Genomic DNA, 161,839 nt, shown 5'->3' with positions numbered 1-161,839 from the left:
CGGCTATGCCATTAAAGACAAGCCTTATCCCGATGGCACCACTGTACGCTGTGCGGTGAACGCTGCGGAGGCGGTGAAATAAACGTTTACTGTTATTTATTAATTGAGAAGAGAGAATTATGCCTCAAAATATGTCTGCGCCATCATCGGGACCTTGCTCCTTAATTTCCTTAAAAAAACGATTGTTGGATTTAAATGAATATCATGATGCTCCATTTACTATACAGGAGGATGGCAATGACCTTGTTGTTATTTGTGATTATGTCGATGCGAAATGGGAAAATATCTATGGTGTTGGCGGTTTAAAAGGAAGGTTTCAGATCAAGCTTTTATTTGATGATGTTGGTAAGCAGGTTGGCTATCAGGAGAAATCAACCAGTAGTGAATGGGAGGCTGGACCGGAAAAAATTGGTTTTAAAAAAGAATTTCAGTTAGGTCGGAGGAAAGAATTCAAACTAGGTGGAGCCTGGGGACTAAAGAAGAATGGAGAGTTAGGAAAGGTTTACAGTTACGATTTTGAATCATCCAGTGTCACCGCTCCTATTTTTAATGTCATAAAAGAATCTGGTTGGCGAATAAAATCAACTTTTTATGTTGGGAAGAAGCGGTCAGCAAAATTGAAAGTTTTTGCCTGTCTGGCATTTATCGCTATTCTAACAATATCTATTCTTTCCTTTGTGTTTTTTATGACGACAGGCGTTAAGGAGGCTGCAAGAGCTGAAATAGATTTGTTACGTGAAAATTCCTATATATTAGCCTATGCACAAACTGCTAGTGAGATGCGCGAGAAGATCACAAGTGAAGATTTTAAGTTGGCAATGAAATCTTATAATTTTGAAAATATAGAGGATTATAGTTTTAATAATATATCCGTCGAAGGTGGCAGAGGTGTACTTTCAGGAAGTGTTAAATTTAATGATGGTAATGTATTCGATATTACTATTATTATGATCCAGGAAGAGAGCATGTGGAAGATGTTATCAGTTGATATCGGATAGTTTTGTTCGAAATAAAGAGGGTGAAATATGCTTGGCGTTATTCGTCTTTCAGATAAAACGACTCATGGCGGTATTGTCCTTGAAGGGAGTTCTGGCGTTATTTTTATGGGATTGCCGGTTTCTTGTATGCTGGATAAAGTTTTCTGCCCAATACATGGCGAAACAATTATAATTGAAGGAGATTTCGGTTCCAGAATTAATGGTAAGCCTATCGCTCTCCATGGTCACCGTTGTGGATGTGGTTGTACATTAATTTCCTCATTACCTATTGCTGGAAGGCTGTAACATATGCCAATCGATCTTAAAAAGATCCCAGAGAAAACCGAATTACCAGTCCCCCCAGATAAATTTCGTTGGTTAATTACCATACTTCTCTGTATTGTTTTTGGGGCAGTATTAGTATTCTCATTTTGGCGTGAAAATGAATCTACACATACAATCTGGTTTTGGTTTTGCTCTCTTTTTGTTCCTTTTTTAATTAGTTCTATAGGTTATGTTTTTCAATTGCGACGTTATGAAAATGAACGTGATCGTGTCATCTGGTGGAATCACTTACACCAGCAGCAATACGATGAGCAGGTTGCTTTAGGAAAATTAGCTATGGGGGTGTTGGCAACAGCATATATTACTCCAGTCGCCAGAAATAAACTGGCAGCGGCGCTTTTACAAGGGGGGAGTGAACTTCAACCATTTTTTCACCCTCAATATCAGAGGATGTTAAGTACTGCACTAATTTCCCCACAACTTAGAGATGTGAGTGAGGGCGGTTATCTGCGACGCATGGAACAATTACTGACGGATATTATTCGACAGTTACAACCAGAATTCGAGGAATTTTCTGGAAGTCTCCATATCCGTATTCAACATGATGGTACGCTGAAGAATGAAACGATTAATACCGTTTGGCGTCGGGTTTGTTTATTCTCTTTCGATGACAAAAATCTGACTATCTGCGCAGAAAGTGACGGAGTAATGTGGATTGATAAGTGTCTGGATTATCAGGAGTCGACATTAATTCTTTCTATTGAGATTAATTTGTTTCTTGAACCACGAGACCAGCAGGTCGAATCGGTATCTGCTATATTGCTGGCCTCACCAGACTGGCTAACTCAACATCATGTAACACCGCAGTCATGGATACATCGTCCGGTAGTTATGGACGAGCCTGGGGAATCAGTAACAACCGTGACGTTATGGGGAAACATAACGACAGATCTGCCGTGGTTTTTTTGGCGTAGCCAGACACAAAGCGAAACATTGGCTCTGGTACTCCAGTCAATGGAACAATCTGGATATATGTTATCGAAAAAAGGAGATTTCGTGTTGGATGATACATTTGGTAAGCTGAACTCGGTAGTTGGGAATATTATTTTAATATGTGCTAACGAACATGCTGTTAAATCAAATATGGCACAATGGCTATTAATTAATGATAAAACCACTCATATGCTTATTGTTCATCCGGTATAACCTTGATGAAGGGTGATGATGTGAAAAATAATAAGCGTGTAAGTACGTGGTTTATTGTTATGCTGATAGTAGCTACGGGGGGATTTTTCATTTGGGTAGAAAATCCATTGATTCATATTTCAACCATGGAGAAAAAACTAAATGCGTCACTGATAGTTGCTGGTATATGTATCACAATATTACTTTTTGATGATGCAATTGTTCGTTTATGGCAAATGATTATTTCAAGAAGTTATTTTCAGCGTTTTAACCTATTGTCTGGTTTAAGTAATTCTGGGCGTAAATCAAAGAAAGCTATTAAAAATAGTCGTGCTGAAATTTTAAATCATGTACTTACATATCTTCGTCAGAGTTACGGTCGCCGCTGGCGCGCCAAAACGCGTATCCTGCTGGTGATGGGGGATGCCTCTCAGGTTGAGCAACTGGTGCCAAAACTCACCACTCAGCGCTGGGTTGAAGGGGATGGCGTGGTGTTAATCTGGGGAGGTACGCTCACTGAAACGCCAGATGCCTCGTTGTTTGATGCGATACGCAAGCTGCATCGGCGTCCGCTGGATGGGATTGTATGGGTAACCCCCACTTTTCAGCACCAGGATACACTGGTTCAATCGGCACCTGTTGTCTCTTTAACCGCAGAACAAATAGATAATGCCGCCCGCCATCTTCAGGCTGTTTTTACCACGCTCCGCTGGCGAGTACCGGTATACCTTTGGTCGCTGAATGGCGCTCAATTCGTCCGGGATGACGTAACCTTGCACTCTGCGACGTGTTTGTTCCCTGCAGGATGCACCACGGCTTTATGTCGTTCGCAGTTGACCTCGTTGGCAATGCAGATGGCGGAGCAGGGTACGCAGCAGGTTACGCGAAATATCCGCGATAATTTCTTACTGAAAATGGCTAATTTGCTGATGCCTGGCGCAGAAGCCATCAGCGAATCGTTGTCCACTTTTTTCAGCCCGCATCGGCCTCTGCCGCTGGCGGCGGTAATCATGAGCCAGTATGCGGAAGATACTTCATCGCTCATCGCGCATGCCTGGATGCGTGATGAGCGCTGGCGTGCGCTGCTTGATTCACTCCCTGCGTTACCTGCTGAACTAAAGGCACAGCGTACAGGCCGTTCAGGGATGCGCGTGTTGGCCGTCTGTACAGTCGGTTTGATGCTGCTATGGGGGGCGGGAATGGTGGTATCTTTTCTGGCTAATCGCAATCTGATTGGCGAAAGTCTGGACCAGGCGAGCCTGGCAGGCGGTGCGGATAAACCGCTCGCCGAGCGTCTTACGGCGCTGTCTGCTCTGCAGCAAACGCCAGGCATGCTTCGCTGGCGTCAGCAGAATGGGACGCCGTGGTACTACCGTTTCGGCTTAAGCCAAAATGATGCTCTGCTGGATGCACTATGGCCGCGCTATACGCGTATCGCTATTCCGCTCCTGCGTGATGAAGCCGCCCAACATCTTACCCAGGAATTAACGGCTTTAACCCGACTGGCTCCAGACAGCCCGCAGTTTGCCGCCCAGGCAAAGATCGCCTACAACCAGTTGAAAATGTATCTGATGCTTTCGCGGCCTGAGCAGATGGAGGCGTCATTTTTTAGTCAGGCGCTGATGCAAGACTGGCCGGAGCGAGCGGGTATTTCGCGCGCATCATGGCAGGGCGTTGGCCCTGGGCTCTGGCAATTCTGGGGAGAGAACCTTCAGGCGCATCCTGAATGGAAGATAGCAGCCGATAAAAATCTTATTAGCCAGGTGCGAACGCTGTTAATTCGTCAGATGGGGATCCGCAATGGCGAAGCCGCCCTGTATCAGAAAATCATTGAACAGGTAACGCCGCATTACACCGATCTTCGTCTGGAAGACATGACCGGCGATACCCGGGCAGAGCACGTATTTTATACCCGCAGTTCAGTTGCTGGCGTGTATACCCGCAAAGCCTGGGAAGAGGAGGTTTTGCCCGCCATTGAGAAAATCGTCAACAACCGTCGGGAAGAAATGGATCAGGTGCTGGGAGATGATACGCATTCTGCAAGTGACCCTCTCTCTCCACAGGCCTTAAAGGTGCGTCTTAGCGAGCGTTACTTCACGGATTTTGCCGACAACTGGCTGGATTTTCTCAACAGTATTCGCTGGAAGCGCACCCAGACGCTAAGTGATGCTATCGATCAACTCACGTTGATTGCAGATATCCGTCAGTCTCCTCTGGTTGCGTTAATGAATACGCTCGCCGTTCAGGGACGCACAGGGTTAACCGGAGAAGCGCTGTCGGATTCGCTGGTGAAGTCGGCAAAGGATCTATTTAACACCAAAGAAAATCAAATCATTGACCAACATGCGCGGGAAGAAGGCCCTATGGCGAGTACCTTCTCGCCAATCCTGGCATTGATGGATGAACAATCGGCTGGGCAGGATATCAGTCATCTGAGTCTGCAAACCTACCTGACCCGGGTAACGCAGGTCAGGCTGAAACTCCAGCAGATTACTAACGCTGCCGATCCGCAAGGCATGAGTCAGGCCCTGGCGCAAACGGTGTTTCAGGGTAAAACCATCGATCTCACCACCACGCGTGACTATGGCAATCTGGTGGCTGCCAGTCTGGGGCAAGCATGGAGTGGATTTGGTCAAACTATGTTTGTTCAGCCACTGGAGCAGTCATGGCAGCAGGTGTTGCAACCCACCGCGGCGGGCCTGAATGCGCAATGGAAGGCGCTGATTGTGAATGACTGGAACAGCGCATTCGGCGGACGTTATCCGTTTCGCGATGTTGGCAGTGAGGCTTCTCTGCCGCTGCTGGCGCAATATCTGCGAAGCGATAACGGGCGAATCCCGCATTTTCTCGAAAGTCATTTAAGCGGTGTGCTGCATAAACAGGGAAGTCACTGGGTTGCCGACACGGTGAATGCTCAGGGCCTGGAGTTTAATCCGGCGTTTCTCGAGGCGATGGACCAACTCAGTCAAATTGCGGATGTCGCATTTATTCGTGGAGAAGCCGGGATGCGTTTTGAACTGCGTCCCGGAACGGCGCGGGACGTGATGCAGACTGACCTCGTGCTGGATGGGCAGAAACTCACTTACGTTAATCAGATGCCAGCGTGGAAAAACGTTGTCTGGCCTGCTGATACGCAAGCGTCAGGGGCAACCCTAAGCTGGGTGAGCACCAATTCGGGAACCCGAATCTACTCAGATAACCCCGGTACCTGGGGGTGGATCCGACTGCTTGAGAAAGCGGAGATAACCGATAACGCTGGCGTGAGTAGCGGTTTTAACCTGCGCTGGACTGCGCAGGATGGATTGCCGCTGAACTACACCCTGCGAACTGAAGCCGGTGAAGGTCCGCTCGCATTACTCAAACTCCGCGACTTTGAACTACCAGAAGCAATTTTTGTTGTTAGCGGCAAGATTTCCTCAGAGGAAGAAGAATGAGCGCTCTGAAACGTCTATTGGCTGCCAGCACGGCTTCGCCAGATGAACAACAGCAACTAATGGAACAGGCGCAAACGCAGACTGCGCTATGGCAAAACTGGCTATTGCCCATTTCAGCAGCCAACCCCGGTGGTGAAGATCCAGGTTATGACGATGATTTTCAGCATATGCGAGAGGAGGTGAATAAACTTTCTGGTGCACAAACGGATCTCATCATTGAGCTTGCGGAAAAAATCCTGATCCACACCTGTAAGGATGTCCGTGTTGTCACGTACTACACATGGGCGCGTTTGCATCAGGATGGTGAGTCCGGCCTGGCGGATGGTCTGATTTTGCTGGCTGGCCTGATGCAGCAATATGGCGATTCTCTCCATCCTTTAAGAGCCAACAGCTATAAGGCCGCCCTTGAATGGCTGGCAGGCGGGAGGATGCTGGATAGTCTGGCGCGTTTTCCCGAAGTTTCACGACCTGACGCGCAACGGATCGCCGGTGCGCTGATGCTGCTTGAGCAGCAGTTTAGCCAGCGAGAGGAGAGTATTCGTCCTGGGCTTGGGGCGCTCTATAGCGCGCTGGAGAACCGTCTGGCCCAATCTGGCGGGGCTCAGGCATTGGTACCGCAAAATATCAGTGCTCAACCCAGTCGGCACAGCGCAGAAACCCCCGTCCTCAAAGGTATTGCCTCTGGTCGTGAGCTGCTGGAACAGGCACGGGTGTTGGCAAAATACTTAAGCGATCAGCCGGATGGCTGGCTGGCGGCGCATCATTTGATGAAAAGCGTGCGGCTCGATACGGTCAGCCAGCTTCCTCCGCCAGATGGCGCCGGACGTACGCGCCTGGTGCCGCCCAAGAGTGATTATCGCGCGCAGCTTAAACGTCTGTATTTGCAGCAAAGTTGGACTGAACTGATTGAGTTAACGGACAGCTTATTTGTTGAGGGAGTGAATCATTTCTGGCTGGACGTGCAGTGGTACCTTCATCAGGCATTAATGAGGGCGGGATCGCCTTGGGATAAAAATGCCGCGATTATCATCAGCGATCTGAAAATGCTGCTACATCGGATGCCGGGTCTGGAAACGCTGGCTTTTAACGATGGAACCCCCTTTGCTGACGATGTCACCCGTGAGTGGATAGCCCGTGATGTGCAACAGCAAAGTGACTGGCAGACTGAAAAAGTCGCCGCGGCTAGTGCAGGAGCGGACGACGATATTCTGCTACTTGAAAGTGAGGCCCTGGTGCTGGCGGATAGCGAAGGCGTTGAAGCCGCGCTCGCCTGGGTTCAGGCACGTCCTGGCATTGTTTCAGGTCGACAGCGTTGGTTACGCCAACTGTTGATGGCCCGTCTGACGGAACAATGTGGGTGCAACGATCTCGCGCTGCATTTGCTTGGGGAATTGAATACCACAGCACACTCCCTCACTCTCAAACAATGGGAGCCTGAGCTACTGTTTGAAGTTAAAGCGCGACGGCTGAAACTTCTGCGTTTAAAAGCCAACCGCAGTGAAAGCGACAAAGCGCGTCTGGCGCCAGAGATGGACTCACTTTTGTCCGGCTTGGTCGCCATTGATCCTGCCAGAGCCGCCGTTTTGTGCGGCTAAAACAAAATAAGCGAACTATAAAATGGAAGATTTAACTCTGCGTTATTATGACGCGGAAATGCGTTATTTAAGGGAAGCGGCAAAAGAGTTTGCGCAGGCGCATCCGGATCGTGCAGCGATGCTGGATCTGGATAAAGCCGGCATACCCGATCCTTATGTGGAACGGTTATTTGAAGGTTTTGCATTTTCGATGGGGCGATTGCGCGCTAAAATTGACGATCATCTCCCTGAATTTACCGAAGGCTTGATGAGTCTGCTGTGGCCGCATTATTTACGTACCATTCCCTCCTTAAGTGTTGTCGAGCTTTTACCAGATATTGATGTGCTAAAAATGAGCGAGCAGATTAACGCGAGATTTGGCGTATTGTCACAGCCCGTTGGCCCTAAAAAAACGGTATGTCAGTATCGTACTACTCAGCCCGTCACACTTAATCCGCTGTCTGTCACGGCGGTGAATATCGATGCCGAACCTGACGGACGCTCGGTCATCCGTATGCGAATAAAGTGCAATCCACAGATGGACTGGTCGCAAACCGATCTGACGCACCTCAGCCTTTACCTCAGCGGTGACGCGCCGGTGACCCACGCACTGCACCTTGCTTTGACAAAGCGTCTGGCTTTTCTTTATTTGAGACTCCCCAACAGCGTAGAACGTATTCGACTGGAGGGTTACTTTTCCCCGGGCGGATTTGCCGATGAAGACAGTTTGTGGCCAAAAGGGGATACGGCGTTTGGCGGCTGGCAATTGTTGCTTGAGTATTTTACGTTCCGCGAAAAATTTATGTTTGTCCATCTTAACGGTCTGGAAAAGATATCGTTTCCTGCGGGTATAGACTGCTTTGAAATAGAAGCGGTACTGACTCAACAGTGGAGTTCTGAGCTTCCTGTGGGGAGTGAAAACATCCGTCTTCATTGCGTTCCGGTTATTAATCTTTTCACGATTGAGGCCGATCCGCTGGTAGTTAATGGTCTGGAAAGCGAATATTTGCTGCGTCCGCGAAGGTTGCAGGATGGCCACACGGAAATATATGCAGTCGATGCAGTTTCAGGTTCACAGCGAACGCGTAATGCTGTTTATGCTCCTTTTACCAGCTTTCGCCATAAGGGAGGCATGATGCGCCGGAACGCGCCCGAGCGTTATTACCATACTCGCGTCAGACGCGGCGTATCCGGATTATATGATACATGGCTGATCCTCGGAGGAGATGCCTGGGAACGGGATCGTCTTGCTGAGTATGAAACCTTGTCTTTGAAAGTGACCGGCACAAACGGTCAACTACCGCGGCGAGCTTTGCAAAGTACATTGCTCAATCGTTGTGAGCAGATCCTCCAGACGCCCCTTGCCGTGCGCAATCTGTGTAAACCGACGCTACCTGCTTACCCTCCCGCTGAGGATCGTTTTCACTGGCGAGTGTTGAGCCACCTGGGCTCCAGCTTTCTGAATATGATGGCCAGCGCTGAAGTGCTCAAAGGAACGTTGTCTCTCTATAACTGGCAGGATGATGAGCTTAATTATCGTCGCCTGGATGCGATCATGAATGTTCAACAACATGAAATACAGCGCTTTGAAAAAGGATTTCTACTTCGTGGGGTGGACATCGAAATAACGCTTGATGAGAACGGATTTACAGGTGAAGGCGATATTCATCTGTTTGGTGAAATGCTTAATCGCTTTTTTGCATTGTATGCGGATATTCATTTGTTTAATCAGCTTACTTTAATCATACAGCCGGCAGGGAAAAGCTTGCGATGGAAAGAGAATCACAATCAGCGGCTACCCGGCTGCTAAATAGCCTTGGCGAAAACCTGCCACGTACCAATTTTTATCGTTTCTGTCAGTTGTTGGAACAAGGGAACCCGCAAGCGCCAGGTCCTGGGAGCCAACAAAGTCCGCGCTTCGATGCCATTCGTTTTCGCCCTCATCCGGGGATGGGGTTTCCGGCGGGTGAGCTTAAAAGTGCAGAATATGATCCGCAGCAACCCACACTGCCGCCAACGGTTCGTGTCACTTTTATGGGGTTGTATGGCGTGGAGTCGCCGCTGCCGACGACCTATCAGGATGATATTGCCCAGCGCCAGGAAGGTTCGGACGTTGCCGCTGAGTTTCTGGATATTTTTAACCATCGCTTAATTACGCAGTTTTACCGAATCTGGCGAAAATACAGCTATCCAGCGACCTTTCGACCAGGCGGAACAGATGAAACATCACAATATTTACTGGGGTTGACCGGATTGGGGATTCCGGGATGCGGCAAACAAACCGAGACCCCGTTATCGCGTTTTTTGGCGCTGCTGGGAATAATGAGAATGCCAACGCGTACGGCGGAGGGTATATCCGCGCTGGTTTCTTTATTATCGCCAACAACAAATACTACCGTGACTCCTCATGATAAACGCTTAATCCTGCTGGATAAGGCGTTAAAAATGAGCACGCGGCAACCTGTTAGCCTCCACTCTCGTCCGGTGATGGGACGCAGCGCCGTAGATATTAACAGTCAGGTACTCATTACGCTTACAACGAGCGTTACCGATGAGGTTCGTGACTGGTTACCGGGCGGCCAGCTTTATCATGATTTTCTCGCGCTGATGCACGTTTATTTAGGTGCCAGAGTGAATGCCAGGCTGCAACTACGTATTCCTCGCTCGGCGCTTCCGCATGCTCAACTTACCAGTAATAAAAGCGAACGTGCAGTTCAGCTTGGCCGTACGGCCGTTATGCGTCTGGATAACCCGGAAACGAAGAATCAACATATAACAATTAAACTTGGGCTTTGGCAGAGCCTTAGTCAACATGATCAGCGGAGGGAAGCCGATGAGACTGGCGATTATCGCTATTAATTTTGCCGTAATAACCGGAATGACCAGTCTGGTCACCGGATGTGGTCTGACGCAAAAAGTATCTGAAGGTACCGTGTCATTAACAAAGTCGATCTTTTATAAGGAAATTAAAACGCTGCATTTGGATCTTTCCGCCAGAGAAGCTGCTAATAAAAATGCACAGGGCATCGCGCTTTCGACGGTCGTACGTATTTACCAACTCAAAGATCGTAAAGCATTTGACTCGGCTAATTATCAGTCTTTATTTGCACAAGACAGCACGGTGGTTAAAGCAGATTTATTGGCTCAGAGAGATGTTCGGGTACGACCAGGTGAAAGCGTAGCTGTCGATATTCCATTCGAAAACGAAGCGCAATATGTTGCCGTGGCGGGAATGTTTATTTCTCCCGATCTGTCTGAAGATTCTTGGCGCGTGGTATTACGTCGTGAAGATCTCGATCCTGATAATGCGCGAGTGATCGAATTAAATACCCAGACTCTGGCACTCATGGCGCAGGAGGGCGAGTAATGGTCAAGCAGCCTTCACTTTATGACATCTTGCTGGGTAATTTTTCCGGTGGTTTTCCTTTGCACGCAGTCAGCGAAAACACGCAGGTCATCTTATCCGTCCTCGATAATATGCAGCGCATTTTGAATACTCGTGCAGGTAGTCTCAAACATATACCCGATTATGGTTTGCCTGATATGACCAAAATCCTCCAGGGTATGCCAGGTACGGCACATCAGCTTATTAGCACGCTTTCTCAGGTTTTGTTGAAGTATGAACCGCGGCTAAAAGGAATTCAGGTAACGATGCAGCAGCAGGAAACACCGGGACATTTGCGTTATTCCATTGATGCTGAACTGCAAGACCTGGGCATTGTTCGCTATGGCACTGATTTTACCCCTGAGGGGCGGGTTCTGATTCGGCACCTCAAGAGGCAGGGTTGGCTTGAGACTGGAGTGTACTGACATGGAAAAGAATCGCATCAGCACCGGGGGAGATCCACGTGCTTTCATGGAGTTTGGGCAATTACGCGATGAAATTAGCAAGCTGACTCACCCTGCGCGTCCGGACGTTGACTGGCAAAAGGTTGAACAGTTAAGCCTGGCGCTGTTTCGTCATAACGGAGTCGAACTGCAAACACTTGCCTGGTACACCGTCGCCAGAATACGTAATGCGGGACTGGAGGGACTTGCCGAAAGCACGGAACTTCTGGAAGCATTACTGACGCATCACTGGAGTGCAATATGGCCACAGCAAACCCATGCCCGCGTTGAGATCCTGGCATGGTTGTCTGTCCGCTTACAGCAAGAATTGCGTACCCTAACGCTGTCATATGCTGATTTATCAAAAGTGTATCGGGTTGAACAAAGTTTAAAACATGCCTGCGCAGTGCTGCAACGGCTTGAATTGAAAGCGCTTAGTAAAATGGAGGCTGTTGTTACCTGGATGCACAATGCCGCTTTGCGTCTGGAGAAGTCTGAAGCGGATTCGGGATCGGCCGTTGTGATAATACCGGCTTCAGGTACGACTAATAATGTTGAGACGTCTTCGCCACAGTTGGTATTTGTGGTCAATGAACCCGCATCACCCGGGCAATCAAGCGCAGCGGTTTTTACTACTCAAATCGAGGGGGGAACCAGACGGATGTGGCTGGGGTTTGCTATCGGTTTTATGGTTGCTGCGGCAGCGAGCGCAGGCGCTTTTCTTGGTACCAGTCATATGCGGGCTGACGGATATGATCTGATCAAGCCATTGCCTCAGGTGCTGACGCCTGAACAATTATCCGCGTTGAAGCAGTCCTCAGATTTGAAGGATCAGAAGCAGGAAATAATCGCTGCAACGCAAGGGCAATTGGATATTTTATATCGCCTGTCACCTTTGTGGTCGCGAGAATATGCCGCATCATTAGCGCAGCAGGTAGTTACCCTGTGGCCTGAAGAATCGCAGACTACAGTATTTGAAAGCGGGTTACAAAAACAGTTAGCTACCGAAGCGTTGCCGGAAAGCGCTCTGCAAAACTGGCATAATGCTCAGCAGGGGTTGGAAGCGTTAACCGCCCAGCTAAATGCGCTTGATGAACGTAAAGGTAAATATCTGACAGGGTCGGAGCTGAAATCAGCCATTTTCACTATCCGCCGCCAGCTTGACGAAACGCCGCCGACAGAAGAGTTGTTACGTCAAATAGATGAAGAGTTCAAAGTGCAGGGGAGTGTATCACCCGCTTTGTATCAGCAGCTTGATATGCGGATTAATCAGCTTCTTAATCGTTATGCGCTGTTGAAACAAAGTTCGGTGAGGAGAGAATAGTCACTATTCTCCAAAAGCAAAAACCCGCCTTTTAGGCGGGTTTTTTAAATAGTGGTGCCCGGACTCGGACTAACGCCGTAGGCGTTGAACAGCGCGCTTGTCGCGCTGGCCCCGCAGGGGTGAGTCGCTGACGGCGAATAATCGAACGAAGTTCGATGGAGAGTCCGTTTCTCCAAAAGCAAAAACCCGCCTTTTAGGCGGGTTCTTTAAATAGTGGTGCCCGGACTCGGAATCGAACCAAGGACACGGGGATTTTCAATCCCCTGCTCTACCGACTGAGCTATCCGGGCAACGAGGCGCATTAAACCCGATTCGCTTCGCTTCGTCAACGAAATTTCTTCAATTCAATGCAGACTGCACAATCTATCACCACATTGCTGCAATTGCACGCATTCTCAGGCAAAAAATGCCGTCCACGCGGCGGAAAGTGGCATTGCCAGCAGCAGAGCAGGAAGCATATTCACCACCGCAAACATCTTGATGCCGCAAATACGTAAACCGGTTGCCAGCAGCAATAGCCCGCCTACGGCGCTGAAATCGGCCATCATAGCTGGCGTTGTCAGGGGTAAAATCAGTGCTGCACAGGTAGCAAGCGATAACTGGATTGTCAGCATCGGTACGCAAATGGCGGATACCGCAATTCCCAGCGAACAGGCAAAGATGATAGCCGTGAAGAAATCGAGAAACGACTTTGCGATTAAAATATTAGGATCGCCGGTCATCCCTTCATGTATCGCACCGAAGATCCCGGTACCGCTGGCGCAAAACAGCACGATGATAGCTACATAGCTTTGAATAAAAGATTCGTGCGTTGCATTGGCATCCGAACGGGTGAAAACCTGCTGCGCTTTGGCGACCGCAGCATTGATCCCTTTTTCCAGATGACAAAACTCGCCAATTAATGCGCCGATCAGCGTTGCCAGAACCATCACCGGTAGGTTGGCGCATTTGATAACCAGCAAGATACCAATCCCTAGCGAAGCCAGTCCGAAAATAGAGGTCATGGAGACCCGAATGCGTTCTGGTATATGCTGGCTAAGCAGCGCGCCGAGAACGCCACCACATAAAATGGCGCTGGCATTAATAAAGGGTCCGATTACCACATTTGCTCCTGCATACCCATTATCGTCTTGATGCTAAAGGCAATTAGCTGGGTAAAATTATGTTTCAGATTGCATTATTATGCCGCTATTTTCAGACGAAATGCTTGTTTATCTGTGAGGTTTTGGCACCGGATTTTATCTTGCGCCTGTAAGTGAAAGGTGCCATGATTGCGCGAATTTTCTCCTGTCTGAATGGGGCTGCCTGGGATGATATTATTCCCCCTACATCGCCTTCAATATCGCCTTTTTGCGCGACGTTTACCCCTTCCTGCGACTTATCTTTATGCACTCACCATGCGGTGAGGGCAGCGCACGCTCACTGCAGGATAACAGTAAAATCAGAGGCTATCTGCTTTTACTGATGTCTGGCGGTCGGGGCTGGTAACCAGTTTGACCTGTCATTTCGTGGGCAAAGCAATGCGGCTTTGTCCGGGACTTTTGATTTTCCCGAAACGGGTTATTGCGCTTATGAAATCAATGAAAATTGCCGCCAGTGGTGAACTGGTTTCTCGTCTGTCCAGTCATCGTCAGGTGGTGTCGCTGGATGGTACCGATTTTACTGACGTTGCGGCAGTCGTCATTACCGTTGCGGACAGCCGCAGTGGGATCCTGGCTTTGTTGAAACGCACCGGTTTTCATATACCGGTCTTTTTGTTCGCAGAATCTGATGTCGATGTCGATGTGCCTGCGGGTATAAATGCGGTCATTTGCGGTCAGGCTCAGGACTGGCTGGAGCTGGAGTCTGCTGCCTGCCAGTATGAGGAAGAGCTGCTGCCGCCGTTCTATGACACGCTCACCCAGTATGTCGAAATGGGGAACAGCACGTTTGCCTGCCCGGGGCACCAACACGGTGAGTTTTTTAAGAAGCATCCGGCGGGCCGGCATTTCTACGAGTTCTTTGGCGAGAATCTGTTTCGCGCGGATATGTGCAACGCCGACGTTAAGCTTGGCGATCTGCTGATTCATGAAGGATCTGCGAAACATGCACAGAAATTTGCTGCGAAAGTTTTCCACGCGGATAAAACCTACTTTGTGCTGAACGGGACCTCGGCGGCCAATAAAGTGGTGACCAATGCGCTGCTGACGCGCGGCGATCTGGTGCTGTTTGACCGCAACAACCATAAGTCGAACCATCACGGCGCGCTGATCCAGGCCGGCGCTACGCCGGTTTATCTGGAAGCTGCGCGTAATCCGTTTGGCTTTATTGGCGGCATTGACGAGCACTGCTTTGATGAGGAGTATCTGCGCCAGCTACTTCGTGACGTTGCGCCGCAAAAGGCCGATCGGCCGCGCCCGTTCCGTCTGGCGATCATTCAACTCGGTACCTATGATGGTACGATCTACAATGCCCGGCAGGTGATCGACAAGATCGGTCATCTGTGTGATTACATCCTGTTTGACTCGGCATGGGTCGGTTACGAACAATTTATTCCGATGATGGCCGATGGGTCACCGCTGCTGCTGGATCTTGATGCTAACGATCCGGGGATCTTTGTCACTCAGTCGGTGCACAAACAGCAGGCCGGATTTTCGCAAACCTCACAGATCCACAAAAAGGATAACCATATTCGCGGCCAGGCGCGATTCTGCCCGCATAAGCGTCTGAACAATGCGTTTATGCTGCATGCTTCCACCAGTCCGTTTTACCCGCTGTTTGCGGCGCTGGACGTTAACGCCAAAATCCACGAAGGGGAGAGTGGCCGTCGGCTATGGGCGGAGTGTGTGGCACTGGGGATTGAGGCCCGTAAAGCGATTCTTACCCGCTGCAAGATGATTCAGCCGTTTATTCCTCCGGTAGTTGATGGCAAACCGTGGGAAAGCTATCCGACGCAGGTGATTGCCAGCGAGCGTCGCTTCTTTAGCTTTGAACCTGGCGCTAAATGGCATGGTTTTTCCGGCTACGCGCGCGACCAGTATTTTGTCGACCCCTGCAAACTGCTGTTAACCACTCCGGGTATTGATGCGCAAACCGGGCAATATACCGACTTTGGTATTCCGGCGACGATTCTGGCGCATTACCTGCGGGAAAACGGCATAGTGCCGGAGAAATGCGACCTTAACTCGATTCTGTTCCTGCTGACCCCGGCAGAAAGCGCGGAGAAACTGGCACAACTGGTGGCGATGCTGGCGCAGTTTGAGCAGCATATTGAAGACGATACGCCGCTGGCAGATGTGCTACCCACCATCTTCAATAAGTATCCGGTACGTTACCGGGATTACACGCTGCGTGAACTGTGTCAGGAGATGCACTCACTGTACGTTAGCTTTGATGTGAAAGATCTGCAAAAAGCGATGTTCCGTCAGGAGAGTTTACCTGCCGTGGCGATGAACCCGCAGGATGCCAACAGCGCTTTTATCCGCGGTGATGTTGAACTGGTGCGTATTTGTGATGCCGCTGGGCGCATTGCGGCGGAAGGTGCGCTGCCTTATCCTCCGGGCGTGCTCTGTGTGGTACCGGGTGAAGTCTGGGGCGGGGCGGTGCAACGTTACTTCCTGGCGCTGGAAGAGGGCGTAAACTTGCTGCCGGGCTTCTCGCCGGAGCTGCAAGGGGTTTACAGTGAGACAGATGCAGACGGCATTAAACGTCTGTATGGCTATGTTGTGAAATAAAAGCCGGATAGCGCTCAACGCTTATCCGGCCTGGTCATTGAAACATTGTAGGCCGGATAAGACGCTCTGACGTCGTCATCCGGCCTACAGATTAGTGCGCGATAGTCTGGGTGCCAGCCGGAACGCGTACGTGTTTGTATTTAAACAGCGCAACGAAGGCAAAAGCCAGAACCAGCGAGTAACCTGCGAAGATTAGCCACACGGTCTGCCAGTCGGTAATACCGTTCAACGTATAGTATTCAACGACTTTACCGCTCACCAGCCCGCCCAGAATACAACCGAAGCCGTTGGTCATCATCAGGAACATACCCTGTGCGCTGGCGCGGATCTCAGGGCGAACTTCTTTCTCTACGAATACAGAGCCAGAGATGTTGAAGAAGTCGAAGGCGCAGCCGTAAACAATCATCGACAGCACCAGCAGCACGGTACCGAACGGAGTCGGATCGCCGTAGGCAAACAGGCCGAAGCGCAGCATCCACGCCACAATACTGATAAGCATCACGTTCTTAATGCCGTAACGGCTTAAGAAGAACGGGATGGTCAGGATAAACAGGGTCTCGGAAATCTGCGAAATCGACATCATCACCGATGCGTGTTCAACGATGAAGCTGCCGGAGAACAGCGGGTTGTTATCGAAGCTGTGCAGGAAGGTATTACCAAACATATTGGTAATTTGCAGCTCTGCGCCCAGCATCATCGAGAAAATAAAGAAAATCGCCATACGCTTGTTTTTAAACAGCGCGAAGGCATCCAGGCCGAGCATAGACGTCCAGCTCTGGTTTTTCTGCTGGTTAGCGACCGGAATATGCGGCAGCGTCAGGGTGAACAGCGCCAGTACCACGGACAGCGTCGCACCGATATACAGCTGCATATGGCTCAGTTCAAAGCCGGAGAAGCTTACGGCCCACATTGCCATAATAAAACCGATGGTGCCCCAGATACGGATTGGCGGGAAGTCCGTAACGATATCCATCCCGGCTGACTGCAGGCGGTAGTAAGAGATAGTGTTGATTAACCCCAACGTTGGCATATAAGCCAGGGAGTTAAGCAAGATCACAAAGAACATGGCGCCTGGCGTGGTGACCTCGGCTGCGGCGAACAGCGTTGCAGCGCCGACCAGGTGGCAAATAGTATAAACCCATTTCGCACTGATCCATTTGTCAGCCACGATCCCTAACAGTGTAGGCATAAACACGGCGGCGATCCCCAGCGAGCTATATACTGCGCCAATGGATGCACCATCGAATTTAAGGGTGACAAACATATAGGAGCCGAGGGTAGTGAGCCAACTACCCCATAAGCAGAACTGCAGAAACGAGAGAACTTTCAGCTGCAGCTTAAGATTCATGTTAATTTCCTCACACCGTAATGCGGATGAATGTTTTAAAAGGCACATTTGCCGTGGCTATATGATGTGATTCTATCAACGAGAGGCACTCTTTTTTTGTTACCTGTGACAAATATTTGCAAACAATTTCTGCTTGCAAAGCAAAAGAGTGATGGGGTTAACGTTTTTGGCTCTTCTGGCCCCCGTTTCAGGGGGCAGAAGAGGGATACATTAGTGGCGTCGATATGATTTTTGTGCGGAATTGACCTTGTAAAGGTATCGACGTGATTCAGCAGAAGGGTGTCGGGTGGTCAGCGTTTGATAAACGTCTCCCGGGGACATGCTGTTAATAATATTCGCGGCCTGAATTTTATCGTTCGAGAATACGCGCAGCACGCTGCCCGCGCCGCCGTTATACGCGGTGATCACCGCATAGCGACGCGAGGTTGGATTATCGATGCCACCCAAATAGACATTGTTGAGCATTGCCAGATAGGCGGTACCGGTATCAATGTTGCTGGCTGGGTCAAACAGGAAACTACGGCTTGGCGTGCCTGAGCGACCTTGCGAGCGGAACACATCTTTCCCGGCGCTGTGCTGTACCACCTGCATCAGCCCCAGTGCATCGGCATGGCTGACCGCATAGGGGTTAAACGAGGATTCGGTTTGCATGATGGCCAGAATCAGCGACTCGTCGACGCCATACTTACGAGAAGCCTGGCGCACCATGCCGACGTACTTATGCGCGCGCTTATCAAGGTGGTTCGGCACCAGATTGATCGTTACGCTATAGATGATACGCAGGCCATTGCTGCGGCTTTTAAGTCGCGTTTGCAGCAGATAGTTGGCAAAGTTGGTAGCTCGTCCCTCCCAACGAATGGGCTGGCCGGTATTATCAACCACCTGTCCGTACAGGAACGGCTCTTTGGAAATCTTAATGTCATCGACATCGGAATAGAGGTCGATAGAACCCGGATCATCGCCCATTAGCAACGTCTTGATAATCGCCCGGCGCAGGTGTCCGGCGGGATCTGTCCCGGCAATGGTCTCGACGGTTATCGTACCGTCATCAAAGTTGATATGGCTGCGGGTTTGGTACTGATCGGTATACTTGACGTAGTCCTTCGGACCCGCAATCAGCACTTCCTTAAATCCCCACAGGTTCTCAATGTTATGGGCAAATTGCCCCATCAGAATATCAAAACCGTTGGTATCCTTGACCCAGGCTTCGTTATAGGAATCGCCTTTTTTGGTCGAACTGGAACAGGAGATGAGCAACGGCGCAATAACGGCAAGCGCGAGAAATTTTTTCATCATTCCGGGAGTGCGTGTTGTGTTTGTTATTTGCAAGGACCAGATTAAATCGTAGGCCGGATCAGCGCAGCGCCATCCGGCAACGGTTCTTATGACTCTGGCGTATAGCCTTCAATATGCACATCCTTACCTTCAAACAGGAAGTTAATCATTTCCTGTTCCAGTAACTTACGGTGTTCGACGTTCATCATATTGAGTTTTTTCTCGTTAATCAGCATGGTTTGCTTATGCTGCCATTGCGCCCATGCTTCTTTAGAAATTTCGTTATAGATACGTTTTCCCAGATCGCCCGGGTACAGCTGAAAATCCTGTCCTTCTGCTTCGCGTTGCAGGAAAGTGCAAAAAATCGTTCTGCTCATAAAAAATCCTCTCTATCGACCGGTACGTTAAACCTGGGTGCCGGCACGTAATTGCTGTAACAAACGCTCCACGGGGGCCGCCAGTCCGACCGACGGCGGTTGCGCTAAGTTATACCAGAGCGCGTTGCCTTCATCCATGCATGAGCTGAATGAAGACACGGGAAGCCACATAGGCACAATATCTAAGTGGAAATGGCTAAAGGTATGGCGAAACGCATTAAGTTGGGTCAGATTATCTGCGTTAATTTGTCGTTGCGCCAGCCAGTTGCGTAGCCCATCTTCATCGTCAAACTGCGGAAAACAGTATAAACCACCCCATAAGCCGCTGGGTGGCCGCTGCGCGAGCAACACCTCTTCATCATGCTGCATCAGTAAAAAATAGCCCGTCCGTTCCGGTAGCGTCTGTTTGGGTTTTTTACCAGGGTACTGCGCCCAGCTTGCATTGGCGCTTGCCACACAGCCATTTTCCAACGGACACAGGGAACATTTAGGTTTTGAGCGCGTACAGACCATGGCGCCTAAATCCATCATCGCCTGATTAAATCGCTCAACGCCGTGGGCAGGCGTAACCCGCTCGCTCAACTCCCACAGTTTCTTTTCAACCTCTTTTTTACCCGGCCAACCGCTTACAGCATAACAGCGAGCCAGCACACGTTTGACGTTACCGTCGAGAATCGGAAAATGCTGACCCAGAGAGAGAGAAAGGATCGCGCCTGCGGTTGAACGCCCGACGCCAGGCAGGGCGGCCACCTCTTCAAAGGTTTGCGGGAATATGCCGCCATGCAGCGTCACAACCTGCTGCGCCGCTTTATGCAGATTTCGCGCACGGGCGTAATAGCCCAGCCCGGTCCATAAATGCAGGACTTCATCCAGCGGCGCATGGGCTAAATCCGTTACCGTTGGGAAGCGCGCCATAAAGCGCTCAAAATAGGGGATGACGGTGGCAACCTGAGTTTGTTGCAGCATCACCTCAGAGAGCCATACTTTGTAAGGCGTCTTGTCAATTTGCCAGGGCAGCGTTTTCCGCCCGTATTTGTCGTACCAGCTCAAAACCTGAGCCGAGAATTGAGACGCTTGCATGATTACCGTTTCATTATTGCCGGGGGCAAGATTGCAGCACAGCGGCAACGGGGTGTAAACCGGAACTTTCCGCTGCTCACTTTCTTCCTTTACTTGCATCCGGCAACTAACTTTGGATAATGCCCGTTTTCAGAACTCAATCACAGCAGACTAAACTTTTATGAAGAACGACGTCATTTCACCGGAATTTGATGAAAACGGCCGCCCGCTGCGCCGGATTCGTAGTTTTGTTCGTCGCCAGGGGCGACTGACGAAAGGGCAGGAACACGCGCTGGAAAACTACTGGCCGGTGATGGGCGTTGAGTTCAGCGAAGAGCCTGTGGATTTCGCAGTATTGTTTGGTCGCGACGCGCCAGTCACGCTGGAAATCGGTTTTGGTATGGGGGCTTCGCTGGTGGCGATGGCGAAAGCGTGCCCGGAACAAAATTTCCTCGGCATTGAGGTTCACTCGCCGGGTGTTGGCGCGTGTCTGGCTTCAGCCCATGAAGAGGGCGTCGAGAATCTGCGCGTCATGTGCCATGATGCCGTTGAAGTCCTGCATAAAATGATTCCTGACAATTCTTTATCTATGGTTCAGCTGTTTTTCCCTGACCCGTGGCATAAAGCACGTCATAATAAACGCCGTATCGTTCAGGTACCGTTTGCTGAGCATATCTTAAGCAAGCTGAAGCTGGGCGGCGTGTTCCACATGGCAACCGACTGGGAAGCCTACGCGGAGCACATGCTGGAAGTAATGTCCTCAATTGACGGGTATAAAAACCAGTCAGAGAGTAACGATTATGTACCGCGCCCACAATCGCGCCCGGTAACCAAATTTGAACAACGTGGTCATCGTCTTGGCCACGGCGTATGGGACTTAATGTTCGAGAGGGTGAAATAATGGCAAAGAACCGTAGCCGTCGTCTGCGTAAAAAGATGCACATCGACGAATTCCAGGAAATAGGATTTTCGGTTGCATGGCGTTTCCCGGAAGGTACATCCGGAGAGCAGGTCGATCAAATCGTTGATGACTTTATCAATGAAGTTATCGAACCGAACAAACTGGCCTTTGACGGCAGCGGCTATCTGGCCTGGGAAGGTCTGATCTGTCTGCAGGAAATCGGCAAATGCACCGAAGAACATCAGGCTATCGTGCGTAAGTGGCTGGAAGAACACAAACTTGAAGAAGTGCGTACCAGCGAACTTTTCGATATTTGGTGGGACTAAGTAGCACAGGGTCGGCAAATGCCGGCCCGATTTGTATTGAGGGAAAGATATGATGCGCAAAACGCTGCTGGCGGCAGTCCTAACGTTCACGGCGATGGCCGCACATGCCGATTATCAGTGCAGCGTCACCCCGCGTGACGATGTGATTTTGAGCCCACAAACTGTGCAGGTGAAGGGGGAGAACGGCGACCTGGTTATTACCCAGTCCGGTGATGTTACCTTTAACGGTAAACAGTACAACCTGAACGCCGCACAGCGTGAGCAGGCCAAAGATTATCAGGCGGCGTTGCGTAGTAGCCTGCCATGGATTGATGAAGGTGCCAGAGCGCGCGTGGAGAAAGGTCGCGTGGCGCTGGACAAAATCATCGCCAAAGAGGTCGGCGAAAGCAGCAACATGCGTGGCCGCTTAACCAAGCTGGATGCGCAGTTGAAAGCGCAGATGAACCGCATCATTGAGCATCGTACTGACGGCCTGACCTTCCATTATAAGGCGATTGATCAGGTTCGCGCGGATGGACAACAGCTGGTGAATCAGGCGATGGGCGGTATTTTACAGGACAGCATCAACGAGATGGGGGCGAAAGCCGTGCTCAAAGGCGGTGGTAATCCGCTGCAGGGCGTACTCGGAAGCCTCGGCGGTTTGCAGACCTCAATTCAGAACGAATGGAAGAATCAGGAACAAGACTTCCAGCAGTTTGGTAAAGATGTTTGCGCCCGCGTCGTGACGCTGGAAAACGATCGTAAAACGCTGGTTAGCGCTCTGAAATAATCTTCACCTCTTTTTAACGGCACAGAAACATTCTGTGCCGTTTTATTTTGTACTTTTCTGTTTTTTTGATATCCATCTCTAAGAATGACAATTTGATGGAGATATAAATCTGGTTAATTGGATGGCGTCACATTATTCATCTGTAAGATAGACATAATGCTGCAAATTCAAGTAACTGGAGAAATAACATGGAGTTTTTCAAGAGAACGGCACTTGCCGCACTGGTTATGGGTTTCAGCGGCGCGGCGCTGGCATTGCCAAACATCACCATTTTAGCTACTGGCGGAACGATTGCCGGCGGCGGTGATTCCGCGACAAAATCTAACTACACGGCAGGCAAGGTCGGCGTAGAAAATCTGGTTGATGCCGTACCTCAGTTGAAAGATATCGCCGTTGTGAAAGGCGAGCAGGTGGTGAACATCGGCTCCCAGGATATGAATGACGAAGTCTGGTTAACACTGGCGAAAAAGATTAATACCGAGTGTGATAAAACCGACGGCTTCGTGGTAACTCATGGTACGGATACCATGGAAGAAACCGCCTATTTCCTCGACCTGACCGTCAAGTGCAACAAGCCGGTGGTGCTGGTCGGCGCAATGCGTCCGTCTACAGGTATGAGCGCTGATGGCCCGTTCAATCTGTATAACGCAGTGGTTACCGCAGCAGACAAAGCCTCTGCCAACCGTGGCGTGCTGGTGGTGATGAACGACACCGTTATGGATGGCCGCGACGTGACCAAAACCAACACTACCGATGTCGCCACCTTCAAATCCGTTAACTATGGCCCGCTGGGCTACATCCATAACGGTAAGATTGACTACCAGCGTACGCCTGCGCGTAAGCACACCACATCCACGCCGTTCGATGTTTCTAAGCTGACCGAGTTGCCGAAAGTTGGGATTGTTTACAACTACGCTAACGCATCCGATCTGCCGGCAAAAGCGCTGGTGGACGCGGGTTACGCCGGGATCGTCAGTGCGGGTGTAGGTAACGGTAACCTGTATAAAACCATTTTCGATACGCTGGCAACTGCCGCGCACAAAGGTACCGTTGTGGTGCGTTCATCCCGTGTACCAACCGGCTCCACCACGCAGGATGCTGAAATTGATGATGCGAAATACGGCTTTGTGGCTTCAGGCTCTCTGAACCCGCAAAAAGCGCGTGTTCTGCTGCAGCTTGCGCTGACCCAAACCAAGGATCCTAAGCAGATCCAGGAAATGTTTAATCAGTATTAATCGATGAAGGTGGCTGCGCTTATCGCCCTAACCCTGTAGGTCTGATAAGCGCAGCGCCATCAGGCAATTTGTCGGATGGCGGCTCAAGGCCTTATCCGGCCTACATCGTTACCGTATTACTCCGCCAGAAACAGCTCCAGCAGCGAATTCAAAAACAACTTACCGTGTTGGGTGATCTGCCAGTACTCATCGCATTCAATCAGGTAGCCCTGGGCGATAGCCTCATCGATCTGCCGGCGAATAACGTCTTCGGTAAGCCCGGTATATTGCGTGAACTCTGCACGCGGCGCGGCTTCCAGTAACCGGAAACGGTTCATAAAGAACTCGAACGGCTTGTCGGCTTCGGCAACATCACGCTGGCTTTCCAGGTAACGCCCTTGCATGTATCCGCGTGGGTGCCGCGTTTTGGTGGTGCGCAGGATGCGTCCGTCCGGGAACGTGATTTTGCCATGCGCGCCGCAGCCAATACCGAGATAGTCGCCAAAACGCCAGTAATTAAGGTTGTGCTGACACTGATAGCCTGGTTTCGCATAGGCTGAGGTTTCGTACTGCTGATACCCTGCGGCGGTCAGCAACTGGTGGCCTTGCTCAAAAATATCCCACAGCGCATCATCGTCCGGTAACACCGGCGGTCGGGAACCGAACAGCGTGTTGGGTTCGATGGTCAACTGATACCAGGAAAGATGCGGCGGGTTGAGCGCGATGGCCTGCTGTAAATCGCCCAAAGCTTCTTCCAGCGTCTGATCCGGTAAACCATGCATCAGGTCGAGGTTAAAGCTGCGTAGCTCCAGACCGCTCGCCAGGTTTGCCGCTCGTTTGGCTTCTTCCGGCCCGTGAATACGTCCCAGACGCTCGAGTTTGGCGGAGCTAAAGCTCTGTACGCCAATCGAGATGCGGTTGACACCAGCGCGTTGATAATCAACAAAGCGATCGGCTTCCACCGTCCCGGGATTCGCCTCCATCGTGATTTCTGCATCTGCGGCCAGATTCAGCCGTGCGCGTACGCCGTCGAGCAGCGTTTGCATTGCCGGGCCAGAAAGCAGGCTCGGCGTACCACCCCCGATAAAAATCGTCTTTACTTCACGTCCCTGGGCGTGAGCCACCTCAGTATCCAGATCGCTCAGCAGATGCTGCACATAGTCGTCATGAGGGACTTCGCCTTTTAGCGCATGCGAGTTGAAGTCGCAGTACGGGCATTTCTGCACGCACCACGGGATGTGAATATAAAGACTTAGCGGCGGAAGCTTAACCATTACGCAGGGCATCCAGCAGCAGCTTCAGCGCCTGTCCGCGGTGAGAAATCGCACTTTTTTCTTCACGGGTCAGCTCGGCGGCGGTTTTCCCTTCAGATGGTACAAAGAAGATTGGGTCGTAGCCAAAGCCACCGTTTCCGGCAGGTTCGCGGGTAATCACGCCCGGCCAGCTTCCGTGACAAACTAAAGGAGTAGGATCGTCTGCATGGCGCATATACACCAGCACGCAATGGAATTGTGCCTGACGCTTGTCATCAGGAACATCCTGCAGGGTGTGAAGCAGTTTTTCCAGGTTCTGCCGATCGGTCGCATCTTCGCCGGAGTAGCGGGCTGAATAGATGCCTGGCGCGCCGCCAAGGGCATTTACCGCCAAACCTGAGTCATCAGCAATGGCCGGTAAGCCGGTAATTTGCGCGGCATGACGCGCCTTCAGAATGGCGTTCTCAATAAACGTCAGTCCGGTCTCTTCTGCAGAATCAACACCCAGATCCGTTTGGGCAACAACATCAAGACCGAAATCACTCAGAAGAGAGGCGAGTTCACGCACTTTACCGGCATTGCCGGTCGCGAGGACAACTTTTTGCATGGGATACCTAATCAGTTAGCGCCGCAATTTCGGGCGGGATCTGTTGCGGATGAATGATTTTAACCTGTTTGTGACGACCAAGCTCGCCCTTCTCAATGACGACCTGGCTTTTTGCTACGCGGAACTGTTTACCGAGAAACTTCACCAGATGGCTATTGGCTTGTCCATCAACCGGTGGGGCGGTAATGGCGACTTTTAGCTCGTCGCCATGTAAACCCACAATACTGTCACGGCTGGCTTTAGGCTGAATGTAGAGCCGTAAAACCAGACCGTCGTCGCAGGGTGTAACGGCACTCATAGCGCCATCCACAGCCCCGGCAGCAGCATGTTGCCTGTCGCCTGTAACACTTCTGCGATGCCCATATTAATGACATAGAGCAGCAGAACCAGAATCATTGGCGAGAAATCGATCCCGCCCATGCCTGGAAGTATGCGACGGATAGGGCGCAGCAGCGGATCTGCCAGTTGAATCAGCACGTACTCCACCGGGCTGCGGCCCTGGCTGACCCAGCTCATAATCGCCATCACCAGCAGTACCCAGAAAATCAGCAGCCCGATGGTCTTCAGGACAATCAGCACGGCGGCGATCCAGATGATCGGCTGGAACGTGACCACCTTAAACAGCACGATTGCCTTGATAAAGCTGAGAACCAGCGCAACTAATGCCGATGCGCTGTCGATCGGTCCCATCGGGGGAATAATGCGGCGTAACGGCCCAATAATAGGCTGAGTGATTTTCACTATAAACTGCGAGAACGGGTTGTAAAAATCGCAGCGAGACCATTGCATCCACACGCGCAGCAGCAGCGCCATGGTATACAGCTCAATTACCGTTGAGAGCAGGAAGGTCAACGTATTCATGGTGTTCCTTAGTTTTCCTTATTTTTTAGTGTAATCACGAGCACCAAAAATGGCAGTGCCGATGCGCACCATCGTGCTACCCGCCGCGATTGCGGCATCCATATCATCAGACATCCCCAGTGAGAGTGTGTCGATACTTGGGTAACGTGTTTTCAACCCGGCAAATGCTACCGCCATTTGCTGTGCAACTTCAAACTGCCTTACATAATCTGACTCTGGCGCCGGGATCGCCATCAAACCACGCAGGGTAATGCGCGGCAGTGCCGCGACGTCAGCGGCCAGTGCCTCAAGCTCTGCCAGCGGAATTCCTGACTTACTGTTCTCATCACTGATATTAATCTGAATCAGTACATTGAGCGGTAGCAGTTGTGCCGGGCGCTGTTCGCTCAGTCGGGCAGCGATACGCAGACGGTCGATCGTATGGCACCAGTCAAAATGTTCAGCGACCAGACGGCTTTTGTTGGACTGCAGCGGGCCGATAAAGTGCCACTGCAGATCGTTAACCCCTTTTTCCTGGAAGTAGCGGATTTTATCCACCCCCTCCTGAACATAGTTTTCACCGAAGGCACGCTGCCCTGCGGTAATGGCTTCTTCGATGGCGCTCGCAGGTTTGGTTTTGCTGACTGCAAGCAACATAACTTCTTCTGAAGACCGCCCGCAACGCGTCGCGGCGGCTGAGATTTTGTCCCGGACATGTGCCAGGTTATGCGCGATATCGTTCATTTTCCGAGGATGTTCATATGAATATGGAAGAAATAGTGGCCCTTAGTGTAAAGCATAACGTGTCGGATCTACACCTGTGCAATGCATGGCCTGCGCGTTGGCGCATACGTGGAAAAGTCGAAATCGCGCCATTTACTCCGCCTGACGTGGAGAATCTGCTGATGTGCTGGCTCAGCGAGCAACAACAGGTACAGTGGCGGAAACAGGGGCAGATTGATTTTGCTATTGCGCTGGCAGATTCCCGACGTCTGCGCGCCAGCGCTTTTGTTCATCAACAGGGTACGTCGCTGGCGCTAAGATTGCTCCCGCTTGATTGTCCACGTTTAGACGATCTCCAGACTCCCGAGGCCATACCTGAACTGCTGCACAGTGAACATGGATTGATTCTGGTCACGGGAGCCACCGGCAGCGGTAAATCAACGACCCTGGCAGCGATGGTGGAGTACCTTAATCAGCATATTGCGGGGCATATTCTGACGCTGGAAGACCCGATTGAATATCGCTACTCCAGCCAGCGCTGTCTTATTCAACAACGGGAGGTGGGCGTTCACTGTGCTTCTTTTGCCGCTGGCTTGCGCGGCGCGCTGCGTGAAGATCCCGACGTCATTTTGCTGGGCGAACTGCGCGACGTGGAAACCATTCGTCTGGCATTAACGGCAGCGGAAACCGGGCACCTGGTGCTGGCAACGTTACATACGCGAGGGGCTGCGCAGGCTATCGCACGGCTGGTGGATACCTTTCCCGCGCAGGAGAAGGATCCGGTGCGTAATCAACTGGCAGACAGCCTGCGGGCAGTGCTTTCGCAAAAGCTGGAGGAAGATAAGCTGGGAGGACGCGTGGCGCTATTCGAGCTGCTCGTCAACACGCCCGCCGTGGGCAATTTGATTCGTGAAGGGAAAACGCATCAGCTACCCGGCGTAATTCAAACCGGGCAGCAGACAGGCATGCAGACGTTTGCACAAAGTCTGCAGCAGCGACAGGCGCAGGGGCGGCTTTAGTAGCCCTGCTCGAAATAGCTTTCGAGGATGACCACGGCAGAAGCGGAGTCTACTTTGCCTTTATTCAACGCCCGGTATCCGCCTTGCTCAAACAGGCCAGAGCGGGCTTCGACGGTGCTCAAGCGTTCATCGTGCAGCGTTACGGTAACGCCAAAGCGACCGTGAATGCGGTTAGCGAACTTGCGCGCGCGCGCAGTAAGGGGTTGTTCGGTGCCATCCATGTTGAGCGGCAGACCTACGATAATTTCGTCCGGCTGCCACTCTTTGAGCAGACGTTCAATCAAACTCCAGTCCGGCGTACCGTCCTGCGCTTTGATGGCGGGCAAGGGTCTTGCCGTACCGGTAATGCGTTGGCCAACCGCGACGCCGATACTTTTTGTACCAAAATCAAAAGAGAGTAATGTTCCGCTCATCAGGCATGTCCCGCCACGCCAGGCATGGTCTGAATATCAATCCCGATAAGCTTCGCCGCATCGCGCCAGCGGTCGGCAATCGGCGTTTTGAATAAGATGTTGAGGTCTGCGGGGGCCGTGAGCCAGGCGTTATCCAGTAGCTCTTGCTCCAGTTGACCTTTTTCCCATGATGAATAACCCAGCGCAACCAGCACCTCGGACGGTTGCTCCTGCGTACCCAGAGTTTCTAATACATCGCGGGAGGTGGTGATGATGGTGTTATCTGAGATGCGGATACTGGATGCAAAGCGTGACGGCGGGGTATGCAGAATAAACCCACGGTCTTCCGCCAGCGGTCCGCCGAGCATCACCGGTTTATCCAGACGAATGGCCGGATCGCGTTCTTCTGGCGTTATCTTCAGCTTTTCCAGAATTCCTTCAATCTGTAAGTTTTCCAGAGGCTTATTAACGATAATCCCCATTGCTCCGTTCTCATTATGTTCACAGATGTACACCACGGAACGGCGGAAAATCGGATCCTGGAGAGCAGGCATGGCAATCAGAAAGTGATGCTGTAAATTCATTGTCAGAGGTTCTGTTTCCTGGTTCAAAAAAGCAACAGAGCCCAGTATGTGGGCAAAGCTCGAAGATGTCACCCTCTGAAGATAGCTTTGCCGGATGGCGGCTTCGCCTAATCCGGCCTACGGGGTGTAATTCCAGGCCGAATAAGACGCGATGGCGTCGCTATCCGGCAACGTATCTATTTCTGCAAACGCGCTTCAATGGCATCCATCAGCATACCGGTAATCGAAACCGGGAACTCCGCTTCAATTTCACGAATACAGGTGGGGCTGGTGACGTTAATTTCTGTCAGGCGATCGCCAATGATATCCAGACCGACAAAAATCAAACCTTTCGCTTTCAGCGTTGGCCCAATGCGGCGTGCGATTTCCCAGTCGCTGTCGGTTAATGGACGCGGCTCGCCACGGCCACCGGCGGCCAGGTTGCCACGGGTTTCACCGCCCTGTGGAATACGCGCCAGGCAGTACGGAACGGGTTCGCCATCGACCACCAGCACGCGTTTATCGCCATCTTTAATTGCTGGCAGATAGTTCTGCGCCATGCAGTAGCGGGTACCGTGCTCGGTCAGCGTTTCAGCAATCACGCCGAGGTTCGGATCGCCTTCCTTCACGCGGAAAATAGATGCGCCGCCCATGCCGTCCAGCGGTTTGAGAATGATGTCGCTGTGTTTTTGCCAGAAGGCTTTCAACTGCGCTTTGTTACGCGTGACCAGCGTTTCCGGCGTCAGGTCGGCAAACCATGCGGTGAACAGCTTTTCGTTGCAATCGCGCAGGCTCTGCGGCTTGTTGACGATTAGCGTTCCTTTCTCTTCTGCACGTTCCAGAATATAGGTCGCGTAGATGAACTCGGTATCAAACGGCGGATCCTTACGCATCAGAATGACGTCCAGGTCTGCCAGCGGGAGATCCTGCTCGCTCTTAAACTCATACCACTTGTCGTAGTTCTGCTCTACGCTCAGGGTACGCGTGCGGGCGCGGGCTTCACCGTTTTCCAGATAAAGATCGGCCATCTCCATATAATGAATTTCGTAACCGCGACGTTGCGCTTCCAGCAGCATAGCGAAGCTGGAATCTTTCTTGATGTTGATGCTTGCGATGGGATCCATCACGATGCCGAGCTTAATCATGTTCTTCTCCGTTTATGCCTTAGCCCAGATCGCCAAAACGCACTTGTAACGCGGTAATGGCGGTGAGCGCAGTTGTCTCAGTACGCAGAACGCGAGGTCCTAACAGAATATCAGTAAACTGATAGCGTGCGGTCATGGCAATTTCATCAGCCGACAACCCGCCTTCCGGGCCAATCAGCAAGCGGATGCGTTCCACCGGCAGCGGCAGCGTATTGATGCTGGCGCTGGCGCGCGGATGCAGGTTCAGTTTCAGACCTTCGTCCTGTTCCGCGCACCACGCTTCCAAATCCATTGCCGGGCGAATTTCAGGCACCCGGTTACGACCGCACTGTTCGCAGGCGGCAATAGCGATTTTCTGCCACTGCTGGAGCTTCTTGTTCAGGCGTTCGCTGTCCAGTTTAACGCCGCAGCGCTCAGAAAAAAGTGGCGTAATGAGGCTTACACCCAGTTCGATCGATTTCTGGATAGTAAATTCCATTTTTTCTCCGCGCGACATCACCTGACCCAGGTGGATGTGCAACGGCGATTCACGATCGTCGAGTTCGGCGTTAAGCACCTTCACATCCACGCTTTTTTTACTGGCGTGGGTGATTTCAGCGTCGAATACCTGATTGCTGCCATCAAACAGCTGTAGCGCCTGGCCCGGTCCCATACGCAGCACGCGGCCAATATGGTTGGCTGCATCTTCACACAGTGATATTTGGCTGCCGGAAGTGAGTGGCTCAGGGTGATAAATGCGAGGAATGCGCATAGTTTAACATCCGCGTCTTAGCCCTGGGCTACGAAAGGCCAGGGCATGGTTAAAAATATTGACGCTAGTGTAGGTTAGCTCTTTTGCGCCTGGCAAGCGCGTTGCACATATGGGTTATGGTTACCCTGTACCTTCGCGATGCGTTCGTCGCGCTCACACTCCCAGTCGGTGACCGGATATTGCTTATTCCAGGCATTAAAAAGCTGGGTTTGCTGGCGAGAGAGCGTCAGGTCGTACTGGTCACGCATGTAAAAATAGGTGCGTGCGATGGCGCCGCGGGCGCGGGCTGGTGGTTCGGCAACTTTCTCTTTGAAATCAACCTTCATAGTGCATTGCCCATACTGACCTTCGCCACCGTTCCACTGGCTGTACATAAAGTTTGCACGATCGCCATTTACTTCACCGACCGCAGGCTGCAGGTTATGCATATCGCTTTCCATTTTGCGATAGACCGGATCTTTGGCGCAGTTTTTGCGCCCTCCATCCTGCCAGCACTGGCGCTGATGACCAAATTGCCAGGCGGGGACAACGTGCTCCCATTCAATTCGGCTGGCGCGGTTTTCATTTTTTCGTACTTTATAGCCACATGATTCGAGGTCAACGACCCCTTTTTTGCCTTGCCAGTTAATTTTACAGCCACAATAGAAATCGCCCGGCGCATCGGCGTTAACTTTGACGCCTGCCGCTTTTGCCTGAGAAAAGCTGTTGATGCCTTCGGCTAAAACCGGACCTGAAAACGCTGCGGCTAACAGGGCCGCAGCAAAAGAAAGATTACGGTACATCACGAACTCCGTGTCAAAACGAGTCCGCAACGTAGCGAAAGTTATTCCTGTATGCAATCAGTTAGATCAGAAAAGTTCCTGATAATTCTGAAGATTATTCCGCAACCAGCGGTTCGCCACAGTGAACGCAGCGGTAGGTGGCCTCACCACGTACAACACGGTTATGTCGACGAACGGTCAGTTGGTGTTCCTGACACTTACAGCGGTAAGTAAAGGTCTTACGCTGCACCGATTGCAGTTCAAATTGATGCGTACGCCGGGCTGGTACGCCCAGCACGCTCTCCATCATCCATTTCCACTCTTTCCCGTGCGGCGACACGCGGCCAAAGTGCTTCCACACCAGTAAATGCGCCAGTTCGTGGGGCACCACTTCGTTAACGAACGCGTCGACGTTCTCCATCAGCAGGACGGGGTTAAGGCGAATTTCATAGGTTTGTAGCCACGCGGTACCCGCGGCGGTTCCGCGCTGTTGGTAAACCAGCTTTGGCTCCGGGTATTGGCGTTCCAGCTTGAGATTGGCCTGGGCGAGTTTTTCCCGCAGGCTGCGCATAACGGCTTGCTGGATGGCGATAGGGAGACGGGAGGTTTTCATAACGGCAGAGGATAGTGCGATAGGGAAGGGACTGCAAGAGGTAGGCTTCCTCCCGCTGGGGGAGAAAGCCTTTCGTGATTAATCGTGTGCGCCAATTTCGCGCAGTTTACGACCTTTCATCAGGTTACGTTCAATGTGTTCCAGAGAGACGTTTTTAGTTTCAGGGATCAGCCACAGAGTCAGGAAGATGAACAGTACGTTCAGGCCACCGTAGACCCAGAAGGTGTTGGCGCTGCCCAGCGAGTTCAGCATCGTCAGGAAGGTTGCGCCGACGATCATGTTGGCAATCCAGTTGGTTGCGGTAGAGCAGGTGATGCCGAAATCGCGACCTTTCAGCGGCTGGATTTCAGAGCACAGTACCCAAATCAGCGGACCGGCGCTCATCGCAAAGCCAACGATAAACATCAGCAGCATCAGCACTGCGAAGTATTGTGCGGCAGCCGAGTGAATCCCCACGTGCATCATTGTACCCAGCACGCCCATACCGACGGCCATGACGATAAAGCCGAGGATCAGCGTAGGCTTACGGCCCCAACGGTCAACCAGGCCAATGGCGATAAAGGTTGCCAGCACGTTGGTCAGGCCAACGATAACCGTTCCCCACATCTGCTCGGTGGTGTTGGTATAACCCGCCAGTTCAAAGATTTTTGGCGCGTAATACATAATGACGTTCATCCCGGTGAACTGCTGCATCACCTGTAACAGCACGCCAAGGAACACTGCGCGGCGGAAGTTGCTGTTCTCTTTAAACAGCGCCCATCCGCTCTGCTTCACCTGCAGGCTTTCACGAATTTCATCCAGCTCACGTTTAGCTTCAGCACTGGTGTCACGCAGACGCAACAGTACGCGTTCGGCATCGACAAAGCGGCGTTTAGCAGCAAACCAACGCGGGCTGTCCGGCAGGAAGATGACGCCAACCAGCAACAGCAAGGCAGGGATGATGATCACACCCAGCATCCAGCGCCATGCGCCGCTGTAGCTAAACGCTGTATCGGAAAGATACGCACCTAAAATACCGATGGTAATCATCAACTGATACATAGAGATCATGCTGCCGCGAATTTTTTCCGGGGCAATTTCAGACAGGTACAGCGGCGCGGTATAAGACGCAACGCCTACAGCCAGGCCGAGCAGGACGCGGGAAACCAGCAGCACTTCAACGTTTGGCGCTGCGGCGGAGAACAGAGAACCGGCAACAAACAGAATTGCGCCGATCATCAGACTCTTTTTACGACCCAGCTTGAAGGAGAGCCAGCCGCTGCCGACGGCGCCCACTGCCGCACCAAACATCATGGAACTTACCACCCATTCCTGAGTGTGCGGGGTAATTTGAAACTCGTCGGTGATGAAAGGTAAAGCACCGGCAATAACACCGATATCCAGACCAAAAAGTAATCCAGCCAGGGCTGCCAGGAAGCAGACAAAAAATGTCATAGCTTTGTTGGAACGCCCCGTTTTTTTATTGTCAGGCATGATGCCCTCCGGTTGGGTAGCTAGTTTTGTTGATGTTAAGGGTAGGTGAGTACGGGGTAAAAAAATGCGAATCACATCACATTAGTGTAATCGGTTACACTGGCATTCATACGGATTATTGATTAATTATTTGAAAGTTAACATTATTTATTTAGAGCTGGAAAGGTTGGTTGCCTGATTTTAAGACAATGCTGAAATATAATGTAACGGTGATGCAGCTTTAGTAGCAAAGGGGTGTTAAGTCAAGGTAGGTAGAAATACTGAGCTATGTAATCGCTTTCATTTGTTGTTTAATGCAATGGAAATCAGGGGTGTTTTAGCGATGAGGTAGGAGAGAGAAAAGGACATAAAAAAAGACCAGCGCGAGGCTGGTCTTATAAGCGTTGAGCTGTGGGGGAAATTACTTCAGACCGGCAGCTTCACGCAGCAGAGCGGCTTTGTCGGTTTTTTCCCAAGGGAAATGTTCGCGACCAAAGTGACCGTAAGCAGCGGTTTCTTTGTAAATCGGGTGCAGCAGATCCAGCATCTGAATCAGGCCATACGGACGCAGGTCGAAGAACTCACGCACCAGCAGGGTCAGCTGTTCTGAAGGCACTTTTTCAGTACCGAACGTTTCCACCATGATAGAGGTCGGTTCAGCCACGCCGATTGCGTAGGAAACCTGAATCTCGCAGCGGTCAGCCAGGCCTGCGGCAACGATGTTTTTCGCTACATAGCGGGCTGCATAGGCTGCGGAACGGTCAACTTTAGACGGATCCTTACCAGAGAATGCGCCGCCACCGTGACGTGCCATACCGCCGTAGGTATCAACAATGATTTTACGACCCGTCAGGCCGCAATCACCCATTGGGCCGCCGATAACGAAACGACCGGTTGGGTTGATGAAGAATTTGGTCGAAGCGGTCAGCCATTCAGTCGGCAGCACCGGCTTGATGATCTCTTCCATAACGGCTTCTTGCAGCGATTTCTGGTCGATATCTTCAGAGTGTTGAGTAGACAGAACAACTGCATCGATACCGACGATTTTGCCGTCATCATACTGGAAGGTGACCTGGCTTTTTGCATCCGGACGCAGCCAGGATAAGGTGCCGTTTTTACGCACTTCAGCCTGACGCTGCACCAGACGGTGAGCATAGGTTATTGGGGCAGGCATTAGCACGTCGGTTTCGTTGGTTGCATAACCAAACATCAGACCCTGGTCGCCTGCGCCCTGTTCCAGCGGATCGGCACGGTCAACACCCTGGTTGATGTCCGGAGACTGTTTACCAATCGCGCTGAGTACCGCACAAGAGTTGGCGTCAAAACCCATGTCGGAATGCACATAGCCAATTTCGCGAACTGTGTTACGGGTGATCTCTTCGATATCAACCCATGCGCTGGTGGTGATCTCACCGCCAACTAAAACCATGCCGGTTTTGACGTAGGTTTCGCAGGCAACGCGTGCTTTCGGATCCTGCTCCAGGATTGCATCCAGCACAGCATCAGAGATTTGGTCAGCGATTTTGTCAGGATGCCCTTCTGATACGGACTCGGACGTAAAAAGGTGTTTTGCCATATTTAATTTCACCTAAGGAGAATTTGGTTAGCTCAAACTGTCGAGTGGAATAGCCATGTGTAGAAGATTCTACCATGAGTCTGCAGATGACGAACACTGGCAGTCTGAGTGTTAATCGGTATAGATGGATTAACATCTGGACGGCTATTTTAGGACAGTTCTTCGCCTGATTTCCAGCTTTTTTTGATTGAGGTCGCATTGTACTGAAAATGAAACTGGAAATTTTTCCTGACGGTGCTGGCAATGTGCATATTTATCTTTTGCATTTTCGTACTGTTGTCGGTATAAAACGCGGCGCGCGGCTCATATCCGTCATACTTCAAGTTGCATGTGCGTTGGCAATACTCGCCCCGTTCCTGGGGCTCGCCCTATGGGCGCTGTGGACAGCGTTCAAATCCGTTCCTGACGGATTTGTCTCGCTAGCCCCAGTCACTTACTCATGTAAGCTCCCGGGGACTCTATGCGTTGCCGCCTTCCCACAACTCGAATTATTTAGGATAGACAAAAGCACACGACGTTTTCATCGTGTTGCCACTTCCAGCCGGGTTAAAACTTTAGCTTTGGCTTGTGGGTTCGTTCCGTAAGGAGCAACCGTGGAGGTGATACGAGATAATGAACCGTTGTATTCTGCTGAATCTGTCGCACCGTTCTGGTGTACATATGTCCCCCGCAATCTGCATCTCTGCTTTGCATACCTGTCGATGTTATATACACAAAATCATTCATGCTGGTCGAGGCTGCATGAAGGATGAAGTGTGTACCCATCTCGGCGTATCTCAGGACTCAAGAGCCGGTAACGGTCACTAAGAACTGAACAAGGGCGCTCTTGGTAAACAAGAGTTTTCTCGTGGTTTCGCCGAACCGTCAGCATTAAGTTCGGTTACGTGTTTACATTGATATGAAAAAGAAACCGGTCGCACAGTCGGAGCGTCAGCACTATCTGCTGGAAATTCTGCCTGTATTTGGGTTGTTATCGCGTCTTCGGATTGCGATAGTAGTCAACTGTTTTACACTTGTTAATAAAATTTGAGGTTCGCTATGTCTGACGACATTTCTTTGGGTTCGCCTTCGTCAGCAGGCGAACACGGTGTACTACGCTCCATGCAGGAGGTTGCAATGAGTTCCCAGGAAGCCAGCAAGATGCTGCGTACTTACAATATTGCCTGGTGGGGTAATAACTACTATGACGTCAATGAACTGGGCCACATCAGCGTGTGCCCGGATCCGGACGTACCCGAAGCGCGCGTTGACCTTGCTGAGCTGGTGAAAGCCCGTGAAGCACAGGGCCAGCGTCTGCCTGCATTGTTCTGCTTCCCGCAGATCCTGCAACACCGTCTGCGTTCGATTAACGCCGCCTTTAAACGCGCCCGTGAATCTTACGGCTACAACGGTGACTATTTCCTCGTTTACCCGATCAAGGTCAACCAGCACCGCCGCGTGATTGAATCGCTGATCCACTCCGGCGAACCGCTGGGACTGGAAGCGGGTTCTAAAGCTGAACTGATGGCCGTTCTGGCCCACGCCGGAATGACTCGTAGCGTGATCGTGTGTAACGGTTATAAAGACCGCGAATACATCCGTCTGGCGCTGATTGGCGAGAAAATGGGCCATAAGGTCTATCTGGTCATCGAGAAGATGTCTGAAATCGCTATCGTGCTGGATGAAGCTGAACGCCTGAATGTTGTTCCGCGTCTGGGCGTGCGTGCGCGTCTGGCGTCGCAGGGCTCCGGTAAATGGCAGTCCTCCGGCGGTGAAAAATCGAAATTCGGCCTGGCGGCAAACCAGGTGCTGCAACTGGTAGAAATTCTGCGCGAGCGCGGCCGTCTGGACAGCATTCAGTTGCTGCACTTCCATCTCGGCTCCCAGATGGCGAATATTCGCGATATCGCCACCGGTGTGCGTGAATCCGCCCGTTTCTACGTTGAACTGCACAAGCTTGGCGTGAACATCCAGTGCTTCGATGTCGGCGGTGGTCTGGGCGTGGATTACGAAGGCACCCGTTCGCAGTCCGACTGTTCCGTAAACTACGGCCTCAACGAATACGCGAACAACATTATCTGGGCCATTGGCGATGCCTGCGAAGAGCACGGCCTGCCGCACCCAACCGTTATCACCGAATCCGGTCGTGCGGTTACCGCGCACCATACCGTGCTGGTGTCTAACATTATCGGCGTTGAGCGTAGCGAACACACCGAAGCAACGCCCCCGGCTGACGATGCGCCGCGTGCCCTGCAAAGCATGTGGGAAACCTGGCAAGAGATGCACGAGCCGGGAACCCGTCGTTCGCTGCGTGAATGGCTGCACGACAGCCAGATGGATCTGCACGATATTCACGTTGGCTACTCTTCAGGCACCTTTAGCCTGCAGGAACGCGCGTGGGCAGAGCAGCTCTATCTGAACATGTGTCACGATGTACAAAAACAACTCGACCCAAGCAACCGTGCGCACCGACCGATTATCGACGAGCTGCAGGAGCGTATGGCGGATAAGATCTACGTCAACTTCTCCCTGTTCCAGTCGATGCCGGATGCGTGGGGGATCGATCAGCTGTTCCCGGTAATGCCGCTGGAAGGACTGAACCAGGCGCCAGAGCGTCGAGCGGTGCTGTTGGATATCACCTGTGACTCTGATGGCGCTATCGACCACTACGTTGATGGTGATGGCATTGCGACCACCATGCCGATGCCGGAATACGACCCGGAGAACCCGCCGATGCTGGGCTTCTTTATGGTAGGGGCGTATCAGGAGATCCTTGGCAACATGCACAATCTGTTCGGTGATACCGAAGCGGTTGACGTGTTCGTCTTCCCTGACGGCAGCGTAGAAGTTGAGCTGTCTGACGAAGGAGATACCGTGGCGGATATGCTGCAGTACGTGCAGTTGGATCCAAACACCCTGCTGACGCAGTTCCGTGACCAGGTGAAAAACACCGATCTGGATACCGAGCTACAGCAACAGTTCCTCGAAGAATTTGAAGCGGGTCTGTACGGATACACCTATCTGGAAGACGAGTAAAGCTGTGCGGGTTCGCTTGAATCCGTACAAATTAACGGCGATAATTCGGCAATACAAGTAGTCACGTAAATCAATCCCTTCCTCGTCGGGCTTAACGACGCGGAGGGGATTTTTTTTCATCGATTTTTAAAGAGGTCAGTACATGAGCACCTTAGGTCATCAATACGACAACTCCCTGGTTTCTAACGCCTTTGGTTTTTTGCGTCTGCCGATGAACTTCATGCCGTACGACAGCGACGCCGACTGGGTGATCACCGGCGTACCGTTTGATATGGCAACGTCTGGCCGCGCGGGCGGTCGTCATGGTCCGGCTGCGATCCGTCAGGTTTCCACTAACCTGGCGTGGGAGCACAACCGCTTCCCGTGGAACTTCGATATGCGCGAGCGTCTGAACGTGGTGGACTGCGGCGATTTGGTTTATGCGTTCGGCGATGCGCGTGAAATGAGTGAAAAACTGCAGGCGCACGCTGAAAAGCTGCTTTCTGCTGGTAAGCGCATGCTCTCCTTTGGCGGCGACCACTTCGTCACGCTGCCGCTGCTGCGCGCACACGCTAAGCACTTTGGTAAAATGGCGCTGGTACACTTTGATGCCCACACCGACACCTACGCTAACGGCTGTGAATTCGACCACGGCACCATGTTCTACACTGCGCCGAACGAAGGTCTGATCGATCCGAATCACTCAGTGCAGATTGGTATCCGTACCGAGTTCGACAAAGATAACGGTTTTACCGTGCTTGACGCGTGCCAGGTGAACGATCGCGGCGTAGATGACATCATTGCGCAGGTTAAGCAGATTGTTGGTGATATGCCGGTCTACCTGACCTTTGATATCGACTGCCTGGATCCGGCGTTTGCTCCGGGTACCGGTACGCCGGTCATCGGCGGTCTGACGTCTGACCGCGCGATTAAGCTGGTGCGTGGTCTGAAAGATCTGAACATCGTCGGGATGGACGTCGTTGAAGTGGCTCCGGCCTACGATCAGTCGGAGATCACCGCGCTGGCGGCGGCTACGTTAGCACTGGAAATGCTGTATATTCAGGCGGCGAAGAAAGGCGAATAATAGTCGGACTATTTTACTCGTCATTTTGGGTCCGGGCAGTGCTCGCCACCCTCACGTACTACGTGTACGCTCCGGTGGCTGTGCGCTGGCCGGGCCCAAACTGACTTCGCCAATTACGTCCGATAATGGGATGAAATCTGTAGGCCGGATAAGGCATTCACGCCGCCATCCGGCACTGTTTGAAGATTACTTAATTCCGTCTGCGCTCATGCGATCGCGAATATGTTGCGCACGTTCTGCGGAAGCCGGGTGATCGTCAAACATTGAGCTTTGACGTCCCGCTTCCAGTTTTGCCAGTTTCTCAAAGCTGGTGGCTAAGCCTGCCGGACTGATCCCTCGTTTGCGCAACAAATCATACGAGTAATCATCCGCCTCGGATTCCTGACGCTGGGAGAACTGCGAGTTCACCAGTTTCTCGCCAAGATCGCCCAATTGCGACTGTGACAGGCTGCCGACAATGCCGCCAGCTGACGCCGCCGCTGCACGTACGGCGTTTGTACCCAGCGCAACCTGCATGCCTTTTTTCACGTGGCCCAGCGCAACGTGGCCCATTTCATGGCCGATCACCGCTTCAACTTCGTTGTCGGTCATCATATCCATCAAGCCGCTGTACACGCGGATACAGCCGTTCGCCATGGCAAAAGCATTCACATCTTTCGCCATATAGACTTTGTAGTTCACCGGCTGGCCGTTAATGTTATCGCCAAGCGCGGCGGCGATTTTACCCAATCGCGTTGCGTACTCGCTTCCAGCCGGGGCGATGGTAGCTTTGCTGTCCATATCCTTACAGGCCTGATCGCTCAGCGCTTTTACCTGCGCATCGCTCAGGCTGTAGGCCTGAAAAGCCTCTGCGCCAGAAGAAAGCAGTCCGTTAGAGTCCATGTTCTGGCAGCCGGTCAATGCCGCCGCCATGCTCGTAGCAAGCAGTAAAGCGCGAATTTTCATTTTTTCTCTTCCGCACAAAGTCAGGATTATTCTAAAAAATGCGTCGTTTGCAGGTGAACCGACGCCCGGCCTAAGTATAAAGAAAAGAACAATAAGCGGGCGAGAAGATTGCGCAACTTGCGCGCACGATCCAGAGATTTCTGAAGCGGTAAAAGGATGCTCCATGTACATGACACGCGGCTTGGGTTACATTGTTGGCACTTTTTTCCGGCGTAGCCCAAAACGCGCTGTCGTCAAGTCGTTTAGGGCGTGGCCTTCATTATCCGATCTGGAGTCAAAATGTCCTCACGTAAAGAGCTTGCCAATGCTATTCGTGCGCTGAGCATGGACGCAGTACAGAAAGCCAAATCCGGTCACCCGGGTGCCCCGATGGGTATGGCTGACATTGCCGAAGTCCTGTGGCGTGATTTCCTGAACCACAACCCGACTAACCCGTCCTGGGCTGACCGTGACCGCTTCGTGCTGTCTAACGGTCACGGCTCCATGCTGATTTACAGCCTGCTGCACCTCACCGGCTACGATCTGCCGATGTCCGAGCTGCAGAACTTCCGTCAGCTGCACTCCAAAACTCCGGGTCACCCGGAAGTGGGTTACACCGCGGGTGTTGAAACCACTACCGGTCCTCTGGGTCAGGGCATTGCGAATGCAGTGGGTATGGCTATCGCTGAAAAAACGCTGGCGGCGCAGTTTAACCGTCCAGGTCACGACATCGTTGACCACTTCACCTACGCTTTCATGGGCGACGGCTGCATGATGGAAGGTATCTCTCACGAGGTATGTTCCCTGGCCGGTACGCTGAAGCTGGGCAAACTGGTTGCGTTCTACGATGACAACGGCATCTCTATCGATGGCCACGTTGAAGGCTGGTTCACTGATGACACTGCTAAGCGTTTTGAAGCTTACGGCTGGCACGTGGTTCGCGGCGTTGATGGCCACGATGCTGACGCGATTAAACGCGCAGTTGAAGAAGCACGCGCTGTGACCGACAAACCGTCCCTGCTGATGTGCAAAACCATCATCGGTTTCGGTTCCCCGAACAAAGCCGGTACCCATGACTCTCACGGTGCGCCGCTGGGCGATGCAGAAATCGCACTGACCCGTGAACAGCTGGGCTGGAAATACGCGCCGTTCGAAATCCCGTCTGAAATCTACGCGCAGTGGGATGCGAAAGAAGCAGGTCAGGCAAAAGAAGCGGCATGGAACGAGAAGTTCGCTGCTTATGCGAAAGCCTTCCCGCAGGAAGCGGCTGAATTCACCCGCCGTATGAAAGGTGAAATGCCGGCTGATTTCGACGCCAAAGCGAACGAGTTCATCGCTAAGCTGCAGGCTAACCCATCCAAGATCGCCAGTCGTAAAGCGTCTCAGAACGCGATTGAAGCGTTCGGTCCTCTGCTGCCGGAATTCCTTGGCGGCTCTGCTGACCTGGCACCTTCTAACCTGACTCTGTGGTCGGGTTCTAAAGCGATCAACGAAGATACCGCTGGTAACTACATCCATTACGGTGTGCGTGAATTCGGTATGACCGCTATCGCTAACGGTATCGCGCTGCACGGTGGTTTCCTGCCATACACCTCTACCTTCCTGATGTTCGTAGAATATGCCCGTAACGCGGTGCGTATGGCTGCGCTGATGAAACAGCGTCAGGTGATGGTCTATACCCACGACTCAATCGGTCTGGGCGAAGATGGCCCGACTCACCAGCCGGTAGAGCAGGTTGCTTCTCTGCGCGTGACGCCGAACATGAGCACATGGCGTCCGTGTGACCAGGTTGAATCTGCCGTGGCATGGAAATACGGCGTAGAGCGTCAGGACGGCCCGACCGCGCTGATCCTCTCCCGTCAGAACCTGGCACAGCAGGAACGTACCGAAGAGCAGCTGGCGAACATCGCTCGCGGTGGTTACGTGCTGAAAGATTGCGCCGGTCAGCCGGAACTGATCTTCATTGCTACCGGTTCTGAAGTTGAGCTGGCTGTGGCTGCATGGGACAAACTGACGGCTGAAGGCGTTAAAGCGCGCGTGGTTTCCATGCCGTCTACCGACGCGTTCGACAAGCAGGATGCCGCTTACCGCGAGTCCGTACTGCCGAAAGCGGTTTCCGCTCGCGTTGCAGTGGAAGCTGGTATCGCTGACTACTGGTTCAAATATGTGGGCCTGAACGGCGCTATCGTCGGTATGACCACCTTTGGTGAGTCTGCTCCGGCAGAGCTACTGTTCGAAGAGTTTGGCTTCACCGTCGACAACGTTGTCGCAAAAGCAAAAGAACTGCTGTAATTTCGATTACAGGTAAAAACGGGTCGCTCAGGCGACCCGTTTTTTAATCAGAGGATGTTTATTTATCCCTGTGCAACCTTTCATTGTAGATATGAGTCACAAATATGATATTTATCCTTGTTTGGTATTTGCAGGCGATGTCACATAATTAGTATTGATTTTTATTTTTAACTCCTTAACCATCTGTTTTTAAAGGCCTCATCAAAAAACATTCTGCGCTGACTGTATTTTTCTCCTCAATTGATTTCATTTTGCCGTGCGCGTATTTTATTTTTAACGCTAACTCGTACCCTAAAAATAAAATAAGGAAAATGTATGCGGCTGATTGATTACTTTCCAGAATCATCTATCTCAATAAAAAATTCAGCAAAGAACTGGCAGGAGGCAATTGACTTTTCTATGTCATCCTTACTCGCCAATCATTATGTCAATTCAGATTATATTCAGGCCATTAAAGATTCAACGGTTAACAATGGACCTTATTATATTTTAGCCCCTGGCGTTGCCATGCCACACGCTCGCCCAGAGTGTGGTGCATTAAAGACCGGAATGTCATTAACGCTTCTCAAACAGGAAGTAAAATTTGCCGAAGATGATGAAGGTATCAGATTATTAATCGGATTATCGGCGGCAAATGCTGATTCACATATTGGTGCTATTCAGGCTTTGAGTGAATTGTTATGTGAAGAGGAAGCGCTAACCGCTTTGTTATCAGCTAAATCAGAAAAACAACTGGCGGATATTATCGCCCACGCATAATTCACAGTTTCCTTTCAGGACATTATTATGGAAAACAAGTCTGCTCGTGCCAAAGTCCAGGCTTTTGGTGGGTTTTTGACTGCCATGGTCATTCCCAACATCGGCGCGTTTATTGCCTGGGGTTTTATAACCGCATTGTTTATTCCTACCGGTTGGATGCCGAACGAGCATTTCGCCAAAATTGTCGGTCCGATGATTACCTATTTACTGCCCGTCATGATTGGCTCCACAGGGGGACATCTGGTAGGCGGGAAACGTGGCGCAGTAATGGGGGGCATTGGTTCTATTGGCGTTATCGTCGGCGCGGATATCCCGATGTTCCTTGGTGCGATGGTGATGGGACCGCTTGGTGGCTGGGTGATTAAGCATATCGATCGTCTGCTGGAAAAACGCATTCCTGCAGGTTTCGAGATGGTTATCAATAACTTCTCTCTTGGTATTGCGGGAATGCTGTTATGCCTGCTGGGGTTCGAAGTCATTGGCCCGGCGGTTCTCATTGCCAATAATTTTGTGAAGGAATGTATTGAAGCGTTGGTTCATGCGGGTTATCTGCCGTTGCTATCCGTAATCAATGAACCGGCGAAAATCCTCTTTCTGAATAATGCTATCGATCAGGGCGTATATTATCCGCTGGGAATGCAACAAGCTTCAGAAACGGGAAAATCGATTTTCTTCATGGTGGCATCTAACCCAGGTCCAGGGTTAGGTCTGTTACTTGGCTTTGCAATCTTTGGCAAAGGGATGAGTAAAAAGTCTGCGCCAGGCGCCATGATTATCCACTTTCTCGGCGGTATTCATGAACTGTATTTCCCGTATGTGCTGATGAAGCCTCTGACCCTGATTGCGATGATTGCCGGGGGAATGACCGGGACGTGGGTATTCCACCTGCTGGACGGTGGGTTAGTTGCGGGTCCGAGCCCTGGATCAATATTCGCCTATCTGGCATTAACGCCCAAAGGTTCTTTCCTCGCGACCATAGCAGGAGTCACTGCGGGTACAATAGTGACTTTTGTTATTACCTCTGTAATCCTGAAAATGGAAAAGAGTGTCGAAACGGAAAGTGAGGATGACTTTGCTGAGTCAGCCAGAGCCGTCAAGGCGATGAAGCAGGAAGGTAAATTCTCTTATAAAAATATTAAACGCGTTGCTTTTGTCTGTGATGCGGGAATGGGTTCCAGCGCGATGGGGGCAACCACGTTTCGTAAACGTCTGGAGAAAGCGGGATTGAATATTAACGTGACACATTATGCCATCGAAAATGTTCCACAAGATGCCGATATTATTGTCACCCATGCCAGTCTTGAAGGTCGTGTTAAACGTGTAAGCGAAAAGCCATTAGTGCTGATTAAAAACTATATTGGTGACCCACTGTTAGACGATTTATTTAAACGCATTACGGCGAACTAGCCTTATTCTATTTTATGGAGTGAATATGAAAACGAAAGTTGCTGCCATTTATGGCAAGCAGGATATTCGTATCCGCGAGTTTGAGCTGCCTGCAATTACAGATAATGAATTGTTAGTAAGCGTAATATCCGATAGCGTTTGTTTATCTACCTGGAAAGCGGCGGCATTAGGGAGCGATCATAAACGCGTACCAGATGACCTGGAAAACCATCCGGTTATTACCGGGCATGAATGTGCAGGTATCATCGTTGAGGTTGGAAAAAACCTGACGGATAAATATAAGAAAGGCCAGCGTTTTGTTTTGCAACCCGCGATGGGATTGCCAAGCGGTTATTCAGCGGGATACAGCTACGAATATTTTGGCGGTAATGCGACATATATGATTATCCCGGAGGTGGCGATTAATCTGGGTTGTGTTTTACCGTACCACGGTTCTTATTTTGCCGCAGCATCCCTGGCGGAGCCGATGTGCTGCATTATTGGCGCTTATAACGCGAATTTTCACACCACGCCTTACGTTTATGAGCACCGTATGGGGATTAAGCCGGGGGGAAGCATTGCGCTTCTGGCCTGCGCCGGGCCGATGGGGATTGGCGCTATAGATTATGCCATTAACGGCAACATTCAGCCGTCACGTGTGGTGGTGGTCGACATTGACGAAGCGCGGCTGGCGCAGGCTAAAAAACTGTTGCCGGTTGAGTTAGCGGCAGAAAAGGGGATTGAGCTTATCTATGTGAATACTACAGGCATGGATTCTCCGACCGCGATGCTGCGTGCTCTTACCAATGACGCAGGTTTTGATGATGTCTTTGTGTATGCGGCAGTGCCAGCCGTCATTGAAATGGCTGATGATTTACTTGCGGAAGATGGCTGCCTGAATTTCTTTGCCGGCCCTACGGACAGTAACTTCAAAGTGCCGTTTAACTTTTATAACGTGCACTACAACAGTACTCACGTTGTCGGAACGTCCGGCGGTTCCACGGATGATATGAAAGAGGCTATTGCGCTCAGTGCAACTGGCCAACTGCAACCGTCGTTTATGGTGACGCACATTGGCGGCCTTGATGCGGTTCCGCACACCGTATTGAACTTACCTGCGATCCCCGGCGGTAAAAAGCTGATATACAACGGCGTTACCATGCCACTGACCGCCATTGCTGATTTTGCGGAGAAAGGGAAAACGGACCCATTATTCAAAGAACTGGCGCTGCTGGTGGAGGAGACGCACGGTATCTGGAATGAAAAGGCAGAAAAATACCTTTTAGCACACTTTGGCGTTGATATCGGGGAGGCGGCGATATGATGTCGCTGGCATGGCCGCTATTTCGTATCACGGAACAGGCTGCGCTGGCAGCCTGGCCGCAAACCGGGTGCGGCGATAAAAACAAGATTGATGGTCTGGCGGTGACGGCAATGCGTGAAGCATTGAACAGTATTGCCATCCGTGGACGAATCGTCATTGGCGAAGGGGAGATTGATCAAGCCCCGATGCTGTGGATTGGCGAGGAAGTGGGAACCGATACCGGACCTGAGGTAGATATCGCCGTCGATCCTATTGAAGGAACCCGAATGGTGGCGATGGGTCAAAGCAATGCGCTGGCCGTCATGGCGTTTGCACCTCGAGGTTCACTGTTACACGCTCCTGATATGTACATGAAAAAACTGGTTGTTAATCGGTTTGCAAAAGGGGCGATTAATCTGGCGCTGCCGTTGGCAGACAATCTGCGTAATGTGGCTGAGGCGTTGGGCAAACCGCTGGATCGACTGCGGATGGTGACGCTGGATAAACCGCGTCTTCAATCAGCGATTGCCGAGGCGACGCGGCTTGGCGTCAAAGTCTTTGCTCTGCCCGATGGCGATGTGGCCGCCAGCGTATTGGCCTGTATGCAGGAGAATCCTTATGATCTGATGTATACCATTGGCGGGGCGCCTGAAGGGGTTATTTCGGCCTGTGCGGTTAAAGCGCTGGGGGGAGATATGCAGGCTGAGCTGATTGATTTTTGCGAAGCGAAAGGAGATAGCGCAGATCATCGCCTGATTGCAGCACAGGAACGTCAGCGCTGCGCGGAGATGGGCGTTGAAATCAACCGTATCTATGCGCTTGACGAACTGGTAGGGGGAAATAAGATCCTTTTCAGCGCGACGGGGGTAACAGGCGGCGATCTTGTTAAAGGGATCCAACAGGTTGCAAATGGTGTGCGCACACAAACTTTACTGATCGGTGGCGCGGATCGAACGTGTAATATAATAGACTCTCTGCATTCATGGTGATTTATCGGATAACTAATGACGACGCTGACAGAAGACGATGTGCTTGAGCAACTGGATGCTCAAAATAATTTACTCTCGTTTATGACGACGGCACATAACATTTTGCTCCAGGGCATTAAGCGTTTTTTACCGTCGCTGTTCGTTAATAACGATGAAGAAATCGTGGAATATGCAGTGAAGCCGTTACTCGCCCAGAGTGGACCGCTTGACGATATCGACGTTGCGTTACGACTGATTTATGCGCTGGGAAAAATGGATAAATGGCTTTATGCCGACATCACCCATTTCTCTCAGTTTTATCAGTACCTGAAGGAGCAGGATAATATCCCCGGTTTTGCCGATGATATTACCTGGGATTTTGTCAGCAACGTGAACAGTATCACCCGCAATGCGACCCTTTATGGTGCGCTGGAGTCGATGAAATTTGCCGACTTTGCTGCGTGGTCTGAAGTGCGCTTTAGCGCCATGGTCAAGACGGCAATGACGCTGGCAGTAACGGCGATTTTAAAGGAATTAACGCCGTGAAAATCGAACTAACGGTGAATGGGCTACAAGTTGAAGCGCATTACCATGATGATGAGATAGAGAACGTTCATAAACCGTTATTGCATCAGTTGGCAAAAATACACGCCACTAACCCGCAGCGACGAACGATTGTTTTTCTTAGCGCGCCGCCGGGTACGGGGAAATCGACGCTGACCACCTTCTGGGAATATCTCTCCCATCAGGATCCTGACCTGCCGGAGATCCAGACGCTGCCGATGGATGGCTTCCATCACTATAATACCTGGCTGGATGCCCATAACCTGCGGGCATACAAAGGTGCGCCGGAAACCTTTGATGTGGATAAGCTTGCGCAGAATCTACGCCAGATAAAGGAAGGGGAAGGATCCTGGCCGCAATATGATCGGCAAAAGCACGATCCGGTAGAAGCGGCCATCACCGTGACGGCACCGATCGTGATTGTGGAAGGAAACTGGTTATTGCGCGATGACGAAAGGTGGCGAGCGTTAGCTGAGTTTTGTGATTGCTCGTTGTTTATTCGCGCCCCCGCCAATGCGCTGCGCATGCGACTGGTAGGTCGTAAACTGGCTGGTGGACTCTCACAAGCTGACGCTGAGGCGTTTTATGAGCGTACCGACGGACCGAATGTTCGTCGGGTACTGGATGGTAGTCGGTCAGCAGACTTTATGCTGGAGATGACGGTCGATGGTGCATATCGGGCTGTGTGATATTTTTATTGTGTAGACGTACCACGCGCGAGAAATGACGCTGCGTAAACGCCGCGTCATGACTGATCGCTACAACGCTTGTACCACGCGTACGACATACCGCCAGCCAGTTTTCGAAGACGCCAAGCCAGTGCGCATCAAAATCCCGGCTGGGTTCATCCAGCAGTAGAATCGCGGGCGCGAGTGCTTCCAGACTGGCGACGGCAACCATTCGTCGTTGAGCAGTATGCAGATCCAGTGGGTGTGCGTCGGCAACGTCCTCTAGCTGACATAACTGCAGTGCTGCCGACGTGCGTTGCGCAATCTCAGCTACCGGGAGCTTCTGTAGCCGTAATCCGAAAGCCACTTCCTCTGCTACCTTGCTGTGAAAGATTTGATTTTCCGCCTCCTGAAACAGCACGCCGATCGCCCTGGCGCGCTCCCGGTTTTTCAGTTGCGCAATCGCACGGTTTTGTACCGTCACTGAGCCAGAAGACGGAAATAGCAGCCCGGCCATAATACGCAGCAGCGTAGATTTACCGGCGCCATTATCGCCTGTAAGCGCCAGCCATTCCCCTTCATGGAGTTCAAGTGAAATATTGCACAGGCAGTCATCGGCGGCGTTCGGCCAGCGATAGCTGACCTGGTTTAACGTTAGCATAGCGGTGACAATGCTCCATCGCGCAGTTGCCACGCCTGCTGGCAATGGCTGAGAAAAGGGGAATGATTGCGTTCGAAAAGCACCACCAAAGCATGCTGTTCCTGCGCCCATTGTTGCAGTCGCTTGAGTAGCATCACAGTCGCCTGCGCTGTCAGGCGGCTGAATGCTTCGTCCAGAATCAATATTTTCGGCTGCATGGCGAGCGCGCTGGCAATCACCACCCGCTGGGTTTCTCCGCCGGAAAGCGTGCCAGGATGACGACGGCGCAGAGGCTGACATTCCGTCAGCGTCAGGGCTTCATCAATGCGCTTCATAATTTCGGCCTCGGTAAGGCAGAGATTTTCCGGACCAAACGCCACTTCTTCCTCTACGCTGAATGTACAACCTGAAAGCTGCAGGTAAGGTGACTGCTGTACAAGCTGGACAGTACTCGACTGCTCGACCAGTGACAGTTTCCCGATGGGGGTACCCAGCAGCGTTCCTGTGCCCTCAATTTCTCCGGGCAGGAAATCGGGGTACCAGCCTGCCATCAGCTGTGCCAGCGTACTTTTCCCACTGCCGTTATCGCCAAAAATAGCTACAATTCCGGGCTCGGCATAGTGGAAATTGTAGCAAGCGGGGGGCCGCGCGGCATGCGTCGGAAGATAGCGAAACTGTTCTAACGTAACCAAATCCAGACTCCTGTCTCAACCATCATCAGAACTATCATGGCGTAGCGAGCCAGACGCTGCAGGAGGCTGTCTGGCGGCGCCCACAGCGTGGTGCGTGAGCGATGCAGGCGAAATCCTCGCATATCGAGCGCCGCGCCGCGGACGGCTAAATCATTGAGCGCGTTATGGGTAAGCGGAACAATCAATGCTGGCATGGCGCGTAAACGTTGGTACCAGGACTCATCCAGCGGTACGCCGCGTGCGCGCTGGGCCTCATGAATAATCGCCAACTGGCGTTTGAACTGTTCAACGACCAGCAACGGCCCGGCAAACAGGTAGGCCACACCTGGCGGCAGCCGAGAAGCAAACAGGGCGCGTATAAAACGCGAAACCGGTACGTACTGCATCCATATCTGCGATGTTGACACAATAGCCAGGATCCGCAGCCAGAGCGTAATGGCATCGGCCCAACGTTCTGGCGTGCGTGGTTGTCCGCTGATCCATTCGGTAAGCCATCCGCCGTGCACCAGCCATAGCCCCAGTCCTAAGGGGATCATCAGCCAGAGTACGTATTTCGCCCGCGACCGCGTAGCCTTCATACACAACAAACTGGCGAACGTCGCGGCGCTGTACAGACTAAGCGGCGCTCCGGTTGGCAGCAGGAGCGTGGAGCAGGCGGCGAGTGCCCACAGAGTTAAGGACGTAAACGGGTGCATTTAGCGCACGGCAGACATCGTAGGGAAATGGCGCGTTGTGCGCAGCGGGAGCTGGCGGAGTAGTACCCAGACGATGATTGCCGTGAGGATTTTATCGACCAGATTCGCACCGATGACGGTGATGGCGACGGACTCCACCAGGTTCTGACCGACCGAGTGCATCCACGCGACAAAAAGATCGGCACCGCTGCCGGTAACGCCGCCAAACAGGGTCGTGCGAATAGGCACGGCAACGAGGGTAACAGCAAGCGTAATAATCACACCGCTGACAACGACTTTGGGTAAGGTGCGAAACCATCCCGCCCGCGCCAGCCAACCGGCGACCAGTCCAATCACCATGGCGACGGGCGCAAAGGCGGCGGCGATCGGATCGGTCAGTAACCCCCATAACAGGTTAGTGAGTAATCCGGTGAGCATCCCCACCACTGGACCTAGCAGCACTGCGCTAATCAAGGTACCAATCGAGTCGAGAAAAATAGGTAGTTTCAGCATGCTGATAAGCTGCCCACCGACCATATTGATGGCGATAGCAATGACAATCAGTACCAGAGACTGGCTGGAAAATTGGCGACGCGCCATAGAAAACCTCTTTCAAGTAAAACGTTAGCGGGATGAAATAACCAGTTCGTCATAACCGGAAACGGCGCATGGCTGACGGCTGAATGCCAGAGACGTCAGCTCGCCAATCACCAGTTCCAGCGTGGTGCGCACGGTACAGCCCGGCATCATGTGGCCGCCCAGCGTCGCGCCGCGCGGGTCGGCAACCGCCAGATGGAGATGCTCACCGGTAAGTTCCAGCGTGCCGTTCAGAGAGATAATTTCCCACGAATCGGTGAGTAACGTGGTTTCTTCGCGTCCAGCGAAGCGCAGGGCTATGTTGCTCAGGCTGCCGGTGCAACCCGCTATCCAACCAGCCTGTAGCTGATGTTGTTGTACAAAAGCGTGTAGCGCTGAAAAGACTTCCTGACCGGGTAATAACCGCAGCGCATGAAAGCGAGCTTCAGATGATGGGGGATAGAATATAGCCATAGTTGAGGGACTCCGAGACTCGGACGTAGCGCTGATAATATAGACGCGGGTTAGGGAGCTTCCTGATATAAATCAGGATTTGTGACATGGCAACGAAATAATCTTGCTACTGTTATTCGTAATTCTGGAATATGGAATAAATTTAGCGCTGAAGGGCGTTAAAATGTGACGTAAGTCAGATAACTGTGTTCTGTTGCTGGACAATCATTCCTTTTATTCCTCGTTTCGCTTATTCTAGCTGAAGCGTTTCAGTCGATTAAATGTTCGACAATTAACCAATTAGTCGCAGTTTGCGACAGGTAAGGTTTCCCTGAGCGATTTGCTGCATTACTCTGTCTGCCACATCGTTTCTGAGAAATCCTTGCAGGAGACCTATGACCGTACGCGTAGCGATTAATGGTTTCGGTCGCATCGGACGCAACGTGGTTCGTGCTTTGTATGAATCCGGGCGTCGGGCGGAAATCACCGTGGTGGCAATCAACGAACTGGCCGATGCTGCAGGCATGGCGCATTTGTTGAAATATGACACCAGCCATGGACGTTTTGCCTGGGATGTTCGTCAGGAACGTGACCAGCTCATTGTTGGCGATGACGCGATCCGCATTCTGCATGAGCGAACACTCGATGCGCTTCCATGGCGCGAACTGGGTGTCGACATCGTGCTGGATTGTACGGGGGTCTTCGGCAATCGCGAACACGGCGAGGCGCATATTGCCGCTGGTGCAAAAAAAGTGCTCTTTTCACATCCTGGCAGTCACGACATCGACGCAACCGTTGTGTATGGCGTTAATCAGGATCAGCTGCGCGCTGAGCACCGAATTGTATCCAACGCCTCCTGCACCACGAATTGTATAATTCCCGTCATTAAATTGCTGGATGATGCTTACGGCATTGAGTCTGGTACCGTCACCACGATCCACTCCGCGATGCACGATCAGCAGGTTATTGATGCTTATCATCCCGACCTGCGTCGCACGCGAGCGGCCAGTCAGTCGATTATTCCGGTGGATACCAAACTGGCGGCGGGCATCACGCGAATTTTCCCGCAGTTTAACGATCGTTTTGAAGCGATAGCGGTGCGTGTACCGACCATAAATGTGACGGCGATCGACTTAAGCGTGACGGTGAAAAAACCAGTAAAAGCCAGTGAAGTCAACCAGTTGCTGCAAAAAGCAGCACAAGGTGCATTTCATGGTATAGTTGACTATACGGAATTACCGTTGGTCTCTGTAGATTTTAACCACGACCCGCACAGCGCCATCGTTGATGGTACGCAAACGCGCGTGAGTGGCGCTCACCTGATCAAAACGCTGGTCTGGTGTGATAATGAATGGGGCTTTGCTAACCGTATGCTCGACACAACGTTAGCGATGGCTGCTATTGGTTTCAGGCTCGACGCTTGAGCGTCGACAAAACTTTATGAATCAACGAGAGGATTCACCATGTCTGTAATTAAGATGACCGATCTGGATCTGGCTGGTAAACGCGTTTTTATCCGTGCGGACCTGAACGTACCAGTTAAAGAAGGGAAAGTAACCAGCGATGCGCGTATCCGTGCTTCCCTGCCAACCATCGAACTGGCCCTGAAACAGGGTGCTAAAGTGATGGTAACTTCCCACCTGGGTCGTCCTACCGAAGGCGAGTACAACGAAGAATTCTCTCTGCTGCCGGTTGTTAACTATCTGAAAGACAAACTGTCTGCTCCAGTTCGCCTGGTAAAAGATTACCTGGACGGCGTTGAAGTCGCTGCCGGTGAACTGGTTGTTCTGGAAAACGTTCGCTTCAACAAAGGCGAGAAGAAAGACGACGAAGCGCTGTCCAAAAAATATGCTGCGCTGTGCGACGTATTCGTCATGGATGCTTTCGGTACGGCTCACCGTGCGCAGGCTTCTACCCACGGTATCGGCAAATTTGCTGACGTAGCGTGCGCTGGCCCGCTGCTGGCTGAAGAGCTGGATGCGCTGGGTAAAGCGCTGAAAGAACCTGCTCGTCCGATGGTGGCTATCGTTGGTGGTTCTAAAGTTTCTACCAAACTGACCGTTCTGGATTCTCTGTCAAAAATCGCTGACCAACTGATCGTTGGCGGTGGTATCGCGAACACCTTCGTTGCCGCTCAAGGCCACAACGTGGGTAAATCCCTGTATGAAGCTGACCTGGTTGACGAAGCTAAGCGCCTGCTGACCACTTGCGACATCCCGGTCCCGACCGACGTTCGCGTAGCGACTGAATTCTCTGAAACTGCACCGGCTACTCTGAAATCCGTTAGCGATGTGAAAGAAGACGAGCAGATCCTGGACATCGGCGACGCTTCTGCACAGCAACTGGCTGACATCCTGAAGAATGCGAAAACCATTCTGTGGAACGGCCCGGTTGGCGTGTTCGAATTCCCGAACTTCCGCAAGGGTACTGAAATCGTGGCTAACGCCATCGCAGACAGCGAAGCGTTCTCTATCGCAGGCGGCGGCGACACCCTGGCAGCTATCGACCTGTTCGGTATTGCTGACAAAATCTCCTACATCTCCACTGGCGGCGGCGCATTCCTCGAATTCGTGGAAGGCAAAGTACTGCCAGCAGTAGCGATGCTCGAAGAGCGCGCTAAAAAGTAAGCATTTAATGGGCAGGGTAACCTGCCCAATTATTAGCGCGCTTTAGAGCGCGCGCCCTTTCCAAGGCCGAAGATACAGGACTCGCAACATGTCTAAAATTTTTGATTTCGTAAAACCAGGCGTAATCACTGGTGATGACGTACAGAAAGTTTTCCAGGTAGCTAAAGAAAACAACTTTGCTCTGCCAGCTGTTAACTGCGTTGGTACCGACTCCATCAACGCCGTACTGGAAACCGCTGCAAAAGTTAAAGCGCCGGTAATCGTACAGTTCTCCAACGGTGGTGCTTCTTTCATCGCGGGTAAAGGCGTGAAGTCCGACGTTCCTCAGGGCGCTGCAATCCTGGGTGCTATCTCTGGCGCGCATCACGTTCACCAGATGGCTGAACACTACGGTGTTCCGGTTATCCTGCACACTGACCACTGCGCGAAGAAACTGCTGCCGTGGATCGACGGTCTGCTGGACGCGGGTGAAAAACACTTCGCAGCAACCGGCAAACCACTGTTCTCTTCTCACATGATCGACCTGTCTGAAGAGTCTCTGGAAGAGAACATCGAAATCTGCTCCAAATACCTGGCGCGCATGTCCAAAATGGGCATGACCCTGGAAATCGAACTGGGTTGCACCGGTGGCGAAGAAGACGGCGTGGACAACAGCCACATGGACGCTTCTGCACTGTACACCCAGCCGGAAGACGTTGATTACGCCTACACCGAGCTGAGCAAAATCAGCCCGCGTTTCACCATCGCAGCTTCCTTCGGTAACGTACACGGCGTTTACAAGCCGGGTAACGTTGTTCTGACCCCGACCATCCTGCGCGACTCTCAGGACTATGTTTCTAAGAAACATAACCTGCCGCACAACAGCCTGAACTTCGTCTTCCACGGCGGTTCCGGTTCTACTGCTCAGGAAATCAAAGACTCCGTAAGCTACGGCGTAGTGAAAATGAACATCGACACCGATACCCAATGGGCTACCTGGGAAGGCGTTCTGAACTACTACAAAGCAAACGAAGCTTACCTGCAGGGTCAGCTGGGCAACCCGAAAGGCGAAGATCAGCCGAACAAGAAATACTACGATCCGCGCGTATGGCTGCGTGCTGGTCAGGCAACCATGATCACCCGTCTGGAACAGGCTTTCAAAGAACTGAACGCGGTTGACGTTCTGTAATTAACGCCGTTCTACGTGACATGAGGCCCGCAAATGCGGGCCTTTTTTATTGCCATTTCAATGTGCTGCTGACAGAGAATTCTGTGATCTGTTTGGCAAAATCCAGGTTTATTGTTTACCCTTGTCAGGTTGCCAGTCCCGTGAGGGCGGCTTTATTTCTCCCGTTTGGGTAAGCAAAAAAGGAATAGTGAATGGAAGATTTGAATGTTGTCGACAGCATAAACGGTGCGGGCACCTGGCTGGTCCGCAATCAGGAGCTGCTGTTGAGCTATGCCGTCAACATCGTGGCGGCCATCGCCATTGTCATTATCGGTATGATCGTGGCGCGCATCGTATCTAACACCGTTAACCGCCTGATGCTGGCGCGTAAAATTGATGCAACCGTTGCCGACTTCCTCTCCGCACTGGTGCGCTACGGTATTATCGCTTTCACGCTGATTGCCGCTCTGGGCCGCGTTGGGGTACAAACCGCCTCCGTGATTGCCGTTCTCGGTGCCGCTGGTTTAGCCGTTGGTCTGGCACTGCAAGGTTCGTTGTCCAACCTCGCCGCTGGCGTGCTGTTGGTAATGTTCCGTCCGTTCCGTGCGGGTGAGTATGTAGACCTCGGCGGCGTAGCGGGAACCGTGCTCAACGTGCAGATTTTCTCCACGACCATGCGTACCGTTGACGGTAAGATTGTGGTGATCCCAAACGGTAAAATTATTGCCGGGAACATCATTAACTTCTCTCGCGAGCCGGTCCGTCGTAACGAATTTATCATCGGCGTAGCTTATGACTCCGATATCGATCAGGTGAAAAAAATCCTCACTGATATCATCCAGTCTGACGAACGAATCATTAAAGATCGTGAAATGACGGTGCGCCTGAATGAGCTGGGCGCTTCCTCGATTAATTTCGTCGTACGCGTCTGGAGCAACAGCAGCGATCTGCAAAGCGTCTATTGGGATGTTCTGGAGCGTATTAAACGCGAGTTTGACGCCAACGGCATCAGCTTCCCGTATCCGCAGATGGATGTGAACTTCAAGCGTGTGAAAGAGAGCGCTGCAGAGTAATCGCGTGCCCGGTGGCGCTATCGCATACCGGGCCTACAAAATCTCCAGGCCGGACAAGGCGCCAGCCGCCATCCGGCATCTTCCCTCCTGGTATTAATTCCTCTTATCCCTGATTAAAATTATCAATTTCCGCTAATGATTTTCCCGCGCTATAGTCTGCTCCTAAGAGAAACAGTTCGGGATGATTAACGTGTTATCGTATTATTTTCAAGGGCTTGCACTTGGTGCGGCCATGATACTTCCGCTTGGTCCACAAAATGCTTTTGTGATGAATCAGGGGATCCGTCGCCAGTATCACATCATGATCGCTTTACTTTGCGCTATCAGCGATTTGGCGTTGATTTGCGCGGGGATCTTCGGCGGTAGCGCCTTGCTGATGCAGTCGCCGTGGCTGATGGCGCTGGTCACCTGGGGCGGCGTCGCCTTTTTACTCTGGTACGGTTTTGGTGCGTTAAAAACGGCGATGAGTAGTAATCTGGAGCTGGCCAGCGCCGAGGTGATGAAGCAGGGCCGCTGGAAAATCATTGCTACTATGCTGGCGGTGACGTGGCTCAATCCCCATGTTTATCTGGATACCTTTGTGGTGCTGGGGAGTCTGGGAGGGCAACTGGACGTTGAGCCTAAGCGCTGGTTTGCGCTGGGAACCGTCAGCGCTTCGTTCCTGTGGTTCTTCGGCCTGGCATTGCTGGCGGCCTGGCTTGCTCCGCGCCTGCGTACTGCTAAAGCACAGCGCATCATCAATACGCTGGTAGGATTAGTGATGTGGTTTATCGCTTTTCAGCTGGCAAAAGAAGGTGTTGCGCACGTTCATGCGTTGTTCAACTAAGTGTTGTCTGATGGACAACGCAGCGAGATCGGCTAAGCTTGCCTGCATGTGCCCTGAGTTTCGGGGTAATTAATGAAACATGGAGGAACGACCGTGAAGTTCAAAATAATGGCCCTGGCGGCATTAGTCGGATTCAGCGCACTATCGGTACAGGCAAATGAGTTGCCAAATGGACCGCACATCGTGACTTCCGGAACGGCAAGCGTGGATGCGACACCAGACATCGCCACTCTGGCGATTGAAGTGAACGTTGCTGCAAAGGATGCGGCTTCAGCGAAGAAGCAGGCCGATGAACGCGTGGCGCAATATCTCTCCTTCCTTGAACAGAACCAGATAGCGAAGAAAGACATTAGCGCTGCAAACCTGCGTACCCAGCCGGACTACGACTACCAGAACGGTAAAAGCATCCTCAAAGGTTATCGTGCGGTGCGCACCGTTGAAGTCACGTTGCGTCAGCTGGATAAGCTCAACGCGTTGCTTGATGGCGCACTGAAGGCCGGTCTGAATGAGATTCGTTCGGTATCGCTCGGTGTTGCCCAACCGGATGCTTATAAAGATAAGGCGCGTAAAGCAGCAATTGATGATGCTATTCATCAGGCTGAACAACTGGCCGCGGGCTTTAACAGTAAACTGGGTCCCGTTTACAGCGTGCGCTATCACGTATCCAATTATCAACCGAGCCCGATGGTACGGATGATGAAAGCGGATGCTGCGCCTGCGACATCCGCTCAGGAAACCTACGAACAGCCGGTTATTCAGTTTGACGATCAGGTTGATGTCGTCTTCCAGATTGAGCCGACGGCGGGGCAGCCAACAGCAACGCCAGCCAAAACCCAGTAATTGTTCCAGACCCGGCTCTCCAGCCGGGTTTTTTATGTGACCAACTGTAAAAATGAGACCTCACATCCGGTCTTTTTTTTCGCCGTAATGAGGATAGGCCATAGCGATTTTTAAGGGGACGCTATGGATATTTTTATCTCGAAAAAGATGCGTAATTTCATTCTGCTGGCGCAAACTAATAACATCGCCAGAGCGGCAGAAAAAATACATATGACCGCATCGCCATTCGGTAAAAGCATTGCTGCACTGGAAGATCAAATCGGCTATACGCTATTTACCCGCAAAGATAACAACATCAGTCTGAATAAAGCGGGACAGGAGCTGTATCAGAAGCTGTTTCCCGTTTATCAGCGCCTCTCTGCCATTGATAACGAAATCCATAACGCCTCTCGTCGTTCGCGGGAAATCGTCATCGGCATCGACAATACCTACCCAACGATTATTTTTGACCAGTTGATAAGCCTTGGTGATAAGTACCATGGTGTGACGGCCCAGGCCGTGGAGTTCAGTGAGAATGGGGTGATTGATAACCTGTTCGATCGCAAACTCGATTTTATCATCTCGCCGCAGCACGTTTCCCCCCGCGTCCAGGAGCTGGAAAATCTGGCGATCAATGAACTCCCTCCGCTGCGTCTGGGTTTTCTCGTTTCCCGGCGCTACGAAGAAAAACAGCCGCAGGATCTGCTGCGCGAGTTGCCCTGGCTGCAAATGCGCTTCCAGAATCGCGCTAACTTTGAGGCGATGCTGGATGCCTACATGCGACCCTGTGGGATTAACCCGACGATTATTTACCGTCCATACAGCTTTATGGCCAAGATTAGCGCGGTGGAGCGCGGGCAGTTTTTGACGGTGATCCCTCATTTCGCCTGGCGGCTGGTGAATCCGTCGACGCTAAAGTATTTCGACGCGCCCGGTAGCCCCATGTATATGCAAGAATTTCTCTATTCACTGAAAAATCATCGCTATACCGCCACCATGCTCGAGCATATTGCTGAGGATCGTGACGGTACGGCAAGTTAACCAAGCATTGAACCTGTTTCGAGCAGGTTGCGATGCAGATCGAAAGCATGGCTGAGATCGTGATGGATATGCCCGCCGGGCGCTTTCTCCAGATAGCGGTGCAGGTAATCCCGGTAAAGAGGGTGCGCACAGTTATCGATAATCGTGTGCGCCCGCTGCATCGGAGATAACCCACGCAGATCGGCAATCCCTTGTTCGGTCACGATCACTTTAACGCTATGTTCGCTGTGATCGACATGGCTGCACATCGGTACGATGGTGGAGATTTTCCCGCCTTTGGCAATCGACGGCGCCATAAAGATAGACAGATAGGCGTTGCGCTCGAAATCCCCGCTGCCGCCGATGCCGTTCATCAGGTTCACGCCCGCAACGTGCGTGGAATTGGCATGGCCGTAGATATCAAATTCCAGGCCCACGTTGAGCGCGATAACCCCCAGCCGTCGAATGATTTCTGGGTTATTGGAGATCTCCTGCGGGCGCAGCACAATACGGCTGGCGAAGAAGTCCATGTTGTCGTAAATCTTCTGTAGCGAGGGGGCTGAAATGGTCAGGCTGGAGGCGCTGGCGCCGGTTATCTTGCCCGTTTCCAGCAGATGCACCACCGACTCCTGCAACACCTCCGAATACATCATAAAGGGCGGGATATCCGGGTTTTCCCCCAGCCGCGCCATCACCGCGTTGTTGATATTGCCCACGCCGCTTTGTAAGGGTAGAAACTCAGCTGGAATGCGTTTGTGCGCCATTTCTGCCAACAGGAAAGTGACGACGTTATCGGCAATTTGTTGGCTGACCGGATTAGTTTTATCCGCTGTATTTCCTGCATCCGGCAGGTCGGTATCCACTATCGCGACCACTTTCTGCGGGTCTATCTGCACGCACTGACTGCCCACGCGATCCATGGTATGAAATATGGGTACGCTGTTACGCCGCGGCGGTGCGCCGGGTATCACGATGTCGGCAAACTCCGCCACGCGCGGATTATGGTAATGATTCAGTTCAATGATCACTTTTTTCGCCCGCAGAAGCCAGGTGGGCGCATTACCAATACCGCTGGAAAGCCAAATCCGTCCATCTGGCGCAATGGCGGACGCTTCAATGACGGCAACGTCGATCTCGCCAAAAAAGCCGTAATTAACCATCTGCGCAACCTCGCTCAAATGGAGATCGACAAACCTCACCTGGCCCTGATTAATTTTCTCGCGCAGGCCCGATGAGGTTTGATAAGGCGCGCGCCAGGAAACGGCATCCGCCGCGGATAGGACATCATCAGCAGCAGCGCCAATTGATGCTCCGGTCAGCAGGCGGATCTGAAAAGGCTGCCCGAGCTGATGCTGTTCGCATGCGCGTTGGGCAATTGCGCTGGGTAACGCTTTTGGCGAACCTGCGGGGGTAAAGCCGCTGAATGCCACCATATCATCGTGCTGGATAATTTCTGCCGCCTGTTCGGCGCTCATCCGTTTCATGGCCGTCTCCTTTCTCGGACGTGATTAGTGGCCGACAAAATTGGGTTTACGTTTTTCCATAAACGCGTTCATCCCTTCCTGATAATCCTCGCTGTCGTACACCGCGCGGCGCATGCCCTGAATACGCTCGAACTCATCGGAATTCATGGTGTGCGCTTCACCCAGCACGCGCAGTTCTTCTTTGATGACGGCGATTGCCAGCGGCGCTTTTTCCGAGATGTGGTGCGCCATTTGCAGGGTGAAATCTTCCAGTTCCTCGACAGGTACGACATGGTTGAGGATCCCGACCGCCATGGCGCGTTGAGCGGTGATGGGCGAGGCGGTAAAAATCAGTTCTTTAACGATGTGAAAACCAGCGTCGCGGGTCAGATTGTGGATGCCCACAAGGTTATACGGCACGCCGAGGTTGACCGGGGTCATTGAGAAGGTGGATGTGCTGGCTGCGATGATCAGATCGGAACTCATGATCATCTCAAACGCGCCGCCCCAGACGCTGCCTTCGACCATGGAGATCACCGGCTTCGGGTATTTTTGGATCATACGGGTTATCTGACGCAGCGGATCGTCATAGGAGAGCGGATCGCGACGTCCGGTGGGGAGCTCATGAATATCATGCCCGGCAGAGAACACTTTGGCCCCGCTCGGAGCGCGTAGAATGATGCAGCGAATGTCAGCACGATTGAGGTCGCTCAGCGCCTGCATCAGATCGTCAATAAACACTTTGCTCAGGGCATTGAGCTTGCGCGCGTAGTTGAACTCAATAACCGCGACTTTCTGGATGATGACCACGTTGACGTATTGATAAGACATAATGTTCTCTTTATTGAAAGTAATGATGCTGGATAAATTCGCTGATATGCCGCAGACCGGTGCGCGGCGAAAGATCATTGTTTTTGACAGCCTGCAGCGTCTGCTGGAAATAACGGTCGAAATCAGCCCGGGCAAACAGCAGATGCAGCGCTTCTTCTTCAGCCTGCTGATGTAACCAGTCCACCGCCTGCTGCTGGCGAACTTTTTCCAGTCGACCGCTGGCAGTCAGGCATGTTTTAAAGTCGGTTATCGCCTGCCAGATTTCCTCAATGCCGCGTTTTTCCAGGGCGCTACAGGTCAGAACCCGCGGCTGCCACTCGTCATATTTACGGCGCAAAATGTGCAGGGCGGATTCGTACATATGGCGGGCGATCGCAACGCTGGTATGGTTCTCGCCGTCGTCTTTATTGATGACGACCAGATCCGCCATTTCCATCAGGCCTTTTTTGATACCCTGTAAATCGTCGCCACCGCCAGCGATTTGCAGTGAGATAAAGCAATCCACCATACCTGCGACTTCGGTTTCTGACTGTCCAACGCCGACGGTCTCTACAATCACCACGTCAAAGCCAGCTGCTTCGCACAACAGCATTAATTCGCGGGCGCGCTGGCTGGCGCCGCCTAAATGACCGCTGGAAGGGACCGGGCGAATAAACGCAGATTCTGCGCGGGCAAGCTCCGTCATGCGGGTCTTATCACCAAGAATGCTGCCGCCGCTGACCGGGCTGCTGGGATCGACGGCGATCACCGCCACCCGTAATCCGTGGCGGATGAGCAGCATACCGAATGCTTCCAGGAACGTGCTTTTACCCGCGCCCGGCGTGCCGGTGATCCCTAAGCGCAGGGCGTTACCGGTGAACGGCATAATCGCGTCCAGCAATTGCGTACTTAACGGCTGGTGGCGCGGGTGGTTGCTTTCGACCAGCGTCATTGCCTGGGCGAGCGTCGCTCGTTCACCGAGTCGTAAGCGGCGGACGGTATCCTCAAGCGTGGCGGCGTTAATCATGATGTTGACTGATACGGGTCAACACATCGCGGACGCTGTCGAGCATTGGCGTGCCGGGGCCATAAATGGCTGCTACACCATGCTCGTGCAGGAAGGCGTAATCCTGTGGCGGAATAACGCCTCCTGCTACCACACAGATATCTTCACGCCCCCATTTTTTGAGTGCGGTAACCAACTCCGGGATCAGCGTTTTATGGCCTGCCGCCAGTGACGATGCGCCTATTACATGCACATCGTTTTCTACCGCCAGACGGGCGATCTCTTCTGGTGTGGAGAACATCGGGCTGAGATCGACATCGAAGCCGAGATCGGAGTAGGCGCTGGCGATCACCTTCGCGCCGCGATCGTGGCCGTCCTGGCCCATCTTGGCGATCAGAATGCGCGGGCGACGGCCATTTTCCGCGAGGAAGCGTTCGGTTTGCGCAACGATAGCGTCAAACTCATCGGCGGATTTATCAGACTGGTGATAGCTTTGCGCAATCACGCCAGTAACGCACTGGCTGGGAACCAGATATCGGTCAAAGGCGACTTCCAGCGCGTCGGAGATTTCACCGAGCGTGGCGCGAACGCGGGCGGCGTTGACGGCGGCAGCCAGCAGGTTTTCATTATGCTGCGCGGCGTGGGTCAGCGCGGATAGTGCGGTTTTAACGGCATCGTTGTCGCGGGTGGCGCGGATATGCTGCAGCGAAGCAATTTGCTCATTACGCACCTTCACGTTGTCGATCTCCAGTACCGACGTCTCGTCTTCTTTATCCAGCTTGTACTTGTTCACGCCAACAATAACGCGCTTACCCTGGTCGATCAGCGACTGTTCGCGCGCGGAAGCTTCCTCGATCATCCGTTTAGGGAGCCCGGCTTCGATCGCTTTCGCCATGCCACCTGCCTCGTCAATCTGCTTGATGATCGTACGCGCCTGCTTGACGATTTGATCGGTGAGTGACTCGACGTAATACGATCCGGCCAGCGGATCGACGGTGCGGCAGATCTCTGATTCTTCCTGAATGATGATTTGCGTATTACGCGCAATACGGGCGGAGAAATCGGTGGGCAAACCGAGCGCTTCATCAAAGGCGTTGGTATGCAGCGACTGGGTGCCGCCGAGCGTAGCGCCGAGCGCTTCAATGGTGGTACGTACCACGTTGTTGTAAGGATCCTGCTCGGTCAGACTCCAGCCGGAGGTCTGGCAGTGGGTACGCAGAGCGAGAGATTTTGGGTTCGTCGCGCCAAAACTGCTGACCGCTTCGCTCCACAAATATCGCGCCGCGCGCAGCATGGCGACGTTCATAAACAGATCCATGCCGATGCCGAAGAAGAACGACAGGCGCGGGGCGAAGTCATCTATTTTCAGTCCGGCGGAAAGTGCGGCTTTGATGTATTCAATACCGTCTGCCAGCGTAAAGGCCACCTGCTGCACGCAGTTTGCCCCAGCTTCACCCATGTGATAGCCGCTGATGCTGATGGTGTTAAAGCGCGGCATGTTGCCGGAGCACCAGGCGATGATGTCGGCGATAATGCGCATAGACGGTTTTGGTGGATAAATGTAGGTGTTGCGACACAGGTACTCTTTCAGAATATCGTTCTGAATGGTCCCGGTGAGTTGTTCCGGCGTTACGCCTTGTTCTTCTGCAGCGACGATATAAAACGCCAGTACCGGCAGCACCGCGCCGTTCATGGTCATCGATACCGACATCTTATCCAGCGGGATCTGGTCGAACAGTACCTTCATATCTTCGACGGTATCGATCGCCACGCCGGCTTTACCGACGTCTCCCGACACGCGTGGGTTGTCTGAGTCATAGCCACGATGGGTGGCAAGGTCAAAGGCGACGGAAAGCCCTTTTTGCCCGGCGGCGAGGTTGCGGCGGTAAAAGGCGTTGGACTCTTTGGCGGTAGAAAAACCGGCGTACTGACGAATGGTCCACGGCTGTGCGGTATACATGGTGGCGCGTGGGCCGCGCACGTAAGGCGGCAGGCCGGGAAGGGTGCCCGTGACTTCCAGATTATCGAGGTCTGCTTCAGTGTACAGCGGCTTGATGGCAATCCCTTCCGCTGTCTGTCTTTCCAGCGACTCGACGGTTTTTTCCCGTCGGCTGAGTTCTTTATTGGCGAGTGTTTGCCACTCCTGCACGTTTGCCATTTTTTGCTCCGTATTACGCAATAAGTTGAATCTTTGCGAATACGGTGTGCTTTTTCATTTGGCTTGTCGCCAGCAAAAAATAGCCAACAGGACGTCGTTTTTTGCCGCGCGGCGTGTTTTATTTTGTGATGTATTTCAAAGACGTGGCGGGAATAGCATGAAAAGAGGGTATAAGGCTTGTAGGCCGGATAAAGCGTTACGCCGCCATCCGGCACTCAGGAGGAATAAACGGTTTAATCCTGACGCAGCACGTTGTGGCCATAGGCCAGCAGCGCATCGGTGACGTTGCGCATCATGCGGCTTTCCGGCGCAAAGCGATGCCAGTACAGCATCCGACGCTGGAACAGGCCCGGTGTTAAGTCGATAAGTTCGCCGCTTGCCAGCTCTTTCTCAATCTGTAAATGTGGGATCATGCAACAGGTGGTTCCCTGACGAGCCAGTTGAACGAAGGCTTCAGACGAGTTAACGATATGGCATGGTACGCTGCCTGGCGGCAGGTCGAAATTTTGTTGCAGGAATGCCTGGTGCATATCATCAAGATGGTCAAACGCTACCGCCGGGGCTTTCAGCAGGGCAGAGCGGGTGACGCCGTTAGGGAAATAACGCTCGGCGAAAGGTTTTGATCCAACAAACAGATAGTCCAGTGCGCCAAGTTTATCCACCAGACAGCTTGGCAGTGCCTGATGCTGAATACTCACCGCACCGACCACTTCACCACGACGCAGACGTTCCTGGGTGCGCGTTTCATCCTCAACCTGCAGGTTCAGGCGAATCGGTGAATTTGCCAGTACCGGGGCCAGCGCCGGAAGTAACCAGGTTGCCAGACTGTCGGCGTTCACCGCCAGCGAGAGCAGCAGCGGCGTTGAGCCGGTTTGTTCATCGCCCAGCCACTCGTCTTCCAGCAGTTCAACCTGACGCAAAAGCGCCAGCAGTTTCTGCCCTTGCTCGGTTGGGCGTGGTGGTACGGTACGCACCAGCAACGGTTGTCCGAACATATTCTCAAGCTGTTTTATGCGCTGTGAAACGGCGGATTGCGTGATGCACAGCTTTTGCGCCGCGCGCTCAAATCCTCGTTCACGAATAACCGCATCCAGTGCTTGTAGTGTTCTGTAGTCCGGACGTTTCATTGCTTTGACGCACTCCTGAAATTTTTGCTTGTTCTGCACTATGACACAATTTTTGATTGGGTAAAGACGAAATCCGCCGCTTGCGAGCGGGTGTGGGGACATTTTTCTGCGCAATGTTCTATAATGCGCGTGAATTTTCCCACCACAGGCGAAACGATCATGACGCAGGATGAACTGAAAAAAGCAGTAGGATGGGCGGCACTTAAGTATGTACAGCCCGGTACCATTGTGGGCGTAGGTACAGGTTCAACAGCCGCACACTTTATTGATGCGCTGGGCACAATGAAAGGTCAGATTGAAGGTGCGGTATCCAGTTCGGACGCCTCGACCGAAAAACTTAAAAGCCTTGGCATCCACGTGTTCGACCTTAACGAAGTTGACAGCCTCGACGTATACGTTGACGGCGCGGATGAAATTAACGGCCACATGCAGATGATCAAGGGCGGCGGCGCAGCGTTGACCCGTGAAAAAATCATTGCTTCCGTAGCGAAGAAATTTATCTGTATCGCGGATGCGTCTAAAGAAGTCGATATTCTCGGCAACTTCCCGCTGCCGGTTGAAGTGATCCCAATGGCGCGCAGCGCTGTGGCTCGCCAGTTGGTGAAGCTGGGCGGTCGTCCTGAATACCGTCAGGGCGTCGTGACGGACAACGGCAACGTGATCCTCGATGTATACGGTCTGGAGATCCTCGACGCCATCGCGCTGGAAAATGCCATCAACGGGATTCCGGGTGTGGTAACCGTCGGTCTGTTTGCCAACCGTGGTGCGGATGTCGCGCTGATCGGTACGCCAGATGGCGTGAAAACTATCGTAAAATGATCTGACGGGAGCGTCTTCTCCCGTTAAAAAAATTTTGGCAGGGCAAATTTGGTGACTTGTGTCACGTTTATAATATTGTCCTGCCGATCTCTCCAAAGAAAAAGTTATCGCCAGTATTTTCCTCTGACATTTCTCGTTGAATGACATTTCTTCAGCACGGCGACGCAAACGTTCATATTGCCGCAATATTATTTTTTGATATGTTGAAGAGACGGATGAAAATCCCACACACAACACATCAGTTTGAACAAAAAAAGACAGGGTCGGGGAAATGGCAAAGGTATCACTGGAGAAAGATAAGATTAAATTTCTGCTGGTTGAAGGCGTACACCAAAAAGCGCTCGAAAGCCTTCGTGCAGCAGGTTATACCAACATCGAGTTTCACAAAGGCGCTCTGGACACTGAACAACTGAAAGAGTCCATCCGTGATGCCCATTTCATTGGCCTGCGATCCCGTACCCATCTGACGGAAGATGTGATTGACGCCGCAGAGAAACTTGTCGCGATTGGCTGCTTTTGTATCGGCACCAACCAGGTTGATCTGTCCGCTGCGGCAAAACGCGGGATCCCCGTGTTCAACGCGCCATTCTCTAACACGCGTTCCGTTGCGGAACTGGTGATTGGCGAACTGCTGCTACTGCTACGCGGCGTACCCGAAGCGAACGCCAAAGCACACCGCGGCGTGTGGAATAAACTGGCTACCGGCTCGTTTGAAGCGCGTGGCAAAAAACTGGGGATCATCGGCTACGGCCACATTGGTACTCAGTTGGGCATTCTGGCGGAATCGCTGGGGATGCATGTCTATTTCTATGATATTGAAAATAAACTCCCGCTTGGCAACGCCACCCAGGTTCAGCATCTTTCCGACCTGCTCAATATGAGCGACGTGGTGAGCCTGCACGTACCGGAAAACGCCTCCACCAAAAATATGATGGGTGCGCATGAGATTGCTCTGATGAAACCAGGCGCACTGCTGATCAACGCCGCACGCGGTACGGTTGTCGATATTCCTGCGCTGTGTGATGCGCTGGCAACAAAACATCTGGCGGGAGCGGCCATCGACGTCTTCCCAACGGAACCTGCTTCTAACAGCGATCCGTTCACCTCGCCGCTGTGTGATTTCGACAACGTGATCCTGACGCCGCATATCGGTGGGTCCACGCTGGAAGCACAGGAAAACATCGGTCTGGAAGTGGCTGGGAAACTGACCAAGTATTCCGACAACGGCTCTACGCTGTCTGCGGTTAACTTCCCGGAAGTTTCGCTGCCGCTGCACGGTGGTCGTCGTCTGATGCACATTCACGAAAACCGTCCGGGCGTTTTGACCGCGCTGAACCAGATTTTTGCCGAGCAGGGCGTCAACATTGCCGCGCAGTATCTGCAGACTTCCGCACAGGTAGGTTATGTGGTTATTGATATTGAAGCGGATGAAGATGTGGCGGAGAAAGCGCTGCTGGCGATGAAGGCCCTTCCGGGAACCATTCGCGCGCGTCTGCTGTACTGATTTCCTCTACATGGGCAGGCGGTTGACCTGCCCATCTTTCCTCTGATTTCCCGGCCTCAAAATTTCTTTCTGTAACGCATACATTCTGTTTTCGAGCCTTGCCGCAATTGGCAACTAAAGGCAGTGCTGCGTGTTGTACAGCACTAAAAGGAATTTACGATAGAGGCTCAGCATCGCGCTGAAACGGGAAAGCCCCTGGCGAAGCAGGGGCTCTAAAAAGGAAAGGGACGATGATGAGATACGTCATCATGCTGCTGATCCTGTTAATCATCGCTTGGCCAGCATATTAACAGAGAGTACGCAGGAGGGAGGTTCGCCTCCCTCACCCTTCACCGAGGAATTTAGGTCAAAAAAACGGCGCTGTCAATCGGCAAAAAACGGCTACCACTCCCAAATTTTGGACGGCGTTACCACCGCAGGCAGTGGGATATCCCACTCTTCGACAGGCAGCTTTTCCACTAACTGGCAATCATGTGCGTAGCCCACGGGTTGGATCTTATGCTGTTGCCAGTTTTGCAACGTACGGTCATAAAATCCGCCGCCCATGCCCAGTCGTTGTCCACCCTCGTCAAACGCCACTAACGGCGTAATCAGTACATCCAGCTGTGACAGCGGCAATACGTCGCGGACATCAAGTCGTGGTTCCTGAATCTTTAAGCGATTGGTTACCAGGTCGCTGTGCGGATGATAGTGCAGGAACAGCAGGTTGCCAGGGCTAAAGGGATGAAGAACCGGAAGGTAGACGCGCTTACCCGCTCGCCACAGCTGTTCGATCAACGGTTGAGTGTCGAGTTCGCCATCAAACGAGAGGAATACCGCCACGGTATGAGCGAGTACAACAGGGGGATAACTGAGCATTCGGGTCGCGGCTTGCTGACCGTATTGTCGTTGCTGTTCGGAGGTAAGCGCACGACGACGCTGACGAATCAGTTGACGGATTTCTTGTCGGGATAAAGGGAGTTCAGAAAGTAATGTCATGGCTGTTGCCAGGTAGAAGGGAATCTCCGAGATGCCGCCGCAGGCTGTAACCCTTGAACCCTTGGTTCAAGGTGAATGTGTCGTCACAGTTTTAAGGCTTCTCGGACGGGCCGAGCATGCTCACCAACCATGGAGCGCCACATTCTTGTGGTATGAAATATCGGCTCAGGGGACTGGCCCGCTTGCAAACATCTCAGAGAAATTTTGTCTTCACGGTCACTCTACCACAGTAAACCGAAAAGTGTTATTCAAAGTTTTGGCCCGTTTTTTCGGTTATGCGACCCTGATCAAGCAACGCCTGTTCGATGGTCTGTTGTAGCATCCGAATACGTTGTTCCATGCTCGCCGCGTACTCACGCGTCTTCGCTTTTTCCTGAGTTAATTCATAGCTGATGTTCAACGCGGCGATGAAAACCAACTGCTCAGTATTTGTGACTCTAGTGCGAACTTTCAGATCTTGCAATCGCTGATTGAGATCGTCCGCAGCCTGATTCAACGCATCCCTTTGTTCAGGCGGGCAATTCACTCGCAGTGAACGGCCAAATATTTGGATATCGACGGGTTGTGCAGACATGCCACCTTCCTGCTGATTGACTGCGCTGCCTTCGTCTCCAGACCTTGGGTCCGCGAAGGGGCGACACTATAGCTACCCTGGTATCAAGATACAAGCCCTTTTCTGGTCCACCAGGGTCCAAAGTGGTAGCATACCATGAATATTCCTCCCTTTGATGACGAATGCTTATGTCTATACAGAACGAAATGCCTGGCTACAACGAAGTTAGCCAGTTTTTGAACCAACAAGGGGCTGGATTAACCCCGGCCGAAATGCACGGCTTAATCAGCGGGATGATTTGCGGCGGCAACAACGACAGCTCATGGCAGCCGCTGCTGCACGACCTGACGAACGAAGGTCTGGCCTTCGGCCACGAGCTGGCTCAGGCACTGCTGAAAATGCACTCTGCTACCAGCGATGCCCTTGAGGACGACGGCTTCCTTTTTCAGCTTTATCTGCCAGAAGGCGATGACGTCAGCGTGTTCGATCGCGCCGATGCGCTGGCGGGGTGGGTAAACCACTTTTTGCTGGGGCTTGGCGTGACGCAGCCGAAGCTCGACAAAGTGACCGGTGAAACCGGGGAAGCGATTGACGACTTGCGCAATATCGCCCAGTTGGGATATGACGAAGACGAAGATCAGGAAGAGCTGGAAATGTCGCTCGAAGAGATAATTGAATACGTGCGCGTTGCCGCTTTGCTGTGTCATGACACGTTTACGCGTCAGCAGCCGACCGCGCCGGAAGTCCGTAAACCGACTCTGCACTAAGAACGAAACGCAAAGGAGAGTGTGATGAGCGAGATATCTCAGCAAGAATTCCAGCGTCGTCGCCAGGCATTACTGGCACAAATGCAGCCTGGCAGCGCCGCGCTGATTTTTGCCGCGCCTGAAGCGACGCGTAGCGCGGACAGTGAATACCCGTACCGCCAAAGCAGTGATTTCTGGTACTTCACCGGTTTTAACGAACCTGAAGCCGTGCTGGTGCTGATTAAAAGTGATGACACTCATAACCACAGCGTTTTGTTCAACCGGGTTCGCGATCTGACGGCGGAGATCTGGTTTGGCCGCCGTCTGGGCCAGGATGCCGCGCCGGAAAAACTCGGCGTTGATCGGGCGCTGGCCTTCAGTGAAATCAACCAACAATTGCACCTGTTGCTCAATGGCCTGGACGCGGTGTATCACGCGCAGGGCGAGTATGCCTGGGCGGATGAGATTGTGTGCACGGCGCTGGATAAACTGCGTAAAGGCGCCAGACAAAATCTGCACGCGCCCGCCGCGATTATCGACTGGCGCCCAATGGTGCATGAAATGCGCCTGTTCAAATCAGCGGAAGAAATTGCGGTCATGCGCCGTGCCGGAGAGATCACCGCGCTGGCGCATACCCGCGCGATGGAAAAATGTCGTCCGGGAATGTTTGAATACCAGTTGGAAGGTGAGATTCACCACGAATTTACCCGCCATGGCGCGCGTTATCCGTCCTATAACACGATTGTCGGCAGCGGTGAAAACGGCTGTATCCTGCATTACACCGAAAATGAAAGTGAAATGCGCGATGGCGATCTGGTGCTGATTGACGCTGGCTGTGAATACAAAGGCTATGCGGGCGACATTACGCGTACCTTCCCGGTAAACGGTAAATTTACCCCGGCACAGCGTGAAATTTACGACATTGTGCTGGAATCCTTAGAAACCAGCCTGCGTCTGTATCGTCCCGGAACGTCCATTCAGGACGTCACCGGAGAGGTGGTGCGCATCATGATTACGGGTCTGGTGAAGCTTGGCATTCTGCACGGCGAGGTTGACCAGCTAATTACCGAAAATGCGCACCGCCCCTTCTTTATGCATGGTCTTAGCCACTGGCTGGGGCTGGATGTGCATGACGTCGGCGTTTACGGTCAGGACCGTTCACGCATTCTTGAGCCAGGAATGGTACTCACCGTCGAGCCGGGGCTGTATATCGCGCCGGACGCCGATGTACCGCCTGCTTATCGCGGTATTGGCATTCGTATTGAAGATGACATCCTCATCACCGAAGACGGCAATGAAAACCTGACCGCCAGCGTGGTGAAGAGAGCGGATGACATTGAAGCCTTAATGGCCGCGGCTCGACTGCAATGAGCGTGATTATCGTCGGTGGTGGTATGGTTGGCGCGACGCTGGCGCTGGCTATTTCTCAGCTCAGCCATGGGACTCTGCCGGTTCATCTTATAGAAGCGAGCGAACCTGAAACTGACCGCCATCCTGGGTTTGACGCCCGGGCGATCGCGCTGGCGGCAGGGACCTGCCAACAGCTGGCGCGAATTGGCGTATGGCAAGCGATTGCCGATTGCGCAACGGCAATCAAAACGGTTCACGTCAGCGATCGCGGCCATGCCGGATTTGTGACGCTGGATGCGCAGGAATACCGTATTCCAGCGCTGGGCCAGGTGGTAGAACTGCACGATGTCGGGCTGCGTCTGTTTGCGCTGCTGCGTAAAGCGCCGGGCGTCACGCTGCATTGTCCCGATCGCGTAGCCAGCGTGGCGCGTACGCAGGAACATGTTGAGGTCACGCTGGAGAATGGCGAGGTTATTACCGGTCGCGTGGTGGTCGCCGCTGACGGTACACGTTCCGCGCTGGCTACCGCCTGCGGCGTTGACTGGCAGCAGCAGCCCTATGAACAACTGGCAGTAATTGCCAACGTCACGACTTCTGTTGCGCATGACGGGCGGGCGTTTGAACGCTTCACGCAATATGGTCCGCTGGCAATGTTGCCGATGTCTGATGGCCGCTGTTCGCTGGTGTGGTGCCATCCGCTGGAACGGCGTGATGAGTTAATGGCCTGGTCCGACGAACGGTTTTGCCGTGAACTGCAAACCGCGTTTGGCTGGCGGCTGGGGCGTATTACTCAGGCAGGTAAACGCAACGCCTATCCGCTTTCGTTAACTTCGGCGCAAAAAGCGATTACCCATCGTACCGTGCTGGTTGGGAACGCAGCCCAGACGCTGCATCCTATTGCCGGACAAGGTTTTAACCTTGGTCTGCGTGACGTAATGAGCCTGGCTGAGACGTTGACGCAGGCGCAAAACAACGCGGAAGATATCGGTGATTATGCGGTGCTGGCACGCTATCAGCAGCGTCGCGAACGCGATCGCGAGACGACGATTGGTGTGACCAACAATTTAGTGTATTTGTTTGCCAATCGCTGGGCTCCGCTGGTTGTTGGGCGCAACGTCGGGCTGATGGCGATGGAATTATTCACACCCGCGCGCGATGCGCTGGCGGAGCGGACCCTGGGTTGGGTCGCGCGATAAATATGGCCAGTAGACCGGATGGCGGCGTAAACGCCTTATCCGGCCTACGGTTTTGATTGTTCCGGTTTCCAGGAGTAAACAGTGCAAAGTGTTGATGTAGCAATTGTTGGTGGCGGCATGGTAGGACTGGCGGTTGCCTGCGGCTTGCAGGGCAGCGGGTTGCGCGTTGCTGTATTAGAACAACATGTTCCACAGCCGTTGACGGCGGATGCACCTCCTCAGCTTCGCGTTTCGGCCATTAATGCCGCCAGCGAAAAACTGCTTACCCGTCTTGGCGTCTGGTCCGACATTGTTGCCCGTCGCGCTTGCTGCTACCACGGCATGGAAGTCTGGGACAAAGACAGCTTTGGCCGTATTGCGTTTGATGACCAAAGCATGGGCTACAGCCATTTGGGTCACATCGTTGAAAACTCAGAGATTCATTATGCGCTGTGGCAAAAGGCGCAGCGTTCAGCGGATATTACGCTGATGGCGCCCGCCGAATTACAGCAGGTGGCCTGGGGGGAGAACGAGGCATTTCTGACTCTCAAAGATGGCGCAATGCTGACGGCGCGTCTGGTCGTCGGTGCCGATGGCGCTAACTCCTGGCTGCGCAATAAAGCTGACATTCCGCTCACCTTCTGGGATTACCGCCATCATGCGCTGGTGGCGACTATCCGTACGCAGGAAGCGCACGGCGCGATTGCCCGTCAGGCGTTTCACGGCGAGGGGATCCTGGCATTCCTGCCGCTCAGCGATCCGCACCTGTGTTCTATCGTCTGGTCGCTCTCGCCGCAGGAAGCAGAACGTATGCAGCAGGCAAGCGTTGATGAGTTTAATCAGGCGCTGAATATCGCTTTTGATAATCGTCTGGGGCTGTGCAGCCTTGAAAGCGAACGTCAGGCGTTTCCGCTGACGGGACGCTATGCCCGTCAGTTCGCCGCCCATCGTCTGGCGCTGGTGGGGGATGCGGCGCATACCATCCACCCGCTGGCGGGTCAGGGGGTTAACCTTGGCTTTATGGATGCGGCGGAGCTAATCGATGAACTTAAGCGGCTACAACGTCAGGGTAAAGATATTGGTCAGTATCTCTATTTACGCCGCTACGAGCGCAGCCGTAAGCACAGCGCAGCAATGATGCTGGCCGGAATGCAGGGCTTTCGTGAGCTGTTTGCCGGCGAGAATCCGGCGAAAAAACTGCTGCGTGATATCGGGCTGAAACTGGCCGATACCCTGCCTGGTGTAAAACCACAGCTCATCCGTCAGGCGATGGGACTGAACGATCTTCCCGAGTGGCTACGCTAGCGTCCGTAAGGACAATCTTAAGAGTTTGAGACCCGTCACACTTTCCTCTCCCGGCCTGCGCGCCGGGGCACTTCTCTCATTTGAAATAATCTAATTCCACGCCTTTTTTCGCATTAGTTTTTTTAATATTACGTTTTTTTTATAACGCCATTTTTGACATTTTTTCCACATTTAATGTGGATTGGTGCGGTAAATTCGCGTTTATCTTTGATTGTTATTCTGGTTAATCGCCATATCTCTGGAATTTTATTCTGCTGGCGATCTGGCCGTTTTTGGCCATAAGCTAATGTGATGGTTAATTTTGACTTATGGTTTAGCGCCTGTTTCGGTGGTAAGTTCAGGACAAAGAGAACGTTTGCGTCGTAGCCCCTGGAGCGGCTGCGGTGCTGGGTTTCGTGGCGAAAATTTCACCGCGAAAGAGTTGGTAGCCCCGCTTATTCAACGAGGAAAAGATGGCTCAACAGACTCCTTTGTACGAACAACACACGCTATGTGGCGCGCGCATGGTAGATTTCCATGGCTGGATGATGCCACTGCATTACGGTTCTCAGCTTGATGAACACCATGCTGTTCGCACCGATGCCGGAATGTTTGATGTGTCGCATATGACCATCGTCGACCTGCGCGGTAGCCGCACCCGGGAGTTCTTGCGTTATCTGCTGGCAAACGACGTCGCGAAGCTAACGAAGACGGGTAAAGCCCTCTACTCCGGGATGCTCAACGCTTCGGGCGGCGTGATAGATGACCTGATTGTCTATTACTTCACTGAAGACTTCTTCCGCCTCGTTGTAAACTCCGCCACCCGCGAAAAAGACCTCTCCTGGATTACCCAACACGCTGAACCTTATGCTATCGACATCACCGTTCGTGACGACCTGTCGCTGATTGCGGTGCAGGGGCCTAATGCGCAGGAAAAAGCAGCTACGTTGTTTACTGACGAGCAGCGCCAGGCGGTAGAAGGCATGAAGCCGTTCTTTGGCGTTCAGGCGGGTGATTTATTTATCGCAACTACCGGTTATACCGGCGAAGCTGGCTATGAAATTGCCATGCCGAATGACAAGGCGGCAGATTTCTGGCGTGCGCTGGTACAAGCAGGTGTCAAACCTTGCGGTCTCGGCGCGCGCGACACGCTGCGTCTGGAAGCCGGTATGAACCTGTACGGGCAGGAGATGGACGAAGGAATTTCACCGCTGGCGGCCAATATGGGCTGGACCATCGCATGGGAACCGGCTGACCGCGACTTTATCGGTCGTGAAGCGCTGGAAATGCAGCGTGAAAAAGGTCACGAACAGCTGGTCGGGCTGGTGATGACCGAGAAAGGCGTGCTACGTAATGAACTGCCGGTGCGTTTCACCGATGCTTCGGGCAACCAGCAGGAAGGCATTATCACCAGCGGGACATTCTCCCCAACCCTGGGTTACAGCATCGCGTTGGCGCGTGTACCTGCGGGTATCGGTGAGACCGCAATCGTACAGATCCGTAACCGTGAAATGCCGGTAAAAGTGACTAAACCTGTTTTTGTGCGTAACGGCAAAGCCGTCGCGTAATTCATCCTTTTTTGGAGATTGATTGATGAGCAACGTACCTGCAGAACTGAAATACAGCAAAGAACACGAATGGCTGCGCAAAGAAGCTGATGGCTCTTACACCGTGGGTATCACCGAACACGCTCAGGAGCTGTTAGGTGACATGGTTTTCGTTGACCTGCCCGAAGTTGGCGCTACCGTCAGCGCGGGCGATGACTGCGCCGTTGCGGAGTCCGTAAAAGCGGCATCCGATATCTATGCGCCAGTAGGCGGTGAGATTGTTGCGGTTAACGACGCGCTCAGCGACTCCCCGGAACTGGTCAACAGCGAGCCGTATGCGGGTGGCTGGATCTTTAAAATCAAAGCCAGTGATGAAAGCGAAATTGAATCGCTGCTGGATGCCACCGCATACGAAGCATTGTTAGAAGACGAATAAATACGCTTCATTCTTCACGTTGCAGGTGTGTTGGCTTCCTCGCCCACCCCAGTCACTTACTTATGTAAGGCTCCTGGGGATGTGCTGCGTCGCCGCCGTCCTGCAACGCGAATTATTTTGCGTATTCAGGTAAGTAGAGACACCTACGATTCACTGCACGTTTCAGGAACCATCGCCCATGACACAGACGTTAAGCCAGCTTGAAAACAGCGGCGCTTTCATTGAACGCCACATCGGACCGGACGCCGCGCAGCAGCAAGAGATGCTGAATGCGGTTGGCGCCGAGTCGTTAAACGCGCTGATCGGCCAGATTGTGCCGAAAGACATTCAGCTCGCAACCCCGCCGCAGGTTGGCGAGGCGGCGACCGAATACGCTGCGCTGGCTGAATTAAAAGCCATCGCCGGGCGTAACAAGCGCTTCACGTCCTACATTGGCATGGGCTACACCGCCGTGCAGTTGCCACCGGTTATCCTGCGTAACATGCTGGAAAACCCAGGTTGGTACACCGCATACACGCCGTATCAGCCGGAAGTCTCTCAGGGACGTCTGGAAGCACTGCTGAACTTCCAGCAGGTGACGCTGGATCTGACCGGTCTGGATATGGCCTCCGCCTCTCTGCTGGATGAAGCCACTGCGGCGGCTGAAGCCATGGCGATGGCCAAACGCGTCAGTAAACTGAAAAATGCCAACCGTTTCTTTGTGGCGGCTGATGTTCATCCACAAACGCTGGACGTTGTACGCACCCGTGCAGAAACCTTTGGCTTTGACGTCATAGTTGATGACGCGGCGAAAGCGCTGGATCACCAGGATGTGTTTGGCGTGCTGCTGCAACAGGTTGGCACCACCGGTGAAGTGCACGACTACAGCGCACTGATTGCTGAGCTGAAATCCCGTAAAGTTGTGGTCAGCGTCGCTGCCGACTTTATGGCGTTGGTACTGTTGACTGCACCGGGCAAACAGGGTGCGGATATCGTTTTCGGCTCTGCACAACGCTTCGGCGTACCGATGGGCTACGGCGGCCCGCACGCGGCATTCTTTGCTGCTAAAGACGAATTCAAACGCTCCATGCCAGGCCGTATTATCGGCGTCTCCAAAGATGCGGCGGGTAATACCGCACTGCGCATGGCGATGCAGACTCGCGAGCAGCATATCCGCCGCGAGAAAGCGAACTCTAACATTTGTACCTCACAGGTCCTGCTGGCCAACATCGCCAGCCTGTATGCCGTGTATCATGGCCCGGTTGGTCTGAAGCGCATCGCTAATCGTATCCACCGCCTGACCGATATTCTGGCAGCCGGTCTGCAACAAAAAGGCTTAAAGCTGCGTCATGCGCACTACTTTGACACGCTGTGTGTTGAAGTGACCGATAAAGCGGCGGTTCTGGCGCGTGCTGAAGCGGCAGAAATCAACCTGCGCAGCGACATCCATAACGCGGTAGGCATTACGCTCGACGAAACCACTACCCGTGAAAACGTGGTGCAGCTGTTCAATGTTCTGCTGGGCGACAGCCACGGCCTGAGCATTGACACGCTGGATAAAGACGTGGCGCTCGACAGCCGTTCAATTCAGGACAGTATGCTGCGTGACGATGCGATCCTCAGCCATCCGGTGTTTAATCGCTATCACAGCGAAACTGAGATGATGCGTTATATGCACTCGCTGGAGCGCAAAGATCTGGCGCTGAACCAGGCGATGATCCCGCTGGGATCTTGCACCATGAAGCTCAACGCCGCTGCCGAGATGATCCCTATTACCTGGCCTGAATTTGCTGAGTTGCATCCGTTCTGCCCGCCAGAGCAGGCGGAAGGTTATCACCAGATGATCGGCCAGCTTTCCGAGTGGCTGGTAAAACTGACCGGTTATGACGCCGTCTGCATGCAGCCGAACTCCGGCGCACAGGGCGAATACGCTGGCCTGCTGGCGATTCGTCATTATCACGAAAGCCGTAACGAAGGCCATCGCGATATCTGCCTGATCCCGGCGTCCGCCCACGGTACTAACCCGGCTTCCGCACAAATGGCGGGGATGCAGGTCGTGGTTGTCGCCTGTGATAAGAACGGCAATATCGACCTTACCTGCCTGCGTGAAAAAGCAGAACAACATGCTGCGAATCTCTCCTGCATCATGGTGACCTATCCGTCCACCCACGGCGTATATGAAGAAACGATCCGCGAAGTGTGCGACGTTGTGCACCAGTTTGGCGGTCAGGTTTACCTTGATGGCGCGAACATGAATGCTCAGGTTGGGATCACTACGCCGGGCTTTATCGGCGCAGATGTATCGCACCTCAACCTGCATAAAACGTTCTGCATTCCGCACGGCGGCGGCGGTCCAGGTATGGGGCCGATCGGCGTTAAATCGCATCTGGCGCCGTTCGTACCGGGCCACAGCGTAGTTCAGATTGAAGGAATGCTAACCCGTCAGGGCGCAGTATCTGCGGCGCCGTTCGGTAGCGCATCCATTCTGCCAATTAGCTGGATGTACATCCGTATGATGGGCGCAGAAGGTCTGAAACAGGCAAGCCAGGTGGCGATCCTTAACGCTAACTACATTGCCAGCCGTCTGAAAGATGCTTATCCGGTGCTGTATACCGGTCGTGATGGTCGCGTGGCGCATGAATGTATTCTCGACATTCGCCCGCTGAAAGAAGAGACCGGTATCAGTGAACTGGATATTGCCAAGCGTCTGATCGATTACGGTTTCCATGCGCCGACCATGTCGTTCCCGGTTGCGGGTACGCTGATGGTGGAACCGACCGAATCTGAAAGCAAAGTGGAACTGGATCGCTTTATCAACGCAATGCTGGCAATCCGCGCTGAGATCGACCGCGTGAAAGCTGGTGAATGGCCGCTTACAGACAACCCGCTGGTTAACTCCCCGCACACGCAAAACGAGTTGGTCGCGGAGTGGAATCATGGTTACAGCCGCGAAATCGCCGTCTTCCCGGCAGGTGTTGCGAACAAATACTGGCCGACCGTGAAACGCCTTGATGATGTTTACGGCGACCGTAATCTGTTCTGTTCCTGCGTGCCGATGAGTGAATATCAGTAACTTTTCCGCGTAGTAAAGCAGTTTCCAGGCCGGGTAAGGCGAAGCCGCCTCCCGGCTTTTTCATATCTGGAGGTATCCATGGGAATCGCACTTGTTACGGGTGGTAGTCGCGGTATTGGTCGGGCAACCGCGCTGCAGTTAGCGCAAGAGGGTTACACGGTGGCCGTTAATTTTCACCATAATATTCGTGCTGCAACCGAGGTGGTGAATATCATTGCCGCTGCCGGGGGAAAGGCGTTTGCTCTGCGGGCTGATATCAGCGATGAAAGTCAGGTTGGGGCGATGTTTGAGTCCATTGACCGCGAAGGGGAGCCGCTGACTGCGCTGGTGAATAATGCCGGGATTTTGTTTGAACAGAGCACGGTGGAAAGCCTGACTGCCGAAAGAATCAACCGCGTACTGGCAACCAATGTTACCGGCTATTTTTTGTGTTGTCGGGAAGCGGTAAAGCGCATGTCGTTCAAACATGGAGGGCAAGGTGGGGCGATTGTGAATGTCTCTTCGGCAGCGTCAAGGCTTGGCGCCCCTTTCGAATATGTTGATTACGCGGCCTCAAAAGGCGCAGTAGACACGCTTACCACCGGCCTGGCGCTGGAGGTTGCGGCGCAAGGGATCCGCGTGAACTGTGTGCGACCGGGTCTTATCTACACTGAAATGCACGCGTCTGGCGGCGAGCCGGGAAGGGTTGATCGTGTGAAATCCTCGTTACCTATGCAGCGCGGCGGACAGCCGGAGGAGGTCGCGCAGGCGATTACCTGGCTGCTGAGCGAGAAGGCGTCATATGTGACGGGGAGTTTTCTGGAACTGGCTGGCGGGAAGTAGAGATTTATTTGCCGGATAGTGCTGTGCTTATCCAGCCTACGGGCGCATAACCTGTAGGCTTGATAAGATGCTTACGTCGCCATCTGGTAAAAAATCACAGATTCTCGCCGTTGCTGGCAATGACCTCTTTGTACCAGTTAAAACTTTTCTTGCGTGAACGCGACATATCGCCGGTGCCGTCGTCGTGTTTGTTCACGTAAATAAAGCCGTAACGTTTGCTGTACTGGCCGGTGGTGAACGAGACGCAATCGATGCAACCCCACGGCGTGTAGCCCATCAGGTCTACGCCATCATAGGTCACCGCTTTCATCATCTCTTCAACGTGGGCGCGCAGGTAGTCGATGCGGTAGTCATCGTGGATGCTGCCGTCTTCTTCCACTTTGTCGTAAGCGCCAAATCCGTTTTCAACGATAAACAGCGGCTTCTGATAGCGCTCGTACAGTTCGCATAACGCGTAACGCAGGCCGACCGGATCAATCTGCCAGCCCCAGTCGGATGCTTTTACGTGTGGGTTCGGCACGCTGCCCTCAAAACCGGAAATGGCATCGCCGCTGCCGCCTTCCGCTTTTACCGCGTTGGTCATGTAGTAGCTAAATCCGAGATAGTCGCAGGTGCCTTCTCGCAGGATTTGCTCATCGCCAGCTTCCATTCGGATGTTGAATTCGCGGCGCTCCCATTCGTTCAGCACATAGGATGGATAGTAGCCGCGCAGTTGAACGTCGGTGAAAACGTAACGCTCACGCATAGACTCCTGGGCGAACATCACATCTTCAGGCTTACAGGAGTACGGGTACAGTGGCACCATCGCCAGCATGCAGCCGACTTTCATTTCCGGGTTGATGCGACGTGCGGCTTTCACCGCCAGAGCGCTGGCCACGAACTGGTGGTGCAGCACCTGGTACATAGTTTCTTCCGGGTTTTCATGCTCGGTATACACCACGCCGGAGCAGCAATAACCAAACAGTGGCGCGCGCCAGTTTCGCTGGTTGTTGATCTCGTTAAAGGTCATCCAGTACTTGACCTTGTGTTTGTAGCGCTCAAAGACCACTTCAGCAAATCGGGCAAAGAAATCGACGACTTTACGATTGGTCCAGCTACCGTACTGCTGGACCAGATGCAGCGGCATTTCAAAGTGAGAAAGGGTGATGACCGGCTCGATGTTGTACTTAAGCAGTTCATCAAACATGTCGTCGTAGAACTTTAGTCCTTCTTCGTTTGGCTGGGTTTCGTCCCCTTGAGGAAAGATGCGGGTCCAGGCGATTGACGTACGGAAGCATTTGAAGCCCATCTCGGCAAACAGCTTAATGTCTTCTTTGTAATGACCGTAAAAATCAACGGCTTCGTGGTTGGGATAGTACTTACCTGGCACAACTTCCTGAGTGATTTCCCGCGGAATGCCGTGTGCGCCACCGGTCAGTACGTCGCAAATGCTGGGGCCTTTACCACCTTTGTTCCAGCCTCCTTCAACCTGGTGCGCCGCCACCGCACCGCCCCATAAAAAATCTTTTGGTAAGGTAAGTTTTTTCATCTGCGTCAGTCTCAAATTAATACAATCTGATTTTGAGTCTAACAAAGGAAAGATAAATGTCACGCTATAACAAAATAGCGTTAATGTGATTTGTTACATCAAAAAAACAGATTGTTTTTTTACGCTATTCTTTTCGCCAGCTTGCGGCCAAGTGATTCCAGAATATAAATAACAGGGATTTGCGTGGTTATATCGTATACCCCGGCAATGCGCGTTTGTGGAACGTGCCAGGAGAGGTTAAAGTCAGCGAGTTTCGCCAGACGCGAATGTTCATGGCTGGTGACCGACAGGACCTTACAGTTGTGCAGGCTGAACTGGCTGGCAAAACGCAGGATCTCTTCTGTTTCACCAGAAACGGAAAGCACGATCGCCAGCGCATTTCTGGCCATGTCATTCGTTACCGGGAAATAAGGGTCATCAATGTGATTACTGAATTTTCCGACATTTGAGAAAAAACGTGCGCCATATTTGGCTAAAGCTCCGGATGTTCCCGCTCCGACGAATATAATACGTTCGGAGGATAATATAATATCAACAGCCTGATCGAGCAGATTATCGAACTCGTCGTTATTGACGCCTTTAAAGAAGCTGATGATTTCGCTGGCACCGAAATTAGCCTGTTGCGGTTCATTCTGCTCTAAATATAATTTGAAGCGTACGCGAAATTCTGAGTAACCTTCACACTTAAGCTTGCGGCAAAAGCGCAGCACGGTGGTTGTAGAAACGCCCACGGCATCGGCCAGTTCGCGAATGGTCATGTACATGACTTTGTCACGATTTTTGATGACATAGTTGTAGACCAGCATCTCAAGATTGTTGAGACTGGCGATGGCAGCGTGGGAGAACATACTCACAATGGCAAAACTCACTCATCAGACTTCATCTACAGGGAATAATAACATGCAGCCAAATGACATCACTTTTTTTCAGCGTTTCCAGGATGACATTCTGGCCGGACGCAAAACCATCACCATTCGTGACGAGTCCGAATCACACTTCAAAACCGGTGACATTCTACGGGTTGGACGCTTTGAGGATGAGGGATACTTCTGCACGATTGAGGTTGTTGGCACCTCAACCGTTACGCTGGATACGCTGACGGAAAAACATGCCCAGCAGGAAAATATGACGCTTGAAGAACTTAAACATGTCATTGCTGAGATTTACCCGGATCAAACGCAATTTTATGTGATTGATTTTAAATGCCTTTAATTATAAAGGTACGCCTGTTAGCTGAAATTATAAAATTAACATAATGATTTTTATGGGTTAATTTTTATCTGGGAATTATTTTAGCTAACAGGTGTTCACTGGAACCATTCTCAGTTACGCTAGAGGAGCAATCACGATAGTGCACGTTTCTCGGGAGTAAGTTATGGTTCAGAAGCCATTAATCGCGCAGGGATATTCGCTGGCAGAGGAAATAGCCAACAGCATCAGTCACGGTATCGGGCTGGTGTTTGGGATTGTCGGACTGGTGTTATTGCTGGTCCAGGCAGTGGATACCAACGCCAGCGTTATGGCGATAACCAGCTATAGCCTGTACGGCGGCAGCATGATCCTGCTGTTTCTCGCCTCAACCTTGTATCACGCGATCCCCCATCAGAGAGCGAAAGTCTGGCTGAAAAAATTCGACCATTGTGCGATTTATCTGCTGATTGCCGGGACCTACACACCATTTCTGCTGGTGGGACTGGATTCGCCACTGGCACGTGGGTTGATGATTGTTATCTGGAGCCTGGCGCTGATCGGTATTTTATTCAAACTGACCATTGCGCACCGGTTTAAGGTTCTCTCACTGGTAACCTACCTGACAATGGGCTGGCTATCACTGATTGTGGTGTATCAACTGGCGGTTAAACTGGCTGCAGGGGGCGTGACGTTGCTGGCCGTTGGTGGTGTGGTGTATTCGCTGGGCGTAATTTTCTACGTTTGTAAGCGTATTCCATACAACCATGCTATCTGGCACGGCTTTGTGCTGGGCGGCAGCGTTTGCCACTTTCTGGCGATTTATTTGTATGTTGGACAGGCGTAACCCTTGATTCCGGATGGCGGCTAACGCCTTATCCGGCCTACAAAATGTGCCTGTAGGCCGGATAAGCGTAGCGCCATCCGGCGTTAATCTTTTACTCTTCCAGTGAATACGGCAGCGGCACAATATGCAGCGTTTTCGCGTCGTCACGAACGCGGAACACGCTGTCGGCTTCCATATCGTTATTCATCACAACCTGCACCAGTATCTGACCATCAGCCAGTTGCACCGCGGCGAGTACGGTGCCGGTACGGCGCCAGTTCTCGCCCATTTTCAGCTCCAGGTCTTCACCTGCTTCTGGTACCCGACTGGCCGCACCTGCCAGAGTCCACATGGCGCGTTTGTTGGCTCCGCGGAATTTTGCGCGAGCAACCATTTCCTGACCGGTATAGCAGCCTTTTTTAAAACTGATCCCGCCCAGTGCCTGTAGATTGGTGGCTTGCGGAATAAACTGCGCGCTGTTGGCAGTATCAATAACAGGAATACCTGCTTCGATATCCAGCGCCAGCCACTGCTGGCTGTTATTTAACTCCGCTTCACCGCGCAGCTTCTCTACCAGGGTTTCCGCCGTTGCAACATTAACGATCAGCAGGAAACGCTCAGCAGGATGTTCGAACCACAACAGGGTGGAAGAACCGTCAGTAATAACCTGTTTATCGCTGTTTGGTAATTCGCTAAAGAGATTGGCCAGCGCCGCACGCGACTGGAACCCCGCTACGCCCAGCAGTACTCGCTCGTCGTCCGGGGCAATCGCCACCTTCGAGAAAACCGCATATTTTTTCAGCTCAGTGAGCTGCGCATCACGCAGGCTACGGCGCTCAAGCCATGCAAAACCGTCACCCTGGCGGAACAGACGCAGGTTGCTCCACATTTTACCTTTGGCGTCACAATGTGCAGCCAACAGGTGCTGATGCTCGGTCATCTGGCTGACATCCGCCGTGACCTGACCCTGAATATACTTCTCACTGTCGACACCGGTGATGGTGGCGAGCGCCCAGTCATCGAGCGTCATTAGCGTCAGAGGCAAACGCGTTGACGCGAAAGGCTGGCGAGGAGGAAAAGATGTAAAAGCCATAATAATGTCCTGATTTGCTTAACGCAGTGATAATGACTAATGGTAAAAGAGCTATGGCCCATTGCAAGCGGTTTAAACAGGCTATTTGTGCCATATATTAAGCTTTGCGAGGAGACATCCAAAAATGCTGAATCCTTTGACTTAATGCGGTTTTATTTAGCGAACACGCTTCCGTTTAATGATATTCCCGTAAATGTGCGGGAAAAACACGTTACAATAGCGGGATACTTCGTTTTCGCGAGACAGGGAGAAGAACATGGATATTAACAACAAAGCGCGTATTCATTGGGCATGCCGTCGCGGTATGCGCGAGTTGGACATCTCGATCATGCCGTTTTTCGAACATGAATACGACAGCTTAAGTGACGAAGAAAAACGTATCTTTATCCGTCTGCTAGAATGTGATGATCCAGACTTGTTTAACTGGTTGATGAATCATGGGAAACCAGCTGATGCTCAGTTGGAGCAGATGGTGCGACTTATCCAGACACGGAATCGGGAACGTGGTCCAGTGGCAATCTGATTTACGCGTTTCATGGCGCGCGCAATGGCTTTCGCTGCTCATTCATGGGCTGGTGGCGGTATTCATTTTATTGATGCCCTGGCCATTGAGCTACACCCCATTATGGCTGGTTCTGCTCTCTCTGGTGGTGTTCGATAGTGTCCGAAGCCAGCGCCGAATTAACGCCTGTCAGGGCGAGATTCGGCTGTTGATGAACGGTCGACTGCGCTGGCAAGGGCAAGAGTGGTCTATTGTTAGCGCACCCTGGATGGTCAAAACGGGCATGATGCTGCGTTTGCGTTCCGATGTCGGAAAGCGTCAGCATTTGTGGCTGGCGGCAGACAGTATGGATGATGCTGAGTGGCGGGATTTGCGACGGTTAATACTGCAACAGGCGAAGCAGGGATAACGTCGATAAATGCCTGGTGGGGCGCAGCTTTAAGGTCTCGGTTCGGTCAATAAAGTAGGCCGGATATGGCGTATACGTCAGGATCCGGCAAAGTGGTTATCAGGACCAGTGTTCGGCCATTTCACCAAGAATTTGCTCGCACCAGGCCTGAATGCGTTCATCGCTGAGATCGTACTGATTTGTTTCGTCCAGCGCCAGGCCAACAAACAGCTGTCCATCGGCAATGACGGGTTTATCGCTGGTGAATTCATAGCCTTCGGTTGGCCAGTAACCAACAAATTTTACGCCCTTGGTGACCAGCTTATCATGCAGCATACCCAGCGCATCCAGGAACCATTCGCCGTAACCCAACTGATCGCCCATACCGTAAAGCGCAACGATTTTGCCCTCCAGGTTGAGGTCGTCCAGTTGCTCCCAGACTGCTTCCCAGTCCTCCTGAATTTCACCGAAATCCCAGGTCGGGATGCCCATAATGAGCACGTCATACTGCTCCATTAAGCTCGGGGAATCATCTTTGAGGTTGTGCAGTGTCACCAGTTCGGGACCCAGGATATCGCGGATTTTTTCTGCTGCCATTTCGGTGTAGCAGGTGCTGGAACCGTAAAAAAGACCCATGTTCATGACGTAAACATCTCAATTCTGCTGTAGCGTTGCGGGTAGTGTAACAGAATCGCCGCATTCTCGGCACAATGAGGCATAATGCATCAAAAATGAGAGTGGATTAAGGGGCGCGAGTGGAACAGGATCTGGCGCGCATCGAGCAGTTTCTTGATGCCCTGTGGCTGGAACGAAATCTGGCGGAAAACACATTAAGTGCGTATCGTCGCGATCTGACCATGCTTGTCGAATGGCTACATCACCGCGGCGCTTCGCTTGCGACTGCGCAGAGTGATGACCTGCAAGCATTGCTGGCTGAACGGATGGATGGGGGATATAAAGCCACCAGCTCCGCACGCTTGCTCAGTGCAACGCGGCGTTTTTTTCAGCATCTGTACCGTGAGAAATATCGCGAAGATGACCCCAGCGCCTCGCTTGCATCACCTAAACTTCCGCAGCGTCTGCCCAAAGATCTCAGTGAGGCACAGGTAGAACGACTGCTGCAGGCACCGCTCATCGAACAACCGCTGGAGCTTCGCGACAAAGCCATGCTGGAAGTGTTGTATGCCACGGGCCTGCGCGTGTCTGAACTGGTGGGGCTGACGATGAGTGACGTCAGCCTGCGTCAGGGCGTGGTCCGGGTGATCGGTAAAGGTAATAAAGAGCGCCTTGTCCCGTTAGGTGAGGAGGCGGTGTACTGGCTGGAAACGTACCTGGAACATGGTCGTCCATGGTTGCTCAACGGTGTATCGATTGATGTGCTGTTTCCCAGCCAGCGGGCGCAACAGATGACCCGTCAAACGTTCTGGCATCGTATTAAACATTATGCTGTGTTGGCTGGAATCGACAGCGAAAAGCTGTCTCCGCACGTCCTGCGGCACGCGTTTGCCACCCATCTGCTCAACCATGGCGCTGACCTGCGCGTGGTGCAGATGCTACTGGGGCATAGCGATCTCTCGACAACGCAGATTTATACTCATGTCGCAACGGAGCGCTTGCGGCAACTACATCAACAGCATCACCCGCGAGCGTGAGTGCTGACAGGAAAGGATAGGTTATGAAAAAACGTTTTATGATGTTCACTCTGCTGGCGACGGCGTTTTCCGGCATGGTACATGCAGACGATGCGGCGATTCGCCAGTCATTAGCGAAGCTGGGCGTTCAGAGTACCGAGATTCAGTCAGCTCCGGTTGCGGGTATGAAAACGGTACTGACCAATAGCGGCGTGCTGTACGTTACTGAAGACGGTAAACATATTATTCAGGGACCGATGTATGACGTGAGTGGCGCAAGCCCGGTAAATGTCACCAATCAGCTGCTAATGAAACATTTGAACGCGCTGGAGAACGAGATGATCGTCTACAAAGCGCCGCAGGAAAAACACGTCATTACCGTTTTCACCGACATCACCTGTGGCTACTGCCACAAGCTGCATGAAGAGATGAAAGATTACAATGCGTTAGGGATCACCGTACGCTATCTGGCCTTCCCTCGTCAGGGACTGGAAAGCCAGGCCGAGCAGGACATGAAGTCTATCTGGTGCGCAAAGGACAAAAACAAAGCCTTTGACGACGCCATGGCTGGCAAAGATGTGAAAGCGGCGACCTGTGATGTGGATATCGCTAACCACTATGCGCTGGGCGTCCAGTTCGGCGTCAGCGGTACGCCAGCGATTGTGCTGAGCAATGGCTACGTAGTGCCAGGCTATCAGGGCCCGAAAGAGATGAAAGAATTCCTCGATGCGCATGCAAAACAAACCAGCGGTAAATAATTCGCGTGAAACAACAGATACAACTTCGTCGGCGTGAGGCCGACGAGACCGCCGAGCTACCTGCTGACTTGCCGCCATTGCTGCGCCGTTTATACGCCAGTCGCGGCGTGCGCAGCGCGCAGGAGCTTGAGCGTAGCGTGAAAGGCATGCTGCCGTGGCAGCATTTGAACGGCGTCGAAAAAGCGGTAGAGATCCTCTATAACGCCTTTCGTGCGGGAACCCGCATCATCGTGGTCGGTGATTTTGATGCCGATGGCGCCACCAGTACAGCGCTCAGCATCCTGGCAATGCGCGCGTTGGGCTGCAGCAACGTTGACTACCTGGTGCCTAATCGTTTTGAAGACGGCTATGGCTTAAGCCCGGAAGTGGTGGATCAGGCTCATGCTCGTGGCGCTCAACTGATTGTCACCGTAGATAATGGCATCTCGTCCCATGCGGGGGTTGAACATGCCAGAACGTTGGGGATCCCGGTCGTTGTGACCGATCACCACCTGCCAGGGGACACGCTGCCGGGCGCTGAAGCGATTATCAATCCTAACCTGCACGATTGTGAATTCCCATCTAAATCGCTGGCAGGCGTTGGCGTGGCCTTCTATCTGATGCTGGCGCTACGCACCTTCCTGCGTGACAAAGGCTGGTTTGATGAACGAGGCATTACGCCGCCGAACCTGGCGGATCTGCTCGATCTGGTCGCGCTTGGCACGGTGGCCGATGTGGTCCCGTTGGATGCCAATAACCGCATTTTGACGTGGCAAGGCTTAAGCCGTATTCGTGCCGGAAAGTGTCGCCCGGGTATTAAAGCGCTGCTGGAGATTTCCAATCGCGATCCACTCAAATTGGCTGCCAGTGATTTAGGTTTTGCCCTCGGGCCCAGACTGAACGCGGCGGGGCGCCTGGACGATATGTCCGTTGGCGTGGCGCTGTTGCTGTGCGACAACATTGGCGAAGCGCGCGTGTTGGCTAATGAGCTGGACGCACTCAACCAGACGCGCAAAGAGATAGAGCAGGGTATGCAGGCCGAAGCGCTGACCCTGTGTGAAAAGCTGGAACGCAGTAGTGATATGCTACCGGGCGGTCTGGCGATGTATCATCCCGAGTGGCATCAGGGGGTGGTGGGGATTCTGGCATCGCGTATTAAAGAGCGCTTCCACCGTCCGGTGATTGCGTTTGCTCCTGCCGGTGACGGTACGCTGAAAGGCTCCGGGCGTTCGATTCAGGGGCTGCACATGCGCGATGCGCTGGAGCGCCTGGACACCCTTTATCCGGGCATGATCCTCAAGTTTGGCGGTCACGCCATGGCGGCGGGATTGTCGCTGGAGGAGGCGCAGTTTGAACGTTTTCAGCAGCGTTTCGGCGAACTGGTAACCGAGTGGCTGGATCCCGCTTTACTGCAGGGCGAAGTGGTGTCAGACGGACCTTTGAGCGCGGCGGAGATGACCATGGACGTCGCGCAAATGCTGCGTGATGCCGGGCCGTGGGGGCAAATGTTCCCTGAACCGCTGTTTGACGGGCATTTCCGTTTGCTCCAGCAGCGTCTGGTCGGTGAGCGTCATCTGAAGGTGATGGTCGAGCCTGTTGGCGGCGGTCCACTGCTGGACGGTATTGCGTTTAATGTCGATACCACCTGCTGGCCGGACAACGGTGTTCGTGAAGTTCAGCTTGCCTACAAACTGGATATCAACGAGTTTCGCGGCAACCGCAGCTTGCAGATTATTATCGACAATATCTGGCCAGTCTGACGAATTTAGTGTGTATAAAATTGAGCCGGGATCCGGTACAATCCCGCTCTTATAACCGCATTTTGACTAGTCCAATAAAAGAAATCAGACAATGTTTGAAATTAATCCGGTAAATAACCGCATTCAGGACCTCACGGAGCGCTCTGACGTTCTTAGGGGGTATCTTTGACTATGATGCCAAGAAAGAGCGTCTGGAAGAAGTAAACGCCGAGCTGGAGCAGCCGGACGTGTGGAACGAACCCGAACGCGCTCAGGCGCTGGGCAAAGAGCGTTCCTCCCTTGAGGCCATCGTTGATACGCTCGATCAGATGAGCCAGGGCCTGGAAGATGTCTCCGGCCTGCTGGAACTGGCTGTAGAAGCCGACGACGAAGAAACCTTTAACGAAGCCGTAGCAGAACTCGATACGCTGGAAGATAAGCTGGCCCAGCTGGAATTCCGTCGTATGTTCTCCGGTGAATATGACAGCGCAGATTGCTATCTCGATATTCAGGCTGGCTCCGGCGGTACGGAAGCGCAGGACTGGGCGAGCATGCTGATGCGTATGTATCTGCGTTGGGCTGAAGCGCGCGGCTTTAAGACCGAAATTATTGAAGAATCTGAAGGTGAAGTGGCGGGTATTAAATCCGTGACCATCAGAATTGCTGGCGAATATGCTTACGGTTGGCTGCGTACTGAAACCGGCGTACACCGTCTGGTTCGTAAGAGTCCGTTCGACTCCGGCGGTCGTCGCCATACGTCGTTCAGTTCTGCGTTTGTTTATCCGGAAGTTGACGATGATATTGATATCGACATCAACCCGGCGGACCTGCGTATTGACGTTTATCGCGCCTCTGGTGCGGGCGGTCAGCACGTTAACCGTACGGAATCTGCGGTGCGTATTACCCACATCCCGACCGGGATCGTGACGCAGTGTCAGAACGACCGTTCCCAGCACAAGAACAAAGACCAGGCCATGAAGCAGATGAAAGCGAAGCTTTATGAACTGGAAATGCAGAAGAAGAATGCCGAGAAACAGGCGATGGAAGACACTAAGTCAGATATCGGCTGGGGTAGCCAGATTCGTTCTTATGTCCTTGATGACTCCCGCATCAAAGATCTGCGTACCGGGGTTGAAACCCGCAACACGCAGGCGGTGCTGGATGGCAGCCTGGATCAATTTATCGAAGCAAGTTTGAAAGCAGGGTTATGAGGAACCAACATGTCTGAACAACACGTACAGGGCGCTGACGCGGTAGCCGACCTTAACAATGAACTGAAGACGCGCCGTGAGAAGCTGGCGAGCCTGCGCGAGCAGGGGATCCCATTCCCGAACGATTTCCGTCGCGATCATACCTCAGACCAACTGCATGCTGACTTTGACGCGAAAGAAAATGAAGAGCTGGAAGCGCTGAACATCGAAGTATCCGTTGCTGGCCGTATGATGACCCGCCGTATTATGGGCAAAGCATCATTCGTTACGCTGCAGGATGTTGGCGGTCGCATTCAGCTGTACGTTGCTCGCGACGATCTGCCGGAAGGCGTCTACAACGAGCAGTTCAAAAAATGGGATCTGGGCGATATCCTCGGCGCGAAAGGTAAGTTGTTCAAGACCAAGACTGGTGAGCTGTCTATTCATTGCACCGAGCTGCGTCTGCTAACCAAAGCGCTGCGCCCGCTGCCGGATAAATTCCACGGTCTGCAGGATCAGGAAGCGCGCTATCGTCAACGCTACCTGGATCTCATCTCTAACGATGAATCCCGCAACACCTTTAAAGTGCGTTCACAGATTATGGCGGGTATCCGTCAGTTCATGGTGGGTCGCGGCTTTATGGAAGTAGAAACCCCGATGATGCAGGTGATCCCAGGCGGTGCGGCAGCGCGTCCGTTTATCACTCATCATAACGCGCTGGATCTGGACATGTATCTGCGTATCGCGCCGGAACTGTACCTCAAGCGTCTGGTGGTTGGCGGCTTCGAACGCGTTTTCGAAATTAACCGTAACTTCCGTAACGAAGGCATCTCTGTTCGCCATAACCCAGAGTTCACCATGATGGAACTCTACATGGCTTATGCGGACTACAAAGATCTGATCGAGTTGACCGAATCACTGTTCCGTACGCTGGCGCAGAACGTTCTGGGCACCACCGAAGTGCCTTACGGCGAAGAAGTCTTCGACTTCGGTAAGCCGTTCGAAAAACTGACCATGCGCGAAGCGATTCAGAAATACCGTCCGGAAACCAATATGGCCGATCTGGATAACTTCGACTCTGCAAAAGCGATTGCTGAATCTATCGGCATCAAGGTTGAGAAGAGCTGGGGTCTGGGCCGTATCGTGACCGAGATCTTTGAAGAAGTTGCGGAAGCGCACCTGATTCAACCAACCTTCATTACCGAATACCCGGCAGAAGTTTCTCCGCTGGCGCGTCGTAATGATGAAAACCCGGAAATCACCGATCGCTTCGAATTCTTCATCGGTGGACGTGAAATCGGTAACGGTTTCAGCGAGCTGAACGATGCGGAAGATCAGGCGCAGCGTTTCCAGGATCAGGTTAACGCCAAAGATGCGGGTGATGACGAAGCGATGTTCTACGACGAAGACTACGTTACCGCTCTGGAACACGGCTTGCCGCCGACTGCGGGTCTGGGTATTGGTATCGACCGTATGGTTATGCTGTTCACCAACAGCCATACCATCCGCGATGTGATCCTGTTCCCGGCGATGCGACCGGTTAAGTAAGATGTGAAATGCCGGATGGTGGCTGATGCCTTATCCGGCCTACTATTTATTATGTAGGCCAGGTAAGCGTCGCCCCATCAGGCAGTCAATTCCTGTTGGCAAACTTGCGCAGTAATTCTCGCGCCTTATCGTTTGCAACCTGTAATACCATCCATGGGCTAAAAGCCCACGGCGTCGCATCAATTCCGCTTAAGACATCCTCAAGATTGCCCCACTGGCAATCCATCACTTCATCTGGGTTTAGCTGTAGCTCACTGACGATCTGTGCGGCATAAACCGGGCATACTTCGTTTTCCACTATTCCACTCGGGTCCGCAGCGCAATAACGAAAATCAGCATACACGGGGCTGAGCGCGTCAATGTCTACACCCAGTTCGAAGCGAGCCCGGCGGACAATAGCGGCTTCGGTACTTTCACCCAACTGCGGGTGACCGCAGACAGAGTTGGTCCAGACGCCTGGCCAGGCTTTTTTATGCAGTGAGCGGCGGGTCACCAGCAGTTGTCCCTGGTCGTTAAATATCCAGCAGGAAAACGCAGCGTGCAGAGGCGTTGTGGCGGTATGCGCCGCATACTTTTCCAGTGTTCCACAAGGCTGGTCCTGCTCATTCAATAATATGACATGTTCCTGTCGCATAGCATCCACCATCAATCTTAAGCACCCATATTATATGCTTAATTAAGTCATAATGATTAACAGAGGGTGTGAAATGCCAGCGTCGACGTCTCGTTGCGCGATATGATTTGGCTTCCGGTTTCTGGCTGCTATGATAAAGCGTCTGAAAATGTTGCGAGGTATTGTTTTGAGTGCAGGACGCCTGAAGAAAAATGGCCTGAGTATCGCGATGCTGCTGTGTGTCGGTCTGCTGTTAGCAGGGTGTTCCGGGAGCAAGTCGTCTGATACAGGAAGTTATTCCGGCTCCGTGTATACCGTGAAGCGAGGTGATACGCTATACCGTATTTCGCGCGCCACCGGGACCAGCGTGAAAGAGATCGCCCGCCTGAATAATATTTCACCGCCCTATACCATTGAAGTAGGACAAAAGCTAAAAGTTAGCAGCGGCGCGAAATCCAGTTCTGGCTCTGGCAAAGCAACCAAAAAATCCGCAACCAAAACGGCGGCGGTCAGACCATCTTCTTCTGTGCCGCAGTCGTCGTGGCCGCCAGTGGGGCAACGCTGTTGGCTGTGGCCCGCCAGCGGTAAAGTGATCCTGCCTTATTCAACCGCGGACGGCGGCAATAAGGGCATTGATATCTCAGCTGCGCGCGGTACGCCGATTTATGCGGCCGGAGCGGGGAAGGTGGTTTATGTCGGCAATCAGCTGCGGGGTTACGGTAATCTCATTATGATTAAGCACAGTGAGGATTACATCACTGCGTATGCGCATAATGACACCATGTTGGTGAACAACGGTCAAAACGTGAAAGCCGGGCAGAAGATCGCGACGATGGGCAGCTCGGATGCGACTACGGTGCGGCTGCATTTCCAGATCCGCTACCGGGCGACAGCTATCGATCCGCTGCGTTATTTGCCGCCGCAGGGCAGTAAACCAAAATGCTGACGGTGAATTAATCGCCAGTCAGTCGGTTAGTCCCTTGCCAAGAAGAGCGTAAGGTTTATAATCCCTTACGCACTTCAATGCGGGCGTAGTTCAATGGTAGAACGAGAGCTTCCCAAGCTCTATACGAGGGTTCGATTCCCTTCGCCCGCTCCAAACTTAACTCGTCTGAAGTCTACCAAACTCAATTTTCCCTTGATAAATCAGCAGTCATAGCATTCTATTAGTCATTCGAACTCAACAGTACTCCCTCTGGGTCAAGCTCAATGTGGGGGTATAGGTGGGGGTATAATTATACCCCCTACTGAGAGGTACCCCCAATGAAGCTGACTGCTCGTCAGGTTGAAACTGCAAAACCTAAAGATAAACCCTACAAACTCGCTGATGGCGGTGGTCTTTACTTGCTGGTTAATCCCAACGGCAAAAGATACTGGCGTCTCAAATACCGTTCACTAGGTAAAGAGAAGCTGCTCGCTATTGGCGTTTACCCTGATGTTTCTTTAGCTGAAGCCCGAAGAAAGCGTGAGGATGCTAAAAGAACATTAGCGACTGGCAACGATCCCTCTCTTGAACGAAAAATTGAGAAACTAAGTCGTCAACAAGACGCTGAAAACTCGTTTGAGGCTATCACGAGGGAGTGGTATCAGCGTCGCTATGACCGCTGGTCTGTGTCCTATCGTGAAGAGATGATGAGAACTTTTGAGAAAGATGTATTTCCTTTTATCGGTCACCGGCCAATCAAAGATATCAAGCCGATGGAGTTGCTTGCAGTTCTTTCAAAGATAGAAGCACGAGGGGCAACAGAGAAAGTCCGCAAGGTTCGTCAGCGTTGTGGAGAGGTCTGGAAGTATGCCGTTGTGACTGGGAGGGCTGAGTACAATCCAGCTCCTGATCTAGCCAGCGCCGTGACTCCTCATGAGAAAGAGCATTATGCATTTTTAACCCAAGATGAATTGCCTGAGTTTCTTCAAACTCTGAACACCTATGCCGGTAGTGTGCTTGTTAAGATTGCGATGCAATTGCTTATTTTAACGGGAGTAAGGCCTGGGGAGTTGAGGCAAGCGGAGTGGCAGGAGTTTGATTTTGAGAAAAAGGTTTGGAATGTACCAGCGGAACGCATGAAAATGCGCCGCCCTCATCTGGTCCCATTATCAAGCCAGGCAATTGACCTGCTTAACCAGCTTAAACCCATGACAGGTGCAGGAGCGTTGTTGTTCCCAGGGCGTAATGATCCTAAGAAACCGATGAGTGACATGGCATTGACTGTGTTGGTCAGGCGTATCGGCTATGCCGGGCGCGTTACAGGGCATGGCTTCCGCCACACGATGAGCACCATTCTACATGAGCAGGGATTTAACTCAGCATGGATTGAAACTCAGCTTGCGCATGTTGATAAGAATGCAATTCGCGGGACATATAACCATGCACAGTATCTGGATGGGCGTAGGGAAATGATGCAGTGGTATGCGGATTATATTGATAAGCTGGAAGGTACAAATATCGCAGCATAAAAGCTCAGCCCATAAAAGGGCTGAGTCTCAGCGTGTTTATTCTTTTTTTTTGTTAATTAACAAAATTCACTGATTTACTCAACCATATCAATGACCAGAAAGTGTTTAGATTATCCGTTGTGATTCACTATGATCAATTAAAAGCAACCGGCTTTCTTTGCTGACGAGCAATCCGTTCTGCCAGAAAGTGTCATCATCTTGCCACTCCTAAACACGACAATGGATTGAGCTTGATGAGCAAATACCTATGGGATTTACAAAACTCTACTAAAGTCCTGTTCTGAGCACAAAGAAAATGGCGTTCATCGGGCACAATTATCCACGTACCTGCGATGTGTCTCAACGGACGATTGATCTTACACTCCAGGAGTTGGGGGCTATTTTCTTCCAGAGCTCATCGTTAATCTAACATTTGTTGCCTGATATACTTACCTAAGAAACTATCTCAGCACAGAGTAAATAAATAGCAATCTATTTTGGGATAGACACTAAAACCATTCGGGATCAGCATGTATTAAATATTCCTGTGAACATGTTTTTCCGCGAAGTATCTACAGGCATATCGACCCCGAACAAGGATCGATATGAATGCCTGCGGCGGTACTCACCTCAAATAACAATCCTGTTGTCATTTAGAAATTTTTTGATCATATCTACGGTGACAATGTCTGTTTTATATACTTCTGAAATCAAATCAGATGATTTATGTTTCATGCTGACTATACCTGCCATGCAATTTTCGTTACGTATAAAAACTGAACTTCCACTGACACCTTCCCTGTAAAACCCAGTAAGACCATTAGACCCAGTTAGCCCTTTGTACATAAAGATAGAATCAGGGGAGGCATAAGAACCGGAGATGTTATTATACATTCCAGAGGCTACCCAAACAGGTTCTGCGGGGGAGAGCATTGAGTCACACAGTTTTACTTGCCATCTGTCAGGAGATTTTATTTTTGTTTCCGGCTCGATTACCAGGACGGCTAGGTCTGTAATGTTCGGTTTTTCAATGGCATATATTTTTGCCGTATAATCACGAGATTGATAGTGCACAGTTAATTTATATCCTGGCTTTACGCTACTCCATAGATGTGAGGCTGTGATTATGTATTTATCATTTAACCAAGTGCCCGAACCTGATATAATTTCATTTCCTTGTTGAATATCAACCCTGACAATTGCATCCATAAATTTCGATGTATCCTCAAAGGTCAGTTGATTATCTTTTTGAGCCGAGTAAGAACAAGCCGAGAGAATGAAGACAGTTAAAATTAATGCTGTGCTTTTCATACGAAATGATTTCCTTAAAATTCATTATCCTGAAATTAAGTTGCAGTGTATCTATATAAACAATCATATAGTACCTCATTGAATTGGAAAATCATCAACTTTAATCTATTCTCCTAAAAAAGATACATCATTGATGATGCCAGGTATCGTCACTAAGTTTAGTACAAATATAGCCTTTGTATAAGTTACCGCTCATAAGAGAAGAAAGTGGAAAATCAACATCAAAGATGTGAAACTGGCTCAGTCCGCTAAGTGCTAACGTTGAGATATTGTTTTTAGGATACTGAATCGCTGCGGGTTCAATTGAACCCGCAGTTGCCTGTCAGAAAAAGTATTAAATATCGCTACATCGAGACAATTAAGAATAACGCAGTCTCAGGGAGTAAATTGTTTACGTTCAGAAGTTATACTTCACGCCAATCATAGCCGTGCTGTCGTTATAACCTTTATCACCGACCTGCGTTCCCACGTTGCCCCATAGGTTCAGGCGTGAATTGATTTGCCCTTCTACACCCACTTTCACTTCACCGATGTTACGTGCTCCAGCTTGGTTGATACGGACATCATCCATCTTCGTGCTGAAAGCGTGTGTATTATGCAGCCAGTTAGCTTCGATAAACGGCTCGAAGGTGCGACCTTTGTCTTCGTCCATGGCATGATGACTCTTCAGATAAGCACGCATACCTAAACGGGTCTGTACGTTGCCATCCCCCTCGCTGCTCACTCGCGTACCATTGTCTTCGCGATGTTTATCTGCCTCTACGCCCATCCACGTAGCCTGTGCCTGTGGCTGAATAAACCATTCGTTAAGCGTTCCTTTGCTGCCCGTAAATTCTCCCATTTTCAGGGTGTAGCCCGTTTCTAGTGACGCTGTCAGCCCTTTAGATTTATAGGACTCGCTGGCCAACCCCCTACCGTTTACATGGTTATTAAACCAACTATATTGCAGCCAGCTATCTACATATAACCCGCTCTTATCGGCATCATTAGCAAACCATGTTCCGTAAACCCCAGCGCTGTAGCCACTGATAGAACCTTTAGAATCATAGCCGGTGACTGACGAATGGGTTTGACTGTGGCTGTTGGCATAACCTGTCATTAGCCCCAGATGGCCGCGGTTTAAACCATCCGTTGACCACTGAGCCACATCGCCACCCAACTGAGCCACATAGCTATTGCTTTGTGTTTTCAGTTGACCACTACTATCACGCCAGTTGTTATGCCTACCGACCTGACGTAGCCACAGGCTCGTGACTTTTTTCTCGCCGGTCAGCGCGTCGATATATTGGGTTTCACCCAAGCGGTCGTGTAGACGCGTGTTAAACAGAGTATTGGCGGCTGCCAGGTTCCCAATGTAACTTGCGGCTTCGGGTCTGACTTTATGATCTGGAGTTGGGCTCGGAGTTGGGTCCGGAGTTGGTTCAGGACCTGGTTCAGGAGTTGGCTCAGGAGTTGGCTCAGGAGTTGGCTCAGGAGTTGGTTCAGGAGTTGGCTCAGGAGTTGGTTCAGGAGTTGGTTCAGGAGTTGGTTCAGGTACATAGCTGCTCAGGTACCAGTTATTGCCTTTTTTTATAAGATCATAATCATATGCTCCGGCAATGATGCGGTCTTTTTTGTGAAACAAACCATCAGAAAGACCTTTTACATCTATGATTTCTATACCATTAAGCGTCGAATCGCCTTGTCCACCTATGTTCCTGACAGAAACCATAGTCTGGCCTGACGTGTTTCCATTAACAACCAGTTTATCCGAAAGAGAATTATCATCCTCAAGGACAGCATTGAATATGATGGTGGCTTTCTCTTTATCGTCTGCTCCTGTGTAATCGCCATCAATCGTCAACACATTACCTGCGGCAGAATCAGTGCCACCCAGGTTAATCACACCGCTTTTGAACTCCAGATCGCTTAGATTCGAAGATGATGTCATGTCCCAACGTGAATTATCATTCATGGTCAGATGAGCAAGTGAATGCTCACCTTCTAACTTCACATTGCCGGCCCAGACAGCGTTATTCAGACTGATGTTTGTTACAGCATCATCATTTTCAGATGTAACTAAAATATCACCGGACAGATTACTTTTGTCTGCTATCAGATTTAAATAAGAGTCCCCCCCTGAAGATGACTGTTTAATCAGATATGAGTCAGAATAAAGTAAAGAACCGTTGGTAATATTTATATCTGATCTGGAATGTCCTGAGTTGAAAATAGTACCTTGCCCGACATTTATTTGTGAGCTATCGATCAATGTGGATGAGTAGTGTTCAGTTCCGTCTGAAGATGTTTTGTAATACACTCCTGTACCACCTTCAGTCGTGACGACAGAGTTTTTAAGAGTTAAGGATGTCCCATTCCATATTTCAAATCCTGTATATTTATCACTATATTTTAGTTCAAGGCCATCCGCAGTCATTGTCTCAGGAATCTCATCATCCCAGATGTACAACCCTGCCACCTGAAAAACAACTCCACTTCCACCAGTTACCTCAAAATACGAATCCTTAATGTTTAAAAATGATTCATATCCATTTAATGTAGCTACATAATTTCTTATGTTTTCAAGGCCTTTAAAATAATATCTGGATGCAGATGTCTCTGCTGTGCCGCTGGTGATGTGGAAAATTCGCTCTCCATTCAGGCTGGAGATATCTGAAGTGTCAATGTTGATATACCCGTCTCCGTAAGGAGAGAATATAGCCGTATATCCACTGTTGCTGTATTTACTTGGGTCTACCAGGGAAGTTACTTCAGAATTTGATAGATATATTCCTGTTCCTGTGCCGTCAAAGCTGCTGTTGAACCCCCATGAGTAATCACCACCAGACAGAACATCCTCAATCTGAACTGTTGAATCTGTGATTTTTACCAGGCCTCCACGATTGTTTACTATATTTCCATTTTCTGTTGTAAGTGTTGAGCGAATTATATTATTAACAGAGCCGGATAAGCTGTATAAAAGGTTACTTTTTTGAAAGTAATCCTGGTCAGAGTTTTGATTGGCTCTTAAATTAATGGATGAATCAGATATATTAATTTCGCCATTGCTACTATTGCTTAGTAGACTTTTACCAGAAAGACCATAACTGTATTCTATGACGGAACCATCGGTAATATTCAATGTTGCTCCACTGGCTACATTCATACCGTATCCAGTGGAGCTCTGGTTGATATTAACATCAGAATGGTTTATTGACAGTATTCCCCCATTGTTTATTTTTATGGAGTCATCCGGGGCATCTGTAATGTTTAATTGCTGATCTTTTATTGATTCATCATCATCAATAACTATGTTATTCGCCATCGCGGTCGACGGACTTAGAGCTATAAAACTTAGCGATATGACCGTACTGATCGTTTTCTTCTTAAATCTCATTGTTGTCGTTCACTCTATTTTCTGGAGATGTATTGAGTAATGGCAGGGTGATGTGCCACATATACTCATTTATATGATTCTTGCTGGTTAAGAAAATAATTTTGAGTGCTTCACCCAAACATGTTGCATATCTAAGTTGCTATATCTTGGATAAGATGAGCTTTCAGTACTTATAGAGATACAACGTAGCCTGCTCCATTGTATATCAATGACCATAGGGATAATTATCATAAATGGCACGATGTCAAGTACCTATGCCTCATTCTCTCAACCATGCTATCACTGTATTACAACTCTATATTTAAAGTAAAATTTTTTTAATCAAGCATAATAATCACCAATATAATAACATATGTTATTAATTTTAAATTTCAGTATTTAAAGTAAAATTAATATGTTACAAAATATTTCAATACAATAAATTCAGAAGGTTCTCTGTTGCTTTTTTGAAACATTAAGAAACTAAACAGTAACGAAGTAAAGCTATGATATTTAATGAATATTTAAAGCATGTGAAGTCGGTTTTAGATCGCCATCGACGATCGATTAGACTTTTTTGATAATTAATAACTATCAAAATATTGCCATTGATCAGTTTTGACGATCGGTTGCAATTGTGTAAAATTGCGGTGCGTTATTTTTTTTTGATCTGCATTTTTTTTCTTAAAATTGTCTCGCCGTTCAAGGAACGTCGGATATATGACAAAACAGCGTGACAAAAACAAAGTCAGGACTGATGATTATGAATCAGGGATTACTTTCAATATCTTCTTCAACCAGTTGGCCTGAAAATGATTTCTATTTTCGGTCAGGGGTTTCTTCCTTTTATGCCAGATTAAAACCTCGAAAAGAAACCAGGAAATATTATTTTTTGAATCTGAACGGAAGTCATCTCAGGAAATTCTTACAGGATTTCCCTGAGATCAACAGTGATTCCATTGTCATTATTTCCACTCCCCGCCTGATGCCTCTTGCTAATTTTTGGCTAATGGAGAGTTCACGGGTTTGCGCTGTATTCGAATCATACGTATCCATAGATACAATAGTTTCTGTCCTGAACGGTGTTGGATATTCAGGTAAATTCACCAGAATAATTCCCTGGATGCGGTGTAACCTTTCAGCAGGGGATGTTCTTCTACTAAAGCATTATCTCGAATCAGGGAATATGAGTTATATGCATAGCCAGCATAATCGAGCCTATTCCACCATTCAGTCATGGAAGACAAAGCTTGCAAAGAAATTCAATGTCAGAAAGCTCGAATATCTGTTGCTGAACTGACCCCTCTTTCGACCACCGAATTGAACTGACCTGCCATCTGCGGATGGCTTTTTTTGTGGAATTTATCCTTATGAAAAAACTATACCATGAGCGCATCCCGCTCCATGTCAGGCTGTTTGCCTGGCTCAATATCGGCGTCCAGACTACGTTTCCCCTGGCTGCTGCATTTACCCCCGCGATGGCCGGTGCCGGAGGCGACGGGAGATTTCTGCAGAGCCAGACGCAGAATGTGCAGCAGACACAGGTATACGCGCTCGGAAAAGGGGAAAGCATTGTCTCTGTTGCTAAAAAATACAATATGTCAGTGGAAGATCTGCTCAGACTGAACCAGTTCCGGACCTTCGCACGGGGATTTGATCACCTGCAACCAGGCGATGAGCTTGATGTACCGCTGGCCCCTCTGCCGGAGGTGCACTGGGATGATGCCCCGGCTGCATCCGTTTCCGGCTATAACAGTGAAGATATGCAGGCGCAGAAAGTAGCCGGATATGCTTCGCAGGCCGGGGGAATCCTCGCCAGCGGTACAAAGGGTGAGGCGGCGGCTTCAATGGCCCGCGGTATGACCACCGGTGCTGCCAGCAGTGAAATCCAGCAATGGCTGAGCCGCTTCGGAACTGCCCGCGTACAGCTGGATGCGGATAAAAACTTCTCTCTCAAAAACTCGCAGCTTGACCTGCTTGTCCCTTTGTACGAACAAAAGGACAGTCTTGTCTTTACCCAGGGGAGTATCCACCGGACCGATGACCGCACCCAGTCTAATCTCGGGTTTGGTTACCGCTGGTTCGCCGGTGACTGGATGCTGGGCGCCAACACCTTTCTTGATTACGACCTGTCCCGCGATCATGCCCGCCTGGGGCTGGGCGGAGAGTACTGGCGAGATTTCCTGAAGATGGGCGTCAACACGTACCATCGTCTTACTAACTGGAAAAACTCACCGGATCTTGAGGACTATGAAGAACGTCCGGCCAACGGGTGGGATGTCAGAGCACAGTACTGGCTACCGGCACTGCCGCAGCTCGGCGGAAAGCTGACGTATGAGCAGTACTATGGCGATGAGGTGGCTCTGTTTGGCAGGGATAACCGCCAGCGAAATCCGCACGCCATTACTGCCGGCGTGAATTACACCCCGATTCCTTTACTGACGTTCACTGCTGAGCAACGCCAGGGGAAAGCGGGTGAAAATGACACCCGATTCGGTGTTGAGATGAACTACCAGTTGGGTATGCCGTGGCAGCACCAGATTAATCCGGACGCGGTGGCTGCCATGCGCAGCCTGGCCGGTAGCCGTTATGACCTGGTCGATCGCAACAACAATATCGTGCTGGAGTATCGCAAGAAAGAGGTTATCCGTCTGAATACGGCAGACCTGGTGACAGGCTATGCCGGTGAGCAGAAGTCTCTGGGGGTATCCGTCAACAGCAAGTACGGGCTGGAGCGTATTGACTGGTCGGCTTCCCCACTCATCGCTGCAGGAGGAAAAATCGTGCAGAACGGAGAGGACTGGACGGTGGTGATGCCGGCTTATCGCTCTGGTGTGGAGGCTTCTAACAGTTACACCGTCAGCGGCGTTGCCGTTGATAAAAAAGGGAACGTTTCCGGCCGGGCTGAAACGCAGGTCACAGTTACTCAGGCGGCGATTGATAAAACGACCAGTTCGCTCTCACCTCCGAACGCAACCCTGCCGGCTGACGGTGTTTCTCAGCAGGAATTTGTCCTGAAGGTGAATGATAAAGAAGGGCAGCCTGTAGATATTGCTGAAAATGAAATCAGTGTTGAGAAAGCTTCGAGGCTTCGCGGGAGCAGCAACGCCACCGTGTCGTCGTTTACCCGACGTGCGGCCGGAGAATATGTGATGACAGTTACCTCCGGGACAATGCCTGAAGCATTCACGGTTACACCATCAGCCCGTAATACGAAATTTGCGTCTGCAGATGTCCAGTTGACAGCAGACAATGCCACTGCAATGGTAAGCGAACTGGATGTGGTTGAAGACAATGCCCTTGCTGATGGTAAGTCACAAAACAGATTCCGGGTGACTGTTGTCGATGCACAAAGTAATCCTGTCCCCGGTCAGTCAGTCAGCTTTCAGGCAGATAACAGCGCCAGTGTTGCAGAGTCAGCCATCACAGAAGCAGATGGTACGGTCATTGTTCCGGTTACCTCACCACTTGCCGGTGATACAACTGTTACAGCCAGTATTAACAATAAGGGAAGTAAGACACTGAAGCTTTCTTTCCGTCCTGATCAGAATACGGCGCGGATTGAGCAAAAGGATTTAAGCGTTCTTCCTGAGGTCTCCCTGGCTGATGGAAAAACAGAAAAAACCGTCTCAGCCCGGGTGACTGATGCAAAGGGTAATGCTGTACCGGACATCCTGGTGGGATTCAGTGCAGATAATGGCGCAGCGCTCACTGAGGAGAAAGTCAAAACGGATAGCCGGGGTATGGTCACCACCACGATGACCAGTACTGTTGCAGGTATTGCGCACGTGGCTGCCAGCGTGAACAGCCAGTCAGTCTCAAAGGAGACTACCTTTACCGGCAATAATGCGACGGCCATTGTGACCTCTGTTGATACAACTGCTGCGTCCGGTGTGGCTGACGGTGTAACTGCTGTGACATTCAGGGCACTCATTAAGGACCAGAATGGGAACTCACTTTCCGGTATTCCTGTTGACTGGAAATCCAGTAAGGACAGCAGCATTGTCGTCTTTAATGATGCGCAAACCATCACGTCAGAAGAAGGGATTGCTGAAGTGCGGGTTACCAGTACGCGGGCGTACAGTGACGTGGTGGTCACGGCGTCCACTAATGCATCGTCAAAGACTGCTTCTCCGTTTACCTTCGTGGCTGACAAGCAGAACCCCGTCATCAAGGCATTCAACACTAACAAGCAGACGCTGACGGCCAATGGTAAAGATTCAGCAGAACTGACAGTCAGCATTACTGACACCAATGGTAATCCGCTTTCTGGTGTGGAAGTGGCGCTCACTAACAGCAATCACGCCGGAATTACACCTTCCCACCCGGTGACGGATGCAGATGGCATGGTCTCTGCTGCCCTGACAACGATTCATGCAGGTGAGATGACCGTATCCGCATCCCTTGGTAAAGGGGGTACGAAATCGCTTGTCCTTACGGCCATATCTGATGAACAGACTGCGAATGTCAGCGTGACGGCAGGTACCACTTCCGCGACCGCAGGACAGGCGCAACCCGTTATTCTGACGGCCACTGTGGTTGACGGGAATAATAATCCGGTCTCTGGCACCAGTGTGGCGTGGCAGACCAGCCACAACTTACTGAGTGAAACAGTGAGTCAGACGAATGCAGAAGGCAAGGCCACGGTACAGCTTACCGGAACAGAGGCGGTCATCACCACGGTCACTGCCGTACTGTATAACAGTAAAAAAGGTTCGGCTCAGGTGACTTTTGGTCCGGGAGAGCCAGAAAATGACCACAGCCAGCTTTCGGTGTCCCCTCAGTCCATTACAGCTGACGGTCAATCTAAATCACTGGCGTCTCTTATCCTTCGCGATAAATGGAATAACCCTGTACCTGGGAAAACAATCGACTGGAGCGCAGATACAACATCGGGTATTCACTTTACTCCAGTGGAAAAGGGAGATGGGGTTTATCAGGCTTCAGTCACCGGAACCGCTGAGGGCGCCTGGACTCTGAAGGCGGAAAGCGGAGCGGTTAATCTGCAGACACCTCTGGCACTGCTGGCAAGCCAGGACTCTGCGCAAATTGATAGTGTAACTGTATCCGGCCCTGATACGGCCAGAGCTGACGGGCAGGAAACCGTGACGATTCGGGCACAGGTTAAGGATGGGAATGGCAATACAAAACTTAAAGGGGTTGCAGTGGGCTGGAGTACCACTCTCGGTACTCTTTCTTCGAGCCTGAGTAAGACGGATGAAAATGGTGTGGCTGAAATGACGTTGAGTAGTCGTGCAGCCGGCAGTGCCCTGGTTTCAGCTATGCTGGGTGGTGGCACGTCGGTTCAGGCAAATAAAGCGGTCACCTTCACCGCTGGCGATATCAGTGCGGATAAATCCTCACTCAGTATCTCTCCATCCAGCATCATTGCAGCAAAAGAAAGTGCCACGCTCAGTGTCACAGTCCGTGATGCCGAAGGGAATCTGCTCCCGGGTCTGAAAGATAAGATAAATGCCGGTTTCACGCCTGACCTGGATATGACCGTATCCGCTTTCAGTGAGGTGTCACCGGGCATCTACGCGGCAAGTGTATCGGGTAAGAAAGCAGGTACATCCCAGGTAAGTGCTGATATCAGCGGTATCCGCATCAATCATACCGCTTCAATAACGCTCCAGGCTGATAATGATACTGCCAGAGTCAAAGGTAGTATCACCGTCACACCGGCTTCTGCCACCGTGGGCGATGTTGTCACGTATGCAGCCGTGCTGACCGATATTAACGAAAATGCTCTGGGAGCAGGGCTCCCTGTCACCTGGAGCGCAAATGAGGGCAGTACACTCAGCGCACAGATGACCCGTACGGATGATTCCGGCACTGCACATGTCACGCTGAGCCGGAAGCTCGCAGGGACTGCCAAAGTGGAGGTTATTCTCCCTTCAGGTACCACGTCTGCGCCTGACGTGATATTCAGTGCCGGTGATGTGGATGAAAGTCGCTCAGAAATGACACTGGTACCTTCAGTGATTGTGGCTGGAAAAGAGACAGCCATACTGACACTGACATTGCGTGACAGTAATGGCAACCAGCTTACAGGGAAGAGCGTCAGTGGTCACAGTGATAATAACGATGTGACCATTGGTGAAAGCCAGGAAAACAGCGATGCGCCTGGCCACTATAAAATGACGGTGAGCAGCGACAAGGTCGGCAGTGCCTCACTGACTGTTCAGGTTGGCGGGGCTACGCTGAACAAAAGTCGCATGCTGACAGTAAAAGGTGATACTGACAGCTGGAAATTGTCAGCAGTCACGCCGAACAAAACCAGCCTGACTGCCGGTGATGCCAGTGGGGTGACCTACAGTGCTGCAGTCACAGATGCTAAGGGGAACCCGCTGAATAATGTGGTGGTTTCCTGGCAGCTTCGTGGCGAGGCGGAAAGCTATGCACCAACGTCGCGTACTAATGAAAAAGGGATTGCAACAACCACGGTAAAAAGCCATACAGCAGGGCTGCTTCAGATGACCGCGTATCTTGATACAGATAACTATATTCAGGCGGATAACGTCACCGTTATCGCCGGGGATATAAAAAACGCCACCTTTAGTGCAGACAAAACCAGTATTGGCTCTGACGGTAAGGATACGGTCACGTTCACAACCAGCCTGGAAGATACCTACGGTAACCCGGTCATGGGGAAAACGGTCATAATCGAAGGCGCTGATTTACTGGCTGGTTTTAAGCTCAGTAAGGTTCAGGACCAGCAGAATGGACGCTATGTGGCAACAGGGACCGCAACAACCAAAGGGCAGGTCACACTCAGTGCACATGTGGGCGGTACAAAAGTGGGGAACTCCGTTACGGTAACAGTTGGAGCCATTACACCAGATTTACGGTTTGATAATGCACAGCAGGAGGTGACCTGGACGAAAAACTTTAACGCATCACAGTCTGTGCGAGGTATGCCTGAAGGTCTTCAACAAATATGGTCCAGCTCTGATGAAACAATTGCTACAGTGAGTAGTGCAGGTAAAGCTACGCTCAATAAATCCGGTGAAGTCAGAATAACGGTCTATACACCGGGTAATGAACAATACAATCCGGCAATGGCTACCTATACGCTGAAAGTAAACAAAGCGCAACCACAGTTAATCTTTGGTCCCGGGGAACACCAGACTACTTATGGTAGTGATTTCGTATTGCCTGAAGTAAAAAGCACAGATAATCAGATTGATTTGAGCGACCTCACAATTGACTATACAAGTTCTGAACCGGAAGTATCAGATATTGACGGGAACGGAACAATCACAATGAGAAAGGCGGGAAGCGTTAAATTTTTTGCCAGCACGACGGAAAATGACAGATTTGAAGCCTCCGAAGCAGAATATGTTCTTGTCATTGCCAAAGCCAAACTTCCTGTCTCATTTTCAGAGACACTCAGGAAAGTTAATATGCAACAGATGTATACCAACACAAATGCATATAGGCAAACTCCCGAACAAACCTTCCCGACAGACGCCACTGTAGAGGTGTCGAGTAGTGAAAGTTCTGTTCTGAAAATTGATACTGATGGTGCCGTTAAACTGTATTCACCGGGAAACACGCGCATTAAAATTTCTGTAAAAGAAGATGACCGATATGAAGCTTCATCGGGGGATTACGATTTAAACATTTATGGTAGACCAGTTATGTCACTTACCAGTATACAGGGAACGTCTCTGGGAAAACTCGTGGATGTTTTAAAGCAGGACTGGCAACCTTACTTTATAAATGATGAGCTTCAGATAGACTGGTCTTCTAAAGTTGATCCCTATTATCTTCCAGAAAAGGTGGTAGTAAAAATATTCGAAGGTGATAACTTGCTTGCTGAAAAAACGTATGGAAAAGGTGAAACCTCATCAGGGAAAACTAAGATAAAGGCTCAGGCAGTATGGGTTGGTAAATCTCTCACTGTCAGTGTGTCTGGCTATGGTTATGCTGATATTGAATCTGAAAAGGTAAGTAAAGGAATTAATACGAGCGTTGTTGATATTAGTAAAGTCATTGCTTCAGCAACTGCCGTTCTAAAACATGATGTATACATAACATCAGATCGTTCAAAAGATAGTGAGAATACTTGCAGGACTTCATATCTGAGGACTCAACGGGATGTTTATTTGGATTTTAATGTAAACTTAGTTCCGCTATATCCTTCAGAAAAAACACTTTTTGGGCACGATATTACTTTATACATAGATAATTACACCAGGAAGAATACTGGAGGTAAAGAATACTGGACCAGAGCAATGGGGAGTACAGGTAATTCTGGAAGTATTCGCTTTACAAGCTCCGGTAGTGGCATTAATTCTAATACACAACTGGTGGAGGATTGCTGGGGAAATCACGCCGGAGGAATGGACGATCAAGGTTCAGTATCTGCAATCGTTGAAGTTCAGTATGCTGGAAAAACGTTCCGACTAAAATCATCACCAATGACATGGAGTGGTGACTCGGGCTCGTCTAACCAGTCAAATGTAAACTTAACGCTGCAATAATATAAGCCCCGAGTGCTGTGAATCCAATATATCGGCACTCGGGAATTTATAATGTCTCGGTTTGGTATATTCATTAACTATAATGAGAACGAGTATTTGTAACGGGTATCGTAATCGTATGGATATTCGATATAGAAGATGGAGTATATATTTGTGAGGTCGATGGCGTTTAAATTCTTATAAACGCCGCTTGAATTTATCATTAAGAATTATCGAGCTATGAATCCCCCCCCCCAAAGAAGGGAGGTGAAGTATGGTCGATCATTTTTAGATGCAGTAAATATAACGCTACCACTTTACATGTTGGAAGGTTGTTTACAAATCATGAGTTAATAATGTTAAGAGTGATGGTGATTATTATTTTTCGAATAATTAAGGTGATTGCTGAATATAGTTAAATATGTTGTAATCTGAAGGGAGGTAAGGATCATCTGGAGCAAACACCTTCTCACTCATTATTTTTTTAATGTATATTTTAAGTGATAGGGGGAAAGGTGACATTCCATAGAATACACTATTCAGGTTCAGGCTATGTACAGATGTAGGCGCTGGTTACCCTTGAGATAAAGATTTTTTATTTCGTACCAATAAAAAAGTAGAGTGTAAGAATATGTACAAATATCTTACAAATTAAAGATTGAGTGAGTCAAATGATGCAACTAAGTAACAGAACAATAGCTATCAGCATCCTATTCCCTGTTGTTTTGTTGACTTTGTTGTCAGCAGGATTGGCATTAAACCAGCTAAAAAGTGAGATGAACATAACAGCGGATATACTAATGACACAAGTTGATCACGTAACGTCAATTGCTCGTAATACAACCCGTCTCACCGCAGGGATGGCTGACAAGCCTTGTGGGGGTATCCGGGATAAAATGACTGAAACCGGGGCGCTGACACCGTATATCCGTAGCACCGGACTTATTCGGGATAATAGTCTAATCTGTTCGTCGGTCACAGGGGCCAGGAAACAGAATGTATCAGAGATATTTGGAGCACGTGTTTTTGTATCCACAGATGACCTGCGGATATTAACAACCACCGGCACCACTAATATTCCTGACCATATAGCAATAATTTATTTCTATAAACTTGGCAACGGTTTGACCGCATTCAGTGTGGTGGATGCACGCTATTTCACTGACATGATGAATTCACTGAATGAAAAAAATAATTCGTCGCTGCGGTTAAAATTTACAGATGGCCCGGTAATTTCCAGTGAGAAAAAAATTAACTTACGCCCCCCCGTTCTCAGAACTGATATTTATTCAGATTTCAGTCAGGCACATCTTGAAGTACTCACTCCCCTGTGGTCAATTTGGCATTATATATTACGTAATATGCTCCTCCTCGCCCCACTTTTTCTTTTGTTGACTCTTGTTTTACTATATCTGCGGAAATACTTGCAATCTGGGAGAATATCTCTTGCGAATGAAATTATTCAGGGGATGACTAATGGTGAGTTTTTCGTGCACTACCAGCCCATCTGCGAAACGACAACAGGCCGCTGCATTGGCGCGGAAGCTCTGATGCGCTGGCAACGAGCTGACGGGAAGACCATACCTCCGGCAATATTCATCCGTGCCGCAGAAGAGGAGGGTATTATCATTAGCCTTACACGACACCTTTTCTGCCTGATAGCTATTGATACCAAGAACTGGCATGTGTTACAGCCCTTTCATCTGAGTGTAAATATTGCGGCTGATCATCTTAAGCATAAAACATTCATGGCAGACTGTCTGCGGTTACGTAATTCCCTGGAACAATCATTTTGCCTGGTTCTGGAAATAACAGAACGTAGTTTGGTTGAGGACACTTACTCCGCTTCTGAGAAACTGAATAATCTCAGAAAAAAAGGATGTCAGGTGGCTGTAGATGATTTTGGAACTGGTTACAGCTCTCTGGGACTGCTCCAGAGTTTGCAAGTGGATTACCTGAAAATTGATAAAAGCTTCATTGATATTTTGGAATCAGCTGATACAGACACACCAGTACTGGACACTATTATAGCCCTCAGTAAACGACTTGACCTCAAAACCATTGCGGAGGGCGTCAGTACACCACATCAGGTTAACTGGCTGACAGAAAAGGGGGTGACTTACATTCAGGGTTTTTCTTATGCCCATCCAATGACAGCGAACGATTTCTGCCAATGGTATAAAAGGCATCAAAAATGGTGACAGTAATATCTTATCTTTTTTTGGAGGGAGCTTGTGCATATTCTGGCCCAAACCGACCATTGATATGAACCGGCTTCAGCATAACGGATATCGCATTGAGATCAGGGGCGAGTCAATGCATAAACTGGTGCAAACCGATCAGAAGGATTAAAAACTAAAGTTAGAAACAATCAGCGCGGGAAGCGCGATCGAAAAAGCCGGAATCACTGACCGGAATTATCGGAATACGCAGTTTGAAATTCGGTTCAATATATTTGGTATAATAACAAATGGATACCGAGTTCCTGATGGGTTTTGACTTGAGATTCAGATAAAACCCGAATATTCTTACTTCTCAATATTATAGTAGATATAAAGCATGACATATCCTTTCAGAAAAAAATAAATTCTATAGGTTCCATTCCATTTTCAAGCAATTTTTTTCGCATGTATTCCAATTTAGTATTTTTCAATTCTGGTTCCTGATTCAGTAATGCTTCTTCCACTCGTCTTTCATCCAGAACAACTAAGAGATTCCCCACCATATCTTCAAGAACATCTGTCTCAAAATTTTGAGACAGGGAACGAAGCAAGTTAATATCATTTAAATCAGACAGACTATCAGTCATAATAGTAATAATATGTTTTGTTGAATTTACGTTATTAATATTTGTGTGCGGGAGGTTGTAATTTGAATCACCATCGCCTAAACTTTTAGTTTAGATTACGTTTTACATTACCATTTTTCAGGATAAATGTTAGCTTTCCGTCCCAGAATTCAGCGATAAATACCTGATCTCGTTCAATCCTTGCCTTGTTAAGCATCCTATCGAGCCACTCTTCATCTTTTTCGATACCATTTAGCTCTGAAATGCGGGGTCTTCCATCTTTCATCAGAATTATTGATGGCATTTTCCCTCCCTCACACACGACAGAAAGAGAGCCACTGGGTTCAATCTGGGCATAATGTATTTCCTGGAAAGAATGTATACCCTGTGAGTGAAGTTGTGATGCAACATTGATAATGTCAATTTTGTTTTTTCTGCGAAGTATATTCTCCATAAGAAACTTGCCGTTTTTGATAATTGGAATGGGTTCACCGATGGTAAATGTTCTGAAAAACCAGACGTGCTTACTTACCCAATTGAGAAGTGAAATCAAACCAACACCAATCAATAACACAATAATGTATTGATGCATCGGTATAGCATCACTATAGATCACGCCCCCAATAACCCCACCAAGTACAAAGTTCCCGATGAAGTCAACCGGTGTCATTTGTGATAGTTGTGTTTTACCAGAAAAGTTTAGGTGAGAGATTACTACAACAAACCCGATAACAAACTTAATCAAAACAATACCATAATACTCCATGTTAAGTCCTTAGTTTTTTAGAAGGGACATAGGCTGCGCCCCTTTAATGACTTTATTTTTTGTAGATGTATAATACAACAACGCCAATTACTGCCACTATGAAACTCCCAAGATTAAAGCCATCTACTTTACAGAAGCCAAACTATGTACTGATGTAGCCACCTGCAACTGTACAAAAAATTCCTAAAATAACAGTGGCAATAATCCCACTATTCTCTTTACCCGGCATAATACATTTTGCGATGATACATGCAATCAGGTCGAAGATAATCCAGTATTAAACTCCCATTTTATTTCCTTAATTACTACTTTCTCTCGGCAGAGGTAGAATCAACATGAGTATAGGCCTCTTCCTTTTTCATGCTGTCGTTGATTTCCTGAGTCTTAGCCGCAGCATCAGTCGTCAACTCGTTTGCTTCGGTGATAGCTTGGTTCTTAATCTGTTCCGCCTTCTCCACAACCTGATCGCTTTTTTGTTTAGCATCAGCTTTCACTTCATCTCCTTTAACTTTGGCCTGTTCAGCTAGGGATTTTACTTTTGCGTCAGCGTCTGCCTTGATTGATTTTGCCTTCTCGGTAAGCTGGCCCGCTTGTTTATCAGCTTCCTGCCTGACTGCATCAATATTCTTATTGGCTTCATCCTGAATGGATGAAGCTTTCTCGGCAGCAGCATCTTTAATCTGGATTGCTGCTTCTTTTGCCTGGTTGAGATTACTATTCACTTTCTTATCCGCATCATCACAGCCAACGATGAGAAAAGTAATTGCTGCAGTTAAAATAGTTTTATTCCATAATTTCATCGAAAATCTCTCACTTATTCATTGTAGGTATATAAAAAACTTTTCTAAGTAGAGTAGGTTTACAAAAGGGTATGTTCCGCAATTGTTTTTTAATAAAATATAATAACATAGCCTGCATGGTCAAGAAAATACTTACTTTCATTAGAAGGTTGATTGTTTTCGAAAAAAGATCTCCGAACGACACCCGGTGGAGATATAGAACTTGCTTTTTAACTTTCATAAATCATAGGGGTATTGGGTGACAAGTTTGCACTGTGCTTGTTTGATGAGAGATGGATAATAGATTCGGTGTATCTTGGTTTCTCTACCAGTCTGATGGTCTGGTCTGTAAATTCTATATGGGATTATATAAGGTAGTGCTGAATATATCGCCTATAATAATGAAGAAATAATACTTAGTCTACAATTACTAGTTAATTTTGGCCTCGTGGTAGAGTTGCTTATTATAGTTATTCTCTCTGGGTGCAAAACGTTGTCTAATAGATTATTATAAAGAGCAATAACTAGGTTTTCTGGATTGGGAAAAGGATGTAGAGTCTCTCAAAAAATTATTCATTTCTGTTGTCTCTATCTCGACTCTCCATCTGCTACTGTTTTTATATATTCGAAGAATATTCCCAATAACAAATTTAATATATAGGTGGCATCACTGCTTTACTGGTGTAGGTGTTGTGGAAATAATTAAAAAATAGAATAATCTTAGTGTAAGGGTTAATAATGTTGTCTAGTGTTTTTTATTTTGTTAAGTGTGTAAATAAAAATTCATTGGAATTGATTACGGTCAAACCTTTTTTAATATAAATTGTAAGTTGTTTGATCTGTATAAAATTTAGTCACTCCATTCCATGAAACTCGTCATTTGGCTAAATATGTGCATCTGTCAGACCGATTACTGAATCATATTGACAGCTTTAGCAACCAGAATTAGTAAAAAGCATGATAATACGTGGTCTTCTTTTGTTGTGGTGAATTCTGCCCTATTCACGTTCATCAGCATCATAAATAGCATTACATTGATACCTACCAGCTCGTAACATTAATTGAATCCGGAGTTTTGCGCATTCTGTGTTCAGAATATTGCTGTAAGACCTTATCCGTTCCCTGTGATATGCCCCGAAAAAAATTTTCTCGTACCAGATGCGCTTTTCATCAAGTAACGTTTCCATTGGCGTCCGGCTACAGCACATTTCCCCTGATGGGTTCGCTCATTATTATAGTGAGCCAGCTATTCATCAAGATCCGACTGTAATGTATCGAGTTCGTCATACAGTTTTGCGGGACTCTAACCACCATGAGTAATGGAGGGGATGAGTAATTTGCCCGCAAGGTTGTGGCTGCTGAGAAATGCTTGCACTACAGGCGGCCGCTGGTCCCCCAGATCGGAAAGCCTAAACATACGGTCTCGAGGCGTGAGATATCTGCACGCTATTTTTTAATGCCGGTTTTACGCCTCGCTCACGCTCATTTTTCCACTGTTCAACGGTCTGAAAATAATCTTCTAGATAAGGCATAGCCGGTTCGATTTCAAACAGATCAGTATTCAGGCTGCGGTGAATGACGCCCGCAATGACTCGTGTATTTCCGCTGCGGGAAAAGTACGCCATCATAACATGGCTTATACCTTGCACGTTTGCGGTTCCGGTCACAGCTGATGCCAAAGAAACGTTCGCCAGCGTGAGCTCCGCAAGTGCGGTGACTAACATTCTGCGGTTGGGATCATGCTCCATAACCCACTCCTAATTATTTGCGAGCGCCTGCTGCAGAGCCTTTTCAGTTCGCGTTGCTGCATCACTTTCACCATGTTCACGCAGAACCTGTGCCAGTTGGCGTAGCTGCGCTGCCGTCAGGCCGACCCGCATGCTTGCTCGTGTATGCGATAATAGCTGGGCTTCAACGCCCGGCGTGGCGTCTAATGCGCCAACCGTTGCCAGCTCGCGGTTTTGCCAGTCGAGGTTATCGTGGGCGAAAATGTTACCGAACAGATGCGTTTGCAGGAATTGGTTAATGACTGGGGCAAAATCAAACAGCAGGTCCTGTACGGGAGCGCCTACAAATTTCGTCTGGTTTGCGATTCCGACACAGCGAAGCTCATCCCCGACAGGGATAGGAGCAACAGGCTCTTTAACCTAAACGTCTTTGATATCACGTTGTTTACGTACTTCGACGATCTTCATCAGTTCACTAAGCGCATTCAGGCTACGAGGGAAGCCCGTATGTGGCAGGAGCCACAGCTCAACAGCCTAGCGTGCAGATAAGAAAGTTCATCAACCGCCACCCACTCACCATCGACAGTAATCACATGTGCTGTTGGTTGGAATTTTATAGCCATTTTACCGGTCTCCTGACACACGAGGGAGTGAATGCAGGTCACCCGGACTATCAACAGGACAGGTATAGCTCTCCCTCTAGTCGGTTTCTTCAATGCTGTATATCCCTGTGTTGCATACCGCGCAGTGTTTCTCTCCCTTGTAATGATGCCCACACCAGACACAGTACCAATCTTCAGATACCGTGAGAATATCCTGCCCATGGACACGGTAAAACAGCAATCTGAAGCGTTCTCCCGGCAAGCCGTCATGGTGGTTGCGATATTGGCAGTACATCAGTGCAGAGATCTTTGCAGACCGCTGGTCGTGCTCAAACCAGGGATGTGTGCGATTACCAACTGGATGCAGTATCAGTCAACATCCGCAGGAGATGCAGGTTCAGCTCTCGTCAGTTTGAGTGGCTGCACTACGAGCGCCCACCAGCGCTCCCTTACTGTTCAGAGCCAGATGACAAGGCATGAGTATACGGCCTCTCGTTCTTCGTCATACTCATGCTTGCGAAGGCTGACCACCGGCATTGCATTCGGTACATAACGCTGTAGTTGGCGTATTGAAGTGGTTTACTGAATTTGGCCACCTGAACAGAGGTGATATGCTCACCTCAGAACATTACAGGTGCCTCAATGAAAAAAAGAAATTTCAGCGCAGAGTTTAAACGCGAATCCGCTCAACTGGTCCTTAATCAGAACTACACCGTTGCAGCTGCGGCCAGTGCTATGGATGTGGGTCTTTCTACCATGACACGATGGGTAAAGCAGTTGCGGGATGAACGACAGGGCAAAATACCTAAAGCCTCCCCTATAACCCCGGAACAGATTGAAATACGTGAGCTGAAGAAAAAGCTACAACGCATTGAAATGGAAAACGACATATTAAAAAAGGCTATCGCGCTCTTGATGTAAGAATCCCTGAACAGTTCTCGTTAATCGGGAAACTCAGAGTGCAGTATCCTGTGGTCACACTTTGCCACGTGTTCAGGGTTCATCGTAGCAGCTACAAATACAGGGGAAAAAGCCCCGAAAAGCCAGACGGCAGGCGAGCTGTGTTACGCAGTCAGGTTCTGGAACTGCATAACATCAGCCATGGCTCTGCTGGCGCAAGAAGTATCGCGATTATGGCAACCCAGAGAGGCTTCAAAATGGGACGCTGGCTTGCTGGCAGGCTCATGAAAGAACTGGGGCTGGTGAGTTGTCAGCAGCCTACCCACCGGTATAAACGTGGTGGTCATGAACACATCGTTATCCCGAATCACCTTGAGCGACAGTTCGCAGTGACAGAACCTAACCAAGTGTGGTGCGGCGATGTGACGTATATCTGGACAGGTAAACGTTGGGCTTACCTCGCTGTTGTTCTCGATCTGTTCGCAAGGAAACCGGTGGGCTGGGCAATGTCATTCTCGCCGGACAGCAAGCTGACCATCAAAGCTCTGGAAATGGCGTGGGAAGCTCGCGGTAAACCAGCCGGGGTGATGTTCCATAGTGACCAGGGTAGCCACTATACAAGCAGGCAGTTCCGGCAGTTACTGTGGCGTTGCCGGATCAGGCAGAGTATGAGCCGACGTGGAAACTGTTGGGACAACAGCCCGATGGAACGCTTCTTCCGTAGTCTGAAAAACGAGTGGGTGCCAGTGACAGGTTATATAAACTTTAGCGAAGCTGCTCATGCGATCACAGACTATATCGTCGGGTATTACAGCTTGCTAAGGCCGCATGGCTTTAACGGTGGATTACCCCCAAACGAATCGGAAAACCGATACTGGAAAAACTGTAAAGCGGTGGCCAGTTTTAGTTGACCACTACATATCAACAGCACTTCATCAATATCAGGATGTATGCATGGGCAACTTCGTTTGTCTCGTTCAGTAAGAGCTGTATCGGTATGCGCAACCTACGGGAGTTCAGCCTCAGCATGCAGCACCAGGACACTCCCGCAATGATGGTAGATGTATTGTTCGTCAAGAGAGCGTAGTGCGGTTCTGGCACCGGCCAGGCGACCAGCATTATTGAGGGCAAGAAATGATTTTGTGTACATAGTAATAGTCCTCTCCGCTACATGACACGCAGGTATAGGCCGTCCCTGTATGGGCAGCTTCATGCGCAGTATCTGGCGGGTAATAGATTTAATTGGTGAACAGGGGGGTCACAAAGGGGGGACGACTCAGCTAGCTATGGCGGCTATAACATTGACCGTATTGTAACAGAACGGACACATGCGCTCGCCACTGTATTGTCGATGGCACTGCAGGTAAATCCAGCGTACCGGTGCTTGCCATGTCTTACGGTTATGTTTCTTCGGCATAAGTGTTCAACCCCGTGACTCAGCAATACGTTGCTGTAGCCAAGTTTCCACTTCACTCTGAAGCCAGCGAGAACTTCTGCCCAGCTTAATGGGTTTTGGGAACTTACCGAGCTGAATGAGCTTGTAGAACCATTTGTCTGTTAAACCGGTGAGGTGTGTGATGAATGCCATATCGACAAACTTGTCAGTAAGAAGGCTGGTGGGTGTGGTCATCGTTTTTTCTCCGTTGGTGGTAAGGGAGAAGAAGTCAGGTAATCGAATGATGCAGACTTCTTCAAACGATGACGCACTGACGTAATTTTTTAACCAATACTTCTGATTCGGGGCCTTCCTCCTCGTCCTCTAAACTTTATCTCACTCAGCCAGAATACAGGGTCTTCACAGTCTTCTTTTTGCTCTTGCTTAGCCAGATAGCTGAGAATAAACGCCAGGTCCTGATAGCCTTCACAGTCTGAGTGATGCAGGCATCTGGCACCGTTAACTTTGTGGTAAACCTTCTTCTGGCAGTTCTCAAATATCCCCTCGCCATCCGTAATGCTTCGCCACTCTTCAGCAATCACCCGCGCAGAGCAGTAACAGTTCCGCTTACGTTGTCCATCAAGATAAAACATGGCGTGAAAGTGCAGACCATGCCGATAAGTGAACTCCATCACCCACACATAACCAATAACAACACCCGCACTCATAACTCTTTCTGCCAGCCGGTACATGTCCATATCCCAGCGATCCCGATAACGATCAGCATAACGGCGACTGGTCGTCTTATAAGCGAAATCCATACGTAAAGGAATGATGTCAGAGTAACGGTCGCGCATACGTTCCATATGATCCGTCAGATCATGAAATAATTCATCGTTAAGGGTATAATTCTCGTTGATTTGATAAGCCATGTTATTTCTCCCTTGTGGTTGACACTGGATAAGAGAAATTCATCATATTTTAATGGCTCAAATAATCAGTTCAAGAATATGTACCCGCGTTTACTCAATGATGAGTGACGAGAGAAGAGCCAGAATGATGTGATACTGAAAAACATCGTCATGAAATACTTTCTGCAAAGAAATTGATTCTGAGGTGGTATTTATCGCATCACCTAACAGGGAATATTACCTGATGAATGAGAATGTTTTTTAATGTTATGGAGAGTTACTGTACTTACTTAAAGCAATACATCTCTTTTAAATCCATCTGAGACGGGGTGTTTTATTAAACGTAAATAATTGACTACTTTAAGTAACAATAATAATACCTAAATTAGTACGAAAATGTGACAACCAACAATACTCAAAACACACGTTCTAAATAACATATTAAACTTCCATTACCATCATCAACTCTCGTAACGAACCAGTGCGAAGAAGATAGTATCCCGGAAGGAAAAGCATCCTGACAAAAACACTCCTTATGAAAAAAGGCTAAAAACAACATACAAACCAGCAGGCAATAAATAACCAAGTTATCATTTTTCAGAACACTCGAAAAACGTAAATATATTTACGAATATTTTTTCAGACCTACAACCGAAATGCACATACCGGACAATCAGACACACTCCCCTCTAACCGGATTCATTCACTACTCAGGGGGTAGCAGACTCAGGGAACACCTTCACATTCCAGCCTAAAAGATCTCCGCTATTATTTTTATTTATCACAAACAAAATATAGAAGCGCTATCTGTTATCGTATTGTTCCTCTCACAACGGCTTACCCTGACAGCGTATCTGTAACACATTCTGTCCGGTTTGATGCCGGTCTCTGAAAACAGGGCGTTCCTCCGTACGCCCACCGCTTACATATCCACTGTATATCGTTACTTTCCCACACTCAGTTCCACGGACACTGACTGCCTGCCAGTGATGAAGAATAGATCAACCTGTTCCAATCAGTGAAATTATCAACACCCAAATCATAGCAGCACATTGTAATCAATTAGTTACAATATCAATTGTAAATAAAAAACCACAAAAAAAAGATTATAATACCGCTACATTTACAGTAAAAAAGAGTACAATCTGGACTAAATTTCCCAGGCTAAGGTATCACCTGTCAGCCACAAAAAGGAGAACGAGGTATGACGATATGGGATGATTTCCGGGTGTTTGAGTTGCGCAGGGAGGATCGGTTTTATGAAAAAACCGAACATACATGGGGTGACATCAGCAGGAAATATCTGTTCACCGCTTTCAGGAATAACAAGCCACCTTACGGTATGTATGATCTGCTGGATAAGTTGTACCGTATCCAGTATACCAGCGGGGAACGAGACTTCCGGCGTCCCAACATGAATAACAAAAATCAGAAAATCATCCTTAGCGAAAGGATCCCTTCTGAAAACAAAAAAGAACTAATACGAGCAATTACTGAAAAAGAAGATACTCAGACTTACCTCAGCAATCATTATCTTTCAATGGTGAAACAATATCGCCAGATTGAAATGATTACATTTGCTTTTTATCTTCCCGATAATTATAACAAGATTATCCGTGCAGAGAACACATTCACCAAGTCTCTGATGGAACTCAGACAACGCTTTACCTCTTTAAAAAAACAAATAATGTCAGACCCGTTATATAAATCAGTTCGGGGTTATTCACGACTAATCCTGATGACTGTTGGGCATCAGCCATTTTATCTTGTTAACTTCTTTTTCATCAAACATCCTGACGCCTATGCCAGTGCCTATATTTCGTCAGATATTTATAATAAATGGGCAAACACAGGGGGACCGGAACGGCAGGAATATCCCATGGTTATTTGTTACAAGTTTTCAGATGGTCCACGATTAAAAAATAGACGTAACGATCCGTTACGCTTCCATAATGCCACACAGGTAGTGGATGTTGGGCAAGAAATTAAAATTTTTGATTTAATCAATGATGAACACAGAAATACCATCTGTCATAACCGAAAAGGATACCTCACTTTTTTCCGTCTTCAGTCCCAAATATATAATAGCATTCCTGGAGTGAGATCCAGAACCAGTTCCAATAATTTCACTTACCTCAACACAGAAGAACGTAAGAAAAGGAAAAATAAAAAAGCAAAAATCCAGATACGCAAGTCCGTATAAACAGATGTAATCAATACGCCTAAATGCAGATAAGATGTAATATTTCGACCCGATGACACAGGTATTTTATATTTTAAAAAAATATCAGATATATATCACACCAATGAATTCCCTCCCGTTTACTTCAGTCAGGCCATCCCCACCGGATGGCCTTTTTTATTATGCCGAGGCTTACATGAAACATCCTTCGGGCTATGCCCTTATCCGTCGCCATCTGCGACGCTATCCCCGCGCCCTGCGTCAGCATCTTCTCCAGGAACTCAACCAGCTCGTCACATACGAACCCGTGATTGGCATTATGGGCAAAACCGGCGTCGGAAAATCCTCGTTGTGTAATGCGCTGTTCCGTAGCGAAGTCTGTGCGGTGAATGCCGTGGAAGCCTGCACCCGGCAGCCACAACGTGTGCGCCTGCACTTCGGCAGTCATTACCTGACACTGGTGGATTTGCCCGGTGTGGGGGAGAGTATTAGCCGCGACGATGAATACTGTGAGCTGTACCGCGAACTCATGCCGCAACTCGATATGGTGTTGTGGGTGCTGAAGGCCGATGACCGGGCGTTTTCGGTGGAAGAGCATTTTTATCAGGGAGTATTCGCACAATACAGCGGAGCGCTACCACCGGTGTTGTGGGTCCTCAACCAGGTGGATAAAACCGAACCGGCTGAACAGTGGAACTGGCTGTCGGCACAGCCTTCAGTATCACAGAGTGAGCATATTACGCAGAAGCGCCAGGCCGTCGCCCGTCAGATGGGAACAGCAGAGACGGATATTCTTCCGGTGTCAGTCAGGGGGCGGTACCACCTTCCCCGTCTGGTGGAGGCGATGATTACCCGTCTCCCAAAGCAGGCCCGCAGCCCGCTGGTGCCTCACCTGCAGAGCGGGTACCACACCCCCGGCATTATCAGTACCGCCCGCAACAGCTTTGGCTATGCCGTGGTGGAAGTGATTGATGCGGTCATCGACCTGGCCCCGTTGCCGCAGGCTGCACGTTACGCACTTCAGACCGTCACACACACCGTGGCCCGTGCTGCCCGAACCGTCTGGTCCTTCTTCTTTGGCTGACTTCCGCATCGATAAGCCTGTCTTCCGTTTCGATAAATAATCTGGCTCTGTCACGATCGATTTTGTCGATCGACCCGATCTGTTTTATTCATTATTCATGATGAATTTCCGGTTATAGAATCCCTCAGGGATACTGTATTCAGCCATTTACTGATTAAAAATCAATGCGATGAATTGCAGGAATGCCTTCATCCGGAGAAAAGTAATGAAAAGGTTTTTTATGGCGCTGACCGCCAGTCTGTTGTTCACCTCACTTCCTTCCCTGGCCGGCAGCGATATGCCCGTTAAAGTGGAGGTCAGCCATGCCGGTCATGAGTGCTATGGCTGCGTCTATGTCACCGTGACAGCAAAAACCGACACCGTTCTGATAAAGAAAATCGATGTTAACCGGGGAAAATGCCCGATGCTGACACACCGAAAAATAGCCTACAGGGGCCGGAACGTGGATGGCTGGTGGCCCACAGATAAACCGTTCACACCCCGCAAAATGACCTTCGCTGACAGTGTCTTCTGGAAATTTGGTCACACTCTCGACTTTGGTAAAGCCTGCAATTTTGTTGAGGCCAGGGTGTTCACCGACCAGGGTACATTCACCGTCAGCCAGTGATATGGTCAGTATCACTTATCCGCCCACTTTCTTAACGCGTCTCACCGTCTTCAGGAGAGACCCGTATCGTCTTAACCATCACCCTCAGGGAATACCATGAAAAAGAAAATATTGCTTTCCACTCTTCTGATATCGGCCCTGACTCCGGCAGTGTCACAGGCCTTTGGCAGTCGTGATGTCTGGGTCAGCGGCTGGAGTCAGGGGGTGTCTGAGTTTGTGATTCTGGGGAAAGGACCGTCGCAGCTTTACCTGACCTGCGAAGACACCGGCTCCCGCGCGGCCACGCTGAGTTTCACCGACGAAAAAGGCCATCAGGTCAGGATGGATAACGACCAGTCGCTGGACATGAAAATTGACGATGAGAAGCCTGTCAGCGTCAGTGACAGCGAGTCACATGTGGGCTCAGACAACGTGGCATGGGCATGGGATAAACTGCGCACCGGTAAGCGGGTCATTGTGTCCGGGGAAGGCGTAAAGGCAGCCGTGTTTACGCTTAACGGTGCGGGGAACGTCCTTCCCCCGTTCGGGGACAGCGGCTGTCTGCCGAAATATGCCCTGCCGTAATAAAGACAGGTAACGCCTTTTTTCTGAATTCATTCACGCTCACGACAACAGGAACCTCAGCCCATGACGCATATCCAGGCTCAGGCAGCACACACCCGCCAGCCCTGACCACTGCAGCAGTATTTCACACCGCCGACGCCCTGCTCATTTGAGCGGGGCGTTTTCTTTTGTTTCTAATCAGGGATCAGATATGCAGACCACTGATAATACGTCGCTGCCACCCGGCCTCTTCACCCGGGCACAGGCGGAAGCCATGGCCGCACGCTACCTCAACGTCACTGTCGAAGACGATCAGGGCACCCATTTTCGTCTGGTCATCCGCGACTGCAGCGAAATGCTGATATGGCGGGACTGGAATTTTGCCCCGCAGGCCGGAGAGATGCTGAACCGCTGTCTCATCAGCGACGGTATTCCTGTGTCACCGCAGCCACTGAGCCACTGAGCGGCGAAGTCCTGCACATTTTTTTCAACAGAACACAGTCCCCCACAGGCCATGCACCTTCCGGAGCATGGCCTTTCTGCTTTTATGCCTTTTCACCTGATATCAGAGGTATTAACCATGCGCTTAGCCAGCCGTTTTGGTGCGGCCAGTCTCGTACGCCGCGACCGCCCACTGACCCGCGACGAACTGTCCCATTACGTTCCCAGCGTATTCAGTGAAGAAAAGCACGAATCACGCTCAGAACGTTATACGTATATCCCGACCATCACACTGCTTGATAATCTGCAGCGGGAAGGCTTCCAGCCGTTCTTTGCCTGCCAGACCCGCGTGCGCGACCTGAATAAACGCGACCACACAAAACACATGCTGCGTCTGCGGCGTGAGGGGCAAATCACCGGCAAACAGGTCCCCGAAATCATTCTGCTTAACAGCCACGACGGCTCCAGTTCATACCAGATGCTGCCGGGCCTGTTTCGCTTTGTCTGCCAGAACGGACTTGTCTGTGGCGAAACCTTTGGTGAGGTTCGCGTACCGCACAAGGGCAATGTGGTGGAGAAAGTCATTGAAGGGGCCTATGAGGTGCTGGGGATATTTGACCGGGTGGAGGAGAAGCGGGATGCCATGCAGTCACTGCTACTTCCTCCGCCGGCACAACAGGCGTTTGCCAGAGCCGCCCTGACGTACCGCTTTGGGGAAGAGCACCAGCCGGTGACGGAAGCACAGATTCTGTCTGCGCGACGCTGGCAGGATGAAAGTTCCGACCTGTGGACCACCTACCAGCGTATCCAGGAAAACCTGATTAAAGGCGGTCTGCCGGGCAAAACAACGAAAGGCAAACGGGCTCACACCCGTGCGGTTAAAGGCATTGACGGCGACGTGAAGCTCAACCGCGCCCTGTGGGTCATGGCGGAAAGCCTGCTCGGGAGCCTGAAGTAATCCAGTGTATTCCCGGCGGCGTGATTCAGGTTTCGCCACACCCGTTCTCCCTGAACAGTGAGCAAGGCTGCCGCTCCATCTCTGATGACGACCTGTGCGCCTGGTGCTCTCACCTTCTTTATCGTCCCGGTGAAATCAGCCTGTGCAGCGTAAGTATCCCTGAGGGGGCACTGGCCCTCACGCTTTGACGAGAATGGCTACGCACAGTCCTGTCCGTCACGTCGTTTCAACAACCCACCTGAAAATACAAAGGAAATCAAATGAACAACATGTTCAACCAGGACGACAATACCGTCGACTCAGTATCCCCGGAACAACAGCACGCAGTTGCAATTGTCTGCACACCTGTACCGGATGAACAGCGCATTGCCTTCTGGCCGCAGCACTTTGGCAGTATTCCACAATGGATAATCCTTGAACCGGCTGTTTTCGCGTGGATGGAGCGTTTCTGTGAGCACTACAGCGGGGGCATCTGGAATTTTTATACGCTGGCCAACGGCGGGGCATTTATGGCCCCAGACACTGACGAAGGCGACGATGAAAAATGGGTGCTGTTTAACCTCATGAACGGCAACGGCGCGGAGATGAGCGCTGAAGCCGCCGGGATTGCGGTCTGTCTCATCGCCTACAGCCACCACGCCTGCCGTACGGAATGCGATACCATGACCGGACACTATTACCGCCTGCGCGATTACGCGATTAACCACGCGGAATGCAACGCCATTATGCGTATTATTGACTGAGAGAGCTCTGGTATGGAACAACAGCTACCGTTATTTGCCGCCTCATTAACGTCATCAGAACAACACACTATCCGGGAAGCCTTAACCCTGCTGGAGTACCAGCTACGTGAACCCGGCACGTCATTTACCTCCAGCCATGCGGTTCGTGACTGGCTGCGTCTGCAGCTTGCCACACTTGACCGCGAAGCTTTCACCGTCCTGTGGCTTGACAACCAGAATCGACTGATAGCCCACGACACACTGTTCCTGGGGACGATCAACACTGTCACCGTTCATCCGCGTGAGGTCGTTAAATCCGGCCTGAAAAATAACGCTGCCGCAGCCATTCTTGCGCATAACCACCCGTCGGGAGAGGCTGAACCCAGTAAAGCCGACAGGCTGATTACGGAACGTCTGAAACAGGCTCTGGAACTGGTTGACATTCGCCTGCCGGACCATCTGATCATCGGCGGGATGGATATTGTCTCTTTTGCTGAGCGCGGCTGGCTGTAAGGAGTAAACAGCGATGAAAATAATCAGCAAACGTCAGGCAATGGCAATATACCGTCAGCATCCGGCCTCCCGCATTTTTCGCTACTGCATCGGCAGATACCAGTGGCATGGCTGTGTCTGTCATTACGTCGGTCAGGTAATTCCTGACATTCCCGGCGTGCTGGCGGTATACGCCGAACGCCGCCAGGACCGCAACGGGCCTTATGCCTGTCTGATGAGTATCACCCTGAACTCACTATAAAGGAGAGGCCGATGAGGAATAACACTACATGGGGACTGCAACGGGATATCACACCGAGTCTGGGAGCCCGTCTGGTGCAGGAGGGTAACCGGCTGCACTATCTGGCTGACCGGGCCAGTATCACCGGTAAATTCAGTGACACCGAATGCCGGAAGCTGGATGAAACATTCCCGCACTTTATCAGCCAGATGGAATCGATGCTGACCACTGGTGAAATGAATCCTCGGCATGCCCACAGCGTCACCCTGTACCACAACGGTTTCACCTGCGAAGCCGATACCCTTGGTAGTTGCGGCTACATATACATCACCATTTATCCCACTCAACGCTGACTAATTTCACGAGAGCAAGCATGAAAACTCTACCTGCTACAATTTCGCGGGCGGCGAAGCCTTGTCTGTCGCCCATTGCAGTCTGGCAAATGTTACTTACACGGCTACTGGAAAAACACTATGGTCTGACTCTGAACGATACACCTTTCTGCGATGAAACCGTTATACAGGAGCATATCAATGCTGGTATCACTCTGGCTAATGCCGTTAATTTTCTGGTGGAAAAATACGAACTGGTCCGTATCGATCACCTATGGGTTAACTGGCACGAACAAACATCATATCTCACAATTATAGATATCATGAGGGCTCGTCGCGATCTGGGTTTACTGAATTGTAATTAGTCTGATGCTAACGGTATCGCTGCTTTTGAGTATGCCTGCCATTTGGTATCATCTCGCTTCCTGCTGATTTATCGACAACGGTAATTGGTTGAATTCAAAGCCTCTGTGCTTTGGGGGTATGTTTGGGGGTATAAGTAAAGATATAACTTGAAAATTTCATATTTTTCAATTTATTGAACGGTTTTTTCGATTCCCTTCGCCCGCTCCAGTTCTTCTACTCACTGACTCTCCTGATTCAATTATCCTTCTAAATTTCAATGTGTTACTTCGTTTATCGTTAATCGGACTCATGTAACAACTATGTAGGCCAAACCGACTGTGGTAGAAAGCTGGTGGGATTTGATACTCCTTCTGAGAGATACTCCCTGTGAAACTAACAATCCACATGAGCTAATAAAGGAATGTTTCAAGCGTCTGCACATCTACCAAAATTAATAGATTACATGTTTATTAAGGAAACTGATTTAATTCTAATCATCCGACCACGAGATTGTTCAAATACATAAAAAATACGAGTTAGCCTACTACTTCTTACCATTTCTAATACTTGCAAGGTCGAGCGGATCGTAAGCCTTGTATATATTACATCAATACTGTCGAAGAATACGGAAAATATAGTGAGATTGGCTATAGTTATACTGATTAAGATCTCACCCAGTACCAATAAAAATTTAAGCGTAGGGACATGCGTGACAATTCAGGCATATCACCTCTAAGCGTGGTGTGTATGTCGTGAATTTGTAAGATAATGTTTCTGTGGGTTTTGAGACTTTTCTCATTTTGAATAAAAGATGAAAGTTTGTTTTCACAGTCATTGCTAATAATACAACCAATAAGAGCAATAAATTGCCAACATTCATTAGTATTTCAAATCCAAAATGGAATGATTGATAGGTTTTAGTTATGGATGGTGAGGGGTTGATATCACATCCTTGTTGTGTAAAAGTTCATTTCATGTACTTAGCAATATTAATAAAATAAATTACTCGGTTGTTAGGTATTTGCTTAGAGGGTAGGTGTGCTTGAAAGTACGCCTTTACCTTTACCATGGATGAAATAGAGTTGTTTGAGGTTATGGAGGCTTCATGAAGTATCAACATTTCTGGCCACCAAATGATATTTACTTTGGGGTTGGCGTCGCTGGTATTATTGATGAAATGTCACTGATTACAAACGAAAGAAATTATTTATTCGTGAGCCTTAATCGATACAGCTTGCGCAGTACGTTGATCTTTTTTTCACGGAATAAAGATATTAATAAAATCATAATCATCATTTCCAGTTCACGATTGATGCCTTTAGCTCTTTTTTGGCTGGATAATATCAAAAATGTTATTGCTGTTTTCGATACCACAACGCCAGTGCCGGAGATGATAAAAAAAATAAGCCTGTATCGAAATGGTGACAAGATAACGGCAGGGCGGAGGGAATGCAGCTTTAAGATCAGCAAAAAAGATATCATGAAGATGAAGTATTTCTTGACCGAAAGCGGTATGGAGGAGCTACAGGATAGATTTATGAACTCACCGTCTACATTGTATCGTTGGAGAAAAGAGGTCGCCATGAAATTTGGTGTGCGGGACCCTCGGTATCTTCTATTGCCAGATTAAACAACCATGCATTAACTCAGTAATAATTACATTTTAAGATCCGGAATTTAATTACTGTTTTAGTACGGATTCTGCATACGACTTTCGTATGATTATAATTAGAAAATATACAATTCTAGCCTTAATTAGACTGGAAATTATCGCAATCACAATACCAATAGATATGCTGGCTAAGCTCGCCAGGGGCGGTAGCATTCCAGAAACATCTGGGATTAGTTTAAAATTAATAAATACTAAATAAAGGACTTATCAGTAATGATCAGCAAAGATGATGTGAAAATTGCCATTATCGGACTCGGATATGTTGGTTTACCGTTAGCCGCTGAATTTGGGAAAATTCGTCAGGTGGTTGGTTTTGATGTTAATCATAAACGTATACTTGAGCTAAAAGAAGGGATCGATGTCAATCTCGAAACTACAGAAGAAGAGTTGCGTGATGCTCGTCATCTGACATTTACTTCATCAATTGATGAAATCAGAGAATGCAATTTTTACATCATTACTGTCCCGACGCCGATCAACGATTACAAGCAACCAGACCTCACCCCTTTGATCAGGGCAAGTGAAACCGTTGGCAAGGTACTGAAACCGGGGGATATTGTCGTGTATGAGTCTACGGTATATCCAGGATGTACCGAAGAAGAATGCGTGCCGATACTGGAGCGCATATCAGCGATGACATTTAACAAAGACTTCTTCGTTGGCTATAGCCCAGAGCGTATCAATCCCGGCGATAAAAAATACCGACTGACAACTATTAAGAAGATTACCTCTGGTTCAACTGCGGAAACGGCCTGTTTGGTTGATGCAATCTATCGACAGATCATCACGGCAGGAACATACAAAACCGAAAGCATTAAGATCGCGGAAGCGGCAAAAGTGATCGAAAATACCCAGCGTGATCTCAATATCGCGCTGGTAAATGAATTGGCTATTATCTTTAACCGATTAGAGATCGATACTGAAGCCGTGCTGCGAGCCGCGGGAAGTAAATGGAACTTCCTGCCATTCCGTCCGGGACTGGTTGGTGGTCACTGCATTGGTGTCGATCCTTACTATCTGACTCATAAATCTCAGGGCATCGGTTACTATCCAGAAATTATCCTCGCAGGTCGTCGACTCAACGATAATATGGGCAACTATGTTTCGGGACAGTTGATTAAAGCCATGATCAAAAAAGGAATTAACGTTGAGGGTTCTAACGTTCTGATTCTGGGGTTTACTTTTAAAGAAAACTGCCCGGACATCAGAAATACCCGCATTATTGATGTTGTAAAAGAATTGGGTAATTACAGTTGTAATGTTGATATTTATGACCCTTGGGTTGATGCCGAGGAAGTGGAAGAAGAATACGGGATTATACCTGTATCGGAAATCAAAACTGCATCTTATGATGCCATTATTGTCGCAGTCGGACATGAGCAGTTTAAGCTGATGGGGAGTCATGATATTCGTGGGTTTGGAAAAGATAAACATGTGCTTTATGATCTGAAGTATATTCTTCCCCCTGAGCAGTCAGATGTGAGGTTATAATCATGACAGCTTATGATGAATTAAAAATACAACTTGTTCTTGAACCAAAACGTTGGCTTATTACTGGCGTAGCCGGTTTCATCGGCTCAGGGTTATTGGAAGAACTGCTCTTTTTAAATCAAACGGTAATTGGGTTGGATAATTTTTCAACTGGCTATCAGCATAACTTAGAGGACGTGCGCGCCGCTGTCAGTGAAGAACAATGGTCCCGGTTTACCTTTATTCATGGGGATATTCGATCGTTTGCCGATTGCCGGGCTGTTTGTGAGAACGTCGATTACGTTTTACATCAGGCTGCTCTGGGAAGCGTACCACGTTCTTTACAGGATCCTATCACGACAAATAGTGCTAACATTGATGGTTTTTTAAATATGTTGACGGCGGCGAGAGATGCACATGTATCTGGTTTCACCTATGCAGCAAGCAGCAGCACTTATGGCGACCATCCCGATTTACCTAAAATAGAGGAACGGATCGGCCGACCATTAAGCCCGTATGCGGTAACAAAATACGTCAATGAATTATATGCTGATGTGTTTGCACGTAGTTATGATTTTAACGCTATTGGCTTACGCTACTTTAATGTCTTTGGCCGCCGCCAAAATCCTAACGGCGCATACTCCGCAGTCATTCCACGTTGGATACTATCACTACTTAAAGATGAACCGATTTATATCAATGGCGATGGTACAACGAGCCGTGATTTTTGCTATATAGAGAATGTAATTCAGGCCAATCTATTATCAGCAACGACTAATAACTTAGCCTCAAAAAATAAAGTCTATAATGTGGCTGTCGGAGATAGAACGTCACTTAATGAGCTTTATTATCTTATTCGCGATGGATTAAATTTATGGCGTGATGAGCAAAATTGTGCTGAGCCAATTTATAAGGATTTTCGTGACGGTGACGTTAAGCATAGCCAGGCTGATATAACCAGAATAAAAAAATTGCTTTCGTATGAGCCAGAGTTTGATATCAAAGAAGGACTGAAACAAACTCTAAAATGGTATATTGATAAGCAAACTATCTTGTATTCCTGAGTATAACTGCTCATTTCCTTTTTACGTGGATGAATTTAATGAAATCGTCAGGGATGTTTACGCTTACAGCAATTGGTAGTTGCCGTATTGTGAGTCCAGTAAAACGAGCTCAGCCTTATTTTAATTTTCAGGCTAACTTTAAGAAAATTTACGGGTTTACGCATACGAGCAGTGAGGCATTACAGCAAATTCGTTTTTTTCTAGGCTTGATAGACATTCCAGCTCAGGTCCGACCATTTATTTTTAGACCTGCTGTAAGTTATTTAAACACCGATATTCATAGTCCTTCTGATTTCTATATCGTTGAAATTTCGAGTCAGAAGAAGATTATGGCCTATGGATTCTGCTTACAAATAAATTATTTAACTCGTCATTTCTATGAGTTTTTTAGCCAAACAGAGCGAGCACGCGCCTACTGGTCGCTAGCGTCGCAAGGAAATCAGCACAAACTACTGGCCTATCTCAAAGACGATCCCTGTTTTGCAGAAATGTCGGAAAGCGATCGTGCCTTATTAAGCAGTATCAATGTCGAGCAGATGGATGAGCATGCTATCGAACAGGATATGCAGGAAATCGTTCAGCTTCTCGGTCGCGATCGCGTTATGTTTATGACCCATATTGATGCTGTCACTCGTGCAGGAACTGTCATTCAGTCCCGCAGTCGGTTGATTAAAAATGTCGACACCATCGCCGCAAGGATGGGTATTCCCTGCGTTAATCCAACAAATTTGATGGAAAAATGGGGGCAAAAACGTGCGTTGGAAAAAAATGGCGACGATCTTACTCATTATACCGACATGTTTGGTGATGCTATCGTTGCGACCATTTTTAAGAATGTGATCAACAGTACTAATCATCATCTTGATGAGGGGCGGCAAGAGAAACAAGACCAAATACGTGAACTTACCTTATCGATCACGAAGCAGCTTGCGGATGGCGACATTATTGCCGCGTCACAGCAACTTTTTGCCGCATTAAGACATCAACAGAAAGAGCCCGTTCTGATTCAACTTCGATCCGTAATTTTTAGTCGCTTAGGTTATTATGAACAGGCTTATCAGGATATTAGTGATGTTGAGAAAATTATCGGTACGACTGACAGTACCTTACGTTGCCGGCTGAGGTCTCTACATGGATTAGCGCGTTGGCAGGAAGCTTTATCGACGGCCGAGATGATGCTTTCTAATGAGATTGAAGATGAAGAAGTACTTACCGTTGCCGCCAGCTCAGCCGATGCTTTACAGCTATTTGACAAGTCATATCAATACTGGAAACGTGTACTGTTATTGAATCCTGTAACCCAAAGCGGATGGGTTAGTTTCCTGAGTAGCACACAATATTTCAATGGTGGCAACGCATTTTCCGACGCTTTCCAGGCCGGCATTCAATCGCAGTGTTTAAATGATGCGTTTATGGAGACAGCGCTATCATTGGCAGTCAAATTCAGGGATGAATTGATTTTCATGCAGGCGCTCGAGCAGTTACTCCGCCATGAGTCAGAATTTGCGCTGACGGTGTTGTCGACAATTCATGATACCGGTCTCGTAATCCGAACGGCTTTCTGCATCAAGAATATGAACTATCAACAGGCGCTTAGCACCTCGTATAAAGATAAACTCCACGATGTTTTTGAGGCATGGAACAATACTGCGCTGTCGCTACATTCGGTTGAAGATTTTGTCTCACTGAGTACTTCGCTGGTGTACAGCTACTCTGCATTTATGGTTTATCCCCACGCACGTATTTCTCGCTTTAATAATGAAGTTAAAGCGGCATGGCGCGATAAATTAAGAGAAATGTATGAGCGCGAGGATTATGAAAATATCCTGGCCGGGGCAAAAATTGTGTGGCCGCTTCTGGAGTTCGATCCTGTTAGCACCGTATATTGTGCAAGAACGTTGGTGAATCTTGGTGCCTGGAAAGAAGCGTGCACACTGGCCCACATGACCTTGATTCGTAACTCGAACATTACCAGCCTGCAGTCGATTATGTTACGTAGCATACGTCACATTAACGATATCCCATTTCTCATAGATTTGATTGCTAACGTCATGAGCATTTCTCCATCCTTCCAGAATGCATCAATGAACGACTTGTTCGAGAAAGAATGTCGCAATGTCGCTACCAGAGCCCTTAAATATGTCCGCCAGAAGAAAAGCGAAGGGCGTCTGGATGAAGCATTGTCTTTATTGATTAGCATGAAACGTATTGATCCTGATGTTTCTCGTCTGATGCGTGAATATAAGCAAATTATCAGATTATTTAATGATTCTCTGAGGGATGGCGGTAGCGCTATCGCTTCTTATGAACATCTTGATTATGCGAAAAAATTACTCGTTTTTGATAGCGAAAATGCCTACGCCTTGAAATATGCCGCATTAAATGCGATGCATTTGCGCGACTACTCGCAGGCTTTGCAGTATTGGCAGCGACTGGAGAAAGTGAACGGGCCAACGGATTCGGTGACAAGGCAGGTAACGACCTGCATAGCCGCATTACAAAAGAATACATCAGGGAAGTCATAATGATAACGCAGGAAGAAAAGTTAGCGGCGCTAGGAAACACGCTTTCAGCATTGAAAAAAGAGAGGAAGCTTGCGCAAGCTATTGCGTTAATTGACAGTGAATTACCGGCCGAGGATTTAACTTCATTAGCGACGCTAAAAAAAGCAGAATTTCTTCATGATTTTAATGAAACGGAGCGTGCGTACGCGCTCTATGAAACGCTGATTGCACAAAACAATGACGAAGCTCGTTATGAGTATGCGCGTCGTTTATATAATGCTGGGCTAGCCAAAGATGCACAGATGATTCTGACAAACGTTAGCAGCGGCGTTCAGAAAAAATATAACAATTATTTAGGCAAAATAAATAAGATCTGCGATTTACTCGAGCGCCTTGAAGGGGAAGCGATCCCTGTGGGGACCAACACCCGTATTATTGCGATGAAGCATGCCATCTTGTCATATCGAAATCGTCAGACGCGGCGGCTTCCTGTCGGGTCTTTCGGTCGCCTTTCACTCTGTACTGGCTCGTTAGGTAGCGGTGGCGCAGAGCGTCAGATTTCCAGGCTGGCTATCGAGATCGCCAGAAAATACCGGCAACAGGGGAAAATTGGCGGCCTAAAAGTAGAAGAACCGGTGGAACTTATTATTCGCTCCCTGTCACCGGAGCTCAGACAAGACTTTTTCCTAAAAGAAGTGCTGGAGGAACAGGTTGAGGTACTGGAAATCGCAAAGATTACCGGAAACTTCTTTGACGATGCGACAATCGAATCTCCGGAACTGCGCCTATTGCTCTCTCATCTCCCACCAGTGTGTAACTATGGCATCAAGCATCTGGTGCCCCACTTATGCGAGCGTAAGCCGGACTATCTCTCCGTCTGGCAGGATGGCGCTTGTCTGATGATTGCGCTTGCAGCGCTGATTGCTGGCGTACCCAGAATTCAACTAGGATTACGCGGGTTGCCGCCTGTGGTGAGAAAACGTCTTTTCAAGCCGGAATATGAGCCTCTCTACCGGGCACTGGCGGTCGTGCCTGGCGTTGATTTTATGAGTAACAACCATTGTGTGACCCGGCATTATGCCGACTGGTTGCAGTTGGATGCGCAGCACTTCCAGGTTGTATATAACGGCGTCTTACCGCCATCCACCGAACCTTCTTCTGAGGTGCCACAAAAAATCTGGCAGCAGTTTACGAAAAAAACGCAGGATGCGGACACGACTATTGGCGGTGTTTTCCGCTTTGTAGGCGATAAGAATCCTCTCGCCTGGATTGATTTTGCAGCACGCTATTTACATCACCATCCCGCCACGCGTTTTGTGCTTGTTGGCGATGGGGATTTGCGCGTTGAAGCTCAGCAACGCGCCGAGCAATTGGGGATTCTGGAGAGGATATTATTTGTCGGCGTCTCGCGTGACGTGGGGTATTGGTTGCAAAAAATGAACCTATTCATTTTGTTCTCTCGTTATGAGGGATTGCCCAATGTGCTTATTGAAGCACAAATGGTCGGGGTACCAGTGATTTCGACTCCTGCAGGCGGATCGGCTGAATGCTTTATTGCGGGTATTTCAGGTTTTATTCTTGATGATGCACAGACGGTCAATCTTGACCAGGCTTGTAGCTATGCAGAACAGTTGGTCAATTTATGGCGTAGCAGAACCGGTATTTGCGAACAGACGCAGTCATTTTTACAAGAGCGTTTTACCGTGGAGCATATGGTGGAAACGTTTGTACAGACCATTGCCTCACAGCCACGTTAATTATTGGACGGCATTTTTTCAATTTTTTTATTTATATAATAAGTTATGAAAAAAATTATTATTGTATTAATGACATTTATTCTGCTCTCAGGATGCACTATTCCCAGAGCGGGATTTAAGTCCAGCTTGATTAATCAGGATGATCCTCATTATCGTCTGGTCGAAGTCACGCCAGAATTAAAACTGAGTGATGCCGATAATGCGACGAAAACTATTGTCGATCCGGTCTTTGCCGAAAATAACTGGCACTGGACATCTTTGGCTAAAGGTGATGTGCTGCATATCACTATTTTATCCTCGGGCGGCGCGGGGTATTTGTCCAATAACGCGAGCGGCGACCGGGCGGATTTTGAAAATATTCTTGTGACTGACAGTAATATTGTTCAGGTGCCTTATGCTGGGACAATTCCTGTTACCGGCATGGATGTGACGCAACTGGCTGAAGAGGTCAGAAAGCGGCTTTCGCGCGTTGTCCTGAACCCTCAGGTACTGGTAACGCTCACTGCCCGCACGGGGGCCATGGTGACCGTCGAGGGCAGTGGGAAAACGGGGCGTTACCCTCTTGAACGGAGTATGAATCGTCTAAGTCATTTTTTGGCAACGGCGGCGGCGATGGAAACTACCAGCGCAGATATGATGGAAGTTCACGTGACGCGTCAGCAGCATTGTTTTAATGCGCGCCTGTCAGATATTTATCAGTATCCAGCGTTGGATATTGTCTTACAGCCGGATGATCGCATTACTCTGCGCCAGGTGACCGAATATGTGAATGTTCTTGGTGCGGCGGGTGTTCAGGGGAAACATGCTCTGGTTCAGCGTCATTCCAGCGTAGTGGATGCCTTGGCGCTGGCTAAAGGATTAAACGACAATCTTGCCGATCCGCAATCGGTATTTCTGTACAAGCATAATGAAGCAGAACAAGCGAAGCAGCAGATGCGTAAGTTGAATATCTATCATGTCAATATGGGTCTACCTGATTCATTTTTTTTAGCGCAGGCCATGCGAGTGGAAGATGGTGATATTATCTATATCTCTAACGCCTCTTTGACAGATTTCGCTAAGGTAAAAGCCGCATTCGATAGCTTTTTGATCCGTGGCTCTAATTCTTTCTAATGTCGCCATATGAATATTTTGAAAAATAATACTTATTATTTTGTAAAACTCATTTCCGTCTGTGAGTTGATTATTTTACTCATGTCGCGCGACATCAAGACGCGATATAATGGTAATGTGCTAAATTATATGATGGTATTGGCCGTGCCATTGGTATGGATAACCATTACCGTTATTTCCTTCCAATATTTGAATCGTGCAGTTCCAATATTTACTGACGATATCAGCTTTGTTATTTCAGGTATATTACCGTATCTGTTATTTCGCTACACCATTACTGCTACCATGCGCACTCGTTCATTCTTTACATCACTGGCGGTTGTCTCTCAGGTTAAAAAACGATATGTGATTTTTGCTCTCGCCGCAGTCGAATTTGTTAATGCGGTTATCATTTATATTATTGTTTCATTGATTAACTTTCTTATCTTCTCCCGTTGGGAAGCCCATAAACCGATCCTTATTTTTGAAGGGATGGTTATCGCCTGGCTGCTGGGGCTATCGTTTGGTTACTTTTGTGATGCTCTGTCTGAACGGTTTTCGCTGGTCTATAAAGCGGTTCCTGTGGTGTTAAGACCTATGTTTTTGATTTCAGCTGTATTTTATACTGCGAATGAATTGCCATATTCATTATTAAGTATATTCAGTTGGAATCCTCTTCTTCATGTCAATGAGATAGTCAGAGAAGGAATGTTTGAAGGGTACCACTCTTTTTACCTTGAACCTTTTTATCCTCTGGCATTTTCCGCAACGTTATTCCTCGCGGGCATCATTTTTCACCGGGTTTATGACACTAAAAATCACTGACTTTAGCTTCAGGAGAGACGCGTTCGTGTTCGGTTTATTAGGTTGTACACGCTATTTTGAGTCTGATAAAGGCCCGCGAGTGGTCCTTGATAAAACAGATTTTGTCATGGATTACCATGAGCATATCGGTATTCTGGCGGCTCCTGGTTCAGGCAAAACGACGCTAACTCGAGTGCTGTGCGGCATAGATGCTCCTGATGAAGGGGATTTTCTGGGGCTGCGGGGTGATGCACTTCCGCTGGGGGCAAATGCTTTTGTTCTGCCCGGATTAACCGGCGAAGAGAATGCGCGCATGATGGCCAGTCTTTATGGTCTGGATGGAGATGAGTTTTCACATTTTTGCTATCAATTGACCCAGCTTGAACAGCGCTATACCGACAGGGTGAGTGAATACTCTGTCACGATGAAAGCGCATCTGGCATTTGCCATTAATTTACTGCTTCCCTGCCGTCTTTATATTGCCGATGACAAGCTGTATACCGGGGACAATGCCTCACAATCGCGTATGCAGGAGGCGCTAGCTCATGAGCTAAAGCAGAAAGGGTTGATTGTGCTAACACGCAACCCCCGGCTTATTAAAGAACACTGCCATGCCTTTGGCGTACTGCTGCATGGGAAAATTACCATGTGTGAAGATTTAGCCCAAGCGTCTGCGCTTTTTGAACAATATCAGTTAAATCAGGCGATGATGCAAGCTGATGATTATTCTTTTGATATTTAAATAGAAAATATACGGATAGCGTGTGGAAAATTCAGAACGTATTAAAAAATGGAAAGAAGGAAGGGCGAAGGTAGCAGAAGAAAACCGAGCCTCGCGACTGCAACAAAAAGAAGAATACGCCCTTCGCCAGAAGGAAAAAATGGCAGAATCGATAAGTCATAATCTACCAGACTCAGTCTGGTCTGCGACGGATGCTGATTCTGTCCGTAGAGCATCATTGGTTATTAAAGAACGGCGTGTTCAGCAAGCCAAACGATCGCTACGTCGACTCTTTCTTTATATTGCTTTGCCGCTACTGATTATTATGCTTATGTCGTGGTTATTTACCTCGCGTTTTTACAGCGCGGATGCCACCTTTATTGTGCAAACTGATGCCAGCCAGGATAATTTTTCTGGAACAGCTTTCTTTGGCGCAGGTAATGAGATGTCAGAAGGCTTTCAGGTTCGCGAGTTTATTCTTTCGAAAGAAATGATGGATCGAATGGAAAAAGAACTCGGCTTTTTATCTTATTTTGCGCAGGATGATATCGCATTATTTTCCCGCTATCACGCGCCGCTGGGAATTAATGATGATCCCTATCGTTACTATTTATCAAAAGTCTCGGTCGCTATTGATATTCAACAGGGCATGCTGCGTTTAAACGTGAAGGCACGGAGTGCGGAACAGGCTGAGTTTTTTGCCCAGCGTATTTTGGCTTTTGCGGAACAGCACGTTAATACCGTTTCAGCGCGGATGCAGCAGGAACGGATATTATGGCTGGAGAACGATGTTAAATCGGCCCAGGAAAATCTGGGGGCGGTTCGGCTTGAATTGCTAAAAATACAGCATATACAAAAAGATATTGAACCACAGGAAACAGTGACCGCGATTTATCAACTGATTGCAGGTTTTGAAACGCAACTGGCGGAGGCGAAAGCGGAATATGCGCAATTAATGGCTAATGGTTTGGATCAAAACCCCCTTATTCCCAGACTGTCGGCCAAAATCAAGGTCCTGGAAAAGCAGATCGGCGAGCAGCGTAACCGTCTGTCCAATAAGTTAGGGTCGCAGGGATCTTCAGAAAGTTTGTCTTTGTTTGAAGATCTTCGCCTGCAGAGTGAAATCGCTAAAACACGCTGGGAATCTGCGTTACAAACCTTACAGCAGGGGAAGCTGCAAGCGCTACGTGAGAGGCGGTATTTGCTGATCATTTCTCAACCAATGGTGGTGTCGGACACCACCCGCTATGCCGATGGTACAAAGTGGTTACTGTTCTTTGTGTTGCTGGGTATCGCGTACCTGGTGACCTCGCTCCTGATAACCATCAGGCGGATGCGTGAATAAAGCTTATTAAGGAAAAACGATGAGCTTGCTCTCTACATGTGAAAAAATATCGCCTACCACCCTGCTCAAACAAGAGGATTGGGATGGGCTATACCGCTATTTTGCTCAGCATCCTGAAAAAGTGCTCGATAGTGCCGGAAATGAGCAGAATATTATTCTCTTCGCCATTGCGTGTTTACGTAAAGATGAAACAGATGCCGGGATGGCGTTATTGTCCGACCGTGTGCTGACGGCAAGGAATAGTCGTAATTTATTGCGACGATGGGTTATTTCGCCGCTGGCATCACATCATCGGGACACTGTACTACAGGTGGTTAACAAACTGCTGGCGGTGAATGCGTGCCAGCCGGATGATGTTCTGCTGGTCGCAAGCGCACTGCTTAAAAGTAAACAATATACGACTGTTGCTGATTTAACCGAGCGGGCACGGCTCGCTTTTTCTGGTAACAGCAAAATTTTTGCGCTCCATTTGCGCAGCTTGACTCTGGCGGATAAAGGGCAACAGGCAATCTCGCTGGCCAGAATTCAGGCGCAGGAAGTTCCCCCACGGGTAGATATGATTGCGACCTGCCTCAGTTTCTTAAATAAAAGCCCCCTACCAGGCGATTATGACCTGGCCTGCGCATTGCTCCCTTTCTTCGCTTTAGAAAAGCAGGAGTCGGCGGGTCTGGCGATTGATACGCTCTGCGCTGTTGGCAAATATCAGGAAGCCATTCAGACTGGAGAATCCGCATTAGCCCGTGGGTTAGATGGCGCTGCGCTGCGTCGTAGCCTGGGGCTTGCCTGCTATCAATCCGGCCGCAGCCAGGAAGTGAAGCTTCAGGCCGCTGAGCATTGGCGTCATGCCCTACGTTTTACCCCTGATAATTTGCGTATCGTGACCCTGTATACCGATGCCTTAATCAGAACAGGTCAGAACGAGAAAGCCATTCCGTTGCTGCAACAGTCGCTCGCTTGTCATCCTGAACTTCATTATGTCAGAGCAATGTATGCTCGAGCGCTGCGTCAGGTGGGGCAATACGCTGCTGCCAGCGATCAGTTTGTACAACTGGCAAAGGAAAAAGGGGTTACGAGCAAATGGAACCGTTATGCCTCGGCGGCGTTGTTACAGGCGGGGAAAACAAGCGAAGCGGAAAACGTTTTTGCACACTATGTTCGGGCCAGGGGAAATCATCTGCCTCAGTCATTCGAGGAGGGGCTGTTGGCGCTTGATGGGAAAATTTCCGCCGTTAACCTGCCGCATGAGCGCCTTGACTGGGCATGGGAAATTGCCGGCAAACAGTCAGGTATCGAGCGCCATGAATGGGAGCGCCGAGCGAAGTGGGGCTATCTTGCAGATAATTTTCTCCTCGACTGGCTTGAATGCCGAGGAGAGCAGGCCGACGAACCCATGTACCGATTGGCCGATATATCGCATGTTGAGCAGTTTTTCCGAGGGCTGCAGCTCGATCAGCGTGGCTGCATTATTGTCTCGGCTCATCTGGGCGCAATGTATGCCGGGCCGATGATCCTGTCTTTGCTGGAGATGAACAGCAAATGGGTGGCTTCCACTCCTGGCGTGCTCAAAGGGGGCTACGGTGAGCGATTGATTTCGGTTAGCGATAAAAGCGAAGCGGACGTGGTCAGGGCATGCATGCAGACCTTACATAGTGGGCAGTCGCTTGTGGTGGCGATAGACGGTGCGCTGAATTTGAGTGCGCCGACTATCGACTTTTTCGGTCAGCAGATTACCTACTCTTCCTTTTGCTCTCGCCTTGCCTGGAAAATGCACTTGCCAACCGTATTTGGTGTTCCGGTTTGGCGAGACGGGCGCATCCATTTTGTGCTGGAGAAAATGGTCTCTCCGCATAGATTCGAAAGTCAGTCTTCTTTCATTGCTCGCTGGAAGGACAATTACCTTAAATGTGTTACTCAAATCCTGAAAAGCGGTCCGGAAAACCTGAGACTTTCGGGAGGGATTTGGCGAAACATCACGCGTAGGGATGAATCAACTTCGGGCTGAAAAGACGTCAGTCCTACGATGCTTATGACGCATCAGGTGGGACCGCCCGCTAAGTAAAACTGAGTGAGTGTATTTTTAAAGCATCCGTTCATTAACGTTCGGGTGCTTTTTTCGTTCTAACAGGCTTAACTATTTGAGAATTAAATAATAACTACGTTATGCCGGGATTGTTATTCTGTTGGTCTGAATGTACGACATATTGGCCGGATGACAGGAGGCATTACTATGCGCTTGGGTCACACAAATTTAGCTGTGGGTTACCAGAGGGCAGTATCCTGAAGTCATCCCTAAGTAGTGTTAAATAGCGGCACCGGAATCTGCTGGTAGGGTGCTGTCGCCTGCGCCCAGGTTGCGTTGCAGTAATACCGTATCAAGCCAGAGTCCATGTTTAAAGCCAATGTTCTTTAGCGTGCCGATTTGCGTAAATCCGGCCTGTTGATGGACCTTCAGCGATCCCTGATTATTGCTGTCGCCGACGATGGCGATCAACTGCCGGTAACCGTGCGTTTCGGCCCAGTCAATGACATGGCGGAGCAACGCTTTTCCCGCCCCCTGACGCTGTGCCGTCGGGTCAATGTAAATCGAATCTTCGAGGGTATAGCGGTAGGCATATCGCTCGCGATAGCGAGTGAGATAACAATACCCTATGACCTTATCTTCCTGCAGTGCAACAACCCACGGCAGTCCCAGACTGCGGATTTTTTCCAGACGTGCCAGCATCTCGCGGGTATCCGGCGGGTCAGTTTCAAAGCTGCCAGTACCGTGAATAACATGATGGGCGTAGATATCGCGTATGGCGTGGATGTGCTCTTCTTCTGCGTTAACGATTTTCATTGTTCAGTCCCTGTTGGCGTCTTAGTCAAGATTACCTGAAAGGCTGAAGGGAAGGTAAGTGCAAAAAATTATGCTGGAAGCGCTACGCTCAATAAAATCAAGCTTGCTATCTGTAGGGTTAAAAAGTTGTTTGTGGTTGATATTGTCAATAATACACAAGGTTGGTAAATACATTTCCGAGTAGAGCAAAACACAATTTCTTGCGCAGGAATTCTGTCGAATATCAAAATACCAATTATGGTAGGTTTTACTCATGGATTAAAAAACTCGTTTGATTTCATTGAATTTTTACTGTACCTAATTCTTCTCGCAACTGTATCCTTATTTTCATCTTATTGGTCCTGTTTGAGGACGGAAATTAAGTTATATTACGTATATTGTTATCTTTATTCTTAGCAGAGTGCACATATCAGATTTTTCTCTATCCATCTCGCAAAATAGTTACCATGCAAACAGTTGCGCGGTGTAGCTATGCTAACCAGCAATAGTTATCAGCAGCACAAGGTTTCGTCATGCAAACTTAATCTAAATCCAGAATTCAATCCCAAGAGTATTAGGATAATTTGGTCTAAAATACTTTTTTTGTCTAAGAGTTTTCTTATCGCATAGCCACGAACTACGCTGAGTGATAAAATTTTTGAGTTTACGCCTCCTTTCCAACGATTAGAGGACGAGGCTCGGGTAGTCAATAAGACGAAAGAATTAATTGCTTCATAACCCTATTACGAAATAAGCGATAGTGCATCTTACATGGTCGGCAACCGTCAGGGATTGACCGTAATCTATTGAAAACGCTTATTTTTACTCTGATGTAAGTTATAAGGGCAGATATGTTAAGTATGCGTCGACATGCCAACTTCATTAAACGTTTTAAGTCTTTAAGCTGTTTATTTACGGCAAGCGTTCTTTTTCCTATGCAAATCTCTGCAGCGGTATCAGATTATGACGCTTTGGTTATTGAAGCGCGAAGTGGTAATAGTGCGCCGTTATTGCGTTATCTTGAGGATCAGGGAAAGCAAAGCGCGCTATCGCCAAATCAGGTTGCCGACTGGCTGCAAGTTTCCAGTTGGGTTGAGAACAACGATAAAACCACCATTGCAATCTGGCAGCGCTATCGTGGGCAGATGGAAGTGCCTGCGCGCGGCAAAGTCGCCGCTGCTCGTGCGTACCGTAACCAGAAAAACTGGAATGATTCATTGGCGGTATGGGAAAGCGTTTTACAGGAAGAACCTGACAACGTTGACGTACGTACCGGCTGGATAATGACATTGGCGGATGCTCGCTACAACCAGCAAGCCCTTACTGAAGCGAATAAATGGGCACAGGCGCATCCGGGCGCAGACTCCGACGCGTTACTTGCCTATGTCTATCATTCCCAGGGGAAAAACTGGGACGCGCTGTTGGTTGCCAGCCAGGCAGATGACGTTGATCCAGATAATAAAAATGCAAAATCCACGCTGCTATCTGCTCTGTCAGCAAACCGCGTTTCCGGGCCCGCTCTAAATATGGCGGAGGTAGTACCTACAGCAGATCCTGTGAAGCGTCGCCTTGAACTTGATGCTGCCGCCGAAATGGTACGTTCCTCCTATACGTCCGCGCGGAATGAAGAAGAACGGTTTATCGTGGCGGATAAAGCCCTGGCCCGTTATGACCAGTTACTGGTTGCCTGGAAGGATGAACCATCCGCGCAGAATGATGTTCGTCGGGCGAGAATTGACCGCATGGGCGCTTTGCTGGTTCGTAAACGTACTTCTGAAGTGATTAATGAATACGAATCGCTGTCTGCAAGCGGCGAAGTGCCAAACTACGCAAAACGCTGGGTAGCATCGGCATGGTTAAGCGAGCGCCAGCCAGAAAAAACCGAAGCGATGCTGATGAGCATCTACTATCCGAACGGACCGATTCCTGTTATGCCGCTCGGCCCAGAGGATCAACAGGATCTGTTCTACGCGCATATCGATAATGAAAACTTTGATGCTGCTAAAAAGCAGGCCGAAAACTTAATCAAAGAGAGTCCGTACCTGCGACGTATCTATGGTTCGCCAACGCCGCAGCCTAACGATAACTGGCTGCTCGCACAGTCGCTGCTGACGCAATATCATATTGCTGCCAATGAATTGCCAGAGGCAGAAAAGCTCGCAGAGCATCTGGCGCGAACAGGCTCAGGTAACCAGGGACTGCGCATATCTTATGCCTCTGTACTTGAAGCGCGTGGCTTGCCACATGCGGCGGAGAAAGAGCTGAAGCTTGCGGAAGTGATTGAGCCAAGCAACCTGGAGCTGGAGCGTCAGCAGGCTTACGTTGCGCTGGATCTCCAGGAGTGGAAGCAAGCCGATGAACTGACGGATGACGTTATCGCCCGTAGCCCGGATGACGAAGCGACGCTGCGCCTCGCGCGTATTCGTGATGTCCACAAAATGTCGGAAGTGCGTATTAGCGGCACGCAGGGGATCTCTTCCGATAGCCCAGTCAGCGGTAAGAATGATTTCAACATCAACACGGCGATTTACTCCCCGCCAATTAACGACAACTGGCGACTGTTTACCGGATTCAACTTTGCTACCGGTGAATTTGAAGAAGGCAAGGGGATCAGCCGCGATCTGGCGGCAGGCGCGGAATGGACTTCCCGTGATTACTGGGCGGAAATGGAAGTGTCTGGCCGAAATTATGGCGATGGTCAGAAGATTGGTGGACGTCTTTCCGGTTGGCATGACTTCAATGACAACTGGCGCGTAGGCGGTTCGGCCGAGCGTTTGTCGCGTAATACGCCACTGCGCGCGCTGCGTAGCGGCGTGTATGCCAACGGCGGCGATATGTTTGTCCGCTGGTATCAAAACGAACGACGTGAATATCAACTGTCGTTCGCCGCATCACATTTCTCAGATGGTAACGATCGCATCGAATACGGACTCAGCGGAAAAGAACGCATGTGGACGACGCCGCGCTTCACTCTGGACTTTACCCCAGGCATCGGCGGGAGCACTAACACCAAAGAGAATGTGCCGTATTACAACCCGAAGAGTGATTTTTCCGTTGTTCCGGGCCTGAGCGCGGAGCAGGTTCTTTACCGCCACTATGACACCGTCTGGACTCAGCAAGGCCTGGCAGGTGTCGGTGGCTACTGGCAGCAAGGCCAGGACGCTGGTGCCATCGTTCAGGTGGGATATGGACAACGGCTCAAATGGAACAACGTCGTAGATGGTGGGGTGATGCTGATTTGGGATAAACGCCCCTACGACGGTAAACGTGAGCGGAATATCTCCCTCGCTTTCGATTTAAATGTCAGGTTTTAAGGATTGTTCATGCTGAAAAGATGCCTGTGGCTTAGCGCATTAATCGCTGGCTGGTTGATGATTACCGCGTGCAGTAGCGCGCACAATACAACGCCTCGCTATGTTCCTCCCGCACAGAGAACGCCGCTGACGGCGGATCATCCGTGGCCGAAAAATAGCTTTCTGGTGCTCGGCTACCACGACGTTGAGGATGGCGCCGCCGACCAGCGCTATCTTTCTGTGCGCACCAGCGCGTTGAGCGACCAAATGGCGTGGCTGCGTGATAATGGCTATAACCCGATCAGCGTGCAGCAAATTTTGGACGCCCATGACGGTAAAATCGTGTTGCCAGAAAAAGCGGTACTGCTCACCTTTGATGACGGATATAGCAGTTTTTATACCCGCGTCTGGCCGCTTCTGAAAGCCTACAACTGGCCTGCGCTTTGGGCTCCGGTAGGGAGTTGGGTTGATGCCCCCGCCAACAAAAAGGTCGATTTTGGCGGACTAATGACGGCGCGAGATAAATTTGCCACCTGGAAAATGGTCGAAGAAATGGGCAAATCGCCGTTGGTGGAAGTCGGTGCGCACACCTGGAACTCGCATTTCGGTGGCGAAGCCAACCCGCAGGGAAGTAAAGAACCGGCGGTGGCGAACCGCCTGTATGATAAGAAGACCGGCGCTTACGAAACGGACGAACAGTACACGCGACGCATAAACGCGGATATCTCTCTTATCACCAATAAGATTAAATCGGTGACCGGGAAATCGCCGCGCGCGTGGGTCTGGCCTTACGGCGCGGCCAACGGCACAACGTTAAACCTGGCTAAAGATCATGGCTATAAGATGGCCTTCACGCTCAACGAAGGGCTGGCGAATGCCGCGTTTCTCGACGATATTCCACGCGTGCTGATCTCTGATAACCCCTCTCTGAAGCGCTTTGCCAGCCAGGTTGCGCAGGTACGTGAACCGCAGACGATGCGCGTGATGCATGTCGATCTGGATTACGTATATGACAAAGATCCGGCCCAGCAGAAGCGAAACATCGACAAGCTTATCCAGCGCGTTTATGACATGCGCATTTCTCATGTCTTCCTGCAGGCCTACGCCGATCCGCAGGGCGACGGGAATATTCGCGAGCTCTATTTCCCCAACCGCTGGCTGCCAATGCGCGCCGACCTCTTTAACTATATCTCCTGGCAGTTACAAACGCGGGCAGGGGTGACGGTGTATGCCTGGATGCCGGTTCTGGCTTTCGATCTCGACGCTTCCATTCCACGCGTAACCGCCTGGGATCCGAAAACGGGCCGTACTACGATCAACCGCGAGAACTATGTTCGTCTGTCTCCCTGGGACAGCGAAGCGCGTAAACGCATCACTGAAATCTATGAAGACCTGGCGAAGCATGCCAGCTTTAAAGGGATTTTGTTCCACGACGATGCTTTCCTGACGGATTTTGAAGATGCGTCACCGGAGGCGGTAGCCGCCTACCGCGCCGCAGGTCTTCCGGGCAGCATTGAGCAAATCCGTAGCAACCCACAGTCGTTTGAGCGCTGGACGCGACTAAAAAGTAAGGTGCTGATCGACTTCACCAAACAGCTGACCCAGGCGGTGCGTAATATTCGCGGTCCGCAGGTGCAAACTGCGCGCAATATTTACGCGATGCCGGTACTGGAGCCGGAGAGTGAAGCCTGGTTTGCGCAGAATCTGAATGATTTCCTCAATACCTATGACTGGACGGCACCGATGGCGATGCCATTCATGGAGCAGATCCCGGCTAATGATGCCAACGCCTGGCTCGACAGATTAGTGAATGCCGTTGCACAAACGCCCGGCGCGCTGGACAAAACCGTGTTTGAACTACAGGCACGAGACTGGCGTAAATCCGGGGACGAGGCTGAAATCAGCGGAAAACAAATAGCCGAATGGATGCGCCAACTGAAATTAAGCGGTGCAGGTAACTACGGCTATTACCCGGATGATTTCATCAGCGACAAACCTGAGATGTCAGAGATTCGCTCGACGTTCTCCTCATACTGGTACCCGCAAAAATGACAGATCGCATTATTGCTTTCCTGATACTTTGCCTGATGTTCAGCCTGCCGTTTGGCGTGGCTGTCGTCTTTACAGGTGAAGTGATGTTGAACTTTGTCTTCTTCTGGCCCTTATTCATGTCAGCATTGTGGATAAGCGGCGGGGTCTATTTCTGGTTTTACCGTGAACGCCACTGGAAATGGGGAGATGACACGCCGCCGCCGACGCTACAGGGAAATCCGCTGGTTTCCATTTTGATCCCTTGTTTTAACGAAGGGATCAATGCGCGTGAAACCATTGAGGCCGCGCTGGCGCAGCGATATAAGAACATCGAAGTGATTGCCATCAACGATGGTTCAACGGATGATACCCACGACGTGCTGGAACAACTGGCTGTGGAATACCCCAGTCTGCGGGTGATTCATCTGGCTGAAAACCAGGGCAAAGCGCTGGCGCTTAAGACCGGGGCAGCCGCGGCGCGCAGTGATTACCTGGTGTGTATTGATGGCGATGCGTTATTGGACCGTGATGCCGTTGCCTATATTGTGGCTCCGCTTATCCAGTTCCCGCGCGTCGGTGCAGTGACCGGGAATCCACGTATTCGAACCCGCTCCACCTTAATCGGTCGGGTGCAGGTCGGTGAGTTTTCTTCCATTATCGGCTTGATTAAGCGTACACAGCGAGTCTATGGGCAGATCTTTACCGTTTCTGGCGTGGTTGCGGCGTTTCGTCGTCGCGCGCTGGCCGAGGTCGGTTACTGGAGCCCGGACATGATCACCGAAGACATCGACATCAGTTGGAAGCTGCAATTGCGCCACTGGTCAGTATTCTTTGAGCCGCGAGCACTGTGCTGGATCTTAATGCCTGAAACGTTAAGAGGGCTGTGGAAGCAGCGTCTGCGCTGGGCTCAGGGGGGAGCAGAGGTGTTTATCGTTAACATGCGCCGCCTGTGGTCGTGGGAGTTCCGCCGCATGTGGCCGCTGTTTCTTGAGTTCTGTTTTTCTACCGCCTGGTCGTTTGCCTATGCTGTCAGTATCGTGTTGTTCCTGTTAGGGCTGATGATCCCGATGCCGGACTCGCTGTATGTACAACATCTGTTCCCGCCGGCCTTTACCGGACTTATCCTCGGCGTGGTGTGCTTGCTGCAGTTTGCGGTGAGCCTGATGATTGAGCGGCGCTACGAAAAAGGCATTGGCGCGTCGTTGTTCTGGATTATCTGGTTTCCGGTGGTGTACTGGATGCTAAGCCTGTTCACCACGCTGGTCGCTTTCCCGAAAGTCATGCTCAAACGCAAACGCGGCAGGGCGCGTTGGGTGAGTCCCGACCGTGGAATTGGGAGGATCGAATCATGAGCCAGCCACTGATCTTTACGGAGCGGCGTTTGTTGCCGCGCATTATTGACGTGCTGTTGACGGTCATCGCCTGGGTTGGATTTATCTATTTGATCTATAAAGGGCTGATCGCGGCTCTGGCGCACTCACCTTATATGGGCGTGCGACCCTTTTTCACCACGCTGGATACGGTCACGTTTTACATCCTTGTCGCGCTGGTCAACGGACTGGTGCTGATAAGCTGGGCGAAGTACAACCAGTATCGTTTTCGTGTAGAACGCCGCAGCCGCAGGCCCGGACTGGAAGACCATGAGCTGGCGGAAAGTTTACGCATTACCCGGGAACTGGTTACAGAACTCAACAAAGCGCGGGTGCTGACGGTCCACCATCATGAGAATGGTGAAATCAGTCATATCGATGTGGACAGGGATATCGCCGATAACCGCCTGCCGCCGCCGACGCCTGCGATGCTGGAGTATTTGCCGCCAGAGCCGCAGCCGTCGATGCAGAAAAGGTCTGAGTGATATTTCTGGTGCCAACTGCTTTCTTCGGCCTCGCACAGGTCTATGATTAGACCCAGACAATAAAAAATGCGAGGCAATGTCGTGGATAAGGAACTACTGGATGCAGGTTACCGGGCCTATACCGGCGAGAAGATTGATGTCTACTTCAATACGGCGATATGTCAGCATTCGGGCAACTGTGTGCGGGGAAGCGCTAAGCTGTTTAATCTGAAGCGTAAACCGTGGATCATTCCGGATGAAGTGGATGTCGCAACGGTCATTAAAGTGATTGATACCTGTCCGAGCGGTGCGCTGAAATATCGCCAGAAATGAGTGAGGGGACCATGGAAATTCTTGCAGGCCACAATAAGTTTTATGTTAACGATGCTGAAGGCAATCAGGTTGCCGAGATTGTCTTCGTGCCGACGGGTGAGCATCTCAGCATTATTGAACATACCGATGTCGATCCCAGCCTGAAAGGTCAGGGCGTTGGTAAACAGCTGGTGGCGAAGGTGGTGGAGAAAATGCGTGCCGAAAACCGCAAAGTTATTCCGCTGTGCCCGTTTGCCAAACATGAGTTTGATAAAACCCGTGAGTACGACGATATTCGCGCCTGAAAAGATTAAGTACCCCGGATGGCATAACCGCCGTCCGGGGCATCACTCCCGATGCAGCAAATCCTGATAAATTCCCGTCAACACCCCTTGTGGGCCAAACTCCTTTTTAATCCACTGTGTTACCCGACCGGTTGCTGAATGCTGGGTTGCCAGCAACATCCGTGAATCCTGACGCGGGTTGTGGATCTTCCGCGTGACCAGCAACGACTTTTCCATCGCCTCGCGCACCATATAGTCCGGCAGAAAACCGATGCCCTCACCCAGGATCTGGCACTGGCATTTGGTATTAAAATCGGGAACCAGGATCGACTCCTGGCCGTGTAACAGCCAACCGACCTTTTTGTTGATGGTGTGCGCGGTGTCTTCCACCATGATGTTCGGGTACAGGCGCAACTGGCTCTCAGAAATCGGTTCAGGCATAAAAGCCAGCGGATGATCCGGGGCAATCGCAAACGACCAGCGGATCGCGCCGATCTCGGTGTAATCAATCCCGCCGCCATCCAGTAAAGTATCCGGCGCGCCGATAGCGATGTTGGCAAGGTTGTTGATGATCGAATCCCAGACGCCGTTATACACCTCGGTGGTGACGGTTATCTGGCAGGTAGGGAACTGTTTCTTGAGTACCTGCAGCAGTCGCGCCGTGTGTTGAGGGGTATATAACAGCTGGTTAATACAGATACGTACCCGGGCTTCAATACCCTGAGCAATGGTATCAATGCTGCGCTTGATGGCGTGGAAATCGTTGAGCAGGTCGGTGGCCTTGCGAAACAGATAGCGACCAGATTCGGTCAACTCAATGCTACGGGTGCTACGCGTAAACAGCACCACATCAAGCCCCAGCTCCATGCGCTTAATGGTGTAACTAATTGCCGATGTGGTTAAGCCAAGTTCTTCAGCCGCTTTGCTAAAGCTGCTATAGCGGGCAGCCATGGTAAATGCCAGCAGGTTTTCCTCGGTAAAAATTGAATTCATCTTTCTCCCCTCCGGCGGCAAACGCGTATCCGCGATGCGATGATTGTTGAATGTATTTGTAATCCTTATACAGAGCAATCAGTTTTGAACAGAATTTAACACTAGTTTTACATTTGATTTGAAGGCAATCACACTTCTGTATATTAATTGCAGGCCGCTATCCGTGCAGCATCGCGCCTGATTTTCCTGACTATTGATTAATGGCAAAAAGCAGCTCTGTCATAAGGAAAAGATTGCACTACAGCACGTTTTGTTCTCATTGTTAAATATAATTCAATAATCGACACGCTTACGATGAATGAATTTTAAGCGGATATTATTCTCTGCGCTCTGTTGCTATTCTCAGCTTATTGGATATTTAAAAAGTCTAAAAAACTGCAGGAGAGCGATTATGTCAGAGAAAGAACTCATTACTGAATTTCTGCTGGCGGCAGAGCAGGGCAGTGCTGATGGATTAAAATCCTGCCTGGCAAAAAGTGTGGATATTAATGCCACTAACCGCCAGGGACGCACCGCCATTATTATTGCCAGCCTGAATAAGCATTATGACTGTGTTTCTTTATTGATTGCCGCTGGTGCCGATATTAATAAACAGGATCAAACCTGTTTTAATCCATTCCTGATTAGCTGTCTGACTAATGATTTAACGTTGCTGCGTATCGTATTGCCGGCCAACCCCGATCTCAATTGCCTGAGCCGGTTTGGCGGCGTTGGTATTACGCCTGCCAGCGAAAAAGGCCATGTCGAGATCGTCCGCGAACTACTGCTGCGTACCAATATCAATGTTAACCATACCAACTTTGTCGGCTGGACGCCGTTACTGGAAGCCATCGTGCTTAATGACGGCGGCGCGAAGCAGCAAGAAATCGTTAAGCTGCTGCTCGACCATGGCGCAAACCCGCACATGACGGATAAATACGGTAAAACCCCGCTGGAACTGGCGCGGGAGAAAGGGTATCACGAGATTGCCGAACTGCTGATTGCGGCCGGAGCCTGACAGAGGAGCGCCACTATCGCTACGCCATCACGGCGATGCGTACAGGCGCTAACCGCAGACGGCGCGTTTCTCGCTTTCCGGGGAACGGGACGGGTGGAACAGGTTTTTTCCCGCGCGGTAAACCTGTTAATACCCGAACAGCAGCGACTGCTGACGTTACTGAGTGAAGGTTGTGATAACGCGCCTAACAGCTGTCGGCTGGCGCTGACGCATTGTGAAGAGCTGTTTTACCCCGGTGAGTGGGTCAGTTTTACCCGGTCGGGGATAGCGGTTGGCAACGATAAATGGATAGAAACCTCCGGGTGCCTGCCGTGGCGCATACCACGCTGGACGCCAGATGCAGTAAGCCTTGCCGCAATCCGCTGGCTGTGCTGGGAAGAGCTTATCCGCCAACAGCTAAGAAGCGATGACTCATTATTTTTGTACCAGGGAGATAACCCGTTTTATCAGGAAATCACCCGTCAATTACTCAACCGCCGACAAACTTTACTGGCGGCGTTACATACAGGAGAAAATATCTCTACAGCGGTCAGCCATTTAATTGGTCTGGGGATTGGTCTGACGCCCTCATCGGATGATTATTTAGTGGGCTTAAGCACCATTCTATTTATTCCCGGGCATCCGCTGGGGAAATATCGTGAAGATTTTTTAGTTGCCTTACAACGTGCCGGAAATAATACAACGTTACTCAGCAAAATAACGCTGGAGGAAGCCTTTCATCAACGTTATCGGGAAAGCGTCGGACGGCTGCTGAACCATATTATTACTGAGCAACAACCCGTTTCTACGCAATATATTACTGACATTAAAAATATCGGCTCAAGTTCTGGCTGCGACATGCTGTATGGCATGGCGGATGCCTGCGCCCTGAGCCACAGGTCCGGAGGGAATTATGTCGATCAGGATAGTTGTTAAAAAGAACACGTATTTTGATTCTGTCTCACTGATGTCTATTTCCACACGCGCAAATAAGCTCGATGGCGTTGAGCAGGCGTTCGTGGCTATGGCGACAGAAATGAATAAGGGCGTACTGAAGAATCTCGGCCTGCTGACGTCTGAACTTGAAGAGGCGAAAAGTGGCGACCTGATGATTGTCATTAAAGGCGTCAGCGAGGCGGCGAATGACCAGACGCTGATGGCGATTGACGATCTGTTTACGCATAAAGAGCAGGGCGGTCAGCATGAAGCGCGCTATGCCACGCTGGCCAGCGCGAAGAAGCACGTCGCTGACAGCAATCTGGCGGTGATCTCGGTCAATGGCCTGTTTGCCGCGCGTGAGGCGCGTCAGGCGCTGCAAAATAACCTCAATGTGATGTTGTTCTCTGACAACGTCTCTCTTGAAGACGAACTGGCGCTTAAGCAGTTGGCGCATGAAAAAGGGCTGTTGATGATGGGGCCAGATTGCGGAACCGCCATTATCAACGGCGCGGCGCTGTGTTTTGGCAACGCGGTGCGTCGCGGCAACATCGGGATTGTTGGTGCGTCCGGTACCGGTAGCCAGGAACTGAGCGTACGTATTCACGAGTTTGGCGGCGGGATTTCCCAACTGATTGGCACCGGTGGGCGCGATCTGAGCGAAAAGATTGGTGGCCTGATGATGCTTGACGCGATTGGCATGCTGGAGGCCGATCCGCAAACTGAGATCATCGCACTTATTTCCAAACCTCCCGCGACCGCGGTGGCGCGCAAGGTGCTGGAACGTGCGCGCGCCTGTCATAAGCCCGTTGTGGTGTGTTTCCTCGGCCGTGAAGCCGCGCCTGCAGATGAAAAAGGTCTGCAGTTTGCACGCGGAACTAAAGAGGCGGCATTGAAAGCGGTATTGCTGACCGGCGTGAAAAAAGAGAGCCTGGATCTCCATCCGCTCAACTGGCCGCTGATTGAAGAGGTTCGCGCCCGCCTCACCCCGCAGCAAAAGTACATCCGTGGCTTATTCTGCGGCGGCACGTTGTGCGATGAGGCGATGTTTGCCGCCATGGAAAAACATGCCGAAGTTTATAGCAACATTCATCCGGATCCGGCGTTCCGCCTAACGGATCTCAATCGCAGCGTGGCGCATACCTTCCTCGATTTCGGTGATGACGATTTTACCAATGGTAAACCGCACCCGATGATCGATCCGACCAACCGCATTAGTCGTCTGTTGCAGGAAGCGCGCGATCCTGAAGTCGGCGTGATCGTTATGGACTTCGTTCTTGGATTTGGATCGCATGAAGATCCGGTTGGCGTGATGCTTGAGGCGATCGTTGAAGCCAAAGCGATCGCCGCCGCAGAGGGGCGTCCGCTTGAGATCCTCGGCTATGTGCTGGGAACCGATCTTGATACGCCGTCACTGGAAAAACAGTGTCAGATGCTGACCGATGCTGGCGTTATCTGGGCGAGCAGTAGCACCAACACCGGATTGCTGGCGCGTGAATTTATCTGTAAGGGGGAGAAAGCCTGATGAGCCAGACACTGTTTAACCAGCCGCTGAACGTGATTAACGTCGGCATCGCGATGTTCAGCGATGACCTGAAAAAGCAAAACGTACCCGTGACTCAACTCGACTGGACGCCGCCGGGCCAGGGCAACATGCAGGTCGTGGCTGCGCTGGACGACATTGCCGATTCGCCGCTGGCAGACAAAATTGCTGCCGCTAACCAGCAGGCGCTGGAACGCATTATTCAGTCGCATCCGGTGCTGATTGGCTATGACCAGGCGATCAACGTCGTACCGGGCATGACCCGTAACACCATCCTGCACGCCGGGCCGCCAATCCGCTGGGAAAAAATGTGCGGCGCAATGAAGGGCGCGGTAACCGGTGCGCTGGTGTTTGAAGGGCTGGCGAAAGATCTGGATGAAGCCGCCGAACTGGCCGCCTCGGGTGAAATCATCTTCTCACCCTGCCACGAGCATGACTGTGTCGGCTCGATGGCGGGCGTGACCTCGGCATCGATGTTTATGCACATCGTTGAGAACAAAACTTACGGCAACCGCGCATATACCAATATGAGCGAGCAGATGGCGAAGATCCTGCGCATGGGGGCGAACGATCAGAGCGTTATCGAGCGCCTGAACTGGATGCGCGATGTGATGGGACCGATGCTGCGCGACGCCATGAAGCTGGCGGGCGAAATCGATCTGCGTCTGATGCTGGCTCAGGCGCTGCATATGGGCGATGAGTGTCACAACCGCAACAACGCCGGGACGGCGCTGCTGATTCAGGCGCTGACGCCGTGGATTATTCAGACCGGCTATCCGGTTGAGCAACAGCGAGAGGTGTTCGAGTTCGTCCTCAGCAGCGATTACTTCTCCGGACCGACCTGGATGGCGATGTGTAAAGCCGCAATGGACGCCGCACACGGTATCGAATACAGCACCGTGGTGACGACGATGGCGCGTAACGGCGTTGAGTTCGGTCTGCGCATCAGCGGCTTACCGGGTCAGTGGTTTACCGGTCCGGCACAGCAGGTGATTGGTCCGATGTTTGCGGGCTACAAGCCCGAAGATTCCGGGCGCGATATCGGCGACAGTGCGATTACCGAAACCTACGGCATTGGCGGTTTCGCCATGGCGACGGCACCGGCCATCGTGGCGCTGGTGGGCGGTACGGTCGAGGAGGCGGTTGATTTTTCGCGCCAGATGCGTGAAATCACCCTCGGCGAAAACCCCAACGTCACCATTCCATTGCTTGGTTTTATGGGTGTACCGACCGCTATCGATATTACGCGCGTGGGCAGCACCGGCATTCTGCCAGTGATCAACACCGCCATTGCGCACAAAGATGCGGGGATCGGCATGATCGGCGCTGGAATAGTTCACCCGCCGTTCGCCTGTTTTGAAAAGGCGATCCTCAACTGGCGCGACCGCTACTGCCAATAACAATAACCGGGGCTAACGCGGTTAGCCCCACAGTAGCGAAGCGAAAAACGTTGCTTACCTGCAGGGCTGGGCGATCTCCGCGATCGCAAACGATGCTTAACCTGTGAAGGATATTCCATGAACAGCATAAAACTAGAATGGAAACGTGGTGACTGGGCGGCTTACTTTGGGCTGATGACCAACAACCTGACTAACCTGCTGACAATGATGGGGCTGCTCATTTTTGTTGTCGGGATCCCTACCGAAATTGTCTATGGTCGCATTGCGCCAGCCTTTGGTCTGGCGGTGCTGGTGGCCAGCGTCTGCTATGCCTGGTTTGGCCTGCAGATGGCAAAGCACACCGGGCGTAAAGACGTGACGGCGCTGCCGTCCGGACCGAGCGCACCGTCAATCTTTACCGTGACCTTCCTGGTGCTGATGCCGGTTTATCAGCAAACCAAAGATGCCAACTTCGCTATCCAAATCGCGCTGGTGTGGTGTTTTGTTGAAGCGTTGATCCTGGTGGGCGGCTCCTTCCTGGGTGAGACCATCCGCAAGATGATCCCGCGCACGGTACTGCTGTCTTGTCTGTCCGGTCTGGGGTTGCTGCTGCTGGCGATGAACCCGATGCTGCAGGCATTTGAAGCGCCGACCGTCTCTTTCATCGTCCTGTTGCTGATCTTCATTAACTGGTTCGGTAAGAAGCCGATTTTTGCCCGTATTCCTACCGGTTTGCTGCTGCTGATTGCTGGTACGGCCCTGGCGTGGATCTCTGGTTTGCAAAGCCCGGAGGCCATTAAATCGTCGATGGCTTCCTTTGGTTTTAACCCACCGGAAATCCATGTCGACAGCTTCCTGCAAGGTTTGCCGCACGCGCTGCCGTATCTGGCTTCTGCTGTTCCTCTGGGTCTGGCGAACTACATTTTTGACCTCGAGAACATTGAAAGCGCGCATGCGGCGGGGGATGAGTACAACACCCGTAAAGTCATGATGGCGAACGGTTTTGCTTCCATGCTCGGTTGCATGCTCGGCAACCCGTTCCCGGTGACCGTGTATGTTGGGCATGCGGGCTGGAAAGCGATGGGTGCCAGCATCGGTTATACCCTCGCTTCAGGCATCACCATGTTCCTGGTGCCGTTATTTGGGTTAGGAGCGTTTATGCTCGCCATTATTCCGATGACCGCGATAGTGCCGATTCTGGTATTTATCGGTGTGGTGACCGCCAATCAGGTGGTGCGAGAGACGCCCAAAGTCGAGGTTCCCGTTATCTTCATCTGCTTGTTCCCGTGGATTGCTAACTGGGCATTGACCATCGTCAACAGCGTGATGGGGGCCGCCGGAACATCTGCGGGGAAACTGGGGAGCGATCTGCTGCACAGCAAAGGTGTCTATTACGACGGACTGGTGCATCTGGGAAGCGGCGCGCCGCTGGCCAGCATGCTGTGGGGCTGCGTCGCTATCTTCGCCATTATGAATAAGCCGCTGCGCGGGGCGATTGCCGCAGCCTTTGGCGCGCTGTTATCGCTGTTTGGCGTGATCCACTCTCCAGCGGTTGGCTTTGCCGAAGGCAGCTCGATGATGTTTGTTGTGGCCTACCTGATGATGAGTGGCATGTTTGTCCTCAAGCATGTTCTTGATAGCCGTGAAGCGGTGACTGCGCCAGAGCAGGAACCGACGAAAACGACCTGAATCGCCTGCACGCGGAAGATAACACTATGAAAGAACTTGTGGTCGTTGCCATTGGCGGCAACAGCATTATCAAAGATAACGCCAGCCAGTCGATTGAACATCAGGCTGAAGCGGTGAAAGCGGTGGCGGATACGGTGCTGGAGATGTTGGCATCGGACTACAACATTGTGCTGACGCACGGTAACGGGCCGCAGGTTGGGCTGGATCTACGGCGTGCGGAAATCGCACACGAGCGTGAAGGGCTGCCGCTTACCCCGTTGGCAAACTGCGTCGCCGATACGCAGGGCGGCATCGGCTATCTGATCCAACAGGCGCTGAACAACCGACTGGCACGACGCGGCGAGCAGAAGGCGGTCACGGTGGTCACGCAGGTGGAGGTCGACAAAAACGATCCGGGCTTCGCTAACCCCACCAAGCCTATCGGGGCGTTCTTTAGTGAAGCGCAGCGCGATGAACTGCAGCGGGTCAATCCGGGCTGGCGCTTTGTTGAGGATTCAGGACGCGGTTACCGCCGGGTAGTCGCCTCTCCACAACCGAAGCGCATTGTCGAGGCGGAGGCGATCAAAACGCTGACCCAGCAAGGCTTTGTGGTGATTGGCGCGGGCGGTGGCGGCATCCCGGTGGTGCGTAGCGAGCAGGGAGATTACCAGAGCGTGGACGCAGTGATTGATAAAGATCTCTCCACGGCGCTGCTGGCGCAGGAGATCCGCGCTGACATTCTGGTCATCACCACCGGCGTCGAGCAGGTCTGTATTCATTTTGGTAAACCCAACCAGCAGGCGCTGGATACGGTGGATGTCGCAACGATGGCCCGTTACATGCAGGAGGGGCATTTCCCGCCGGGTAGCATGTTACCCAAGATCGTTGCCAGTCTGGCGTTTCTGGAGCGTGGCGGTAGACGAGTGATCATCACCACACCGGAATGCCTGCCTGCTGCACTGCGTGGCGAAACGGGCACCCATATTGTCCATTCCTGAGAGGAAACGTGAATGAAGGAAAGTAACAGCCGCCGTGAATTTTTAAGTCAGAGTGGAAAAATGGTGACAGCTGCCGCGCTGTTTGGCGCAGTGGCTCCGGTCGCGTATGCTGCTAATCCTGTCGGGAACACCTGCGGGTCGAAGAGCACAATGACGATTAACGATAAGCACTATTACCTGGATAACGTCCTGCTGGAAGCCGGGTTTGATTACGAAAACTCGGTGGTGGTGCATACCCGTACCGCGCTACAAACCGTTGAAATCCAGGACGGGAAAATTGTTGCGCTGCGCGAGAATAAGCAGCATCCGGATGCGACGCTGCCGCACTATGATGCGGGAGGAAAGCTGATGCTGCCCGCCATGCGCGACATGCACATCCATCTGGATAAAACCTTTTACGGCGGTCCCTGGCGCTCGCTGAACCGTCCGGCAGGCACTACCATTCAGGATATGATCCGCCTGGAACAAAAGCTGCTGCCTGAACTCCAGCCTTACACACAGGAGCGCGCGGAAAAGCTCATCGATCTGCTGCAGTCAAAAGGCACCTCGATCGCGCGCAGCCACTGTAATATCGAACCGGTTTCCGGGCTGAAAAATCTCGAAAACCTGCAGGCGGTACTGGCGCGTCGCCAACCGGGTTTTGCCTGTGAAATCGTGGCGTTTCCGCAGCATGGCCTGCTGTTATCAAAATCTGAACCGCTGATGCGTGAAGCGATGCAGGCGGGAGCGCATTATGTCGGCGGTCTGGACCCCACCAGCGTCGATGGGGCGATGGAAAAATCCCTCGACACCATGTTCCAGATTGCGCTGGATTACGATAAAGGCGTGGATATCCATTTGCATGAAACCAGCCCGGCGGGCGTGGCGGCAGTGAATTACATGGTGGAGACGGTGGAGAAAACGCCACAGTTAAAGGGCAAACTGACCATCAGCCACGCGTTTGCGCTGGCAACGTTGAACGAACAGCAGGTAGACTCGTTGGCGGGCCGCATGGCGGCACAGCAGATTACCATTGCCTCGACGGTGCCGATCGGTACCTTGCACATGCCGCTCAAGCAACTGCGTGACAAAGGTGTGGAAGTGATTACCGGAACTGACAGCGTGATTGACCACTGGTCGCCGTACGGGCTGGGCGACATGCTGGAAAAGGCAAATCTGTACGCGCAGCTCTATATTCGCCCCAACGAACTCAACCTGTCGCGGGCGTTGTTCCTCGCCACTGGCGATGTGTTGCCGCTCAACGATAAAGGTGAGCGCGTCTGGCCGAAAGCGCAGGATGAAGCCAGCTTTGTGCTGGTGGATGCCTCCTGTTCGGCAGAAGCCGTCGCGCGAATTTCCCCACGCACCGCGACCTTCCATCAAGGGCAACTGGTATGGGGGAATGTCGCAAGCTAATCTGGTTTTACGCGCAGCGGCAATCGCTGCTGCGCTCTTTGCTTGTTAGCCGACAATTCCCAGATAGCCGTGGATCCCCATATACAACCCCACCATGCCAATGAGTGCGCTGGAAAAATAGGGAGCTTTGCGTGCCAGCGTGTTAAATCCGCTCCAGCGTTTGGCCGCCTGTTGCACGCTGATTGCCGCTCCCACGCCCACCGTTACCAGCGTCAGCGCCAGCCCGAGGCTGAAGCACAGTACCATGGTCGCGCCCAGCGTGAAGGCTTTGAGCTGGATGCAAATCAGCAGTACCGTAATGGCGGCAGGGCAGGGGATCAACCCGCCGGTCAGACCAAACAGTAATATCTGGCCGTTCGTGACCTCTTTGTCCGCAAAGCGGCGCTGAATATCGGTGGCATGCGCTCGTTCGTGGGCATCCTGATACTCTTTCGAGCCTTCGGTGAGTCCTGCCAGTGCGGCATGGTCGTGATTATGCTCGTGCTCGTGATGATGATGGTGATGATCGTCATCGTGGTCATCATGATGGTGGTGATGACCGTCATGATCATGGTGATGCTCGTGAGCGTGGTGATGATGCCCATGATCGTGGTCATGATGCGTCTGGGCAAGCCAGTTCTGCTCTCCCTGCCTGGTCCGCCAGAACATCCAGAATGCGGTCCCGAGAATAATAATCGCCGAGACAAACTGCAGCCAGGGCTCGACGGCTTGGGCGGTAAACGCTTTGCTGATATACATGCCGCCTAGCGCAATCAGCCATACCACGGCGGTATGCGACAGCGTTGCCGCCAGCCCCAGCATCACCGCCTGTTTGATGGTTCCCTTAATAGCAATAATAAAGGCCGCCATCATCGTCTTGGAATGCCCTGGTTCCAGCCCGTGTAACACACCCAATAGAATCGCGCTGGGAATGAAAAACCAGGCGTTGCCTTGCTGAAGAAGCGTAGAAAACTCACTCATGAGAATGATTCTTAGTTGTTTAATTTTGCTTGATTCTACTCCCCCCCAGTATTAAATACTACCCCCCAGTAGAATGAGGATGGTATTGTCGCTACAGCCATACGTTAAAAAGGTAAAGCTATGTCACATACGATCCGCGACAGACAAAAGCTGAAAGCCCGAGCCAGCAAGATTCAGGGGCAGGTAGCGGCGTTGAAAACCATGCTGGATGAACCGCATGAATGCGCGGCGGTATTGCAGCAAATAGCGGCGATCCGCGGTGCGGTAAATGGATTAATGCGTGAAGTGATTAAAGGTCATCTAACCGAGCACATTGTGCATCAGGGCGATGAAATTAAGCGCGAAGAGGATTTGGATGTGATCCTGAAAGTGCTGGATTCGTACATCAAATAAGTCAGTTTAACGGCTCATCCACGTTCAATACCGTCCAGTTAAGCATGTAGGGTGAACATGTGATTCTTTCTCAGGGTTCCGTTCACCTCAGCAGTGTTATTTTTCTGAAGCATTGATACCCGTGAACGTGTAAAGGGCGTTCTTCGCCACGCCCTTTACAATCCCGGCTCCCGGCGGGAAAATTGCCGCTCCGCGGTCCCCTCCGCTTATTCCTCCAGGCTACCGGGTCGGGCGCGAGGTAGCATATATGGACGCTCCCGGGATGCAATTTATTTTTCAGTTAAGTGATAAAACGGGTAGATGCAGCCATATATCCGGTTTCTGATGGGATTTATTTATCCCGAACCATGATGAAATCCGCCAGGCAGGTACCAATCATCCTCTGCGGGCTGACTTGCCCTTGCTACCTCTCGGTGTATCCTGCCTGCGGTCTTACCTGTTTTGCCATCTTCTGAAGTCACCTGCACCTACCAGGACGTTAACTCTTTTTCAGCACCTCGTCAGACTGTCTGACCTTGTGTCAGGCGGGCTGGCGAGGCTGATATTCCGTGTTACGTGTCAACATTGACCACATAATTCTTGATGTTTTTGCCGCCATGGCGACAACAGCTACATTGTAGTGCTTTCGCTCAAGCAATCCCTGAAGCCAGGTGTTCTCCTCAACTGAGCCTTTCCGGTTGACCCAGGCGGTAAGTGCGCGTGCGCCGTGAACCAGGAGGTATCGGAAATAGCCATCGCCACGTTTGCTGATCCCTCCCAGTTGCTGTTTCCCGCCGCTGGAATGCTCCTTTGGTGTCAGCCCCAGCCATGAAGCAAACTGCTTTGCGGTGCTGAATTGTCGGGCATTACCCACTGCTGCCACCACATAAGTGGCCGTTAGCATGCCAACCCCCGGGATTTTGGCCATTCTCTTGCAGGCTTCCTGCGTTCTGTACCAGGAGGCCAGAGATTCTTCTACCTGTTTAACCTGCTCCTCAAGTTCCCGGATATGGTGAGCCTGTCTGTAGATGCTGGTTCTGACAAAGGGAGATAAACCATTTTCGCCGTCTTCCAGAATGGCTGGCAGCTCACGGGTTAAATGGCTTTGTCCGGCTGCAATCGTAATACCAAACTCAGCAAGTGTGGCTCTTAAACTATTGGAACAGGCGATCCGCTCACGGATAAGTATTCCCCGTTCAGTGTGTAACGCTAAAACGGCCTGCTGCTCTTCGGTTTTTATCTGTACAAAACGCATATTCGGGCGGGTTACCGCTTCGCAGATAGCTTCAGCATCTGCTGCATCCGTCTTGTTCGTTTTGACATAGGGCTTCACATATTGCGGAGGAATGAGTTTTACCTCATGGCCGTGGCGACTGAATAACCGTGCAAAATGATGGCTGGATGAACAGGCTTCCATGCCCATCAGGCAAGGTTCCAGTTGAATGACAAACTGAACGAACTTAGCCCGGGTCAGCTTCTTACGCAAAACAGTATGACCTTCGTGATCGACACCATGAAGCTGGAAAACGTTCTTTGCCAGGTCGATACCAAGAGTTGATACTTTCATGTGGACGCTCCTCATTTTCAGGACGTATTGCAACGATCCAGTCTGGTACTTTGATGCCGCAAAATCTGGAGCGTCCATCTCATTATCCCTGCAAAGCGCGCCCTGA

143 protein-coding genes, 2 tRNA genes, 1 other RNA gene and 4 pseudogenes are annotated in these 161,839 nt (G+C 50.5%); 95 read left to right on the top strand and 55 right to left on the bottom strand.

Going from position 1 to position 161,839, the window contains the following annotated elements:
• Window positions 1-119: 119 nt before the first annotated feature.
• Genes OGV94_RS04500 through OGV94_RS04455 form a run of 10 tightly spaced genes read left to right on the top strand, consistent with a single transcriptional unit; the run spans window position 120 to window position 12,607 of the window.
• Window positions 120-998, top strand: a complete 879-nt coding sequence (locus OGV94_RS04500; protein WP_080626110.1) for a hypothetical protein — start codon at window positions 120-122, stop codon at window positions 996-998.
• Window positions 999-1,025: 27 nt separating this feature from the next.
• On the top strand, window positions 1,026-1,283 hold the full coding sequence (locus tag OGV94_RS04495; RefSeq protein ID WP_071887387.1) for a PAAR domain-containing protein: 258 nt from the start codon (window positions 1,026-1,028) through the stop codon (window positions 1,281-1,283).
• A gap of 3 nt (window positions 1,284-1,286) precedes the next feature.
• Window positions 1,287-2,468: a KPHS_23130 family T6SS system protein gene (locus OGV94_RS04490; protein ID WP_043017595.1), complete on the top strand. Its 1,182-nt coding sequence runs from the start codon at window positions 1,287-1,289 to the stop codon at window positions 2,466-2,468.
• 5 nt (window positions 2,469-2,473) lie between these two features.
• Window positions 2,474-5,881, top strand: a complete 3,408-nt coding sequence (locus tag OGV94_RS04485; protein WP_286522693.1) for an ImcF-related family protein — start codon at window positions 2,474-2,476, stop codon at window positions 5,879-5,881.
• Window positions 5,878-7,476 carry a type VI secretion system protein TssA gene (gene tssA / locus OGV94_RS04480; protein WP_043017593.1) on the top strand — a complete coding sequence of 533 codons (1,599 nt, stop codon included), beginning with the start codon at window positions 5,878-5,880 and terminating at the stop codon, window positions 7,474-7,476. Before OGV94_RS04485 ends, tssA begins: the two co-directional genes overlap by 4 nt.
• Before the next feature lie 22 nt (window positions 7,477-7,498).
• Window positions 7,499-9,265: a type VI secretion system baseplate subunit TssF gene (gene tssF / locus OGV94_RS04475; protein ID WP_080626114.1), complete on the top strand. Its 1,767-nt coding sequence runs from the start codon at window positions 7,499-7,501 to the stop codon at window positions 9,263-9,265.
• Window positions 9,226-10,314, top strand: a complete 1,089-nt coding sequence (tssG, locus tag OGV94_RS04470; protein ID WP_080626115.1) for a type VI secretion system baseplate subunit TssG — start codon at window positions 9,226-9,228, stop codon at window positions 10,312-10,314. Before tssF ends, tssG begins: the two co-directional genes overlap by 40 nt.
• A complete protein-coding gene (gene tssJ, locus OGV94_RS04465; protein WP_043017590.1) occupies window positions 10,289-10,822 on the top strand; it encodes a type VI secretion system lipoprotein TssJ in 534 nt (177 codons plus the stop codon). Before tssG ends, tssJ begins: the two co-directional genes overlap by 26 nt.
• The gene (gene tssE, locus OGV94_RS04460) at window positions 10,822-11,265 is read left to right on the top strand and encodes a type VI secretion system baseplate subunit TssE (protein WP_043017589.1); all 444 of its coding nucleotides are present in this window, start codon (window positions 10,822-10,824) and stop codon (window positions 11,263-11,265) included. Before tssJ ends, tssE begins: the two co-directional genes overlap by 1 nt.
• A gap of 1 nt (window position 11,266) precedes the next feature.
• On the top strand, window positions 11,267-12,607 hold the full coding sequence (locus OGV94_RS04455; RefSeq protein ID WP_193145347.1) for a VasL domain-containing protein: 1,341 nt from the start codon (window positions 11,267-11,269) through the stop codon (window positions 12,605-12,607).
• Window positions 12,608-12,821: 214 nt separating this feature from the next.
• Here the strand turns inward: OGV94_RS04455 and OGV94_RS04450 are convergent.
• Both OGV94_RS04450 and OGV94_RS04445 read right to left on the bottom strand, forming a co-directional pair.
• Window positions 12,822-12,897: transfer RNA gene (locus tag OGV94_RS04450), tRNA-Phe, on the bottom strand.
• A gap of 105 nt (window positions 12,898-13,002) precedes the next feature.
• Entirely contained in the window at window positions 13,003-13,710 is a 708-nt protein-coding gene (locus tag OGV94_RS04445; protein ID WP_286522690.1) for a DUF554 domain-containing protein, read from the bottom strand.
• 468 nt (window positions 13,711-14,178) lie between these two features.
• On the opposite strand from OGV94_RS04445, the gene OGV94_RS04440 reads away from it, so the two are divergent.
• Window positions 14,179-16,320 (top strand): ornithine decarboxylase, encoded by a 2,142-nt coding sequence (locus OGV94_RS04440; protein ID WP_286522688.1) that lies wholly within the window; start codon window positions 14,179-14,181, stop codon window positions 16,318-16,320.
• 91 nt (window positions 16,321-16,411) lie between these two features.
• On the opposite strand, the gene OGV94_RS04435 is transcribed toward OGV94_RS04440, so the two are convergent.
• From OGV94_RS04435 to mutY, 4 genes are all read right to left on the bottom strand, one after another.
• Entirely contained in the window at window positions 16,412-17,668 is a 1,257-nt protein-coding gene (locus OGV94_RS04435) for a nucleoside permease (protein WP_043017551.1), read from the bottom strand.
• Window positions 17,669-17,878: 210 nt separating this feature from the next.
• Window positions 17,879-18,964 carry a membrane-bound lytic murein transglycosylase MltC gene (gene mltC / locus OGV94_RS04430; protein WP_003825397.1) on the bottom strand — a complete coding sequence of 362 codons (1,086 nt, stop codon included), beginning with the start codon at window positions 18,962-18,964 and terminating at the stop codon, window positions 17,879-17,881.
• Between the two features lie 86 nt (window positions 18,965-19,050).
• The gene (locus OGV94_RS04425) at window positions 19,051-19,320 is read right to left on the bottom strand and encodes an oxidative damage protection protein (protein ID WP_003027126.1); all 270 of its coding nucleotides are present in this window, start codon (window positions 19,318-19,320) and stop codon (window positions 19,051-19,053) included.
• A 27-nt stretch (window positions 19,321-19,347) separates the two neighbouring features.
• Window positions 19,348-20,400, bottom strand: coding sequence for an A/G-specific adenine glycosylase (mutY, locus tag OGV94_RS04420; protein ID WP_043017992.1), 1,053 nt, complete (start codon window positions 20,398-20,400; stop codon window positions 19,348-19,350).
• Window positions 20,401-20,560: 160 nt separating this feature from the next.
• Between mutY and trmB the strand changes: the two genes are divergently transcribed.
• From trmB to ansB, 4 genes are all read left to right on the top strand, one after another.
• Window positions 20,561-21,280, top strand: coding sequence for a tRNA (guanosine(46)-N7)-methyltransferase TrmB (trmB, locus tag OGV94_RS04415; protein ID WP_043017550.1), 720 nt, complete (start codon window positions 20,561-20,563; stop codon window positions 21,278-21,280).
• Window positions 21,280-21,606, top strand: a complete 327-nt coding sequence (locus OGV94_RS04410; RefSeq protein ID WP_043017549.1) for a YggL family protein — start codon at window positions 21,280-21,282, stop codon at window positions 21,604-21,606. The genes trmB and OGV94_RS04410 overlap by 1 nt, the downstream gene beginning before the upstream one ends.
• Before the next feature lie 49 nt (window positions 21,607-21,655).
• Window positions 21,656-22,375: a YggN family protein gene (locus tag OGV94_RS04405; RefSeq protein ID WP_043017548.1), complete on the top strand. Its 720-nt coding sequence runs from the start codon at window positions 21,656-21,658 to the stop codon at window positions 22,373-22,375.
• Between the two features lie 188 nt (window positions 22,376-22,563).
• A complete protein-coding gene (gene ansB / locus OGV94_RS04400) occupies window positions 22,564-23,610 on the top strand; it encodes an L-asparaginase 2 (protein WP_043017547.1) in 1,047 nt (348 codons plus the stop codon).
• A 116-nt stretch (window positions 23,611-23,726) separates the two neighbouring features.
• On the opposite strand, the gene hemW is transcribed toward ansB, so the two are convergent.
• The 5 genes from hemW to OGV94_RS04375 are packed head-to-tail and all read right to left on the bottom strand — an operon-like array spanning window position 23,727 to window position 27,033.
• Window positions 23,727-24,863 (bottom strand): radical SAM family heme chaperone HemW, encoded by a 1,137-nt coding sequence (gene hemW / locus OGV94_RS04395; protein ID WP_075145647.1) that lies wholly within the window; start codon window positions 24,861-24,863, stop codon window positions 23,727-23,729.
• The gene (locus OGV94_RS04390) at window positions 24,856-25,449 is read right to left on the bottom strand and encodes an XTP/dITP diphosphatase (RefSeq protein WP_047408837.1); all 594 of its coding nucleotides are present in this window, start codon (window positions 25,447-25,449) and stop codon (window positions 24,856-24,858) included. Before OGV94_RS04390 ends, hemW begins: the two co-directional genes overlap by 8 nt.
• Window positions 25,450-25,456: 7 nt before the next feature.
• A complete protein-coding gene (yggU, locus tag OGV94_RS04385) occupies window positions 25,457-25,747 on the bottom strand; it encodes a DUF167 family protein YggU (protein ID WP_005123286.1) in 291 nt (96 codons plus the stop codon).
• Complete coding sequence (locus OGV94_RS04380) at window positions 25,744-26,310, bottom strand: YggT family protein (RefSeq protein WP_003825417.1); 567 nt, start codon at window positions 26,308-26,310, stop codon at window positions 25,744-25,746. The genes yggU and OGV94_RS04380 overlap by 4 nt, the downstream gene beginning before the upstream one ends.
• Before the next feature lie 18 nt (window positions 26,311-26,328).
• Entirely contained in the window at window positions 26,329-27,033 is a 705-nt protein-coding gene (locus OGV94_RS04375; protein WP_286522686.1) for a YggS family pyridoxal phosphate-dependent enzyme, read from the bottom strand.
• A 17-nt stretch (window positions 27,034-27,050) separates the two neighbouring features.
• Here OGV94_RS04375 and OGV94_RS04370 point away from each other — a divergent pair, with 17 nt between their 5' ends.
• A complete protein-coding gene (locus tag OGV94_RS04370; protein WP_172862391.1) occupies window positions 27,051-28,031 on the top strand; it encodes a type IV pilus twitching motility protein PilT in 981 nt (326 codons plus the stop codon).
• Here the strand turns inward: OGV94_RS04370 and ruvX are convergent.
• The 8 genes from ruvX to metK all read right to left on the bottom strand — a co-directional run bounded on the left by ruvX (window position 28,028) and on the right by metK (window position 35,284).
• Window positions 28,028-28,444 (bottom strand): Holliday junction resolvase RuvX, encoded by a 417-nt coding sequence (gene ruvX / locus OGV94_RS04365; protein WP_008785771.1) that lies wholly within the window; start codon window positions 28,442-28,444, stop codon window positions 28,028-28,030. The genes OGV94_RS04370 and ruvX overlap by 4 nt on opposite strands.
• Window positions 28,444-29,007 (bottom strand): YqgE/AlgH family protein, encoded by a 564-nt coding sequence (locus tag OGV94_RS04360; RefSeq protein ID WP_003027086.1) that lies wholly within the window; start codon window positions 29,005-29,007, stop codon window positions 28,444-28,446. Before OGV94_RS04360 ends, ruvX begins: the two co-directional genes overlap by 1 nt.
• 176 nt (window positions 29,008-29,183) lie before the next feature.
• A complete protein-coding gene (gene gshB, locus OGV94_RS04355) occupies window positions 29,184-30,131 on the bottom strand; it encodes a glutathione synthase (RefSeq protein ID WP_043017542.1) in 948 nt (315 codons plus the stop codon).
• Between the two features lie 19 nt (window positions 30,132-30,150).
• Complete coding sequence (rsmE, locus tag OGV94_RS04350) at window positions 30,151-30,882, bottom strand: 16S rRNA (uracil(1498)-N(3))-methyltransferase (protein WP_016154393.1); 732 nt, start codon at window positions 30,880-30,882, stop codon at window positions 30,151-30,153.
• 74 nt (window positions 30,883-30,956) lie between these two features.
• Window positions 30,957-31,664: a deoxyribonuclease I gene (gene endA, locus OGV94_RS04345; RefSeq protein ID WP_043017541.1), complete on the bottom strand. Its 708-nt coding sequence runs from the start codon at window positions 31,662-31,664 to the stop codon at window positions 30,957-30,959.
• A 94-nt stretch (window positions 31,665-31,758) separates the two neighbouring features.
• On the bottom strand, window positions 31,759-32,256 hold the full coding sequence (locus tag OGV94_RS04340; protein WP_043017540.1) for a SprT family zinc-dependent metalloprotease: 498 nt from the start codon (window positions 32,254-32,256) through the stop codon (window positions 31,759-31,761).
• A gap of 78 nt (window positions 32,257-32,334) precedes the next feature.
• Window positions 32,335-33,729 (bottom strand): galactose/proton symporter, encoded by a 1,395-nt coding sequence (gene galP, locus OGV94_RS04335; RefSeq protein WP_003027074.1) that lies wholly within the window; start codon window positions 33,727-33,729, stop codon window positions 32,335-32,337.
• Window positions 33,730-34,129: 400 nt separating this feature from the next.
• Window positions 34,130-35,284 (bottom strand): methionine adenosyltransferase, encoded by a 1,155-nt coding sequence (gene metK, locus OGV94_RS04330; protein WP_003027071.1) that lies wholly within the window; start codon window positions 35,282-35,284, stop codon window positions 34,130-34,132.
• Window positions 35,285-35,896: 612 nt separating this feature from the next.
• On the opposite strand from metK, the gene yqgG reads away from it, so the two are divergent.
• The 4 genes from yqgG (at window position 35,897) to speB (ending at window position 39,362) form a co-directional block, all read left to right on the top strand.
• Window positions 35,897-36,091 (top strand): small protein YqgG, encoded by a 195-nt coding sequence (gene yqgG, locus OGV94_RS25195; RefSeq protein ID WP_072033362.1) that lies wholly within the window; start codon window positions 35,897-35,899, stop codon window positions 36,089-36,091.
• Window positions 36,092-36,182: 91 nt separating this feature from the next.
• Entirely contained in the window at window positions 36,183-36,314 is a 132-nt protein-coding gene (gene yqgB / locus OGV94_RS04320) for an acid stress response protein YqgB (RefSeq protein ID WP_049041971.1), read from the top strand.
• An 8-nt stretch (window positions 36,315-36,322) separates the two neighbouring features.
• A complete protein-coding gene (gene speA, locus OGV94_RS04315) occupies window positions 36,323-38,299 on the top strand; it encodes a biosynthetic arginine decarboxylase (RefSeq protein WP_072033361.1) in 1,977 nt (658 codons plus the stop codon).
• 142 nt (window positions 38,300-38,441) lie between these two features.
• The gene (speB, locus tag OGV94_RS04310) at window positions 38,442-39,362 is read left to right on the top strand and encodes an agmatinase (RefSeq protein ID WP_005123314.1); all 921 of its coding nucleotides are present in this window, start codon (window positions 38,442-38,444) and stop codon (window positions 39,360-39,362) included.
• Between the two features lie 186 nt (window positions 39,363-39,548).
• Here speB and loiP read toward each other — a convergent pair whose 3' ends face one another.
• A complete protein-coding gene (gene loiP / locus OGV94_RS04305; protein WP_043017538.1) occupies window positions 39,549-40,307 on the bottom strand; it encodes a metalloprotease LoiP in 759 nt (252 codons plus the stop codon).
• Window positions 40,308-40,586: 279 nt separating this feature from the next.
• On the opposite strand from loiP, the gene tkt reads away from it, so the two are divergent.
• From tkt to OGV94_RS04270, 7 genes are all read left to right on the top strand, one after another.
• Window positions 40,587-42,578: a transketolase gene (gene tkt, locus OGV94_RS04300; protein WP_043017537.1), complete on the top strand. Its 1,992-nt coding sequence runs from the start codon at window positions 40,587-40,589 to the stop codon at window positions 42,576-42,578.
• Window positions 42,579-42,893: 315 nt separating this feature from the next.
• Complete coding sequence (gene cmtB / locus OGV94_RS04295) at window positions 42,894-43,337, top strand: PTS mannitol transporter subunit IIA (RefSeq protein WP_043017536.1); 444 nt, start codon at window positions 42,894-42,896, stop codon at window positions 43,335-43,337.
• A gap of 27 nt (window positions 43,338-43,364) precedes the next feature.
• On the top strand, window positions 43,365-44,744 hold the full coding sequence (locus tag OGV94_RS04290) for a PTS mannitol transporter subunit IIBC (protein ID WP_047408864.1): 1,380 nt from the start codon (window positions 43,365-43,367) through the stop codon (window positions 44,742-44,744).
• 25 nt (window positions 44,745-44,769) lie between these two features.
• Window positions 44,770-46,047: a zinc-binding dehydrogenase gene (locus tag OGV94_RS04285; protein WP_075145650.1), complete on the top strand. Its 1,278-nt coding sequence runs from the start codon at window positions 44,770-44,772 to the stop codon at window positions 46,045-46,047.
• Entirely contained in the window at window positions 46,044-47,015 is a 972-nt protein-coding gene (gene glpX / locus OGV94_RS04280; protein WP_087052025.1) for a class II fructose-bisphosphatase, read from the top strand. Before OGV94_RS04285 ends, glpX begins: the two co-directional genes overlap by 4 nt.
• Before the next feature lie 15 nt (window positions 47,016-47,030).
• Window positions 47,031-47,540 (top strand): MltR family transcriptional regulator, encoded by a 510-nt coding sequence (locus OGV94_RS04275; RefSeq protein ID WP_047408872.1) that lies wholly within the window; start codon window positions 47,031-47,033, stop codon window positions 47,538-47,540.
• Window positions 47,537-48,247: a nucleoside/nucleotide kinase family protein gene (locus OGV94_RS04270; protein ID WP_043017532.1), complete on the top strand. Its 711-nt coding sequence runs from the start codon at window positions 47,537-47,539 to the stop codon at window positions 48,245-48,247. Before OGV94_RS04275 ends, OGV94_RS04270 begins: the two co-directional genes overlap by 4 nt.
• On the opposite strand, the gene OGV94_RS04265 is transcribed toward OGV94_RS04270, so the two are convergent.
• Genes OGV94_RS04265 through OGV94_RS04245 form a run of 5 tightly spaced genes read right to left on the bottom strand, consistent with a single transcriptional unit; the run spans window position 48,204 to window position 51,282 of the window.
• Entirely contained in the window at window positions 48,204-48,887 is a 684-nt protein-coding gene (locus OGV94_RS04265) for an ABC transporter ATP-binding protein (RefSeq protein ID WP_221922871.1), read from the bottom strand. The genes OGV94_RS04270 and OGV94_RS04265 overlap by 44 nt on opposite strands.
• Entirely contained in the window at window positions 48,881-49,558 is a 678-nt protein-coding gene (locus OGV94_RS04260; protein WP_286522683.1) for an ABC transporter ATP-binding protein, read from the bottom strand. Before OGV94_RS04260 ends, OGV94_RS04265 begins: the two co-directional genes overlap by 7 nt.
• Window positions 49,546-50,253 (bottom strand): energy-coupling factor transporter transmembrane component T, encoded by a 708-nt coding sequence (locus OGV94_RS04255; protein ID WP_181231092.1) that lies wholly within the window; start codon window positions 50,251-50,253, stop codon window positions 49,546-49,548. The genes OGV94_RS04260 and OGV94_RS04255 overlap by 13 nt, the downstream gene beginning before the upstream one ends.
• On the bottom strand, window positions 50,254-50,832 hold the full coding sequence (locus OGV94_RS04250; protein ID WP_003027040.1) for an ECF transporter S component: 579 nt from the start codon (window positions 50,830-50,832) through the stop codon (window positions 50,254-50,256).
• A 24-nt stretch (window positions 50,833-50,856) separates the two neighbouring features.
• Window positions 50,857-51,282 (bottom strand): PPC domain-containing DNA-binding protein, encoded by a 426-nt coding sequence (locus tag OGV94_RS04245; protein ID WP_286522680.1) that lies wholly within the window; start codon window positions 51,280-51,282, stop codon window positions 50,857-50,859.
• A 374-nt stretch (window positions 51,283-51,656) separates the two neighbouring features.
• Between OGV94_RS04245 and epd the strand changes: the two genes are divergently transcribed.
• The 7 genes from epd (at window position 51,657) to srsR (ending at window position 58,794) form a co-directional block, all read left to right on the top strand.
• Window positions 51,657-52,685 carry an erythrose-4-phosphate dehydrogenase gene (gene epd, locus OGV94_RS04240; RefSeq protein WP_008785759.1) on the top strand — a complete coding sequence of 343 codons (1,029 nt, stop codon included), beginning with the start codon at window positions 51,657-51,659 and terminating at the stop codon, window positions 52,683-52,685.
• Between the two features lie 39 nt (window positions 52,686-52,724).
• Window positions 52,725-53,888 carry a phosphoglycerate kinase gene (pgk, locus tag OGV94_RS04235; RefSeq protein WP_043017527.1) on the top strand — a complete coding sequence of 388 codons (1,164 nt, stop codon included), beginning with the start codon at window positions 52,725-52,727 and terminating at the stop codon, window positions 53,886-53,888.
• 88 nt (window positions 53,889-53,976) lie between these two features.
• Entirely contained in the window at window positions 53,977-55,056 is a 1,080-nt protein-coding gene (fbaA, locus tag OGV94_RS04230; protein WP_003027029.1) for a class II fructose-bisphosphate aldolase, read from the top strand.
• 191 nt (window positions 55,057-55,247) lie between these two features.
• Complete coding sequence (locus OGV94_RS04225) at window positions 55,248-56,108, top strand: small-conductance mechanosensitive channel MscS (RefSeq protein WP_043017526.1); 861 nt, start codon at window positions 55,248-55,250, stop codon at window positions 56,106-56,108.
• Between the two features lie 190 nt (window positions 56,109-56,298).
• A complete protein-coding gene (gene argO, locus OGV94_RS04220; protein WP_043017991.1) occupies window positions 56,299-56,934 on the top strand; it encodes an arginine exporter ArgO in 636 nt (211 codons plus the stop codon).
• A 93-nt stretch (window positions 56,935-57,027) separates the two neighbouring features.
• Window positions 57,028-57,774, top strand: coding sequence for an oxidative stress defense protein (locus tag OGV94_RS04215; RefSeq protein WP_043017525.1), 747 nt, complete (start codon window positions 57,028-57,030; stop codon window positions 57,772-57,774).
• A gap of 123 nt (window positions 57,775-57,897) precedes the next feature.
• Complete coding sequence (gene srsR / locus OGV94_RS04210; RefSeq protein WP_043017524.1) at window positions 57,898-58,794, top strand: LysR family transcriptional regulator SrsR; 897 nt, start codon at window positions 57,898-57,900, stop codon at window positions 58,792-58,794.
• Here srsR and scpC read toward each other — a convergent pair.
• From scpC to argP, 5 genes are all read right to left on the bottom strand, one after another.
• Window positions 58,791-60,257 carry a succinyl-CoA:acetate CoA-transferase ScpC gene (gene scpC / locus OGV94_RS04205; protein ID WP_043017523.1) on the bottom strand — a complete coding sequence of 489 codons (1,467 nt, stop codon included), beginning with the start codon at window positions 60,255-60,257 and terminating at the stop codon, window positions 58,791-58,793. The genes srsR and scpC overlap by 4 nt on opposite strands.
• A 24-nt stretch (window positions 60,258-60,281) precedes the next feature.
• The gene (gene scpB, locus OGV94_RS04200) at window positions 60,282-61,067 is read right to left on the bottom strand and encodes a methylmalonyl-CoA decarboxylase (RefSeq protein WP_008785757.1); all 786 of its coding nucleotides are present in this window, start codon (window positions 61,065-61,067) and stop codon (window positions 60,282-60,284) included.
• Window positions 61,068-61,077: 10 nt separating this feature from the next.
• On the bottom strand, window positions 61,078-62,073 hold the full coding sequence (gene meaB / locus OGV94_RS04195; RefSeq protein ID WP_043017522.1) for a methylmalonyl Co-A mutase-associated GTPase MeaB: 996 nt from the start codon (window positions 62,071-62,073) through the stop codon (window positions 61,078-61,080).
• A complete protein-coding gene (gene scpA, locus OGV94_RS04190) occupies window positions 62,066-64,210 on the bottom strand; it encodes a methylmalonyl-CoA mutase (protein ID WP_047408885.1) in 2,145 nt (714 codons plus the stop codon). The genes meaB and scpA overlap by 8 nt, the downstream gene beginning before the upstream one ends.
• Window positions 64,211-64,443: 233 nt before the next feature.
• On the bottom strand, window positions 64,444-65,337 hold the full coding sequence (gene argP / locus OGV94_RS04185) for a DNA-binding transcriptional regulator ArgP (protein ID WP_043017520.1): 894 nt from the start codon (window positions 65,335-65,337) through the stop codon (window positions 64,444-64,446).
• A gap of 159 nt (window positions 65,338-65,496) precedes the next feature.
• Between argP and rpiA the strand changes: the two genes are divergently transcribed.
• Window positions 65,497-66,156 (top strand): ribose-5-phosphate isomerase RpiA, encoded by a 660-nt coding sequence (gene rpiA, locus OGV94_RS04180; protein WP_047408891.1) that lies wholly within the window; start codon window positions 65,497-65,499, stop codon window positions 66,154-66,156.
• Between the two features lie 271 nt (window positions 66,157-66,427).
• Window positions 66,428-67,660, top strand: coding sequence for a phosphoglycerate dehydrogenase (gene serA, locus OGV94_RS04175; RefSeq protein ID WP_075145657.1), 1,233 nt, complete (start codon window positions 66,428-66,430; stop codon window positions 67,658-67,660).
• A gap of 381 nt (window positions 67,661-68,041) precedes the next feature.
• On the opposite strand, the gene OGV94_RS04170 is transcribed toward serA, so the two are convergent.
• The 3 genes from OGV94_RS04170 to zapA all read right to left on the bottom strand — a co-directional run bounded on the left by OGV94_RS04170 (window position 68,042) and on the right by zapA (window position 69,212).
• On the bottom strand, window positions 68,042-68,638 hold the full coding sequence (locus tag OGV94_RS04170; protein ID WP_087052031.1) for a 5-formyltetrahydrofolate cyclo-ligase: 597 nt from the start codon (window positions 68,636-68,638) through the stop codon (window positions 68,042-68,044).
• Between the two features lie 19 nt (window positions 68,639-68,657).
• A non-coding RNA gene (ssrS, locus tag OGV94_RS04165) (6S RNA) lies at window positions 68,658-68,841 on the bottom strand.
• Between the two features lie 41 nt (window positions 68,842-68,882).
• Window positions 68,883-69,212, bottom strand: a complete 330-nt coding sequence (gene zapA / locus OGV94_RS04160) for a cell division protein ZapA (protein ID WP_003026980.1) — start codon at window positions 69,210-69,212, stop codon at window positions 68,883-68,885.
• Between the two features lie 167 nt (window positions 69,213-69,379).
• Between zapA and OGV94_RS04155 the strand changes: the two genes are divergently transcribed.
• The 8 genes from OGV94_RS04155 to OGV94_RS04120 all read left to right on the top strand — a co-directional run bounded on the left by OGV94_RS04155 (window position 69,380) and on the right by OGV94_RS04120 (window position 79,603).
• Entirely contained in the window at window positions 69,380-69,958 is a 579-nt protein-coding gene (locus tag OGV94_RS04155) for a YecA/YgfB family protein (RefSeq protein ID WP_003026978.1), read from the top strand.
• 24 nt (window positions 69,959-69,982) lie between these two features.
• On the top strand, window positions 69,983-71,308 hold the full coding sequence (gene pepP / locus OGV94_RS04150; protein ID WP_087052032.1) for a Xaa-Pro aminopeptidase: 1,326 nt from the start codon (window positions 69,983-69,985) through the stop codon (window positions 71,306-71,308).
• Complete coding sequence (gene ubiH / locus OGV94_RS04145) at window positions 71,305-72,483, top strand: 2-octaprenyl-6-methoxyphenyl hydroxylase (RefSeq protein WP_075145660.1); 1,179 nt, start codon at window positions 71,305-71,307, stop codon at window positions 72,481-72,483. Before pepP ends, ubiH begins: the two co-directional genes overlap by 4 nt.
• 81 nt (window positions 72,484-72,564) lie before the next feature.
• The gene (gene ubiI, locus OGV94_RS04140; protein WP_047408902.1) at window positions 72,565-73,767 is read left to right on the top strand and encodes an FAD-dependent 2-octaprenylphenol hydroxylase; all 1,203 of its coding nucleotides are present in this window, start codon (window positions 72,565-72,567) and stop codon (window positions 73,765-73,767) included.
• 452 nt (window positions 73,768-74,219) lie between these two features.
• Complete coding sequence (gcvT, locus tag OGV94_RS04135) at window positions 74,220-75,314, top strand: glycine cleavage system aminomethyltransferase GcvT (protein WP_181634331.1); 1,095 nt, start codon at window positions 74,220-74,222, stop codon at window positions 75,312-75,314.
• A gap of 25 nt (window positions 75,315-75,339) precedes the next feature.
• Window positions 75,340-75,729: a glycine cleavage system protein GcvH gene (gcvH, locus tag OGV94_RS04130; RefSeq protein ID WP_003026965.1), complete on the top strand. Its 390-nt coding sequence runs from the start codon at window positions 75,340-75,342 to the stop codon at window positions 75,727-75,729.
• A gap of 178 nt (window positions 75,730-75,907) precedes the next feature.
• Window positions 75,908-78,781, top strand: a complete 2,874-nt coding sequence (gene gcvP / locus OGV94_RS04125) for an aminomethyl-transferring glycine dehydrogenase (protein ID WP_075145661.1) — start codon at window positions 75,908-75,910, stop codon at window positions 78,779-78,781.
• Between the two features lie 78 nt (window positions 78,782-78,859).
• The gene (locus OGV94_RS04120) at window positions 78,860-79,603 is read left to right on the top strand and encodes an SDR family oxidoreductase (RefSeq protein ID WP_043017511.1); all 744 of its coding nucleotides are present in this window, start codon (window positions 78,860-78,862) and stop codon (window positions 79,601-79,603) included.
• 94 nt (window positions 79,604-79,697) lie between these two features.
• Here OGV94_RS04120 and bglA read toward each other — a convergent pair whose 3' ends face one another.
• Together bglA and OGV94_RS04110 are read right to left on the bottom strand one after the other, a co-directional pair.
• A complete protein-coding gene (gene bglA, locus OGV94_RS04115) occupies window positions 79,698-81,131 on the bottom strand; it encodes a 6-phospho-beta-glucosidase BglA (RefSeq protein WP_043017510.1) in 1,434 nt (477 codons plus the stop codon).
• A gap of 119 nt (window positions 81,132-81,250) precedes the next feature.
• Complete coding sequence (locus OGV94_RS04110; RefSeq protein WP_008785744.1) at window positions 81,251-81,979, bottom strand: MurR/RpiR family transcriptional regulator; 729 nt, start codon at window positions 81,977-81,979, stop codon at window positions 81,251-81,253.
• Window positions 81,980-82,031: 52 nt separating this feature from the next.
• Here OGV94_RS04110 and yqfB point away from each other — a divergent pair, with 52 nt between their 5' ends.
• Both yqfB and trhA read left to right on the top strand, forming a co-directional pair.
• Window positions 82,032-82,343: a N(4)-acetylcytidine aminohydrolase gene (gene yqfB, locus OGV94_RS04105; RefSeq protein ID WP_043017509.1), complete on the top strand. Its 312-nt coding sequence runs from the start codon at window positions 82,032-82,034 to the stop codon at window positions 82,341-82,343.
• 163 nt (window positions 82,344-82,506) lie between these two features.
• Window positions 82,507-83,166 (top strand): PAQR family membrane homeostasis protein TrhA, encoded by a 660-nt coding sequence (trhA, locus tag OGV94_RS04100; protein WP_043017508.1) that lies wholly within the window; start codon window positions 82,507-82,509, stop codon window positions 83,164-83,166.
• Between the two features lie 91 nt (window positions 83,167-83,257).
• Here trhA and ygfZ read toward each other — a convergent pair whose 3' ends face one another.
• Window positions 83,258-84,238, bottom strand: coding sequence for a tRNA-modifying protein YgfZ (gene ygfZ / locus OGV94_RS04095; RefSeq protein WP_286522676.1), 981 nt, complete (start codon window positions 84,236-84,238; stop codon window positions 83,258-83,260).
• 256 nt (window positions 84,239-84,494) lie between these two features.
• On the opposite strand from ygfZ, the gene sdhE reads away from it, so the two are divergent.
• Both sdhE and OGV94_RS04085 read left to right on the top strand, forming a co-directional pair.
• Entirely contained in the window at window positions 84,495-84,761 is a 267-nt protein-coding gene (gene sdhE / locus OGV94_RS04090) for an FAD assembly factor SdhE (protein ID WP_016154349.1), read from the top strand.
• The gene (locus OGV94_RS04085) at window positions 84,742-85,149 is read left to right on the top strand and encodes a protein YgfX (RefSeq protein WP_043017506.1); all 408 of its coding nucleotides are present in this window, start codon (window positions 84,742-84,744) and stop codon (window positions 85,147-85,149) included. Before sdhE ends, OGV94_RS04085 begins: the two co-directional genes overlap by 20 nt.
• 99 nt (window positions 85,150-85,248) lie before the next feature.
• Here OGV94_RS04085 and fldB read toward each other — a convergent pair whose 3' ends face one another.
• Complete coding sequence (gene fldB / locus OGV94_RS04080) at window positions 85,249-85,770, bottom strand: flavodoxin FldB (RefSeq protein WP_181634333.1); 522 nt, start codon at window positions 85,768-85,770, stop codon at window positions 85,249-85,251.
• 113 nt (window positions 85,771-85,883) lie between these two features.
• Between fldB and xerD the strand changes: the two genes are divergently transcribed.
• The 5 genes from xerD to lysS all read left to right on the top strand — a co-directional run bounded on the left by xerD (window position 85,884) and on the right by lysS (window position 91,973).
• A complete protein-coding gene (gene xerD / locus OGV94_RS04075; protein ID WP_003825519.1) occupies window positions 85,884-86,780 on the top strand; it encodes a site-specific tyrosine recombinase XerD in 897 nt (298 codons plus the stop codon).
• A gap of 23 nt (window positions 86,781-86,803) precedes the next feature.
• Window positions 86,804-87,517: a bifunctional protein-disulfide isomerase/oxidoreductase DsbC gene (dsbC, locus tag OGV94_RS04070; RefSeq protein WP_075145662.1), complete on the top strand. Its 714-nt coding sequence runs from the start codon at window positions 86,804-86,806 to the stop codon at window positions 87,515-87,517.
• A gap of 5 nt (window positions 87,518-87,522) precedes the next feature.
• Window positions 87,523-89,256 carry a single-stranded-DNA-specific exonuclease RecJ gene (gene recJ / locus OGV94_RS04065; RefSeq protein WP_047408916.1) on the top strand — a complete coding sequence of 578 codons (1,734 nt, stop codon included), beginning with the start codon at window positions 87,523-87,525 and terminating at the stop codon, window positions 89,254-89,256.
• 91 nt (window positions 89,257-89,347) lie between these two features.
• A protein-coding gene (prfB, locus tag OGV94_RS04060; protein ID WP_096878465.1) for a peptide chain release factor 2 occupies window positions 89,348-90,446 on the top strand; the annotation gives its coding sequence in 2 pieces (ribosomal slippage) (window positions 89,348-89,422 and window positions 89,424-90,446; 1,098 coding nt in all).
• A 9-nt stretch (window positions 90,447-90,455) separates the two neighbouring features.
• Window positions 90,456-91,973: a lysine--tRNA ligase gene (gene lysS / locus OGV94_RS04055; protein WP_005123357.1), complete on the top strand. Its 1,518-nt coding sequence runs from the start codon at window positions 90,456-90,458 to the stop codon at window positions 91,971-91,973.
• Between the two features lie 85 nt (window positions 91,974-92,058).
• Here lysS and idi read toward each other — a convergent pair whose 3' ends face one another.
• The gene (gene idi, locus OGV94_RS04050; protein WP_043017502.1) at window positions 92,059-92,607 is read right to left on the bottom strand and encodes an isopentenyl-diphosphate Delta-isomerase; all 549 of its coding nucleotides are present in this window, start codon (window positions 92,605-92,607) and stop codon (window positions 92,059-92,061) included.
• 166 nt (window positions 92,608-92,773) lie between these two features.
• Here idi and actS point away from each other — a divergent pair, with 166 nt between their 5' ends.
• The 3 genes from actS to OGV94_RS04035 all read left to right on the top strand — a co-directional run bounded on the left by actS (window position 92,774) and on the right by OGV94_RS04035 (window position 95,040).
• Window positions 92,774-93,532 carry an amidase activator ActS gene (gene actS / locus OGV94_RS04045; protein ID WP_043017989.1) on the top strand — a complete coding sequence of 253 codons (759 nt, stop codon included), beginning with the start codon at window positions 92,774-92,776 and terminating at the stop codon, window positions 93,530-93,532.
• 79 nt (window positions 93,533-93,611) lie between these two features.
• A tRNA-Gly gene (locus OGV94_RS04040) sits at window positions 93,612-93,685 on the top strand.
• A gap of 164 nt (window positions 93,686-93,849) precedes the next feature.
• On the top strand, window positions 93,850-95,040 hold the full coding sequence (locus tag OGV94_RS04035) for a tyrosine-type recombinase/integrase (protein ID WP_286522673.1): 1,191 nt from the start codon (window positions 93,850-93,852) through the stop codon (window positions 95,038-95,040).
• A gap of 609 nt (window positions 95,041-95,649) precedes the next feature.
• Here OGV94_RS04035 and OGV94_RS04030 read toward each other — a convergent pair.
• The gene (locus OGV94_RS04030) at window positions 95,650-96,330 is read right to left on the bottom strand and encodes an alpha/beta hydrolase family protein (protein WP_286522671.1); all 681 of its coding nucleotides are present in this window, start codon (window positions 96,328-96,330) and stop codon (window positions 95,650-95,652) included.
• Between the two features lie 397 nt (window positions 96,331-96,727).
• Window positions 96,728-99,706, bottom strand: coding sequence for an autotransporter outer membrane beta-barrel domain-containing protein (locus tag OGV94_RS04025; RefSeq protein WP_286522669.1), 2,979 nt, complete (start codon window positions 99,704-99,706; stop codon window positions 96,728-96,730).
• Window positions 99,707-100,442: 736 nt separating this feature from the next.
• On the opposite strand from OGV94_RS04025, the gene OGV94_RS25190 reads away from it, so the two are divergent.
• The 3 genes from OGV94_RS25190 (at window position 100,443) to OGV94_RS04015 (ending at window position 110,354) form a co-directional block, all read left to right on the top strand.
• Window positions 100,443-100,985, top strand: a complete 543-nt coding sequence (locus tag OGV94_RS25190) for a hypothetical protein (RefSeq protein WP_502874119.1) — start codon at window positions 100,443-100,445, stop codon at window positions 100,983-100,985.
• Window positions 100,986-101,055: 70 nt separating this feature from the next.
• Window positions 101,056-108,174: an Ig-like domain-containing protein gene (locus OGV94_RS04020; protein WP_286522667.1), complete on the top strand. Its 7,119-nt coding sequence runs from the start codon at window positions 101,056-101,058 to the stop codon at window positions 108,172-108,174.
• 650 nt (window positions 108,175-108,824) lie between these two features.
• The gene (locus tag OGV94_RS04015; protein ID WP_249269192.1) at window positions 108,825-110,354 is read left to right on the top strand and encodes an EAL domain-containing protein; all 1,530 of its coding nucleotides are present in this window, start codon (window positions 108,825-108,827) and stop codon (window positions 110,352-110,354) included.
• A 371-nt stretch (window positions 110,355-110,725) separates the two neighbouring features.
• On the opposite strand, the gene OGV94_RS04010 is transcribed toward OGV94_RS04015, so the two are convergent.
• The 8 genes and pseudogenes from OGV94_RS04010 to OGV94_RS25095 form a co-directional block, all read right to left on the bottom strand.
• Window positions 110,726-110,962 carry an H-NS family histone-like protein gene (locus OGV94_RS04010; RefSeq protein WP_140168318.1) on the bottom strand — a complete coding sequence of 79 codons (237 nt, stop codon included), beginning with the start codon at window positions 110,960-110,962 and terminating at the stop codon, window positions 110,726-110,728.
• Between the two features lie 85 nt (window positions 110,963-111,047).
• Entirely contained in the window at window positions 111,048-111,707 is a 660-nt protein-coding gene (locus tag OGV94_RS04005; protein ID WP_286522663.1) for a DUF421 domain-containing protein, read from the bottom strand.
• A 52-nt stretch (window positions 111,708-111,759) separates the two neighbouring features.
• Window positions 111,760-111,936, bottom strand: a pseudogene (locus OGV94_RS04000) (GlsB/YeaQ/YmgE family stress response membrane protein).
• Between the two features lie 76 nt (window positions 111,937-112,012).
• Window positions 112,013-112,507, bottom strand: coding sequence for an E3 ubiquitin--protein ligase (locus tag OGV94_RS03995; RefSeq protein WP_286522661.1), 495 nt, complete (start codon window positions 112,505-112,507; stop codon window positions 112,013-112,015).
• 1,124 nt (window positions 112,508-113,631) lie between these two features.
• Window positions 113,632-113,780 (bottom strand): annotated as a pseudogene (locus tag OGV94_RS03990) (IS481 family transposase); the annotation flags it as partial.
• 12 nt (window positions 113,781-113,792) lie between these two features.
• Window positions 113,793-114,234: pseudogene (locus OGV94_RS03985) on the bottom strand (flavodoxin); the annotation flags it as partial.
• 9 nt (window positions 114,235-114,243) lie between these two features.
• A pseudogene (locus OGV94_RS03980) lies at window positions 114,244-114,732 on the bottom strand (carboxymuconolactone decarboxylase family protein); the annotation flags it as partial.
• A 180-nt stretch (window positions 114,733-114,912) separates the two neighbouring features.
• Window positions 114,913-115,182: a putative zinc ribbon protein gene (locus tag OGV94_RS25095; protein WP_353622566.1), complete on the bottom strand. Its 270-nt coding sequence runs from the start codon at window positions 115,180-115,182 to the stop codon at window positions 114,913-114,915.
• A 275-nt stretch (window positions 115,183-115,457) separates the two neighbouring features.
• Here OGV94_RS25095 and OGV94_RS03975 point away from each other — a divergent pair.
• Window positions 115,458-116,626 (top strand): IS3 family transposase gene (locus OGV94_RS03975; RefSeq protein WP_286522659.1). Its coding sequence is split into 2 segments (ribosomal slippage): window positions 115,458-115,707 and window positions 115,707-116,626, totalling 1,170 coding nucleotides; the frame shifts between segments, so codons are not numbered across the junction.
• A gap of 95 nt (window positions 116,627-116,721) precedes the next feature.
• Here the strand turns inward: OGV94_RS03975 and OGV94_RS03970 are convergent.
• From OGV94_RS03970 to OGV94_RS03960, 3 genes are all read right to left on the bottom strand, one after another.
• Entirely contained in the window at window positions 116,722-116,865 is a 144-nt protein-coding gene (locus OGV94_RS03970) for a DUF7828 domain-containing protein (RefSeq protein ID WP_170927353.1), read from the bottom strand.
• Between the two features lie 273 nt (window positions 116,866-117,138).
• Window positions 117,139-117,345 carry a helix-turn-helix transcriptional regulator gene (locus OGV94_RS03965; RefSeq protein ID WP_086523504.1) on the bottom strand — a complete coding sequence of 69 codons (207 nt, stop codon included), beginning with the start codon at window positions 117,343-117,345 and terminating at the stop codon, window positions 117,139-117,141.
• A gap of 89 nt (window positions 117,346-117,434) precedes the next feature.
• Entirely contained in the window at window positions 117,435-118,022 is a 588-nt protein-coding gene (locus OGV94_RS03960; protein ID WP_286522655.1) for a YagK/YfjJ domain-containing protein, read from the bottom strand.
• 1,183 nt (window positions 118,023-119,205) lie between these two features.
• Here OGV94_RS03960 and OGV94_RS03955 point away from each other — a divergent pair.
• The 21 genes from OGV94_RS03955 to vexE all read left to right on the top strand — a co-directional run bounded on the left by OGV94_RS03955 (window position 119,206) and on the right by vexE (window position 140,379).
• A complete protein-coding gene (locus OGV94_RS03955) occupies window positions 119,206-120,204 on the top strand; it encodes a hypothetical protein (RefSeq protein WP_275380028.1) in 999 nt (332 codons plus the stop codon).
• A gap of 175 nt (window positions 120,205-120,379) precedes the next feature.
• Complete coding sequence (locus tag OGV94_RS03950) at window positions 120,380-121,267, top strand: GTPase family protein (protein WP_286522652.1); 888 nt, start codon at window positions 120,380-120,382, stop codon at window positions 121,265-121,267.
• A gap of 205 nt (window positions 121,268-121,472) precedes the next feature.
• Window positions 121,473-121,874, top strand: coding sequence for a hypothetical protein (locus tag OGV94_RS03945; protein WP_048242038.1), 402 nt, complete (start codon window positions 121,473-121,475; stop codon window positions 121,872-121,874).
• 96 nt (window positions 121,875-121,970) lie between these two features.
• Window positions 121,971-122,438 (top strand): YfjT/YkfB family phage-associated protein, encoded by a 468-nt coding sequence (locus OGV94_RS03940; protein WP_286522649.1) that lies wholly within the window; start codon window positions 121,971-121,973, stop codon window positions 122,436-122,438.
• A 190-nt stretch (window positions 122,439-122,628) separates the two neighbouring features.
• On the top strand, window positions 122,629-122,880 hold the full coding sequence (locus OGV94_RS03935; RefSeq protein WP_149692531.1) for a DUF905 family protein: 252 nt from the start codon (window positions 122,629-122,631) through the stop codon (window positions 122,878-122,880).
• 117 nt (window positions 122,881-122,997) lie between these two features.
• A complete protein-coding gene (locus OGV94_RS03930; protein WP_286522647.1) occupies window positions 122,998-123,816 on the top strand; it encodes a DUF932 domain-containing protein in 819 nt (272 codons plus the stop codon).
• A 269-nt stretch (window positions 123,817-124,085) separates the two neighbouring features.
• A complete protein-coding gene (locus OGV94_RS03925; RefSeq protein WP_502874120.1) occupies window positions 124,086-124,559 on the top strand; it encodes an antirestriction protein in 474 nt (157 codons plus the stop codon).
• 12 nt (window positions 124,560-124,571) lie between these two features.
• Window positions 124,572-125,051 carry a RadC family protein gene (gene radC / locus OGV94_RS03920; protein ID WP_024156448.1) on the top strand — a complete coding sequence of 160 codons (480 nt, stop codon included), beginning with the start codon at window positions 124,572-124,574 and terminating at the stop codon, window positions 125,049-125,051.
• A gap of 13 nt (window positions 125,052-125,064) precedes the next feature.
• Window positions 125,065-125,292 carry a DUF987 domain-containing protein gene (locus tag OGV94_RS03915; RefSeq protein ID WP_286522645.1) on the top strand — a complete coding sequence of 76 codons (228 nt, stop codon included), beginning with the start codon at window positions 125,065-125,067 and terminating at the stop codon, window positions 125,290-125,292.
• Window positions 125,293-125,303: 11 nt separating this feature from the next.
• Window positions 125,304-125,624, top strand: a complete 321-nt coding sequence (locus OGV94_RS03910) for a type IV toxin-antitoxin system YeeU family antitoxin (protein WP_286522643.1) — start codon at window positions 125,304-125,306, stop codon at window positions 125,622-125,624.
• 20 nt (window positions 125,625-125,644) lie between these two features.
• Window positions 125,645-125,968: a TA system toxin CbtA family protein gene (locus tag OGV94_RS03905; RefSeq protein WP_286522641.1), complete on the top strand. Its 324-nt coding sequence runs from the start codon at window positions 125,645-125,647 to the stop codon at window positions 125,966-125,968.
• A 1,085-nt stretch (window positions 125,969-127,053) separates the two neighbouring features.
• Entirely contained in the window at window positions 127,054-127,578 is a 525-nt protein-coding gene (locus OGV94_RS03900) for a Vi polysaccharide biosynthesis protein TviA (protein WP_043017475.1), read from the top strand.
• A gap of 255 nt (window positions 127,579-127,833) precedes the next feature.
• Complete coding sequence (tviB, locus tag OGV94_RS03895) at window positions 127,834-129,111, top strand: Vi polysaccharide biosynthesis UDP-N-acetylglucosamine C-6 dehydrogenase TviB (RefSeq protein WP_043017474.1); 1,278 nt, start codon at window positions 127,834-127,836, stop codon at window positions 129,109-129,111.
• Window positions 129,112-129,113: 2 nt separating this feature from the next.
• Complete coding sequence (tviC, locus tag OGV94_RS03890; RefSeq protein ID WP_043017473.1) at window positions 129,114-130,154, top strand: Vi polysaccharide biosynthesis UDP-N-acetylglucosaminuronic acid C-4 epimerase TviC; 1,041 nt, start codon at window positions 129,114-129,116, stop codon at window positions 130,152-130,154.
• Window positions 130,155-130,183: 29 nt separating this feature from the next.
• Window positions 130,184-132,679, top strand: a complete 2,496-nt coding sequence (gene tviD, locus OGV94_RS03885; protein ID WP_286522639.1) for a Vi polysaccharide biosynthesis protein TviD — start codon at window positions 130,184-130,186, stop codon at window positions 132,677-132,679.
• Window positions 132,679-134,415: a Vi polysaccharide biosynthesis glycosyltransferase TviE gene (gene tviE, locus OGV94_RS03880; protein WP_105179658.1), complete on the top strand. Its 1,737-nt coding sequence runs from the start codon at window positions 132,679-132,681 to the stop codon at window positions 134,413-134,415. Before tviD ends, tviE begins: the two co-directional genes overlap by 1 nt.
• 45 nt (window positions 134,416-134,460) lie before the next feature.
• On the top strand, window positions 134,461-135,528 hold the full coding sequence (gene vexA, locus OGV94_RS03875; RefSeq protein WP_286522636.1) for a Vi polysaccharide ABC transporter protein VexA: 1,068 nt from the start codon (window positions 134,461-134,463) through the stop codon (window positions 135,526-135,528).
• 9 nt (window positions 135,529-135,537) lie between these two features.
• A complete protein-coding gene (gene vexB, locus OGV94_RS03870; RefSeq protein WP_043017469.1) occupies window positions 135,538-136,332 on the top strand; it encodes a Vi polysaccharide ABC transporter inner membrane protein VexB in 795 nt (264 codons plus the stop codon).
• Window positions 136,333-136,357: 25 nt separating this feature from the next.
• On the top strand, window positions 136,358-137,053 hold the full coding sequence (gene vexC, locus OGV94_RS03865) for a Vi polysaccharide ABC transporter ATP-binding protein VexC (RefSeq protein ID WP_286522696.1): 696 nt from the start codon (window positions 136,358-136,360) through the stop codon (window positions 137,051-137,053).
• A gap of 22 nt (window positions 137,054-137,075) precedes the next feature.
• The gene (gene vexD / locus OGV94_RS03860; protein ID WP_286522633.1) at window positions 137,076-138,377 is read left to right on the top strand and encodes a Vi polysaccharide ABC transporter inner membrane protein VexD; all 1,302 of its coding nucleotides are present in this window, start codon (window positions 137,076-137,078) and stop codon (window positions 138,375-138,377) included.
• A gap of 19 nt (window positions 138,378-138,396) precedes the next feature.
• Window positions 138,397-140,379, top strand: coding sequence for a Vi polysaccharide transport protein VexE (gene vexE / locus OGV94_RS03855; RefSeq protein ID WP_286522631.1), 1,983 nt, complete (start codon window positions 138,397-138,399; stop codon window positions 140,377-140,379).
• Between the two features lie 297 nt (window positions 140,380-140,676).
• Here the strand turns inward: vexE and OGV94_RS03850 are convergent, their stop codons facing one another.
• Entirely contained in the window at window positions 140,677-141,213 is a 537-nt protein-coding gene (locus OGV94_RS03850; RefSeq protein ID WP_075145667.1) for a GNAT family N-acetyltransferase, read from the bottom strand.
• 830 nt (window positions 141,214-142,043) lie between these two features.
• Between OGV94_RS03850 and pgaA the strand changes: the two genes are divergently transcribed.
• The 6 genes from pgaA to OGV94_RS03820 all read left to right on the top strand — a co-directional run bounded on the left by pgaA (window position 142,044) and on the right by OGV94_RS03820 (window position 148,967).
• Window positions 142,044-144,506, top strand: coding sequence for a poly-beta-1,6 N-acetyl-D-glucosamine export porin PgaA (pgaA, locus tag OGV94_RS03845; RefSeq protein WP_286522629.1), 2,463 nt, complete (start codon window positions 142,044-142,046; stop codon window positions 144,504-144,506).
• A 9-nt stretch (window positions 144,507-144,515) separates the two neighbouring features.
• Window positions 144,516-146,537, top strand: coding sequence for a poly-beta-1,6-N-acetyl-D-glucosamine N-deacetylase PgaB (pgaB, locus tag OGV94_RS03840; protein WP_043017463.1), 2,022 nt, complete (start codon window positions 144,516-144,518; stop codon window positions 146,535-146,537).
• Entirely contained in the window at window positions 146,534-147,868 is a 1,335-nt protein-coding gene (pgaC, locus tag OGV94_RS03835; protein ID WP_043017462.1) for a poly-beta-1,6-N-acetyl-D-glucosamine synthase, read from the top strand. Before pgaB ends, pgaC begins: the two co-directional genes overlap by 4 nt.
• A complete protein-coding gene (gene pgaD / locus OGV94_RS03830) occupies window positions 147,865-148,371 on the top strand; it encodes a poly-beta-1,6-N-acetyl-D-glucosamine biosynthesis protein PgaD (protein WP_043017461.1) in 507 nt (168 codons plus the stop codon). Before pgaC ends, pgaD begins: the two co-directional genes overlap by 4 nt.
• Before the next feature lie 81 nt (window positions 148,372-148,452).
• Window positions 148,453-148,683 (top strand): 4Fe-4S mono-cluster protein YjdI, encoded by a 231-nt coding sequence (yjdI, locus tag OGV94_RS03825; protein WP_047413384.1) that lies wholly within the window; start codon window positions 148,453-148,455, stop codon window positions 148,681-148,683.
• Window positions 148,684-148,694: 11 nt separating this feature from the next.
• Window positions 148,695-148,967, top strand: coding sequence for a GNAT family N-acetyltransferase (locus OGV94_RS03820; protein WP_003033869.1), 273 nt, complete (start codon window positions 148,695-148,697; stop codon window positions 148,965-148,967).
• Between the two features lie 42 nt (window positions 148,968-149,009).
• Here the strand turns inward: OGV94_RS03820 and OGV94_RS03815 are convergent, their stop codons facing one another.
• Window positions 149,010-149,939, bottom strand: coding sequence for a LysR substrate-binding domain-containing protein (locus tag OGV94_RS03815; RefSeq protein WP_043017460.1), 930 nt, complete (start codon window positions 149,937-149,939; stop codon window positions 149,010-149,012).
• A 391-nt stretch (window positions 149,940-150,330) separates the two neighbouring features.
• Between OGV94_RS03815 and OGV94_RS03810 the strand changes: the two genes are divergently transcribed.
• From OGV94_RS03810 to OGV94_RS03780, 7 genes are all read left to right on the top strand, one after another.
• The gene (locus OGV94_RS03810) at window positions 150,331-150,936 is read left to right on the top strand and encodes an ankyrin repeat domain-containing protein (RefSeq protein ID WP_286522627.1); all 606 of its coding nucleotides are present in this window, start codon (window positions 150,331-150,333) and stop codon (window positions 150,934-150,936) included.
• A 93-nt stretch (window positions 150,937-151,029) separates the two neighbouring features.
• Complete coding sequence (locus OGV94_RS03805; protein ID WP_075145668.1) at window positions 151,030-151,851, top strand: oxamate carbamoyltransferase subunit AllH family protein; 822 nt, start codon at window positions 151,030-151,032, stop codon at window positions 151,849-151,851.
• Window positions 151,829-153,376, top strand: a complete 1,548-nt coding sequence (gene fdrA, locus OGV94_RS03800) for an acyl-CoA synthetase FdrA (protein ID WP_286522625.1) — start codon at window positions 151,829-151,831, stop codon at window positions 153,374-153,376. Before OGV94_RS03805 ends, fdrA begins: the two co-directional genes overlap by 23 nt.
• A complete protein-coding gene (locus OGV94_RS03795; RefSeq protein ID WP_047408946.1) occupies window positions 153,376-154,794 on the top strand; it encodes a YlbE family protein in 1,419 nt (472 codons plus the stop codon). The genes fdrA and OGV94_RS03795 overlap by 1 nt, the downstream gene beginning before the upstream one ends.
• 117 nt (window positions 154,795-154,911) lie before the next feature.
• On the top strand, window positions 154,912-156,462 hold the full coding sequence (locus OGV94_RS03790; protein WP_047408949.1) for a hypothetical protein: 1,551 nt from the start codon (window positions 154,912-154,914) through the stop codon (window positions 156,460-156,462).
• Window positions 156,463-156,488: 26 nt separating this feature from the next.
• Window positions 156,489-157,439, top strand: a complete 951-nt coding sequence (locus tag OGV94_RS03785; protein ID WP_047408952.1) for a carbamate kinase family protein — start codon at window positions 156,489-156,491, stop codon at window positions 157,437-157,439.
• 12 nt (window positions 157,440-157,451) lie between these two features.
• Complete coding sequence (locus OGV94_RS03780; RefSeq protein WP_199994610.1) at window positions 157,452-158,834, top strand: amidohydrolase family protein; 1,383 nt, start codon at window positions 157,452-157,454, stop codon at window positions 158,832-158,834.
• A 45-nt stretch (window positions 158,835-158,879) separates the two neighbouring features.
• On the opposite strand, the gene OGV94_RS03775 is transcribed toward OGV94_RS03780, so the two are convergent.
• Window positions 158,880-159,794 (bottom strand): nickel/cobalt efflux protein RcnA, encoded by a 915-nt coding sequence (locus OGV94_RS03775; RefSeq protein ID WP_286522622.1) that lies wholly within the window; start codon window positions 159,792-159,794, stop codon window positions 158,880-158,882.
• Between the two features lie 120 nt (window positions 159,795-159,914).
• Between OGV94_RS03775 and rcnR the strand changes: the two genes are divergently transcribed.
• Window positions 159,915-160,187: a Ni(II)/Co(II)-binding transcriptional repressor RcnR gene (gene rcnR, locus OGV94_RS03770; protein WP_100194805.1), complete on the top strand. Its 273-nt coding sequence runs from the start codon at window positions 159,915-159,917 to the stop codon at window positions 160,185-160,187.
• Between the two features lie 520 nt (window positions 160,188-160,707).
• Here the strand turns inward: rcnR and OGV94_RS03765 are convergent.
• Window positions 160,708-161,733, bottom strand: a complete 1,026-nt coding sequence (locus OGV94_RS03765) for an IS110 family RNA-guided transposase (protein ID WP_286522466.1) — start codon at window positions 161,731-161,733, stop codon at window positions 160,708-160,710.
• Window positions 161,734-161,839 lie beyond the last annotated feature (106 nt).

Source organism: Citrobacter sp. Ce006 (assembly GCF_030336535.1).
Classification (GTDB): Bacteria; Pseudomonadota; Gammaproteobacteria; order Enterobacterales; family Enterobacteriaceae; genus Citrobacter; species Citrobacter europaeus.
This window is presented reverse-complemented; position numbering and strand designations above follow the sequence as displayed.

What these genes read in the sequence shown, in the direction of transcription:
- trhA (WP_043017508.1), top strand. Translation starts at nt 82,507, where the DNA reads ATGGTTCAGAAGCCATTAATCGCGCAGGGATATTCGCTGGCAGAGGAA.
- OGV94_RS25190 (WP_502874119.1), top strand. Translation starts at nt 100,443, where the DNA reads ATGATTATGAATCAGGGATTACTTTCAATATCTTCTTCAACCAGTTGG.
- OGV94_RS03775 (WP_286522622.1), bottom strand. Translation starts at nt 159,794, where the DNA reads ATGAGTGAGTTTTCTACGCTTCTTCAGCAAGGCAACGCCTGGTTTTTC.
- OGV94_RS03780 (WP_199994610.1), top strand. Translation starts at nt 157,452, where the DNA reads ATGAAGGAAAGTAACAGCCGCCGTGAATTTTTAAGTCAGAGTGGAAAA.
- OGV94_RS04005 (WP_286522663.1), bottom strand. Translation starts at nt 111,707, where the DNA reads ATGGAGTATTATGGTATTGTTTTGATTAAGTTTGTTATCGGGTTTGTT.
- radC (WP_024156448.1), top strand. Translation starts at nt 124,572, where the DNA reads ATGGAACAACAGCTACCGTTATTTGCCGCCTCATTAACGTCATCAGAA.
- OGV94_RS04020 (WP_286522667.1), top strand. Translation starts at nt 101,056, where the DNA reads ATGAAAAAACTATACCATGAGCGCATCCCGCTCCATGTCAGGCTGTTT.
- OGV94_RS04455 (WP_193145347.1), top strand. Translation starts at nt 11,267, where the DNA reads ATGGAAAAGAATCGCATCAGCACCGGGGGAGATCCACGTGCTTTCATG.
- OGV94_RS04290 (WP_047408864.1), top strand. Translation starts at nt 43,365, where the DNA reads ATGGAAAACAAGTCTGCTCGTGCCAAAGTCCAGGCTTTTGGTGGGTTT.
- OGV94_RS04010 (WP_140168318.1), bottom strand. Translation starts at nt 110,962, where the DNA reads ATGACTGATAGTCTGTCTGATTTAAATGATATTAACTTGCTTCGTTCC.
- OGV94_RS03790 (WP_047408949.1), top strand. Translation starts at nt 154,912, where the DNA reads ATGAACAGCATAAAACTAGAATGGAAACGTGGTGACTGGGCGGCTTAC.
- OGV94_RS03795 (WP_047408946.1), top strand. Translation starts at nt 153,376, where the DNA reads ATGAGCCAGACACTGTTTAACCAGCCGCTGAACGTGATTAACGTCGGC.
- OGV94_RS04035 (WP_286522673.1), top strand. Translation starts at nt 93,850, where the DNA reads ATGAAGCTGACTGCTCGTCAGGTTGAAACTGCAAAACCTAAAGATAAA.
- endA (WP_043017541.1), bottom strand. Translation starts at nt 31,664, where the DNA reads ATGTACCGTAATCTTTCTTTTGCTGCGGCCCTGTTAGCCGCAGCGTTT.
- yqgB (WP_049041971.1), top strand. Translation starts at nt 36,183, where the DNA reads ATGAAAAAGAAACCGGTCGCACAGTCGGAGCGTCAGCACTATCTGCTG.
- tssE (WP_043017589.1), top strand. Translation starts at nt 10,822, where the DNA reads ATGGTCAAGCAGCCTTCACTTTATGACATCTTGCTGGGTAATTTTTCC.
- OGV94_RS04405 (WP_043017548.1), top strand. Translation starts at nt 21,656, where the DNA reads ATGATGCGCAAAACGCTGCTGGCGGCAGTCCTAACGTTCACGGCGATG.
- epd (WP_008785759.1), top strand. Translation starts at nt 51,657, where the DNA reads ATGACCGTACGCGTAGCGATTAATGGTTTCGGTCGCATCGGACGCAAC.
- OGV94_RS03910 (WP_286522643.1), top strand. Translation starts at nt 125,304, where the DNA reads ATGAGGAATAACACTACATGGGGACTGCAACGGGATATCACACCGAGT.
- loiP (WP_043017538.1), bottom strand. Translation starts at nt 40,307, where the DNA reads ATGAAAATTCGCGCTTTACTGCTTGCTACGAGCATGGCGGCGGCATTG.
- tviC (WP_043017473.1), top strand. Translation starts at nt 129,114, where the DNA reads ATGACAGCTTATGATGAATTAAAAATACAACTTGTTCTTGAACCAAAA.
- srsR (WP_043017524.1), top strand. Translation starts at nt 57,898, where the DNA reads ATGGATATTTTTATCTCGAAAAAGATGCGTAATTTCATTCTGCTGGCG.
- pgaB (WP_043017463.1), top strand. Translation starts at nt 144,516, where the DNA reads ATGCTGAAAAGATGCCTGTGGCTTAGCGCATTAATCGCTGGCTGGTTG.
- rsmE (WP_016154393.1), bottom strand. Translation starts at nt 30,882, where the DNA reads ATGCGCATTCCTCGCATTTATCACCCTGAGCCACTCACTTCCGGCAGC.
- OGV94_RS03995 (WP_286522661.1), bottom strand. Translation starts at nt 112,507, where the DNA reads ATGAAATTATGGAATAAAACTATTTTAACTGCAGCAATTACTTTTCTC.
- OGV94_RS04360 (WP_003027086.1), bottom strand. Translation starts at nt 29,007, where the DNA reads ATGAATTTACAGCATCACTTTCTGATTGCCATGCCTGCTCTCCAGGAT.
- speB (WP_005123314.1), top strand. Translation starts at nt 38,442, where the DNA reads ATGAGCACCTTAGGTCATCAATACGACAACTCCCTGGTTTCTAACGCC.
- OGV94_RS04225 (WP_043017526.1), top strand. Translation starts at nt 55,248, where the DNA reads ATGGAAGATTTGAATGTTGTCGACAGCATAAACGGTGCGGGCACCTGG.
- fldB (WP_181634333.1), bottom strand. Translation starts at nt 85,770, where the DNA reads ATGAACATGGGTCTTTTTTACGGTTCCAGCACCTGCTACACCGAAATG.
- OGV94_RS03940 (WP_286522649.1), top strand. Translation starts at nt 121,971, where the DNA reads ATGAAAAAGAAAATATTGCTTTCCACTCTTCTGATATCGGCCCTGACT.
- tssG (WP_080626115.1), top strand. Translation starts at nt 9,226, where the DNA reads ATGGAAAGAGAATCACAATCAGCGGCTACCCGGCTGCTAAATAGCCTT.
- OGV94_RS03960 (WP_286522655.1), bottom strand. Translation starts at nt 118,022, where the DNA reads ATGGCTTATCAAATCAACGAGAATTATACCCTTAACGATGAATTATTT.
- argP (WP_043017520.1), bottom strand. Translation starts at nt 65,337, where the DNA reads ATGAAACGTCCGGACTACAGAACACTACAAGCACTGGATGCGGTTATT.
- rpiA (WP_047408891.1), top strand. Translation starts at nt 65,497, where the DNA reads ATGACGCAGGATGAACTGAAAAAAGCAGTAGGATGGGCGGCACTTAAG.
- OGV94_RS03970 (WP_170927353.1), bottom strand. Translation starts at nt 116,865, where the DNA reads ATGTACACAAAATCATTTCTTGCCCTCAATAATGCTGGTCGCCTGGCC.
- mltC (WP_003825397.1), bottom strand. Translation starts at nt 18,964, where the DNA reads ATGATGAAAAAATTTCTCGCGCTTGCCGTTATTGCGCCGTTGCTCATC.
- OGV94_RS04380 (WP_003825417.1), bottom strand. Translation starts at nt 26,310, where the DNA reads ATGAATACGTTGACCTTCCTGCTCTCAACGGTAATTGAGCTGTATACC.
- yqgG (WP_072033362.1), top strand. Translation starts at nt 35,897, where the DNA reads ATGAACCGTTGTATTCTGCTGAATCTGTCGCACCGTTCTGGTGTACAT.
- pgaD (WP_043017461.1), top strand. Translation starts at nt 147,865, where the DNA reads ATGAGCCAGCCACTGATCTTTACGGAGCGGCGTTTGTTGCCGCGCATT.
- serA (WP_075145657.1), top strand. Translation starts at nt 66,428, where the DNA reads ATGGCAAAGGTATCACTGGAGAAAGATAAGATTAAATTTCTGCTGGTT.
- gcvP (WP_075145661.1), top strand. Translation starts at nt 75,908, where the DNA reads ATGACACAGACGTTAAGCCAGCTTGAAAACAGCGGCGCTTTCATTGAA.
- tssJ (WP_043017590.1), top strand. Translation starts at nt 10,289, where the DNA reads ATGAGACTGGCGATTATCGCTATTAATTTTGCCGTAATAACCGGAATG.
- tkt (WP_043017537.1), top strand. Translation starts at nt 40,587, where the DNA reads ATGTCCTCACGTAAAGAGCTTGCCAATGCTATTCGTGCGCTGAGCATG.
- OGV94_RS03810 (WP_286522627.1), top strand. Translation starts at nt 150,331, where the DNA reads ATGTCAGAGAAAGAACTCATTACTGAATTTCTGCTGGCGGCAGAGCAG.
- scpC (WP_043017523.1), bottom strand. Translation starts at nt 60,257, where the DNA reads ATGAAACGGATGAGCGCCGAACAGGCGGCAGAAATTATCCAGCACGAT.
- OGV94_RS04340 (WP_043017540.1), bottom strand. Translation starts at nt 32,256, where the DNA reads ATGAAAACCTCCCGTCTCCCTATCGCCATCCAGCAAGCCGTTATGCGC.
- OGV94_RS04410 (WP_043017549.1), top strand. Translation starts at nt 21,280, where the DNA reads ATGGCAAAGAACCGTAGCCGTCGTCTGCGTAAAAAGATGCACATCGAC.
- OGV94_RS04495 (WP_071887387.1), top strand. Translation starts at nt 1,026, where the DNA reads ATGCTTGGCGTTATTCGTCTTTCAGATAAAACGACTCATGGCGGTATT.
- ubiH (WP_075145660.1), top strand. Translation starts at nt 71,305, where the DNA reads ATGAGCGTGATTATCGTCGGTGGTGGTATGGTTGGCGCGACGCTGGCG.
- hemW (WP_075145647.1), bottom strand. Translation starts at nt 24,863, where the DNA reads ATGGTTAAGCTTCCGCCGCTAAGTCTTTATATTCACATCCCGTGGTGC.
- gcvT (WP_181634331.1), top strand. Translation starts at nt 74,220, where the DNA reads ATGGCTCAACAGACTCCTTTGTACGAACAACACACGCTATGTGGCGCG.
- mutY (WP_043017992.1), bottom strand. Translation starts at nt 20,400, where the DNA reads ATGCAAGCGTCTCAATTCTCGGCTCAGGTTTTGAGCTGGTACGACAAA.
- OGV94_RS04490 (WP_043017595.1), top strand. Translation starts at nt 1,287, where the DNA reads ATGCCAATCGATCTTAAAAAGATCCCAGAGAAAACCGAATTACCAGTC.
- yqfB (WP_043017509.1), top strand. Translation starts at nt 82,032, where the DNA reads ATGCAGCCAAATGACATCACTTTTTTTCAGCGTTTCCAGGATGACATT.
- pepP (WP_087052032.1), top strand. Translation starts at nt 69,983, where the DNA reads ATGAGCGAGATATCTCAGCAAGAATTCCAGCGTCGTCGCCAGGCATTA.
- galP (WP_003027074.1), bottom strand. Translation starts at nt 33,729, where the DNA reads ATGCCTGACAATAAAAAAACGGGGCGTTCCAACAAAGCTATGACATTT.
- OGV94_RS04170 (WP_087052031.1), bottom strand. Translation starts at nt 68,638, where the DNA reads ATGACATTACTTTCTGAACTCCCTTTATCCCGACAAGAAATCCGTCAA.
- OGV94_RS04375 (WP_286522686.1), bottom strand. Translation starts at nt 27,033, where the DNA reads ATGAACGATATCGCGCATAACCTGGCACATGTCCGGGACAAAATCTCA.
- OGV94_RS04245 (WP_286522680.1), bottom strand. Translation starts at nt 51,282, where the DNA reads ATGGCTATATTCTATCCCCCATCATCTGAAGCTCGCTTTCATGCGCTG.
- vexE (WP_286522631.1), top strand. Translation starts at nt 138,397, where the DNA reads ATGAGCTTGCTCTCTACATGTGAAAAAATATCGCCTACCACCCTGCTC.
- OGV94_RS04370 (WP_172862391.1), top strand. Translation starts at nt 27,051, where the DNA reads ATGAATATGGAAGAAATAGTGGCCCTTAGTGTAAAGCATAACGTGTCG.
- OGV94_RS04435 (WP_043017551.1), bottom strand. Translation starts at nt 17,668, where the DNA reads ATGAATCTTAAGCTGCAGCTGAAAGTTCTCTCGTTTCTGCAGTTCTGC.
- OGV94_RS03785 (WP_047408952.1), top strand. Translation starts at nt 156,489, where the DNA reads ATGAAAGAACTTGTGGTCGTTGCCATTGGCGGCAACAGCATTATCAAA.
- OGV94_RS04025 (WP_286522669.1), bottom strand. Translation starts at nt 99,706, where the DNA reads ATGAGATTTAAGAAGAAAACGATCAGTACGGTCATATCGCTAAGTTTT.
- OGV94_RS03955 (WP_275380028.1), top strand. Translation starts at nt 119,206, where the DNA reads ATGACGATATGGGATGATTTCCGGGTGTTTGAGTTGCGCAGGGAGGAT.
- metK (WP_003027071.1), bottom strand. Translation starts at nt 35,284, where the DNA reads ATGGCAAAACACCTTTTTACGTCCGAGTCCGTATCAGAAGGGCATCCT.
- scpA (WP_047408885.1), bottom strand. Translation starts at nt 64,210, where the DNA reads ATGGCAAACGTGCAGGAGTGGCAAACACTCGCCAATAAAGAACTCAGC.
- tviB (WP_043017474.1), top strand. Translation starts at nt 127,834, where the DNA reads ATGATCAGCAAAGATGATGTGAAAATTGCCATTATCGGACTCGGATAT.
- yggU (WP_005123286.1), bottom strand. Translation starts at nt 25,747, where the DNA reads ATGAGTGCCGTTACACCCTGCGACGACGGTCTGGTTTTACGGCTCTAC.
- OGV94_RS04425 (WP_003027126.1), bottom strand. Translation starts at nt 19,320, where the DNA reads ATGAGCAGAACGATTTTTTGCACTTTCCTGCAACGCGAAGCAGAAGGA.
- OGV94_RS04285 (WP_075145650.1), top strand. Translation starts at nt 44,770, where the DNA reads ATGAAAACGAAAGTTGCTGCCATTTATGGCAAGCAGGATATTCGTATC.
- gcvH (WP_003026965.1), top strand. Translation starts at nt 75,340, where the DNA reads ATGAGCAACGTACCTGCAGAACTGAAATACAGCAAAGAACACGAATGG.
- trmB (WP_043017550.1), top strand. Translation starts at nt 20,561, where the DNA reads ATGAAGAACGACGTCATTTCACCGGAATTTGATGAAAACGGCCGCCCG.
- OGV94_RS04485 (WP_286522693.1), top strand. Translation starts at nt 2,474, where the DNA reads ATGAAGGGTGATGATGTGAAAAATAATAAGCGTGTAAGTACGTGGTTT.
- OGV94_RS04030 (WP_286522671.1), bottom strand. Translation starts at nt 96,330, where the DNA reads ATGAAAAGCACAGCATTAATTTTAACTGTCTTCATTCTCTCGGCTTGT.
- sdhE (WP_016154349.1), top strand. Translation starts at nt 84,495, where the DNA reads ATGGATATTAACAACAAAGCGCGTATTCATTGGGCATGCCGTCGCGGT.
- pgaC (WP_043017462.1), top strand. Translation starts at nt 146,534, where the DNA reads ATGACAGATCGCATTATTGCTTTCCTGATACTTTGCCTGATGTTCAGC.
- OGV94_RS03965 (WP_086523504.1), bottom strand. Translation starts at nt 117,345, where the DNA reads ATGACCACACCCACCAGCCTTCTTACTGACAAGTTTGTCGATATGGCA.
- OGV94_RS03935 (WP_149692531.1), top strand. Translation starts at nt 122,629, where the DNA reads ATGCAGACCACTGATAATACGTCGCTGCCACCCGGCCTCTTCACCCGG.
- meaB (WP_043017522.1), bottom strand. Translation starts at nt 62,073, where the DNA reads ATGATTAACGCCGCCACGCTTGAGGATACCGTCCGCCGCTTACGACTC.
- OGV94_RS03815 (WP_043017460.1), bottom strand. Translation starts at nt 149,939, where the DNA reads ATGAATTCAATTTTTACCGAGGAAAACCTGCTGGCATTTACCATGGCT.
- OGV94_RS04265 (WP_221922871.1), bottom strand. Translation starts at nt 48,887, where the DNA reads ATGCTAACGTTAAACCAGGTCAGCTATCGCTGGCCGAACGCCGCCGAT.
- OGV94_RS03765 (WP_286522466.1), bottom strand. Translation starts at nt 161,733, where the DNA reads ATGAAAGTATCAACTCTTGGTATCGACCTGGCAAAGAACGTTTTCCAG.
- dsbC (WP_075145662.1), top strand. Translation starts at nt 86,804, where the DNA reads ATGAAAAAACGTTTTATGATGTTCACTCTGCTGGCGACGGCGTTTTCC.
- OGV94_RS03915 (WP_286522645.1), top strand. Translation starts at nt 125,065, where the DNA reads ATGAAAATAATCAGCAAACGTCAGGCAATGGCAATATACCGTCAGCAT.
- OGV94_RS04440 (WP_286522688.1), top strand. Translation starts at nt 14,179, where the DNA reads ATGAAATCAATGAAAATTGCCGCCAGTGGTGAACTGGTTTCTCGTCTG.
- fbaA (WP_003027029.1), top strand. Translation starts at nt 53,977, where the DNA reads ATGTCTAAAATTTTTGATTTCGTAAAACCAGGCGTAATCACTGGTGAT.
- tviE (WP_105179658.1), top strand. Translation starts at nt 132,679, where the DNA reads ATGATAACGCAGGAAGAAAAGTTAGCGGCGCTAGGAAACACGCTTTCA.
- OGV94_RS03850 (WP_075145667.1), bottom strand. Translation starts at nt 141,213, where the DNA reads ATGAAAATCGTTAACGCAGAAGAAGAGCACATCCACGCCATACGCGAT.
- tviD (WP_286522639.1), top strand. Translation starts at nt 130,184, where the DNA reads ATGAATTTAATGAAATCGTCAGGGATGTTTACGCTTACAGCAATTGGT.
- tssF (WP_080626114.1), top strand. Translation starts at nt 7,499, where the DNA reads ATGGAAGATTTAACTCTGCGTTATTATGACGCGGAAATGCGTTATTTA.
- OGV94_RS03950 (WP_286522652.1), top strand. Translation starts at nt 120,380, where the DNA reads ATGAAACATCCTTCGGGCTATGCCCTTATCCGTCGCCATCTGCGACGC.
- OGV94_RS04275 (WP_047408872.1), top strand. Translation starts at nt 47,031, where the DNA reads ATGACGACGCTGACAGAAGACGATGTGCTTGAGCAACTGGATGCTCAA.
- OGV94_RS04250 (WP_003027040.1), bottom strand. Translation starts at nt 50,832, where the DNA reads ATGGCGCGTCGCCAATTTTCCAGCCAGTCTCTGGTACTGATTGTCATT.
- OGV94_RS03925 (WP_502874120.1), top strand. Translation starts at nt 124,086, where the DNA reads ATGTTCAACCAGGACGACAATACCGTCGACTCAGTATCCCCGGAACAA.
- gshB (WP_043017542.1), bottom strand. Translation starts at nt 30,131, where the DNA reads ATGATTAAGCTCGGCATCGTGATGGATCCCATCGCAAGCATCAACATC.
- ygfZ (WP_286522676.1), bottom strand. Translation starts at nt 84,238, where the DNA reads ATGGCTTTTACATCTTTTCCTCCTCGCCAGCCTTTCGCGTCAACGCGT.
- lysS (WP_005123357.1), top strand. Translation starts at nt 90,456, where the DNA reads ATGTCTGAACAACACGTACAGGGCGCTGACGCGGTAGCCGACCTTAAC.
- glpX (WP_087052025.1), top strand. Translation starts at nt 46,044, where the DNA reads ATGATGTCGCTGGCATGGCCGCTATTTCGTATCACGGAACAGGCTGCG.
- scpB (WP_008785757.1), bottom strand. Translation starts at nt 61,067, where the DNA reads ATGTCTTATCAATACGTCAACGTGGTCATCATCCAGAAAGTCGCGGTT.
- OGV94_RS03900 (WP_043017475.1), top strand. Translation starts at nt 127,054, where the DNA reads ATGAAGTATCAACATTTCTGGCCACCAAATGATATTTACTTTGGGGTT.
- ansB (WP_043017547.1), top strand. Translation starts at nt 22,564, where the DNA reads ATGGAGTTTTTCAAGAGAACGGCACTTGCCGCACTGGTTATGGGTTTC.
- OGV94_RS04255 (WP_181231092.1), bottom strand. Translation starts at nt 50,253, where the DNA reads ATGCACCCGTTTACGTCCTTAACTCTGTGGGCACTCGCCGCCTGCTCC.
- fdrA (WP_286522625.1), top strand. Translation starts at nt 151,829, where the DNA reads ATGTCGATCAGGATAGTTGTTAAAAAGAACACGTATTTTGATTCTGTC.
- bglA (WP_043017510.1), bottom strand. Translation starts at nt 81,131, where the DNA reads ATGAAAAAACTTACCTTACCAAAAGATTTTTTATGGGGCGGTGCGGTG.
- zapA (WP_003026980.1), bottom strand. Translation starts at nt 69,212, where the DNA reads ATGTCTGCACAACCCGTCGATATCCAAATATTTGGCCGTTCACTGCGA.
- OGV94_RS04390 (WP_047408837.1), bottom strand. Translation starts at nt 25,449, where the DNA reads ATGCAAAAAGTTGTCCTCGCGACCGGCAATGCCGGTAAAGTGCGTGAA.
- OGV94_RS04120 (WP_043017511.1), top strand. Translation starts at nt 78,860, where the DNA reads ATGGGAATCGCACTTGTTACGGGTGGTAGTCGCGGTATTGGTCGGGCA.
- pgk (WP_043017527.1), top strand. Translation starts at nt 52,725, where the DNA reads ATGTCTGTAATTAAGATGACCGATCTGGATCTGGCTGGTAAACGCGTT.
- OGV94_RS03820 (WP_003033869.1), top strand. Translation starts at nt 148,695, where the DNA reads ATGGAAATTCTTGCAGGCCACAATAAGTTTTATGTTAACGATGCTGAA.
- OGV94_RS04500 (WP_080626110.1), top strand. Translation starts at nt 120, where the DNA reads ATGCCTCAAAATATGTCTGCGCCATCATCGGGACCTTGCTCCTTAATT.
- OGV94_RS03905 (WP_286522641.1), top strand. Translation starts at nt 125,645, where the DNA reads ATGAAAACTCTACCTGCTACAATTTCGCGGGCGGCGAAGCCTTGTCTG.
- pgaA (WP_286522629.1), top strand. Translation starts at nt 142,044, where the DNA reads ATGTTAAGTATGCGTCGACATGCCAACTTCATTAAACGTTTTAAGTCT.
- vexB (WP_043017469.1), top strand. Translation starts at nt 135,538, where the DNA reads ATGAATATTTTGAAAAATAATACTTATTATTTTGTAAAACTCATTTCC.
- OGV94_RS03945 (WP_048242038.1), top strand. Translation starts at nt 121,473, where the DNA reads ATGAAAAGGTTTTTTATGGCGCTGACCGCCAGTCTGTTGTTCACCTCA.
- idi (WP_043017502.1), bottom strand. Translation starts at nt 92,607, where the DNA reads ATGCGACAGGAACATGTCATATTATTGAATGAGCAGGACCAGCCTTGT.
- vexA (WP_286522636.1), top strand. Translation starts at nt 134,461, where the DNA reads ATGAAAAAAATTATTATTGTATTAATGACATTTATTCTGCTCTCAGGA.
- cmtB (WP_043017536.1), top strand. Translation starts at nt 42,894, where the DNA reads ATGCGGCTGATTGATTACTTTCCAGAATCATCTATCTCAATAAAAAAT.
- tssA (WP_043017593.1), top strand. Translation starts at nt 5,878, where the DNA reads ATGAGCGCTCTGAAACGTCTATTGGCTGCCAGCACGGCTTCGCCAGAT.
- OGV94_RS04015 (WP_249269192.1), top strand. Translation starts at nt 108,825, where the DNA reads ATGATGCAACTAAGTAACAGAACAATAGCTATCAGCATCCTATTCCCT.
- OGV94_RS03930 (WP_286522647.1), top strand. Translation starts at nt 122,998, where the DNA reads ATGCGCTTAGCCAGCCGTTTTGGTGCGGCCAGTCTCGTACGCCGCGAC.
- speA (WP_072033361.1), top strand. Translation starts at nt 36,323, where the DNA reads ATGTCTGACGACATTTCTTTGGGTTCGCCTTCGTCAGCAGGCGAACAC.
- rcnR (WP_100194805.1), top strand. Translation starts at nt 159,915, where the DNA reads ATGTCACATACGATCCGCGACAGACAAAAGCTGAAAGCCCGAGCCAGC.
- OGV94_RS04110 (WP_008785744.1), bottom strand. Translation starts at nt 81,979, where the DNA reads ATGTTCTCCCACGCTGCCATCGCCAGTCTCAACAATCTTGAGATGCTG.
- ruvX (WP_008785771.1), bottom strand. Translation starts at nt 28,444, where the DNA reads ATGAGCGGAACATTACTCTCTTTTGATTTTGGTACAAAAAGTATCGGC.
- OGV94_RS04155 (WP_003026978.1), top strand. Translation starts at nt 69,380, where the DNA reads ATGTCTATACAGAACGAAATGCCTGGCTACAACGAAGTTAGCCAGTTT.